The sequence below is a fragment of the Streptomyces sp. NPDC056144 genome, assembly GCF_042264145.1.
Classification (GTDB): Bacteria; Actinomycetota; Actinomycetes; order Streptomycetales; family Streptomycetaceae; genus Streptomyces.
The window spans coordinates 334,810-512,063 of record NZ_JBHJVF010000006.1 but is presented as its reverse complement, the minus strand read 5'-3'; the positions used below and the strand labels follow the sequence as shown (position 1 = coordinate 512,063).

The 177,254-nt window shown below is 72.3% G+C and carries 157 protein-coding genes, 15 tRNA genes, 1 other RNA gene and 1 riboswitch (1 of these 174 running past the window's edge); of the genes, 93 read left to right on the top strand and 80 right to left on the bottom strand.

The features are described 5' to 3' along the window. Positions 1–470: 470 nt before the first annotated feature. Positions 471–1,037, bottom strand: coding sequence for a MarR family winged helix-turn-helix transcriptional regulator (locus ACFC0Z_RS21740; protein WP_376440279.1), 567 nt, complete (start codon positions 1,035–1,037; stop codon positions 471–473). 153 nt (positions 1,038–1,190) lie between these two features. Here ACFC0Z_RS21740 and ACFC0Z_RS21735 point away from each other — a divergent pair, with 153 nt between their 5' ends. Further along, positions 1,191–2,468 (top strand): MFS transporter, encoded by a 1,278-nt coding sequence (locus tag ACFC0Z_RS21735; RefSeq protein ID WP_376440276.1) that lies wholly within the window; start codon positions 1,191–1,193, stop codon positions 2,466–2,468. A 56-nt stretch (positions 2,469–2,524) separates the two neighbouring features. On the opposite strand, the gene ACFC0Z_RS21730 is transcribed toward ACFC0Z_RS21735, so the two are convergent. Beyond that, positions 2,525–4,177: a SpoIIE family protein phosphatase gene (locus ACFC0Z_RS21730; RefSeq protein WP_376440273.1), complete on the bottom strand. Its 1,653-nt coding sequence runs from the start codon at positions 4,175–4,177 to the stop codon at positions 2,525–2,527. Positions 4,178–4,292: 115 nt separating this feature from the next. Beyond that, positions 4,293–5,657, bottom strand: coding sequence for an NAD(P)/FAD-dependent oxidoreductase (locus ACFC0Z_RS21725; protein WP_376440271.1), 1,365 nt, complete (start codon positions 5,655–5,657; stop codon positions 4,293–4,295). A 354-nt stretch (positions 5,658–6,011) separates the two neighbouring features. Here ACFC0Z_RS21725 and ACFC0Z_RS21720 point away from each other — a divergent pair, with 354 nt between their 5' ends. After that, a complete protein-coding gene (locus ACFC0Z_RS21720) occupies positions 6,012–6,860 on the top strand; it encodes a TetR/AcrR family transcriptional regulator (protein ID WP_376440269.1) in 849 nt (282 codons plus the stop codon). A gap of 209 nt (positions 6,861–7,069) precedes the next feature. After that, entirely contained in the window at positions 7,070–9,136 is a 2,067-nt protein-coding gene (locus ACFC0Z_RS21715) for a sigma-70 family RNA polymerase sigma factor (protein WP_376440267.1), read from the top strand. Here ACFC0Z_RS21715 and ACFC0Z_RS21710 read toward each other — a convergent pair. Both ACFC0Z_RS21710 and ACFC0Z_RS21705 read right to left on the bottom strand, forming a co-directional pair. Further along, the gene (locus tag ACFC0Z_RS21710; protein WP_376440264.1) at positions 9,123–12,380 is read right to left on the bottom strand and encodes a BTAD domain-containing putative transcriptional regulator; all 3,258 of its coding nucleotides are present in this window, start codon (positions 12,378–12,380) and stop codon (positions 9,123–9,125) included. The genes ACFC0Z_RS21715 and ACFC0Z_RS21710 overlap by 14 nt on opposite strands. Positions 12,381–12,548: 168 nt before the next feature. Next, positions 12,549–14,729, bottom strand: coding sequence for an asparagine synthase-related protein (locus ACFC0Z_RS21705; RefSeq protein ID WP_376440337.1), 2,181 nt, complete (start codon positions 14,727–14,729; stop codon positions 12,549–12,551). Between the two features lie 586 nt (positions 14,730–15,315). On the opposite strand from ACFC0Z_RS21705, the gene ACFC0Z_RS21700 reads away from it, so the two are divergent. From ACFC0Z_RS21700 to ACFC0Z_RS21685, 4 genes are all read left to right on the top strand, one after another. Then, positions 15,316–16,782: an MFS transporter gene (locus ACFC0Z_RS21700; RefSeq protein ID WP_376440262.1), complete on the top strand. Its 1,467-nt coding sequence runs from the start codon at positions 15,316–15,318 to the stop codon at positions 16,780–16,782. Positions 16,783–16,935: 153 nt separating this feature from the next. Next, entirely contained in the window at positions 16,936–18,135 is a 1,200-nt protein-coding gene (lhgO, locus tag ACFC0Z_RS21695) for an L-2-hydroxyglutarate oxidase (protein WP_376440259.1), read from the top strand. Positions 18,136–18,250: 115 nt separating this feature from the next. Beyond that, a complete protein-coding gene (gene trmB, locus ACFC0Z_RS21690) occupies positions 18,251–18,979 on the top strand; it encodes a tRNA (guanosine(46)-N7)-methyltransferase TrmB (protein ID WP_376440334.1) in 729 nt (242 codons plus the stop codon). Positions 18,980–19,034: 55 nt separating this feature from the next. Further along, the gene (locus ACFC0Z_RS21685) at positions 19,035–20,381 is read left to right on the top strand and encodes a PrsW family intramembrane metalloprotease (RefSeq protein ID WP_376440256.1); all 1,347 of its coding nucleotides are present in this window, start codon (positions 19,035–19,037) and stop codon (positions 20,379–20,381) included. A 13-nt stretch (positions 20,382–20,394) separates the two neighbouring features. On the opposite strand, the gene ACFC0Z_RS21680 is transcribed toward ACFC0Z_RS21685, so the two are convergent. The 9 genes from ACFC0Z_RS21680 to ACFC0Z_RS21640 all read right to left on the bottom strand — a co-directional run bounded on the left by ACFC0Z_RS21680 (position 20,395) and on the right by ACFC0Z_RS21640 (position 28,791). Beyond that, on the bottom strand, positions 20,395–21,339 hold the full coding sequence (locus tag ACFC0Z_RS21680; RefSeq protein WP_376440254.1) for an aldo/keto reductase: 945 nt from the start codon (positions 21,337–21,339) through the stop codon (positions 20,395–20,397). Positions 21,340–21,397: 58 nt separating this feature from the next. Then, positions 21,398–22,636, bottom strand: a complete 1,239-nt coding sequence (locus ACFC0Z_RS21675) for a M23 family metallopeptidase (protein WP_376440251.1) — start codon at positions 22,634–22,636, stop codon at positions 21,398–21,400. Between the two features lie 11 nt (positions 22,637–22,647). Further along, a riboswitch (cyclic di-AMP (ydaO/yuaA leader) is annotated at positions 22,648–22,812 on the bottom strand. A 212-nt stretch (positions 22,813–23,024) separates the two neighbouring features. Beyond that, the gene (locus ACFC0Z_RS21670) at positions 23,025–24,236 is read right to left on the bottom strand and encodes a PP2C family protein-serine/threonine phosphatase (RefSeq protein ID WP_376440249.1); all 1,212 of its coding nucleotides are present in this window, start codon (positions 24,234–24,236) and stop codon (positions 23,025–23,027) included. A gap of 90 nt (positions 24,237–24,326) precedes the next feature. Next, positions 24,327–25,592: an MDR family MFS transporter gene (locus ACFC0Z_RS21665; RefSeq protein WP_376440246.1), complete on the bottom strand. Its 1,266-nt coding sequence runs from the start codon at positions 25,590–25,592 to the stop codon at positions 24,327–24,329. Continuing rightward, positions 25,589–26,650, bottom strand: coding sequence for a PLP-dependent cysteine synthase family protein (locus ACFC0Z_RS21660; RefSeq protein ID WP_376440244.1), 1,062 nt, complete (start codon positions 26,648–26,650; stop codon positions 25,589–25,591). The genes ACFC0Z_RS21665 and ACFC0Z_RS21660 overlap by 4 nt, the downstream gene beginning before the upstream one ends. A 74-nt stretch (positions 26,651–26,724) precedes the next feature. Further along, a complete protein-coding gene (locus ACFC0Z_RS21655) occupies positions 26,725–27,174 on the bottom strand; it encodes a hypothetical protein (protein WP_376440242.1) in 450 nt (149 codons plus the stop codon). Positions 27,175–27,295: 121 nt separating this feature from the next. After that, positions 27,296–28,036, bottom strand: coding sequence for a MerR family transcriptional regulator (locus ACFC0Z_RS21650; protein WP_376440240.1), 741 nt, complete (start codon positions 28,034–28,036; stop codon positions 27,296–27,298). Between the two features lie 112 nt (positions 28,037–28,148). Continuing rightward, positions 28,149–28,222, bottom strand: a tRNA-Met gene (locus tag ACFC0Z_RS21645). Positions 28,223–28,296: 74 nt separating this feature from the next. Next, positions 28,297–28,791 carry a rhodanese-like domain-containing protein gene (locus tag ACFC0Z_RS21640; RefSeq protein WP_376440237.1) on the bottom strand — a complete coding sequence of 165 codons (495 nt, stop codon included), beginning with the start codon at positions 28,789–28,791 and terminating at the stop codon, positions 28,297–28,299. A gap of 235 nt (positions 28,792–29,026) precedes the next feature. On the opposite strand from ACFC0Z_RS21640, the gene ACFC0Z_RS21635 reads away from it, so the two are divergent. From ACFC0Z_RS21635 to ACFC0Z_RS21625, 3 genes are all read left to right on the top strand, one after another. After that, positions 29,027–29,950, top strand: coding sequence for a sigma-70 family RNA polymerase sigma factor (locus tag ACFC0Z_RS21635; protein WP_376440235.1), 924 nt, complete (start codon positions 29,027–29,029; stop codon positions 29,948–29,950). A gap of 103 nt (positions 29,951–30,053) precedes the next feature. Further along, positions 30,054–31,358, top strand: coding sequence for a DUF1254 domain-containing protein (locus ACFC0Z_RS21630; protein ID WP_376440232.1), 1,305 nt, complete (start codon positions 30,054–30,056; stop codon positions 31,356–31,358). 23 nt (positions 31,359–31,381) lie between these two features. After that, positions 31,382–31,933, top strand: coding sequence for a DinB family protein (locus ACFC0Z_RS21625; protein WP_376440229.1), 552 nt, complete (start codon positions 31,382–31,384; stop codon positions 31,931–31,933). A 52-nt stretch (positions 31,934–31,985) separates the two neighbouring features. On the opposite strand, the gene ACFC0Z_RS21620 is transcribed toward ACFC0Z_RS21625, so the two are convergent. The 3 genes from ACFC0Z_RS21620 to ACFC0Z_RS21610 form a co-directional block, all read right to left on the bottom strand. Next, the gene (locus ACFC0Z_RS21620; protein WP_376440227.1) at positions 31,986–32,582 is read right to left on the bottom strand and encodes a phosphatase PAP2 family protein; all 597 of its coding nucleotides are present in this window, start codon (positions 32,580–32,582) and stop codon (positions 31,986–31,988) included. A gap of 27 nt (positions 32,583–32,609) precedes the next feature. Next, positions 32,610–33,956 (bottom strand): diacylglycerol/lipid kinase family protein, encoded by a 1,347-nt coding sequence (locus ACFC0Z_RS21615; RefSeq protein ID WP_376440331.1) that lies wholly within the window; start codon positions 33,954–33,956, stop codon positions 32,610–32,612. Between the two features lie 138 nt (positions 33,957–34,094). Then, the gene (locus ACFC0Z_RS21610) at positions 34,095–36,983 is read right to left on the bottom strand and encodes a LuxR C-terminal-related transcriptional regulator (RefSeq protein WP_376440225.1); all 2,889 of its coding nucleotides are present in this window, start codon (positions 36,981–36,983) and stop codon (positions 34,095–34,097) included. Positions 36,984–37,179: 196 nt separating this feature from the next. Between ACFC0Z_RS21610 and ACFC0Z_RS21605 the strand changes: the two genes are divergently transcribed. The 3 genes from ACFC0Z_RS21605 to ACFC0Z_RS21595 all read left to right on the top strand — a co-directional run bounded on the left by ACFC0Z_RS21605 (position 37,180) and on the right by ACFC0Z_RS21595 (position 39,828). Next, positions 37,180–37,539 (top strand): VOC family protein, encoded by a 360-nt coding sequence (locus ACFC0Z_RS21605; protein WP_376440223.1) that lies wholly within the window; start codon positions 37,180–37,182, stop codon positions 37,537–37,539. A gap of 14 nt (positions 37,540–37,553) precedes the next feature. Beyond that, entirely contained in the window at positions 37,554–38,006 is a 453-nt protein-coding gene (locus tag ACFC0Z_RS21600) for a pyridoxamine 5'-phosphate oxidase family protein (protein ID WP_376440220.1), read from the top strand. A 121-nt stretch (positions 38,007–38,127) separates the two neighbouring features. After that, positions 38,128–39,828, top strand: coding sequence for a SulP family inorganic anion transporter (locus ACFC0Z_RS21595; protein ID WP_376440217.1), 1,701 nt, complete (start codon positions 38,128–38,130; stop codon positions 39,826–39,828). 77 nt (positions 39,829–39,905) lie between these two features. Here ACFC0Z_RS21595 and ACFC0Z_RS21590 read toward each other — a convergent pair whose 3' ends face one another. Then, a complete protein-coding gene (locus tag ACFC0Z_RS21590) occupies positions 39,906–40,139 on the bottom strand; it encodes a hypothetical protein (protein WP_376440215.1) in 234 nt (77 codons plus the stop codon). Continuing rightward, positions 40,139–40,771, bottom strand: coding sequence for a hypothetical protein (locus ACFC0Z_RS21585; protein ID WP_376440212.1), 633 nt, complete (start codon positions 40,769–40,771; stop codon positions 40,139–40,141). Before ACFC0Z_RS21585 ends, ACFC0Z_RS21590 begins: the two co-directional genes overlap by 1 nt. A 123-nt stretch (positions 40,772–40,894) precedes the next feature. On the opposite strand from ACFC0Z_RS21585, the gene ACFC0Z_RS21580 reads away from it, so the two are divergent. After that, the gene (locus ACFC0Z_RS21580; protein ID WP_376440210.1) at positions 40,895–41,443 is read left to right on the top strand and encodes an SMI1/KNR4 family protein; all 549 of its coding nucleotides are present in this window, start codon (positions 40,895–40,897) and stop codon (positions 41,441–41,443) included. 148 nt (positions 41,444–41,591) lie between these two features. Here the strand turns inward: ACFC0Z_RS21580 and ACFC0Z_RS21575 are convergent. The 5 genes from ACFC0Z_RS21575 to ACFC0Z_RS21555 all read right to left on the bottom strand — a co-directional run bounded on the left by ACFC0Z_RS21575 (position 41,592) and on the right by ACFC0Z_RS21555 (position 48,927). Further along, a tRNA-Lys gene (locus tag ACFC0Z_RS21575) sits at positions 41,592–41,664 on the bottom strand. 121 nt (positions 41,665–41,785) lie between these two features. Further along, the gene (locus ACFC0Z_RS21570; RefSeq protein ID WP_376440207.1) at positions 41,786–44,938 is read right to left on the bottom strand and encodes an FG-GAP-like repeat-containing protein; all 3,153 of its coding nucleotides are present in this window, start codon (positions 44,936–44,938) and stop codon (positions 41,786–41,788) included. Between the two features lie 200 nt (positions 44,939–45,138). Then, positions 45,139–47,511, bottom strand: coding sequence for a DEAD/DEAH box helicase (locus ACFC0Z_RS21565; RefSeq protein WP_376440204.1), 2,373 nt, complete (start codon positions 47,509–47,511; stop codon positions 45,139–45,141). A 198-nt stretch (positions 47,512–47,709) separates the two neighbouring features. Then, positions 47,710–48,456 (bottom strand): hypothetical protein, encoded by a 747-nt coding sequence (locus ACFC0Z_RS21560; RefSeq protein ID WP_376440201.1) that lies wholly within the window; start codon positions 48,454–48,456, stop codon positions 47,710–47,712. 120 nt (positions 48,457–48,576) lie between these two features. Next, on the bottom strand, positions 48,577–48,927 hold the full coding sequence (locus ACFC0Z_RS21555) for a metallopeptidase family protein (protein WP_376440198.1): 351 nt from the start codon (positions 48,925–48,927) through the stop codon (positions 48,577–48,579). Positions 48,928–49,055: 128 nt separating this feature from the next. Between ACFC0Z_RS21555 and ACFC0Z_RS21550 the strand changes: the two genes are divergently transcribed. The 3 genes from ACFC0Z_RS21550 to ACFC0Z_RS21540 all read left to right on the top strand — a co-directional run bounded on the left by ACFC0Z_RS21550 (position 49,056) and on the right by ACFC0Z_RS21540 (position 49,338). Next, positions 49,056–49,128 (top strand) — tRNA-Glu (locus ACFC0Z_RS21550). A gap of 40 nt (positions 49,129–49,168) precedes the next feature. After that, positions 49,169–49,242 (top strand) — tRNA-Asp (locus ACFC0Z_RS21545). A 22-nt stretch (positions 49,243–49,264) separates the two neighbouring features. Then, a tRNA-Phe gene (locus ACFC0Z_RS21540) sits at positions 49,265–49,338 on the top strand. Positions 49,339–49,456: 118 nt separating this feature from the next. Here ACFC0Z_RS21540 and ACFC0Z_RS21535 read toward each other — a convergent pair. The 3 genes from ACFC0Z_RS21535 to ACFC0Z_RS21525 all read right to left on the bottom strand — a co-directional run bounded on the left by ACFC0Z_RS21535 (position 49,457) and on the right by ACFC0Z_RS21525 (position 51,484). Further along, positions 49,457–50,281: a cytochrome c biogenesis CcdA family protein gene (locus ACFC0Z_RS21535; RefSeq protein ID WP_376440196.1), complete on the bottom strand. Its 825-nt coding sequence runs from the start codon at positions 50,279–50,281 to the stop codon at positions 49,457–49,459. Continuing rightward, the gene (locus tag ACFC0Z_RS21530) at positions 50,278–51,030 is read right to left on the bottom strand and encodes a DsbA family protein (protein ID WP_376440193.1); all 753 of its coding nucleotides are present in this window, start codon (positions 51,028–51,030) and stop codon (positions 50,278–50,280) included. The genes ACFC0Z_RS21535 and ACFC0Z_RS21530 overlap by 4 nt, the downstream gene beginning before the upstream one ends. A gap of 61 nt (positions 51,031–51,091) precedes the next feature. After that, the gene (locus tag ACFC0Z_RS21525; RefSeq protein ID WP_376440191.1) at positions 51,092–51,484 is read right to left on the bottom strand and encodes a hypothetical protein; all 393 of its coding nucleotides are present in this window, start codon (positions 51,482–51,484) and stop codon (positions 51,092–51,094) included. Positions 51,485–51,587: 103 nt separating this feature from the next. On the opposite strand from ACFC0Z_RS21525, the gene hrpA reads away from it, so the two are divergent. Both hrpA and ACFC0Z_RS21515 read left to right on the top strand, forming a co-directional pair. Continuing rightward, complete coding sequence (gene hrpA / locus ACFC0Z_RS21520; RefSeq protein WP_376440189.1) at positions 51,588–55,562, top strand: ATP-dependent RNA helicase HrpA; 3,975 nt, start codon at positions 51,588–51,590, stop codon at positions 55,560–55,562. Positions 55,563–55,636: 74 nt separating this feature from the next. Beyond that, positions 55,637–55,710 (top strand) — tRNA-Asp (locus ACFC0Z_RS21515). Positions 55,711–56,136: 426 nt separating this feature from the next. Here the strand turns inward: ACFC0Z_RS21515 and bldC are convergent. Continuing rightward, positions 56,137–56,343 carry a developmental transcriptional regulator BldC gene (gene bldC, locus ACFC0Z_RS21510; protein WP_003949541.1) on the bottom strand — a complete coding sequence of 69 codons (207 nt, stop codon included), beginning with the start codon at positions 56,341–56,343 and terminating at the stop codon, positions 56,137–56,139. 549 nt (positions 56,344–56,892) lie between these two features. Next, positions 56,893–57,777, bottom strand: a complete 885-nt coding sequence (locus ACFC0Z_RS21505; RefSeq protein ID WP_376440187.1) for a hypothetical protein — start codon at positions 57,775–57,777, stop codon at positions 56,893–56,895. A gap of 176 nt (positions 57,778–57,953) precedes the next feature. Between ACFC0Z_RS21505 and ACFC0Z_RS21500 the strand changes: the two genes are divergently transcribed. Together ACFC0Z_RS21500 and ACFC0Z_RS21495 are read left to right on the top strand one after the other, a co-directional pair. Next, the gene (locus tag ACFC0Z_RS21500) at positions 57,954–59,048 is read left to right on the top strand and encodes a Leu/Phe/Val dehydrogenase (RefSeq protein WP_376440184.1); all 1,095 of its coding nucleotides are present in this window, start codon (positions 57,954–57,956) and stop codon (positions 59,046–59,048) included. Between the two features lie 299 nt (positions 59,049–59,347). Beyond that, complete coding sequence (locus ACFC0Z_RS21495) at positions 59,348–59,599, top strand: DUF3073 domain-containing protein (RefSeq protein ID WP_024756846.1); 252 nt, start codon at positions 59,348–59,350, stop codon at positions 59,597–59,599. 174 nt (positions 59,600–59,773) lie between these two features. On the opposite strand, the gene purM is transcribed toward ACFC0Z_RS21495, so the two are convergent. From purM to ACFC0Z_RS21475, 4 genes are all read right to left on the bottom strand, one after another. Continuing rightward, the gene (gene purM / locus ACFC0Z_RS21490) at positions 59,774–60,841 is read right to left on the bottom strand and encodes a phosphoribosylformylglycinamidine cyclo-ligase (RefSeq protein WP_376440181.1); all 1,068 of its coding nucleotides are present in this window, start codon (positions 60,839–60,841) and stop codon (positions 59,774–59,776) included. Between the two features lie 40 nt (positions 60,842–60,881). Beyond that, complete coding sequence (purF, locus tag ACFC0Z_RS21485) at positions 60,882–62,408, bottom strand: amidophosphoribosyltransferase (RefSeq protein ID WP_360797875.1); 1,527 nt, start codon at positions 62,406–62,408, stop codon at positions 60,882–60,884. Positions 62,409–62,627: 219 nt separating this feature from the next. After that, on the bottom strand, positions 62,628–63,437 hold the full coding sequence (locus tag ACFC0Z_RS21480; protein ID WP_376440178.1) for an META domain-containing protein: 810 nt from the start codon (positions 63,435–63,437) through the stop codon (positions 62,628–62,630). Between the two features lie 39 nt (positions 63,438–63,476). Beyond that, positions 63,477–64,265 (bottom strand): sterol carrier family protein, encoded by a 789-nt coding sequence (locus ACFC0Z_RS21475; protein ID WP_376440175.1) that lies wholly within the window; start codon positions 64,263–64,265, stop codon positions 63,477–63,479. A gap of 67 nt (positions 64,266–64,332) precedes the next feature. Here ACFC0Z_RS21475 and ACFC0Z_RS21470 point away from each other — a divergent pair, with 67 nt between their 5' ends. Beyond that, positions 64,333–64,743: a nuclear transport factor 2 family protein gene (locus ACFC0Z_RS21470; RefSeq protein WP_376440172.1), complete on the top strand. Its 411-nt coding sequence runs from the start codon at positions 64,333–64,335 to the stop codon at positions 64,741–64,743. Between the two features lie 60 nt (positions 64,744–64,803). Here ACFC0Z_RS21470 and purL read toward each other — a convergent pair whose 3' ends face one another. The 3 genes from purL to purS are packed head-to-tail and all read right to left on the bottom strand — an operon-like array spanning position 64,804 to position 67,975. Beyond that, positions 64,804–67,053, bottom strand: coding sequence for a phosphoribosylformylglycinamidine synthase subunit PurL (gene purL, locus ACFC0Z_RS21465; RefSeq protein ID WP_376440170.1), 2,250 nt, complete (start codon positions 67,051–67,053; stop codon positions 64,804–64,806). Next, positions 67,053–67,733: a phosphoribosylformylglycinamidine synthase subunit PurQ gene (gene purQ / locus ACFC0Z_RS21460; protein ID WP_376440168.1), complete on the bottom strand. Its 681-nt coding sequence runs from the start codon at positions 67,731–67,733 to the stop codon at positions 67,053–67,055. Before purQ ends, purL begins: the two co-directional genes overlap by 1 nt. Beyond that, positions 67,730–67,975: a phosphoribosylformylglycinamidine synthase subunit PurS gene (purS, locus tag ACFC0Z_RS21455; protein ID WP_376440165.1), complete on the bottom strand. Its 246-nt coding sequence runs from the start codon at positions 67,973–67,975 to the stop codon at positions 67,730–67,732. Before purS ends, purQ begins: the two co-directional genes overlap by 4 nt. A 377-nt stretch (positions 67,976–68,352) precedes the next feature. Between purS and ACFC0Z_RS21450 the strand changes: the two genes are divergently transcribed. The 8 genes from ACFC0Z_RS21450 (at position 68,353) to ACFC0Z_RS21415 (ending at position 73,018) form a co-directional block, all read left to right on the top strand. After that, on the top strand, positions 68,353–68,706 hold the full coding sequence (locus tag ACFC0Z_RS21450) for an Lsr2 family protein (RefSeq protein ID WP_376440163.1): 354 nt from the start codon (positions 68,353–68,355) through the stop codon (positions 68,704–68,706). 133 nt (positions 68,707–68,839) lie between these two features. Continuing rightward, positions 68,840–68,911 (top strand) — tRNA-Gly (locus ACFC0Z_RS21445). Positions 68,912–68,990: 79 nt separating this feature from the next. Beyond that, positions 68,991–69,063, top strand: a tRNA-Gly gene (locus tag ACFC0Z_RS21440). A 138-nt stretch (positions 69,064–69,201) separates the two neighbouring features. Continuing rightward, the gene (locus tag ACFC0Z_RS21435; protein ID WP_376440160.1) at positions 69,202–70,176 is read left to right on the top strand and encodes an ABC transporter ATP-binding protein; all 975 of its coding nucleotides are present in this window, start codon (positions 69,202–69,204) and stop codon (positions 70,174–70,176) included. Further along, positions 70,173–70,946 carry an ABC transporter permease gene (locus ACFC0Z_RS21430; RefSeq protein ID WP_376440158.1) on the top strand — a complete coding sequence of 258 codons (774 nt, stop codon included), beginning with the start codon at positions 70,173–70,175 and terminating at the stop codon, positions 70,944–70,946. The genes ACFC0Z_RS21435 and ACFC0Z_RS21430 overlap by 4 nt, the downstream gene beginning before the upstream one ends. A 28-nt stretch (positions 70,947–70,974) precedes the next feature. Beyond that, complete coding sequence (locus ACFC0Z_RS21425; protein ID WP_376440155.1) at positions 70,975–72,306, top strand: sensor histidine kinase; 1,332 nt, start codon at positions 70,975–70,977, stop codon at positions 72,304–72,306. Further along, on the top strand, positions 72,303–72,923 hold the full coding sequence (locus ACFC0Z_RS21420) for a response regulator (RefSeq protein WP_376440152.1): 621 nt from the start codon (positions 72,303–72,305) through the stop codon (positions 72,921–72,923). Before ACFC0Z_RS21425 ends, ACFC0Z_RS21420 begins: the two co-directional genes overlap by 4 nt. A 22-nt stretch (positions 72,924–72,945) precedes the next feature. Beyond that, positions 72,946–73,018 (top strand) — tRNA-Gly (locus ACFC0Z_RS21415). A 93-nt stretch (positions 73,019–73,111) separates the two neighbouring features. On the opposite strand, the gene ACFC0Z_RS21410 is transcribed toward ACFC0Z_RS21415, so the two are convergent. From ACFC0Z_RS21410 to ffs, 6 genes are all read right to left on the bottom strand, one after another. After that, positions 73,112–74,020: a phosphoribosylaminoimidazolesuccinocarboxamide synthase gene (locus ACFC0Z_RS21410; protein WP_376440150.1), complete on the bottom strand. Its 909-nt coding sequence runs from the start codon at positions 74,018–74,020 to the stop codon at positions 73,112–73,114. 97 nt (positions 74,021–74,117) lie between these two features. After that, complete coding sequence (locus tag ACFC0Z_RS21405; protein WP_376440147.1) at positions 74,118–75,578, bottom strand: N,N-dimethylformamidase beta subunit family domain-containing protein; 1,461 nt, start codon at positions 75,576–75,578, stop codon at positions 74,118–74,120. 185 nt (positions 75,579–75,763) lie between these two features. Continuing rightward, positions 75,764–77,773 carry a hypothetical protein gene (locus tag ACFC0Z_RS21400; protein WP_376440144.1) on the bottom strand — a complete coding sequence of 670 codons (2,010 nt, stop codon included), beginning with the start codon at positions 77,771–77,773 and terminating at the stop codon, positions 75,764–75,766. A gap of 304 nt (positions 77,774–78,077) precedes the next feature. Further along, positions 78,078–79,328, bottom strand: a complete 1,251-nt coding sequence (gene purD / locus ACFC0Z_RS21395) for a phosphoribosylamine--glycine ligase (RefSeq protein WP_376440141.1) — start codon at positions 79,326–79,328, stop codon at positions 78,078–78,080. A gap of 61 nt (positions 79,329–79,389) precedes the next feature. Then, a complete protein-coding gene (locus ACFC0Z_RS21390) occupies positions 79,390–81,582 on the bottom strand; it encodes a DNA polymerase III subunit gamma and tau (protein ID WP_376440139.1) in 2,193 nt (730 codons plus the stop codon). 91 nt (positions 81,583–81,673) lie between these two features. Continuing rightward, positions 81,674–81,772: signal recognition particle sRNA small type (ffs, locus tag ACFC0Z_RS21385), an RNA gene on the bottom strand. A gap of 220 nt (positions 81,773–81,992) precedes the next feature. Between ffs and ACFC0Z_RS21380 the strand changes: the two genes are divergently transcribed. The 6 genes from ACFC0Z_RS21380 to ACFC0Z_RS21355 all read left to right on the top strand — a co-directional run bounded on the left by ACFC0Z_RS21380 (position 81,993) and on the right by ACFC0Z_RS21355 (position 86,896). Further along, positions 81,993–82,080: transfer RNA gene (locus ACFC0Z_RS21380), tRNA-Ser, on the top strand. A gap of 277 nt (positions 82,081–82,357) precedes the next feature. Next, entirely contained in the window at positions 82,358–82,750 is a 393-nt protein-coding gene (locus ACFC0Z_RS21375; protein ID WP_376440136.1) for a hypothetical protein, read from the top strand. A gap of 96 nt (positions 82,751–82,846) precedes the next feature. After that, positions 82,847–83,332 carry a DUF1269 domain-containing protein gene (locus ACFC0Z_RS21370; RefSeq protein ID WP_376440133.1) on the top strand — a complete coding sequence of 162 codons (486 nt, stop codon included), beginning with the start codon at positions 82,847–82,849 and terminating at the stop codon, positions 83,330–83,332. A gap of 207 nt (positions 83,333–83,539) precedes the next feature. Continuing rightward, the gene (locus ACFC0Z_RS21365) at positions 83,540–83,947 is read left to right on the top strand and encodes a hypothetical protein (protein ID WP_376440130.1); all 408 of its coding nucleotides are present in this window, start codon (positions 83,540–83,542) and stop codon (positions 83,945–83,947) included. 25 nt (positions 83,948–83,972) lie between these two features. Continuing rightward, on the top strand, positions 83,973–84,647 hold the full coding sequence (locus tag ACFC0Z_RS21360; RefSeq protein ID WP_376440128.1) for an ABC transporter ATP-binding protein: 675 nt from the start codon (positions 83,973–83,975) through the stop codon (positions 84,645–84,647). Further along, positions 84,644–86,896: an FtsX-like permease family protein gene (locus tag ACFC0Z_RS21355; protein WP_376440125.1), complete on the top strand. Its 2,253-nt coding sequence runs from the start codon at positions 84,644–84,646 to the stop codon at positions 86,894–86,896. The genes ACFC0Z_RS21360 and ACFC0Z_RS21355 overlap by 4 nt, the downstream gene beginning before the upstream one ends. Here ACFC0Z_RS21355 and ACFC0Z_RS21350 read toward each other — a convergent pair. Continuing rightward, positions 86,893–88,122 carry an MFS transporter gene (locus tag ACFC0Z_RS21350; RefSeq protein ID WP_376440123.1) on the bottom strand — a complete coding sequence of 410 codons (1,230 nt, stop codon included), beginning with the start codon at positions 88,120–88,122 and terminating at the stop codon, positions 86,893–86,895. The genes ACFC0Z_RS21355 and ACFC0Z_RS21350 overlap by 4 nt on opposite strands. An 80-nt stretch (positions 88,123–88,202) precedes the next feature. Here ACFC0Z_RS21350 and ACFC0Z_RS21345 point away from each other — a divergent pair, with 80 nt between their 5' ends. Next, positions 88,203–89,189: a DUF5937 family protein gene (locus tag ACFC0Z_RS21345; protein ID WP_376440120.1), complete on the top strand. Its 987-nt coding sequence runs from the start codon at positions 88,203–88,205 to the stop codon at positions 89,187–89,189. A 76-nt stretch (positions 89,190–89,265) separates the two neighbouring features. On the opposite strand, the gene ACFC0Z_RS21340 is transcribed toward ACFC0Z_RS21345, so the two are convergent. Further along, complete coding sequence (locus ACFC0Z_RS21340) at positions 89,266–90,117, bottom strand: helix-turn-helix transcriptional regulator (RefSeq protein ID WP_376440118.1); 852 nt, start codon at positions 90,115–90,117, stop codon at positions 89,266–89,268. A gap of 170 nt (positions 90,118–90,287) precedes the next feature. On the opposite strand from ACFC0Z_RS21340, the gene ACFC0Z_RS21335 reads away from it, so the two are divergent. Then, positions 90,288–91,130 carry an alpha/beta fold hydrolase gene (locus ACFC0Z_RS21335; protein ID WP_376440115.1) on the top strand — a complete coding sequence of 281 codons (843 nt, stop codon included), beginning with the start codon at positions 90,288–90,290 and terminating at the stop codon, positions 91,128–91,130. Positions 91,131–91,136: 6 nt separating this feature from the next. Here the strand turns inward: ACFC0Z_RS21335 and ACFC0Z_RS21330 are convergent, their stop codons facing one another. Then, the gene (locus ACFC0Z_RS21330; protein ID WP_376440112.1) at positions 91,137–91,766 is read right to left on the bottom strand and encodes a MarC family protein; all 630 of its coding nucleotides are present in this window, start codon (positions 91,764–91,766) and stop codon (positions 91,137–91,139) included. Between the two features lie 129 nt (positions 91,767–91,895). On the opposite strand from ACFC0Z_RS21330, the gene ACFC0Z_RS21325 reads away from it, so the two are divergent. The 7 genes from ACFC0Z_RS21325 (at position 91,896) to ACFC0Z_RS21295 (ending at position 97,438) form a co-directional block, all read left to right on the top strand. Further along, on the top strand, positions 91,896–92,315 hold the full coding sequence (locus ACFC0Z_RS21325; RefSeq protein ID WP_376440109.1) for a YciI family protein: 420 nt from the start codon (positions 91,896–91,898) through the stop codon (positions 92,313–92,315). A 94-nt stretch (positions 92,316–92,409) separates the two neighbouring features. Continuing rightward, positions 92,410–92,697 carry a metal-sensitive transcriptional regulator gene (locus ACFC0Z_RS21320; protein WP_376440107.1) on the top strand — a complete coding sequence of 96 codons (288 nt, stop codon included), beginning with the start codon at positions 92,410–92,412 and terminating at the stop codon, positions 92,695–92,697. A gap of 88 nt (positions 92,698–92,785) precedes the next feature. After that, positions 92,786–93,406 carry a TetR/AcrR family transcriptional regulator gene (locus tag ACFC0Z_RS21315; RefSeq protein ID WP_376440104.1) on the top strand — a complete coding sequence of 207 codons (621 nt, stop codon included), beginning with the start codon at positions 92,786–92,788 and terminating at the stop codon, positions 93,404–93,406. Positions 93,407–93,449: 43 nt separating this feature from the next. Then, positions 93,450–94,052, top strand: coding sequence for an RBBP9/YdeN family alpha/beta hydrolase (locus ACFC0Z_RS21310; RefSeq protein WP_376440101.1), 603 nt, complete (start codon positions 93,450–93,452; stop codon positions 94,050–94,052). Between the two features lie 22 nt (positions 94,053–94,074). Beyond that, positions 94,075–95,052 carry a prolyl aminopeptidase gene (gene pip, locus ACFC0Z_RS21305; RefSeq protein WP_376440099.1) on the top strand — a complete coding sequence of 326 codons (978 nt, stop codon included), beginning with the start codon at positions 94,075–94,077 and terminating at the stop codon, positions 95,050–95,052. A 42-nt stretch (positions 95,053–95,094) separates the two neighbouring features. Further along, entirely contained in the window at positions 95,095–95,769 is a 675-nt protein-coding gene (locus ACFC0Z_RS21300) for an HhH-GPD-type base excision DNA repair protein (protein WP_376440096.1), read from the top strand. Positions 95,770–95,884: 115 nt separating this feature from the next. Then, the gene (locus ACFC0Z_RS21295) at positions 95,885–97,438 is read left to right on the top strand and encodes a M28 family metallopeptidase (RefSeq protein WP_376440094.1); all 1,554 of its coding nucleotides are present in this window, start codon (positions 95,885–95,887) and stop codon (positions 97,436–97,438) included. 6 nt (positions 97,439–97,444) lie between these two features. Here ACFC0Z_RS21295 and ACFC0Z_RS21290 read toward each other — a convergent pair whose 3' ends face one another. Next, entirely contained in the window at positions 97,445–98,998 is a 1,554-nt protein-coding gene (locus tag ACFC0Z_RS21290) for a helicase HerA-like domain-containing protein (RefSeq protein WP_376440091.1), read from the bottom strand. 97 nt (positions 98,999–99,095) lie between these two features. Between ACFC0Z_RS21290 and ACFC0Z_RS21285 the strand changes: the two genes are divergently transcribed. Further along, positions 99,096–99,392 carry a type II toxin-antitoxin system VapB family antitoxin gene (locus ACFC0Z_RS21285; protein ID WP_360797979.1) on the top strand — a complete coding sequence of 99 codons (297 nt, stop codon included), beginning with the start codon at positions 99,096–99,098 and terminating at the stop codon, positions 99,390–99,392. Between the two features lie 124 nt (positions 99,393–99,516). Next, positions 99,517–100,146, top strand: a complete 630-nt coding sequence (locus ACFC0Z_RS21280) for a LytR C-terminal domain-containing protein (protein ID WP_376440087.1) — start codon at positions 99,517–99,519, stop codon at positions 100,144–100,146. Positions 100,147–100,200: 54 nt separating this feature from the next. Here the strand turns inward: ACFC0Z_RS21280 and upp are convergent, their stop codons facing one another. Next, positions 100,201–100,836, bottom strand: coding sequence for a uracil phosphoribosyltransferase (gene upp, locus ACFC0Z_RS21275; protein ID WP_015034991.1), 636 nt, complete (start codon positions 100,834–100,836; stop codon positions 100,201–100,203). 92 nt (positions 100,837–100,928) lie between these two features. Here upp and ACFC0Z_RS21270 point away from each other — a divergent pair, with 92 nt between their 5' ends. The 5 genes from ACFC0Z_RS21270 to serS all read left to right on the top strand — a co-directional run bounded on the left by ACFC0Z_RS21270 (position 100,929) and on the right by serS (position 103,988). Next, positions 100,929–101,138 (top strand): hypothetical protein, encoded by a 210-nt coding sequence (locus tag ACFC0Z_RS21270; protein ID WP_376440084.1) that lies wholly within the window; start codon positions 100,929–100,931, stop codon positions 101,136–101,138. Positions 101,139–101,397: 259 nt separating this feature from the next. Continuing rightward, on the top strand, positions 101,398–101,934 hold the full coding sequence (locus ACFC0Z_RS21265) for a hypothetical protein (RefSeq protein ID WP_376440081.1): 537 nt from the start codon (positions 101,398–101,400) through the stop codon (positions 101,932–101,934). A gap of 115 nt (positions 101,935–102,049) precedes the next feature. After that, positions 102,050–102,478 carry a tRNA adenosine(34) deaminase TadA gene (gene tadA, locus ACFC0Z_RS21260; protein WP_376440328.1) on the top strand — a complete coding sequence of 143 codons (429 nt, stop codon included), beginning with the start codon at positions 102,050–102,052 and terminating at the stop codon, positions 102,476–102,478. A 44-nt stretch (positions 102,479–102,522) separates the two neighbouring features. Further along, positions 102,523–102,610, top strand: a tRNA-Ser gene (locus ACFC0Z_RS21255). An 85-nt stretch (positions 102,611–102,695) separates the two neighbouring features. Continuing rightward, complete coding sequence (serS, locus tag ACFC0Z_RS21250; protein WP_376440078.1) at positions 102,696–103,988, top strand: serine--tRNA ligase; 1,293 nt, start codon at positions 102,696–102,698, stop codon at positions 103,986–103,988. Between the two features lie 62 nt (positions 103,989–104,050). Here serS and ACFC0Z_RS21245 read toward each other — a convergent pair whose 3' ends face one another. Further along, positions 104,051–106,483 (bottom strand): proprotein convertase P-domain-containing protein, encoded by a 2,433-nt coding sequence (locus tag ACFC0Z_RS21245; RefSeq protein ID WP_376440075.1) that lies wholly within the window; start codon positions 106,481–106,483, stop codon positions 104,051–104,053. A 550-nt stretch (positions 106,484–107,033) separates the two neighbouring features. Here ACFC0Z_RS21245 and ACFC0Z_RS21240 point away from each other — a divergent pair. From ACFC0Z_RS21240 to ACFC0Z_RS21220, 5 genes are all read left to right on the top strand, one after another. Beyond that, a complete protein-coding gene (locus tag ACFC0Z_RS21240) occupies positions 107,034–107,198 on the top strand; it encodes a hypothetical protein (RefSeq protein ID WP_376440073.1) in 165 nt (54 codons plus the stop codon). Positions 107,199–107,207: 9 nt separating this feature from the next. Continuing rightward, positions 107,208–107,501 carry a Dabb family protein gene (locus ACFC0Z_RS21235; protein ID WP_376440070.1) on the top strand — a complete coding sequence of 98 codons (294 nt, stop codon included), beginning with the start codon at positions 107,208–107,210 and terminating at the stop codon, positions 107,499–107,501. 213 nt (positions 107,502–107,714) lie between these two features. Then, positions 107,715–108,560 (top strand): RNA polymerase sigma factor SigF, encoded by an 846-nt coding sequence (locus ACFC0Z_RS21230; protein WP_376440067.1) that lies wholly within the window; start codon positions 107,715–107,717, stop codon positions 108,558–108,560. 235 nt (positions 108,561–108,795) lie between these two features. After that, positions 108,796–109,707, top strand: coding sequence for an RNA polymerase sigma factor SigF (locus tag ACFC0Z_RS21225; protein WP_376440065.1), 912 nt, complete (start codon positions 108,796–108,798; stop codon positions 109,705–109,707). Positions 109,708–109,769: 62 nt separating this feature from the next. Beyond that, positions 109,770–110,669, top strand: a complete 900-nt coding sequence (locus ACFC0Z_RS21220; protein ID WP_376440062.1) for a hypothetical protein — start codon at positions 109,770–109,772, stop codon at positions 110,667–110,669. Here ACFC0Z_RS21220 and ACFC0Z_RS21215 read toward each other — a convergent pair. Then, a complete protein-coding gene (locus ACFC0Z_RS21215; protein WP_376440060.1) occupies positions 110,656–111,594 on the bottom strand; it encodes an oxidoreductase in 939 nt (312 codons plus the stop codon). The genes ACFC0Z_RS21220 and ACFC0Z_RS21215 overlap by 14 nt on opposite strands. Positions 111,595–111,706: 112 nt before the next feature. On the opposite strand from ACFC0Z_RS21215, the gene ACFC0Z_RS21210 reads away from it, so the two are divergent. Beyond that, positions 111,707–112,336: a TetR family transcriptional regulator gene (locus ACFC0Z_RS21210; RefSeq protein WP_376440325.1), complete on the top strand. Its 630-nt coding sequence runs from the start codon at positions 111,707–111,709 to the stop codon at positions 112,334–112,336. A 111-nt stretch (positions 112,337–112,447) separates the two neighbouring features. Here the strand turns inward: ACFC0Z_RS21210 and ACFC0Z_RS21205 are convergent, their stop codons facing one another. After that, positions 112,448–112,900: a hypothetical protein gene (locus ACFC0Z_RS21205; RefSeq protein WP_376440342.1), complete on the bottom strand. Its 453-nt coding sequence runs from the start codon at positions 112,898–112,900 to the stop codon at positions 112,448–112,450. A gap of 149 nt (positions 112,901–113,049) precedes the next feature. Here ACFC0Z_RS21205 and ACFC0Z_RS21200 point away from each other — a divergent pair, with 149 nt between their 5' ends. Then, positions 113,050–113,493, top strand: coding sequence for a MarR family winged helix-turn-helix transcriptional regulator (locus ACFC0Z_RS21200; RefSeq protein WP_376440057.1), 444 nt, complete (start codon positions 113,050–113,052; stop codon positions 113,491–113,493). Positions 113,494–113,508: 15 nt separating this feature from the next. Then, positions 113,509–115,104, top strand: a complete 1,596-nt coding sequence (locus ACFC0Z_RS21195; protein WP_376440054.1) for an MDR family MFS transporter — start codon at positions 113,509–113,511, stop codon at positions 115,102–115,104. Positions 115,105–115,210: 106 nt separating this feature from the next. Here ACFC0Z_RS21195 and ACFC0Z_RS21190 read toward each other — a convergent pair whose 3' ends face one another. The 10 genes from ACFC0Z_RS21190 to ACFC0Z_RS21145 all read right to left on the bottom strand — a co-directional run bounded on the left by ACFC0Z_RS21190 (position 115,211) and on the right by ACFC0Z_RS21145 (position 126,621). Then, positions 115,211–115,984, bottom strand: a complete 774-nt coding sequence (locus ACFC0Z_RS21190; protein WP_376440052.1) for a TetR/AcrR family transcriptional regulator — start codon at positions 115,982–115,984, stop codon at positions 115,211–115,213. Between the two features lie 35 nt (positions 115,985–116,019). Next, on the bottom strand, positions 116,020–117,510 hold the full coding sequence (locus ACFC0Z_RS21185; protein WP_376440049.1) for a DHA2 family efflux MFS transporter permease subunit: 1,491 nt from the start codon (positions 117,508–117,510) through the stop codon (positions 116,020–116,022). 87 nt (positions 117,511–117,597) lie between these two features. After that, positions 117,598–119,733: an ArnT family glycosyltransferase gene (locus tag ACFC0Z_RS21180; protein WP_376440046.1), complete on the bottom strand. Its 2,136-nt coding sequence runs from the start codon at positions 119,731–119,733 to the stop codon at positions 117,598–117,600. Next, complete coding sequence (locus ACFC0Z_RS21175; RefSeq protein WP_376440044.1) at positions 119,730–121,016, bottom strand: glycosyltransferase; 1,287 nt, start codon at positions 121,014–121,016, stop codon at positions 119,730–119,732. Before ACFC0Z_RS21175 ends, ACFC0Z_RS21180 begins: the two co-directional genes overlap by 4 nt. 40 nt (positions 121,017–121,056) lie before the next feature. Continuing rightward, a complete protein-coding gene (locus tag ACFC0Z_RS21170) occupies positions 121,057–122,589 on the bottom strand; it encodes a sensor histidine kinase (RefSeq protein WP_376440041.1) in 1,533 nt (510 codons plus the stop codon). Between the two features lie 7 nt (positions 122,590–122,596). Then, positions 122,597–123,340, bottom strand: coding sequence for a response regulator transcription factor (locus tag ACFC0Z_RS21165; RefSeq protein ID WP_376440038.1), 744 nt, complete (start codon positions 123,338–123,340; stop codon positions 122,597–122,599). Between the two features lie 117 nt (positions 123,341–123,457). Beyond that, positions 123,458–124,366, bottom strand: a complete 909-nt coding sequence (locus ACFC0Z_RS21160; RefSeq protein ID WP_376440035.1) for an amidohydrolase family protein — start codon at positions 124,364–124,366, stop codon at positions 123,458–123,460. Further along, positions 124,353–124,688 (bottom strand): antibiotic biosynthesis monooxygenase family protein, encoded by a 336-nt coding sequence (locus ACFC0Z_RS21155; protein WP_376440032.1) that lies wholly within the window; start codon positions 124,686–124,688, stop codon positions 124,353–124,355. Before ACFC0Z_RS21155 ends, ACFC0Z_RS21160 begins: the two co-directional genes overlap by 14 nt. Before the next feature lie 74 nt (positions 124,689–124,762). Next, on the bottom strand, positions 124,763–125,632 hold the full coding sequence (locus ACFC0Z_RS21150) for a DUF2797 domain-containing protein (RefSeq protein WP_376440029.1): 870 nt from the start codon (positions 125,630–125,632) through the stop codon (positions 124,763–124,765). A 143-nt stretch (positions 125,633–125,775) separates the two neighbouring features. Next, on the bottom strand, positions 125,776–126,621 hold the full coding sequence (locus ACFC0Z_RS21145; protein WP_376440026.1) for a BRO family protein: 846 nt from the start codon (positions 126,619–126,621) through the stop codon (positions 125,776–125,778). A gap of 147 nt (positions 126,622–126,768) precedes the next feature. Between ACFC0Z_RS21145 and sigJ the strand changes: the two genes are divergently transcribed. Further along, positions 126,769–127,713 carry an RNA polymerase sigma factor SigJ gene (gene sigJ, locus ACFC0Z_RS21140; protein WP_376440023.1) on the top strand — a complete coding sequence of 315 codons (945 nt, stop codon included), beginning with the start codon at positions 126,769–126,771 and terminating at the stop codon, positions 127,711–127,713. A 115-nt stretch (positions 127,714–127,828) separates the two neighbouring features. Then, the gene (locus ACFC0Z_RS21135; protein WP_376440021.1) at positions 127,829–129,028 is read left to right on the top strand and encodes an NAD(P)/FAD-dependent oxidoreductase; all 1,200 of its coding nucleotides are present in this window, start codon (positions 127,829–127,831) and stop codon (positions 129,026–129,028) included. Between the two features lie 130 nt (positions 129,029–129,158). On the opposite strand, the gene ACFC0Z_RS21130 is transcribed toward ACFC0Z_RS21135, so the two are convergent. Continuing rightward, positions 129,159–129,231: transfer RNA gene (locus ACFC0Z_RS21130), tRNA-Arg, on the bottom strand. A 310-nt stretch (positions 129,232–129,541) separates the two neighbouring features. Next, positions 129,542–129,632: transfer RNA gene (locus ACFC0Z_RS21125), tRNA-Ser, on the bottom strand. Positions 129,633–129,860: 228 nt separating this feature from the next. Here ACFC0Z_RS21125 and ACFC0Z_RS21120 point away from each other — a divergent pair. Beyond that, complete coding sequence (locus ACFC0Z_RS21120) at positions 129,861–130,289, top strand: SSI family serine proteinase inhibitor (protein ID WP_376440019.1); 429 nt, start codon at positions 129,861–129,863, stop codon at positions 130,287–130,289. A 128-nt stretch (positions 130,290–130,417) separates the two neighbouring features. Further along, entirely contained in the window at positions 130,418–134,089 is a 3,672-nt protein-coding gene (locus ACFC0Z_RS21115; RefSeq protein ID WP_376440017.1) for a PAS domain-containing protein, read from the top strand. Positions 134,090–134,172: 83 nt separating this feature from the next. Here the strand turns inward: ACFC0Z_RS21115 and ACFC0Z_RS21110 are convergent, their stop codons facing one another. From ACFC0Z_RS21110 to ACFC0Z_RS21050, 13 genes are all read right to left on the bottom strand, one after another. Further along, positions 134,173–135,825: a long-chain fatty acid--CoA ligase gene (locus tag ACFC0Z_RS21110; protein ID WP_376440014.1), complete on the bottom strand. Its 1,653-nt coding sequence runs from the start codon at positions 135,823–135,825 to the stop codon at positions 134,173–134,175. Positions 135,826–135,977: 152 nt separating this feature from the next. Beyond that, the gene (locus ACFC0Z_RS21105) at positions 135,978–136,547 is read right to left on the bottom strand and encodes a SigE family RNA polymerase sigma factor (RefSeq protein WP_376440011.1); all 570 of its coding nucleotides are present in this window, start codon (positions 136,545–136,547) and stop codon (positions 135,978–135,980) included. A gap of 166 nt (positions 136,548–136,713) precedes the next feature. Further along, positions 136,714–137,622, bottom strand: a complete 909-nt coding sequence (locus ACFC0Z_RS21100; RefSeq protein ID WP_376440009.1) for a DUF1906 domain-containing protein — start codon at positions 137,620–137,622, stop codon at positions 136,714–136,716. A 52-nt stretch (positions 137,623–137,674) separates the two neighbouring features. Then, positions 137,675–138,841, bottom strand: a complete 1,167-nt coding sequence (locus ACFC0Z_RS21095; protein WP_376440006.1) for a lipid-transfer protein — start codon at positions 138,839–138,841, stop codon at positions 137,675–137,677. Then, positions 138,838–139,227 (bottom strand): MaoC family dehydratase, encoded by a 390-nt coding sequence (locus ACFC0Z_RS21090; protein ID WP_376440004.1) that lies wholly within the window; start codon positions 139,225–139,227, stop codon positions 138,838–138,840. The genes ACFC0Z_RS21095 and ACFC0Z_RS21090 overlap by 4 nt, the downstream gene beginning before the upstream one ends. Beyond that, positions 139,224–140,276, bottom strand: a complete 1,053-nt coding sequence (locus ACFC0Z_RS21085; protein ID WP_376440001.1) for an acyl-CoA dehydrogenase family protein — start codon at positions 140,274–140,276, stop codon at positions 139,224–139,226. Before ACFC0Z_RS21085 ends, ACFC0Z_RS21090 begins: the two co-directional genes overlap by 4 nt. Before the next feature lie 8 nt (positions 140,277–140,284). Then, entirely contained in the window at positions 140,285–141,202 is a 918-nt protein-coding gene (locus tag ACFC0Z_RS21080) for a bifunctional MaoC family dehydratase N-terminal/OB-fold nucleic acid binding domain-containing protein (protein WP_376439998.1), read from the bottom strand. Further along, positions 141,199–142,383, bottom strand: a complete 1,185-nt coding sequence (locus ACFC0Z_RS21075; RefSeq protein ID WP_376439995.1) for an acyl-CoA dehydrogenase family protein — start codon at positions 142,381–142,383, stop codon at positions 141,199–141,201. Before ACFC0Z_RS21075 ends, ACFC0Z_RS21080 begins: the two co-directional genes overlap by 4 nt. 215 nt (positions 142,384–142,598) lie before the next feature. Next, positions 142,599–142,910, bottom strand: coding sequence for a hypothetical protein (locus tag ACFC0Z_RS21070; protein ID WP_360798086.1), 312 nt, complete (start codon positions 142,908–142,910; stop codon positions 142,599–142,601). A 411-nt stretch (positions 142,911–143,321) separates the two neighbouring features. Beyond that, positions 143,322–143,867: an O-acetyl-ADP-ribose deacetylase gene (locus ACFC0Z_RS21065; RefSeq protein ID WP_376439992.1), complete on the bottom strand. Its 546-nt coding sequence runs from the start codon at positions 143,865–143,867 to the stop codon at positions 143,322–143,324. A 106-nt stretch (positions 143,868–143,973) separates the two neighbouring features. After that, positions 143,974–144,061: transfer RNA gene (locus tag ACFC0Z_RS21060), tRNA-Ser, on the bottom strand. A gap of 84 nt (positions 144,062–144,145) precedes the next feature. Beyond that, the gene (locus tag ACFC0Z_RS21055) at positions 144,146–144,718 is read right to left on the bottom strand and encodes a GNAT family N-acetyltransferase (RefSeq protein WP_376439988.1); all 573 of its coding nucleotides are present in this window, start codon (positions 144,716–144,718) and stop codon (positions 144,146–144,148) included. Beyond that, positions 144,699–145,457, bottom strand: coding sequence for a GntR family transcriptional regulator (locus tag ACFC0Z_RS21050; protein WP_376439985.1), 759 nt, complete (start codon positions 145,455–145,457; stop codon positions 144,699–144,701). Before ACFC0Z_RS21050 ends, ACFC0Z_RS21055 begins: the two co-directional genes overlap by 20 nt. Before the next feature lie 675 nt (positions 145,458–146,132). Here ACFC0Z_RS21050 and ACFC0Z_RS21045 point away from each other — a divergent pair. The 16 genes from ACFC0Z_RS21045 to ACFC0Z_RS20970 all read left to right on the top strand — a co-directional run bounded on the left by ACFC0Z_RS21045 (position 146,133) and on the right by ACFC0Z_RS20970 (position 158,536). Then, positions 146,133–146,402, top strand: a complete 270-nt coding sequence (locus ACFC0Z_RS21045; RefSeq protein WP_376439982.1) for a hypothetical protein — start codon at positions 146,133–146,135, stop codon at positions 146,400–146,402. Beyond that, the gene (locus ACFC0Z_RS21040) at positions 146,399–146,587 is read left to right on the top strand and encodes a hypothetical protein (protein ID WP_376439980.1); all 189 of its coding nucleotides are present in this window, start codon (positions 146,399–146,401) and stop codon (positions 146,585–146,587) included. Before ACFC0Z_RS21045 ends, ACFC0Z_RS21040 begins: the two co-directional genes overlap by 4 nt. Next, on the top strand, positions 146,584–146,826 hold the full coding sequence (locus tag ACFC0Z_RS21035) for a hypothetical protein (protein WP_376439978.1): 243 nt from the start codon (positions 146,584–146,586) through the stop codon (positions 146,824–146,826). The genes ACFC0Z_RS21040 and ACFC0Z_RS21035 overlap by 4 nt, the downstream gene beginning before the upstream one ends. After that, a complete protein-coding gene (locus tag ACFC0Z_RS21030) occupies positions 146,823–148,019 on the top strand; it encodes a hypothetical protein (protein WP_376439975.1) in 1,197 nt (398 codons plus the stop codon). The genes ACFC0Z_RS21035 and ACFC0Z_RS21030 overlap by 4 nt, the downstream gene beginning before the upstream one ends. Before the next feature lie 82 nt (positions 148,020–148,101). Then, positions 148,102–150,414, top strand: a complete 2,313-nt coding sequence (locus ACFC0Z_RS21025; RefSeq protein ID WP_376439973.1) for an FtsK/SpoIIIE domain-containing protein — start codon at positions 148,102–148,104, stop codon at positions 150,412–150,414. A gap of 227 nt (positions 150,415–150,641) precedes the next feature. Further along, on the top strand, positions 150,642–151,232 hold the full coding sequence (locus tag ACFC0Z_RS21020; RefSeq protein ID WP_376439971.1) for a hypothetical protein: 591 nt from the start codon (positions 150,642–150,644) through the stop codon (positions 151,230–151,232). A 3-nt stretch (positions 151,233–151,235) separates the two neighbouring features. Then, the gene (locus ACFC0Z_RS21015; RefSeq protein ID WP_376439968.1) at positions 151,236–151,775 is read left to right on the top strand and encodes a DUF6919 domain-containing protein; all 540 of its coding nucleotides are present in this window, start codon (positions 151,236–151,238) and stop codon (positions 151,773–151,775) included. A 52-nt stretch (positions 151,776–151,827) separates the two neighbouring features. After that, positions 151,828–152,130 carry an RRQRL motif-containing zinc-binding protein gene (locus ACFC0Z_RS21010; protein WP_376439966.1) on the top strand — a complete coding sequence of 101 codons (303 nt, stop codon included), beginning with the start codon at positions 151,828–151,830 and terminating at the stop codon, positions 152,128–152,130. A gap of 36 nt (positions 152,131–152,166) precedes the next feature. Next, positions 152,167–152,355 carry a hypothetical protein gene (locus ACFC0Z_RS21005; RefSeq protein ID WP_376439963.1) on the top strand — a complete coding sequence of 63 codons (189 nt, stop codon included), beginning with the start codon at positions 152,167–152,169 and terminating at the stop codon, positions 152,353–152,355. 10 nt (positions 152,356–152,365) lie between these two features. Beyond that, positions 152,366–153,001, top strand: coding sequence for a hypothetical protein (locus ACFC0Z_RS21000; protein WP_376439962.1), 636 nt, complete (start codon positions 152,366–152,368; stop codon positions 152,999–153,001). Between the two features lie 35 nt (positions 153,002–153,036). Continuing rightward, a complete protein-coding gene (locus tag ACFC0Z_RS20995; RefSeq protein WP_376439959.1) occupies positions 153,037–153,702 on the top strand; it encodes a hypothetical protein in 666 nt (221 codons plus the stop codon). 85 nt (positions 153,703–153,787) lie between these two features. Continuing rightward, a complete protein-coding gene (locus ACFC0Z_RS20990; RefSeq protein WP_376439957.1) occupies positions 153,788–154,714 on the top strand; it encodes a bifunctional DNA primase/polymerase in 927 nt (308 codons plus the stop codon). Next, positions 154,711–155,049 carry a hypothetical protein gene (locus tag ACFC0Z_RS20985; RefSeq protein ID WP_376439954.1) on the top strand — a complete coding sequence of 113 codons (339 nt, stop codon included), beginning with the start codon at positions 154,711–154,713 and terminating at the stop codon, positions 155,047–155,049. The genes ACFC0Z_RS20990 and ACFC0Z_RS20985 overlap by 4 nt, the downstream gene beginning before the upstream one ends. Next, positions 155,046–156,587, top strand: coding sequence for a YfjI family protein (locus ACFC0Z_RS20980; protein WP_376439951.1), 1,542 nt, complete (start codon positions 155,046–155,048; stop codon positions 156,585–156,587). The genes ACFC0Z_RS20985 and ACFC0Z_RS20980 overlap by 4 nt, the downstream gene beginning before the upstream one ends. A 301-nt stretch (positions 156,588–156,888) precedes the next feature. Continuing rightward, the gene (locus ACFC0Z_RS20975; protein ID WP_376439948.1) at positions 156,889–157,077 is read left to right on the top strand and encodes a helix-turn-helix transcriptional regulator; all 189 of its coding nucleotides are present in this window, start codon (positions 156,889–156,891) and stop codon (positions 157,075–157,077) included. Between the two features lie 55 nt (positions 157,078–157,132). Next, the gene (locus tag ACFC0Z_RS20970) at positions 157,133–158,536 is read left to right on the top strand and encodes a tyrosine-type recombinase/integrase (protein ID WP_376439945.1); all 1,404 of its coding nucleotides are present in this window, start codon (positions 157,133–157,135) and stop codon (positions 158,534–158,536) included. Positions 158,537–158,679: 143 nt separating this feature from the next. Here ACFC0Z_RS20970 and ACFC0Z_RS20965 read toward each other — a convergent pair. Next, positions 158,680–158,766: transfer RNA gene (locus ACFC0Z_RS20965), tRNA-Ser, on the bottom strand. Positions 158,767–158,925: 159 nt separating this feature from the next. On the opposite strand from ACFC0Z_RS20965, the gene ACFC0Z_RS20960 reads away from it, so the two are divergent. Continuing rightward, complete coding sequence (locus tag ACFC0Z_RS20960; RefSeq protein ID WP_376439942.1) at positions 158,926–159,804, top strand: MHYT domain-containing protein; 879 nt, start codon at positions 158,926–158,928, stop codon at positions 159,802–159,804. 22 nt (positions 159,805–159,826) lie between these two features. Here the strand turns inward: ACFC0Z_RS20960 and ACFC0Z_RS20955 are convergent, their stop codons facing one another. After that, on the bottom strand, positions 159,827–161,314 hold the full coding sequence (locus tag ACFC0Z_RS20955) for a S1C family serine protease (protein WP_376439940.1): 1,488 nt from the start codon (positions 161,312–161,314) through the stop codon (positions 159,827–159,829). A 197-nt stretch (positions 161,315–161,511) separates the two neighbouring features. On the opposite strand from ACFC0Z_RS20955, the gene ACFC0Z_RS20950 reads away from it, so the two are divergent. The 3 genes from ACFC0Z_RS20950 (at position 161,512) to ACFC0Z_RS20940 (ending at position 164,214) form a co-directional block, all read left to right on the top strand. Continuing rightward, positions 161,512–162,348 (top strand): glycerophosphodiester phosphodiesterase, encoded by an 837-nt coding sequence (locus ACFC0Z_RS20950; protein WP_376439937.1) that lies wholly within the window; start codon positions 161,512–161,514, stop codon positions 162,346–162,348. A 274-nt stretch (positions 162,349–162,622) separates the two neighbouring features. Beyond that, the gene (locus tag ACFC0Z_RS20945; protein WP_376439934.1) at positions 162,623–163,057 is read left to right on the top strand and encodes an ATP-binding protein; all 435 of its coding nucleotides are present in this window, start codon (positions 162,623–162,625) and stop codon (positions 163,055–163,057) included. A gap of 176 nt (positions 163,058–163,233) precedes the next feature. After that, positions 163,234–164,214 carry a DUF5926 family protein gene (locus ACFC0Z_RS20940; protein WP_376439932.1) on the top strand — a complete coding sequence of 327 codons (981 nt, stop codon included), beginning with the start codon at positions 163,234–163,236 and terminating at the stop codon, positions 164,212–164,214. A gap of 235 nt (positions 164,215–164,449) precedes the next feature. Here ACFC0Z_RS20940 and ACFC0Z_RS20935 read toward each other — a convergent pair whose 3' ends face one another. Together ACFC0Z_RS20935 and ACFC0Z_RS20930 are read right to left on the bottom strand one after the other, a co-directional pair. Beyond that, positions 164,450–165,160 carry a hypothetical protein gene (locus ACFC0Z_RS20935; protein WP_376440322.1) on the bottom strand — a complete coding sequence of 237 codons (711 nt, stop codon included), beginning with the start codon at positions 165,158–165,160 and terminating at the stop codon, positions 164,450–164,452. A 148-nt stretch (positions 165,161–165,308) separates the two neighbouring features. Beyond that, positions 165,309–165,989, bottom strand: coding sequence for a bifunctional DNA primase/polymerase (locus ACFC0Z_RS20930; protein ID WP_376439930.1), 681 nt, complete (start codon positions 165,987–165,989; stop codon positions 165,309–165,311). Between the two features lie 530 nt (positions 165,990–166,519). On the opposite strand from ACFC0Z_RS20930, the gene ACFC0Z_RS20925 reads away from it, so the two are divergent. Continuing rightward, entirely contained in the window at positions 166,520–168,013 is a 1,494-nt protein-coding gene (locus ACFC0Z_RS20925; RefSeq protein WP_376439927.1) for a PP2C family protein-serine/threonine phosphatase, read from the top strand. A gap of 158 nt (positions 168,014–168,171) precedes the next feature. Continuing rightward, complete coding sequence (locus tag ACFC0Z_RS20920; RefSeq protein ID WP_376439924.1) at positions 168,172–169,644, top strand: aminopeptidase P family protein; 1,473 nt, start codon at positions 168,172–168,174, stop codon at positions 169,642–169,644. 112 nt (positions 169,645–169,756) lie between these two features. On the opposite strand, the gene ACFC0Z_RS20915 is transcribed toward ACFC0Z_RS20920, so the two are convergent. Then, on the bottom strand, positions 169,757–170,233 hold the full coding sequence (locus tag ACFC0Z_RS20915; RefSeq protein ID WP_376439922.1) for an ATP-binding protein: 477 nt from the start codon (positions 170,231–170,233) through the stop codon (positions 169,757–169,759). Positions 170,234–170,460: 227 nt separating this feature from the next. Between ACFC0Z_RS20915 and ACFC0Z_RS20910 the strand changes: the two genes are divergently transcribed. The 7 genes from ACFC0Z_RS20910 to pheA form a co-directional block, all read left to right on the top strand. Beyond that, a complete protein-coding gene (locus ACFC0Z_RS20910; RefSeq protein ID WP_376439919.1) occupies positions 170,461–171,303 on the top strand; it encodes a hypothetical protein in 843 nt (280 codons plus the stop codon). A 124-nt stretch (positions 171,304–171,427) separates the two neighbouring features. Beyond that, the gene (locus tag ACFC0Z_RS20905) at positions 171,428–172,183 is read left to right on the top strand and encodes a YcnI family protein (RefSeq protein WP_376439917.1); all 756 of its coding nucleotides are present in this window, start codon (positions 171,428–171,430) and stop codon (positions 172,181–172,183) included. A gap of 53 nt (positions 172,184–172,236) precedes the next feature. Continuing rightward, on the top strand, positions 172,237–172,950 hold the full coding sequence (locus ACFC0Z_RS20900) for an SCO family protein (RefSeq protein WP_376439915.1): 714 nt from the start codon (positions 172,237–172,239) through the stop codon (positions 172,948–172,950). Further along, entirely contained in the window at positions 172,947–173,402 is a 456-nt protein-coding gene (locus ACFC0Z_RS20895) for a copper chaperone PCu(A)C (protein WP_376439912.1), read from the top strand. Before ACFC0Z_RS20900 ends, ACFC0Z_RS20895 begins: the two co-directional genes overlap by 4 nt. 63 nt (positions 173,403–173,465) lie before the next feature. Beyond that, positions 173,466–175,397: a copper resistance CopC/CopD family protein gene (locus ACFC0Z_RS20890; protein ID WP_376439910.1), complete on the top strand. Its 1,932-nt coding sequence runs from the start codon at positions 173,466–173,468 to the stop codon at positions 175,395–175,397. After that, positions 175,322–176,716 carry an iron uptake transporter deferrochelatase/peroxidase subunit gene (gene efeB, locus ACFC0Z_RS20885; RefSeq protein ID WP_376439907.1) on the top strand — a complete coding sequence of 465 codons (1,395 nt, stop codon included), beginning with the start codon at positions 175,322–175,324 and terminating at the stop codon, positions 176,714–176,716. The genes ACFC0Z_RS20890 and efeB overlap by 76 nt, the downstream gene beginning before the upstream one ends. A gap of 51 nt (positions 176,717–176,767) precedes the next feature. Continuing rightward, positions 176,768–177,254: the 5' portion of a prephenate dehydratase gene (gene pheA / locus ACFC0Z_RS20880; protein WP_376439904.1), read on the top strand. It continues 449 nt past the right edge of the window; the window shows 487 of its 936 coding nt (coding positions 1–487); the start codon lies at positions 176,768–176,770; the stop codon falls past the right edge of the window.

Here is a 177,254-nt window from a genome sequence, read left to right as displayed (position 1 = left end):
TGGCGTTGATTTTTGGCACGCTGTTGAGTTCTCAAGGTGCGGACGCTTCCTTTGTTCCTGTTTCCAGGCCCTCCGGGCGCTTCCTTCGTTTCCGACTCTATCAGATCTTTCCGATCCGATTTCCTCGGTGCTTTCCGGTCCTTCGCTTTCGCTCCGGGCCTTTCAGCGGTTCCGACTCTATCAGACCTTTTCAGTGCCTGACCCCCAGTCAGCGGGGCTTGTCTTTCCGGCTGTTGGGCCGTTCCGACGTCTCAAACTCTAGCGGATTCCCCGGGCGACTCATAATCGAGTCTTTCGAATTGAATTTCGGCATGCCGAAATTCTTTCCCGTTGGGGAGTTCGTACGAGTTGAGGTGCCGCATCTGCGGCGGGATGGTCGTCGAAGAACCGTTCCGGCTCCGTGACAACTCGGAGAACATTACGCATCCGAGAGGGGCGTGTCAACCCCTGTCAGTCGGCGTCAGCCGGCGTCAGTCGAGGTCCTTCAGGCGGCCGCCGGCGTCGGGCTGGGTGAGCTCCACGCGGCGGAGGAGACGGATGAGCGCGTCGCCGAGGACTCCCCTCTCCTCTGTACTGAGGTCCTGGAGGAGCTCCTCCTCGAAGTCCGTGGCCATGCGCATGGCCTCCAGCCACTTCGAGCGGCCCTCGTCCGTCAGCTCGACGATCACGCGGACGCGGTTGTTCTCGTCGCGGTCGCGGGTGACCAGGCCCTCGCCCGCCATGCGGTCGATGCGGTGGGTCATCGCGGCCGGCGTGAGGCCGAGGCGCTTCGCGAGCTCGCCGGGGCCGAGGCGGTAGGGGGCGCCGGAGAGCACGAGGGTCTTGAGGACCTCCCACTCCGCGTTGCTGATCCCGAGGTCGGCGAGCTGGCGACCGTACGCCACGTTCATGCGGCGGTTCAGGCGGCCGAGGGCGGAGACGACCTTCTCGACCTGGGGGTCGAGGTCGCGGTACTCGCGCTGGTAGGCGGCGATCTGCTCGTCGAGGGTCGGCTCCTGGGGAGCCTGCGGGCCGGACCGCTCGGGGGTGTCGGACATGCGGGGAGTATCCCACGCGCCCCGTTGGCATTGAAGTCCTTCGGTGTGTATTGTTAAGGAGTTAATTTTAGGTTCTAAGTCTTCAAGGTTCACGGGTACACCTCTGAACCTCTACTGAAGTGGGTGAGTGTGACCAAGGCGAGGGGCGCAGCGATGCGCAGGATTCAGGCAGGCAGTGCGCTGAGCTCGTTCGGGCTCGGTTTCACCGTTCCCTATCTCTATGTGTACGTGGCTCAGGTGCGGGACCTCGGCGCTGCCACCGCGGGCATCGTCCTCGCCGTCTTCGCCATGGCCGCGCTCGTGGTTCTCCCCTTCAGCGGGCGGGCCATCGACCGTCGTGGGCCTGTGCCTGTTCTGCTGCTCGCCTCCGCTGTGGCGGCTGTGGGAGCCGTGGCCATGGGGTTCGCGTCGAGCGTGCCGGCGGCCGTGGGGGCCGCGGCGCTGCTCGGTGCCGGTACGGCCGTGCTCCAGCCGGCGCTCGCGACGATGATCGTGTGGTGCTCGACGCCCGCCGGTCGTACGCGCGCCTTCGCCATGCAGTTCTTCCTGCAGAACCTCGGCCTCGGTGTCGGTGGTCTGATCGGCGGTCTGCTCGTCGACACGAGCCGGCCCAGCAGCTTCACCGTGCTGTTCTCGATCGAGGCCGTGATGTTCCTGGTGCTCGCCGCGGTCGTCGGGACCGTGCGGATGCCGGGCTCCCCCGCGCTGCGGGACAGCCGTCCTTCCGAGGGCGCCAAGGGCGGCGGTGTGCGGGCGCTGCTCGGGCACAAGGCGATGGTCCAGCTCTGCGTGCTCGGCTTCGTGCTGTTCTTCGCCTGCTACGGGCAGTTCGAGTCGGGTCTCGCCGCGTACGGCACGGAGGCGGCCGGGATCCAGCCGTCGGCCCTGGGCATGGCGCTGGCCGCCAACACCGCGGTCATCGTGATCGCGCAGTTCCTGGTGCTGAAGTTCGTCGAGCGCCGCAAGCGCTCCCGGGTGATCGCCGCCGTGGGCCTCATCTGGACCGTTGCCTGGCTGATCGCCGGGTACGCCGGTCTCGGGCACGGCAGCCAGGCGATGGCGACGGCCGCGTTCATCTCGACGTACGCCCTCTTCGGACTCGGCGAGGCGATGCTGTCGCCGACCGTGGCTCCGCTGGTGGCGGACCTGGCGCCGGAGTCGATGGTCGGGCAGTACAACTCGGCCTTCGCCCTGGTGAAGCAGCTGGCCCTGGCGGTCGGTCCGGCCGTGGGCGGGCCCATGGGTGCCGCGCTGCACGGTCCGTACATCGTGACGTTCGTGCTGTTCTCGCTCGGCATCACGTTCCTGGCCGTGCGGCTCGGGCGGCAGCTCACTCCCGAGCAGAACCAGCCGTCCCTGGCCTCGGCCAAGCCGTCGAAGGTCGTCGCTCGGCACGAGCCCTCGCGGGAGAGCGAGAGCGCCAGCGCGTAAGGCGGTGCGCTTCGGGCGCGGACTGATCGTTGTCGATCAGTCCGCGCCTTTTCGTTTCAGTTCGGCAGGGCGAATTCGCACCAGACCGCTTTTCCGCCTCCCGGCGTGCGGCGGCTGCCCCAGGACGAGGCGATCGTCGCGATGATCGAGATGCCCCGGCCCGCCTCGTCCTCCGTCTCCGCCTTGCGGCGGCGCGGGAGGTGGTCGTCCCCGTCCGTCACCTCGATGATCAGGCGGCGGTCCGTGCGGCGCAGTCGCAGGCGCATGGGCGGGGTGCCGTGCTGGAGGGAGTTCGCGACCAGCTCGCTGGTGGCGAGGACGCCGAGGTCGCAGAGCTCGACCGGGAAGCGCCAGCTGGCCAGGACCCCCGAGGCGAAGGCACGCGCGCGCGGGGCCGCCTCCACGCCGCCGAGGAGCTCCAGGGCCGCGTTGTGGAAGAGCTCGGCGTCGGTGCCCTCGCGGGAGGGGTGCTGGACGACGAGGACGGCCACGTCGTCGTCGTGCTCGGCGGTGACGCCCAGGGCGCGGAGCAGACGGTCGCACATGACCTGCGGAGTGCCGCTCGCGCCGGAGAGGGCGCGGGCGAGGGCTTCGACGCCCTCGTCGATGTCCTCGCGGCGGCGCTCGACCAGGCCGTCCGTATAGAGGACGGCGGTGGAGCCGGGCGGCAGCGCGATGGAGCCCGAGGCATGGAGCCAGCCGCCGGTGCCGAGCGGCGGGCCCGTCGGGTCCTCGGCGCGGCGGACGGTGCCGTCCTCGTCCCGTACGAGGATCGGGAGGTGGCCCGCGGAGGCGTAGACGAGCTTGCCCTCGCTGGGGTCGTGGATCGCGTAGACGCAGGTGGCGATCTGGCTGGCGTCGATCTCGGCGGCGAGGCCGTCGAGGAGCTGCAGGACCTCGTGGGGCGGGAGGTCGAGACGGGCGTACGCGCGGACGGCCGTGCGGAGCTGGCCCATGACGGCGGCGGCGCGGACGCCCCGGCCCATCACGTCGCCGATGACGAGGGCGGTGCGGCCGGCGCCGAGGGTGATCACGTCGTACCAGTCGCCGCCGACCGCCGCGTCCGTGCCGCCGGGCTGGTAGGTGGCGGCGATGCGGAGGTCGTCGGGCTGCTCCAGCTCCTGCGGGAGCAGGGAGCACTGGAGGGTGACGGCGGTCTCGCGGTGGCGGCGCTCGCTGGCGCGGAGCCGCTCGGCGGCCTCGGCGTGGTCGGTGACGTCCGTGGCGTGGACGAGGACGCCGCCCTCGATGTGGGGGCTGTCGACGGGGAGGCACGTGACCGTGTACGAGCCGCCGTCCTGGGTGCGACGGGATTTCACCGTGCGGGGCTTGCCGCTGCGGATGACCTGGTCGAGGAGGGGCAGCAGACCGAGGTCCTCGGCCTCCGGGCAGGTGTCGGCGACGGTGGCGCCCGCGGGGCGGGGGCCGAACGCCGCCGCGTACGCCTCGTTGACGTACGCGATGCGGTGCTCCTGGCCGTAGACCAGCGCGACCAGGCCGGGAAGGCGGCCGAGCAGTTCCCGTACGGAGAAGTCCTCCAGGGCGGGTACGTCGCTGTCGCCGGCGGTGCCGGCGTCGGCCGTGCCGTCGCCGGGCTGCTCCAGCTGCTGCCCGTACTCACCGCGGGCGGCGGGCACGGAGCCTTCGGTCCCCCGCGCCGCGCGGCGCTGCGTGCCGGGGAGCCGGGCGCTCCAACGGGTGAAGTTCACGGATCTGTATGCCTCGTGGTGTCGGTGCCGTGCAGAGTCACGCTGTGCAGGTGTGAGCCCACCTATGGTCACACGTCCAGTGTGGACGAGTGCACTGACAGTGACGTCTGGGATGTCAGGGCGACGGCTTGTCGCGGTGATCCGGTGGCGGTGCGGCGGCTAGTTCGAATTCGGCGCGCGGATGTTCGAGCGAGCCGAGGGAGACGATCTCCCGCTTGAACAGACCGGAGAGGGTCCATTCGGCGAGGACGCGGGCCTTGCGGTTGAAGGTGGGCACCCGGCTCAGGTGATAGGCGCGGTGCATGAACCAGGCCGGGTACCCCTTGAGTTTCCGTCCGTAGACGTGGGCGACTCCCTTGTGGAGGCCGAGGGAGGCCACGGAACCGACGTACGCGTGCGCGTACTCCGTGAGCGGGCGGCCGGCCAGGGACGCGGCGATGTTCTCCGCGAGGACCTTGGCCTGGCGGACGGCGTGCTGGGCGTTGGGCGCGCACTCCCTGCCGGGTTCCTTCGCGCTGACGTCGGGGACGGCGGCGGCGTCGCCGGCCGCCCAGGCGTGGTCGACGCCCTCGACGGCGAGGTGCGCGGTGCAGCGGAGCCGGCCGCGCTCGTTCCGGGGCAGATCGGTGGCGGCGAGGACGGGCGCGGGCTTGACGCCCGCGGTCCACACGACGGTACGGGTGGGGAGGCGGGTGCCGTCGCTGAGGACGGCGACGCGGTCCTCGCAGGATTCGAGGCGGGTCTCCAGGCGGACGTCGATGTTGCGGCCGCGGAGCTCGCGGACGGCGTACCGGCCCATCTCCTCGCCGACCTCGGGGAGGATCCGGTCGGAGGCCTCGACGAGGACCCATTTCAGGTCCTCCGCCTTGACGTTGTGGTAGTACCGCGCCGTGTAGCGGGCCATGTCCTCCAGCTCGGCGAGGGCCTCCACGCCCGCGTACCCGCCGCCGACGAAGACGAAGGTGAGGGCGGCGTCGCGGAGCGCGGGGTCGCGGGTGGAGGAGGCGATGTCCATCTGCTCGATGACGTGGTTGCGCAGGCCGATGGCCTCCTCGACGGTCTTGAAGCCGATGCCGTGGTCGGCGAGGCCGGGGACCGGGAGGGTGCGGGAGACGGAGCCGGGGGCGAGGACGAGCTCGGTGTAGGTCAGCTCGGTGTCGCCGCCGCCCTCCTCCTCGGTGGCGAGGGTGGAGAGCGTCGCGGTCCGCTGGGCGTGGTCGATCGAGCGGACCTCCCCGATGACCACGCGGCAGCGGTCGAGGACCCTGCGGAGGGGGACGACGACATGGCGCGGGGAGATGGAGCCGGCGGCGGCCTCGGGCAGGAACGGCTGGTACGTCATGTACGGCTCGGGGGTGACCACCACGATCTCGACGGCGCCGGATCTGAGCTCCGTGCTGAGCCGCCGCTGGAGGCGCAGCGCGGTGTACATGCCGACGTAGCCACCGCCGACCACGAGAATGCGCGCAGGTTCGGTCACTGTCCCATGACGCAACGCCGTCCGGTGTTTGTCCACAGGCTCGGCAAATTGTGTGACCGGAGGGGTACGGAGGCGCGGGGTGGCGCGTGAGGGGCGTGCGAGGAGAAAGGCGCAGGTCACAGCGGGCGGGGTGGGTGTGCCGCGGTGTCGTAATCGGGAGTGTTCCGGGCCTTGCTCCGATCGGGGGGCGGACCGTACGGAACTCCCCCTTCTGAATTGACCCGGACTCAACTATGTTCGTACCTCGTCGAGGTGTCGGATCGGGGTGCGTGGACCGCACAGCCCATCGGCCGGGAGCCTCGTATCAGGGCGGGGACGTCTCCGGGGGGAGACATCATGAGCGGGGGAACGCTTATGCAGATTCAGGATTCACGCTGGCAGCAGGCGGGCGTCGCGACGGCGACCGCGGAGGACGGCCAGGGTGTCGGTGCCGCCGGCGGCGTCAGCGGTGTCGGCGGTGTCAGTGGTGTGAGCGGTGCCGGGACGGTGTCCGCGTCGCTGGGCGGCAGATCCGCGCCGCTGCGCGTCGACGCCCAGCGCAACCTCGAGCACGTGCTGCGCGCCGCGCGCGAGGTCTTCGGCGAGCTCGGCTACGGGGCTCCGATGGAGGACGTGGCGCGCCGTGCCCGCGTCGGGGTCGGCACGGTCTACCGGCGCTTCCCCAGCAAGGACGTGCTGGTGCGGCGGATAGCCGAGGAGGAGACCTCCCGGCTGACCGAGCAGGCGCGGGCCGCGCTGGGCCAGGAGGAGGAGCCGTGGTCGGCGCTCTCCCGGTTCCTGCGGACCTCGGTGGCCTCGGGCGCGGGACGGCTGCTGCCGCCGCAGGTGCTCCGGGTGGGCGTCGACGAGCCGGTCGCCGGTGAGGGCGTGGACCTCGTCGGCGGTGCCGGGTTCCCGGGCGGCGAAGACGCCGCCCGCGTCCCGTCCCAGCGGGGTGTGGGCGAGCCCGACGCCCGGATCGTCGCGCCGCGCGCGGTGCCGGCCGAGGAGCGGGACGACGCCGGAGCGGCCGAGCTGCTCGACGTCGTCGGCCGGCTCGTCGAGCGGGCGCGTGAGGCGGGTGAGCTGCGGACCGACGTGACCGTGGCCGACGTCCTGCTCGTCATCGCCACGGCCGCCCCGGCTCTGCCGGACGCCGCGCAGCAGGCCGCCGCCTCCTCGCGGCTCCTCGACATCCTGCTCGAGGGGCTCCGGTCCCGGTAGCGCCCTGGACCCGTAGGCCTGACAGGCCGACGCCGTCCTCCTGCTCCAGGCGGACCACCACGCGTCACACGAACGTGTGAGCGGTTACGCCTGGACGCGGGAAGTCGCCCCGGACGAGTGGTAAGTGGACGCCTCGCTTCGGCGTGCCCACCCTCTGTGGGAGGCTGACCCGGTGTTCGGGTCTGAGCGTGCGTACGGGGGCTTCCGCGATGAGCGGTGACAGTCGGGACGATCAGCAGAGCGGCGGCGGGACCGAGACCGGGGAAGCGACTCCCCGTCAGGTGCCGAGCCAGGGCGGCCCGGGAGGGGCTTCCGGCGCGCCCGCCGGTCCGAGCGTTCCGCACCAGCGCGAGGCGAAGGCCGAGGAGCCGGAGGGCGTTCTGCCGCCTCCGCGCGATCTGCCGTCCTCCGACGCCGAGCTCGTCCAGCTCATGCGGGACGGCGACGACTCCGCGTACGAGGAGCTGTTCCGGCGCCACTCCGACGCCGTCCGGCGGTACGCCAAGACCTGCTGCCGGGACGCGCACACCGCCGACGACCTCACCGCCGAGGTGTTCGCCCGCACACTCCAGGCCGTACGGGGCGGGGCCGGGCCCGAACAGGCCGTGCGCGCCTACCTCATGACCACCGTCCGGCGGGTCGCCGCGAACTGGGCCAGGACCCAGAAGCGGGAACACCTCGTCGAGGACTTCGCCGTCTTCGCGGCCGAGGCCGCCCGCTCCTCCGAGGTGTCCGACCAGGACACGATGGACCTCGGCGCGGACGTCCGGGCCATGCACGAGGCCGAGCAGTCGCTCGCCATGCAGGCCTTCCGGTCGCTGCCCGAGCGCTGGCAGGCCGTGCTGTGGCACACGACCGTCGAGGAGGAGTCGCCCAGCGACGTCGCCCCGCTCTTCGGGCTGACCGCCAACGCCACGGCCGTGCTCGCCAGCCGGGCCCGTGAGGGCCTCAAGCAGGCCTACCTCCAGGCGCACGTCAGCCAGGCCCTCACCGCGGGCGGCGACTGTGCCCGGTACGCGGACCGGCTCGGCGCCTATGCGCGCGGCGGGCTGCGGATGCGCGCGGAACGCGGGCTGCGCAAGCACCTGGACGAGTGCGCCAAGTGCCGGCTCGCCGCCGGTGAACTGGCCCATGTCAACGCCGGGATCCCCGCGCTGCTGCCGGTCGCCGTCATCGGCTGGTTCGCCGCCGGGTACGCGCTCAAGGCCGCCGGAGTCGTCGCGGGCGGTGCCGTCGGCGCCGCCGGGGCGGGGGCCGCGGCCGCCGCTTCCGGGGCGTCCGGGGGGACGACCGGGGCGACCGGAGGTGCCGCCGGTGGGGCGGCCTCGGGGGGAGCGTCCTCCGGGGGGTCCGCCGCCGGGGGCGCCGTTTCCGAGGGGCTCGGGATGCCCGCGAAGGCGGGGATCGCGGCGGCCGTCGCCGTCGCGGCCGCCGCCGGACTCGTCTGGGCCATGGCCGGGGACCCGCAGCCCGTGGCCGCGCCCCAGCCGTCACCGTCGGCCGTCACCCCCGTCGTACCGTCCCCGGCCGCTCCCCCGCCGAAGCCCACGCCGAAGCCCGTACCGCCGCCCGCGGTCGTACCGGAGGAACCGGTCGAGACGGCCGAGCCGGTGAAGACCGCCAAGCCGGTGCAGACCGTCAAGCCGAAGCCCAAGCCCACGCCGACGCCGACGCCCAGTCCCGCCACGCCTTCGCCGAAGCCGAAGCCGACGCCCACCCCGGCGCCCAAGCCCAAGCCGACGCCGCCCCCCACGCCCGCTCCGAAGCCGACGCCGACGCCCACCCCCACGCCGAGCCCCGAGCCGTCCTCGTCCCGGCCGGCCCCGCCCGCGCCGCCCGCCGTCTACCAGCTCAACGAGCTGGACTACGGGATCAACGGCGACGGGACCAAACCCGAGGTCTCGCTCTCCGAGAGCAGCCCGATGTGGCAGCGCGACGGACTGGACATCGCCGGCACGTCGTACGCCCACGGGGTGAGCGTGCGCGCGCCCTCCTCGCTGCTCATCAACCTCAACCGGCAGTGCACGAGCTACCGGGCCGTCGTCGGCATCGACGACATGAGCGTGCTGCGCCACCAGGCCGGAGTCCGCTTCTCCGTGTACGGGGACGGGGTCCAGCTCTGGCGGTCCCAGGTGCTGCGGGCGGGCGATCCGGCGGTGCCGGTGTACGTCGACCTCACGGGCGTCTCCACGATCCGGCTCGTCGTGGAGCAGCACACGCCCTTCGGCCGGCTGGCCACGGCCGACTGGGCGCAGTCGGCGATCAGCTGCTCATAACCGGCTCCGCCAGGGCCAGGATCTCCTCGACGCCGAGGCCCTCGCCGGTGGCGCGGGCGGCCGCGACGGCCGGGGCACCGAGGGCGGCGACCGCCTTCGCCGTCACCGCTGCCGCCTCGCGCCGTTCGGGCACCGAGCGGGGCAGCTCGTGCCGCCAGGTGTCGACGGCGGCGAGGACGGTCACGGCGAGGGCGGGTTCGTCCGCCTCGGCCAGGGCGACCGCGACGCCTTCGGCGAGCACCGCGCGGACGAGGTCCGCGCTCTGGGCCTCCCAGGCGGCGCGGAGCGCGCCGGTCGCGGTGGCGACGGCGGCGGCTCCCGCGCCCTCGTACGCCTCCACGCGTGCGGCGAGTCCGGCGATCGCCGCCTCGAAGTGCGGCGGCGGCGTGCCCATCGCGATCGTCTGCCCCGCCCCCTCCAGCTGGACGCGGGCCTCGGGGATGTCGCCCGCGTCGAGGGCTATGGCGGCGCGCATGAAGCAGACGAACGTGCGGGTGTCCTGCACGTGGTACCGGTCGGCCTCGCGCTCGGCCGCGGCGAGGCCGCGTTCGGCGGCGGCCATGTCGCCTTCGCGGTAGGAGAGTTCGGCGAGGCGGGCCAGGAGGAAGGGGGTCTCGGCGTGGGCGCCGACCTCGCGGGCGAGACGGAGGGCCTCCTCGTACGCCGTCCCCGCCTCCTCGTGACGGCCCCGCATCACGGCGGCCTCAGCGGCGGCGCTCTCGATCTGCGCGCTCATCCAGCGGTCGCCGACGCGGCGGGAGAGGGCGCGGAGCTCGGCCAGGTCCTCGTCGATCCCGGCCAGCGCGTCGGAGCCGTCGGGCGCCAGGCCGGGGGTGTCGACCGCCATGTGCGTACGGAACATGAGGCTGATGCCGACCTCCCAGTCCCCTCCGTGGCGGCGGCAGTTGGCGATGGCGGTGTCCAGGAGGGCGCGCATCGCGCGCGGCTCCTCGGTGAAGTAGGCGGTGAACGGCCAGAGCAGGCCCGGGAAACGCGCGGCCTCCGGCCCCGGGTCCGTACCGAACGCGGCACGGACGCGGGCGACCAGGGCGGCGGTCTCGGGGTCCTCGCGGTAGTGGGCGGCGGTCAGGATGTCGACGGCGAGGAAGAAGTGCAGCATGCGCAGGTGCATGCGCGGCCAGAAGCGGGGGTCCGCGGGGTCCTCCGGGTCCTCGCCGATGGCGAGCACGCGGTCGGTCCAGGCCAGGCCCTCGGGGCGGTAGTTGCGCAGCCACCAGAACCAGCCCATGGCGAAGACGAGACGGTGGGCGGCGGCCTCGTCGGGCGCGGTGACGAGGACGCGGTGGAGGGCGGCGCGGATGTTGTCGAGGTCCCGCTCGATCCGGGCGATCCAGGGGAGCTGCTCGGTGCGGCGGAGCCGGGGCTCGGCCTCCTCGACCAGGGCCGTGAAGTGGGCGGTGTGGGCGGCGCCGGCGGCGGCGAGGAGCTCGGGGGTCTCGGCCGCGCGCTCCGACGCGTACTCGTGGATGGTTTCGAGGAGGCGGTAGCGCATGCCGCCCGGGCCGCCCTGTCCTGTGGACTCGTCGATGGGCGTGGCCACGACCAGGGACTTGTCCACCAGGGCGCCCAGGGTGTCGGCCGCGCCCGGGGCGAGGGCCTCGGCGGCGGCCAGGTCCCAGCCGCCGGCGAAGACGGAGACCTGGCGGAGCATCGTGCGCTCGGCCGGTTCGAGCAGGTCCCAGGACCAGTCGACGACCGCGCGGAGCGTCTGCTGGCGGGGCAGGACCGTGCGGGAGCCGGAGGTGAGGAGACGGAAGCGGTCGTCGAGACGGTCCGCGATCTGGCGCGGGGTGAGCAGCCGGAGACGGGCCGCGGCCAGCTCGATGGCGAGCGGGAGGCCGTCGAGGCGGCGGCAGATCTCGTCGATCGTCCCGACGGTGGCGGGGTCGGCGGCGGGGTCGAAGGAGGGGCGTACGGCGCGGGCGCGCTCGGCGAAGAGGCGGTGGGCCGGGTCCGGCGGGAGCGGCTCGACGGGGCGGACCGACTCGCCGGGGACGCCGAGGGGTTCGCGGCTGGTGGCGAGGATGCGGAGCGCCGGGCAGTGGGTGAGGAGCGTCTCGGCGAGGGCGGCCGCCGCGTCGATCACGTGCTCGCAGTTGTCGAGGACGAGGAGGAGGGGGCGGCGGGCGAGGTGCTCGACCAGGTGGGCGGTGGGGTCGTCCTTGAGGGGCAGGCCGTCGCGGCCCATCAGGTGGGTCTCGCGGAGCCGGAGCGCGGAGAGGACGGCGCCGGGGAGCGCTTCGGGGTCGTCGAGCGGGGCGAGTTCGGCGATCCAGGCGGCGGGGCCGACGGCGCGGAGCGCGGCGGCCTCGGCGAGGCGGGTCTTTCCGGAGCCGCCGGGGCCGGTGAGGGTGACGAGGCGGGAGCGGGCCAGGTCGTCCTGGAGGGCGGCGAGCTCGGGTTCCCTGCCGACGAAGGAGGTGAGGCGGGGGCGGATGTTGCCGAGCGGCGGGTCGGAGGATTCGGAGATGCCCAGGGCGGGGGGTTCGGTGGGGGTGGGTGCCGGTGTGGCTGCCAGGAGGTCGTGGTGGAGCGCCGTGAGTTCCGGGCCCGGGTCGGTGCCGAGGGCGTCCGCGAGGGTGCGGCGGGCCGACTCGTACGCGGCGAGGGCGTCGGCGGGACGGCCCTCGGCCCGCAGGGCGCGGATGAGGTGGGCGTGGAAGGTCTCGTCGTACGGGTACGTCGTCGTGAGCTCGGTCAGTTCCGGTACGAGTCCGTCGGTCGCGCCCCTGCGGAGGTCGGCCTCGACGCGGCGGCGGAGGGCGGCGAGGCGCTGGGCCTCGGGGCGGACGCCCGCCGGGTCGGGGAGGTCGGCGAGGGCGGGGCCCCGGAAGAGGGCGAGGGCCTCGCGGAGGAGGCGGGCGGCGGTGTCGGGGTCGTCGGTGTCGAGGCGGGCGCCCGCGTCCTGGGCGAGGCGCCGGAACGCGTACAGGTCGATGTCCTCGGGGGCGGCGACGAGCCGGTAGCCGGGGCCGGGGGTGGAGGCGACGGTCTCGGGGCCGAGGGTGCGGCGGAGGCGGCCGACGAGGGCCTGGAGGGCGGCGGGGGCGTCCTGCGGCGGGGCGTCCCCGTACACGTCGTCGGCGAGCTCGCTGACGGAGGCGGGCCGTCCGCCGCGCAGCGCGAGCGCGGCGAGGAGAGCGCGCAGGCGGGCGCCGCCGAGGGGGAGGGGGGTGCCGTCGGGACGAAGGGCCTCGGTGGTGCCGAGGATGAGATACCGCACCGGTTCATTGTGGACGGTGGGTGGGGCGGGCGCCTCGGGGTTTACCCGGGTCGGCCCCTGAGCCGTCGGCGTGCCGTCGTCGGGGCCACGTGTGTCCCCAGCCTGTGGACGGAGGCGCGTCCATGGCCGCGTCTGGCGCAGGGCTGAGCGCTGGCGCAGGGCTGAGCGCTATGCCGGCAGCGACCTCGACGGGGGGATCAGTGGGCCCTGGACCGCGCGGTGGGACCGGGGGTGGGCGGTGCTCGTCCAGCAGGAGCCTCGGCGGGCGATCAGGCGGCGGAGCCAGAGTTCGGTGGAGACGAGGTCGGCGAGGCCGTCCAGGGGGACCGGGGCGCCGTCGGCGGCCGCGCTGAGGGCTTCTCGGACGACGCGGGCCTCGATCAGGCCCGCGTCGGCGAGGAGGGGGGCCTCGAAGAGGGCGAGGAGGTGCGGGAGGGCGGCGCGCAGGCCCGCGCGGGCGGCCGTGGCCGAGAGGCTGTGGTGGGGGGCGCCCCAGCCGGGCGGGAGGTCGTGGACGCCCGCGCCGGACAGGACCGTGCGCAGGACGCCGGCACGGGCGTCCGGCTGGACCCGGAGCGATTCGGGGAGCTCGCGGCAGGCCCGTACCACCTGGTTGTCGAGGAAGGGGGCGTGCAGCCGCTGGCCGCGGATCTCCGCCGCCTGTTCCAGGACCCGGTGGTCGGCCGCCGCGCGCGCGAGGGCGGCACGCGCGCGTGCCTCGCCGGGGCGTTGCACGGAGGCCGGCAGGGTCGCCGCGCGGTTCAGGCGAACCGATACTTCGGCCAGCGCCTCGCCCGTCATCCAGCGCGCCGCCGGGCCCGGCCGCGACCAGGCGAGGGCGGACAGGGAGGCCTCCAGGGGGCCGAAGCCCTCCGGGGCCGCGCGGTTCGCCTCCAGGACCCGGCGCGCCGCCGCTTCGAGGCCGGTGCGGTACGAGGTACGGGCCAGCTTCCGCGCCGCCCGGTAGACGGTCAGCGGCACCAGGAGCGAACCCGCCGACGGGCCCGAGGCCTTGGCCAGCGCCGTGACCGGGCGGAGGAGCGAGCGGCGCCTGCGGTCCATCAACAGGTCGGCCAGGCGGGCCGGGTGGGCGTCCAGGACCTGCTTGGCGCCCATGCCCGTGAAGTGGTCGGCGCTGCCGCCCGCGAGACGCCTGCGGTGGCGTTCCGCCGTGACCAGCGCGGGGCCCGGCTCGTCGGTGAGCGGGCCGTCGAGCGCGGCGTACGGCAGGGCCTCCTCGCCCGCCGCCACGACCACGTGGTGCAGGCGGGGGTCGGCCGCGAGCTCCCTGGCCCGCTCCAGTTCCTTCTCGCGCTCCGCGCCCGACGGGGTCGCCAGGTCGTTGAAGGTGACGGCGAGCAGCCGCTCCCCCGCGCCCGTGCCGTGGCCGTGGAGCGTGCCCGGCACCCCGGGGAGGCCGGCCGCGAGGAGCGCGAGCGTGCCGGAGGCGCTGCCGCCCGAGAGGTCGGCGCCGATGCCGGGCGCGGGGCCGCCGCCGCGGGCCGCCCGCCGGTCCGCCGGGCCCATGCCGGGGACCGGGCCCGGGTCCGGCAGCGGGACCTCGGGCGCGTGCCGGGGGGCGGTGAGCCTGGCCCGTACCGCCTCGACCAGCGCGTCCCGTACGCCCTCGACGGCCTGCCGGGCGTCCGCCTCGGGCGCCGCCACCGCGAGCGAGGCGACCGTCTCGTACCCGGCGATCTCCCTCGACCCCTCCCGGAGGATCAGCGCGTGGCCGGGCGGGACCCGCCGCACGCCCTCGTACGGGGTGGAGTCGCGGAGCGCCTCCGGGGTCTCCGGGCAGGCGAGCAGGGCGCCCAGGTGGCCGATGTCGAGCTGGGCCTCGACGAGGTCGGCGAGCGGCAGGGCGGCGGTCGCGAAGGCGGTGCCGCCCGCCCACGGGGTGTGGAACACCGGGCGGGCGCCCGCGAGATCACCCGTGACGGTGATGCGGCGGCCGGACTTGACGACGACGGTGTAGCTGCCGGGCCACGCCGTCAGATGCCGCAGTGCGCCCCCGCGCGCGGTGAGCAGGCCGACGCGCAGTTCCTCGTCGCCCGCGGCGCAGCAGCCGAGGACCGCGAGACGGGTCTGGTCGTCGACGGACACGACGCGGATCTCGTCGGGGCGCCAGTCGCCGACCGCCCAGAGGGGGTCGGGGTCGCCCCAGAGGAGGTGGGCGCCCACGGGTTGGATCGTGCGGGCCTCGGCGGTGGGGGGGTGGGTGCGGGTGGCGGTCCGCTCGTAGGCCGTGTCGTGGGCCGTGTCGTAGACCGTTCCCGCGTGGGTGCCGAACGCCGGTGCCGTCGCGGAGTTCGGCGTCGCACTGCTCCAGCCCACCAGCCATCGCATCGGCGCCTCCACGTCCGTTTCGGTGGGAGACATGCTGCCACGACAACGGCGCACGGGGCGGGGTCCGGGTGCACGTGGGCGAAACCGAATGCGCCCCTGGCATGGGCCAGTTGGCGATCACCCGACGCGGGGAGACATTCGGCCGAAACTCGCCCCCCGGTCGAGGTTTCGACGGGCGCGCGAACAGAAGGGGAGGCGCCGGCCGCTCGCACGCGGCACGGCAGCCCGGGAGGCACTCCCGCCTCCCGGCGCCGTCCACCGCCCGCGGGGAATGGGGCGGCGGTTGCCCTCCGGCCCACTGGTCCGGGACACCACTCCCGGTCGAACGGGCCGACCCACGCACCACCCATGGAACCGCCGCGCCGCCCTCCCGGACGAGAGCGCACGGCCGGGCGCACGGCCACATGGGCGGAGCACGGGCCGGGCGCGCGGCCGCGCCCCGCGACTGTTCAGACAACAATCTCGCCATACGGAACACCGCCCCTTAACGGTGGGGATGCGGCGAACTACGCTGTGTTTACGAATGCCGCACGCCTATGCCCGGCGTCGTGGCAGCCGTCTGGGTGTCGTGTCGAGGGGTGGCGTCATGTCCAGGGAGCAACGCGGGCCGAACGAAAAGCTCGGCACGGTTCTCGCCCTCGCGGGAATCAGCAACGCCGGGCTCGCCCGGCGCGTCAACGACCTCGGTGCGCAACGGGGACTGACACTTCGTTACGACAAGACGTCGGTGGCCCGGTGGGTGGCGAAGGGCATGGTGCCGCAGGGCGCCGCCCCGCACCTGATCGCCGCCGCGATCGGGCAGAAGCTCGGCCGGCCCGTACCGCTGCACGAGATAGGCCTCGCGGACGCCGACCCGGCGCCCGAGGTGGGGCTCGCGTTCCCGCGCGACGTGGGCGAGGCGGTGCGGTCGGCGACCGACCTGTACCGGCTGGACCTCGCCGGGCGGCGGGCCGGGGGCGGCGGGATCTGGCAGTCGCTTGCCGGGTCGTTCGCGGTCAGCGCGTACGCGACGCCGACCTCCCGGTGGCTGATCACGCCGGCCGACCCCTCGGTGGAGCGGGACGTGTCCCGCGACGCGCCCCGGGGCGGGGGCCGGGCGGGCGCGGCCTCCGGCGGCGAGCTCGGGACGGAGCACGCGCGCGTGGGGCACAGCGACGTCGCCAAGCTCCGCGAGGCCGCCGAGGACGCGCGGCGCTGGGACTCCAAGTACGGCGGCGGCGACTGGCGTTCTTCGATGGTCCCCGAGTGCTTACGCGTGGACGCCGCGCCGCTGCTGCTCGGCTCGTACTCCGACGAGGTCGGCCGCGCGCTCTTCGGCGCGACCGCCGAGCTCACCCGCCTCGCCGGGTGGATGGCCTTCGACACCGGCCAGCAGGAAGCCGCCCAGCGCTACTACATCCAGGCCCTGCGGCTCGCCCGCGCCGCCGCGGACGTGCCCCTCGGCGGGTACGTCCTCGCGTCGATGTCGCTCCAGGCCACCTACCGCGGCTTCGCCGACGAGGGCGTCGACCTCGCGCAGGCCGCCCTCGAACGGAACCGGGGGCTCGCCACCGCGCGCACCATGTCCTTCTTCCGGCTCGTCGAGGCCCGCGCGCACGCCAAGGCGGGCGACGGGCCGGCCGCCGCGGGGGCGCTCAAGGCCGCCGAGGGGTGGCTGGAGCGGTCCCGGGAGGGCGACGCCGATCCGACGTGGCTGGGCTTCTACTCGTACGACCGGTTCTGCGCCGACGCCGCCGAGTGCTACCGGGACCTGAGGATGCCGGGCGAGGTGCGGCGCTTCACCGAGCAGGCGCTGTCGCGGCCGACGGAGGAGTTCGTCCGCTCGCACGGGCTGCGGCTGGTCGTCTCGGCCGTCGCCGAGCTGGAGTCGGGGAACCTGGACGCGGCCTGCGCGGCGGGGACGCTCGCGGTGGAGGTGGCGGGGCGGATCTCGTCGGCGCGGACGACCGAGTACGTACGGGACCTGCTGCACCGCCTGGAGCCGTACGGGCACGAGCCCCGGGTGGTGGAGCTGCGGGAGCTGGCCCGGCCGTTGCTCGTCGCGCCGGCGTGACGGGGGTCCGCGGGGCGTGGTCGGGTGGGGCCGCGCTCAAGGGTCGGGGGGCCGCGTGACCGGTGTGACCGGCGTGACACGCATCCCACGCTGTGGGCGTTTAGGGGCGTTGTCAGTGGGCCAGTGCACTATCAGGGGTGGGAGGTGGCGCTGGTGTTTGACTGTGACGTGCTGGTGATCGGCGGCGGGATCGTCGGTCTGTCGACGGCGTACGCCCTGACGCGCGCCCGTCCCGGCATCCGGGTCACGGTCCTGGAGAAGGAGCACGCGCTCGCGCGGCACCAGACCGGGCGCAACAGCGGGGTGATCCACAGCGGGATCTACTACCGGCCCGGCTCCCTCAAGGCGCGGTTCGCCACCGAGGGCGCGGCGGAGATGGTGAAGTTCTGCGCGGAGTGGGGCATCCCGCACGAGGTGACCGGGAAGCTCATCGTCGCCACCGGGCGGGACGAGCTGCCCCGCCTGCACGCGCTCGTCCAGCGCGGCAGGGAGAACGGGATCCCGGTGCGCGAGCTCGGGCCGGCGCAGATCAGCGAGTACGAGCCGCGGGTGCGCGGCCTCGCCGCGATCCACGTGGGCACGACCGGCATCTGCGACTACGGGGCCGTGTCCCGGCAGCTCGCCTCCTCGGCGGAGGAGGCCGGGGCGCGGATCATGTACGGGGCCGAGGTCGCCGCCGTCGACCGGAGACCCTTCGGGGTGGCGGTACGGACGGGCGACGGGCGGATCGTGCGGGGGAAGGTCCTCGTGAACTGCGCCGGCCTGTACTGCGACGAGGTCGCGCGGCTCGCCGGCGACGACCCCGGCATGCGGATCGTGCCCTTCCGCGGGGAGTACTACGAGCTGGCCGACCCCTCGCTCGTGCGGGGGCTGGTCTATCCCGTGCCGGATCCGGCGTTCCCGTTCCTCGGCGTGCACCTGACGCGGGGCATCGACGGCGGCGTCCACATCGGACCGAACGCGGTGCCGGCGCTCGCGCGGGAGGGGTACGGGTGGTCCGTCGTCCGGCCGCGTGAGCTGGGCGGCACACTGGCGTGGCCCGGTTCCTGGGCGATCGGGCGGGCGCACTGGCGGTACGGGGCCGGGGAGCTGCGGCGGTCGCTGTCGAAGCGGGCCTTCACGGACGCGGTGCGGCGGCTGCTGCCGGTGGTGGAGGAGTCGGATCTGGTGCGGGCCGCGGCGGGGGTGCGGGCGCAGGCGGTCCTGCGGGACGGCACGCTGGTGGACGACTTCCTGATCCGGGAGGCGGTCCGGACGGTGCACGTGCTGAACGCGCCGTCGCCCGCGGCGACGGCTTCCCTGCCGATCGGACGGGAGGTCGCGGGGAGGGCGCTCCGCATGCTGGACAAATAGGGCTTTTCTTCTGCCGGTAGAATCGACCGTTGTGTCTGAGCAGAGCGAGAACGCCTCCCCGCAGCCCCCCGCGGCCCCGCCCGCAGCGCCGCCCGCCGCCCGCCGCGGCAGCCGGATGTTCGCGCCCGGGGAGGGGCCCATGCCCGACCCCGCGGGGGCGCACCACGAGCGGCGGATCCGGAGCTTCCAGCCGCGCCGCAGCCGTGTCACGTACGGGCAGGCCGAGGCCATGCTCAAGCGGTGGCCCGACTGGGGGCTCGACATCGACGGGAAGAGCGTCCTCGACCTCGGCGAGATGTTCGACGGGCTCCCGGTCGTCCTGGAGATCGGCTTCGGCATGGGCGAGGCGACCGCGCAGATGGCCGCCGCCGACCCCGGCACCGGCATCCTCGCCGTCGACGTCCACACCCCCGGCCAGGGCAACCTGCTCGGTCTCGCCGACCGCAACGGCCTGACCAACGTCCGGGTCGCCAACGGCGACGCGATCATCCTGCTCCGCGAGATGCTCAGCACCGACTCCCTCGACGGGTGCCGGGTCTACTTCCCTGACCCGTGGCCCAAGGCCCGCCACCACAAGCGCCGGCTGATCCAGCCCGAGTTCCTCAGCCTGCTCGCCACCCGCCTCAAGCCCGGCGGCGTCCTGCACTGCGCCACCGACTGGGAGTCGTACGCCGAGCAGATGCTGGAGGTCCTCAGCGCGCACCCGGACTTCGAGAACACCCGCGCCGACGGCGGCTTCGCGCCCCGCCCCGACTTCCGGCCCGTCACCCGCTTCGAGGGCCAGGGGATCGACAAGGGGCACGTCGTGCACGACCTGCTCTTCCGGCGCGTCCCGCGCGACTGACAGAGATTCCGAACTCGCTCGTACGGTGTCGGTGGGGGTCGTTAGGGTCGGGAAGGTGTCGAACTCCGTCTCCACCCCTGCCATAGCCGTACCCGTGCCGCGGCGGGGCAGCGACGAGCACGAGCCCCCCTTCGTCGCGGCCGTCGCCGCCGACCGGTCCCAGTGGCGCTACCGGCCCCGCCGCGCCTTCTGGCGCAGCCGGGTCCTCCGGGCCGTCGCCGTGATCACGCTGCTCGCGCTCTGCGCCCTCGTGATCCTGGCGATGGTCCGCGAGCAGACCGGCACCGAGGGCTTCCTCGTCGGCCTGGGCCTCGCGGTGCTTCCCGTACCGCTGCTCACGGCCGCGTTCCGCTGGCTCGACCGGGTCGATCCGGGCCCCTGGAAGAACCTGCTCTTCGCCTTCGCGTGGGGTGCCTTCGCCGCCGCGCTCGTCGCGATCCTCGCGAACTCCTTCGCCGTCCGCTGGATCGCCACCGCCACCGCCGACCCCGACTCCGCCGACACCCTCGGCGCCACGGTCGTCGCGCCCGTCGTCGAGGAGACCGCGAAGGCCGCCGCGCTCCTGCTGCTCTTCCTGCTGCGCCGCCGGCACTTCGGCGGGCTCGTCGACGGGGTCGTCTTCGCCGGGTTCACCGCGACCGGCTTCGCCTTCACCGAGAACATCCTCTATCTCGGCAACGCCTTCGGCGAGGACCAGCTGGACGGGACGACCGGTCTCGGGGCCGTCACCGCCGCCACCTTCTTCGGGCGGATCGTGATGGCGCCGTTCGCCCACCCGCTCTTCACCGTGCTCACCGGCATCGGCTTCGGCCTCGCCGCGCTCGCCCCGCGCGGCAAGCGGCTCCGCCAGGTGCTGCTGCCGCTGGCCGGCCTTCTGCTCGCCATGGGCATGCACGCCGCCTGGAACGGCTCGGCCACCATCGGCGGCCCCTGGTTCTTCGTCGTCTACGTGGGCTTCATGGTGCCCGCCTTCGGGCTGCTGACCTGGCTCGCGGTGTGGAGCCGCCAGCGCGAGCTGCGCACCGTCGCCGGTGAGCTCCCGGCGTACGCGGCGGCCGGCTGGCTCTCCCCCGCCGAACCGCTCGCGCTCTCCTCGATGAACGCCCGCCAGATGGCCCGCGCCTTCGCCGCCCGGACGTACGGCCCTCCGGCGGCGCAGGCGGTCGGCGAGTACGAGTCCTTCGCGACGACCCTCGCGTTCCTCCGGAACCGGGCCCGGCGGGGCACGGCCGGGCTCTCCGACGCGGAGTTCACCGCCCGCGAGCAGGAGCTGCTCCACCACCTGTGGCAGCGCCGGGAGGTCGCCTCGCCCTCGCTCACGTACGCGGCACGGGCCACCGGGAAGGTGTGGGCGCCGCCGCAGTATCTCGACTACGGCGGCTACAACCCGTACAGGAGTTAGCCCCGGGTCCCGGTCAGGCGGAGGCCTTCGTCAGGAGGGCGAGCTCCGCTTCGGTGAGCGTCAGGTCCGCCGACGCCACCAGTGCCGGCAGCTGCTCGACCGTGCGCGCCGAGGCGATCGGGGCCGCGACCGTCGGCTGGGCCGCGAGCCAGGCCAGGGCGACCGTGGCGACCTCGGCCTCGTGCGCCGCCGCGACCTCGTCGAGCGCGGACAGCACGGCCTGGCCGCGGTCCGTGGCGAGGTGCTGGGCGGCGCCGTCGGCGCGGACGCTGTCGACCGTGGCGCCCGGGCGGTACTTGCCGGTGAGGAAGCCGGAGGCGAGACCGAAGTACGGCACGGAGGACAGTCCGGCCTCCGCGACGGTGTCGAGCAGCGGGCCCTCGTACGTCTCGCGCGACACGAGGTTGTAGTGCGGCTGGAGCGCCACGTACCGGGCGAGGCCCTCGGCCTCCGCGAAGTCGAGGGAGGCGCGCAGCCGCTCCGGGGAGATGTTGGAGGCGGCGACGGCCCGCACCTTGCCGTCCTTCACGAGCTGGTCGAGCGCGGTGACGATCTCCTCGACCGGGACCGTCTCGTCGTCGAAGTGCGTGTAGTAGAGGTCGATGTGGTCGGTGCCGAGGCGGCGGAGCGACTCCTCGACGGCGCCCTTGATCGTGGTGGCGGCGAGGCCCTTGTAGCGGGGGTGGGCGCCGACCTTGGTCGCGATGACGAGGTCGTCGCGGTTGCCGCGGGAGGCCAGCCAGCGGCCGATGACCGCCTCGGACTCGCCGCCCTCGTGGCCCTCGGCCCAGGAGGAGTACATGTCGGCGGTGTCGACGAAGTTGCCGCCGGCGGCGACGTACGCGTCGAGGACGGCGAAGGACTCGGCCTCGTCTGAGGTCCAGCCGAAGACGTTGCCGCCGAGGGCGAGCGGGAAGACGTGGAGGTCGGAAGCGCCCAGCGGGCGGAGAGTCGTCATGGTGTGATCAACTGCCCGCGCCGCCGGGGCTATTCCGTACGGGGAGAGGAGCCTCGGCTCAGATCGTCAGGCCCTTGGAGCGGAGCCAGGCCGCCGGGTCGATGCCGTCGCCGCCCGCCGTGTGGACCTCCATGTGGAGGTGGGCGCCGGTGACGTTGCCGGTGGCGCCGACGCGGCCGATCGTCTCGCCGGTGCCCACCGTCTGCCCCGCGCTGACCAGCATCGACGAGAGGTGGCAGTACCAGACCTCGGTGCCGTCCTCCAGCTCCAGGACGATCCGGTAGCCGTACGAGCCGGACCACGCGGCCGACTTCACGGTGGCCCCGTGGACCGCCTTCAGCGGCGTGCCCGTGGGCGCGGCGAAGTCGAGGCCGGTGTGGTAGCCGGAGGACCACATGGAGCCGGACTGCATGTAGGTGGCGGTGAGGCTGTACGAGGAGAGGGGCAGCGAGTAGCTGGCGGCGAGCTGCGCCAGGCGGGCGGCCTCCGCCTTCTCCGCCGCGATCCGCTCGGCCTCGGCCTTCTCGGCGGCGATCCGCTCGGCCTCCGCCTTGGCCTCCGCTTCGGCCTTGGCCTTGGCCTTGGCTTCCGCCTCCGCCTCGGCCGCCGCGGCTTCCGTCGCCGCCTTCTCGGCCGCGAGGCGCTCGGCCTCGGCCTTCTCGGCCGCGTCGGCCTCGGCCTGCTGCTGCTCGGCCTGCTGGAGGATGCGGGTGCGCAGGATCTCGCCCGCGTCGACGGTGCCGGCCGTGGGCTGCGCGGGCGGGGTGAAGGTGGCGGCGGTGGCGACGTTCGCGGTGGCCGCGCCGGCCCGGGCGGCCGTGTCGGCGTCCGAGGCGGGGCCGGCGGCGGTGCGCTCGGCGGCCGGGGTGACGTAGGTGGCGGCGGTGAGCGGGTTCGCGTTGCCGGTCGCGCCGGTGGAGTTCCCGGAGCCGTTCGAGCCGTTCGAGCCGCTCTTGCCCTGCTCGTCGTCGGCGAAGAACTCTCCGACGCCGGGGAGGTCCTCGGCTTCCGGGAGGTGCAGGTCCGGCAGGTCGGGGAGGGCTATCGAGACCGGGGGCTTGTCCTGCGCGGTGGCGAGGCCGCCCGCGCCGACGGCGGCGATCACGCCGACGCCGAGGACGGTGGAGGAGCGGGCGAAGTTGGAGCGCTGCTTGACGACGCGGTGCCGGCCGCCGGAGCGGCTCTCGGCGCGGAGGGATCCCTCGGTGGGGTTCCACTCGGTGTCCGGGGCGGCGGGACCCGCACCACCACCGAAGGCGTCGAAGGGGACTTCGGGTGCGGGAGTGTTGGACGCCACGGGGGCGCGCTCCTTTCCTTCCTTCTCGCCTACCGGGTTAGCTGACGGGTTCGGAGCAGGAAGGTCTCCTACGGGCCCGGTCGCACGGGTGCGTGTTCCGCACGGGTGCGAATGGGCTCGATTCACCCCAAGTGGTGGTTCCCCGGTTCCCTTTCGGGATTCGGCGCGTGCGCACGGTGCCGTCTCTTGCGACGGCTGGGACGACCGCGCTGCGTTATCGAACGTTAATAGACACGGGGTCCCGATTCCAAGCCGTTCCGGGTGATCGTTCATTGAATTAGTGGGGTATCGCCCGAGTTGACCCCCCTTCAGAAAGGGGATCCCCGCCCGGCTCCACACCTCCGCGATCTGACGGTATGTCAATTGTTATCGCAGTGACACCCTTCGACTACCCATGGTCACCGGGCGGGACCACCGGCATCGTCCGCCGCCGCTCCGGCTGCCCCGTCGCCGGGCGGCTCAGCGCGAGCAGCGCCATGTCGTCCGTCGACTCGCCGCCCGTGTGGAGCCGTACGTCGTCCACGAGCGCGTCGAGCAGCTCCTCCGGCCCCGGGAAGATCCGCCCCGCGAGCCGCCGCGCCGGGTCGTAGAAGACGCCCTCCGCGTTCCGCGCCTCCGAGAGCCCGTCCGTGTAGAAGAGGAGCGTCGCGCCCCGGGGGTACGGGTGCTCCTCGGACCGGTCCGGCCAGGCCGCCAGTTCGCCCATGCCGAGCGGCAGCGCCGGCTCCGCCGGATCCAGGACGTCCAGGCTCCCGTCCACGTACAGGAGCAGCGGCGGCGGATGGCCACGGTTGACGATGCGTACGGTCGCACCCTCTCCCGACGGGCCCTCCGTCTTCGGGATCTCGGCGAGGACCGCCGTCGTGAACCCCTCGAAGGCGTCGAGCCCGTCCCTCCGGGTGCCCTCGCGGGTCAGCGCCCGCTCCAGCCGGAGCGCGACGCCCTCCAGGCTCCGTTCCTGCTCGGCCGCCTCGCGGAACGCGCCGATGACGACGGCCACGGCCTCGACCGCGTCCATGCCCTTGCCCCGGACGTCACCGACGACGAGCCGCACCCCGTGCGGGGTGTCCTGGACGGCGAACAGGTCGCCGCCGATGAACGCGTCCGCCTGCGCCGCCTCGTACCGGGCCGCGCACTGGAGCCCGCCGATCCGCTCGGCGGGCGCGGGGAGCACCGCCTTCTGCGCGGTCTCCGCGATGACCCGCGCGGACGCGAGCCGTTCGCCGCTGAGGCGCACGACCCGGTTGATGAGCATCGCGAGCGCCGAGACGGTGAGGACCGTCAGGGTCTCGGTCAGCGAGGGGATCTCGTCGGCGGTGCCGTTGTAGAGGTGCAGGCCGACGGAGGCGAGGACGGCGGCGATGCCGGTGAGCAGGGTCGTGAGCGTCGAGAAGAAGGGCGCGGCGATCAGCGGGGCGGCGGAGAAGAGCGGGGCGGCGGTGTACGTGGGCGGGGTCATCACGTCGAAGACGACCCCGCCCACGATGATCAGCGGGGGCAGCGCGCGGAGGAAGCGCCGGGCGCCGCCGTACGGGCGGCCGTCCTTGCCGCCGTCCGTACGGAGCCAACCGCCGCCCGCCGGTCCTTGGGGGTGCCCCACCTGTGCTCTCCTGCCCGGTGTCGTACCGCGTCCTCCCAGGGTGGCCGCCGCCGCACCCGGCGGCGACCTCCGCGCGGCCGACTGGGCGTACTACCCGGCGAGCCGCGCGTCCCGGGGGCGTCCGTCCCCGAGGCGCCCGCCCCGGGCGAGGAGCGCCAGCGCCCCCGCGCACCCCAGGCCGACCGCGCACAGCGCGAGCCACGGCGCCGCGGACCAGCCGGTGACGTCGAGCAGCGCGCCCGTCCCCAGGTTCCCGAGGGTGATGCCGATCCCGCAGACCGTGTTGTAGAGCCCGTAATGGGTGGCCACCCAGCGGCCCCGGGCGAGGGCGACGACCGTGTCCATCTCGTACGGGTAGAGCACCGCGTTCGCCACGGCCAGGACCGCCGCGCACAGCAGCAGCCCCACCGCGCCCCGCCCCAGCGCCGCCGGGACGAGGAACGCCCCGCCCATCAGGGCGAGCCCGAGGACGAGACACCGCTCGCGGCTCAGCCGGCGGCGGCACCAGGCCGTGATCCGCAGCTGGCCGGCGAGCGCGACCAGCGCGGAGACGACGAAGAGGGCGGTGGTGAGCCAGACGCCACCGCCGGCCGTGTCCCCGGCGGCGAGCGGCAGCGCCAGGTAGACCTGGAAGGACAGGACGTACGAGCCGGTCATCGCGAGCGAGAACAGCCAGAAGGTGCGGTGGGAGAGGACCGTACGGAACTGCCCCCGCCCGTCCGGCGCCGACCGCGGCTCAGGGGCGCTCCGCACGGGCATGAACCGCAGCTGTACGAGGGTGAGCCCGGCGAACAGCACCGCCGCGACCAGACACGTCAGCCGGAACGACACCCCTGTCAGGGCGACCCCGACGAGCGGCCCGAGCAGAATGCCCGCCTGGTAGTAGGCGTTGAAGAGGGCGAAGGCCTCCACCCGGCGCTCCTCCCCCGCCTCCGCCGCGAGGCAGGCCCGTACCGCCGGGTTGAAGAGCGCCCCCGCGAGCCCGGTCGCGAGGGAGGCGGCGATCAGCGTCGGCAGCGACTGCGCGAAGGCGAGGGCCCCGAAGCCGACGGTCCGCAGGGCGCAGCCCGCGACGATGAGCGGCTTGAAGCCGAAGCGGTCGGCGAGCGCGCCGCCCACCAGGAACATGCCCTGCTGGGAGAGGTTGCGGGCGCCGAGGACGAGCCCGACCGCCCAGGCCGCCATGCCGAGCCCGTCCGCGAGGTGCGCGGCCAGGTAGGGCATGAGCATGTAGAAGCCGAGGTTGATGGTCAGCTGGTTGAGGAAGAGCAGCCGCACGGCGGGGTCGAAGGAGCGGGTCTGCTTCCAGATGCCGCCCTTGGGCGGAGTACGCCCCTGAGTGGTCGTCGTGGTCACGTGGTCCGCTCCGAGACCGCGCGCTCCGACGGCTTGCGCTCCAGGACCTTCCGCGTCCACGCCTCGACCGGCGCCCCCGGCTCGTACGCCTCCGGGTCCTCCCGTACGGGACCGTCGAGGAGCCCGTGCGCCGCGCAGTACTCGTCGTTGAAGACGGTGTCGAAGTACCGCTGCGGCCCGTCGGGGAAGACGGCCGCGATCCGCGTCCCGCGCGGCCGGGTCCTGGCCAGCCACCCGGCGACCAGCGCGACCGCGCCCACGCTCCAGCCGCCGGTCGCGAACTGCCGCGAGGCCAGGCGGCGGGCCGCCCGTACCGCCTCCGCCGGGGCCACCCAGTGGACCTCGTCGAAAGCGCCGTGGTCCACGTTGGCCGGGTGGATCGAGGAGCCGAGACCGCGCATCAGCCGCTCCCCCGCCGGCAGGCCGAAGACCGTGGAGCGTACGGAGTCCACGCCGACGAGCTCCAGGGCGGGGCTGCCGCCGGCGCGCAGCGCGCGGGAGATCCCGGCGGAGTGGCCGCCGGTGCCGACGGCGCAGACGAGGACGTCGATCCGGCCGAGCTGGTCGGAGAGTTCGGCGGCGAGCCCGGCGTAGGCGTCGCAGTTGTCGGGGTTCCCGTACTGGTTGGGCCACCAGGACCCGTCGAGGCTCAGGAGCAGTTCGGTGACGCGGTCCATCCGGGCCTGCTGCCAGCCCCCCTGGGGGTGGGGGTCGGCGACGACGTGGACCCGGGCGCCGTGGGCGACGAGCATCCGCTCGACGATCGGTTCGAGGCCCGGGTCGGTGACGACGTGCACGGGGTGGCCGTGGAGGACGCCCGCGAGGGCGAGGCCGAGACCGAGGGTCCCGGAGGTCGACTCGACGATCGGCGCGCCGGGCCGCAGCTCCCCGCGCCGACGGGCCTGTTCGACCATGTGGAGGGCGGCGCGGTCCTTGATGCCGCCGAAGTTGAAGCCTTCGAGCTTGGCCCAGTAGCCGTCGTCCGTCCACAGGACGGGGGTGTTGCCGACGGTCTGCACGGCGATGGGCAGGGTGTTGCCGAGGAGCAGCTTGCTCATGGTGATACGTCCTTGGGAGGGCGCCGGAGGAACAGGTCGCGCGCGGCGGGAGAACGTCCCGCCCGGGACCCGGCTCAGTTCCGGTCCACCCCGAGGGCGATGAGCAGTCGGCCCGGCTCGGGGCCGGGGCCCGCCCGTCCCCGGACGCAGCGCGCGCGGGGGTCGGTACGGAGGTCCGCCGCGTACGACGGGGGTACGGCTCCGCCGGCGTCGGGCGCGGCGCCCTGCGGGGAGGCGGTCTGCGCGGTCAGCGCGGGGAGGTGCGCGTCGTAGGACCCGGTGTCCTCGGGGCTGCCGCAGCCGTGCGGGAACGCGGGAGCCGGGGCGACGGCGACGGCGACAGTCGTGATGGTGGTCGCGGTGGGCACGGTGGGTGCGGTGGGTGCGGTGGCCGCGGTCGTAGTGGTGCCCGTGACGGGCAGCGTGTGCCCGTGCGAGCCGTGGCAGACGCTCACGACGAGGGCGAGGAGCGCGAGCAGGACGAGCACGGCGGGCGCCCGCCGGCTCATTCTCATGTCACTCACGCGTCGGTCACTCACAGTGCGGGCGACGCTACGGTGGGGCGGGAGGCGCCCGCAAAGAGGCGGCCCCGGTTTCGGCCACCGTTTACTTCGGGCAGCGGAGCCCGACAGGGGCGGACAAGCCCTAGAGGTTCCGCTCCGCGTAGACCGCCATGGCGTCCCTGACCAGGAGCGCGGTGCCCTCGCCGTGCTTGTCGTAGTTCGCGGTGAAGCGCGGGTCGTCGACGTACATCTGGCCGAGCCCGATCACGTACTCCTTCGTCGGCGTCACCGTCGTCGACAGCCAGGCGATCTGGCGGCGCGCGATCGCCTGCACCTCGTCGCTGCCGGCCGCGAGGCCGTCCCGCGCGGCCTGCCCGAAGTCGCGGGCGATCCCGGCCTGCTCGTCCATGAACGCCTTCTTCCCCGAGGCGTCGAGCGAGCGCCACCAGCGGTCGCCCTTCTCGTACGCCTCGCGGCCCCAGCGCTCGGTGACCTCACCCTCGTACCGCGTGTGGTCGAAACCGTCGAACACGTCCTCGGCCATGAGCTCTTCTCCGTTCTCGGTCTTGTGGAGAGTGGTCCGCACGGACGCGATCTGGCGTCCGATGCGTTCGCGTTCCTGTTCCAGGAGGGCGAGGTGGGTCCGCAGGGCGGCGGACGTGTCGCGCTGCCCCGCGAGGACCTCGGCGATGGCGGGCAGCGAGAGCCCCAGCTCCCGCAGCAGCAGGATGCGCTGGAGGCGTACGAGCCCCGCCTCGTCGTAGTACCGGTAACCGTTCGCGCCGATCCGGCTCGGTTCCAGCAGTCCGCGCTCGCCGTAGTGGCGGAGGGTGCGGCTGGTGGTGCCGGCCTTCTTGGCGATCTCCTGGATCGACCACTCCATGACGAAAACGGTAGATCTTGACGTCGCGTCAAGGTCAAGCGCCGCGCGAGTGCCTCGGGGAACGACGAAGGCCCGGATCGTTTTCACGATCCGGGCCTTCGTTGCTACTGAGTAGCGGGGACAGGATTTGAACCTGCGACCTCTGGGTTATGAGCCCAGCGAGCTACCGAGCTGCTCCACCCCGCGTCGGTAAACACGACTCTACGCCATGGGTGGGGCGATCACGAAATCCATTCCTGTCCGGCCCTCGCCGGGCGCGTTCAGCAGCCGCAGTCGTCCGAGTCGACCGGCGCCGTCAGCGGGTCCGCCGCCTTCTCCGCCGGGCCCTCCCAGGTCTCGTACGCGAAGCCCTCGCGGACCCAGTACTCGAAGCCGCCGAGCATCTCCTTCACCTGGAAGCCCAGCTCGGCGAGGGCCAGCGCGGAGCGCGTGGCGCCGTTGCAGCCGGGGCCCCAGCAGTAGGTGACGACGGGGACGGACCGGTCGAGGAGCTGCTCGGCCTGCTCGGCGATCAGCGCGGTCGGCAGGTGGATCGCGCCGGGGATGTGGCCCTGGTCCCAGGAGGCGGTGGAGCGGGAGTCGATGACGACGAAGCCGGGGTCCGTGCCCTCGGCGGTCGCGGTGGCGAGCGCGGAGGCCACGTCGGAGACGTCGGCGTGGAAGGCGAGGCTGGCGGAGAAGTACGCGACGGCGGCGGCGGGCGAGGCCGGCGCGGTGCGGAGTACGGGGTTGACCTGCGGCGTTGTCGTCGTCATGGCCATAAATCTACGGACGACGATCATCGGGACGAAGTGAGGAACCACGGCAGACGAGGGCGTCGGCCGGGGAATCCCGGGCGTTCCCGCCGCGCGAGCGGGGATCTCACGTATCGGGACCGTCGCCACCCCTTTCCTCCCCGCACAGGCCCCGTGCAGGCCCCGCGCAGGCCCCGCGCAGGCGATGATCACAACTGATCATTTCGGACACGAAGAAGAACGGGGACGCGTGGAGATGGACAGCGACAGCGACGACAAAGAACAGCTCGCCCGGCGGTTCGAGGCCGACCGGGGGCACCTGAGGGCCGTGGCCTACCGGATGCTGGGCTCCGTGAGCGAGGCCGAGGACGCCGTCCAGGAGACCTGGTTCAAGCTGAGCCGCGCCGACGTCTCCGCCGTCGGGAACCTGAGCGGCTGGCTGACCACGGTCGTCGGCCGCGTCTGCCTCGACATGCTGCGCTCCCGGGGCTCGCGGCGCGAGGACCCGCTGGAGTACTACGTCCCGGACCCGGTCGTCCGCGCCGCGGAGGGCACCGACCCGGAGCACGCCGCCGAGCTCACCGAGTCCGTCGGGCTCGCGCTCCTCGTCGTCCTGGAGACCCTCTCGCCGGCCGAGCGGCTCGCGTTCGTGCTCCACGACATGTTCGCCGTCTCCTTCGACGAGATCGCGCGGATCGTGGACCGCACCCCGGCCGCCACCCGCCAGCTCGCCAGCCGGGCCCGGCGGCGGGTGCAGGACGCGTCCCCCGCCGCCGGTCCCGACGCGCGGCGGCAGCGCGAGATCGCGGACGCCTTCCTCGCCGCCGCGAACGGCGGGGACTTCGGGGGGCTGCTCGCCGTCCTCGACCCCGACGTCGTCCTCCGGGCGGACGGCGGCACGCTCCTCGCCGCCGCGTCCAAGCTGGTCAGGGGCGCCGAGGCGGTCGTCGCGCAGGCGCTCACGTACGCGCGGTTCAAGCAGGCGTCGCTGCCGGTCGTGGCCAACGGCGCGCCCGCGTTCGTGGCGGTCGTCGACGGCCGCGCGGCCGTCCTCATGTCGTTCACGATCGCCGCCGATCCCGTCGCAGGGGACCGGATCGTCGAGCTCCAGATCCTGGCGGACCCGGAGCGGCTCGCCGCGCTCGGCCTGACGGAGGAGGAGCTGGCGCGGGCGGTGTGACGGGAGGGCGCCGCAGCGCGTGCGAGAGGGGGTCATTCGTGCGAATTTGTACGAGTTGGCATCAATTGATCCCCTCTCGCTCCGTACCGCAAAGGTGGCCGCCGTGACGCAGCTGACCCCCGAGGAGGCCCGCCGGACGGCGGCCGAGGCCTGGATCTGGGGATTCCCGGTCCTCGACAACTACCGCACGATGTACCCGCAGGCGATCGACGCCGACGACCCCCGGTACGTGGGCGGGTTCGGCCGCTTCCGGCACTACTCGGAGCCGTTCACCCCGGACAACACCGACGTCGTGACGCCGAACAACGACACCCCGTACTCCGTCGGCTGGCTCGACCTGCGCGCCGAGCCGTACGTGATCTCCGTACCGGCCGTCGACCGCTACTACGTCATCCCGCTGCACGACCTCGACACCACGTACGTCGGCTTCGTCGGCTCCCGGACGACCGGCCAGGCCGCGGGTGACTACCTCGTCGCCGGCCCCGGCTGGCGCGGCGAGGTCCCCGAGGGCATCGCGGGCGTCCTGCGTCCCGACACCTTCCTCGTCGGCATCATCGGCCGCACCTACCTGGCGGGCCCCGAGGACGTGCCCGCGCTCCGGGCGATCCAGGAGCGGTACGTGCTCCGCCCCCTCTCCACCTACACCGACACGGCCGCCCCGCACCCCGTCGACGAACCGGTCTGGCCCGTCTGGCGCGAAGAGGACCTCGACAGCGTCGAGTTCTTCACGCTCCTCGACTTCCTGCTCCAGTTCTTCCCCGTCCTGGAACGGGAGCGCGGACTGCGCGACCGCCTCGCGGCGCTCGGGGTGTCGGGGACGGGCGAGTTCGAACCGGCCGCGCTCGCCCCGGAGATCAGGACGGCGGTCGAGCAGGGCATCGCCGACGCCCGCGCCCGCCTGGCGGAGGCCGAGACGGACGTCTCGTACCATCTCTTCGGCACCCGCGAGGAGCTCGGCGACGACTACCTGGTCCGCGCGACCTCGGCCGACAAGGGCCTGTACGGGCTCCCCGCCGCCGAAGCCTGGTACAGCGGCTGGATGACGGACGACCGGGGCAACACGCCGCCCACCGGCGCCCACGACCACGTCGTCCACTTCCCCGCCGGACAGCTGCCCCCGGCCCGCTTCTTCTGGTCGCTCACCCTCTACCGGCTGCCCGAACGGCTGCTCTCCGCCAACGAGATCGACCGCTACTCGATCGGCGACCGGACGCCGGGGCTCGTGTACGACGACGACGGCGGCCTCACCCTGTACGTACGGAAGGACCGCCCGTCCGACCCCAAGCAGGCCGCGAACTGGCTGCCCGCCCCGGACGGCCCGTTCAGCCTCGTCGTCAGGGCGTACGGCCCCGATCCCTCGGTCCTCGACGGCTCCTGGAAGCTCCCGCCGCTCACCGTCACGGACTGAAGCGCTCGCTATCGTCTCCGGCCATGAGCACCTTCACCGCAGACGCATGGCCGGAACCTCCCCTCGCCGGCACCGAGGCCGAAGCGATACTCGGCGCCCTCGAACGCCAGCGGGCCACGCTGGCGTGGAAGTGCTCCGGCCTCGACGCCGCGGGCCTCCGCGCAACGGTGGGGGCCTCCGCCGTCACCCTGGGCGGCCTGCTCAAGCACCTGGCACACGTGGAGGACAGCCACTTCGCCCGGCTGTGGCTCGCCGCCCCCGTCGGCCCGCCCTGGGACACCGTCGACTGGGACGCCACGCCCGACTGGGCCTACCGCTCCGCCGCCGACGACACCCCCGAGCAACTGCGCGCGCTCTGGCAGGAGTCGGCCGACCGCTCCCGCACCGTCGTCGCCGCGGCGCTCGCCGAGGGCGGCCTCGACCAGCTCGGCGCCTACGTCACGCGGAGCGGGGAGCGCCCCAACCTCCGCCGGATCCTCCTGGATCTCGTCGAGGAGTACGCCCGCCACGCCGGTCACGCCGACATCATCCGCGAATCGGTGGACGGCCTGACGGGCGAGGACCCCGGGCAGTAGGCAGAGAGGTACCGGGTCACTTCCTCCTGCGGGGTCACGTCCTCCTGCGGGGTCACGCCCTCCTGCGGGCCGCCCAGGCCACCGCGCCCAGGGAGGCGGCGCCGCTCGCGATGCCGAGGACGGCGCCGGCGAGGACGTCGCCGGGGTAGTGGACGCCGGTGTGCACCCGCGAGTAGCCCACGGCCCCCGCGAGGACGCCGAGCGGCACGGCGGCGGGCGGGAGGACCACACCCACGGCGGTCGCGAAGGCGACCGCCGACGCGGTGTGCCCGGACGGGAACGAGGCCGAGTCGGGCATGGGGACGTGCCGGCTCACCACGACACGGGCCGCCTCCCGGTCCGGCCGCGGCCTGCGGACCAGCCGCTTGCCGAGGAGGTTGGCCGAGGCCGAGGCCACGGTGATGGCCCCGACGCCCGCGAGGGCGGCGACGCGGGGCCGGCCCGGGAGGAGCGCGAGCCCCGCGGCGACGGCGAACGAGATCTTCGAGTTGTCGGCCGCCGAGGACAGGCGGCGCAGCGCCGTGTCGAGGGTGGGGGTCGGTGTGGCGGCCACGGCCGCGTAGACGGCGCCGTCGACGGCGCGGAGGTCGTGCAGGACGGCCCGGAGAGTGGTCCTGGGCTCGGCCGTCTCCGCTGTCATGTCCGTCATGCGCGGCTCCTTGCTTCGTTCTCTTTGTCAGCTCTGGTGGGGCGTGTGGGGCGTGTGGAAGGCGAGGGCCGTGATCCGGCGCCAGTCGAGGGGCGGCGGGGGCACCACCGTCCCGGGCCGGTCCCGGGGCACGCGGACGCGCAGCGCGCCGGGACGCAGGGTGCAGACGACGGGGGTGGGGAGGGTGAGGGCCTCGCCGTCGACGGCGACGGAGATCGTGGCGACCTCCTCGGCGCTCTTGGGGGTTCTCGGATCGGCCACGACCTCGACCCTACGGGCCGTCAGGACGTTCAGGCCGGTCGCCTGGGTCCCCCGTACCGCCAGCTCGGCGGCCTGCGCCGCGCCGTCCACGCGGATGCCGATGACCCCGAGCTCGCCCAGGTCGAGACGCGGGCGGTGGGCCTCGGTGGTGTCGATGAGGTCGGGAGCGGCGTACGGGTTGTTGCTGACGAGGAGCGCCTGCTGCCCGGGGAGCCGGGTGGTGTCGGCGGTCGCGTCGAGACGGTCCCCCTCACCGCCCTGGAGCAGGTCGGGGAGGGTGGACAGGGCGGTGCCCGCCTTCGCGTCGCGGTACTCGGGACGCTGCACGACCTCCGCGTACACCCCGAAGGAGACCGTGTTCACGAACGGCCGCCCGGCGACGGACCCGAGGTCGACCCGGAGCTCCTCGCCGTCCGTCAGGGCGTCGAGGCAGGTCGACGGGTCGTTGCGGTCGAGGCCGAGGTCCATGGCGAAGTGGTTGCGGGTGCCGGCCGAGATGACGAGGAACGGCAGGTCGTGCTCGGCGGCGACCTCGGCGACCAGCGCCTGCGTGCCGTCGCCGCCGGCCACGCCGAGCAGGTCGGCGCCGTCGGCGACGGCCTCGCGGGCGAGCGCGGTGACGTCGGTGTGCGCGCTCGGGTCGAGCAGCACCACCCGCGCGCCGAGCGCCTCGGCCCGGGCGACCAGGTGGAAGCGCTCTACCTTCCCGCCGCCGGACTTCGGGTTCATGATCAGGACGGGGTTACGGGGCGGGGGCGCCGGTTCGCCGCGCATCACGAGCGTCCGCTCGACGTCCGGGCGGCGCAGGGCGACGCGGGCGGAGAACAGGGCGACGGACCACAGGCCGAGCGCCACGAGCGCGTTGAGCCAGACGCCGCCGACGACGTACAGCACGAAGACCGCGGCCGGTGCGCCGAGCGCCAGCACCGCGCCGAGGAAGCGCATCGGGCCCCGGTGCGCGAGGAACCACCAGATGCCGACGGCGGAGACGGCGAGGCCGACGAGACCGCTCAGGAGGATCAGCAGACCCCCGCCCAGGGCGGTCAGGAGCGCTGCGACGGCCATGACGGCCGCCGCGAGCGCGCACCGCGCCATCCTCCGGGCCGCCCGCATCGGATCACCGGCTTGGTTCGTCGCCACCGACTCCAGCACCTCCACGCCCCCCCACCTCCGCACTCCGGAACCACACTCCTCCACGGTCCCTCAGGTCGCGCGCCGGAGGGACCCATTCGGCGTAAAAAGATCAAGGTTTCACGGGGTGGTGTGCGGCGTGGTGTGCGCGGCGTGGTGTGCGGCCAGCCCCAGGCGCGCGAGGGCCTCCTCGCCCCTGGCGGCGTGCTCGCCCCCGGCGAGGAGCAGGGAACGGGCCGCCTGATAGCGCGAACCGGCCGCCTCGAAGGCCGTCGCCGTGGCGAGCAGGCGCGGCAAGTCGCCGTCGAGGAGGGCCTCGGCGCGGTCCAGGTGGGCGGTGGCGACCGGATTGCCGGTGACGACGGACCGGGCGGCGGCGATACGGGCCCTGGCCTCGGCCTCGGGGTGCCCGGCGAGGACCGAGGCCTCGGCCCTGACGGAGACGTACCAGTGGAGCCAGATCCAGGTGACCCACTTCCACACGTCCTCCGGCTCCGGCGCGAGCCGGTCGAACGCGGCGGGCGCGTCGCCCTCGTGGAGCAGGACCACGGCGTCGAGAAGGGCGCCATAGCCGTGGCGGTACTCCTCCGCCGTCCCCGCGCGGCCGACGATCCCGAGCCACTCGGCGCGGGCGGCCCGGTCGCCGCGCAGCCCGTGGACCATGGCGACGGAGGCGGCAGCCGGGCCGAGCGAGAAGGACTGCTGGCGACCGGTCCGCTCCCAGGCGTCGAGGAACCGGGCGCTCCCGGTGAGCACGTCCTCGACGCGGCCGGCGAAGGCGTCCGCGACGAGGAGCCAGGAGGTGGCGTGATGCCCCACCTCGGCGAGGAGCGGATGCCCGGCGAGCTCCCGCCCGTACCGGCGCGCCTCGGCAAGTTCCCCGACGCCGAGGGCGGTGCCGGAGGCCATCGCGAGCGCGTCGAGCAGCTCGTGCGTACGGGCCGGGGCCGGGGCGAGCGGCGCGAGGAGCGCCACCCGCCGCCGCGCGGCCCCGGCGGCACCGAACGCCTCCCCCGCCCAGCTCCGCGCCCCCGACAACGCGTCGAGCGCGGCGGACTCGGCGACGGGGTCCCCGGCCTCCCGGGCCAGCAGGACGGCCCGCTCGGCCGAGGCGACGGTCTCGTCGACGGTGTTCTCGGTACCGCCCTGAACGGCCCCGAAGGCGTCGAAGTCGACGGCGGCGCGGGCGAGCGCGAGGGCGGCGGGGGTAGCGGCGGAGGTGGCGAGGCCCCGGGCCTTCGTCAGCAGCGCGCGTATCTCCTCCAGGGGCGGGAGACGGGTGAACTCGCTCGAAAACCGGTAGGCGGTCGTCGCCGCCGTCGCCAGGTCGCGGGCCGCGGCGGCGAGGTCGCCCGCCGCTTCGCCCGCTTCGGCCGCCGCGCGGTGCAGGCGGTACATGTCGTCGCCCAGGCGGCGGCAGCCGGCCACCGCGGCGGCCTGCCGGAGAGGGGCGGCCGGATCGGTGTCGGCGAGCGCGGCGGCCTGCTCGTACCGGGCCTGGGACTCGCCGAGGAGGTTGCGGGTGAACGAGGCCTCCGCCAGGGCGAGGGCCAGGCGGTGGGCGTCCGTACGGTGCTCGGGGCGGGACGCCGCCCAGGTCAGGGCCGCCCTGAGGTCCTCCGCCACGGCGTCGAAACGCGGCCGCCAGTCCGCTTCGGGCGCTGATGCCGATGCCTGTGCCTGTGCCTGTGCCTGTGCCTCTGCTGATCCCGCAGCGAGCAGGAGCAGCTCCGACGCGGTGGACAACGACCACGTCAGGTGGCGTGACCGAACCGTCGCCGACTCCGTCGTCGGCTCCGTCCCGCCCTCCTCCGCCAGGCGCTCGGCGCCGTACTGACGGATCGTCTCCAGGGCCCGGTAGCGCGTGCCCCCGGCCGACGGCACCACCGTGAGCAGGCTCTGTTCCGCCAGCCGCCCCAGTCCGTCCGCGACGTCGTCCGCCGCCAGTGGCGCGAACCCCGCCACCTCGGCCGCCGCCCCCGCCGTGAACGGCAGCACGAACACCGACACCCGCCGCAGCAGCGCCCGGTCGCCCGGCGCGAGCAGGTCGTGGCTCCAGTCCAGGACCGCGCGCACCGACCGGTGCCGGTCGGCGGCCCTCGGACCCCCCGCCAGCACCCTCAGCTGGTCGGACAGCCCCGCCACGAGCCCGTCCAGACCGAGCGTCGGCCACCGCGCCGCCGCCAGTTCGATCGCCAGCGCCATCCCGTCGAGCCGCTCGCACAGGGCGACGACCGTGTCCCGTACCCCCGGATCCAACGGTACGAGCCCGACCGCCGACGCCCGTTCGAGGAACAGCTCGACCGCGTCCGACTCCCCTCCCCCGTCCTGCGACAGCGGCGGCACCGCGAAGACCCGTTCGAACGGCACCATCAGCCGTGCCCGGCTCGTCACCAGGACCCGGACGCCCGGGCAGGCGGCGAGCAGCCGTTCCAGGAACGGCGCCACCCCGTCCCGTACCTGCTCGCAGTTGTCCCAGACGAGCAGCGCCCGCCGGTCCGCGAGCGCGGCCACCACCGTGTCGTCGACGCCGCGCCCCGGCTGCTCGCCGACGCCCACCGCCGCAGCGACCGCCGCGCCCACCCGGCCGGGGTCGGTGACCGGCGCGAGGTCGACGAACCACACCCCGTCGGCGAACTCAGCCGCGAGCTCCGCCGCCACCGCGAGCGCCAGCCGGGTCTTGCCCACGCCGCCCGGCCCGACCGCCGTGACCTGGCGGTACGCCTTCACCGCCGCCGTCAGCTCGCCCCGTTCCCGTATCCGCCCGACGAACGACGTCAGCGGCGCGGGGAGGGGGGAGGGCGCGAGCGCGGCCGGGGTCTGTTCCGCCGCGCGGCGCGAGAGTGCCCGCCGGTCCGGGAGTTCCAGCTTCCGCAGCAGAGCGGAGACGTGCGACTCCACCGTGCGTACGGAGATGAACAACCGCGCGGAGATCTCCGCGTTGCTGAGGTGCTCCCCGAGGAGCGCGAGCACCTCGGCTTCCCGGGAGGAGATCGCTGGGGTGGTCACGTGATCAGTATCGACCGAGGCGCCAGGACTCCGTGGTGCTTTCCGTGGTGCTTTCCGTGGTCACCACGGAGGCGGGATCCGTCGCCGTGGCCGAAGGTGGAACCACGCCAAACGGCCGAAGGCGAAAGCCGGAAGCCGAAGGCCAAGAGCCGAACGACGAACGACGAACGACGAACGATCCCCAGGAGCGCTCACCATGACCGGTACGTCCCCCACCCAGGGCATCAAGACCGTCCTCCACCCCGTCTCCGACCTCGACAAGGCCAAGGCCGTCTACTCCGCCCTCCTCGGCGTCGAACCGCAGGTCGACGGCCCGTACTACGTCGGTTTCGAGGCCGCGGGCCAGCACATCGGCCTGCTCCCGGGCGGCGGCCCGCAGGGTCTGACCTCCCCGGTCGCCTACTGGCACGTGGACGACATCGAGGCGAAGATCGGCGAGCTGACCGCCGCGGGCGCCACCGTGAAGGACCCGGCGAACGACGTCGGCGGCGGCCGGCTCGTCGCCACCGTCCTCGACGCGGACGGCAACCTCCTCGGCCTCGTCCAGGACAGCTGAGCGAGCGCCGACCGATGACGACCGCACCCCGCTCCCGCGCCCAGCGCCGCCACGACACCGAGCACCGGCTCGCCCACGACGTCGACGTCTGGGTGGCCAGCGCCTCGGCGGACGGCCTGCCCTACCTCGTACCGCTCTCCTTCGACTGGGACGGCGAGGCCCTGCTCGTCTCGACCCCGGCGAACAGCCCGACCGGACGGAACATGGCCGCGACCCGGCGCGTCCGGGTCGGCCTCGGGCACACCCGCGACGTGTCGATGATCGACGGCACGGTGGAGGTCCTGGAGATGGACGCGCTGCCGCGGGACCGGGGTGACCGGTTCGCCGCCCGCACGGGCTTCGACCCGCGCACGCTCACGACCCCGTACCGCTGGTTCCGCATCACCCCGCACCGCGTCCAGGCGTGGCGCGAGGTGGACGAGCTCCCGGAGCGCGAACTGATGCGCGCGGGGCTCCCGGTGACGTAACCCGTCCCCGGTGACGTAACCCGTCCCCTCCGGCCGTCACCCGGACGGCCGAACCCGGCTCGTGCCCCACCCCCCGCCCCGTCAGGCTCCAGAGGAAGCGGCGCGGCGGAAGGGGCACGGGGTGAGGGTGCGGTTGCGGAAGCGCGGACGACTACGGAAGCTCGGCCGCCCCACCGCGTCGGACGTCACCTCGGGTGCCGTGACCGGCCTGTTCTCGATCCCCGAGGGCATGGCGTACGCGGCCATCGCCGGCTTCAACCCGGTCGCCGGCCTGTACGCGGGCGTGGTCCCGGCCGTCGTCGGCTCCCTCACCTCCCGCACCGTCCTCATGGTCACCACCCTGACCAGCGCCATCGCGCTCACCTCGCAGAGCGTCCTGTCGGACGCGGGCCTCGACCCGAAGGACGCGGGGAACATCGCGCTCCTGACGGTGATGGTCGGCGCGGTGATGCTGCTGATGGGGGCGCTGAAGCTCGGCGCGGTGATGAGCTTCGTCTCGAACGCCGTGATGACCGGCTTCTCGACCGGCATCGCGCTCCAGATCATCACCGGCGTCCTGAAGGACGCGACCGGCTACAAACCGCAAGGCCACAACAAGCTGTACCAACTGGGGAACTGGCTCTGGCACCTCCCCGACTGGAAACTCGCCGCCACGCTCACCGCCGTCGCCACGATCGCGGTGTGGGCGCTGTCGCGCACGGTCAAACGCCTCGAACCGGTGGCGCTCCTGATCGCGATGGTGACGGTGAGCGTGGCGGTCGCGCTCCTGTCCACACCCGTGGAACTGGTGAAGGACATCGCCTCGATCCCCGCCTCACTCCCCTCCTTCACCGCCCCCGACCTCTCCGCCGCGCCCGCCCTCCTCGGGGGCGCGGTGTCCGTGGCCCTCGTCGCCCTGGCCCAGTCCGCCGGCATCGCCCCCTCGATGCCGAACCCGGACGGCTCGCGCTCCGACATCAACGGCGACTTCCGCTCACAGGGGTACGCGAACCTCGCCGGCGGCCTGTTCCAGGCGCTGCCCTCGGGCGGCTCCATGTCCCGTACGGGCGTCGCCGTCTCCGCCGGGGCCCGCACCCGCTGGGCAGGCGTGGTCTCCGGAGTCTTCCTGGCCCTGGTCGTCCTTCTCTGCGGCTCCCTCGCCGAACGCATCCCGATGCCGGTGATCGGCGGCCTGATCCTCGTCGTCGGCGGCGAACTGATCTGGGGAAAGCGCCACGACATAGCCCTGGTCCTGCGCACGTCCCGGATGTCGGCGGCGGCGATGATCCTCACCTTCCTCGCCACCACCCAGCTCCCGCTCCAGCAGGCGATCATCCTCGGCGCGGTCCTCTCCCTCCTCCTGTACTGCGCCCAGGCCGCCCGCCAGGCCCGCCTGGTCGCCCTGGTCCGCCGCCCCGACGGCCACTGGGAGACAGCCGACCCGCCGCGCGCCCTCACCCCCGGCGAGGTCACGGTCCTCGACTACGCGGGCTCGTCCTTCTTCGCCGAGCTCCCCCGCATCGAGGCCCAACTCCCGGAGCCCGCCGAGGGAGCGACCCTGATCCTCGCCGTACGCGCCCTCCCCGACGTCCCGTCCTCGGCGATGCTCAAACTCCTCGACCGCTACGCGAAGACCCTCGCCGACGCGAACGCCCGCCTGATCCTCTGCGGCGCCCACCCCGCCCTCGTACGCCTCCTGCAACGCTCCGGCACAGCCACCCACCTGGCCCCCGAAGACATCGTCCCGGCAACCCCGGAACTCCTCGGCCCCCTGAACACGGCCCTGGACAGGGCCTTGTCCAGGCCCCGCCCCCCGGCCCCGCCGCACACCAAGGGCCCCTGAGGAAGCCCTCGGACGACGAAGCGCCCCACCCGGTCACCACCAGGTGGGGCGCTCCGCAGCAGGTCAGAGCAGAACGGTCAACTCACGCTCATGCCTCGGTCCGGCCACTGGCCGCGCTCCTCGCGCATGGCGTTGATCTTCCGGGACGCCTTGAGAAACGCATAGTCCGTCAGACCGTCGTCGGCCGAGGACGTGCGAGATTCCTTCCCCATGGTCAGCTGCCGCGTGAACTTGTCCGGATCGCCCCCGAACTCGTAGCGGACCAGCTCCCCGTCCTCGGAGATCTTCCGGAAGTAGACGAGCGCGGCCACTAGTCCGACCGCTCACGCCTCGACCGGCTGAGCTGGTCATCACAGGCCTGCGGGCGCCGTCGCAGCCCTTCCGGTGTGAAGGTGAACGCCTCCGCCAGAGGGGCGTCGCCGAGCCGTGCGGCAAGCAGAGCGGGCTCCGTCCGCTCTGGAGGCCATGGTGCGTCAGACCCGTCCGTGCCATTCCAGAGGTGAAAGAAGAGCATCGGCTGCCGCACGTCCTCGGTGAAGTAGCCGAGAACCTTGCCGTAGTGCGGATTGGTTCCGCCGATCAGTACCGAAGGCTGCCCGTAGCGGCTGGTCACGTCCGACCAGCTCCGGTCTGAGACCACCCAGTCGCCGACGGTCGCGCGAAGGCGGGCGTACTCCTCGCCGGTCAGCAGCCGGTCGGCCGTCAACCAGCCCTGCCGCCGCGCAAACTCCGTGTAGAGAGATGCCATGCCGCACTCCTGGTCATCAGGAAGGAACTCGGCGAAAGCACGGCTCAGCCCCGTGGAGCTCCAAGCTCCCCGAGCCTCCAGGGCGGTCCGTTCCTCGATCCACGCCTCCGGCCGCCGCTCCACGAAGAGCAAGTGGTCCAGCAGAACTCTGATGGTCGCCTCCCCGCCCATCATGCCGATGCGGCGCAGCCCCATGTCGACTTTCCCGACGAGGTACGCGTGTATGTCGTCCGACGAAGCGAGGTCACTGGTTGGGGGCACAAAGGGAGTCTGCCGTACCAACACTGGCTGTCAGAGGCGTCGGGCAGGATGCCCGGCATGAACGAGCACGACGAGTTGATCGAGCGCGTCTCGACCAGGGTTACCACAAGCGCAGGGCGTCGACCGCCGGTCACCGCCGACGCCCTCGCCAGGGCCGAGGAACGGCTTGGCTTCCCCCTGCACCCCCTCCTGGCCGCGCTCTACCGGCGGGTGGGGGACGGGGGCTTCGGCCCCGACTACACGCTCTTCCCTCTCGCTCGAACAACAGCGACCGAGGAAGACACCGTGGTCGACGGCTACCTCGACCGCATACCGCCTGCCGACGCGGACACCTGGTGGTCCTGGCCCAAGGGAGTCGTGCCGATTCTCGACTGGGGCTGCGCCATGATCGCCGCTGTCGACTGCCTGAGCGAGGACGGAACGGTCCTGCTCTTCGAGCCGAACGCGATCACCGGTCAGGACCCCGCCGGCGCCTGGTTCGTCGATGCGGGAAGCCTGGCCACATGGCTGGAGACGTGGCTGGCCGGCACCGGCTGGTACGAGGAGGACCTGATCGACCAGGAGTTCGACATGCCACCGTGGGCGGATGCCGCCTCCCGCTTGTAGCCGGAGCGGCCGGTCCCTGTCCCCTCAGACGTCTTCGGCTGTCCCGTCCGCTCACGCACGGGTCCCGGGACGACGGAGCGCCCCGACCGGTCGTAACCGGTCGGGGCGCTCCGTAGCAGGTCAGAGGGTTTCCCTCGCCTGCCGTAGGTAGGCCGTGTGGGACTCGAACCCACAACCAATGGATTAAAAGTCCACTGCTCTGCCAATTGAGCTAACGGCCCTCGCTCAAGCACACCTGAGCAGCATAGCCGGAGAGGCCCCCGGAACCGATCGGGTATCCGACACGAGGCGTGGTGCGTGCACGCCGGTTCCGGGGGACGGGGGGAAGGGGTGGACGGTGGGTCAGTACAGGCCCTTGTAGACGTTCCAGCCGCCGCCGAGCCGGTAGCGGCTGCCGTAGCCGCTGCCGCAGGTGCCCTGGTGGACGTAGAGGGAGCCTGTCGTGTCGCGGCCGACGAGGTCGGGGCAGGCGTCGCCCGAGATGTCGCCGACGCCGGTCAGGGCGGAGTACATGTTCCAGCCGGAGCCGATCCGTTCGCGCGGGAGCATCCCGCCGGTCGCCGTGCCGCGGTAGCGCCACAGGGCGCCCGTGCCGTCGACGGCGACCAGGTCGGCGCGGCCGTCGCGGTTCATGTCGCCGGCGCCGACGATCTTCTTGTAGACCTTCCAGTTCGTGCCGATCCGGATCCGGGGCTTCAGGCGGTGGTCCGCCGTCCCGCCGAACACGTACATGTCGCCGGTCGTCGTCTGACGCGCGACCAGGTCCGCGAACCCGTCGCCGTCGATGTCGCCCGGGGACGTCAGGACGTCGTACTGTCCCCAGCCCGTGCCGACCAGCGTGTACGGCGACGCGCCCGAGAGGACCTTGTCGCAGCCCGGCCGGTACGACCGCAGCTGGTCGCCGACGCGGACCAGGACGTCCGCGCAGCCGTCGGCGTTCACGTCGCCGGACGGGACGAACAGCGAGGCGGTCGGGAACTTCACGCCCGTACCCGCGATCCGCCCGGAGAGCGAACCGAACTGGTTGCCCCGGTACATCGAGACGACCCCGGTCGTGTCCATCACGAGCAGGTCGCCCGCGCCGTCCTTGCCCGCCATGTCACGCCAGGCCGGCTGGCCGCCGGAGACCTTGACCGTCCCGGTGAGCGTCAGGTCCTGGCCCTTGCCGTCGGCCGTACGGGCCGTCAGCTCCCAGGCGTACGAGCCGTTCGGCACCGGCGACCCGCTCGCCGTCCGGCCGTCCCAGACCGGCGGCACGACACGGCCCCGGGTCTCGTTGGCCCGGTACGTGCGGATCACGGTCCAGCTGACGGGGTAGCGAAGGGTCAGCTCCCAGTTCGACGCGGGCTTCGACAGCGCCCAGGAGGCCTTCCAGCCGTCCTTCGACCGCGCGGTGGCCGGCGCGCCCGACGAGGGGACGGTGAGGTCGGAGGTCGGCACGTTCGTCCACACCGCGTGGACGAGGTTCCTGGCGTCCTTGTACGCGACGGCGCCGCCGAAGCGGTCCACCGTCCACGCCTCCCGCCGCGCCGCGGCCACCTGCGTGGCGACGACGAAGCGGCGGACCGACGTGACCTTGTCCGTGTGGAAGTCGGTGAGCCGCAGGTACCCGTCGGTGCCCCGCTCCACGAGGTATCCGTCGCCGAGCAGCCCGCCCGTGGCGACACCGGCCGCCAGGGGGACGGCCTTGCTCGTGGCGAGGTCGTACACGCCCTGCTTGGCGAAGCCCGCGCACGCCCAGTACAGCCAGCGGCCGGCGGTCTGGAGCTCCGTCAACGGGCATCCGGAGTTCGTGGCGATCCTGCCGAGGGCCTTGCCGGTGACCAGGTCGACGCCGCCGATCTCGCCCGTCACTGCCGTCGACGTGTAGAGCCGGTCGCCCCACAGCGCCGCGGCCGTCTGCTGCGCCCGCGTCTGGACGGTCCTCGCCGTGTCCAGGTCGACGACGAGCATGTCCTGCCCGGTGAGGACCTGGCCCTGCGCGGTCGCCCGGCCCGTCTGGAAGACGGCCCACCGGCCGAAGACGTCGGCGATCCGGCCTTCGCTCCGCCCGGTCGTGACACGGGTCGTCGTGCCGTTCGCGCGGCGCGCGACGACGTCGAGCGGCCCGGTCGCGGTCGCCCGCGCCAGGTGGACCGTCCGCCCGTCACCGCTGTCGAACAGCGGGGTCGCGGCCTCCAGGCGGCCCGTCTCCGCCCCGGCCCACGCGGGCCCGGACTGGCCGGTGTGCACGGGGCCGACCGGGAGCGTCCGGGAGTGGAAACCGGCCTTGCCGGTGTCGGGCTCCAGGGTGGACAGCCGGCCCGAGCCGAGCGCGAGCGCGTCGACCCGCGCCTCCAGGGGCTCCACCCGGCGCAGCTTCTCGACGGCGGGGGCGCCGCCGCCCTTGCCCGGGACGGCCTTGAGCAGGGACCAGTCCGCGGCGGACGTGCCGCCGACGAAGGCCGCTCCCCCGCCGGGTATCTGCGTCAGCTCCGCCTCGGCCTTGTCCACGATCGGCTGCGTCCGCCCGTCCGGGTGGAGCGCGACGAGCCGCCGCTTGAGGGAGGCGTCGGCGCCGGTGGCCTCGCCGAGCGCCAGGACCCACTCGCCGACCAGGGCGATACGGGTGGCACTCAGGCCCTCGGAGAGGGCGACGGTCTGCTCGGCGCCGTCCGGCGCGGCGAGCTCCCGCACGTGCACCGTGCGGGAGCCGTCGACCCAGGCGATCCGGTCGGGGCTGACGGCGACGCCGTTGCCGTCCGGGGCGGGAGCGGGGATCACGGTCATCCGCCCGGTGCGCAGGTCCACCACGCCGAGGTCGCTCGGGGCGTACGGCTCCGGGGTCCCGTCCGGGCTCGGCGCGGCCACCCGGCCGAAGCGGAGGACGGCCACGGACGCGTCGCCCGCGACGAGCCGCGCCCGGTCCAGGTCGGCCCCGGCGGGCCAGCCGGTCACGGCGACCGGGGCGGCCGCCTGGTCGGCGGCGCTCCGCAGGACGAACCCGGTCGTCGTGGTGGCGTCGGCGGCGGAGGCGTACGTCTGGAAGAGCAGCGTCTCGCCGAGCAGCGCCCGGTAGCGGGCGTCCGACGGCACGGAGAGCGCCTGCTCGGTGCCGGTCGTCAGGTCGCGCACGGAGGTGGCCGAGTTGCGGCGCACGGCGAGGTAGCGCCCGCCGGTGCCGGCCTCGGCGAAGGTGCCGTGCCCGGCCTCGTACGCCCCGTACCCCAGGGGGACGCTCGCGCCGCTCGCGAAGTCGGTCCACACGAGGGGCCCGCCGGGCGCGGCCCCGGCGGCCTCCGTGGCGTGCGCGTAGCCCGCCGGGCCGAGGGCGGTGACGATCTCGTGGCGGGGAACGGCCCGCCAGTTGGGCGTGATGTCGAGCTGGTCGATGCCGACGATCGGCGCGGCCTGCGCGGTCACGGCGGTCGGGAGACCGACGGCCGAGGCGAGGAGCGCTGCGGCGAGGACGGCGGTACGCGCGCGCGGGCGCCGCGCGCGGGTGAGACGAGACAAGGAGGCCCCTCCCCGGGGGAAACCTGGAGTGCGGAAAGGGCGGAGGAGACTCCACCGGCCCCCCGGCCCGCGCCCCCGCCCACGTCAACCGGGCGAGCGTAACCCGTCGGGCGCCGGTATAGACGGCGGAAACGGGGCAGGGCCCGTACCAGCACCGAAGTGCTCGTACGGGCCCTGCCTCTGTGTCAGGTCACACGGACTCAGCCGTTGCGCTTCCAGCGCGGCTTGTCGTCGCGGCGGCCGAAGCCACCGGTCGAACCGGCCGGGCCGGAGCCGCGGTGGTCGTCACGACGGCCGTAGGGGCGGTCGCCGCCACCGGAGCGGAAGCCACCGGACGGGCGGTCGTCACGACGGTCGCGGTTGAACGGACGGTCGCCGCCACCGGAGCGGAAGCCACCGGAGGGACGGTCGTCGCGGCGGAAGCCACCACGGTCACCGCCGCGGTCGCCACCACGGTCGCCACCGCGGTCGTCGCGGTTGAAGCCGCCGGAGGGGCGGTCGTCACGACGGAAGCCGCCGGAGGGACGGTCGTCGCGGCGGAAGCCGCCACGGTCGCCACCGCGGTCGCCACCGCGGTCGTCACGGTTGAAGCCACCGGACGGACGGTCGTCACGACGGAAACCACCGGAGGGGCGGTCGTCACGACGGAAACCACCGGACGGGCGGTCGTCGCGGCGGAAGCCACCACGGTCACCGCCGCGGTCGCCACCACGGTCGTCACGGTTGAAGCCACCCGAGGGACGGTCATCGCGACGGAAGCCGCCGGAGGGACGGTCGTCACGACGGAAACCACCGGACGGACGGTCGTCGCGGCGGAAGCCGCCACGGTCACCACCGCGGTCGTCACGGCGGAAGCCACCACGGTCGCCACCGCGGTCGCCGCCACGGTCACGGCGCTCGTAGTTGCCACGCTCGTCGCGGAACGCCGGGCGCTCCTCGCGACGCTGCTCCTCGGCGCGAGCGGCACGCTCGGCCTCGACGGCGGCGGCCGCGACCTCGGCCTCGGCGGCCTCGGTCACCTCGGCGACAGCGGCCTCGGGGTCCTCGCCGCGCTCACGGGCGGCGCGGGCCACCAGGCGGTCGGCCTCCTCGCGGAGCTCGACGGCACGGCGCTGGAGACGCTCGAGCTGCTTGGTCAGGTCGACGACCTCGCGCTCGGCCTGCTTGGCCGAGTTGTTCGCGGAGTCGGCCTGGACCTCGGTCAGCGAACGGGCGCCGGTGATCTCGGCGACCTCCGGGTCGAAGGCGCCGGCACCGCCGACGATGTGGCGCGTGGCGTCGACGCCCGCGTCCTCCATCAGACGGAAGATCTGACGGCGCTGGTGCGGCAGGGCCAGGGAGACCACGACACCGGAGCGGCCGGCACGGGCGGTACGGCCCGAGCGGTGCAGGTAGTCCTTGTGGTCGCCGGCCGGGTCCACGTTGAGGACCAGGTCGATGCCGTCGACGTGGATGCCGCGGGCGGCGACGTCGGTCGCGACGAGCGCGTTGACGTAGCCGTCCTTGAAGTCGGCCAGGGTGCGCGTACGGGCGCCCTGGGTCATGCCGCCGTGCAGCGCGTCGGCCTTCACTCCGGACTCGCGGAGCTGCTCGGCGATGCGGTCGGCGCCCAGCTGGGTGCGGACGAAGATGATCGTGCGGCCCTTGCGGGCGGCGATCGCGGCGGTGACCGGGGCCTTGTCCTTCGGCTTCACGACGAGGACGTGGTGGGTCATGGTCGTGACGGCACCGGCGGACGGGTCGACCTCGTGCGTGATCGGGTCCACCAGGTAGCGCTTCACGAGGGTGTCGATCTCGTTCTCCAGCGTCGCGGAGAAGAGGAGGCGCTGACCGCCGGCCGGAACCTGGTCGAGCAGCTCGGTGACCTCGGGCAGGAAGCCCAGGTCGGCCATCTGGTCGGCCTCGTCGAGGACGGCGACCTGGACGTTCTCGAGGGAGCAGGCGCCGCGGTTGATGATGTCGCGCAGACGGCCCGGGGTGGCGACGAGGACGTCGACGCCGCGCTCCAGCGCGTAGATCTGGTTGCCCATGGACGTACCGCCGCAGACGACCTTCATCTTGAGGCCGAGCACGTCACCGTACGGCTGGAGGGCGTCCGCGACCTGCATCGCGAGCTCACGGGTCGGGGTGAGGATGACGCCGCGGGGCTTCTTCTTGTCGGTGTGACCGCCGGCCAGGGTGGCGAGCAGCGGGAGACCGAAGGAGAGGGTCTTGCCGGAGCCGGTACGGCCACGGCCGAGGATGTCCTTGCCGGCCAGGGCGTCCGGGATGGTCGCCGCCTGGATCGGGAAGGGGGTGGTGACGCCGTTCTGGGCGAGCTTGCGCACGACGCCCTCGGGCAGACCGAGGTCGCCGAAGGTGATGGTGGGCTCGTCGGACTCCTCGGAGTCCTCGTCGGTGTCGACGTCGTCCGCGTCGATGTCGTCGGTGTCGTCGATGTCGTCGGCCTCGAAGTCGAGGGCCTCGACGACGTCGGCGGTGTCCGCGATCTCGGCGGTCTCGGAGGCGGCTACGGCCTCGACGATCTCGTCGTTCTCGGGCATGACGGCGTGGTCAGAACTGAAAATGGACATGCGAAATGCGAAACCTTCCGGAGTCTCGGCACGCGCCCGTCAACTCCGTGAATTCGCAAATCGACCGCCTCAATGCGGTCAGCCACGGCTAGGGAGAGTACGCGCCACACGGCGCTCTTCTGTGTCGGCGCCGGGCAATGGGATCAAACGATCTACCACCATACGCACCCTCCCCCACCCGTGGCAAATCGGACTACGTCACACCGGTCCGGCCTGGGGCGAAGCAGCCGGTTCCGAAGGGGCTCCCGGCCCGTCCGCCGCCCGCATCCCGCCCAGCTGCGCCTCGGGACCCGGGGCCGGCGGATCGGTCGGGTTCGAGGTCGGCTCGGGCGTCGGCTCCGGGGGCGCCGTCGTCGGCTCGGGCGTCGGCTCCGGGTCGGGCGTCGTCGGCTCCGGTTCCGGCTCCGTCCCGCCACCGCCCGACGTACCGGGCTCGCCGCCGCCGTCGCCGCCGCTCCCCGCGTCGCCCCCACCGCTGCCGCCGCCGGAGCCGTCGCTCCCGCCGCCTCCGGCACCCCCGCCGTCGGCGGATCCCCCGCCCGGGCCCGTCGAGCCGCCGGAGGCCGATCCGCTGCCGCTCGCCGTGGGGAGCTTCGTCACACCGTCGATGCCGGTCGGGCCCTCCACCGGGACCTTCACGCCCGCCGAGGGGGACGTGGAGGCCGAGGGCGATCCGCTCGGCCCGGGAGACGTCGAGGTGCCGCCCTTCGCGTCGGGCTCGCCGCCCTTGTGCGGCCGGCCTCCCCAGGAGCCGTCACCCTCCTCGCCGGGGATGCCTCCGCCCCCGCCGTCGGACTCCGCCGTCGCGCCCTGCTTCCCCCCGGACGCGGCGGGCACCGGCTTCGCCCCTTCGTCGCTCACACTCATACAGCCGCTCAGACCGGCACAGGCCGCGACGGCCAGCGCGGCGGCGACCCATCTCACCGGGGTGGGCAAATGGCGCACGGGGGCACCTCCAGGACACAACAGGCAGGGAACAACGCGTCGCCCTGCCCAACTCCCCGCGCGTCACAAGAGACACGGTGCGCGCACGGCCCGGCCGCGGCGCGACCCGGCGCACCGGGCTCAGCCGTAGCCCAGCGCGTGCAGCCTGTCGTCGTCGATGCCGAAGTGGTGGGCGATCTCGTGGACCACGGTGATCTCGGTCTCCGCGACCACGTCCTCGCGCGACTCGCACATCCGCAGCGTCGGCCCCCGGTAGATCGTGATCCGGTCGGGCAGCACCCCGGCGTACCACTCACCGCGCTCGGTCAGCGGGGTCCCCTCGTAGAGCCCGAGCAGCTCGGGGTCGTCCGGGGCGGGCTCGTCCTCCACGAACACCGCGACGTTGTCCATCAGCCGGGCGAGTTCCGGGGGGATCCGGTCCAGGGCCTCGGCGACAAGTTCCTCGAACTCCTCGCGCGTCATCTCCAGCACGGGCCCATTCTCCCCCGGAAGGAGGCCCCCGCCGAGGGCGCGCCAGAACCGTTTTGGCGATACCGCCCGGCATCCCATATGCTTCTCACGTCCCCGACGCACTGAGAAGTGCGCAGGTGGGTCCGTTAGCCCTCATCGTCTAGTGGCCCAGGACGCCGCCCTTTCAAGGCGGTAGCACGGGTTCGAATCCCGTTGGGGGTACGCAGTAAACGTGTGCGAGACTAGTGCTCGCACAACGCAAGGCTCTGTGGAGCAGTTGGTTAGCTCGCCACCCTGTCAAGGTGGAGGTCGCGGGTTCAAGTCCCGTCAGAGTCGCTGAAGCTGGAAACAGCTTCGTGGCTGGGTAGCTCAGTTGGTACGAGCGATCGCCTGAAAAGCGATAGGTCGCCGGTTCGACCCCGGCCCCAGCCACAGAGAGAAGGCCCCGTTCGCAAGAACGGGGCCTTCTTCGTGTGCGCGCGGAGGGATGTGTGCCCCTGTTTCACGTGAAACAGAAGGTTTCACGTGAAACAGGGACAGGCGGCAGGCCTCAGCCTCGCCGGGTCTTACGGCTCCGCAGCGCGAAGGCGCCCGCCACCACGGCCACCACCGCGATCAGCAGCGCCCAGTCCGGCACCGCGCGGCCCAGCTCGGCGACCCGCTCCTCCACGGCGAAGGAGGTGTCCACCGACAGCAGGCCCGGCAGGGCGGTCGTCCCGTCGAAGACGAGGAAGAGCGTGCCGAGGCCGATGAAGAACAGGCCCGAGACCAGTGAGGTCGAGTGGACCTCGAAGCGCCCGACACGGATCGGGCGGCCCCGCAGCCAGCGCCTGCCGCCCAGGTCATACCGCTCCCAGAGCAGCGCGAGGACGAAGAGCGGGACCGCCATGCCCAGGGCGTACACCGCGAGGAGCAGGCCCCCGTAGGCCGGGCTCCCGCTCAGCGCCGCCACGGTGAGGACGCTGCCGAGGATCGGGCCCGCGCAGAAGCCGGCGAGGCCGTAGACGAGCCCCAGGGCGTAGACGGAGATCGCCGAGGTGGGCCGAATGCGTCCGCTGGCCTCCGCGAGCCGGCGGGAGGCGAAGCCGAGGCCGAGGATCTGGAGGACGCCGAGCCCGATGATCAGCCAGCCGCCGACGGTCACCAGGAGGTCCCGGTGGCCGTAGAAGAACCGTCCGGCGAAGGAGCCGGCCGCGCCGAGCGGGACGAGGGTGGTCGCCAGCCCCGCGTAGAGGATCCCGGTCCTGGCCACGAGCTTCGCGCGGGTGTCGATCGAGTACGCGAAGAAGGCCGGCAGGAGCAGGGCGCTGCACGGGCTGAGGAGGGCGAGCAGGCCGCCGAGGAAGGCGGCGAAGTAGCCGATTCCCGAGGTCACCGCTTCGCCTCGGTCCTGTCCTTCGCCGCCGCCGTCTTCGCCGCCGCCTCGATGGCGTCCGTGAAGGTCTCCAGGGGCTGCGCTCCGGCGATCGGCCGGCCGTTGACCAGGAAGGACGGGGTGGAGGTGGCGCCGAGGGAGTACCCCTGCTCCTGGTCCTTCTTCACGGCCGCGCGGGCCGCCGTGCCCTCGCTGTCCCGGGTGAACCGGGCGAGGTCGGCGACCCCGGCCTCCTTCGCGAGGGCGGTCAGGCGCTCCTTGCCGAAGCCCTTCTCCTTGGCCCCCTCGGCGTACGCGGCCTTGTGGAACTCCCAGAACCGGCCCTGCTGTCCGGCCGCCCAGGAGGCGCGGGCGACGGCCTCGGACTCCTCGCCGAAGATCGGGAAGTTCCGCCACTCGATGCGCAGGGTGCCCTCGTCCACGTACTTCTTCACGAGGAGGGGCTCGGTGTCGCGGGCGAACTTCCCGCAGTAGCCGCACTTGAAGTCGGCGTATTCGATCAGGACGACGGGGGCGTCGGCGCGGCCCAGGGCGAGTTTGTCGGAGGCGTCGCGGCGGGCGTACGCCTCCAGCTCGGGGTAGACGCCGGCGGACGGGTCGGCGGAGACCTCGGCGACGGACGAGGAACCGGAGGAGCCGGAGGGGTCGGGCTTGGTCGCGGTGTACGAGACGAGGCCGAGCAGCACGGCGGCGGCCACGACACCGGAGACGATCGCGACGGGCTTGGACTTGCTCTTGGTGCTGGACATGCGGAAACGCTCCTGAGGGAGGGCGGGGAAGGAGGACGGACGACCGGCGGGGGCCGTCCGTCTAGACCCTCAGGACCGACAGCTCCAGGGGGGTGGGCGCGGCGCGCCCGGGCGGCTCGCGGCCCGGCGCCGCTTCCCGGCCCGGCTCCCGCGCGGGTCCGGCCGCGCAGGTCGCCCGGTCGGCGGCGAGGGCCGGGAGGACCTCGGCGAACCCGTGCGCGCGCGGCGGTACGGCGGGGGCTGAGGCGCCCGCGCCGACGGCGTGCCCGGGGTCGCAGGAGGGGGACAGGGCCTGGGCGACGGCGTGCGGGACGGCGGCGGTCGCCACCACCGGGACGGCCGTACGCGTCGGGACGGCCGTACGGGTCGGGGCCGCCGTCCCGGAGAGGAGCAGCCCCAGCACCAGGCCCGCGAGCGCGGCGACGGCCGCCAGGGCGCGGGTGGTGCGGAACATGCGAAACCCCTCGGATCCGGTCAGTGCGGGCTCCACAGTACGCACCCGGCGCTCGTAAATCGGTTCGCCGCTTCTCGGCCGCAGGTGCGATCCTGGGTGCCGTATGTCTACTTCCTTCGCCGCCCTCCAGTCGGTCCTGGCCGAGGTCTCGCTGCGGGACTCCCACCGGCTCGGCCGCCGTCTCGAAGGCGCCCGCCGCATCCGCAAGCCCGAGGCCCGTGAGGCCGTCCTGGACGAGATCGCCGCCGAGGCGGCCAAGGCCAAGGAGCGCGTCGACGGGCGCGCCTCCCGCGTGCCCGCGGTCACCTATCCCGAGCAGCTCCCGGTCTCGCAGAAGAAGGACGAGATCCTGGAGGCGATACGCGACCACCAGGTCGTGATCGTCGCCGGTGAGACGGGCTCCGGAAAGACCACCCAGATCCCGAAGATCTGCCTGGAGCTCGGCCGGGGCGTCCGGGGCATGATCGGGCACACCCAGCCCCGCCGGATCGCGGCCCGCACGGTCGCGGAGCGCGTGGCCGAGGAGCTGAGGACCCCGCTCGGCGAGGCCGTCGGCTGGAAGGTCCGCTTCACCGACCAGGTGAACCCGGACGCGACCTTCGTGAAGCTGATGACGGACGGCATCCTGCTCGCCGAGATCCAGACGGACCGCGAGCTGCGCGCGTACGACACGATCATCATCGACGAGGCCCACGAGCGGTCCCTCAACATCGACTTCCTGCTCGGCTACCTGGCCCAGCTGCTGCCGAAGCGCCCCGACCTCAAGGTCGTCATCACCTCCGCGACGATCGACCCGGAGCGCTTCTCCCGCCACTTCGGGGACGCCCCGATCGTCGAGGTCAGCGGCCGTACGTACCCGGTCGAGGTCCGCTACCGCCCGCTCCTCGAAGAGGACAGCGAGGAGTCGGACCGGGACCAGATCACCGCGATCTGCGACGCCGTCGACGAGCTCCAGAAGGAGGGTCCGGGCGACGTCCTGGTCTTCCTCTCCGGAGAGCGCGAGATCCGCGACACGGCGGACGCGCTCACGAAGAAGAACCTCTTCAACACGGAGATCCTCCCGCTCTACGCGCGCCTGTCCCACGCCGAGCAGCACCGGGTCTTCCAGGCCCATTCCGGCCGCAGGGTCGTCCTCGCGACGAACGTCGCCGAGACCTCGCTGACCGTCCCCGGCATCAAGTACGTGATCGACCCGGGCACTGCCCGCATCTCGCGCTACTCGCACCGCACGAAGGTCCAGCGTCTGCCGATCGAGCCGGTCAGCCAGGCCAGCGCCAACCAGCGCAAGGGCCGCTGCGGCCGTACGAGCGACGGCATCTGCATCCGTCTCTACTCCGAGGACGACTTCCTCACCCGTCCGGAGTTCACGGACGCGGAGATCCTCCGGACGAACCTGGCCTCCGTCATCCTCCAGATGACCGCCGCCGGCCTCGGCGACATCGAGAAGTTCCCCTTCATCGACCCGCCGGACCACCGCAACATCCGGGACGGCGTCCAGCTCCTCCAGGAGCTCGGGGCGATCGACCCGAACGAGAAGGACCCGAAGAAGCGGCTGACCCAGCAGGGCCGGAAGCTCTCGCAGCTGCCCGTGGACCCCCGGCTCGCCCGGATGGTCCTGGAGGCCGACAAGAACGGCTGTGTCCGCGAGGTCATGGTCATCGCGGCGGCGCTCTCCATCCAGGACCCGCGCGAGCGGCCCTCGGAGAAGCAGGCGCAGGCCGACCAGCAGCACGCCCGCTTCAAGGACGAGACGAGCGACTTCCTCGCCTTCCTGAACCTGTGGCGGTACGTCCGCGAGCAGCAGAAGGAGCGGGGCTCCAGCTCCTTCCGCCGGATGTGCAAGCAGGAGTACCTGAACTTCCTGCGCATCCGCGAGTGGCAGGACATCTACAGCCAGCTCCGCACGGTCGCGAAGCAGATGGGCATCCACCTCAACGAGGAGGACGCTCCGGAGCAGTCCGTGCACGTCTCCCTCCTCTCCGGCCTGCTCTCCCACATCGGGCTCAAGGACGTGAAGGAGTCCAAGGAGAGCCAGGCCCGGGACCAGAAGCGCGAGAGCGGCCGGGGCGAGTACATCGGCGCCCGGAACGCCAAGTTCGCGATCTTCCCCGGCTCGGCGCTCTTCAAGAAGCCCCCGCGCTTCGTCATGTCCGCCGAGCTGGTCGAGACCTCGCGGCTCTGGGCCCGGGTCAACGCCCGGATCGAGCCCGAGTGGATCGAGCCGCTCGCCGAGCACCTGGTGAAGAAGACCTACAGCGAGCCGCACTGGGAGAAGGACCAGGCGGCCGTGATGGCCTTCGAGAAGGTGACGCTGTACGGCGTCCCGATCGTCGCCGACCGCAAGGTGAACTACGGCCGGATCGACCCGGAGGTCTCCCGCGACCTGTTCATCCGGAACGCGCTGGTCGAGGGCGACTGGCGGACGCACCACAAGTTCTTCTCGGACAACCGCAGACTTCTCACCGAGGTCGAGGAGTTGGAGCACCGCGCCCGGCGCCGGGACATCCTCGTCGACGACGAGACGCTCTTCGACTTCTACGACAAGCGCGTCCCCGAACACGTCGTGTCCGGAGCCCACTTCGATTCCTGGTGGAAGCACAAGCGCCACGAGGCACCGGAGTTCCTCGACTTCGAGCGCGAGATGCTCATCAACGAGAAGGCCGGCGCGGTCACCAAGGACGACTATCCGGACTCCTGGCGGCAGGGCCCGCTGAAGTTCCGGGTGACGTACCAGTTCGAGCCGGGAGCCGACGCGGACGGCGTGACCGTCCACGTCCCGCTCCAGGTCCTGAACCAGGTGACCGACGAGGGCTTCGAGTGGCAGATCCCGGGTCTGCGCGGCGAGGTCGTCACGGAGCTGATCCGCTCCCTGCCGAAGCCGATCCGCCGCCACTACGTGCCGGCGCCGAACTTCGCGACCCGCTTCCTCGACTCCGTGGTGCCCGTCCAGGAACCGCTGACGGGCGCGCTCGCCCGCGAGCTCCAGCGCATGGTCGGCGTCCCGGTCACGCCCGAGGACTTCGACTGGGCGAAGGTCCCCGAGCACCTCAAGGTGACCTTCCGGATCGTCGACGAGCGGCGCCGCAAGCTCGCCGAGGACAAGGACCTGGAGACCCTGCGGCTGAAACTGCGCCCCAAGGCCCGCCAGGCGCTCTCCAAGGCCGCCGCGGCGGCGACGGGGGGTCCTGACGGCTCCGGGCCCTCCCTGGAGCGCACGGGCCTCACGGAGTGGACGATCGGGACCCTGACGAAGGTCTTCGAGACCAAGCGCGGCGGCCAGCCGGTCAAGGCGTACCCGGCGCTCGTGGACGAGGGCGCGACCGTCGCCGTCCGGCTCTTCGACTCGGAGGCCGAGCAGGCTCAGGCGATGTGGCGGGGCACCCGGAAGCTGATCATGCTGAACATTCCGGTGAACCCGGCGAAGTTCGCCTCGGAGAAGCTGACCAACCAGCAGAAGCTGGCCCTGTCGTCGAACCCGCACGGCTCGATCCAGGCCCTCTTCGACGACTGCGCGACCGCGGCGGCGGACAAGCTGATCGCGGACCACGGCGGCCCCGCCTGGGACGAGGCCTCCTTCCGGAAGCTGTACGACAAGGTCCGCGCGGACCTGGTGGACACGACCGTGCGGACGGTGGGCCAGGTGCAGCAGATCCTGGCGGCCTGGCAGGCGTGCGAGCGGCGGCTCAAGTCGACGAACAGCCTGGCGCTGATCACCAACCTGACCGACGTGCGCGAGCAGCTGGCCTGGCTGGTCCCGGCCGGCTTCGTCACCCGTACGGGCCTCAAGCGGCTGCCCGACCTCATGCGGTACCTGGTGGCGGTGGACCGGCGGCTCCAGCAGATGGCCACGGGCGTCCAGCGGGACACCACCCGGATGGAGAAGGTCCACGAGATGCTCGACGAGTACGCGTGGCTGCTCGAACAGCTCCCGAAGGGCCGTCCGGTGCCGACGGAGGTCACCGACATCCGCTGGATGATCGAGGAGCTGCGGGTCAGCTACTTCGCGCACGCGCTGGGCACGGCGTACCCGATCTCGGACAAGCGGATCGTGAAGGCGATCGACGCCGCGGCCCCGTAGCGGGCGGGTTCGACCGCACCCCCTGACCTGCTGTACAGTCTGTCTCGCAGCCGCTTACGAGGGGCTGCGAGCAAGGCTCTGTGGAGCAGTTGGTTAGCTCGCCACCCTGTCAAGGTGGAGGTCGCGGGTTCAAGTCCCGTCAGAGTCGCCCGAAACGAAGGCCCGCATCGAAAGATGCGGGCCTTCGTCGTGTTGGCCCGGCGAGGGACGAAAGTCCCGCCGACGAGTGACCAACGCCGGGTCCCGGGGAGCCCTCCCGGTGGGACGCTGGGAGACGGAAGAGGCTCACGGCGGAGCCTGACGGGTGTGACGCGAGTCACTGAAAGTGTTTCAGAAACCGCTGCACTTACGCCTCTCCTACACCAGCCAGATTTAATATGTGCAATTGCACCACCCGCCGGCCGTCGGACGCGGGGACAAAAAAACGATCGCACCGGACCCGGCGGAGTCCAGTGCGATCGACGACGGAGGCCTGTTGGGGCAGGAAACCGTCAGCAGTGCTTGGGGTGGGCGACCGGATTGGGGGATCCGGACAGGCCCGGTGTTACGGGTGCTGCGGGGTGTTGAGCGAGCCTCAGGCCTCGCTGCGCTGCTGCGGAATACCCGCAAGCAGGGCACGAACCTCGGCCTCGCGGTAGCGGCGGTGCCCACCCAGGGTGCGGATGGACGTGAGCTTGCCCGCCTTCGCCCAACGGGTCACCGTCTTCGGGTCGACACGGAACATCGTGGCGACCTCGGCAGGGGTCAGCAGCGGCTCGGCATCAGGGGTGCGAGCGGTCATGAGCGGCCTCCTCGGGAGAACCGAACCAATCTCGGTTCTTTCCTCTAAATTCTGCACCTTGACCCGCCTTGCCCGAAATGGCAGAAGCGGGCCGAGTCGGTTATAGGACGAACGGCTTGTCCTCGGCACTACAACTACACCATCCGTCCAGCCACGTCGGCCAAACCGATGGAATTGCCCTCGCAGGTGTTCATCAGCGGCGGAAGTCGATGGACCATGCCATAACGGACAGTCACGCGTCTGTGACGATCAGTCACAGAGCGATCAGGAGTCCTCAGACCCCCCATAGAGTGCAATGTCGAGCGTTCCGCCCATAGTTGGACGGAAGGAACCCTCCCCGGACTCCTTGTCCTATTTTGGCACGAGGGTGGGTGATCGACGCAAGGGTGCGTTAAGTGCCGTCCGTCACGCTTGGGCCAAAGGCCCGGATCGGGACCAACGTCCCCGCCCGAAGGCGCGAAGGACCCGAGCACCAAAACCTTTGAAGATCATCTACACCGGCCGGACATGTCTTGTCGATGGCGACCTGACGAAGTTGCCCGGCATATGTCAGTTCGCGCCCCTGAGGTCCCTGACGGCCCGCCAGCGCTCCGCGAGCCGTCCGTAGACCTCGTCGGCCCGCTCGCCGTCCCCGGCCCGCAGCGCGGCGATCCCCTCGGCCATCCCGGCCGCCGACCGCTCCCCCGCCAGCCACGCCTCCGGGACCGCGTGCACGAGGCCCCCGAAGTCCAGCTCCACCATCGCCCGCGGATGGAACTCCTCCAGCCAGCGCCCCACGTCCACCAGGCTCTCCGTCATCGGCCCCTCGGCGGCCGCCTGCCGCAGCGCCCGCAGCGCCCGCGCGAGCCGTCGCCGCGCCTGCGCCATCGTCGTCCGGTAGACGAGCACCGGCGCCCGGCCCCGGCCGCCGCCCTCACCGGCCGGCTCCCCCGGCTCGTACACCCGCTCCTCGTCCCCGAAAAGCGTGAACCAGCGCAGCGGCACCTGCCAGAGCGCCGTACGGATCCACGGCCGCGCGTCCGGGTTCCGCTCCGCCCACCGCTCGTGGTCCGCCGTCACCTGCGCCCTGACCACCGGCGGCAGCATCGCGTCCAGCACCGACGCCGGATACGGGGACGGGCCGGACAGCAGCTCCTCCAGGGCCAGCCAGCCCCGCAGCCGCGTCCGCCACGGACAGATCACCACCACCCCGTCCAGGTGTGCGACGAAGGCGTCCCCGCTCTCGTGGACCGGCACCGGCACCGCGGGCGTCGGCAGCAGGTCCGCGAGGGAGCGCCGCAGCTCCTCCTGCGCCCCCGGCGCGCGCGTCCCCCCGGCGTGCCCCTCGGCGTACCGCGCCCAGTGGCTCCGTTCCGGCTCGGGGAACGCGGCCAGCGGCTCGTACACCCGCAGATAGGAGGCGTAGGGGACGGGGACCGAGGAGGCGACCGACATGGCGTGATCCTCCCAGAGAGGTACTCCCGGAGGGGGTGATCCCGCACGAGAGAGGGTGATCCTCGGCACTGCGGCCGTTCTACGCACAGGTAGGACTTACTCTCTTGCCGAACTGGTCCCTCCCCCACCCTTAGGGAGGGGCCGCAACCGCCGCTTCGTACTTGGGAGTCACCACCGTGACCGATGTGACCGGCGTTCCTGCTGCTGACGTACTGCACACCCTTTTCCACTCGGAACAGGGTGGCCACGAGCAAGTCGTGCTCTGCCAGGACCGCGCCTCCGGCCTCAAGGCCGTCATCGCCATCCACTCCACCGCCCTGGGCCCGGCCCTCGGCGGCACCCGCTTCTACCCGTACGCGAGCGAGGCCGCGGCGATCGCCGACGCGCTCAACCTCTCGCGCGGGATGTCGTACAAGAACGCCATGGCCGGCCTCGACCTGGGCGGCGGCAAGGCCGTCATCATCGGCGACCCGGAGACGATCAAGACGGAGGAGCTCCTCCTCGCCTACGGGCGCATGGTGGCCTCCCTCGGCGGGCGCTACGTGACGGCCTGCGACGTCGGCACCTACGTCGCCGACATGGACGTCGTCGCCCGTGAGTGCCAGTGGACGACCGGCCGCTCCCCCGAGAACGGCGGCGCCGGCGACTCCTCCGTCCTCACCGCCTTCGGCGTCTTCCAGGGCATGCGCGCCGCCGCGCAGACCGTCTGGGGCGACCCGACCCTCCGCGGCCGCAAGGTCGGCGTCGCGGGCGTCGGCAAGGTCGGCCACTACCTCGTCGAGCACCTCCTGGAGGACGGCGCCGAGGTCGTCATCACGGACGTGCGCGAGGAGTCGGTCCGCCGGATCACCGACAAGCACCCGCAGGTCACCGTCGTCGCCGACACGGCCGCCCTGGTCCGCGTCGAGGGCCTGGACGTGTACGCGCCCTGTGCCCTCGGCGGTGCCCTCGACGACGAGACCGTCTCCGTCCTCACCGCGAGGATCGTCTGCGGCGCGGCCAACAACCAGCTCGCGCACCCCGGTGTCGAGAAGGACCTGGAGGAGCGCGGCATCCTCTACGCGCCCGACTACGTGGTCAACGCCGGTGGCGTGATCCAGGTCGCCGACGAGCTGCACGGCTTCGACTTCGACCGGTGCAAGGCGAAGGCCACGCTGATCTTCGACACCACGCTGGCCATATTCGCTCGTGCGAAGGCGGACGGCATCCCGCCGGCCGCCGCCGCCGACCGGATCGCCGAGCAGCGGATGGCGGACGCCCGACGGGCCTGATCCGGCCGCGCGCGACCCGCCGGAGGGACGGAGAACGAGCGAAGTCGGCGAGACTTCACTCACGCCCTTCGGCGGGTCGTCGCGCGAGAAGAGGTTAAAATCGCGACTGACCAGCGAGGAAAGGGCGCCTCGAAGGTTCTGTACCGAGGTATGTGATGCGCACGGCGTACCGTAGACCGACGGAAACAGGTACCGTTGAAGCCCTACGGACCGGTCTCTCTGTCGAGAGCCCGTTCCGAATCATGAACGCGTGTCAAGACTCTGGGGTCATCGAGCCCCGTCACCGAGGGGGTCGAGCCATGGGGCGCGGCCGGGCAAAGGCCAAGCAGACCAAGGTCGCCCGCCAGCTGAAGTACAGCAGCGGCGGGACTGACCTGTCGCGTCTGGCCAATGAGCTGGGCGCTTCGACTTCGAACCAGCCGCCGAATGGCGAGCCGTTCGAGGACGACGACGAGGAAGACGACCCGTACGCGCAGTACGCGTCTCTCTACGACGACGAGGACGAGGACGAGGACGACGAGTCCGGTCCGTCGTCCCCACGTCGCGCTTGACCTTCTGAATCACCGAAACCCGGTCCGGTACACCTGGCCGGGTTTCTGTGCTGTCCCGACCCGGGCGCAGTGCCCCTGGAGCCTCCGGAGTCCCCTGGAGCCCCTGAGGCCTCTGTACGTACGCGAACGGCCCCGCACGCCCCCTGGAGGGGTGCGGGGCCGTTCCCGTACCGCTTACTTCGCGTAGTCGCCGACCAGCTCGGCGCCGGTGGCGTGGTCGCCGCGCTCGGTGATCTCGCCCGCGACCCAGGCCTCGACCCCGCGGTCCGCGAGGGTCGTGAGGGCCGCGTCCACCGAGTCGGCCGGGACGACGGCCATCATGCCGACGCCCATGTTCAGCGTCTTCTCCAGCTCCAGGCGCTCCACCTGACCGGCCTTGCCGACCAGGTCGAAGATCGCGCCCGGGGTCCAGGTGGAGCGGTCCACGGTGGCGTGCAGGCCGTCCGGGATCACCCGGGCCAGGTTGGCCGCGAGGCCGCCGCCCGTGATGTGGCTGTACGCGTGGACGTCCGTGGTCCGGGTGAGGGCCAGGCAGTCCAGCGAGTAGATCTTCGTGGGCTCCAGGAGCTCCTCGCCGAGCGTCCGGCCGAGCTCCTCGACCTGCTGGTCGAGGGTCATGCCGGCGCGGTCGAAGACCACGTGCCGGACGAGCGAGTACCCGTTGGAGTGAAGACCCGAGGACGCCATGGCGATGACCGCGTCCCCCGTACGGATGCGATCGGCGCCGAGCAGCCGGTCGTACTCCACGACACCCGTGCCGGCACCGGCGACGTCGAAGTCGTCCGGGCCGAGGAGGCCCGGGTGCTCCGCCGTCTCGCCGCCGACGAGGGCGCAGCCGGCGAGGACGCAGCCCTCGGCGATGCCCTTGACGATGGCGGCCACCCGCTCGGGGTGGACCTTGCCGACACAGATGTAGTCGGTCATGAAGAGCGGCTCGGCACCGCAGACGACGATGTCGTCCATGACCATCGCGACCAGGTCGTGGCCGATCGTGTCGTACACGCCCATCTGGCGGGCGATGTCGACCTTCGTGCCGACGCCGTCGGTCGCGGAGGCGAGCAGCGGACGCTCGTAGCGCTTGAGGGCGGAGGCGTCGAAGAGGCCGGCGAAACCGCCGAGGCCGCCGAGGACCTCGGGACGCTGCGTCTTCTTCACCCACTCCTTCATGAGCTCGACGGCGCGGTCGCCCGCTTCGATGTCGACGCCCGCGGACGCGTAGGAGGCACCGGTGGTCTCGGTCATGGTGATGAGAGCTTTCGTGTCGTACTACGGAACTACGGGCTTACGGGCGACGGAGCGCGTCGGCGGCCGCGGTGGCGGCGGGGCCGGCCGCGAGCTCGGTCTCCAGGAGCTGCTTGCCGAGGAGCTCGGGGTCCGGAAGCTCCATCGGGTACTCGCCGTCGAAGCAGGCACGGCAGAGGTTCGGCTTCTGGATGGTGGTCGCCTCGATCATCCCCTCCAGGGAGATGTACGAGAGCGAGTCCGCCCCGAGCGACGTGCCGATCTCCTCGATCGACATGCCGTTGGCGATCAGCTCCGCGCGGGTCGCGAAGTCGATGCCGAAGAAGCAGGGCCACTTGACCGGCGGCGAGGAGATCCGGATGTGGATCTCGGCCGCGCCGGCCTCGCGGAGCATCCGGACCAGCGCGCGCTGGGTGTTGCCGCGGACGATCGAGTCGTCGACGACCACCAGGCGCTTGCCCTTGATGACTTCCTTGAGGGGGTTCAGCTTCAGCCGGATGCCCAGCTGGCGAATGGTCTGGGAGGGCTGGATGAAGGTGCGCCCGACGTAGGCGTTCTTCACCAGGCCCGCGCCGAAGGGGATGCCCGAGGCCTCGGCGTAGCCGATGGCGGCCGGCGTGCCGGACTCCGGCGTCGCTATCACCAGGTCGGCCTCGACGGGCGCCTCCTTGGCCAGGCGTCGGCCCATCTCCACGCGGGAGAGGTAGACGTTCCGGCCGGCGATGTCCGTGTCGGGACGCGCCAGGTAGACGTACTCGAAGACACAGCCCTTGGGCTTCGCTTCCGCGAATCGCGAGGTGCGGATGCCGTTCTCGTCGATCGCGATCATCTCGCCCGGCTCGACCTCGCGGACGTAGCTGGCGCCGCAGATGTCGAGGGCGGCGGACTCGGAGGCGACGACCCAGCCGCGCTCGAGACGGCCGAGGACCAGCGGGCGGATGCCCTGCGGGTCACGGGCCGCGTAGAGCGTGTGCTCGTCCATGAAGACGAGGGAGAAGGCGCCCCGGACGTCGGGGAGGACCTTCGCGGCGGCCTGCTCGATGGTGAGCGGCTCGCCGTCCTCGTCGACCTGGGCCGCGAGGAGCGCGGTGAGCAGGTCGGTGTCGTTGGTCGCGGCCACCCGGGTGGAGCGGCCTTCCTTCTTGGGAAGGTCGGCGACCATCTCGGCGAGCTGGGCCGTGTTCACCAGGTTGCCGTTGTGGCCGAGCGCGATCGAGCCGTGGGCGGTCGCCCTGAACGTCGGCTGCGCGTTCTCCCACACGGAAGCCCCGGTGGTCGAGTAGCGGGCGTGACCGACCGCGATATGACCCTGGAGGGAACCGAGAGAAGTCTCGTCGAAGACCTGGGAGACAAGTCCCATGTCCTTGAAGACGAGGATCTGGGAGCCGTTGCTAACCGCGATTCCCGCGGATTCCTGACCCCGATGCTGGAGGGCGTAGAGCCCGAAGTACGTGAGCTTTGCGACCTCTTCACCCGGAGCCCAGACACCGAAGACGCCACAAGCGTCCTGGGGGCCTTTCTCACCGGGGAGCAAGTCGTGATTGAGTCGACCGTCTCCGCGTGGCACGTTTCCGAGTGTAGACGGGCTCGACCACTGGTCCGAATTGAGGAAAAGCGGAGGTGGCCGGGCTCGTGGGATCACACGAAATGATCAACTCGGCCTTGGAGGGGCCCACGAGGCAGGCGCCGGAAGGGTTCCCGGCCCCCGCAGCCCCGTGAGCGGACGCTCGTACCAGCTCCCGGCGCCCCCGGCGATGTGACGGAGTGCACCTTCTTTCGACTCCCGCTACCCCTCCGCCCTGGCCCCGAGGCCCTCGCCGGAAGCGTCGGTGAGGGTCAGCGTTCGGTGGTTCAGCCGATAGGTCAGCGGTCCGTCGAGGAGCTCGTACAGCTTCGTCTCCAGACGCATCTGCGGCGGCGTGCAGATCATGCGGGTGGTCGCCGCAGGGCCCTCGACCGTCAGGGTGGTGCCGTCGACGCGGGCGGCGGCGGAGAAGTTGTTGCAGCCGAGGTTGCCGGAGACCCGGCCGTCCTCGCCGATCGTGAACTTCGCCTTCGCACCGCTGCCCTCCGGCAGCGAGGAGGCCGAATCCCCCGAGACGAGGGAGTCGATCTTCCACGTGGTGCCCCGCAGCGGCGCGTCCGGCTCCGAGGTCAGGGCGAGGCTCCTGGCGCCGTCGGCCGAGGCCAGGGTGAGCCGCTCGCCCTTGACCGTGGCCTTCAGCGGACCCGAGAAGGCCGCGATCAGGTCCCTCTCGAAGCGCCCCCGGTCGCCGGTGCAGGCCATCATGCTGATCTCCTGCTGCGTCACGGTGACGGTCGAGCCGTCGACGGCGGCCGAGACCCCGAAGGCGTTGCAGCCGGTGCTGCCCTTGGCGCTGCCGTCCTCCGCGAACTCGACATGCGCGCCGGGCGGAGCGACGGCCTTGCGGCCGTCGATCGTGACGGCGTCGATCGTCCAGTACGTCCCCGCGAGGGGGATCCCGGGATCGAGCGTCCCCGCCGGGGTCGCGCCGCGACCTCCCGCGGTCCCGCAGGCGGCGAGGAGGAGGGCGAGGGGGACCAGGGCGGCGAGTGCGGCGCGGGGCTTCGGCATGGAGGTGGGACGGAGCCGGCCCCCGTACGGTTCCGCGGGCTACCCCATGACGGGCAGGAAGTCCGTCAGATCGGCCCGCTCGCCGCTCGCGCTCACGCGGGCCGCCTCGCGCTCCGCCGCCCACTCCGTCCGGCCCGTCGCCAGCCTGATCCAGGTCAGCGGGTCCGTCTCGACGACGTTGGGCGGGGTGCCCCGGGTGTGCCGGGGACCCTCCACGCACTGCACGACCGCGTACGGCGGGATCCGCACCTCCACCGCGCCGCCGGGGGCCTTCGTCGCGAGGGCGTCCGCGAGGAGCCGGGCGCAGGCCGCGAGCGCCTGCCGGTCGTACGGGACGTCCGCGCCGGTCGCCGCGTTCAGGTCGTCGGTGTGGACGACCAGCTCCACGGTCCGGGTCACGAGGAAGTCGCCCAGGGACATCGCCCCGAAGCGGGTCGTCACGAGCCGCTCGTCGGAGGCCGCCGCGAGCCGCTCCTCGAAGACCGCGAGCGTCCGGTCGAACAGCGCCGGCAGGTCGTCCGTGGCGATCGCCCGGGTGTCCTCGTCGATGCCGGCCGCACCCTTCGCGGTCGCGAGCGGCCAGTCGGCGAGAGCGAGTTCACGCCGTACGGGCTCCGCCTCCGCGAGGCGCTGCGAGAGCGAGCCGAGCACCATCGTCAGATGCGCGAGCAGCTCCCGTACGGTCCAGTCGCCGAGCCGCGTCGGCCCGTCGAGCGCCTCGGACGGCAGCGCGGCGGCCGCGTCCCGTACATGCCCGAACTGGGCGAGCACGGCGGCCCTGGTCTTGGCGGAGTCGTACCGGCGGGGGCGCTTCTTGGCGGGTGGCATGGCCCGAGGCTAGCGCCGAGACTGGAGAAGGAAGGTCCCCTTTTCCGCGAGAGGCTGTGACGGGACCATGACCCACCACGAGCACCCCGACGCCGCCCTCGTGCGGCGGGGCTACGAAGCCTTCAAGACCGGTGACATGGAGACGCTGGGCTCCATGATGACCAGCGACTGCACGCACCACTCCCCGGGCACCACCCGCTTCGGCGGCCACTTCAAGGGCCGGGACAACATCCTCGCCATGTACCGGGACCTGGGCGCGTACACCGGCGGCACCATGCGCGTCGAGCTGGGCACGATCAGCGTCGACGGACGCGGCCACGCCATCGCGAGCCACACGTGGTTCGCCGAACACGGCGACCGGGGCATCGAGATGCCCGGCGCCCTGTTCTTCACCCTCATCGGCGACAAGGTCTCCGACATCGACGAATGCGTGGAGGACATCGACGAGCTCGACGCCTTCTACTCCCTGGACGGCTGAGGACGCGGAAGAGCCCCCACCCGGAAGGGGCGGGGGCTCACACCGTACGCGTACCGACGATCAGGCCAGCAGGGCCGGGATCGTGGCCTCGTGGGCCTCGCGGAGCTCCGTGAGGGAGAGCGCGAACTCGCCCTGCACGTCCACCGCGTCGCCGTCGACGACACCGATGCGGGTCGCCGGCAGGCCCCGCGCACCGCACATGTCGGTGAAGCGGAGCTCCTCGCTGCGCGGGACGGCGACGACCGCACGGCCCGCCGACTCGCTGAAGAGGAAGGTGAAGGCGTCCAGGCCCTCGGGGACGACCAGGCGCGCGCCGTTCCCGCCGCGCAGGCAGGACTCGACGACCGCCTGCACGAGACCGCCGTCGGACAGGTCGTGCGCCGCGTCGATCATGCCGTCGCGGGAGGCCGAGATGAGGATCTCGCCGAGCAGCTTCTCGCGGTCGAGGTCCACGGCCGGCGGCATGCCGCCGAGGTGCTGGTGGATGACCTCGGACCACGCCGAGCCGCCGAACTCCTCGCGCGTGTCGCCGAGCAGGTAGAGGAGCTGGCCCTCTTCCGCGAAGGCGATCGGCGTACGGCGGTTCACGTCGTCGATCACACCGAGCACGGCCACGACCGGCGTCGGGTGGATCGCGGTCTCGCCCGTCTGGTTGTAGAGCGAGACGTTGCCGCCGGTGACCGGGGTGCCGAGCTGGAGGCAGCCGTCCGCGAGACCACGGGTGGCCTCGGCGAACTGCCACATCACGGCCGGGTCCTCGGGCGAACCGAAGTTCAGGCAGTCCGAGATGGCGAGCGGCTTGGCACCGGAGGCGGCGACGTTGCGGTACGCCTCCGCCAGCGCGAGCTGCGCACCCGTGTACGGGTCGAGCTTCGCGTACCGGCCGTTGCCGTCGGTCGCCATGGCCACGCCGAGGTTGGTCTCCTCGTCGATGCGGACCATGCCGGCGTCCTCGGGCTGCGCCAGGACCGTGTTGCCCTGCACGAACCGGTCGTACTGGTCCGTGATCCAGGACTTCGAGGCCTGGTTCGGCGAGGAGACGAGCTTGAGGACCTGGTCCTTGAGCTCGGCGCCGTCCTGCGGACGGGGCAGCTTGCCCGCGTCGTCCGCCTGGAGGGCGTCCTGCCAGTCCGGGCGCGCGTACGGCCGGTGGTAGGTCGGGCCCTCGTGGGCGACGGAGCGCGGCGGCACGTCGACGATCTGCTCGCCGTGCCAGAAGATCTCCAGGCGCTCGCCCTCGGTGACCTCACCGATGACGACCGCGATGACGTCCCACTTCTCGCAGATCTCCAGGAAGCGGTCGACGTGCTGCGGCTCGACGATCGCGCACATGCGCTCCTGCGACTCGCTCATGAGGATTTCCTCGGGCGAGAGCGTGGCGTCGCGCAGGTGGACCTTCTCCAGGTCGACCCGCATGCCGCCGGAGCCCGCGGAGGCCAGCTCGGACGTGGCGCAGGAGAGCCCGGCGCCGCCGAGGTCCTGGATGCCCGCGACGAGCTTCTCCTGGAAGATCTCCAGGGTGCACTCGATGAGGAGCTTCTCCTGGAAGGGGTCGCCGACCTGGACGGCGGGGCGCTTGGCCGGCTTGGTGTCGTCGAAGGTCTCGGACGCGAGGACCGAGACGCCGCCGATGCCGTCGCCGCCCGTGCGGGCGCCGTACAGGATGACCTTGTTGCCGGGGCCGGAGGCCTTGGCGAGGTGGATGTCCTCGTGCTTCATCACGCCGATGCAGCCGGCGTTGACGAGGGGGTTGCCCTGGTAGCAGGAGTCGAAGACGACCTCGCCGCCGATGTTGGGCAGGCCGAGGCAGTTGCCGTAGCCGCCGATGCCGGCGACGACACCGGGCAGCACGCGCTTGGTGTCGGGGTGGTCGGCCGCGCCGAAACGCAGCGGGTCGACGACCGCGACCGGGCGGGCACCCATGGCGAGGATGTCGCGGACGATGCCGCCGACGCCGGTGGCCGCGCCCTGGTAGGGCTCGATGTACGAGGGGTGGTTGTGCGACTCGACCTTGAAGGTGACCGCGTACCCCTGGCCGACGTCGACGACGCCGGCGTTCTCGCCGATGCCGACGAGCATGGCGTCGTTGACGGGGGTCTTCTCGCCGAACTGCTTCAGGTGGACCTTGCTGCTCTTGTAGGAGCAGTGCTCGGACCACATGACGGAGTACATGGCGAGCTCGGCGCCGGTGGGACGGCGGCCGAGGATCTCGCGGATGCGCGCGTACTCGTCCTCCTTGAGGCCGAGCTCCTTCCAGGGCTGCTCGCTGTCCGGCGTCTCGCTCGCGTGCTTGACGGTGTCGAGGCTCATCAGGCGTTGACCAGCTTCTTGAGGATCGAGGTGAAGAAACCGAGGCCGTCCGTCTTGCCGGTGCCGATCAGCGGCTCGACGGCGTGCTCCGGGTGCGGCATGAGGCCGACCACGTTGCCCGCGGCGTTGGTGATGCCGGCGATGTCGCGGAGCGAGCCGTTGGGGTTCACGTCCAGGTAGCGGAAGGCCACCCGCCCCTCGGCCTCCAGCTCGTCGAGCGTGCGCTCGTCGGCGACGTACCGGCCGTCCATGTTCTTGAGCGGGACCTCGATCTCCTGGCCCTTGACGTAGTCAGAGGTCCAGGCGGTCTCCGCGTTCTCCACCCGCAGCTTCTGGTCGCGGCAGATGAAGTGGAGGTGGTTGTTGCGCAGCATCGCGCCCGGCAGCAGGTGGGCCTCGGTGAGGATCTGGAAGCCGTTGCAGATGCCGAGGACGGGCATGCCCGCCTTCGCCTGCTCGATGATCGTCTCCATCACCGGCGAGAAGCGGGAGATGGCTCCGGCCCGCAGGTAGTCGCCGTAGGAGAAGCCGCCGGCCAGGACCACGGCGTCGACCTGCTTGAGGTCCTTGTCGCGGTGCCAGAGCGAGACGGGCTCGGCGCCCGCCAGGCGGGCGGCACGCAGCGCGTCCTGATCGTCGAGCGTTCCGGGGAAGGTGACGACGCCGATGCGTGCGGTCACGACTCGACCCTCACGACGAAGTCTTCGATCACGGTGTTGGCAAGGAAGGTTTCGGCCATCTCATGGATGCGGGCGAGGGCGGCGTCGTCGACCGGTCCCTCCACCTCCAGCTCGAAGCGCTTCCCCTGACGGACGTCGGTGACTCCGGCGAATCCCAGGCGAGGCAGTGCACGCTGCACCGCCTGCCCCTGAGGGTCCAGAATCTCCGGCTTGAGCATGACGTCGACTACGACGCGTGCCACTGGCACTCCCGGTGGTGTGTTGCGTGGGCGGTCCGCTCAGCGTACCTGCCTCCAAATTCTACGCGGGTAGAGATCTGAAGGATCCTCCAAAGAGATCACCAAAGCTCCATGAACCATCCGCGAACGGACCACGAACCCGTCCCGCATCGCGCGTGCACATCCGCGCACAAAATTCCAGCGAAATATTGCGGGCCCCAATCCGGCGGGACACGCTGAAACAATTGCCGGGGCTTCACAATGCGATGCCCGCCGCTGTACAAAGGAATCCAGAGCAGAACAGCATTGCTTCGGCACAGCCGACCGTCCGGCATCGCCGCACGTCAGAGGTGCCACAAGCACCTCGCGACCCCGGCGGCCGCAGGAAAGGACCGATATCCGTGGCTCAGCGAGTGGTAGTCACTCTCTCCGACGACATCGACGGTGGAGAAGCAGCTGAAACGGTCGCGTTCGGCCTCGACGGCAGGACATACGAGATCGACCTGAATGCTGCCAATGCCGAGAAACTCCGCAAGACCCTCGCGCCCTACCTCGCCGCCGGCCGCAAGCAGTCGTCCGGGTCCGGAAACGTGACAGGCGCCACCAGGCGCCCCTCCGCCGCGACCTTCACGCACACCTCGCTCGCCCCCGACCCGGCGGCGGTCCGCGCCTGGGCCCAGTCCAACAAGATGGACGTGCCGGCCCGCGGCCGCATCCCGAAGAGGGTGTACGAGGCCTTCCGCGCGGCGAGCTGAGCGGAGCCCAGGTGCGGGGCCCGGGAGCCGCGCGGCGGGGCCCGGGAGCGGATTTGCGTTCCACCCCCCATGATCCGCTAGAGTCTGGAACACGCCGAGGGGCAAGGCCGCAAAGCCGAACCTCACGCAGCGTGCGGGTGTAGTTCAGTAGCAGAACATCCCCCTTCCAGGGGGAAGGCGCAGTGTGCAATTCCTGTCACCCGCTCTGCATCGCATTACCAAGCACTCCGGTGCATCAGGTAGAGTGGTGCTCGCACCGCCCGATGAAAGTCGGTCGGAGGCATGCGGACGTGGCTCAGCTGGTAGAGCATCACCTTGCCAAGGTGAGGGTCGCGAGTTCGAATCTCGTCGTCCGCTCAGGAAAGTCGAAGGCCCCGGTTCTCTGAACCGGGGCCTTCGACGTGTGCACCCTGCACCTCCCCGCATGACATTTGTCAGTCAGGGCGGTGACAGCGCGCACTGCCGAACGCCCCGCGCCGCCCCGAGTCTGGGTACATGACCAACGCGATCGAAGCGGAAGGCCTGCGCCGCAGCTACTCCGGCGGCTTCGAGGCCGTGCGCGGCCTCTCCTTCACCGTCCCCCGCGGGGAGATCTTCGCCCTCCTCGGCACCAACGGCGCCGGCAAGACCTCCACCGTCGAGCTCCTCGAGGGCCTCGCCGCCCCGAGCGCCGGAACCGCCCGGGTCCTCGGCCACGACCCGTACCGCGAGCGGGCCGCCGTCCGCCCCCGCATCGGCGTGATGCTCCAGGAAGGCGGCTTCCCCAGCGATCTCACGGTGGCCGAAACCGTACGGATGTGGGCCGGCTGCACCAGCAACGCCAGGCCCGCCGCCGAAGCCCTCGCCGAGACCGGGCTCACCGGGCGGGAGCGCGTACGGATCAAGCAGCTCTCCGGCGGCGAGCGGCGCCGCCTCGACCTCGCCCTCGCGCTCCTCGGCCGCCCCGAGGTCCTCTTCCTCGACGAGCCGACCACCGGCCTCGACGCGGAGGGCCGCCGCGACACCTGGGAGCTCGTCCGGCGGCTGCGCGACGGCGGCACCACCGTCCTCCTCACCACGCACTACCTGGAGGAGGCCGAGTCCCTCGCCGACCGGCTCGCGATCATGCACGCCGGGCAGATCGTCCTCTCCGGGACGCCCGCCGAGGTCACCGCCGCCCGGCCCGCCCGGATCCGCTTCGCCCTCCCCGCCGACGTCCCCGCCGCGCGCCTCCCGCTGGGCCTGCGGGCCGCCGCGGACGGCCGACGCGTCGAGATCCGTACGTACGAGCTCCAGGACGCGCTCGGCGAACTCCTCGGCTGGGCCCGGGAACACGGCGTACGGCTCGAAGGGCTCGACGCCCGCTCGGCCACCCTCGAAGAGGCGTTCCTGGAGATCGCGTCCGACACCGGGATCGCGTCCAGCACCGGAATCGCGTCCGGCACCGGAATCGCGTCCGACACCGACCGGCAGGAGGCCGACGTCCGATGAGCTCGACCACCGTGGCACGCACCCGGATCCTCGCCCTCGGGCGGGCCGAACTCACCCTCCTCGGCCGGAACAAGAACAACCTCTTCATCGCCCTGCTCATGCCGCTGCTCATGATCTTCCTGCTGCGGTCCTCGCTCGGGCAGATGGGCCCGGAGGAGCTCCCCGGCGGCATGGCGGCGGCCACCCTCGTCGGCGGGACCGGACTCGTCCTCGTCCTCGTCGTCTACATGGGCCTCACCTCCGCCCTCGTGGCCCGCCGCGAGGAACTCGTCCTCAAGCGGCTGCGCACCGGCGAGGCCACCGACCCGGAGATCCTCGGCGGCGCCGCGCTCCCGTCCGCCGCCATCGCCCTCGTCCAGTGCGCCGTCCTGTCCGTCGGCGGCGCCCTCGTCCTCGACGTCCCCGCACCGCACCGTCCCGACCTGCTGGTCCTCGGCCTGCTCGCCGCCATCCCGCTGCTCGTGGGGCTGGCCGCCGCGACCACCGCCATCACGCGGAACGTCGAGAGCGCGGGCCTCACCACCATGCCGTTCTTCCTGGTCTCCGCGATGGGCTCCGGGCTCATGGTCCCCCGCGACCTCCTCCCCGACGTCGTCGCGAGCCTCGCCCAACTGCTGCCGCTCAGCGGGGTCATGGAGCTCGTCCGGGCCGGCTGGCTCGGCGTCGGCGACACCAAGGACCTCGTGACCGCCGTGCTCAACACGCTGGCCTGGGGTGTCCTCACCGTGTTTGCTGTCCGGAAGTGGTTCCGCTGGGAACCCCGCAGGTAGACGGGGTAGGGGAAGGGAGGCCGGGCACGTGTCCAGGCTGACGGGGTGGTGGAGCCGGCGCGGGAACGCGGCCAAGGTGGAGCTGTACACGCGGTGGAGCTTCCACTTCTTCGCGGTCGTCGAGATCGCCTCGATCGGCCTGGTGCCGGTCGCGGAAGCCGGTGACGACCCGGCGGCCACCCCCCTCGGCCTCGCGCTCGCGCTGACGCTGCTCGTCTGCGCGCACGCCGTGCTGAACGCCGTGCTCTCCTCGCGCGCCCTGGACTGGGTCCTGGACCGGCGCGACCGGCCGGTCCGGCTGGCCGCCGCGCAGATCGCCCTCACGGCGGCGGGAGCCCTGGCCGTCATCGTGCTGCGGGCCACGGGAGCGCTCGAAGCCGCCGAATCCGCGGTCTCCGTCGTCGTCGGCATGGTCTCCTTCACCCTCAGCGGCCTCGTGCTCTGCGTGCGCCGGACCCGGCGCATGCTGTACGTCGTCCCCGGCACGGCCCTCGTCACCGGCGCCGCGACAGCGCTCGCGGGCCTCCACCCGGCCGAGGGCCTCGGCTCCGCCGTCGCCATCACCGTGGGCGGCTACTTCCTCGTCGCCGCCTGCGGCTTCTCCGCCTGGCTGATGAAGATCGTCTGGGAGCTGGAACGTTCCCGCGACCTCAAGGCCCGCCTCGCCGTCGCCGAGGAGCGGCTGCGGTTCGGCCGGGACCTCCACGACATCCTCGGCCGGAACCTGTCCGTGATCGCCCTCAAGAGCGAGCTCGCCGTCCAGCTCGCCCGGCGCGAACGCCCCGAGGCCGTCGACCAGATGACCGAGGTCCAGCGGATCGCCCGCGAGTCCCAGCGAGAGCTGCGGGACGTCGTACGCGGCTACCGCGAGGCCGATCTACGGGTGGAACTGGAGGGCGCCAGGGGCGTGCTCGACGCCGCCGGGATCGCCTGCGAGGTCACGTCCGACGTGCCCGCCCTCCCCGACGAGGTGCAGGCCGCGCTCGGCTGGGTCGTCCGGGAGACGACGACGAACGTGCTGCGGCACGGGGACGCGCGGCGGTGCGCCATCGCCGTACGGGAGGAGGGCGGCGCCGTGGTGCTGACCGTGGAGAACGACGGGGTGGAACGGGCAGGCGGCGGGGGCGCCGCCACACGGACCGGTTCCGGGCTCGCCGGACTGCGCGAGCGGATCGCTGCCGTCGGCGGAAGCCTGGACGCGGGCCCCGGCGGCGACGGTACGTTCCGGGTGGCCGCCCGCATTCCGCTGCCGCCCCCGACCCGCCCGGGAGGCCACCGCGTCCCGGAGGCCCGGGCGGAGACCCGGGCGGAGACCTGGGCCGGAGCCCGTACCGAGACCCGTACCGAGGGGGAGCGATGACCGAGTCCGTACGCGTGCGCGTGCTGCTCGCCGATGACGAGCATCTGATCCGGGGTGCCCTCGCCGCGCTGCTCGGGCTCGAGGACGACCTCGTCGTCGTCGCCGAGGCCGCGACCGGGCCCGAGGCGCTCGCCATGGCGCTCGCCCACCGGCCCGACGTCGCCGTGCTCGATCTCCAGATGCCGGGCGCCGACGGTGTGACGGTCGCCACATCCCTCCGCGAGGAACTGCCCTCCTGCCGGACCATGATCGTGACCGGTCACGGCCGCCCCGGGCACCTCAAGCGGGCCCTCTCCGCCGGCGTCCGCGGCTTCGTTCCGAAGACCGTCAGTGCCCAGCGGCTCGCCGAGATCATCCGTACCGTCCACGCCGGAAACCGTTACGTGGACCCGGAGTTGGCCTCCGACGCCATCGCCGCCGGGGACTCCCCGCTGACCGCCCGCGAGGCCGAGGTCCTGGAGTTCTCGGCCGACGGAGCGCCCGTCACGGAGATCGCCAGGCGCGCCTCGCTCTCCCCCGGAACCGTCCGGAACTACCTCTCCTCGGCCGCCGCGAAGCTCGGTGCCGAGAACCGTCACACGGCCGTGCGTCTCGCACAGGCGAAAGGATGGGTATAGTTAGCCCCGCGCTACGGCGCATGCGGACGTGGCTCAGCTGGTAGAGCATCACCTTGCCAAGGTGAGGGTCGCGAGTTCGAATCTCGTCGTCCGCTCAGTGAAGAAGCCCCCGGTCGATCCGACCGGGGGCTTCTTCGTGTGTCCCGTGCGCCTTAGGGCCTGTCCGGCCGTGATCCGCCGGACAGGCCCTAGAAGGCGTCCGACCAGGCCTTGCCGGTCAGGAGCTCGTACGCCTCCAGGTACTTCGCGCGGGTCGCGTCGACGACCTCCTGCGGGAGCGGCGGCGGCGGGGTCTCGCTCTTGCGGTCCCAGCCGGAGGCCGGGGAGGTCAGCCAGTCCCGGACGAACTGCTTGTCGTACGAGGGCTGGGCGTGACCCGGCTCCCACAGGTCGGCCGGCCAGAAGCGCGAGGAGTCCGGGGTGAGGACCTCGTCGGCGAGGACGAGGGTCTCCCCGTCGAAACCGAACTCGAACTTCGTGTCCGCCAGGATGATCCCGCGCTCGCGGGCGATGTCCCGGGCCCGGCCGTAGACGGCGAGGGTCGTCTGGCGCAGCTGCGCGGCGGTCTCGGCGCCGACCTGGCGGGCGACCTCCTCGTACGACACGTTCTCGTCGTGGTCGCCGACGGCGGCCTTCGTCGCCGGGGTGAAGATCGGCGCGGGCAGCTCGGAGCCGTCGGTGAGGCCCTCGGGCAGCGCGACGCCGCAGACCGTGCGGGACGCGTTGTACTCCAGGAGCCCGGAGCCGGCGAGGTAGCCGCGGGCGACGCACTCGACCTGCACCATGTCGAGCGACTTGCAGATCGTGGTGCGGCCTGCCCAGTCGGCGGGGGCGCCCGCGGGGAGCTCGGTGGAGATCACGTGGTGCGGGACCAGGTCGGAGAGCTGGTCGAACCACCACAGCGAGAGCTGGGTGAGGACCCGGCCCTTGTCGGGGATCTCGGTGGGCAGGACCCAGTCGTACGCGGAGATGCGGTCGCTGGCGACCATGACGAGGTCCCCGGCCTCGTTCCGGTACAGGTCGCGGACCTTGCCCGTGTGGAGATGGGTAAGGCCCGGGACCTGGACGGGCTCGGGCTTTTCTACGAATCCGGACACGGTTCCTCCGCGTAGGTTGATCCAGGAGCGAGTCCGATTCTCTCGCATGCGGGGAGGGGCGTGACGGCCGGGCCCGTCCGGTCCCGGCGCTCCCCGGTCACTCCCTCTTGCAGATGCGGTCGAGGAGGTTCGCCGTGGCGCGCTGGATCCGGGAATCGACATGGCCCGGGCGGTCGAGCGCCGGGGACCAGGCGAAGGTGCCGGAGGCGAAGACCCAGGCGCCCGAGGGCGCCTTGTAGAGCGAGGTCTCCTGGTGGCGGACGGCGCCGTCGCCGTCCCGGTAGGGCGAGTGGGCGAGCAGGATGCGGCCCTCGTGCTCGGGGAGCGCCGTGCGCGGGAAGTAGCGGTCGGCCTCGCCCGCGACCAGGCCGGGGAGCTCGTCGCCCTCGCCGGCGCCGGTGGCCTCCCAGAGCCAGTGCTCCGCGTTCCGTACGACCAGCGGGTGCGGTTCGGGCACCCGCCCCGCGTACTGGATGCCGAGCAGGCGCTGCTCGGGGCGGTCGACCTCGCGCCAGAGCGCGGAACGGCCGGGGCCGCGGCGCTTGCGGCAGGTGAGCAGGCGGTCGGGGACCCCGGACGGGGAGGGGCCGAGCTCCACCTGCCAGTACATGGTGTTGGCGGAGAGGAAGACGAGCGACGTGCCCTGCTCGCGGGCGAGCTCGGCGGTACGGCGCATGGGTGCCGACCAGTACTCGTCGTGGCCCGGGAAGACCAGGCCCCGGTAGCGGGTCGGGTCGACGCGGCCCGCGTGCAGGTCGCGGGTCTCGGCGTACGCCAGGTCGTACCCGTACCGCTCGGCCCAGCGGATGAAGTCGTAGGCGTGGCCGACGTGGAGCGGGAGGCCCGCGCCCGCGTACGGCCGGTCGAAGGAGACGGTGACGGCCGCGTCCTCCTCGCCGAGCAGCCGGCCCTCCTCGTCCCAGGCGTGGTAGAGGCTGGCGCCCGTCCGCCCGTCCTCCGGGTACAGGTTGTACGCCTGCCAGGTCACGTCCGGGAGGACGAGGAGGAGGTCCGCCGGGTGGCCGTCGCGGACCGTGAAGGGGATGTGGGAGCGGTAGCCGTCGGCGGTGGTGAGGACCGCGACGTACGCCCCGAGCGTCCAGTACGAGGGGACCTGGAGCCGCCAGGACTGCCACCAGTGGTGGCAGGAGACCGTGCGGTCGGCGGTGAGGGGCGCGGGCTGGACGATCCCGGAGAGGCGCGGGCTCGTGGTGATCTTCGCGGCGCCGTCGCCGCCGTAATGACCGATCCGGTACACGTCGACGAGGAACTCCTGCGGCGGGTCGACGGTGACGTGGAAGTCGATCGACTCGCCGGGCGCCACCGCGCTGGTCGACGCGAAGCCCTTGATCTGACGCTTCACGTCGTCGGCCGTGCGCGGGCCGCCGCTGCGGCCCCGGGCGAGGGTCTCGTCCGCGTACCAGGGGACCAGATGGCCCGTGTCGTCGAAGTAGTTCTCCGAGCCGCGCAGCCAGGGCAGGGGGCCCTGGCCGAAGGGATCGCTCACGGCGTGCGCGAGCGCGCCGGACTCCCAGCGCCTGATCTGGTCCGCCCCCATGCTGCGCCCCTCCCTCGACTCCCCCGGTCGGCTGGTTGGTCAGTGCCTGTGGTTCTTGCCTTTGTCAGTGCCTGTCTCCAGCACATCACATAACGCACGCACTCCGTCACCCTTCGTCGTGAATTGACGAGAGTGGAAGACAGTCCTCCGGAGAACGGGGCCCCGAGCCGGGGTGCGACCGCGTCTCAGACGAGGCGGACGGGCTTCTCCGGGCGCACACCGGTGCTCGCGAGCCAGGCTCGCAGGGGCTCGGGGTCGCCCTCCTCGACGAGCGCGAGGACCCGCGGGCCGAGGTCGGCCGCGCGCTCGCCGCCGACGAGCAGGGCCGGGCCGTCGAGCCAGTCGAGGCCGGGGACGGCCTCGGCGGTGTCCACGGCGGCGCAGCAGACCATCGCCGTCACGTGGTCGGCGAGCAGGTCCCGTCCGGTGCGGGGCGGCTGGAGCGGGAAGAGCGGCAGCGGACCGTCCGGGCCGCTGACGGGGAGCGGCGACGTGGCCTGGGCGGGGCCCGGTGCCGGGGCGGTGCGGCCGGAGCCGTTCGCGCCGTCCGTGGCCCTGGCTGCGGCCTCGGCCTCCGTCGCGGCCACCCGGGCCTCGCGGGCCGCCTCCTCGCGCGCGAGGAGCGCGCTCAGCGCCCCGGCGAGCGCCTCGGCGGCGGGGTTCACCGGCTCCGACTCGTCCTCGTCCTCGTCCGGGCCGGTGTACGGGTCCGGGGCGGTGTACGCGTCGGGGGCGGCGGCCCGGTCCTCTTCCGGGCCCGGTTCGGGTTCCGTGAGGCGCCCCGGCCCCCGGTTACCCGGGGACGACGGAGGCGTCGCGGACAGGTGGTCGATCACGCGGGTCAGCGTCGGCCCCTCGCAGGGTGCGTCCCCGGCACCGCCGAAGCCGCCGGCACCGCCGACGCCGACGCTCTGGGCGCGAGGGGAGGCGGTCGTGCCGGAAGCCTGCGCGTCACCCGTGTCCGGGTCGGTCGTGGCCGGGCCTGCCGTCGACGGGTCGGTCGCCCCGAGGCGGTCGAGGACCTCGTGGAGCCGCGCCGCGTCCGTACGCCACTTCCGGTCGACGACCTCCTCCGGGTACTGGCTCCACTCCACCGGCGACCAGTCGGGGCCGGGCGCGGCCGGGCCGCCGTGGAAGAGGCGGGCGGCGAGCAGCGAGGCCGCCTCGTCGACCGCGCCCGGCTCCTCCAGGAGGTCGCAGGCGGGCCGGTCGCCGAGCCGGGAGGAGAAGCCCTCCGCGAGCCGGTCGCGGCGGGAGAGCTCGGTCAGGGCGGACACCACCCCGGCGTCGAGCCGGGCCGGCCAGCGGCCCATGCGCCAGGCGGGGAGCGCGACCCGGGTCAGGAGCCGGTCCCATCCCGCGTACGCCAGGCCGACCTGCTCCTGGGCGACGATCCGCACGCCGTAGTCCACGGCCTGGGCGCGCTCGGAGCCGGCCGCGGCGACGCCGCGCTCCATCTCGGCGGCGTGCCCGCGGCAGGCGCGGAGCAGGACGCGGGCGACCTGCCCGACACCCCGGGCGCCGAGCCTGCGGAAGGGGTCGAGCCCGGGGGTCTCCGGGACGGCGACGGCCGCGTCGAGCCCGCGGACGAAGCGGCGGGCGGCGGCTATGTCGGGGTGCGCCGCCGGGCCCGTACCCGCGACGACGGGCGCGAGGACGGCGCGGAGCTCGGCGACGCGCATCCACCAGAGGAACGGGGAGCCTATGACGAGGACGGGGGCCGCGCCGTCCTCCCGCCCGTCGCCCGGGCGGTGCTTGCGGTGGGCGCGGTGGCTGCGGTCCTCCAGCCAGCTGTCGCAGTCCGGCGTCAGGGCTATCGCGGAGGGCGCGGGGACGTCGAGCCGGTCGGCCAGGTCCCGCACGAGCCGGTACAGGTCGGGGGCCGCGCTCTCGGCCAGCTCCACCGTCGGGGTGGCGGCCGGGCGGGCGCGGGCGACGACGAGGGCGACGGCCGTGGCGGCGAGGAGGACGAGGACCGCGAGGACGGTCACGATCCACCGGGCGGTCGTCCAGCCGGAGCCGGTGAAGTGGCCGGTGACCCCGCCCGCGTACAGCACGACGGCCACGGCGGCGGGAAGCACCGCGAGGCCGAGCGCCCTGCCGCGGACGCGGAGGACGGCGAGGGCCCGGGAGCGCGCGGCGCGCGCACCCCACTCGTCGCCGACAACGGAACCGGTACCGGACACGCCGTTCACCACCCCCTCCTGCGCACGTCGGGACTGCCCATGTCGGACTGCCTGTGGCGGTTGCTCACTCCCCCACTGTGGCACCCGCCACTGACATCGCAATGCCGGTGGGCCAAGTGCCGGAATGCCTTCGCTGCACCCTAGTTGGGGCTTGGGCGACCGTCATCCGTATGGCCCATTCGTCACTCGATGGAATGGCTTTGGGTAAAGGTGATGGCGCACTTGTGGCCGTGCTGTTCGCGGGTTCTCCACAGCACGGCCACAAGAGGAATCAAGCGATCCCCGGTGTTGTCTCAGGTGTTACCGGGTGCCGTCAGGCCTCGGCGGCCTTCCGCGCGATGTCCGTGCGGTGCTGCGAGCCGTCAAGACGGATACGGCCGACCGCCGCGTACGCGCGCTCGCGCGCCTCGGCCAGGTCCGTTCCGGTGGCGGTGACCGACAGGACACGGCCGCCCGCGCTGACGATCGCGTCGCCGTCCCGCTTCGTCCCCGCGTGGAGCACGTACGCGTGCGGGGCGTCCAGCTCCGCGATCTCGTCCAGGCCCTCGATCGGGTCGCCCGTGCGCGGGTCGGCCGGGTAGTTGTGCGAGGCGACGACCACGGTCACGGCGGCCTCGTCGCTCCAGCTCAGCGGCGCCTGGTCGTCCAGGGTGCCGTTGGCGGAGTTCAGCAGGATGCCCGCGAGCGGGGTCTTGAGGCGGGCCAGGACGACCTGCGTCTCGGGGTCGCCGAAGCGCGCGTTGAACTCGATGACCCGGACACCGCGGCTGGTGATCGCCAGACCCGCGTACAGCAGACCGGAGAACGGGGTGCCGCGGCGGCGCAGCTCGTCCACGGTCGGCTGGAGGACGGTCTCCATGACCTCGTCGACCAGCTTGGGGTCCGCCCACGGCAGCGGCGAGTAGGCGCCCATGCCGCCGGTGTTCGGGCCCGCGTCGCCGTCGAGCGCGCGCTTGAAGTCCTGCGCGGGCCGGAGCGGGAGGACGGTGACGCCGTCGGTGATGGCGAAGAGGGAGACCTCGGGACCGTCGAGGTACTCCTCGATGACGACCCGGTCGCAGGCGAGCGCGTGCGCCCGGGCCTCCTCGACGTCCTCCGTGACGACGACGCCCTTGCCGGCGGCGAGGCCGTCGTCCTTCACGACGTACGGAGCGCCGAAGGCGTCGAGGGCCTCGTCGATCTCCTCGGGAGTCGTGCAGACGTAGCTGCGGGCGGTGGGCACACCGGCGCCGGCCATGACGTCCTTGGCGAACGCCTTGGAGCCCTCCAGCTGCGCGGCCTCCTTGGACGGGCCGAAGACGGGGATCCCTGCCGCGCGGACGGCGTCGGCGACACCCGCGACGAGCGGGGCCTCCGGGCCGACGACGACCAGCTCGGCACCGAGCTCGGTGGCGAGGCGCGCGACGGCTTCGCCGTCCAGCTGGTCGACGGGACGCAGCTCGGCGACCTCCGCGATTCCGGCGTTGCCGGGCGCGCAGTACAGAGCGGTGACGTCGGGATCGAGGGAGAGAGAGCGGCACAGGGCATGTTCGCGGGCGCCGCCGCCGATGACGAGGACCTTCACGCCAGCCAGGGTAGCCCGCGCCGCCCGGCGACCCTTGTGCGGGCCACCGAGCGAGACGCCGCTACTCGTTCGTGTATTCCTCCACAACCGTGGCGCCGAGCTCGCGCACGATCAGGTCGTGGCCGGAGAGGGCGGAGTCGACGAGGTCCGGATCGTCCTCCTCCGGTACGTCGTCCTCCGGGGCCACGGTCTGCGGCGGAGGCGCGTACGCCGGAGCGGACGCGGACGCCTGCGGCGGTGCGGAGGCGGACTGCGCCTGTACGGGGGCGGACGGCGGGGCCTGCTGGAAGGCGGGCGCCGCCGGGGCCTGCGCCGAGGGCGCCGGGGCCTGGGGGGCGGGCGCGGCCGGGGCGGGCGCGGCGGCCGGACGACCACCGCCGAAGCCGCCGGCGCCGCCGAATCCACCGGTCCCGCCACCGCCACCGAATCCTCCGGTACCGCCGAAGCCGGTCGCGGCGGGCGGCGGGTTGGCGCCGCCCGAGGGGTCGATGATCGCCTCGATCTTCCACTGCACCTGGAACTGCTCGGCGAGGGCCTGCTTCAGGACGTCCTCGCTGCCGCTGCTCGCGAAGTTGTCGCGGGCGCCCGCGTTGAGGAAGCCGAGCTGGAGGGTGGTGCCGTCGAAGCCGGCCACCTGCGCGTTCTGGCTGAGCAGGATCCAGGTGAAGCGGCGCCGGTTCTTCACGGCGTCGAGGATCTGCGGCCAGAGGTTCCGCACCTGGGCCGTGTCGCCGCCGGAGGCGGCGGGCTGCTGCGGCGCGGGAGCGGCGGCCTGCGGCGCGGGAGCGGCCGGGGCGGCGGGCGCGTGCGGGGCGGCCGGGGCCGGGGCCGCCGGGGCTGCCGCACCGGGCCAGGCGCCGGGCGCGCCGCTGCCGGGAGCGGCGGCGCCGGGCCAGGCACCGGGCCGGGCGGCGGCGGGCTGCTCCTGCACGGGAGCGGCGGCCTGCGGCGCGGGAGCGGGCGGGGGCGGCGGGGCCATCGGCGTGTGGGCCTCGGGCCCGGGCACGTACGCCATGGCGGGGGCGGCGGGCGCGGCGGGCGGAGGCGTGTACACGGCGGCGGCAGCGGGCGGCGCTCCCCCGGCCATCGAAGCCCCCACCCCCCTCTCCAGCCGGTCGAGACGCGCCTGGAGGGACCGCTCGTCGTCGAAGGCGGCGGGCAGCAGCACGCGCGCGCAGATCAGCTCCAGCTGGAGACGGGGCGAGGTGGCGCCGCGCATCTCCGTCAGACCGGCGTTGACGAGGTCGGCGGCGCGGCTGAGCTCGGCGGCACCGAAGACGGAGGCCTGGGCCTGCATGCGCTCGATCACGTCGACAGGGGCGTCGATGAGCCCCTTCTCGGCCGCGTCGGGCACGGCGGCGAGGATCACGAGATCCCGCAGCCGCTCCAGGAGGTCGGCGACGAACCGCCGGGGATCGTTCCCCCCTTCGACGACCCGGTCGACGACCTCGAAGGCGGCGGCGCCGTCACCGGCGGCGAAGGAGTCGACGACGGAGTCGAGCAGCGACCCGTCCGTGTAGCCGAGGAGCGAGGTCGCCATGGCGTAGGTCACGCCGACCTCGGTGGCACCCGCGAGGAGCTGGTCCATGACGGACATCGAGTCACGGACGGAGCCGGCACCGGCCCGGACGACGAGCGGCAGGACACCGTCCTCGACGGGGATGCCCTCGCGCCCGCAGACCTCGCCGAGGTAGTCCCGGAGCGTGCCGGGGGGCACGAGCCGGAAGGGATAGTGGTGCGTACGCGACCGGATCGTCCCGATGACCTTCTCGGGCTCGGTGGTGGCGAAGATGAACTTGAGGTGCTCCGGCGGCTCCTCGACCACCTTCAGGAGGGCGTTGAAGCCCGCCGAGGTGACCATGTGGGCCTCGTCGATGATGTAGATCTTGTACCGGCTGGAGGCGGGCCCGAAGAAGGCCTTCTCCCGCAGGTCACGAGCGTCGTCGACACCACCGTGGGAGGCGGCGTCGATCTCGATCACGTCGATCGACCCCGGCCCGTTCCGCGCGAGGTCGCGGCAGGACTGGCACTCGCCGCACGGCGTCGGCGTCGGCCCCTGCTCGCAGTTCAGACACCGGGCGAGGATGCGCGCACTGGTCGTCTTTCCGCACCCACGCGGCCCGCTGAACAGGTACGCGTGATTGACCCGGTTGTTCCGCAGGGCCTGCTGCAACGGGTCGGTGACATGCTCCTGCCCGATGACCTCGGCGAAGGACTCGGGACGGTAGCGGCGGTACAGCGCGAGAGACGACACGTATACGAGGTTATAGGCGCCCACCGACAACCCGGGAAAAACCACCGGCCGAGGTCTGTCGCGAACGGACACCCCCGACGCCCCGCCCGGAAACGCAAGCGCCCCCCACGCACCCGCCAGAGCCAACCTACCCTTGCTGCCTTCCGGCCCTGGGGGAGTTCAGTCAGATAGCGCCGCGTGAGGGGCTCCGCCCAGCGTACCCGATCCCCGCACCACTCCAACCCCCACCTCCCACCCACCCCCGCACACCGCCCCCTCACCCCCCGCCACCACCCACCCACCACCTCTGACCTCGCCCCCACCTCGCCCTGACCTCCCCCGACCCCGATCCACCCCTCCCCCACCCCCACGGGAGGCACCGATCGGATCGAGTTCGCGAGCACCCTCCTCGGTCATGTAATGTTCCGACCGGAGGATTCGCCTAGAGGCCTAGGGCGCACGCTTGGAAAGCGTGTTGGGGGCAACCCCTCACGAGTTCGAATCTCGTATCCTCCGCCAGCCCGAAGGGCCGGACCGCGAAAGCGGTCCGGCCCTTCGGCATTGGGGGCGCGTGTTTGCTCCTTCCGTCATGCAGCCCCGGGATGGGCGGCGCACTCTGAGGGCATGAGCGGAAGTGGAAACGGGGGCGGAGGCGAGGGCGGGAGTGGGAACAGGCCCACGGGGCCGCCGCCGGGGCCGCAGCGGGGGGGCGTCATTCCCCGTGGCCGCGGCCGCTTCTACGCCTCCCCCTCGCCGGAGGGGATTCCTCAGCCACGGGGCGGCGGCGTTCGGCGGGATGGTGATCGGCGTGCTCGTCGGCGTTCTCATCGGCGTGTTGGTGTCGAAGGACGACACGAAGGAATCCCCGTCCGCCTACAGCGCCGCGACCGGTACGCCGACGACAGCGCCTGCGACGAAGAAGAGTGCGGCGTCATCCGCCGGCGCCGACACCGGCGACATTCCCGGGGACGGGGTCTTCCTCGTCGGCAAGGACATCCAGCCCGGCACGTATCGCAGCGACGGCAAGGACACCGCCCTCTGTTACTGGGCACGACTGAGCGACACCACCGGCGAGTTGGCGGACGTCATCGCCAACGGCAACGCCGAAGGCCAGGCCATCGTCAAAGTCGACCCCGCTGACAAGGCGTTCCAGACCTCCGACTGCAAGCCCTGGCAGAAGATCGGCTAGTGCGGTGAACTGCCCGAGATGCGGGTTTTGTGATCAAGGTTTTTACTGGGCCTACCTGTTGTCCAACGCCGCGAGGCGAGCACCTGGAGGCTGAACGTGGCCACGTTGACCGTGTGGAAGTTCGACGCGCCGGACGGCGCGGCGGCCGTCGAAGACGTCCTGCTCCAGCTGCAGAAGCAGGAACTGATCAAGGTCATCGACGCGGCGACGGTCAGCTGGCCCGAGGAAGCGAGCAAGCCGAAGACGAAGCAGCTCAACAACCTCACCGGCGCCGGCGCGCTCTCCGGCACCTTCTGGGGCATGCTGTTCGGCCTCCTGTTCTTCATGCCGCTCTTCGGCGCGGCGGTCGGTGCGGCGGCGGGTGCGCTCGGCGGGAAGATGGCGGACGTCGGCATCGACGACGACTTCATCGACTCGGTGAAGTCGAAGGTCACGCCGGGTACTTCGGCGCTGTTCCTGCTCTCCTCCGACGCGGTGATCGACCGCGTGCGACAGGCGTTCCCTGGGGGGCATGCGGAGCTTGTGCAGTCCAACCTGGACGGCGAGAAGGAGGCGAAGCTCCGCGAGGTCTTCGCGGGCTGAGCCCTTCAGTTCGCCCCTGCGGGGCGCGCCCCACCCCACCCGACCGCGGTCGTCCGGCTTGAGCCGGTACGACTGCGGTCGCCTTTTTGGGGGCGTTCACCGATTAGAAGGAGTTCTGGAGGAGGCACGTTCCTGCCCCTGCGCGGTCTGTAGTGATGCCGATACTTTCTGTGATGACCGATCGGTACGACTGAGCAAGGGTCATACATGAAGAAGTTGGCGACGGCGTTGGTGACTGCGGGGCTGTTCTTTGGGGGGATGGGGGTGGCGGTTGCGGATTCTTGGCACTCCCTGTCACTGACGACGCCAGGTGCTGCGTTTTCAGGCAAGTACATGTGGGAGGAGCCCCTGAAGAAGCACGGCGGGCTGCGGCTGCAGGGGTTCCTGCAGGACAAGGATCCCGACGACGGCCACAACGTCTTCCTGCGAGTGAAGATCGAAGGACATGGGTGGGGCCGCCACGACGGCGTCCAGCGCAAGGACGTCAAGGTCGATATGACCTACTACGACGGCGCCGTTCTGAAAACGAAGGATGTGCGGCTCCAGGTTTGCCGCGACCGTGGCGTCTTTCGACCGGACAACTGCTCAACGCAGCGAATCCTTAGGCGCCGATAGTCGCAATCGGCAAGGAGATCGCACAGTGAACGTCATCCTCCGCGCCGAGGGCGTGGATCTCTTCTACGGCAGCTACCAGGCTGTCACCGGTGCTGACTTCACGCTCAAGCGCGGCGAAGTCGCCGCCATCATGGGAAGCAGCGGCTCGGGAAAGTCATCTCTGCTGTACTGCCTTGCCGGAGTTCTACCTCCGACCAGTGGCACGGTGACCTTCGACGGGATGCAACTCGCGACTCTCCCCGACAGCGAGCTGAGCGCATTACGGCGGAGCCGTCTGGGCTTCGTCTTCCAGTACGGGGAGTTGCTGCCAGAACTCACCGTCGAGGAGAACACCGCCCTTCCGCTCCGGCTCGCCGGAATCAGCAAGGACCACGCGCATGTCATGGCCGCCCACATCCTGAAGCGGCTGGGCATGGGTGAGCTGCTGCGGCGCAGGACCTCGAAACTGTCTGGTGGACAGAGCCAGCGCGTGGCGGTTGCTCGAGCGCTCGTCCACCGGCCGGACGTGGTGTTCGCCGACGAGCCGACCGGCGCTCTCGACAGCGCCAATGCGGATGCGGTGCTGAAGGAATTCCTTCGCTTGGCGCGTTTCCAGAAGACTGCCGTCGTCATGGTCACTCATGATGCCGAGGTCGCTTCCAAGGCCGACACGCAGTACGTGATGTCGGATGGCGTCCTGGCGCAACGGGTGACGGTGTGAACGCCTTCGCCCTGGGCATCCGCCTGTTGTGGGGAAGCGGGCGCCAGGGACGCGTCCGCTTTCTCCTGATGGTGTTCGGCTCCGCGCTTGGCGTGGCCTGCCTCGCGGCAGTGCTTTCCATTCCGTCGCTCCTTGCCGCACACGATGCCCGCACCGCCGCTCGCGAACCAGGACTAGGCGATAGCAACGTCGTGTTTCGCGAGTTCCGAGATCCGTATGGGTCTCAGCCCATCCATCGGGTCTTTGTCGCCCGTACAAGCCCCGGGCCGTCGCCAGTTCCGCCCGGGGTCAGGCGACTGCCTGAAGCAGGTGAAGCGGTTGTATCGCCGAAGCTGCAGGAACTTCTGGCAACCAATTCTGGTATGGCTGGCCTAGTTCCTGGACGGGTGATTGCAACCATCACGTCTGAGGGTCTGGGTGATGCCGAGGACTTGTATGCCTACGTGGGGACGACGCCAGGGCAGCTGATCGGCGCCGATCGCCTTGGCGCTTTCGGCGCTGGACGGTCGTGGCGAGAGATTGTCGACCCGTCAGCCCTCAGGGTCCTTCGCTACACCCTCGCCTGCATCGTCCTCCTCCCCCTCGTCATCTACCTCTCCGTCTGCGCCCGTCTCTCCGGAGAGTCGCGCGCCCGTCGCCTCGCCGCGCTTCGGTTGGTGGGGCTGAGTGTGAAGGACACTCTGCGGGTCAACGCTGCCGAGAGTGTGGTCGCCGCGTTTGTCGGGGCCCTGGTGGGGCTTGTGGGGTATCTCGGGGTCAATGAGGTTGTGGCTCGGGTGGGGTTGCCGGGGTTGCGGTGGTATCCCGCTGACGGGCGGCCTGAGGTGGGGACCGTTCTTGTGTGTCTGGTCGGGTGTCCTGCGCTCGCTTGGGTGGTGGGGCAGTTCAGCGCGCGGCGGGCCGCCCTGTCGCCGATCAGTGTGCGGCGGGTTGGGGAGCGGCGGGCGCCTCGGAAGGTGGGGGCGTTGTTGTTGGTGCCGGGGCTGGGGGTTATCGGGGGGTATTGCGTGCTCAGTGTGATGGGGCGCGATCCGTCCGGGGGGTCTGCCAGTTCTCTGCTCGTGCCTGGTGCCGTGGTGTTGACCGGTGCCGGGCTCGTTTTCGGTCTGGCGCCGATCACCGCCTGGCTTGCCCGGCGGCTGGCGGGGGTGGCGAGGTCGTTGCCCGTGGCGTTGGCCATGCGGCGTACGGAGGTCGATCCCGGGTCTTCGCTGCGGGTGGTGACCGGGCTCGTGCTGCTGGTCTTCGGGGCCTCGCTCACTCAGGGTGTGCTGGTCGAGTTGGACCAGGTCAGCCGGCGGACGGCGCCTGTTCAGGAGTACAAGATCGCGCTCGGTGAGCTCGACAAGGGGCAGCGGGAGCGGCTCACGCACGTGGCCGGTGTGCGGACGCACATGACCTCGTACACCTCGTGGAATCCGCCGGACGGGACCCTGCCGCCGAGTATCGATCTTGTCGTCGCCAGCTGTGCCGACGTCCTCGCCGCTGCGCAGTGGGCCAAGGGGTGTGTGGACGGCCGTGTCATGCAGCTGCACGACACCAGCTCGGCCCATCCCGGGGATCCCCAGGCCGGTGACCGGTTCCCCTTCGAGGTGAGGGGTGGGGGGCGGGTCAGTGTCGTCGTGCCGTCCGAGCGGATCGCGTTCCGGGCCTACCAGCCGTCCGTCCTCCACTCCGGTGCTCTCGTCGTACCGCCGTCTCTCCTTCCCTCCGGGATCGTCGATTCGGCCGGGAGTCTCACCCTCGTCAGTTCCGCGGAGCCCGAGGTCGTCCGGGCCGTGCTCGATGGGGTGGGAGGTATCGCGCCTACCGCGGCCGTGGAGCCTGTGGGGATCGTCATCGACTCGCTCGCGCAGCTTGCCGTCATTCGGAGTCTGCTGGGGGTGGGGATGGTGCTCGGGCTGGTCATCGGGGTCGCCGCGTTTGTCGTGTCCGTGGCCGATCGGGCCCTTGAGCGGCGGGGGCAGGTGGCCGCGCTCGCGTTGTTGGGGGCTCGGGCCGGGACCCTGCGGGTTGTGCAGGTCGTGCAGGTCGTGGTGCCGTTGGTGGTGGGGCTGGGCGCTGCTGTCGGCGCGGGGTGGCTTGCCGAGTCCAGTTATCTGATCACCGGGGGTGGGTCCGTGCACTGGGACTGGGATGGGCTTCCGATCGTTGTCGCTTGTGCCGTGGGTGTCGTGGGCGTCGCCGGCCTCGCTTCTCTGCCCATGGTTCCCCGGTACGTCGATCCTGAGCTCATCCGCCGGGATTAGGCCGCGAGGGTGTGGGCCGTGCGGGTGTCGATCCTGGTCCTCAGGGCCAGGGTCGCCGCCGATGTCGCCAGCCCCGCCGCCAACGCCGTCCACCAGACCGTCGCCGGGCCCAGCGTCGTGTACGCCGCCACGCCCACCGTCAGCGCGGCGAACCGCGCCAGGCCCCAGGTCCAGCTGAACGCTCCCTGGTAGCGGCCCCGGGCGTGGGCCGGGGCCAGGTTGGCCACCACCGTCGCGGCGATGCCCGCGACCGTCACCTCGCCCAGCGACCAGACCACCACCGACACCGTGTAGCCCGCGACGCCGTCCGCCAGGCCCGTCAGGGCCACGCCCGCCGCGATCAGGGCGCTGCCCACGGCCTGGACGCGCAGCTGCGAGAACCTCGCCAGCCTCGCCGTCGCGAACGGCTGGAGCGCCACGACCAGCACCGCGTTCACCGCCGCCATCGAGCCGAACACCGCCGGCGACAGGCCGCTGTCGTGGATCGCCATCGGCAGGGCCACCTCCGTCAGGGAGTACACGAACAGCTGGATTCCGAAGAGGGGGAGGAGGAGAAGCATCAGGCGGTCGCCGACAACTACTCGGTAGCCGTTGCTGCCGTTGCCGTTGTTTCCTTCGCTCTCGTTCTTTTTCGGCGTCGGCTTTGCGGGCCTCACGCCCGTCGCCACCACCGTCGCGAACGCCAGCATCGTCCCCGCGTCCACCGCGAACAGCAGCCAGTAGCCGTGCGCCGCCAGGTAGCCGCCGAGCACTCCGCCGACCGCCCCGCCGATGTTCACTCCCCAGCCGAGCAGGGCGTACGCGCGCTGCCTGCGTTCGCCGTCCACCGCGTCCGCCAGGAGCGCGTACGAGGCCGGGGGCACCGCGCTGCCCGCCGTGCTGATCAGCAGCGAGGCCGCCGCCATCGTCCACACCCCCGGCGCCAGGAACAGCGCGCCCTGTGCCGCCGACGCTCCGACCAGGCCGATCACCATCGTCGGGCGGCGGCCGATGCGGTCCGCGAGGATGCCGCCCACCGCCGGGCCGATCAGGTTGCCCGCGCCGAGCGCGCCGAGCACGTACGAGGTGTCCGTGCCCGTCACCCCTCGCGAGGCCAGGAAGAAGACCAGGAACGGGGTCACCAGGTAGCCGAGGCGGTTCACGATCGTGCCCGCGAAGATCGTCCATACGAGGGGAGGGAGGTGGGAGAAAGGGGTGTTTCTGGTTGTGGAGGGAGTCGTCGTCATGGGGGGAGCTTGGCCGGGGGGGCTTTCGGGCCTCCAATGATTAAGCTCAGACCGAATCCACACAGGGGGTACGTCTGCTCATGGACTCCGGTCTCAGCTTCTCCGCCGCCGATCTCGCCCAGACCCGCTTCGCCGTCTCCCCCATGTGGGAGGCCGTCACCAGTTTCCGGCTCCTGCGTCAGTCCTTCGAAGGCTCCCCCCACCGGCGTTGGGCCGCCCAGGTCCATCCGCGGATCGTCCGCGCCGGGCTCGACCGCGGGTGGCTCGCCGCCCTCGTGCCCGCGCACGGGTTCCTCGCCGACTTCCTCACGCCCACCCCCACCGGGCCGTTCCCCACCGTCGAGGCCGAGCTCGACGCCATCCGCCGCACCCCCGCCGAGCAGGTGCGCGAGGACCTGCGGAAGCTCGCCGTCGAAGGGGTCGACGGGCCCCGGCACCGGCTTCTGGGCGCCGCCCCCGAAGCCGTGCTCCCCAAGGTCGTCGAGGAGATCGAGACCTACTGGGAGCTCGCTCTCGGTCCCTACTGGGCCCGCATGCAGAAGCTGCTCGAAGCCGACGTCTTCCACCGGGCCCGGCAGGTCGCCGAGCACGGTTCCGCGCGGGTCCTGAGCGAACTCCACGAGACCGTACGGTGGGACGACGGCACCCTCCTGCTCGTACGGCGGCACTGCTCCCTCACCCGTGACCAGGCCGGGTCGGGGCTCCTGCTCATCCCGTCCGTCTTCGCCTGGCCCAAGGTGCTCACCCGGACCGTGCATCCCGATCCGCCGCAACTCGCCTATCCGGCCAGGGGGTTGGGCACCCTGTGGGAGCCCCGTGCGACGGGTGCCTCCGAGGCCGTCTCCGCCGTGCTCGGGCGGTCGCGCACCCTGCTGCTCTCCGAGCTCGACATCCCCGCCTCCACCACCCAGCTCGCCGCCCACTGCGGCCTCTCGGCCGCCGGCGTCTCGCAGCACCTCATCGCCCTCCGCAACGCCGGGCTCGTCACCGCCCACCGCAGCGGGCGGTCCGTGCTCTACGCCCGTACCGCCGTCGCCGACCAGCTGCTCTGCCCGGACCGGGTCTAGCCCGGACCGGATCGAGGCAGGACCGGGCCTAGGCGGGACCGGGCCTAGGCGGGACCGGGTCTAGGCGGGACCGGGTCTAGGCGGGGCTGAACTGGTCCGTGCCCACCACCCTCAGGAGCGCCAGGCGGTCGCCCGCGTCCGTTCCCGGCGGCGGCGTGTGCAGGACCAGGCGCTGGTCCCCCTCCGGCGCGAGCAGCACCTGGCAGTCCAGGTCCACCGGGCCGATCACCGGGTGGACCACCCGCATCCGGCTGTGCCGGCGTACCGCCACCTCGTGGCGGGCCCACAGCTCCGCGAACTCCTCGCTCGCCCCGCGCAGCCGCTCCACCAGGCGCGTCGAGGCCACGTCGCCCGACCTGCGGCCCACCGCCGCCCGCAGGTCCGCCACGTGTACGCGGCTGTAGTGGGCGTGCTCGTCGGGCGGGTACGCCGCACGGGAACGGTCGTCGGCGAACCAGCGCCAGACCACGTTCCTGCCGTGCTCCGACACCGTGCACACCCCGCCGAGCAGCGCCCGCGCCATGGCGTTCTGCGCCAGGACGTCCCCGAGGTCGTTCAGGACCTGCGCGGGCGTCGTGTCCAGCTGGTCGAGGAGGTGCAGCAGGCCCGGCGAGACGTGGTCGCCGGCCGCGGGGCCCGCCGGCGGGCGGTGGCCCGCCAGGAGGTGGAGGTGGTCCCGGCCGTCCGTGTCCAGGCGCAGCGCCCGCGCGAGAGCCGCCAGCATCTGCGGCGAGGGCTGCGGGCCCCTCGCCTGCTCCAGGCGTATGTAGTAGTCGGCGGACATGCCCGCCAGTTGGGCGACCTCCTCGCGGCGCAGGCCCGGCGTCCGGCGGCGGGGGCCGGTCGGCAGGCCCGCGTCCTGCGGGCGCACGCGCTCGCGTGATCGGCGGAGGAAGTCGGCCAGCTCGCGGCGGTCGATCGTCGTCATGGCTCCGCATCCTGCCGGAGTCCGACGTCCGGCTCCAGGGTCCGTCCAGGGAGGGACTGGCGATCCCAGGGTACGGAGGGCTCTCCCGGCCGTCTCCGCCCGGCGGCAGAGTCGTCCTCGTCAGGCCGCCTCAGCACTCAGCGCAGTGCCTTCGCCCCGGGAGTTCTCTCATGGCCATCGTCACCGTCGGTTCCGCCCGCGTCGCCTACGACATCCAGGGATCCGAGGCCGCGTCCGGGTCCGCGTCCGGGTCCGCGTCCGGGTCCGCGTCCGGGCCCGCCCTCCTTCTCGTCCACGGCACCGGCTCCAGCGGTTCCGCCCTCACCTGGGGGCAGACCGCTCCCCGGTTCGCCACCGACCGGACCGTCATCACCCTCGACCTCTCCGGCTCCGACGCCACCGAGGACGACGGCGGCGAGCTCACCGTCGAGGGCCTCGCCGCGCAGGTCGTCGCCGTCATCGAAGCCGCCGGCACCGGGCCCGTCGACCTGCTCGGCTTCTCGATGGGCTCCCCGGTCGCGGCCGCCGTCGCCGCCCTCCGGCCCGAACTCGTCGCCCGCCTGATCCTCGTCGCCGGCTGGGCCCACACCGACGGCGACGAGTACCTGCGGAACCTGTTCACGCTGTGGCAGCGGCTCGGCGCGTACGACCCCGCCGGCTTCGGGCGGAGCGTGACCATGACCGGGTTCAGCCGGGGCTTCCTCAACGGCATCGGCCGCGAGGCCGTCGAGGCCCTCATCCCGAACATGCCGCCCACCCCCGGCACCCTGCGGCACGTGGCCTTCGACCTCGCCGTCGACATCCGGGAGCTGCTGCCCCGCGTCACCGCCGAGACCCTCGTCGTCGGCTGCTCCCAGGACGCGACCGTTCCCGTGGAGAACAGCCGGGCCCTGCACGCGGCGATCGGCGGCAGCTCGTACACCGAGATCGAGGCCGGGCACGTCGTCTTCTTCGAGAAGCAGGACGAGTTCGTGAAGGTCGTCTCGGAGTTCCTCACCCACGGCCGGGGGTGAGTGCACTCACTCGCGGGTGTCCAGGCCCGGTACGCCCAGGTCCGCCAGGCCGTCGAGGACCAGGTCGATGCCCACCGCCGCGAGCAGCAGGCCGAGCAGGCGGCCCAGGAGCTCGATGGTCGTGTGGTGCGTCCGGCGCAGGACGCGGGTGAGCAGCAGGACGCAGATCAGGTCGAGGGCGATGACCGCCACGTACGCCCCCACCACCGTCGAACGCCAGCTGAACGAGGAGCGGGCCGCCGCCTCGATGAGCACCGCCGTCATCGCCAGGGGGCTGACGACGTACGGCATGAGCAGCTCGCGCACGCCGCTGACCAGGTCCGGGGCGTCCTGGTGAGGGCCGTCGGAGCCGAGGTGCATGCCGAGGACGAGCCCGACCGCGTACAGGAAGAAGATCATGCCGCCGGCCAGCTGGAGCGCGGGCGTGCTGATGTGGAAGAGGTCGAGCAGCCACGGGGCCGTGATGCCGGTGACCAGGCCGACGGCGACGGCCGCGCCCGAGGAGACCAGCGCGATGGTACGGAGCTGGCGGGGCGGGTGAACCTGGGCGAGGCCGGCGAAGGCGAGGAGGACCTTCGGCGGGCCGACGACCGAGAAGAACGTGATGAAGGCGGCGGAGAAGCTGAGTGAGTGCACCCTGGAATCATGGGACGGTCGGGTGATTTCTCCGGGTTTTCCGGTCTTCGTCCGCGCGGTGTCGAGATCCCGTCCTCCGCTCCGACTCTTCTGCGAGAGACACCGACACAGGAGCAGGAGGAGGACGTCATGGCCAAGTACCTCGTGATGGTGCGCGGCTCCCAGGCCGACTACGAAGCGATGGCCGGGCACGGTTCCGCCGGCAGCCCCGTCTGGGACAAGACGCAGCTCACAGCGATGTTCGCGCACATGAACGCGGTCACCGAGGACGTCTCCGCGCGGGGCGAGCTGGTGGACGCGCAGGGGCTCGCGGCCCCGTCCACCACCCGTTTCGTGACGGTGGACGGTGACGGACAGCCCGTGATCACCGACGGTCCGTACGCGGAGACCAAGGAGGTGCTCGCCGGGTACTGGCTCCTCGACTGCGCCTCTCTCGACCGTGTGACGGAAATCGCCGCAGAGGTCGCCCGCTGCCCCGTTCCGGCCGGGTCGCCGGAATATCCCGTGGTCATCAGGCCTGTGGACGAGGTGGGACCCACGCAGGACTGAGGGGAGACGACGGCGGGAGTGAGAGGCTGGTCTTCGACGTTGCCCCGTCCGGGGGAGTAAATTTACCCCCAGGGGTATCCATGGAGGAGTGGTAGTGGAACTGGATCTCGCGGGCGCCGAACTGAAGGCCGTGCTGAACCGGCTGCGCCGTGCCCAGGGCCAGATCGCCGGTGTGATCCGGATGATCGAGGAGGGACGCGACTGCGAAGAGGTCGTGACCCAGCTCGCCGCCGCCTCCCGGGCCCTCGACCGGGCCGGGTTCGCGATCATCGCGACCGGGCTCCAGCAGTGCCTGACCGACATCGAGGACGGGCGCAAGCGCGACGAGGACCCGAACGTCATGCGGGCGCGGCTGGAGAAGCTGTTCCTGTCGCTGGCCTAGCCGGCCCCCGGCTCCCCCACGGACGGACTAACCGGATCTCCATCCGGTTAGTCCGTCCGTGGGCCCCGTCTGTGGGTATGCTCGACGAATGAGCGTCCGCAAACCGCTCCCCACCATCGGTGGCGGGCCCGCCCCCGAGCGTGCCGACGCCGCCCGCAACCGGCGCAAGATCCTCGACGCCGCCGCCAAGGTCGTCGCCGAGGACGGTCCCGACGCCGTCACCATGAACCAGATCGCCCACGCCAGCGGCATCGGCGTCGGCACGGTCTACCGCCGCTTCGGCGACGTCTCCCAGCTCCTCTGGGCCCTGCTCGACGACCGCGAGCGCCGCTTCCAGGAGGCGTACATCAGCGGCCCGCCGCCGCTCGGCCCCGGCGCCCCGGCCGCCGAACGGCTCGACGCCTTCCTCGACGCGCTCGTCGACCGGACCCGCGAGCAGCGCGAGATCCTCCTCGCCGCGCACTCGGCCGCGCCCCGCGGCCGCTACCACACCGGCGCCTACCAGGTCATGCACACCCATGTCGCCCTGCTCATCGGGCAGATGAAGCCCGGCTCCGACGCGACCCTCCTGGCCCACCTGCTGCTCGCGCCCTTCTCCCCCGACCTCACGCACCACCTCACGGTCGAACAGGAGCTGTCCAGCGAGCGGTTGAAGGCCGGGATGCGGGAACTGCTCGCTCTTCGGGACTCCTCCGCGTCCAGTCCGTGAAACCCGGTCGCCCCGGCGTCCGTTCCCCGCGCACCATCGCGCCATGACCGAGACCAAGGCCGAAACCAAGGCCGAAACCAAGGCCACCAAGACCTTCCTCATCCTGCACGGGTACGAACACCACCGTCCGCCCGGCCACTGGCAGCACTGGCTCGCCCGTGAGCTGCGGGCGCGCGGGCACGAGGTGCGGTATCCGCAGCTCCCCGAGCCCGACGCCCCCGTGCTCGCCGACTGGCTCGACGCCCTGGAGGAGCACGGGCGGCGGCCGGAGAGCGGGGAGTTCGTGGTCGTCGCCCACAGCCTGGGCGTCCTCCTGTGGCTGCGCGCCGGGGAGCGCAGGCCCGACGCCGACCGGGTGCTCCTCGTCGCCCCGCCCTCCCCGCCCGTCACCGCCTCCGTGCCGCCCATCGCCGCCTTCGCCGACGGGCTCGACCTGAGCGAGAAGGGGCTCGCCGCCCGCCTCGTGTACGGGGACGGGGACGCGTACTGCCCCGAGGGCGCCGACCTGCACTTCGGGCTCCCGCTGGGCCTCGACACCGACCACGTACCGGGCGGCGGGCACCTCAACCCCGACTACGGGTACGACGAGTGGCCCTCTGTCCTGGAGTGGTGCGAGGACCCCGCGGTGCGCATACAGGGGCGGTAGCCCCAGCGGTAGCCTCGGCCGGATGTACTCCGCCACCACACCCCCGTACGACCAGGGCCTCCTCGACGTGGGCGACGGCAACCGCGTCCACTGGGAGGTCTCCGGCAACCCGGGCGGCAAGCCCGCGCTCGTCGTCCACGGCGGGCCCGGCTCCGGCTCCTCGCCGGGCAGCCGTCGCTTCTTCGACCCGGAGGCGTACCGGCTCGTCCTCTTCGACCAGCGCGGCTGCGGGCGCTCCACCCCGCACGCGGGCGACCCGGCCGCCGACATGTCGGTGAACACCACCGCGCACCTCGTCGCCGACATGGAGCGGCTGCGCGAGCACCTCGGGATCGAGCAGTGGCTGCTGTACGGCGGCTCCTGGGGGTCCACGCTGATCCTCGCGTACGCGGAGGCGTACCCCGAGCGCGTCACGGAGATCGTGATCGCCGCCGTCACCAGCACCCGCCGCTCCGAGACCGCCTGGCTGTACGAGGGGGTCGGGCGGATCTTCCCCGAGGCGCACGAGCGGTTCCGGGAGGGGGCGGGCGAGGGCTTCCGGGAGGGGCCGGGCGGTGCCGCGGAGCTCGTCGGGGCGTACGCCGCCCTCATGAACCACCCCGACCGGTCCGTACGGGCCAGGGCCGCCGCCGACTGGTGCGCCTGGGAGGACGCCGTGCTCTCCCCGGAGGGCATGGGGACCCCGTACACCGACCGCGTCGACGACGCCCGGCTCGGCTTCGTCCGGATCTGCTCGCACTACTTCGCGCACGGCGCCTTCCTGGAGGAGGGCGCCCTGATCCGGGACGCCCACCGGCTGGCCGGCATCCCCGGCGTCCTCGTCCACGGGCGGGTCGACATGGGCGGGCCGCTCGTCACCGCCTGGGAGCTGGCCCGCGCCTGGCCGGACGCCGAGCTGCACGTCGTGGAGCGGGCCGGGCACCTCGGCGGCGAGGAGACCGGGCGGCTGATCCTCGCCGCCATGGACCGGTTCAGGGAGGGGCGCCCCGCGAAGGGGTGAACCCGCCGCGCGGGGTCCCGGGGCGCGCGTGATGATCGGCTCATGAGCCCCGCGACCCCCCAGGTCCCCGACATCCACCTCGCCCAGCAGCCCGAGGCCGACGCGCTGCTGGCCCGCTCGCCGCTCGCCGCGCTCGTCGGCATGCTGCTCGACCAGCAGGTGCCGATGGAGTGGGCGTTCTCCGGGCCGTACACCATCGCCTCGCGGCTCGGCGCGGACGATCTCGACGCGCACGAGATCGCCGCCCGCGACCCGGAGGCGTTCGCGGCGCTGCTCTCCGAGAAGCCCGCCGTGCACCGCTACCCGGGCTCGATGGCCCAGCGCGTGCAGCAGCTCTGTCAGTTCCTCGTCGAGGAGTACGGGGGTGACGCGGCGGCCGTGTGGGAGGGCGCCGCGACCGGGAAGGAGCTGCTCGCGCGGCTCCAGGCGCTGCCGGGCTTCGGGAAGCAGAAGGCGCAGATCTTCCTCGCCCTGCTCGGCAAGCAGTACGGCGTACGGCCCACGGGCTGGCGCGAGGCGGCCGGGCCGTACGGCGAGCAGGGCGCGTACCGCTCGGCCGCCGACATCACCGGGCCGGAGTCGCTCGCGAAGGTGCGCGCCCACAAGCAGGAGATGAAGGCGGCGGCGAAGGCGGCGGGGAAGCCGGCGGGGAAGCCGGCGGGTAGGGCGAGCAAAGCCGCCAAAGAGACCAACGCTCCCAAATCGGCAGGGAATTGATAATTCCAGATGTCAATCCTCCTCAAGGAGACAGGAATTACGCGAAACCTGTTCACAGAACCCTCCCGAAATCGCTAACTTCCCCTCAACCTCGTCCGCCTCGGGAAGGACTTCTGTGAACTCGACCCAGCGCCGTGCCGCGGCCATCCTCGCCGCCGCCGCCCTGGCCACCCCGCTGGTCCTCGCTTCCCCCGCCACCGCGGGGCAGGACCCGACAGCCGCCCCCGCCCGAGACGCCGCCAAGCTGGCGAAGAAGCTGGTCCGCGAGACCACGGGCCAGGACGCCTTCAAGCACCTGCAGAAGTTCCAGGCGATAGCCGACTCGGCCGGCGGCAACCGCGCGGCCGGCAGCCTCGGCCACGACGCCTCGGCCGCGTACGTCTACACGCAGCTCAAGAAGGCCGGATACGACGTCCGGTACCAGAAGTTCGACTTCCTCTACACGGAGACGCTCGCCGAGAAGGCCTCCGTCCTCGGCGCCACCCCCCGCCCCTTCGACATCAAGGCGATGTCCTACACGAAGTCCACCCCGGTCGGCGGCATCACCGCCGCCCTCGCCGCCGCGCCCGTCGACGCCGACGGCAGCCACGGCTGCGAGCCCACCGACTTCGCCACGGGCACCTTCACCGGCAAGATCGCGCTGATCAAGCGCGGTTTCTGCTCCTTCGCCGTGAAGCAGCAGAACGCCGCCGCGGCCGGTGCCGTCGCCGCCGTGATCTACAACCACAGCCCCGGCGCCCTCTCCGGCACCCTCGGCGACGCGGCCTCCGCCAAGCTCCCGACCGGTGGCATCACCCAGGAGGAGGGCGAGAAGCTCGTCGCCGGGCTCGCTGCCGGGCCGGTGAACCTCTCCCTGGAGATCCGCCAGCTCCAGGAGACCCGGACCACCAACAACGTCATCGCGGAGACCCGCGGCGGCAACGCCGCCAACACCGTGATGCTCGGCTCGCACCTCGACTCCGTCACCGCGGGCCCCGGCATCAACGACAACGGCTCCGGCTCGGCCGGTCTCCTCCAGACCGCCCTCGAACTCGCCAAGTCGAAGGACAAGGTCCGCAACAAGGTCCGCTTCGCCTGGTGGTCCGCCGAGGAGCTCGGCCTCCTCGGCTCCGAGCACTACGTCAGCACCCTCACCCCGCTCGACAAGGGCGAGATCAAGCTCTACCTCAACTTCGACATGATCGCCTCGCCGAACTACGGCCTGTTCGTGTACGACGGCGACGACTCCGACGGCGTGGGCGCGGGCGCCGGACCCGAGGGCTCCGCCCAGCTGGAGCGGAACATCACCGACTTCATGGACTCCCGCGGACTCCCGCACGAGGGCACCGACTTCAGCGGCCGCTCCGACTACGGCCCGTTCATCGAGGTCGGCATCCCGTCCGGCGGCACCTTCACCGGCGCCGAGGGCATCAAGACCGCCGCCCAGGCCGCCAAGTTCGGCGGCGAGGCCGGTGTCGCGTACGACGTGAACTACCACGCCAAGGGCGACGACCTCAGCAACATCAACCGGACGGCCTTCGACGCCAACATCAAGGTCATCGCCAACGCCGTGGGCACCTACGCCCACGACATCTCCTCCCTGAGCAAGCCGGTCGACTCCGCGCCGACCACCGGCGGCACGGGCAGCGGCGGCGGTCTGCACGACGACCACGACGAGGTCACCCAGTAACCACCACTACCGCCTTCGGCGGGCCGTTCCGAAGATCGAGCGGCTGATCTCCCGGCCCAGCTGCGTCCCGATCGACCGGGCCAGGGACTTGAAGATCCCGCTGTTCACGACCTGTTCGGCGAGTGAGGGCTCCTCTTCCTCCGACTTCTTCTGTCGGGGTTGAGGGGCCTTCGCCGCTTCCGGGGCCGGTACCTGCGCCTGCGCCTGTGCCTCGCTCAGTCGCTCGTACGCCGACTCGCGGTCCACCGCCTCCGCGTAGCGGCCGTACAGCGGCGAGGCCTTCACCGCCGCGTCCAGCGCGGCCGCGTCGACCGGGGCCATCAGCGACTCCGGCGCCCGCAGCCGGGTCGCCGCCACCGGCGTCGGGGCGCCCTTCTCGCTCAGTACGGTGATCACCGCCTCGCCCGTACCGAGGCCGGTGAGCACCTCCTCCAGGTCGTACGCCGAGTTCGGGAAGGTCCTGGCGGTCGCCTTGAGGGCCTTCTCGTCGTCCGGGGTGAACGCGCGCAGCGCGTGCTGGACCCGGTTGCCGAGCTGGGCCAGGACATCGGCCGGTACGTCCTTCGGGGTCTGCGTCACGAAGAAGACGCCGACGCCCTTCGAGCGGATCAGCCGGACCGTCTGCGTGATCGACTCCAGGAACGCCTTCGACGCCCCCTTGAAGAGCAGGTGCGCCTCGTCGAAGAAGAAGACCAGCTTCGGTTGGTCCAGGTCACCGGCCTCGGGCAGGTCCGTGAAGAGGTCCGCCAGCATCCACATGAGGAAGGTCGAGAAGAGCTGCGGCTTGTCCTGCACCGCCGGCAGCTCCAGGACCGAGACGATCCCGCGCCCGTCCGGCGCCGTCCGCAGGAACTCCGCCGTGTCGAACTCCGGCTCCCCGAAGAAGCCGCCCGCGCCCTGCTGTTCGAAGGCCGTGATCGACCGCAGGATCACCCCGGCCGTCGCCGTCGAGAGCCCGCCGATCCCCTTGAGCTCCGGCTTCCCCGTGTCGGAGACGAGGAAGGCGACCACCGCCCGCAGGTCCTTGAGGTCGACGAGTTCCAGACCCTTGGAGTCGGCGTAGTGGAAGATCAGGCCGAGCGACTGCTCCTGCGTCTGGTTGAGCTGGAGCACCTTCGAGAGCAGCACGGGCCCGAAGGAGGTGACCGTCGCACGGACCGGGACGCCCGGGCCGATGCCGCCGAGCCCGTAGAACTCGCTCGGGAAGCCCGTCGCCCGCCACTCCTGGCCGACCTCGGCTGCCCGTTCCCGTACCTTCTCGCCGTCCGCGCCGGGGGCCGAGATGCCGGAGACGTCGCCCTTGATGTCGGCGAGGAAGACCGGCACGCCCTGCGCCGAGAGCTGCTCGGCGATCAGCTGGAGCGTCTTCGTCTTGCCCGTGCCGGTGGCTCCGGCGACCAGGCCGTGGCGGTTGAGCATCGCCAGGGGGACACGGATCGGCGCGTCCGGGTGACACACGCCGTCCCAGAGCAGGGCCCCCAGATCGAGTGCCGCTCCGTCGAAGGCGTATCCGGCGGCGATGTCGGCGTACGGAAGCCCGGCGCCTTCGCTTGTACCCATGAGGACACCCCATTTTCCGGTTTGTCACAGTTCCCGTCAGCATCCCATCGGGCGTACGTGGCTGCGCCGGGAGCCGCTTGCCCGGTAGGCTTTCCGTGTGATCTTCAAGCGCATCGGAAGTGGAAAGCCGTATCCCGACCACGGCCGGGAAAGCACCCGGCAGTGGGCGGACGTCGCGCCGCGCCCGGTCCGCCTCGACCAGCTGGTCACCACCAAGGGCCAGCTGGACCTGGAGACCCTGCTCGCGGAGGACTCCACCTTCTACGGCGACCTGTTCGCGCACGTCGTGAAGTGGCAGGGCGACCTCTACCTGGAGGACGGGCTGCACCGCGCCGTCCGCGCCGCGCTCCAGCAGCGCCAGGTGCTGCACGCGCGCGTCCTGGAACTCGACTGAGCCTCCCCGGCACGGGCGGGGACCGGACGGGGACTGATCCTTTCGGGGGCAGTTCCACCCCATCCGGACGCGATCACATGATCATCCAGTAGGCATCCCTCACGGGCGGCATTACGCTGCGTTCATGAGCATGCTCACTCCCCCCGGAATGGGCGGAAAATACCGCATCACGGGCGATGTCTACCCGCGCATGCGCCGCCCCCACCGCCGACGCAGGATCGTCCTCGGGGCCGCGGCCGCCGTGGTGGTGCTCGGTGCGGCCGGCTGGGGCACGCTCCAGCTCGTCGACGTCTTCTCCGGCGACGAGGGCAAGAAGACCACCGCGGGGAAGCAGGCCGACTGCAAGCCGGTCGCCAAGGCCACCGCCCCGCCCGCCGCCGCCCTCCCGAAGCCCGGCCAGATCACGGTCAACGTCTACAACGCGACCCCGCGCAGCGGACTCGCGAAGACGACCGCCGACGAGCTCAAGAAGCGCGGCTTCAAGATCGGCAAGGTGGGGAACGCCCCCGCCGCCCTCGACAAGAAGGTCCCCGGCGCGGGGCTGCTGCTCGGCGCGACCACGGCCGTCAAGGGCGCCTTCCCGGTCCTCGGCACCCAGCTGAAGGGCGCCACGACCAAGACCGACACCCGGGCCACGGCGGACGTGGACCTGGTCATCGGTACCGCCTTCAAGACGCTGTCGCCGAAGGCGGCGGCGGACGCGGCGCTCGTCGCGCTGAACAAGCCCGCGCCCGTACCGACCGGGAAGTGCTGAGACCCCCGGGTCTTGCCTCCGCCGGGTCTTACTCAGCGGAGCCGGCTGTGCTTCTTACTCGGCAGAGCCGTACATGCGGTCGCCCGCGTCGCCCAGGCCCGGGACGATGTAGCCGTTCTCGTTGAGCCGCTCGTCGACCGAGGCCGTCACGACGGTCACCGGCGTGCCCGCGAGCTCGCGCTCCATGACCTCGACGCCCTCCGGGGCGGCGAGGAGCACGACCGCGGTCACGTCGTCGGCGCCGCGCTTGATGAGCTCCTGGATCGCCGCGACGAGCGTGCCGCCCGTGGCGAGCATCGGGTCGAGCACGTACACCTGGCGGCCCGAGAGGTCCTCCGGCATCCGCGTGGCGTAGGTCGACGCCTCGAGCGTCTCCTCGTTGCGGATCATGCCCAGGAAGCCGACCTCGGCCGTCGGGAGCAGCCGGACCATGCCGTCGAGCATGCCGAGACCGGCGCGCAGGATCGGGACGACCAGCGGACGCGGGTACGACAGCTTCACGCCGGTCGTCGGCGTGACCGGGGTCTCGATGTCGACCTGCTCGGTCCGCACGTCCCTCGTGGCCTCGTAGGCGAGGAGCGTGACCAGCTCGTCGGCCAGACGGCGGAAGGTCGCGGAATCCGTGCGCTTGTCGCGGAGAGTGGTGAGCTTGTGGGCGACCAGGGGGTGGTCGACGACGTGGAGACGCATGACTCAACAGTAGCCCGCCGCGCACTGGCGTCGACCCATGCCGCTGAGGGAAGGTGGGGGCACAGGGACCCAGCGATGGGGTGGTGTGGCCTATGCCCGACCTGGAAGAACCGGCCGACGAAGCCGCCGAGGGGGCGGCCGGCGAGCCGGCACCGGAGACCGACGCGGAGCGCCGAAGGCGCCGCGCCCAGTTCCTCCGCGACCTGAACGAGGCCAAGGCGCTGCGCGAGCGCGTGCAGCCGCGACGCGCCCGGGCCGCGCGGATGCGACAGGCGATGCGCATGAGGACGTTCCGCTGGTGAGGCGACGAAGAGACGCCGGGGAGACGCGGGAACGACGCCGGCGAGGCGACGAAGAGGCGCTGGGGGGACGCGCCCTGTGCGCCCCCCGAGTGCGCCGGGGTCGCACGCCCACCCGATGGTGGTGTCGTTCAGACTGATGCACGACGCAAGAGCCGAAGACCTCTCCTGAGCGCCCTGTTTCTGTCACGATGCCGATTGGGCGGGGCACCAGGAGCGCGCCGCCGGAACGTCACACCTCTGATCAGTGGGAGAGAGTCAGGTGTACATCGCCGCACTGCTCGCGCGCACCGAAGACGGGTGGGAAGCGAGCGACACGGAGCTCGACGACGTGGAGACCCTGTCGGATCTGGCCGATCTGGCCCGCGAGGCCTCGGACGACGACACGGTGATCGTCTACATCGAGCAGGAAGACGCGTGGTTCGGGATCGTCCGGATCGACGGCGAGGAAGACCCCCGGATCTACGTCTCGGACGCCGCTGCCGCCGCCCGTTCCTCGTACGGGGAGATCCTCACGCGGGAGATCCTCGGTGACGACCTCGACGCCGAGCTCGACGAGCTCGACGCCCTCGACCTGGACGGTACGGAGGACGGGGAGCCGCTCCACGACGACACCGACGAGGACGACGAGCCCGCGGGCACGGCCGCCGGAGCCGTACCGGCCGCCCCGGCGGGCGACGGGCAGGTCCTCGCCGACCTCGGCCTCTCGGAGCGCGAGCTCCGGGCGCTCGACAGCGACGCGCTCTCCGTGATCGCGGACGCGGTGGGCGCAGCGGACGTCCTGGAGGCCGTCCGCTAGTGGCACCCTGAACCACGTGAAGCCCGTGACAGCCGTGACAGCCGTGACACCCAAGGCACCTGTCCCCGACTCCGGATCCGACTCCGATCCCGTACGCGACCCCTGGCGGGACGCCATGCGGCTCGCGCTCGCCGAGGCCGATGCCGCCGCGCCCGCCGGGGACGTACCCGTCGGCGCGGTCGTGCTCGGCCCGGACGGGCGGGTCCTCGCCCGCGCGCACAACGAGCGCGAGGCGGCCGGCGACCCGACCGCGCACGCCGAGGTCCTCGCCCTGCGGCGGGCGGCCGAGGCGACCGGCGAGTGGCGCCTGACGGGGTGCACGCTCGTCGTGACCCTGGAGCCCTGCGTGATGTGCGCCGGCGCCCTCGTCCAGTCGCGGGTCGAACGGGTGGTGTTCGGCGCGCTCGACGAGAAGGCGGGCGCGGCGGGCTCGCTCTGGGACCTCGTACGGGACCGGCGGCTCAACCACCGGCCCGAGGTGATCCACGGCGTGCTCGGCGAGGAGTGCGCCGCCCAGCTCAGGGCCTTCTTCAAGGGCCTCTGAGTACGGATTTCATGCCTGCGCGACTTTGGGCTAAGCTCTCTCTCGGTAGCGTGTCCGAGCGGCCGAAGGAGCTCGCCTCGAAAGCGAGTGTGGCGCAAGTCACCGAGGGTTCAAATCCCTCCGCTACCGCCAGCAACACCCCTCTGATCAGGGAAACCACGGTCAGAGGGGTGTTTTGCATATCCGTCCCTCTCGCAGGATCAGAAGGATCTTCGCCATGCATGATGCCCGTGCCCTGATCGACATGGGTGCCGAGGCGGTTCGCCGGCTCGCCCGTCGCGGTTACACCCTGGACCTGGCCGAGCTGGAGTCCCTCCACTCCCGGCGCAACCAGAACATCCGCTCGGCCGACGAACTGCGGGCGGAGTCCAAGCGCGTGGCGAGCGAGGTCCAGCAGACCGCCCGTCAGGGCGGCGACATCGGCGAACTCAAGGAGCGCGCCCGCGAACTGAAGGACCGGATCCGCGAGATCGAGGCCGGGCAGGAGGAGATCGAGACCCAGCTGCGGGACCTGCTCCTCAGCATCCCGAACCTGCCGGACGACTCCGCCCCCGACGGCGACTCCGAGAAGGACGCGATCGAGATCCGGCGTGTCGGCACCCCGGCCGCCTTCCCGTTCGAGCCGAAGGACCACGTCGACCTCGGCGAGGCCACCGGCATCCTCGACTTCGGCCGCGCCACCAAGCTGTCCGGGCCGCGCTTCGCGGTCTCCCGCGGTGCGGGCGCCGCCCTGGAGCGGGCCCTCGCCACGCTCTTCCTCGACCTGCACACCCGCCGTCACGGGTACACCGAGTACGCGGTCCCCTACCTGGTCACGCGCAAGACCATGACCGGCACCGGGCAGCTCCCGAAGTTCGAGGAGGACCTGTTCAAGACCGGCGTCGCCGACCGCGAGCTCTTCCTCATCCCGACGGCCGAGGTCCCGCTGACCAACCTCTACGCCGACGAGATCATCCCGCCGGCCGAGCTGCCGGTCGCCATGACCGCCCACACCCCGTGCTTCCGCTCGGAGGCCGGCTCGTACGGCCGTGACACCCGCGGGCTGATCCGCCAGCACCAGTTCGCCAAGGTCGAGATGGTCCGGATCGTCGACCCGGAGACGGCGGACGCCGAGCTGGAGGCGATGGTCGGCCACGCCGAGGCCTGCCTCCAGGAGCTCGGCCTCGCCTACCGGGTCATCAAGCTGCCCGCCGGCGACACGGGCTTCTCCGCCCGGCTCACGTACGACATCGAGGTCTGGATCCCGAGCCAGGACACGTACCGCGAGATCTCCTCGGTCTCGGACTTCGGCACCTTCCAGGCCCGCCGGGCCAACATCCGCACCCGCGGCGAGGACGGCAAGCCGAAGCTCGCCGCCACGCTCAACGGCTCCGGGCTGCCCGTCGGCCGCACCCTGGCCGCGCTGCTCGAACAGGGCCAGCAGGAGGACGGCTCCATCGTCCTGCCCGAGGCGCTCTTCCCGTACCTCGGCTTCCGCCGCATCACCGCGGACGGGAAGCCGGAGGCGTAACGGACTCCGCGGCGCCGCGGGGTCTCACGGACCCCGCGTCGCCGCGTCGCCGCGTCGCCGCGTCAGAACCGCAGGACGAAGTTCTGGATGGTGCCCGTGTTGCCGGGCATCACGTCGTCCACGCGGAGCTTCCACTGACCGCTCGCCGCGTAGGCGCTCGTGTCGACGGTGTACGTCTTCTTGATCACGCCGGGGCCCTCGGGCGAACCGGAACCCTTGAGCGGCAGCAGCACGCCGGTCGGGGTGACCAGGTCGATCTTGAGGTTGGCCAGGTTGGCGTGCGTGATGTCGACGTACACCTGCGTACGGGACGAGCCGTTGCCGACCAGACCCGTGGGACGGGTCCAGATCTCCTCGAAGTCGAGGTCCGGGATCTGCTTCACCGTCTGGTTCTCGTACGAGGGGAACGTGATCGACCAGCCGTTGAGCTGCCCGGTCGAGCCGCCGGCCGCGTCGCGGACGTCGAGCAGCCAGATGCCCGAGGCGAGCGCGGCCGAGGCGTCGACCCCGTACGTGGTCTTCAGGGTGCCGCCGGGCTCGGAGCCGTACGGCTTGAGGACGTAGCGCCGGCCGTCGGCGCTGGTCAGGGACAGCTCCAGGTCGCCGATCTTGGTGTGGGTGAGGTCGACGGCCACCTGGAGGGGGCCCGAGGCGGTGCCGGTGATGCCCGAGACGGTGATGGTGGAGCCGACTCCGCCCGTGTCCGGGATCGTCTTCACGGCGGTGCTCTTGTACGGGGTCGGGAAGGCGATGTACCAGGTGTTGAGGCTGCCGACGGAGCCGTCGTCGATGTCCGTGGCGCGCATCCGCCACACGCCGTCCGAGGGCTGCCCGGTCGCGTCGACGGTGAACACGTTGACGTAGGCGGTGCCGCTGGTGTTCAGGTTCGCTTCCTTGAGCAGGAACACCTTGCCGGTCGGCGAGACCAGTTCGAGGCGGACGTCGCCGATCCAGGCGTGGGTGAAGGCGACCCGGACGCTGAGGTCCTTCGGCGCGCCCTCGGGGTGGCCGGTCACCGTGATCGGGGAGTCGACCGGCGTACCGGGGACGCTCTTGCCCGTACTGTCCGGGATGGCGAACGGCGTGTCGCTGTCGAAGCGGAAGGCCAGGGGCCTGCCGGTGGGATCGGCCGGCGGGGGCGTGCCGCCACCGCCGCCGCCCACGGCCGCGTTGAGGTCGATCCGCGGGGTGGTGGCGCCGGTGTACGAGACCGGGGTGCCGGTGCTCTTGAGGAGGGCCTCCAGCTCGGCGACCGTCTTCGCCGGGAAGGCCTGGCGGAGGACCGCGAAGGCGCCCGCGACGTGCGGGGCCGCCATCGAGGTGCCGTTCTTCGAGCCGTACGTCCCGCCGGGGACGGAGGAGACGATGCTCGTGCCGGGCGCGAAGAGGTCGAGGAGCGGGCCCCGGTTCGAGAAGGAGGAGACCTGGTCGTCGTCGGTGGTGGAACCGACGGTGATCGCGGAGGCCACACAGCCCGGGGAGGCGACCGCGGCGCTGAACCCGCTGTTCCCGGCCGCGACGACGGTGGCGACGCCCTCGGCGAGGAGGGTGTCGATGATCGGCTTGCGGGGGTCGTTGGCGCAGGCGGTGCTGTTGGAGCCGCCGCCGAGGCTCATGTTGGCGGCGACGATGTTCGTCCCCGCCTGCTTGAGGGCGCGGACCTTCTCCAGGGCCTTGATCTGGGAGCTCGTGAAGCTCAGGACGCAGGGGCTGGCGCCGGCGCCGCAGTAGTCGTCGCTGTCGATCCGCGAGAAGACCTGGAGGGCGACGAGGCTCGCACCTGGGGCGACGCCGCGGGCGGGCGCTCCGCTGATCCCCGTACCGTTTCCGGCGGCGATGCCGGCGACGTGCGTGCCGTGCGAGCAGGCGGTCCCCAGGGTCGCGCAGGGGCCCGCCTCGGCGTCGGCGCTTCCGGTGCCCTCCTGGGAGGCGGCGCCGTTCGGGCAGAGGCTCGTGGCGCCGTACCGGTCGTCGGTGACCGAGAAGCACGCCTCGGCCGTCACCCGGCCGGAGAGGAACGGGTGGTGGGTCGCGACCCCGGTGTCGAGGATCGCGATGGCCGTCCCCGCCCCGGTCTTCCCGGCGGCGGCGGTCTTGTCGCTGCCGATCCTGACCGTGGACTCGTTGAGCGTGGGCGGCGCGGGCACGTCCTCGGAGACCCGGACGACCCCCGGCTTCGCGTCGAGCTCCTGGAGCCCCGCCGTGTCGACCCTGAGCGTGACCAGCGGGAGCGTGTCGTACGCGACCACGGTCGTCCCGGCGTCGTCGGCGGAGGCCACGTCGGCGCGCGCCTGCGTCACCACGTTCACGCGGACCGTTCCGTCGGCCGCGGCCCGGTCGAAGAGGGCGGCGGGGACGGGACCGTCGGCGGTCGGGGACAGGCCGTCGTCCGGGAGGCCGGTGCCGTAGGCGGGTGCCGCGGGGAGCGCGGGTATCGCGCCGAACAGCAGAGCCGCGGACACCGCCGCGGCCAGAGCCCATGCGGGGCGTCTCATCACTGGTGCTCCATCGAGTCGGTGGCCCTTGCCGTGCACGGCGACGTTCACGGGGACGTTCACGGGGACGTTCACGGGGCCGGGATGCGGACTTCCGCAGCGTAGGAGCGGGCAATCCTCCGACGGGCCTTGCTCGTTCGGAGTCAGGGGACGGTGAGGGGCACCACAAGGGGAGGCCATGAGGGGGCGGCGCGTACGCGAAAGCCCCGGGTCGCGCATGTGACTCGCGACCCGGGGCTGTTCCGTACTCCGTGTGACTAGGACGGGGGGAGCGGCATCGGGGGGACAAGCCGCTCCCCCCGATGAGAACCGGTCCAGCAAGTCCTGCGCCGCAGTCAGGGGGGAAGCGCGCGGCGCGGACCCCGCAGTGCGGGCCGGTTCCAGGAGCCCTTCGGATTCCTGCCAGATCCTCTGGGCTCTGACATCAATACTGCGCGCCCGTCACCCTTCCGGGGGGCGGCGAAAGGCCCCGATCGACGGGTCCTTGGTCCATAAAGCCTCGGTTAGAGTGGCGCGGTCGTACGGGCGGGGGACAGGGGAGGCTGGGCAGATGGTGCAAGCGAAGAAGGTCGCGCTCTACGCGGTCGGGTGCTTCGTGCTCTACACGATCATCACCTCCCCGGCGCGGGCCGCGGACCTGGTCCAGGTAGGTTTCGAGGGCATCGCCAGCGCCGCCCAGGGCGTCGGTCAGTTCATGACCGAACTCATCAACTAGGAGCCTTCCGTGATCCGCCATCTGGTCCTCTTCAAGCTCAACGACGGCGTCTCCCGTGACGAGCCGCGGGTCGTCGCCGGTGTCGAGGCGTTCCGGGCGCTCGGGGAGCAGATTCCGGAGCTGCGGTTCTGGGAGTGCGACTGGAACATCACGGACCGGCCGATCGCGTACGACTTCGCGATCAACTCGGCCGTCGAGGACAAGGACGCGCTCCAGCGCTACCTCGACCACCCGGCGCACCAGGCGGGTGTCGCGCAGTGGCGCGAGTTCGCTACCTGGGTGATCGCGGACTACGCGTTCTAGGAGTCGTCCGGCAAGATCCGTCTCGCTCCGCTGCCCTCCACCGAAGCGGTGGGGGGCTTCGCCGGTTTCTGGGCTTCCGTTTTGGTGCCTCACGCCCTCAACACGTAGTTATACGGTGCTTGCACACAGTGGACATGTCTTGTGATGCTATGACCGCTTTTGACGGATGAGTTGACCGTTGTTGACCTGTTGACCAAAAGGGGTGGCGTGAACGTGCCGGCCAGTACAGCGCCTCAAGTCCCGCCCCAGCACGAGGCAGGCGGCGCGGAGACCCCGCGCGCCCGGCCCCAGAGCACGCGCGGCGCCGACACCCGTGCCCTCACGCAGGTGCTCTTCGGGCAGCTCAAGCACCTCACGCCGGGCACCGCCGAGCACGACCGCGTGCGCGGTGCCCTCATCGAGGCCAACCTCCCCCTCGTGCGGTACGCGGCGGCCCGCTTCCGCTCCCGCAACGAGCCCATGGAGGACGTCGTCCAGGTCGGCACCATCGGCCTGATCAACGCCATCGACCGCTTCGACCCCGACCGGGGCGTGCAGTTCCCCACCTTCGCCATGCCCACCGTCGTCGGCGAGATCAAGCGGTACTTCCGCGACAACGTCCGGACCGTGCACGTCCCGCGCCGGCTGCACGAGCTCTGGGTGCAGGTGAACGGCGCCACCGAGGACCTCACCACCGCCCACGGCCGCTCCCCCACGACCGCCGAGATCGCCGAGCGGCTGCGGATCGGCGAGGACGAGGTGCTCGCCTGCATCGAGGCCGGCCGCTCGTACCACGCCACCTCCCTGGAGGCGGCGCAGGAGGGCGACGGGCTGCCCGGTCTGCTCGACCGGCTCGGCTACGAGGACCCGGCGCTCGCCGGCGTCGAACACCGCGACCTCGTACGGCATCTGCTCGTCCAGCTGCCCGAGCGCGAGCAGCGGATCCTGATGCTCCGTTACTACAGCAACCTGACCCAGTCTCAGATCAGCCAGGAACTCGGCGTCTCCCAGATGCATGTGTCAAGGCTCCTCGCCCGGAGCTTCGCCCGTCTGAGATCCGCAAACAGGATCGAGGTGTAGCTGGAACGGGTAGACCGGTTCGGAGCAGTTCTGCGGCACCCCAAATGCCGCACACCCCTTGTTTCCTGCGGATATGCGTCTTCTTCTTGTCGACAAGTCACTACAGCGTGTTGCCGACATGTGACATTCTGCTCGAACCGAGTTTGCCGCAGCCTCGCCGCCGGTATTCAGGTGGAAGCTGCGTTCCTCAGATGGTCGCGGCCACCGCGACCGTCCGCGACCTCAAGGGGGTGGCATGTCCACAGAACTGGGCAGCTCGAAGGTGCTCACGCTCACGCCCGTTCCCGTGCCCACGCAGACGACGGCTCCGACCGCGGCCGACAGCGGCGCGGAGGCCCCGGCCCCGCAGCCCGTCGCCGTCCCGTCCGGCGCCCTCGACACCCGCACCCTCTCGCGCTCCCTGTTCCTGCGCCTGCGCGCCCTCGACGACGAAGGCGCGGCCGCGGACAGCCCCGAGCGGACGTACGTCCGCGACACCCTCATCGAGCTCAACCTCCCCCTCGTGCGGTACGCGGCGGCCCGCTTCCGCTCCCGCAACGAGCCGATGGAGGACATCGTCCAGGTCGGCACCATCGGCCTCATCAAGGCCATCGACCGCTTCGACTGCGAACGCGGCGTGGAGTTCCCGACGTTCGCGATGCCCACCGTCGTCGGCGAGATCAAGCGCTTCTTCCGCGACACCTCGTGGTCCGTGCGCGTCCCGCGCCGCCTCCAGGAGCTGCGGCTCGCCCTCACCAAGGCCAGCGACGAGCTCGCGCAGCGGCTCGACCGCTCCCCCACCGTCCCCGAACTCGCCGCCGTCCTCGGGGTGTCAGAGGAGGACGTCGTCGACGGCCTCGCCGTCGGCAACGCGTACACCGCGTCCTCGCTCGACTCCCCCTCGCCCGAGGACGACGGCGGCGAGGGTTCGCTCGCCGACCGGCTCGGCTACGAGGACACCGCCCTCGAAGGCGTCGAGTACCGCGAGTCGCTGAAGCCACTGCTCGCCAAACTCCCGCCCCGGGAGCGGCAGATCATCATGCTGCGCTTCTTCGCCAACATGACCCAGTCGCAGATCGGCGAGGAGGTCGGCATCTCCCAGATGCACGTCTCGCGCCTCCTCACCCGCACGCTCGCACAGCTGCGCGAGGGACTCACTTCCGACTGAACCGCACATCAACTTCCGTGAAGCATGGCCTTATTGACTGACTGTCAGTCAGACTGGGGGCCATGAGGCGACGGAAGCCCGGAATCGTGGCGGCGGTGGCGCTCTGCCTCGGCGGGGCGCTCACCGCTTGCGGGAGCGGCGGCGGCGAGGGGTACGCGGCGGTGGGCGCCGGGACCCTGCCCAAGGGTGCGGTCGCCCCGTCGGGGGCCATCCAGCTGGTGCCGCTGGACGGGCCGACGGCGGGCGGGACGGCTTCACCGGAGGCGGCAGCAGCGACGACACCAGGGGTAGGGGCTGGGGCAGGAGCTGGGGCTGAGGCTGGGACGGCGCCCGGGGAGGGCACCACATCGCCTGCCACCGGGACGGCTTCGGGGCCGGTGACGCCTTCGGGGTCGGGATCGCCGTCGCTCCCTGGGGGCGGCTCGGGGCCCTCCCGTACGGGATCAGGTTCCGGTACGGGCTCGGGTTCGGGTTCCGCTCCCGCTGCGTCCGGCTCCCCCAGCGCGGCTCCGGCCACCGGTGGCGCCACCCCGCCCCGTACCCCCGCGCCGGCGACCGGCACGCCCGGGACGACGACCTCACCGCCACCCGCCACGAGCGGCCCCACGGCTTCCCCGGCCCCGCCGCGCGATCCCGAGCCGGAGCCCGAGCCGGAGCCCGCTCTGCTCAGCGTCTCCGGGACCTCGCTCGCCGACGCCGACGTGCGCTGGTGCGAGAAGGTGACCGTCACCGTGACCAACAACGGCGGCACGACGGCCCATCCGGGTTCCCTCTCCTTCGCGACCCACATCATCGGTTCGCTGGGCGTCGACTGGAAAACGATCACCAGCAGTCAGCCCCTGCCCGCGCCCCTCGCCGCCGGGGCGGCGCGGACGGAGACGTACCGCGTGTGCGTGGAGTCCTGGCGGGTGCCGCTCGGCATGCGGATCGACACCCAGCGGGTCACCGTCAGCTGGCGGTGACCGGGAAGCGCACCCCGGTCAGCTCCTCCGAGACGTCCCACAGGCGCCGCCCGGTGCCCGCGTCGGCGGCCGCCGCGGAGAGGCGTACGCGGGTCGGCGCGCCCCGCAGCTCGGCCGGTCCGTCGGGTCCGATGAACTCGCCGCCCGCCACGGTCGCGTCCGTGGCCGCGTACAGCTGGGGCAGCGCGCCCCGCTCCGGGGCCTGGGCGAGCAGCGGGTTCCCGATGCGGCCGAAGAACAGCCTGGTCAGACCGCGTGCGTCGCGGGTCTGGAGGCTCGTCGCGGTGTAGCCGGGGTGGGCGAGGACGCTGCGGACGGGGCTGCCGCTCGCGGTCAGGCGCAGGTGCAGCTCCCGGCCGAAGACGGCGTTGGCGAACTTGGACTGGTTGTAGAAGGCCATGGGCGCGTAGCCGTGCTCGCCGCCGAGGTCGTCGAAGCGGAGGCGGCCCTGCCGGTGGTTGATCGAGCTGACGGTGACCACCCGGGGGTCCCGGCCGGCGGCGAGCCGGTCGAGGAGCAGCCCGGTGAGCGCGAAGTGACCGAGGTGGTTGGTGGCGAACTGCAGCTCGTGGCCCTGTGGGCTCAGGGTGCGGGGCGGCGCCATCACGCCCGCGTTGTTGACGAGCACGTCGATACGGGGATGGTCCTCGCGCAGCCGGGCGGCGAAGGCCCGTACCGAGTCGAGGTCGGCGAGATCGAGCCGCCGTACGTCGAGGAGGCCGGGCGCCACCCCGTCCGCCGCGAGCCCCTCGGCGGTCGAGCGGCCCTTCTCCTCGTCCCGTAGGGCGAGGATCACGCGGCCCCCGCGGCGCGCGAGCGCGCGGGTGGTCGCGAGGCCGAGGCCGCTGGTGGCCCCGGTGACGACGAAGACCCGTCCGGTCTGGTCCGGGATCTGGTCGGCGGTCCAGCTCTGCTTCTTGGTCATGCGACACACGCTGCCCCTCGTGTCACCGAGTGTCAAGTGTGCGACTTGGTGCCAGACAGGGCACCCGGTTGCGCCGGAGGGGTACGCTGGAGCCGTGACGAACCGCCCCGGAATGACCCTCGCCCAGCGCAAACGACAGCTCGTCGCCACCGAGTTGAGCGAGGCGGCGCTCCAGCTGCTCGCCCTCAGGGGTTTCGACGCGGTCACCGTCGACGAGATCGCGACCACCGCCGGCGTCTCCAAGCGGACGTTCTTCCGGTACTTCGCCTCCAAGGAGGACGTGGTGGTCCAGTTCCTGGCCGACATGGGTACCGGCATGCGGGCCGAACTCGCCGCCCGGCCGCCCGGGGAACGCCCCTCCGAGGCCCTGCTGCACGCCGTCTCCGTGCCGCTGTCGGTCTGCGGCGACCACACCGAACGCGCACTGCCGGTGGTCCGGCTCATCCTCCGGACGCCCGCGCTGCTCGGGCGCTTCCTGGAGCACGAGGCACGGTGGCGGGAGGAGCTGACGGAGGAGCTGGCCGGGCGCCTCGGGCTCGACGCCGAAGCCGATCTCGCTCCGCGGCTCGCGGCGGGCATGGCCGTGGCGGCGTTCGACGCCGTGCTCCACCTGTGGAGCGCCGGGGAGAACGGGGCGGGTGGCGCGGACGGCGCGGACGGCGCGGACAGGGATCCCGTGGCCCTCATCGGGCAGGCCTTCGCGCTGCTCGCGCCCTCCCTGGACGGGGAAGCGGGCCGGTAGGCCGCACAAGCAGAGGTGGGCCGGTCCGCGGAAGCGGAACCGGCCCACCGGAGTGTGCGAGGGGGGTACGAGCAGCGGGCGGCAGCGGCGAGCCGCGTGACGCGCGAGCGGTCAGCCCAGCGCCAGCCAGGCGACGGCCGCCAGGACGACGATCACCGCGACGACGCCGGCGATCAGGCCGACGCGCGGGCCCGCCGACGCCGGGGCGGCGGTCTGCGGCTGGTGCTGCTGCGGGGACTCGTCCACGAAGGCGCGGAACATCTGCGTGCTGCCGGCCGGGTCGTAGCCGCCCTGCGGCGCCTGACCCTGGGGGGCCGGGGCCTGGGGGGCCTGCTGCCCGTAACCCTGGGGGGCCTGCGGGGCCTGCTGTCCGTAACCCTGCGGGGCCTGCTGCCCGTACCCCTGGGGGGCCTGCCCCTGGGAGCCGTAACCCTGCGGGGCCTGCTGGCCGTAGCCCTGGGGAGCCTGGCCCTGGTAGCCGTAACCCTGCTGGGGCTGGCCCTGGGAGCCGTAACCCTGCGGGCCCTGGCCCTGGCCGTACGGTGCTTGGGGGTTGTGTGCCATGGGCCGGACCCTAGCGAAGGACGGGCAACGGGCCCAACCCCGATCGCGCTTTGCCGATTCTTTAGCGCTGTTTGACCGATTTAGTTTGCCTGAAGCAACCATCCATCTCTATCGTTGCCCTAAGCAACAAGATGGACAGGGGTGCCCCCATGGCGACACGGAACCGGTACGAGGAGCTCGCCCGCGCGGTGAGCGCGTTCGGTGCCGTGAAGCGCGGGCTCGCCCGTTCCCTCCCCGTCGACTGCCAGGGCGGCCCGGCGGCCGTACTCGCCCTGGTCAACCACCACGGATCGATGCGGATGAGCCGGCTCGCCGAAGTCATGGCAGTCGACATGTCCGTGTGCAGCCGCCATGTGGCGCACACCGTGGAACACGGCTGGATCGAGCGACTGCCCGACCCTGACGACCGGCGTTCCCGCATCCTGCGCCTCACGGAGGAGGGCCACGCGATGCTCGGCGAGCTCGACCGCCGGGTGACCGAGTCCTTCTCCCGCCACCTCGCCGAGTGGTCCGACGACGACGTCGCGCTGCTCACCGACCTGCTCGCCCGCCTCCGCGACTCCTTCGGGGACTGCCGGGCCCACCACGCTTGAGAACGAAGGAAGTTGATGGCCACCACCGCACCTGCCACCGGTGTGAGCGCCCACCAGGGGGGCGTTTCCGGAACCGGTACCGGCGCTCCCATGACGCACCGGCAGATCATGGAAGCGCTGTCCGGGCTGCTGCTCGGCATGTTCGTCGCCATCCTGTCCTCGACGATCGTCTCCACCGCCCTCCCCCAGATCATCACCGACCTGGGCGGCGGCCAGTCCGCGTACACCTGGGTCGTCACGGCCACGCTCCTGTCGATGACCGCGACCACCCCCCTCTGGGGCAAGCTGGCCGACCTCTTCTCCAAGAAGCTGCTCGTCCAGATAGCCCTGATCGTCTACGTCACGGGCTCGATCGTCGCCGGTCTCTCGCAGAGCACCGGCATGCTCATCGCCTGCCGTGTCGTCCAGGGCATCGGCGTCGGCGGTCTCACCGCCCTCTCGCAGATCATCCTGGCCGCGATGATCTCCCCGCGTGAGCGCGGCCGGTACAGCGGTTACCTCGGCGCGACCTTCGCCGTCGCCACCGTCGGCGGCCCGCTGCTCGGCGGCGTCATCACCGACACCGACTGGCTCGGCTGGCGCTGGTGCTTCTACGTCGGCGTGCCCTTCGCGCTCATCGCGCTCGTCGTCCTCCAGAAGACCCTGAACCTTCCCGTCGTGAGGCGTCAGGTCAAGGTCGACTGGGCCGGCGCCTTCTTCATCAGCGCCGCCGTCTCCCTGCTCCTCATCTGGGTCACCTTCGCGGGTGACAAGTACGACTGGATGTCCTGGCAGACCGCCGCCATGCTGCTCGGCGCGGTCGCGCTCGGCGGGATCTTCGTGCTCGTCGAGTCGAAGGCGAGCGAGCCGATCATCCCGCTCCGCCTCTTCCGCAACCGCACGATCACCCTGGCCTCGCTCGCCTCGCTCTTCGTGGGCGTCGCGATGTTCTCCGGCACGGTCTTCTTCAGCCAGTACTTCCAGCTGGCGCGGAACGAGTCGCCGACGATGTCCGGCGTCCTCACCATCCCGATGATCGCGGGCCTGTTCGTCTCCTCCACCGTCTCCGGCCTGATCATCACCAAGACCGGCAAGTGGAAGGCGTGGCTGGTCAGCGGCGGCGCGCTCGCCGCCGGCGGCCTCGGCCTGCTCGGCACGCTGCGGTACGACACCGAGTACTGGCACATCGCCCTGTTCATGGCCGTCCTCGGCCTGGGCCTCGGCATGATGATGCAGAACCTCGTGCTCTGCACCCAGAACCAGGTGGCCCCCGCCGACCTCGGCGCCGCCTCCTCCGTCGTCACCTTCTTCCGGTCCCTCGGCGGCGCGATCGGCGTCTCGGCGCTCGGCGCGGTCATGGCCCACCGGGTCACCGACTACGTCAAGGAGGGCCTGGCCGAGCTCGGTCCCAAGGCCGCGGCGGCCATGGGCCAGGGCGGCTCGGGCGGCGGCATCCCGGACATGGACGCGCTTCCCGCCCCGATCCGTACGGTCATGGAGAGCGCGTACGGACACGGCGTCGGCGACGTCTTCCTCTACGCGGCGCCGTTCGCGCTGCTCGCCTTCGTGATCACCCTGTTCATCAAGGAGGTCGCTCTGAAGAGCAGCACGGTGAGCGCCGAGGAGAAGTAGGCCGAGGAGAAGCAAAGAGCTCCCGGACGCGCTTCGAGCGGAGGCGCGACCGGGTCGAGTACGGAGCGGCGGGCAGGGGACGGCCCGCCGCTCCGTCATTTCCGCTTCAGATCTCGTTCCGTTCCCTGGCCACCATGACCTCGATGCCGGCGACCAGGACGTCCAGGGCGTAGTCGAAGTCGCGGTCCCAGACGACGCTGAGGTTGTCGTGCGAGGTCCGCTCGTCGAGGAGCCCCTGGAGGCCCTCGATCTTCTCCCTCAGCGCCGGGTCGTCCCGGAAGGCCGCCACCGCGTCCACGTAGTACTCGTCCTGCGACATGCCGGACGCCGCCGCGCGCCTGCTGAACTGCGCCTCGAGCGTCCCGTACCCGTACACGAACTGGAAGACCGCCGACATCGCCCCGGGCCGCCGGTCGGCGTGGAGGCCGGTCTCCGCGACCGCGTCGTGGATCTTCTGGACGACGGCGATCGAGTGCGGTCCGATGTTGAGGTACTGGCCGGCGCTCGGCGACATCCACGCGTGGCGGACCAGCATCCGCCGGTAGTCCAGCGCGAGCAGACGGACTCGGTCCCGCCAGTTCCCCGCCGCCTCGACCGCCGCGAGGTCGATCTCGCCGTAGACGCTGTCCATGGCGTACTCGAGGATGTCGTCCTTGGTGTCGACGTACCAGTACAGGGACATCGCCGTGACGCCGAGCTCCGTCGCCAGCTTCCGCATGGAGAACTTGGCCAGGCCCTCCTCGTCGAGCATCCGGATCGCCGTCGCGACGATCCGGTCCCGGTCGAGCCCGGCGGGGCCGCCGCCGGTGCGGGCGGCCTTCTCCTCCAGCCAGACGCTGGAACGCGCCGGGTTCCTGGCCCGATCTGCTGCCTTGACCATCGCGTTCCTCCGTCTGTCAGCGGTCCGCCCCCATGCTAGGCAGCGACGGGCTGCTCGGCGGCCTCGGCGTTCCCCGCGCGCTCCGCCCTCCTGAGGAGGGCGGCGGCGACGAGGCCGCCGGCGAAGACGGCGATCGCGCCGACCAGCTGGCTGGTCTGGAGACCGGAGGCGAAGGCGTCGGAGATCTCCTGCCGCTCGGCGTCGCTGCCCGCCGCCGCCAGGGCCGCCGGGAGCGAGGTCGCGGTGACGGCGACGAGCGCGGCGAACCGGGCGTTGAGTACGGCTCCGAGGACGGCGACGCCCAGGCCGTTGCCGAACTCGGCGAGGGTGCCGTTGATCCCGGCGCCGATGCCCGCCTTCTCCGGCGGGATCGAGCTCATGATGGCGTTGGCCATGGCCGGGGAGGAGACGGCGATGCCGCAGCCCATCAGGACCAGGCCGAGCAGCATGCCGCCGTAGCCGCCGTCCGTGCCGCCGCCGAGCAGCGCGATCGAGGTGAGACCGGCGGCGACCAGCGTCATGCCGAGCAGGACGGAGGTCGGGGTGCCGATCTTCATGACGAGGCGCGGGCCGACGCCGGTGAGGTTGAGGACCACGATCGTCAGGGCGAGCGGCGCCATCCGCAGGCCCGCCTCCAGGGGCTCGTACCCGAGGACGAACTGGAGGTGCTGGGTGAGGAGGAAGAGCGAGCCGCCCATGCCGAAGACGACCAGGATCGAGCCGCCGACGGCGCCGACGAACGTCCGGTTGCGGAAGAAGTGCATGTCGAGCATCGGGTACGGGGTGCGGAGCTCCCACAGCGCGAAGGCACCGAGCCCGAGGACGCCGACGGCGGCCGGGATCAGGACCTCGGCGGAGGCCCAGCCGTGCTCCGGGCCGGTGATGATCGCGTAGACGACGGCGGTCATGCCGATGGTGGAGAGCAGCGCGCCGAGGAGGTCGGGACGGTCGCCCTGCGGGTTCTTGGACTCGGGGACCAGCTTGAGGACGGCGACGAGGGCGATCACCGCGACCGGGATGTTGATCAGGAAGATCATTCCCCACCAGAAGTGGTTCAGGATCACGCCGCCGATCAGCGGGCCGCCGGCAAAGCCGAGCATCGCGACCGTGGACCAGATCGCGATGGCCTTGACGCGCTCGTCGTCGCCGAAGATCTGCATGACGACGGCGAGGGTCGTGGTCATCAGGAGCGCGCCGCCGACGCCCATGCCCGCGCGGGCGGCGATGAGCTGCGCCGTCGAGCCGGCGAGGCCGGCGGCGAGGGAGCCGAGGCCGAAGAACACGAGCCCAGCGGCGAGGAGCTTCTTGCGGCCGTAGCGGTCGGCGGCGTTGCCGGCGCTGAGCAGCAGGCCGGACTGGACGAGCGAGTACGCGTTGATCATCCACTGGATGTCGGTGGTGGACGCGTGGAGTTCCGAGGTCAGCGAGGGGATGGCGACGCTGAGGACGGTGTTGTCGAGGAGGACGGTGAGCTGGGCGAGACAGATGACGCCGAGGATGAGCCAGCGTTGGGGGTGGGGCGTCACGAGGGACTCCTTGTACGGTGTACGAGAGCAGGGCTCGTACACCGTACAAGGAGTCTTGTACGGCGTATAGGGATTACTTCCGCAGCGCTACTTCTGCTGGGTCAGGTCGTAGAAGGTGGCGGTGCCGACGGTGACCTCCCCGAAGTTCTCCGACACCCAGGTGGAGATCTCGGAGTTGCCGCCCCTGCCGCCACCCATCCCGCCGCCGCTCCCGCCGCCGATGAAGTAGTGGATCTTTCCTTCGGCGACGTACTGCTTGAACTGCGCGAGGGTCGGGGACGGGTCGCTGCCGTTGAAGCCGCCGATCGCCATGACCGGCTTCTCCGTGGCGAGCTGGTAGCTGGCCGCGTTCTGGGCGCCGATGGTGGCGGCGACCCAGGTGTAGGAGTCGGCGTCCTTGAGGAGAGCCGCCTTGGCCTCCGTACCGACGCTGGCGCCGTTGAGGAGACCGCCCATGCCGCCGCCCATGCCGCCGCGCTCTCCGGTGGAGCCGTTGCCCGGGAACCGGCCCTGGCCAGGGGGCTGCATCTGGCCGCCGCCGGGCAGCTGACCACCGCCGGGCAGCTGGCCACCGCCGGGCAGCTGACCGCCCTGGCCGCCCGTCGGGGGCTGCATCCGGGCCTGGCCCTGCCCCTGCCCCTGGCCCGGGCCGCCCGCCGGCAGGCCGCCCTGGGGCATCCCGCCCATCTCGAACATCCGGCCTCCGCCGGGACCGCCGCCCCGGCCGCCCATCGCGCCGCCCGGCGGGCCCGCCGTCACGATGGAGCCCTGGTGCCCGGAGTTCAGCGTCGCCCAGGTGTACGCGAACGGGCCCGCGAGGCTCGCCGCCAGGCCGAGGCCCGCGACCGCGAGGCCGAGGCGCCGGTCGGTCCGGCCCGCGAAGAGCAGGCCGAGCGCGGCGACCGCGCCCGTCACGAGAACGGCCCAGCGCAGCCACGGCTGCCAGTCCGGCGTACGGCCCAGGAGGGTCCAGGACCACCAGGCCGTCACCGCGACCGTGCCGGCGAGCGTCGCCGAGGCGAGCAGGCGGGTGCGCTCCTCCCAGAGCACGGCCGCGCCCATGCCGACGAGCGCCGCGAGGTACGGGGCCAGGGCCACCGTGTAGTACTCGTGGAAGATGCCGGCCATGAAGCTGAAGACGACGAGCGTGACGAGGAGCGAACCGCCCCACGCGAGGAACGCGGAGCGCGCGGTGTCCGTGCGGGGCGCGCGCCAGGTGACGACGAGGCCCGCGACGAGCAGGATCAGCGCGGCCGGGAGCAGCCAGGAGACCTGACCGCCGATCGCGTCGTTGAACATCCGGCCGATCCCGGTCTCGCCCCAGCCGCCGCCCTGACCGCCGCCGCGACCACCACCACCACCGCCTCCGCCGACGCTGCCGACCTCGTTGCCGTTGATCCGGCCGAGGCCGTTGTAGCCGAAGGTCAGCTCCAGGAAGCTGTTGCGCTGCGAGCCGCCGACGTACGGACGGGAGGACGCCGGCCACAGCTCGACCAGGGCCACCCACCAGCCCGCCGAGACGAGCATCGCGAGCCCGCCGAGGGCGAGCCGGCCGAGGCGGCCGCCGATGCCGCCGGGGGCGCAGACGACGTACACGAGCGCGAGCGCCGGAAGGATCAGGAAGGCCTGGAGGGTCTTCGCGAGGAACGCGAAGCCGAGGGCGACGCCCGCCCACACCATCCACTTCGCCGCGCCCTTGTCGAGTTCCAGGGCGCGCAGCACGCAGTAGACGGCGACCGTCATGAGGAGTGCGAGGAGCGCGTCCGGGTTGTTGAAGCGGAACATGAGGGCGGCGACCGGGGTCAGCGCGAGGGCCGCGCCCGCGATCAGGCCGGCGCCCGCGCTGAACCGGCGCCGTACGGCCGCGTAGAGCACGGCGACCGTGCCGACGCCCATGAGGACCTCGGGCACGAGGATCTGCCAGGAACCGAGGCCGAAGAGGCGGACGGAGAGCGCCATCGGCCAGAGGGCGGCCGGGGGCTTGTCGACGGTGATCGCGTTGGACGCGTCGAGGGAGCCGAAGAAGAAGGCCTTCCAGCTCTCGCCGCCCGCCTGAACGGCGGCGGAGTAGAAGGAGTTCGCGTAGCCGGAGGCGCTCAGGTTCCAGAGGTAGAGCGCGGTGGTCACGGCGAGCAGGCCGAGGAAGGCGGGCCGGACCCAGGGGGCGTCCTCGGCCCGCCCGCGCCGGAGCCGGGTGGACAGGGTGGACAGGGCGGTGGTCATCGTTCGTTCCTTGCAGAGGCTCGTTCCCGCTCCGGGAAGACCCAGAGGCGGAAGAGGAGGAAGCGCAGGACGGTCGCGGCGAGGTTGGCGACGATCAGGACGGCGAGCTCGGTGGAGTGCGCGGGATCGCCGGTCGCCGCGCCGAGGGCGGCGAGCGAGCCGCTCGTCAGGGCGAGGCCGATGGCGAAGACCACGAGCCCCTGCGCCTGGTGGCGGACAGCCCGGTCCCTGCCCCGTACGCCGAAGGTGAGGCGCCGGTTCGCCGCCGTGTTGGCGACGGCCGAGACGAGGAGGGCGCCCGCGTTGGCGAGCTGCGGGCCGACGCCGAGCCGGAAGGCCGAGTACAGCGCGAGGTAGAAGAGCGTGGACAGCGCGCCGACCACGCAGAAGCCGACGAGCTGGCGCGCGAGCCCGCCGGGCACACCGTTGAGGTCGCGGTCGCGGGGGTCGTCGCCGAAGGGCCTGGCCAGCCGGTCGAGGGGCAGCGAACCGGTCGCGAGGGCCCGCCCGACCCGCCAGACGCCCTTGAGGTCGTCGGTGGCGGTCCGCACGATGTGGACGGTCGAGTCGGGGTCGTCGACCCAGTCGACCGGCACCTCGTGGATACGCAGTCCGGCCCGCTCGGCGAGGACCAGCATCTCCGTGTCGAAGAACCATCCGGTGTCCTCGACCATCGGGAGCAGCAGTTCGGCGACGTCACGGCGTATCGCCTTGAAGCCGCACTGCGCGTCCGAGAACCGGGCGGCGAGCGAGCCGCGCAGGATCAGGTTGTACGCCCGCGAGATGAACTCCCGCTTCGGCCCGCGGACCACCCGCGAGGAGCGGGCGAGCCGGGAGCCGATCGCCAGGTCCGAGTGGCCGGAGATGAGCGGCGCGACCAGCGGGAGCAGCGCGTTCAGGTCGGTGGAGAGGTCGACGTCCATGTACGCGAGGACGGGGGCGTCCGAGCCGGACCAGACCGTCCGCAGCGCCCGGCCGCGGCCCTTCTGTTCGAGCCGTACGGAGCGGACCTCGGGGACCTCGGCGGCGAGGGCCGCGGCGACGGCGGGGGTCGTGTCGGTGGAGGCGTTGTCGGCGACCGTGATCCGGAAGCCGTACGGGAAGGTCCGGGCGAGGTGGTCGTGGAGCCGGCGGACGCACGGCTCCAGGTCCTTCTCCTCGTTGTAGACGGGGATGACCACGTCCAGGACGGGGGTTCCGGCGACGCTCACCGGCAGGTGCTCCCTGGCGGGAAGGGCGCCGGGAGCCCTGGACGCGGGGCCCGTGACCGTGGGGGTTCGCATCGTTGGGGTTCGCATGCCCCGACACTCGCGAGCCCCGCTGTCACGGCTGTGTGGTGAGCCTGTGCCCTGCCTGTGAGACCGGCCCGCTTCCGGTGGAGAGCGGCAGCCGCACCGTGAACACGGTGCGCCCCGGGGCGCTTTCGACATCGACGTCGCCGCCGTGGGCGAGGACGACGGCCCGCACGATGGCGAGGCCGAGCCCGGTCGAACCGGCGTTCCGGGAGCGGGAGGCGTCCCCGCGCGCGAACCGTTCGAAGACGGAGGGCAGAAGCCCGGAGGGGATGCCGGGCCCGTCGTCCTCGATCTCGACGAGCGCCTCGGCGCCCTCCGTACGGACCCGGGCCGTGATCCTCGTACCGGGCGGTGTGTGCGTACGGGCGTTGGCGAGGAGGTTGACGAGCACCTGCTGGAGCCGGGCGGCGTCGACCCGCACCACGGCAGGTTCCTCGGGCAGTTCGAGGCTCCACCGGTGGTCCGTCCCGGCGACGCGGGCGTCGCTCACCGCGTCCACTACGAGCGGGACGAGATCGGTCTCCGTCTCGTCGAGCGGGCGCCCGGCATCGAGCCGGGCGAGCAGCAGGAGGTCCTCGACCAGGCCCGTCATCCGGGTGGCCTCGGACTCGATCCGGCCGAGGGCGTGCCGGGTGTCGGGCCCGCATTCCTCACGGCCGCGCCGGGTCAGCTCCGCGTACCCCCGGATCGAGGCGAGCGGGGTGCGGAGCTCGTGGCTGGCGTCCGCGACGAACTGCCGGACGCGGGTCTCGCTCTGCTGACGGGCGTCGAGCGCCGAGTGGACGTGGTCGAGCATCCGGTTGAGGGCCGCGCCGACCTGTCCGACCTCGGTGCGCGGGTCGGCCTCCGCCTCCGGGACCCGCTGACGGAGCGCCACCTCGCCGCTGTGCAGCGGGAGACGGGCGACCTGACGGGCGGTGACGGCGACCCGCTGGAGCGGGCGCAGCGCGACCCGGACGAGCACGGTCCCGGCGAGCGAGGCCGCGACGAGACCGGCGGCGGTGACGCTCAGCTCGACGACGACGAGGGTGGAGAGGGCGTCCTCGACCTCGGTGAGCGGGATGCCGACGAGATAGGCGCCCTCGCTGCCGTGGGCGTACTCGACCCGGTAGGAGCCGAGGCCGGGGAGCTCGACCGTGTGCGGCTCGCCGTCCAGGGGGACCGTCTCCAGCGCTGCCCGCTGGGCCGCGGTGAGCTCCTCCGTCGTGTAGGGCCGCGCGCTCTCGCTGCTCGCGTCCGTCTCCGTCGAGTACCCGGCCGTGGTGACGCCCTCGTCGGTGACGACGGCTCCCAGGGCCCCGATCGGGGCGCCGGGGCCGACGAGGAAGGCGAGCGGCGGCCGCTCATGGATCACGTCGGGCTTGCCCATGGCGACCGGAGGCCCGGCGGCCCGGTTCGCGAGCCCCTGGACCTGCTCGTCGGCCTGGTCGTAGAGGTACGAGCGGAACGCGATCGTCGTGACCGTGCCGATGACGGCCGCAACGACCGCGATCAGCGCGACGGCGGAGACGACGAGCCGGGTCCGCAGCGTCCACGGGCGGCGGAAACGTGCGGGCAGCACCAGCGCGTCACTCCCCGGGCTTGATGAGGTACCCGGCCCCGCGACGGGTGTGGATCATGGGCGTCCGTCCCGCGTCGATCTTCCGGCGCAGGTACGAGATGTACAGCTCGACGACGTTGGCCTGGCCCCCGAAGTCGTACGACCAGACGCGGTCGAGGATCTGCGCCTTGCTCAGCACCCGGCGCGGATTGCGCATGAGGTAGCGGAGCAGTTCGAACTCGGTCGCGGTGAGGTGGATCGACTGACCGCCCCGGGTGACCTCGTGACTGTCCTCGTCGAGGGTCAGGTCACCCACCACGAGCATCGACTCGCTGCGCGCCTGCGCCGCCCCGGACCGGCGGATGAGACCGCGCAGCCGGGCCACGACCTCCTCCAGGCTGAACGGCTTGGTCACGTAGTCGTCGCCACCCGCCGTGAGCCCCGCGATCCGGTCCTCGACGGCGTCCTTCGCCGTCAGGAAGAGCACGGGCACGTCGGGCAGCTCGCGCCGGATCCGGCCGAGCAGGCTGAGCCCGTCGACGTCCGGAAGCATGATGTCCAGGAGCACGGCATCGGGCCGGAACTCGCGGACCGCTCTCAGGGCGGCGGCGCCGTCACCGGCGCTCTTCACCTGCCAGCCTTCGTAGCGGAGGGCCATGGAGAGCAGCTCGGCGAGCGAGTCCTCGTCGTCGACGACGAGGACTCGGACGGCGGTCCCGTCGGCACGGAGCATGTCGGCGCGGGTGCCGGGGCGGTGTGTGGTGACGGTCATGGAACCCACGCTGGCCGCCGCCGCTGAGATCCCTCTTTCCCTTTCCTGTGAATTTCCTGAGAAACGGCTGGGAGCGCACCTCGGGCACGGGCGGGATGTTTCACGTGAAACGGCTCGTCAGACGGCATGTTTCACGTGAAACAGCGCGGCCCCGTTCTCGTACAGGACCCGGCGGAGCCAGTCGTCGCCGAGCCCGAGACGTTCGAGGGCGTCGAGCTGATGGACGTACGGGTACGGGATGTTCGGGAAGTCGGAGCCGAGGAGGATCCGGTCGCCGAGCTCCACGAGCCGCCGGCGCTCCCCCACCGGGAAGGGCGCGAGCCGTTCGCTGAAGTCCGTGAAGGACATGGTGGTGTCGAGGCGGACCTCGTCGTACCGCTCGGCGAGGTCGAGGAAGTCGCCGTACTCCGGCATGCCCATGTGGGCGACGATCACCCGCAGCCGGGGGTGCCGGGCGAGCAGCCGGCCCATGGGCTCGGGGCCGGTGTACTTCCCCGGGGCGGGTCCGGAGCCGCAGTGGACGACGACGGGGGTGCCCGTGTCGGCGAGCGTGCCCCAGGCGGTGTCGAGCAGCGGGTCCGTCGGGTCGAAGCCGCCGACCTGGAGGTGCACCTTGAAGACGCGGGCCCCGGCATCGAGCGCCTGCCGGACGTACGCGTCGACGCCCGGCTCGGGGAAGAGGGTCGCGGTGTGCAGACAGTCGGGGGTGCGGGCGGCGAAGTCGGCGGCCCAGGCGTTCAGCCAGGCGGCCATGCCGGGCTTGTGCGGGTAGAGCATCGCGGTGAAGGCGACGGCCCCGAAACCGCGCAGGATCTGGAGCCGGCGGTCCTCCTCCTCGCGGTAGGTGATGGGCCACTCCAGGCCGGTCAGCGGCCCGGCGGAGTCGAAGTAGGCCCACACCTTGTCGAGGACGTTCTGCGGCATGAAGTGGGTGTGGACGTCGACGAGGCCGGGGAGGCGGAGCCGGTCGAGGAGCGCGCGGATCTCCGCCGCCTCCGTGCCCCTCCCGGTGTCAGGGCCGCTCAAAGCCGTAGCTCCGTTCGACCTTGCCGATGTGGACGCTGTAGCTCTCGTACCAGTGCTCCCGGCCGTGGGCCTTGGCGGCGAGGTGCTCGGTGTCGAGCCGCCAGGCGTCGAGGGCGTCGAGGTCACGGAAGTAGGCGACGGTGATGGAGATGCCGCCGGGCGTGCGGGCGGCCTCGTAGCCGAGGAAGCCGGGGATCTCCTTGACGCGCTCCTGCATGCGGGCGGAGGTCTCGGCGTAGCCCTCGGGCGCGTCGGGGCGGAGGGAGGTGAAGACAGCGGTGTAGTAGGGCGGTTCCAGGCCCGCCACCAGCTTCTGGGTCATGTGATCACCCTCGCCGGGCCGGGCGGGGACTGTCCACGGCGCCGGGGCAAAGGGATCCAAGACTTTACGAACGGTCAGAACAGCTCGCCCTGAGCGCTGTCGGCGTCCTCGGCGACCGCGACGGGCGTCACCGGCACGGAGACCTCCGTCCCGTCGCCCTTTTCGAGCGCCCATCCGCCCATGAGCCGGGTGTCGAGGGCGAGACAGCGGCCGTCCGGCGCGAGCAGGTGCAGGTCAGGACCGGCGGCGGCGAGCAGCCGGCCGGTGACGACCCCGCCGTCGACGAGCTCGGCAACCGTCCCGGCGAGCGGCGGAAGGCCGTCGAGGTGGAAGGCCGCCGCATGGTCCCTGGGGGCGAACTCCAGCGGCTCCAGCGTCTCCGTCCACCCGCCGACGGCCCGGGCCTTCCGGTACAGCTCCTCGACCTCGCGGACGCGGTCCCCGGCGGGCGGCAGGGCGTGCCGCACGGCGCGCTTCCGCTCGTACGCGATCCGGTCGGGCACGCCGAGCGCCTGCCGCAGAACCTCCTCGGTCCGGCGCGCGGCCATGAGCGGCCCGCGCCCGAGCCAGCTGAACGCGACGGCCCCCTGCTCCAGGAGCCGGGCCTCGCCCCGGGCCTCGCCGGTGATCCCGACCTTGGTCATCCCGGGCCCGAACCAGGCCAGGTAGACGCGGTACGGCCGGGGGTCGTCGAGGAGGGTGTCGGCGGCGACGGAGTGCGCCCGGTCGAGCCGCGCGCACTCGGCACACCGCCCGCCGGTGGCCCGCCCGGACACGACGGCCGCCAGGGGGCAGGGGTTGCCCCGCGCCCCGGGGCACCGCCGCTCGCCGACGGCACGGAAGGCGAGCTCCTGCCCGTACACGAGCGGGCTGACCCGCCCGCCCCGCCACCGCAGCCCGGGCACGCCCCCGTCCCACCCGAGCCCCCGACTCGACCACTCCACGCGCTGCTCTCCCCGTGCCCGACCGTGTGACCACCATGCCCGACCGCTCCCGACGCGGCCGCGCCGCGGTGGTCTCCAGTCTGCCCCGGACGGGAGCCCCGTACGGGAGCCCCGGACGGCGGCGCGGAAGGTTCGGGGCAGACTCACGGCAGGACGTAGATCCGGGCTCCGTCCGGGTCCGGTTCGCCCACCTCCCGCATGCAGCCGCGCTCCAGGAGGATCCGTACGCAGTCCCGCACCCGCTCCCCCGACAGGCCCGTGCGGCGGGTGACGTCCTGGGCCCGGTAACGGACCCCGCCGCGGACGAGCGCGGGCGCGAGGCAGGAGGCGACGGTGCGGGTGTCGCCGGTGATGGCCCAGGACTCGACGAGCTCCTGCGGGCTCGGCATGACGACGGCGGCCCCGGCGCCGGAGCGCTGGCGCGGCACCGCGAGGCGCGCAAGGGAGTCGGCGGCCCTTGCGAGGCTCTCGCGGGTCTCGCGGAGCAGCTCCGCGCGGTCGGCGTACTCCTCGCACGCGGCGGCGTACACCGCGGCATGCTCGTCGAACTCCCCCTCCAGCCGTACGAGCACGTCGACGAGCTCCGGCGGCAGGAGGTAGCCGGAGCGGACCGGCGAGACGTCGAGGTCGTACCCGCCCTCGCGCTGGACGGCCGTCACGACCTGGGCGACCCAGGCCTTGAAGGGCCCGGCCTCCGGCCTGCGGCAGGCTCCCACGAGCTGGACGAGCCCGGGGAGGTCCACCATCCGCACCGAGGCGCGGACACCGGCGCGGGCGAGTATCGCCGCGCTCCCGGCGAGCTCCCCCGCCGTGACGAGGCCGCCGGCGGGCAGGTCCACGGTCCGCAGCGCCTCGCGCGTCCCCGCGTACCCCAGCCGCTTCGCCACGTCCACGACGGGGAACCAGTGGGTCCCGTCCGGCGCGGTGAGCCGCCGCAGGCGGGCCCCCGTGGCCGCGTACACCATGTCATCGATGTCGATCGCGTCCATCGATCATCACCTCCACCCCGCAAGCTAGGCCGAGGGCATATTCAACTGACATGCAAATCAGACAGGTTCACCCAAAAGAGGTCGAGGCACCGGAGACCGGGAGCCGCGGCCATCGCCGTCACCCGGCCCCGAGACTAGGATCCGGTCATGGCCCTGACCATGTTCGACGTGGACCGCTTCGAAGCCGCCCGGCCCCGCCTGGAGGCCATCGCCTACCGCATGCTCGGCTCCGCGAGCGAGGCCGAGGACGCCGTGCAGGAGACCTTCCTGCGCTGGCAGGCGGCGGACGTGGAACGCGTCGAGGTCCCCGAGGCCTGGCTGACGAAGGTCCTCACCAACCTCTGCCTCAACCTGCTCACCTCCGCGCGCGCCCGGCGCGAGACGTACGTGGGCCAGTGGCTGCCGGAACCGCTGCTCGCCGGCGACCCGATGCTGGGTCCCGCCGACACCGCCGAGCAGCGCGAATCGGTGTCGTACGCCGTCCTGACGCTCCTGGAGCGGCTCTCGCCGAACGAGCGCGCGGTGTACGTGCTGCGCGAGGCGTTCGCGTACACGCACCGGGAGATCGCGGAGATCCTCGACATCACCGAGACGTCGAGCCAGCAGATCTTCCACCGCGCGAAGAAGCACGTCACGGACGGCAAGGCCCGCACGGAGATCGACGGGGCCACGGCCCGGCGGATCGTCGAGGAGTTCCTCGCGGCGGGGACCAGCGGGCAGACGGACCTGCTCGTGCGGATGCTGACCGAGGACGCGATCTCGGTCGGCGACGGCGGCGGGAAGGTCCCGGCCCGCGCGAAGGCGTTCGAGGGCGCGAAGGCGGTCGCGACGTTCATGCGCGGCCTGTTCAAGCCGAGCACGGCGAAGCGGGCCATCACCGGCGGCACGGCGGAGATCCACACCACGGACGTCAACGGCGCCCCCGGCGTCGTGGCGGTCGTCGACGGACGGGTCATCGGCGTCATCGCCCTGGAGATCGGAGCGGACGGGATCGTCGCGTTCCGCAACCAGGTGAACCCCGACAAGCTGGAGCGCGCGACGCGCCGGTGGGCGGCGGCGGACCACGGAAAGCCCCTCTTCGAGGCCTTCTGACACCCCGGCCTGTCATGTGACGCAGGTCACACTCCACTCCTGTCAGGAACGGCTGGGCTGCCCGGTTCAAGGGGCGAGCCAAGAGGCGAACCCGCCGCACGACAGGAGTACGGACATGCAGCACCGCATCGTTGTCCTCGGAGCCGGCTACACCGGAGCCATCGCCGCCGGGCGCCTCGCCAAGCGGCTGCACCGCGAGGACGCCGCCATCACCCTCGTCAACGCCGAATCCGACTTCGTCGAGCGCGTGCGGCTGCACCAGCTGGCGGCGGGTCAGGACCTCACGCCCCGGCCGCTCGCGGACATGCTCGCCGGAACGGGCGTGGCCCTGAAGCAGGCGAAGGTCACCGCGGTGGACGTCGACGTCAGGACGGTCACCGTCACGGCGCCGGGAACCGGCACCGAGGAACTCGCCTACGACAGCCTCGTCTACGCCCTCGGCAGCGGCTGGAACACCCAGGGCGTCCCCGGCACCGCCGAACACGCCCACGAGATCGCGAGCCGCCCCGGCGCGCTCCGGCTCCGCGAGCGGCTCGCGGGCATGACCGCGGGCGACTCCGTCGTCGTGGTCGGCGGCGGCCTGACGGGCCTGGAGGCGGCGACCGAGATCGCGGAGGCGCGTCCGGAGCTGTCCGTCGCCCTCGCGGTACGGGGCGAGCTGGGCGACTGGCTGTCGCCGAAGGGCCGGGCTCACCTGCGGAAGGCGGTGGACCGCCTGGGCATCGCGGTGCACGAGAACGCGTCCGTCGCCACGGTGGAGGCCGACCGCGTCACCACGGCCGCCGGCCACTCCCTCCCCGCCGCGGCCACGGTGTGGACGACCGGCTTCGCGGTCCACCCGATCGCGCGGGCGACGGCCCTGGAGGTCACGGAGACCGGCCAGATCGTGGTGGACGAGACGATGCGCTCGGTCTCGCACCCGGACGTGTACGCGATCGGCGACGCGGCGACGGCGATGGGCCCGGGCGACAAGCCGCTCCGGATGTCCTGCGCCTCGGGCACCCCGATGGCCTGGCTGGCCGCCGACTCGCTGGCGGCCCGCCTGACGGGCGGCAAGCTGCCGAAGAACACGATCCGCTACCTGAACCAGTGCATCTCGCTGGGCCGCAAGGACGGCCTGATCCAGTTCGTGACGGCCGACGACCGCGCGAAGGACAGCGCCCTGACGGGCCGCCTCGCCGCCCGCTACAAGGAACTGATCTGCAAGGGCGCGGCCTGGGGCGTCGCCAACCCGACCCTCGGCATCCCGACCCGCCGCCACCGCACCCTCACCCAGCCCCACCAGCCCCTCGCCGAGGCCCGTGCGACGGCCTGAACCACGACCGGCACAAGCGCCTGGGAGAACCCCCTCCCTCTTCCAGGCGCCTCCGCCTCGCCGTCACGCCCGCCTTCTCGAACAACGCAACGCAAGAGGCCCGGACTTTCGTCCGGGCCTCTTGTCTGTGTGCACTCGGCAGGATTCGAACCTGCAACCTTCTGATCCGTAGTCAGATGCTCTATCCGTTAAGCTACGAGTGCTTGTTTTTTTGTTTTTCTGTCTTCGCTCCCCGGCCTTTCGGCCCGCTCGCGGCGACAGGAAGAACATTACATGACTGCCGCCGTCATGTGAAATCCATTGGCCGCACCCCTTCTGACCTGCGAAAACGCCGGATGGGCGGCGCGTCGGGAAGTGAGGGCGGGGAGGGGGCGAGGGGGGTTCTCGGCGGGAAAACGAGGAGAAAGAGACCGGGGTCACACATCGGGACCAAGGGGGCGGGTGTGAGGTGTGGTCGCCCGGGGGGAAAACGGCCGAAGCCCCGGCCTGTGGGGCCGGGGCTTCGGTGTGGGGCGGAGGCGGAGGGATTTGAACCCTCGATGGGCTTTAAGACCCAAACCGCATTAGCAGTGCGGCGCCATAGACCGGACTAGGCGACGCCTCCATGCACCTCACGCATGCGCGAGTGGTGCGTGCAGATGATGACACAGGCGAACCTGGTGTCACCAATCGATTCTCACCGTACTAGTCCCACGGGGTCCAGGGCAAAGGCCCACGGCGCGCGGCCGCGCCGCCCGCCCGGCGCACCCCGGTTGCGCAACGCCCCGGCGCCCGGAGCGTTAGAGGGGCATACGTGCCGTGCACGAGCCCCTCGCGCCCCATGGAGAGTCGGATGTTCCTGCGTCTTGCCGCCGCCAGTCTCGTCACCGCCGCGGCCGCCGGGGCCGCCGGCCTCGGGCCGCTTCCCCCGCTGCCGCTGCTCTCCGGGCCCGACACGCTGACCGTCAAGGTCGCCGACAGCGGCAACCCCGACGCCGACGGCACCTTCGAGCTCACCTGCGACGACCAGGCCGGCGGGACCCACCCCGCCCGCGACGACGCCTGCGCCCGGCTCGCGCAGCTCGCGAAGGAGGGCGTGAATCCGTTCAAGGCCGTCCCGGAGGGCGCCTCCTGCACCCAGGTCTACGGCGGCCCGGCCGTCGCCGACGTCACCGGCACCTGGCAGGGGCGGAAGATCGACGCCCACTTCTCGCGGGCGAACGGCTGCGAGATCGACCGGTGGCAGAACCTGGAGCCCCTGCTTCCCATGGTCCGCGGTTAGGAGCCGCCCCCGGGCCGCTCGGCGGCTCCCTTAGACTCCCTCAGTGACAGGCCGCGGCCCGAGGGGCAAGATGGGGCCCGCCTGCCGACAGGCATGCACGTGCAGTGGGTCAGGGAGGAACCGTCGTCGTGAGCAGCAGGCCATCCCGAGGCGCTGCTCGCCTCGCAGCCATACTCGACGCCCTCCCCGACGGCCTCGTGCTCGTCAATTGCAACGGCACGGTCGTCAACGCGAACACCATCGCCCTCGGCATGTTCGAGACCCCCGGCACCGCGCTCGTCGGGCGCGGGCTGCTCGACCTGCTGCCCACCTTCGACTCACGCCTCATCCCGGGCTCCATGCGCCTCCCCGAGGACGCCGACGAGCGGGGCCGTACCAAGCCCGCCCGCATGATCGCCCGGCGCACCGACGGCAGTGAGTTCCCGGTCGAGGTCACCAGCGCCAGCCTGGAGGACGGCCGCGAGGCGTACGACTCCGCCACCAGCGGCTACACCGGCGACGAGCTCCTCATGCTCGTCGTCCGCGACCTCACCGGCACCCTCGACACCGAGGCCGAGCTCGCCCGCTCGCAGCGCCAGACCGAGATGATCCTGCGCGCCGCCGCCGAGGGCGTCGTCGGCACGGACACGGACGGCCGGGTCGTCCTCGTGAACCCCGCCGCCGCGCAGATCCTCGGCTACCGCGCCGGCGAGCTCGGCGGCCAGGAGCTCCACCCCCTCGTCCTCGCCACCCGCGCCGACGGCGAGCCCTTCCCGTACGAGGAGTCCCCCCTCGCCGACACCCTCAAGTCCGGGCGCAAGCACCGGGTACGGGGGCAGGTGCTCTGGTCGAAGAGGGGCGAGCGGGTTCCTGTCGACCTCACGACCGCTCCCGTACGTGACGGGGACCAGCTCGTCGGCGCCGTGATGACCTTCACCGACCGCAGGCCGTACGAGGAGCTCGTCGACAAGCACGCGGCCGAGCTCGCCGATCTGGCCGAGCGGCATGCCGCCGAGCGCGAGGCGCGCGCCGAGGAGTTCGCCTCGCTGGCCGGCCGGCACGAGCAGTTGACCGCCGTGCTCGCCGAGTCGCTGCGCGGGCCCCTCGAAGAGCTCCGCTCGCAGCTCGGCGCGCTCGCCGCCGACGACGCCGGCCAGCTCTGGCCCGAGGCCAACCAGGTCCTCCACCACCTCACCGCCGGCTACGCCCGGATGACCGCCCTCGTCGACAACGTCCTCGGGTATCAGCGGCTCGACGCGGGAACCGAGCTGCTCGACCGGCAGGTCGCGCTTCTCGACGGCGTCGTGACCGCCGGGATCGACGGGGCCGTCGAGCTCATCGGGCCCGGGCGCGCCCAGTTCGCCGTCCACGCCCCGCCCATCGAGGCCGAGGTCGACCCCGCCCGCCTGGCCACCGCCCTCGCCCACCTCGTCGCGGACGTCGCCGGCGTCGACGCCACCGGCCGCAACCGGGCCGCCGCCCCGGGCGCCGGACCCGTCGACTCCACCATCGTCGTCGCCGCCGCCCAGCGCGGTGACGTCGTCCGCATCGAGGTCCGCGGCCCGTACGCGGGCGGCGACCCCGTCCACGGGCCCGTCGTCCGCGGCATCGTGGCCGCGCACGGCGGTGTCGTGCAGACCCACGAGGTGCCCGGGACGACCGGTGGCGCGTACGTCCTCGAAGTCCCGCTCGGCGCCGGTCGCGGGACCGTGCCCGCCACCGCCCCGGCCGTCGCCGCCGCCGCTCCCGCACGGGAGATGCCCGCGCTGCCCGCGCAGGCCACCGGCACCGAGGGCGAGACCTCCGGCGGCGGGCGCCGCCGCGCCCGACGGGCCTCCACCGACGCCTTCCTGGACCCCTCCGGGAGCGCCGAGCGCTCCGAGGGCTCCCCGGCCGTGGCGGTCGAGCCCGCGGGGCGGCGTCGGGCCGTTCGCGCCGGGGAGACCTCCTCCGGGGTCGGCGAGCTCATTCCCGCTCAGCAGAGTGGTGACGGCGGCGGAGACGCGGCCGCCGGTGTCGTCGAGCCCACCGGGCGGCGCCGTGGGCGGCCCGCCGAAGGGTCCGTCGTGACCGCCGCCGAGAGTGCGCAGGGCCGGGCCGCCCTGGGGGCCGCCGTGCCTCCGCAGGGGGTCGTCGCCGCCACCGCCGTCGAGCCCGTGGCACAGGTGGCCGCCGTGGCTCCCGCGCCCGTGGCCGTACCCGCCGCGCTTCCCGAGGCCCAGCCCAGTGGGCGGCGCCGCCGGGCGCTCGCCGCCGCGCAGGAGCGCGCCGCGGCCGCCGAGGCCGGGCCCCGGACGCCGTTCGCGCTGCCGCCCGCCGAGGCCGACCGGCCGGAGACCGAGCCCGCGGCCGCGGCCGCGCCGATCGCCGTGCCTGCGGCCGCAGCCGCGCCCATCGCCGTACCCGCACCCATCGCCGTGCCCGCGGCCGTACCCGTGCCAGCGGCCGTACCCGTACCGTCCGACGAAGGACAGCACGAGGCCGTACGGGGCGTTCCCGGCGGCGGTCACACGCCTCCGCTGCCCCACCCGCAGCCCATGCCTCCCGCGATGCCCATGCCGTCGCCGCAGCCTGCGCCCGCGCCGCAGCCCGCGCCCGCGCCGACGCCCGCACCCGCACCCGCACCCGTGACGGCCACCCCCGCCGCCGGTACGAGCACCGGCGGCACCGGGTCCGTACCGCTGCCGCCCGAGCTGCCCATGCCGAAGGACGCCTCGCAGGGGCGGGCGTTCAGCGTGCGGACCCTCGGGCAGGGCGTGCCCTTCGTGCCGCCGTCCGCCGTGGCCTCCGCACCTGCACCCGCACCCGGCCCTGCCCCCGCCGTCGCGTCGGCCCCCGTCCCGGCACCCTCCAACGGCTCCGGGCGGCGGCGGAAGCTCGCCACCCCGCCCGCGGCCGATCCGGTGGCTCCCGCCGCCGTCGAGACCGAGGCCAGGCCGCACCCGCAGGCCGCCTCCGAGGCCATCCCCGTCGGTCGCGCGTACGCCATAGGGGCGCCCGCCGAGGGCTCCGCCGAAGGGCCCGAGCCGCTCGACGGTCCCGGCGGCGCCGTCGAGGTCGCCAACCGGCCCGCGCCCCTGCCCGTCGACGACGAGCTGCCCCCCGAGCCGCTCGACAACCCGCGCCGACTGCTCGTCTGGCCCGCCCCCGACGTCTCCACGCAGCAGGCGCTGAGCGACCGCGGCTACCGGCCGGTGATCGTCCACTCCCGCGAGGAGGTCGACGCGCAGATCGCCGCCTTCCCGGCCGCGCTCTTCGTCGACCCGCTGACCGGGCCCATCACCCGTACCGCGCTCCAGTCCCTCCGTCAGGCCGCCGTCGCCGCCGAGGTGCCGGTGCTCCTCGCGGCCGGGCTCGGGCAGGCGACCCGCGAGGCCGCGTACGGTGCCGACCCCGCCGTCCTCCTCAAGGCGCTCGCGCCCCGCGACAGCGAGCAGCACCCCTCCCGCGTCCTGCTCATCGAGGAGCACGAGGCCATCGCGGGTGCGCTCGCCGCCACCCTGGAGCGGCGCGGGATGCAGGTCGTGCGGGCCGCCACGGACACCGAGGCGGTCGCCCTGGCCACCGAGATCCGGCCGAACCTCGTGGTGATGGACCTGATGCAGGTGCGCCGCCGCCGGGCCGGGATCATCGACTGGCTGCGCGCGAACGGGCAGTTGAACCGGACCCCGCTCGTCGTCTACACCTCGGCCGACATCCCCGAGGAGGAGCTGCCGAAGCTGTCGGCCGGCGAGACCGTCCTCTTCCTCGCCGAGCGGTCGAACAGCTCCGAGGTCCAGGCACGGATCGTGGACCTGCTCGCGAAGATCGGCACCAACTAGCGGTACGGGGAGGGCCGTTGCGGCCCTCCCCGTATCCGTACCGGCCGTACCGGCCGTACCGGCTGTACCGGCCGTACCGGTCCTTACAGCTCCGTCACGTCCAGCTCGCCCTCCGCGTACTGCCTGCGGATGACCTTCTTGTCGAACTTGCCGACGCTCGTCTTCGGCACCGCCGGCACGATCGCCCAGCGCTCCGGCAGCTGCCACTTCGCGATGCCGCCCTCGCCGCCGAGGAACGCCCGCAGGTCCTCGTAACCGGCCGTCGCGCCCTCCTTGAGGACGACGGTCGCGAGCGGCCGCTCGCCCCACTTCTCGTCCGGTACGGCGACGACGGCGGCCTCCGCGACCTCCGGGTGGCCCATGAGCGCGTTCTCCAGGTCGACGCTGGAGATCCACTCGCCGCCGGACTTGATGACGTCCTTCGCGCGGTCGGTGAGGGTGAGGAAGCCGTCGGGGCTGATCACGCCGACGTCGCCGGTCTTGAGCCAGCCGTCCTCGCTGAACTTGTCGTCCGGGCGGATCGCCTCGGCGTCGACGCCGCCGAAGTACGAGCCCGCGATCCAGGTGCCGCGCACCTCCAGCTCGCCGGCCGACTCGCCGTCCCAGGGCAGGTGGTCGCCGTTCGGCCCGACGAGCCGCGCCTCGACACCGGCGGGGAACCGTCCCTGCGTGACGCGGTACGGCCACTCCTCCTCGGCGCTCAGGCCGGCCGGCGGGTGCGCCATCGTGCCCAGCGGGGAGGTCTCGGTCATGCCCCAGGCGTGGCAGAGGCGGACGCCGAGCCGGTCGTACGCCTCCATCAGCGAGGGCGGACAGGCCGCGCCGCCGATGGTGACCTTGGCCATCGAGGAGAGGTCGCGGGGGTTCGCGGTGACCTCGGCGAGGAGGCCCTGCCAGATGGTGGGGACGGCGGCGGCGTGCGTGGGGCGCTCGCGCTCGATCATCTCGGCGAGCGGGGCCGGCTGGAGGAAGCGGTCCGGCATCAGCATGTTGATGCCGGTCATGAAGGTGGCGTGCGGGAGCCCCCACGCGTTGACGTGGAACTGGGGGACCACGACCAGGGTCGTGTCCTTGTCCGTCAGGGCCATCGACTCGGCCATGTTCACCTGCATCGAGTGCAGGTAGATCGAACGGTGGGAGTAGACGACGCCCTTCGGGTCGCCCGTGGTGCCGGAGGTGTAGCACATGGCGGCGGCCGAACGCTCGTCCAGCTCCGGCCAGTCGTACGTGGTCGGGCGGCCGGCGATCAGCTCCTCGTACTCGTGGACGCGCGGCGCCGCGCCGTCGAGGAGGGAGCGGTCGCCCGGGCCCGCGACCACGATGTGCTCGACCGTCGGAAGGTGCGGGAGCAGCGGCGCGAGGAGCGGGAGCAGGGAGCCGTTGACGAGGACGACCCGGTCGGCGGCGTGGTTGACGATCCACACCAGCTGCTCGGGGGGAAGGCGGAGGTTGAGGGTGTGGAGGACCGCGCCCATGGAGGGGATCGCGAAGTACGCCTCGACGTGTTCGGCGTTGTTCCACATCAGGGTGGCCACCCGCTGGTCGCCGACGACGCCGAGTTCGTCGCGCAGGGCGTTGGCCAGCTGGTGCGCGCGGGCTCCGGCCTCCGCGAAGCTGCGGCGGTGCGGCTCGGGCTCGCCCGTCCAGGTGGTGATGGTGGACTTTCCGTGGATGGTCATCCCGTGCTTGAGGATGCGGCTCACGGTCAGCTGTACGTCCTGCATGGTGCTGTACACGGGGCGTCCTCCCGGTGGGCGCTACGTGGCAGTAGGGGTAGGGAGATTCTGCGCACGTACCGTGCGGTATGTCACTACCCGGGAGTACGGAAATTGCCAGTGATCACTGGCAGACACCTGAGAGCTCGGCGTACGGGGGCCGGCGCGGGGGCTCACCTGACGGGGGTCAGCTCGGGGTCCTCCCTGAGTTTGCCGAGCGCCCGGGACACCGCGCTCTTCACCGTGCCGACCGAGACCCCGAGGACCTCCGCCGTCTGGACCTCGCTGAGATCCTCGTAGTACCGCAGCACCACCATCTGCCGCTGGCGCTCGGGCAGCTTGAGGATCGCCCGCCACATCGCGTCGTGGAGCACCTGGCGGTCGGCCGGGTCGGGCTCCGGGAGACCCGCCGGCTCCGGCAGTTCGTCGCACGAGAACTCGTCGACCTTGCGCTTGCGCCACTGGGACGTCCGCGTGTTCAGGAGCGCGCGGCGGACGTAGCCGTCCAGGGCGCGGTGGTCCTCGATGCGCTCCCAGGCCATGTAGGTCTTGGTCAGCGCCGTCTGGAGGAGGTCCTCGGCGTCGCAGTGGTTGGAGGTCAGGGAGCGGGCCGTGCGGAGCAGCACGGGGCCGCGGGCCCGTACGTACGAGGAGAACGACGGGTACGAGGCGTACGGCGCGGGGCCGTGGACGGCGGCCGTCGAGGCGCGGACGCAGACGGGGCCAGAGGGTGGCGGAGTCATGACTCCACGCTAGGAGCGGTCCCGGCCCCGGGGATCGGCCCCAGGTCCCGAACCGGGGTCCCCCTCAGGTCGGACCCGGGGGCGTGGGGGCACCTCCTTGGGGTGGAGTCGGCCCGTGGGCATCTCAGGGTCGGCTCCGCCCTCAGGGGCGGCGCTCGGGGCGCTCTCAGGGGGCGGTGACACGGGCGACCGGGGCGTCCACCGCGCTGCGGTCGACCGCCAACCGCTGGCCGCCGTACGACTCGGAGACGTTGCCCGCGTACTGGTGGATCCGGGCGTGCGGCATCCAGGCGTCCGGGTGCAGCACCGTCTCCGTGTACAGCGCGGGCCTGCCGCGCCAGCGCGCGAACCACAGCACCGACGGCAGGTCCTTCGTGCCCGCCTTCCGCGCCGCCTCGATGTGCCGGATGCCGGTCTCGGCGCTGCTGTAGTAGCCGGGTACGTAGCCGAGGCGGCGGACCTCGCGGTTCCAGGCGCGGACGAAGGAGAGCGTGGTCGCCGCGCAGCCGGTGTCCTCCAGGGTGAACGCCTCGATGTCGAGGTAGAGCGGGCTGGCCGCCCCGATCCGCAGCGCCCGCGCCGCCCGGACCGCGTCGCCGGCCTCCCGGGTGCCCTGGGTCCAGGGCCTGGCCCCGATCGCGTACCGCCGCTTCGCGGCCGCGTGGACGCACGGCGCCTGCGAGCCGACGAAGAGCGGGAGCAGCCGCCAGCCGAGGGCGTCGACGGAGGAGACCCAGGCGGGGGTGAGCTCCTTCTGCTCGGGGCAGCCGCGGCCCCGGCCGCCGAAGTAGACGCCGACGGCCCGGTACGGGGACGAGGTCCGCCACGCCTTCATGACGGCGAGGGAGGGGGCTTCGCAGGTGTCGAAGGCCGTGCCGGAGAAACGGGGGGCTGTGGGGGCGGCGGGAACTGCGGCGGGGGCGGCAGCGGGAACGGCGGGTGCGGCAGCGGGTGCGGCAGCGGGAACGGCGGGGGCCTCGGTGGCGACGGCCGGCCCCTGGAGCAGGGAGGCCGCCGCGAGGGCCGCCGCGGCGGCCGCGACCGCCGACCGCGCGAGGGTGTGATGAGTGCTCATGGCGCGAGTGAAGAGCCGCCCGCCCCGCCCGGCCACCCGTGGGGCCGCCGGGTCAGCCGTCCGCGCCCAGGATCAACCCGGACGTGGGAACCCCCGTCCCCGCCGTGACCAACGTGCGGGCCGCGCCGGGTATCTGATTCACCGAGGTCCCGCGCAGCTGCCGGACCGCCTCCGCGATGCCGTTCATGCCGTGCAGGTACGCCTCCCCGAGCTGCCCGCCGTGCGTGTTCAGCGGAAGGACCTCCTCCGCGACGAAGTCCGCCCCCTCCCCCGGCCCGCAGAAGCCGAACTCCTCCAGCTGCATGAGCACGAACGGGGTGAAGTGGTCGTAGACGATGCCGACGTCGATGTCGTCCGGCGCGAGCCCGGAGGTCCGCCAGAGCTGCCGGGCGACCACCCCCATCTCCGGAAGGCCCGTCAGATCGTCCCGGTAGAAGCTCGTCATCGCCTCCTGCTTCCGGCCCGCGCCCTGCGCCGCCGCGAGGATCACGGCCGGCGGGTTCGGCAGGTCGCGGGCGCGCTCGACGGAGGTGACGACGATCGCCTGCCCGCCGTCGGTCTCCTGGCAGCAGTCGAGGAGCCGGAGCGGTTCGACGATCCAGCGCGAGGCCGCGTGGTCGGCGAGGGTGATCGGTTTCCCGTGAAACCATGCGGCCGGGTTGGTGGCCGCGTACTTCCGGTCGGTCACGGCGACGTGCCCGAAGGCGTCGGGGGTGAGCCCGTACGCGTGCAGGTACCGCTGGGCGGCCATCGCGACCCAGGAGGCCGGGGTCAGGAGGCCGAAGGGCAGCTGCCAGCCGAGCGCGGTGCCCTCGGCGGAGGGTTCGCGCTGCTGGACGCCGGAGCCGAAGCGGCGGCCCGAGCGCTCGTTGAACGCCCGGTAGCAGACGACGACTTCGGCGACCCCGCTCGCGACGGCGAGCGCGGCCTGCTGGACGGTGGCGCAGGCGGCCCCGCCCCCGTAATGGATCCGCGAGAAGAACGAGAGCTCGCCGATCCCGGCCGCCTGGGCGACGGTGATCTCGGGGTTGGTGTCCATCGTGAAGGTGACCATGCCGTCGACGTCGGCGGGGGTCAGTCCGGCGTCGTCCAGGGCCGCGCGGACCGCCTCGGCCGCGAGCGAGAGCTCGCTGCGGCCCGAGTCCTTGGAGAACTCCGTCGCCCCGATGCCGACGACGGCGGCCCGGCCGCCGAGGCCGTCCCGCGTGCGCACGCTCATCGGGTCACCCCCACGGTGACCGTGACGCTCCCCGTCACGTGGTGCCCGAGGCCGTTGGCGCCGACGATCCGGACGGTCGCCGTGTCCCCCGCCACCTCCGTGACCGTCCCGGTCAGGGTCATCGTGTCCCCGGGGTAGTTGGGCGCGCCGAGCCGGATGGCGACCCGGCGCAGGACGGCCGTGGGGCCGAAGTGGTCGGTGACGTACCGGCCGACGAGCCCGTTCGTGGTCAGGATGTTCATGAAGATGTCCGGTGAGCCCTTCGCGCGGGCGAGTTCGGCGTCGTGGTGCACGTCCTGGTAGTCGCGCGAGGCCACGGCCCCGGCGACGATCAGGGTGCGGGTGATCGGGATCGCGAGCGGCGGCAGCGCCTCTCCGGCCTTCATGACAGGTCTCCTTCGCCCTTGGCCAGCAGGTCGCCGAGCTCGGCGAGGAGTTCCGTCCCCGCGCCCAGATACGCGTCGAGCTGCCGTCCCCACAGGAAGTGCCGGTGGACGGGATGGTCGAGGTCGGCGCCCATGCCGCCGTGCAGGTGCTGCCCGGCGTGCACGACCCGCTTGCCCGCCTCGGACGCCCACCAGGCGGCCGTCAGCGCCGCCTCCGTGGCGTCCAGGCCCTCGTCGTGCCGCCAGGCCGCCTCGTACGCCGTGACCCGGATGGCCTCCGTGTCCATGTACGCGTCGGCCGCCCGCAGCTGGACCGCCTGGTGGGTCGAGAGCGGGCGCCCGAACTGCTCGCGTACGGAGGTGTACTCGACGGCCCTCGCGAGCGAACCGGTGCAGACGCCCGCCTGGAGCCCGGCGAAGGCCGTACGGGCGGCGGCGAGGACCTCCTCGTACGCCCCAGGCCCCCCGAGCCGCTCCCCCGGCGCCCCGTCGAGCACGAGCCGCCCGGCCGACCAGGGCGCGGTGAGCTCGACCGGCTCGACCGGCGCCGCGTCCTCGACGCGGACCAGCCACAGGCCGCGCCCCGACTCCGACTCCGACTCCGCGGCCGGTACGAGGACGTGGGTGGCGTCCCGCAGCCACGGCACCCAGGGGACGGACCCGGTGAGCCGGCCGCCGGCCTGCGCGACCTCCCCCGTGGAGGGGAACGCCCCCGTCACCACCGTCGTCCCGTCGCGCAGGCCGGGCAGCAGCCGGGCCCGCTGTTCGTCCGTACCGTGCCGGGCGACGGCGAGGATCCCGTACACGCAGCTCGCCGCGAGCGGGACCTGCGCGGTCACCCGCCCCTGCTCCTCCAGGAGCAGGACGAGCCCGAGCAGGCCGGTGTCCTCGACGGCGCCGGGCAGCCCGGCCGCGCAGAGCGCCTTCCACAGCTCGGCGTCGCCGCCGGTGCCGGCCGCCGCGAGCCGCTCGTGGGTCGCGAGGTCGCCGAGGATCCGCGCGGCGAGCTCCCGGACGGCCTCCTGCTCCTCCGTGGGCGTGAAGTCCATGTGCTGGCTCAACCCTCCTCTTGGGCGCGGAAGACGGGGAGCTCCAGCTCGTCGTCGACCCGCAGGAACTCAAGGCGTACCGGCATCCCGATCCGGACCTTGTCGTACGGAACTCCCACCACGTTGCTGACGACCCGCACGCCCTCGGCGAGTTCGACCAGCCCGACCGCGTACGGGGGGTCGAATGCCGGGAAGTGCGGGTGGTGCATCACGACGTACGAGAAGACGGTCCCCGTCCCGCCCGCCTCGACGGCCTCCCAGTCGGGCGAGCCGCAGTCGGCGCAGCCGGGGAGCCAGGGGAAGCGGGGGGTCGCGCAGGCGCGGCAGCGCTGGAAGAGCAGGCGGTGCTCGGCGACGCCCTCCCAGAATCCGGCGTTGTCGCGGTTGACGACGGGCCGGGGGCGCAGCGCGGGCTTCTTCGCCGGTTTCCTCGCCGCGGGCGCGTACTTGAGGATCCGGAAGCGGTGGGTCCCCGCGAGTTCGCCGTTCGCGTGGACGTCCATCCGGGTCGTGACGAAGTGGCCGGTGCCGAGCTTGGTCGTCTTGCGCGGGGAGACGGACTCGATGACGGCGTCGAAGGTGATCGTGTCGCCGGGCCGGAGCGGACGGAGGTACTCCTGCTCGCAGTCGGTCGCGACGACGGAGGTGTACCCGGCGGCGTCGAGGAGCGCGGAGAGCTCGTCGTACGCCTCCGAGCGTCCGGTGGGGCCCGTGTGGCCGGAGAGTCCGCCCATCGTCCAGGCCTGGAGCATCGTGGGCGGCGCGACGGCGTCCGGGCCCCGGTAGGCGGGGTGGTCGTCGCCCATGGCTTCGCACCAGTGCCGGATCATGGCCAGGTTGACGGGGTCCTTGCCGACGGTGGCGGTGGCGGCGGTACGGCCCTGGTAGGCGGCGAGCCGCTCGTACGGGATGTCCTCGTGGGTCATCGCCGCCCCCTCGCCTTCATGCCGAGCCGCATCCGGGCGACGATCTCGCGCTGGACCTCGCTGACCCCGCCGCCGAAGGTGTTGATCTGGGCGGCCCGGTTCATGCGCTCCAGCTCGCCGTCGCCGAACGCGCCCGGCGAACCGGCCCGTACGGTCCCGGCGTCTCCCGCGATCTCCTGGCAGATCCGGTAGACCTCGACCGCCGACTCCGTCCCCGCGAACTTCACCCCGCTCGCGTCGCCGGGGGCGAGCCGCCCGGCGCCGACGTCGCCGACCAGGCGCCAGTTGAGGAGGCGGGTCGCGGCGAGCCGGGCGTGCGCCTCTGCGGCCCTGATCCGTATCCACGGCTCGTCGACGCGGCGCCGGCCCGTCAGCGGGTCGGGGGTGCGGGCGCCGTCGAGCGCGGCGGCGAAGAAGTCCTCGGCCTGCATGCCGATGGCGGCGAGGGCGACCCGCTCGTGGTTGAGCTGCTCGGTGATGAGGCCCCAGCCGCCGTGCTCGGGGCCGACGAGGTTTCCGGCGGGGACCCGGATGCCGTCGTAGTAGGTGGCGGTGGTGGTCAGGCCGCCGACGGTGGCGATCGGGGTCCAGGAGAAGCCGGGGGCGTCGGTCGGGACGAGGATCATGGAGATCCCCCGGTGGGGGGCGGCCTCGGGGTCGGTACGGCAGGCGAGCCAGATCCAGTCGGCGTTCTGGGCGTTCGAGGTGAAGATCTTCTGCCCGTCGATCAGCCAGTCGCCGCCGTCTCCCGCCCCGGAGTCCTCACGGACGGCACGGGTACGGAGGGAGGCGAGGTCGGTACCGGCCTCGGGCTCGCTGTAGCCGATGGCGAAGACGATGTCGCCGGTCAGGATCCGGGGCAGGAAGTACGCCTTCTGCTCCTCGGTCCCGTACTTCATGAGCGTCGGGCCGACGGTGTTGAGGGTGACCATGGAGACGGGGGCACCGGCCCGGTAGGCCTCGTCGAAGAAGACGAACTGCTCGTCGGAGCCGCGGCCCTGGCCTCCGTACTCCTCCGGCCAGCCGAGCCCGAGCAGGCCGTCCGCGCCGATGCGGCGGAGCAGCGCGCGCTGGGCGGCGGAGTCCTCGGGGGGAGGCGGGCCCTCGGGCATCACCTCGCGGAAGTACGCGCGGAGCTCGGCGCGCAGCCGCAGCTGCCGCTCGGTCGGGGCGAGGTGCACGGCGACGGCCTCCCGGTGGGACGACTGAGATTTCTGACTGTCCGTCAGATTCAGGACCTCTGTCAAGGTCGTCGGCCGACCGGCTTGCCGGGAGCACGGGAACGCGGGACGGCCCGCACGCCGGTACCGAAGTACCGTCGTACGGGCCGTCGTTCACCTCGCGGTCGCGCCCCCCACCGGACCTGCTTCCGCGGGGTGATCCACCACCGGGGGACCTACCACCAGGGGTAGAAGTTCACCACCGCGTTCGTGTTCGACTGGTCGATGTGCGTGAAGGCGGAGCCGTTCACGCTCGCGGTGTTGTTCTGGTTGGAGGCACCGGAACCGGTCGCCACCTGCTGCGTGGTCGTCGAGTTGCCGTGGTTGTCACCACCCACGCCGCTGCCGATGATCGTGGCGACGCTCGTGTTCGATCCGTCGTCCGCGAACCCGCCGTTGTCGGCCTGGGCCACCCCCGTGAAGAGCGCGGCGGCGAGGGGGAGAGCGGCGGCGACGGCGACGATGCGGGCGGTACGGATGCTTGCCATGTCTGTTCCTCCGGGAACTGAAAACGATTGCTGTGACGCGTGACGCTGTGACGCATTACTGCGGTGACTGCTGTGACACTGCGGTGACTGCTGAAACTGCTGTGCACGGAACGCTTGGGGAACTGCTCTCAACTCTGGCCATTGCCCGGGCGGTTGGCCGACCGCCTCGGTCGTTTTCTGCTCGACGTCGCGAATCCAGAGTTGCCCACCGAATCCCCGGCGAACCACCCCGGAGCGGGTTATTCCCTCGCAAGCGTGAGGACAGCGCGATAAACCCCGGCGAAGCGAGAACGGCCCAGCTCAGCCGGTCGGAGACGGCTTAACGGCGTCATTCGGACCGGAGAATTCCGTACGCGCCAAGGGAGGAAGCGTTCCGGCAGATTTTCCGCCAATCTTTTCCTGGGAAAGGCGTCACGGCGTGTCGGAACCGCTCCCGGAGGCTCCGGCCGCGGCCTCGAAGACCGCGTACGCCGCCGCGTCGAAGAGCACGAACCGCACCTCCTCGACGGAAGCGGTACGAGCGGCCCGGACCGTCTCCACGGCGATGCGGGCCCCGTCGTCCATCGGCCAGCCGTAGACGCCGGTCGAGATCGCCGGGAAGGCGACCGTCCGGGCACCCAACTCGTCGGCCACCCGCAGGGATTCTCGGTAGCAGGAGGCGAGCAGCGCGGACCGGGCCGGTACGTCCTCCGGGATCCACACGGGCCCGACGGTGTGGATCACCCACCGCGCCGGAAGCCGCCCGGCCGTGGTCGCGACGGCCTGCCCGGTCGGCAGCCCCTTGCCGTAGTGCGAGGCCCGCAGCTTCCGGCAGGCGGCGAGGATCTCGGGCCCGCCCTTCCGGTGGATGGCCCCGTCGACGCCACCGCCGCCGAGCAGCGAGGAGTTGGCGGCGTTGACCACCGCGTCCGTCGCCTCCTCGGTGATGTCCCCCCGCACGAGCACGATCCGCACCATGTCCCAGCCTCCTCGTCACCGGCGCCACCACCCGCCGGACGCACGGAAGGGGCACCCCGACGACGGGACGCCCCTTCCGTTCGGCGCGGACGCCGATCTGCTGCGGTGGGTGTGGGATTTGAACCCACGGTGACATCGCTGCCACGACGGTTTTCAAGACCGACGGGCCCGCAGTATTCACATCCCTCTGACCTGCCTCTTCGGTGCATTGTGAGCCATGGACGGTCCTTCTGGCCCGCGCATGGCCCACAAGCCCCGAAAAGCACGCCTCACCGGGGTCACTCCGTAGCGGTCTCGTGCACCCGCAGGGGAGCTTCCGGGACGCTCAGAACCGCAGCGGGACGCTGGGCAAGCCACCCCGAGAGTCGGTGAGCGGGCGACTCTGTCCGGAGGTGCCGGAACCCAAGTCGCTCGTAGTACGAGTGGAGCCCCGTGTTCGTGCGCCAGGTGTCGATCCGCACCCAGTCCCTCCCCTCGGCCACCGCCAGCCGGGACGTCCAGTCCACGATGCGCTCGCCGAGGCGGCGGCCGGCCGCCCTACGACCGACGATCAGCTTGTACAGGTACAAGGCAGTCTCGGGATGATCCTCGTCCGTCCAGAAGTCCCGATCCACAGGCCCACGGCTCACAGTCGCCAGGACCGCGCCGCCGTCGCCCTCGACGACCCAAGCGCGCCCCTCGTCGATCGAGGTTCGCCACTTCGTGATCGCCTTGGCTCCGGTTTCGGGGTCGCTCCACTGGTCGGTGCCCTTGGTCCCGAGCCACGACTCGGCCTCGGTTCGGAGCGCCATCAGGGCCGGTACGTCCGCCACCCTCGCGGGGCGGAGGAACTCAGTCGGTGTCGACTTCATAGAGGATCTTGTGCCTATCTCCGGGGAGGATGGTGACCATGCAGCGCAGAGGCTTGCCGTCCGCGTCGTAGCCAGTGCGGGTGTGCTCGGCTACCGGCGTCGCCGCAGGCAGAGCCAGCAGCTCCGCCTCCTGCTTCGTCGGCATCCGGACCGCGATTTCATCTCTGTACTTGGCCTGGATGAGCCCGATGGATACGAGCACGCCACCGGGGGCCGAGACGTCACGCGGCTCCATCAGGAGCGTCCCGGTGACCAGATCCTGAGGGAAGTACGAGTCGGCCAGCGCGTACGGACGGTTGTCGACGTACCGGATGCGCTTACGAGCAACGGCAAGGCCACCGTCGGGCAGCGCGAGTGCGTCACGTACGTGCCTCGGAGGCTCGACGATCGACACCGAGATGTCCTGCCTCGGCGTCTTGCCCTCTTCGGCCACGGCACTGGCCCACTGGTCGCCGGCGGTCTGACCTTCGACCGCGTTCGAGTGTCGACTCCGGCTCTCCAGTGTCGTCCAGTTCCACACGACGGGCGGGTAGTCCTCCCGGACGTACTTGCCCTGCCCCTGACCCGTGACGACTAGGCCCTCGTCGACGAGCAGCCGCACCCCGGCCCGGATCGTCTCGCGGCTGTAGCCGTACTCCGACATCATTTTCGATTCGCTCGGCAAAGGGTCGCCGGGGGTGAGTTCGCCCCTCACGATCTGATCCCGCAGGTCAGCGGCGATCCCCTGAGCCTTCGTCATTCCTCGTCGCACGGTGCCCTTCCCACGCCTCCGACAACTCCTCCGTACAAGTTAGACCAGTGGGCTTGACTCGCCAACCGCGGATCCGCAAACTGATGGCACGTCACTCCTCCAGACAAGTCAGACGGGGTGTCAGGTACGTAGTTATGCATGGAAGTTCGGGATCGCTCACGTGTCTGGAGTGAGCCCCGGGCGCTCGTCGGTTGAGAACTGAACAGAGGACGCACCGCAGCCTTCGCTAGGGAAGAGCGGCCGTCAGCAAGTCACCAGGCATCTGCGACAAGCCGTAGGCCCTGCCACACGAGCGGAGTCACCTTGCTCCGGGTCGCCCTCCGGGTCGGCCGAGGAGTCCTCCACGTGCGGTGAGACAGGGGCAAAGATCGCGACCTACGCCACGCACCATGTCCGCCCTGGAGGCCGACGTGAAGCGACGAGAACCATGGGCGCCACCCCGCTGGACCGGCGGGAGTGGCCGCGCCCACCGCGTCACCTGAATTCCGCAGCCGCCCCGCTGCGGCCGGTTGCCTCCTCCGTCCGTCCGGGCCCCTCGCGGGGTCGCGTACGGGCGGGGCGGCAGGGAGCCGGAAGTGCTCACGACTCCAACGGCGAGAGGCCCCGGTGCTGGAACACCGGGGCCTCGGTTCGGGCCGTCCAACGAGAGAGGAAGTACGACCCATGAACGTGATCGTTGCTGGTCAGAGGATCGTTACGCAGGCCGAGCTGATCGAGGCCGCGCTCGGCTTCGACGCCGACCCGGTCGAGGCGCTGGAGTTCGACTCGGCGGCCGGCCAGGACGCGCTGCGCGACATCCTCGGCGTCCTGGAGGCGGAGGCCGCGACCGACGTCGACGCCGAGGACATCGCCCACTACCGGAGCCTGCTCGGCGCCCGTGTGCTCGCCTTCCCCCGCCGCTCCGCCCTCGGCTACGAGCGGGGGGCCGCATGAACCTCATCGCCTACTGGGCCCTGATGGCCCTGTGCGTCGGTGTCGAAATCTGGGGCCAGGTCATCGGCATCCAGGACCTCACCCTCACCGGTTTCTTCGGCGGGCTCGGCGTGGTCGCTGTCCACCGGCTGCTGCTCCGCGCCGACCGCTACGAGGAGTTCGCCGAGGCGGGTGAGGAGCGGTGAAGACGCTCGCCCAGGTGCTGCTGTTCGTGCTCACGGTCCTGGAGCTCTCCCTCGGCCTGCTCGCCGGGGTGGTGGCTCTGGCCAGCCTGATCACGGAGACGATCGCCCGCGCGGTCGCCGGACTCGACGAGGCGTTCGCCCGCCGGTTCCGGCTCGCCCGGCTCTCCCCGAAGCTCCGCAAGGAGCTCGCCGACGTCCTGTACGGGATCACGACGACGCCCGCCGGAGGTACCCGATGAGCACCTACCGCGAAGACCGCCGGGCCGACCGGGCCGCCGAGCGGGCCCAGGACCGCGAGGACCGCCGCCTGGAGCTCGAAGCCGCCGCCCAGCGGGAGGTCACTCAGGCCGAGGAGCGGCGCAAGGACGCCGACGCCAAGCGCCGCCAGGAGCAGGCCGACAAGAAGGCCAAGCAGGCCGAGAAGGCGGCGCGCAAGGCGTCCTCGGCCGCCAAGCGCGCCAAGGCGGTCCGCTGGTTGAAGGCGAACCCGGCCACGCTGTTCGTGGCGTTCGTCATGGTCGCCTCGATCGTGCCCGCGATCCTCTCCCAGATCGGCGCCCTGACCGGCGCGAGCGTCGCGGCCCCGATGGCGGGTCTGCTCGCGGCGATGCTGGAGGGCGGCGCTTGGGCGATCACGTTCATGGGCAAGCAGGCCGAGGATGCCGGCCGCGAGCCGAGGAAGTACCGGATCGGGACCTGGGCCGTCGCCACGGTCGCGGCGGCGGTGAACTTCTGGCACGGCCTGGAGGCCTACGCCGCCCATCCGTGGGTCGCGTTCGTCCTCGGCGCGTCCTCGCTCTTCGCCATCTACATCTGGGACCTGAAGACCCACGGCTCCCACGGCAAGACCAAAGCGCAGAAGCAGGCCGAGAAGGACCGCCGCGCCCACGTCGCCGCCCGCCGCAAGCACCACCCGCAGATCGTCGAGCAGGCCGTGAAGCTCCAGGCAGCCCTGCCATTCGGAGCGCTCGACGACGAGGCCGCGTTCGCCGCCGCGTGGCGGATCCACACCGGCGCCGAGCCCGGCCTGTCCGCTCAGCTCTACGCCACCGCGACCGAGGCCGTCCTCCAACTCGGGGCCGCGTTCGAGCTCGGCGACAACGTCCGCGAGGAGCTGTTGGAGACCGGCTTCAAGGCCGCCCGGCTCAATCCGTTCGCGGAGCTGACCCAGACCCCTACACCCCAAGCGGGAATTGGGCCGAACCAGGATGAACCACCCGCCGAGAAGCCGCGCGAGAGCGCCCCTCGGGGGCGGTCCGAGGCGGAGCTGAAGGAGCTCCTGCCGGACGCCCTGAGCGCCGCCGCGGACCTCGTCGCGGAGGGCAAGCAGATCTCCGCGACCGGCCTCGCGAAGAAGCTCCAGATCCGCCGCGAGGACGCCCTCAAGCTCCGCGACCGCGTCATCGAAGAGCGCCGCCTGCACGTCGCCTGAACCACCCCACGTACGCGGGGCCCGGCCTCCGCCTGGCAGCACCGGCCGGGCCCCGCTACCTCACCAGGGAGGCACAGCAAGCATGACCGAGCACCTCACCGAACACACCCCCACCCCCGCCGGGCCGACGACGATCGCGACCGTCACCGTCCTGCGCCCCGCGCCGTTCGTCGTCCCGCCGATGCCGGCCGAGCCGCCGACCGTCGGAGCGGACGACCGCACGGTGGTCCTGGAGACCGCCCGCGCCGTCCTGGAAGAGACCACCCCCGCAGCCGTCCCGGTCGCGGTCGGGAAGGTGGAGAAGGTCGACCTCGACGACTTCGACTCCGACGCCCCGCTCATCCCGGCGTGGATGTACTCAGCCGAGGGCTGGGCCGCGTGGGCTGGAGTCTTCTACCGCGCCCGGCGCCGGGACTTCCGCCGCTGGGTCCGCCGCCAGCCCACCCAGCGCGGTCACGTCCACCAGTTCGGCCGGGGTGTGCGGCGCTCGCACGAGTGGGTCGTCGGCTTCGAGGGCGTCCGCGTCCAGGGCGCCGCCCACACCGCCCACGTCCTGACCCGCGAGGCCCGGATCGCCGCCCGCCGCGCCCGGTTCACCCCCCGCATCCGGGGAGTGGACAAGGCGCTGGCGATGAAGGCGGCCGAGCGCGCGACCGCCGCCGCCGAGGAAGCCGTCGCGCTGCACAAGAAGGCGAAGAAGGACCGCAACCGCGCCCGGAACCTGCGCGCCGGGGTCGTCTACGGCCCGCCGCTCGCCGCGATCAGCACCGGGTTCGTCATGGCCGGCGGCCTCGGCCTGACCGCCGGGCTCATCTCCACGTTCGCCGGGGGCGCGTTCATCGGCCGTACCCCGTACAACGAGGAGGCCGACTGGACGAGCGACTGGCGTTCGCTCGGCGACGGCGACCGCATGACCGCCCCCATGCTCGACGCCTCCTTCCGGGCCGCGAAGGTCATCGGGTCGGAGGAGTCCCTCGGCGTCGTGCAGATGCCGATGCTCGACACCCGCGGCGCCTGGACCGCCGTCCTCGACCTGCCCCCGGGTGTCCCGGCGAAGAAGGCGATCCGCGCGACCGAGGAGCTCGCCGCCGCGTTCGGCGTCGAGGAAGCCCAGGTCTCCGTCATGAAGAAGGGCCGCTCCGGCCGCATCGAGCTCTACGTCTCCCGCGAGCTGCCGTTCACGCAGGACCCCGTCCCCGGCCCGCTCCTCGCCCTGGAGTCGCCCACGAACTTCTGGGGCCGGATCAGCATCGGCCCCGACGTCCGGGGCATCCACCAGTCCATCTCCGTCGTCGAGCGCTCCGGCCTCATCGGCGGCGAGCCCGGCGCCGGCAAGTCGGGGTCGGGCAACACGATCCTGCTCGCCGCCGCGCTCGACCCGCGCGTCATCCTGCACCTCGCCGACGGCAAGGGCGGCGGCGACCTGGAGCCCTTTGAGCCGCTGTGCGAGGCATACGAGGGCGACGCCGACCCCGAAGCCTTCGACAAGATGCTCGACGACGAACTCCGGGACATGAAGGACCGGTACACGCTGCTGAAGAAGCTCGGGAAGCGGAAGGTCACCGAGGACCTCGCGGCCAAGCACCCCGAGCTGCGGCAGAAGCTCCTGTGGGTCGACGAGCTCATGCTCTACACCACCGACGACGAGTACGGGAAGAAGATCACCCGCAAGCTCCGCAACCTCGTCTCCCGTGGCCGGGCGGCCGGGATCATCACCTTCTGCGCCACCCAGAAGCCCGGCTCCGACGTCGTCGACACCAGCCTCCGCGACCTGCTCTCCATCCGATGGGCGCTGCGCTGCACCACCCCCGAGGCGTCCGACACGATCCTCGGCAAAGGCGCCGCCGCCTCCGGCTACTCCGCCCGCACGATCCAGTCCGAGATGCGCGGCGCCGGGCTGCTGTGGGCCGAGGGCACCAACCCGCAGATGGTCCGAGCCGACTACTACACCGACGACCAGGTCAACGACCTGATCGACCGCGCCACCGAGTGGCGGCGCCGGGCCGGAACCCTGCCCAAGGCCCCGCTCCGGCTCATCGACCAGCTCACCACGCTCGCCGACGAGGGCGACGAGGACGCGACGGTCTTCGCGAAGGTCCTCTCCTGCTTCTTCGTCGAGGACATCGCCGCCCGGCAGCGAGCCGTCAACGGCGGCATGAGCCGGGCGAAGGCCGAGGAGGAGATCACCGTGGACTGGCTCCCCGGCCAAGTGATCCTCGACTACCTCAAGTCGCAGAACGCGCCGGTCACGGCCGAGAAGCTCGCCGCCCTGATCGTCCGCACGGACGAGGAAAAGGCCAAGCGTCCCTGGGGCGAGAAGGGCTCCCGCCTCGCGGGCTACCCGCTCGCCCGCGTCGAGGACGCCGCCACCACCCGATTCGGACTTACCGCCTGAATCGACCCGGACGCAACCCGGACTAGTGCCCGACTTGACCCGGATTACCCCCGGGCGAGACGGGCTCCGACCTGGACGCGGGACCCGAGTCCCGGACACCCCGCGTCCAGGTCGCCCCCAGATCCGTCCAGGATGCCCAACCCCCTGACCTGCGACAACGCGGAGCCGTCCGGGCTCAGTCCAGGTCTCCGCCCTACCTCAAACCGGCACATAAGGAGTCAGGCATCATGACCGCCCAGACCCTCGCCGCCCCCACCGCCCCGGCCCCGGAGCTCGCCGACGAGGCGGCCCTCCTGGTCCGTGAGATCGAGCAGTACCTCACCGCCCGCGTCCGCACGACCGCCCACCCGCTCGTCACCAAAACCACCGCCGAACTCATCGCCGAAGCCCTCGGCGCCAGACCGGAGGCCCCGGCCGCTCCGGTCCTCACCGGCCCGGCTCGCGCGCTGCGGGTCCTGCCCGACTGGATCCTCGACTTCCCGCTCCTGCGCCAACTCCACGGCGGCGGACGGCAGATCGGCGTCGCCGAGCACCTGGAACTCACCGCGCTCGTCATCGAGCGCTACGGCTGGCACCGCGGCGCCCTCCGCTCCACCTCCGGGCGGCGGTGCATCCTCGGCGCCCAGGCCGTCCTGTTCCGCCTCGGCTACGGCGACGAGACGACCGCCCTCGCCGCCGGCCACCACCTCCAGGCCGTCCTTGCCGCACGCGGCATCACCGAGCCCTACCACCGCTGGAACGACGCCACTGGCCGCACCCGGGCCGAGGTCCTCGCCCTCGTCCGCACCGCCGCCCACAACGCCCGCCAGGAGGGCTGAGCAATGACGATCCGCTGGCGTGACACCCGCACCATCGCCGACCTCGGCCAGACCATGGCCCTGTGGCTGGAGGGCCGGATCGACTCCTGGCCCGGCTACGACGGGCCCTTCGGCCGGGAGGAGGAGAACGGCGCCCGCCACCTCATCCCGCCCCTGGCCGAGCTGAACCGGTCCGGGTTCGTGACCACCAACTCCCAGCCCGGCACGGTCGACCAGTACGGCAGGCAGCGCGCGTGGGTCGAGGGAGTCGTCCACGACCACAGCCCGCTTCTCGACCGGCTCCTCGGCCTCCGGCGGCAGGGCTTCACCGTGCTCCGAGGCTGGCCGAAGCAGACCACCGTCATCACCGAGGACGACGGCCGCCCCTTCACCACGGTCGGCGGCTTCCACCTCCGCCGCGACGACACCACCCGCACGTGGTGCGGCATCGGCCGGCGCGCGCTGCGCGAGGTGAAGCGGCACGGAGCCCAGCTCCACATCATCGACATGCAGTGGGGCCGCGACGACCGCCTGTGGACCGCGCTCACGGCAGCGGCCCGGTGACCGGCCCCGGTCGCGCTGCCTCTGCCCGCGCTCGCCGCGAGGGCGGAAGCGCGTGAACACCTACCGCAAGAACCTCGCCCCCGACGGCCTCAAGACCCGCCGTCAGCTCCGCGCCTGCGGCCTGCGGCCCGGCGGCCATGACCCCGTCGCCCAGATCCGCTACTGGCGCCACGGCTGGCGCTACGCCTACCTCTACGACACCCAACTCGCCCTGCCCGTGAGGCCGATGACCCCGGGGCGATGGCGGTCCCACGAGGCGATGATGCGCGCCCGCCGCACCTGCCCGCAGTGCCGCCTCGACCGCGGCTACTGCATCCCCACCTCGCTCGGCACCTGCCCCGACTGCGCCACCTGACCCACCCCTCAACCGCCCACCTCCAGGGAGTCCCGCATGGCCATAACCGTCTCGCTCGTCGTCCTCTTCGGGCTCGTCCTGTACTTCCTCCTCCGCGCCGGAAACCTCGGCCCCGGCTCCGCGTTCATCGCCGCCGGATTCGGCTTCTTCCTCGCCTCCACGGGCGCCGCCACCCCCATCAACCAGCTCGCCGACAGCGTCATCGACGCCCTCTCCAGCCTCTGAGGAGACCCTCGTGTCCAAGCTCGCCCAGCGCCGCATCACCGCCGCCACCGACATCACCCGCACCGGCCTCGAAGACCTCCTGCGCGAGGTCCGCACCGGACTCGACGCCGCCGACCGACGCCACGTCCTGGACCTGCTGTACACCGCCGAGGGCGGCGGCACGGGCCTGCTCCCGCTCCTCAGCGACATCGTCACCACCGTCAGCCTCTACGTGGGCGAGGGCCACCCGAACCATGAGGCCGCGACCGAGGCCCTGGACGAGGCCGCCGCCTACATCGCCGACTCCGCCGGCCACCGCGTCACCACCGCCCGCAACCTGCTGACCCGGCCCGCCAAGCGGGACTGGCCCACCCCCGAGCAGGCCTACGCCAAGGCCCCGTCCACGATCAGCGAGATCGGCTGGACCGCCCGCACCGCCGCCGAGCGCCCCTTCGGCACCGAGGCGAGCCGCGAGTTCTGGCTCCGCAAGGCCGCCCTCCTCGACCGCATCGCCCTCGACGACGAGACCGCCCACGTCACCACCGACGCCGCCAAGCTCGCCGACCAGGCCGCCCGACGCCTCATGAACGTCGACGAGGCGCCCGTCATCTGCGACCCCCGCGCGTACGTCCGCCAGCAGTACGCCGCCTGGACCACCAACCGCTAACCGCCCTGACAGTCCAGCTCATCCAAGGAGATCCCTTGTCCCGCAAGACCCTGCCCTGGTTCGAGACCCTCACCGACAGCGTGTTCGCGCTCGGCGCCGCCGCCCGCGAGACCCGCACCGCCCACCAGGCCGCCCAAGCCGCCGCCGCGCAGTACGACCTCGACCGCGTCCGCCTCCTCGACGGCGAGATCACCGTCCCCGGCCTGTTCACCCCGGCCCGGCCCCACGACCGCGCCGTGATGGGCATCGGCAAGGCGTTCCAGGAGTGCCGGGACCGGATGGGGCGCCTCTCCACCATCGCCGTTCTCAGCTACGCCTACGGCACAGCCTGGGCCGTCCTGCGCGTCCTCGACGGTCAGGAACCGCCTCGCGTCGAGCTCGGCCTCACGTCCGAGGGGCAGCTGACCATCCCGGGAGAGGTCGCCCCTGTCCCGCCCGAGGTCGAGGGCCTGGACCGCTGGTGCGACAACGCCAAGCTCGAGCAGGCCCGCCAGCGGTGGTGGGCCTGCGACTCCGCCGGCGAGTACGCCGACGCCCTCGCCGACCGGGGGGACCTCACCGACCACGAGATGTACGAGATGCACCAGGCGTACGACGAGGCGAACGGCGTGGTGGAGGCGGCCTACGCCTACGGCGTCCTTGCCGAGTCCGCCCTGCGCTTCACCCTGCTCGGCGCCCGCGCCCGCAACGCCAGCCAGTAGCTACGCCGAGGGCGGCCCCCGTCTCGCCAAAGTCCGGGGCCGCCCTCGCTCACCAGCACCTTCGACAGAACTGGAGACATCCAGCATGAACCATCCGTCCCTGATCCGGCGAGCAGGCGGGGCTCCGCCCGTGCTCGCCGCTGCCCTGGAGGCCGCCGAGCGTGGCTGGCGGGTCTTTCCGCTCCGTCCGGGTACGAAGCGGCCCGCCCTGCACGGAGAGAGTCGCTGCCCGCGTACCGGTCCGTGCGTGGGCGGGCACGTGAAGTGGGAGAGCCGGGCCACTACCGACCGCGAGCGGATCGTCCGTGCGTGGGAGCAGGGCCCGTTCAACATCGGTCTGGCGACGGGTCCGTCGGGGCTCGTCGTCGTCGACCTCGACGTGCCCAAGGAGGGCGCCGACGGCGTCAGCGGTGTGGAGGTGTTCGTGGCCCTCTGCGAGCGCGCCGGCCAGCCGCTCCCGGTGACGTTCAGGGTGGGAACCGCGTCCGGTGGCGAGCACCTCTACTTCGCCGCCCCGAGCGGAGCTCGGCTCGGCAACTCGGCTGGCCTGCTTGGGCAGTTGGTGGACACGCGCGCGTGGGGCGGGTACGTCGTCGCGCCCGGAAGTGCGACTCCTGGCGGGTCGTACACGGTCCTGGAGGACGCCCCCGTCCTTCCGCTGCCCTCTTGGCTCCTGGAGGCGCTCACGGCCCGCCAGGAGCCCCGGCGGCCCCGTGGAGGCGCCTTGGTCGCTCTGGTGGCCAGTGGCGGCCGTGCTGCCCGTGCGGCGCTGGAGCGCGAGTGCCACAACGTCCAGGCCGCCCCGGCGAAACAGGCCAACAACACGCTCAACCGGTCCGTGTTCCTCGTGGGGCGCTTCGTCGCCTGGGGCGACATCGACCGGCAGGTGGTGGAGGACGCATTCCAAGGGGCGGGGGAGGCGAGGGGACTCACCGCGGCCGAGTGCCGCGCCACGATCCGCAGCGCCCTGGACAGCTCCATCCGCAAAGCCCGGCCCCGGGAGGCGGCATGAGGCCCCAGAACCCCTCCCCCTTGGAATGCAGTCCCACCACCGAGCCTGCCGTCGCCGAGCAGCCGGTAGCACTGCGGGCCGTGGGCGCTGAGAAGGCCGTCGGCGAAGCCGTCCCCGTTGGTCCTGACCCGCGCCCGGCCGCCGGGCCCCGGATTCTCGCCCTGCTCCGCATCGGTGCGGCCGACCGTCGGGCGATGCCCACCGCGCGCTCGTGGTGCTCCTGCGGCCGGGACCTCCAGGCGTTCGGACACCGGCAGATCGCCCAGCTCGTGGCCGACCACACCGCGCACCGCAGCACGTGCCCGCTCCTGACCGCAGGAAAGGAAGCCGCATGAGTCCGCACGACCCCGAGCTGTGGGCCGGGTTCGACGAGATGACCGCCGAGGACGTCGCCGGGCCCGTCTGGGACGAGCCCGTCCCGCTCAACCCGCGCGGACAGCTCCCCGTCTTCCCCGTCGACGCCCTGCCCGACTGGCTCGGCCAGATGGCCGCCGAGGTCGCCGAGGAGACCCAGACGCCCGTCGACCTCGCCGGGTGCCTCGCGCTCGCCGTCCTCGGCGCCGCCGCCGGCGGACGCGTCATCGTCCACGTACGCGGCCAGTGGCGCGAGCCGGTCAACGTCTACGCCGCCGTCGCGCTGCCGCCCGGCAACCGCAAGAGTGCCGTGTTCTCCCTCATGACACAGCCGCTCCTCGCCGCCGAGAAGGCGCTCGTCGAGCTGACCGCCCCGCAGCGGGCCGAGGCAGCCGCTGCCGCGCGGATGTCGAAGGCCGCCGCCGAGAAAGCCGCGGCGAAGGCCGCGAACGCGGAGGCCGACAAGCGGGCCGAGCTGACAGCCGAGGCCGTCTCCCTCTCCCAGGCAGCAGACCGGGCCACCGTGCCCGCCGAGCCGCAGCTCGTCGCCGACGACATCACCGCCGAAAGCCTGACCACCACCCTCGCCCAACAGGACGGCCGCATCGGGATCCTCTCGCCCGAGGGGGAGATCTTCGAGATCATCGCCGGTCGCTACTCCGGCGCCCCGAACATGGGGATCTTCCTCAAGGGCCACGCCGGGGACATGGTCCGGGTCAACCGCATGGGCCGCGACGCCCAGCACATCGAGCGCCCCGCCATCACCATGGGCCTGGCTGTGCAGCCGGAGGTCCTCGACTCCATCGGGCAGATCAAGGGCGCCGATGGACGCGGGCTGCTCGCTCGGTTCCTCTACTCCAAGCCCGAGTCCCTCGTCGGCCGCCGCAACCTCACCCCCGCCCTCCTCTCCGCCGACACGGCCGCCGCCTACGCCCAGAAGCTCGGACACCTCGCCCTGACCCTCGCGGCCTGGACCGAGCCCGCCGAGCTCACCCTCACCCCGGAGGCCGACGCCGTCCTCCTCGCCTACCAGCGCGTCACCGAGTCCCGCCAGGACAAGGGCGGATCGCTGCGGCCCATCATCAAGTGGTCCAGCAAGCGCGACGGAGCCGTCGCCCGCATCGCCGGACTCCTCCACCTCGCCACCCACCCCACCGACGCGTGGACGCGGCCGATCGCCGCCGAGACGATGGCCGCCGCCACCCGCCTCGGGGACTACTTCACCGCCCACGCCCTCGACGTGTTCGACGCCATGGGCGCCGACCCCGCCCAGGACGCCGCCCACACCCTCCTGACCCACCTGCGCGAGACCCGCACCGCCACCTTCACCAAGCGCGAGCTGTTCCGGGGCCTCGCCCGCGGCGACTTCCCCGCCATGAGCGACCTCGACCCCGCGCTCGCCCTCCTGGAGGAACACGGCTGGGTCCGACAGCAGCCCCCGCCGCCCCGCTCCGGACGCGGCGGCCGACCGCCCTCCCCCCGCTACGAGACCCACCCCCGCACCACCCCCGGCACCTGAAACCCCCCAACCCGCTGACAGAACTGACAGAACCCCCCGACCAGGCACCTGACCTGCTAAAACAGCCACTTTCGGAGCTCTGACAAAACCTCCGGAAACTCTGACAGAACCTCGACCTCTCCCACGGGCCCGCGCTGACAGAACCTTCGCCCGGAGGTTCTGTCAGAGTTTTTTGAGGTTTTGTCACGACGCTGGAAACGACCAAACTTGCAGGTCAACGGCCACATGGCGAGGTTCTGTCAGTTCTGTCAGCACTTCCCGGGGTTTTCGCACCTCGGACCGAGCTGAAGGAGCCCAATCCATGGCACGCCCGCAGATGCTCAAGCTCACCGAAGTCCTGACCGAGCTCGGTATGAGCCGAGCAGCCTTCTACCGGATGCGAGCCCGCTCCCAGGGGCCGCGTCTCATCAAGCTCCCCAACGGCCAGCTTCGCGTGCGCCGTTCGGATCTGGACGCGTGGTTGTCCACGTGCGAGGAATCCGCCGCCTGACCGTTCGACACCGAGGGGCCCGCATGTCAGCGGGCCCCTTTCCCACTGGAGAGACATGCTCACCTTTGACGTCGTCATCTGGTCCATCCGGCAGCGCAAGGGCCGCCCGAGGCCCTGGGAGCTTCGCTGGCGCGTGGGCTCCGAGCCCCACTCGAAGAGCTTCACCACCAAGACGCAGGCGGATGGACGCCGTTCCCAACTCATGAACGCGCTGCAGAAGGGGCAGCAATTCGATGAGGAGACGGGACTGCCCGAGAAGGAGATTATTGCCCTCGCGATGCCGACGTGGTTCGAGCATGCCAAGGCGTACGTGCTGATGAAGTGGCCGGGGGCGGCCGCAAAACACCGCGCAAGTATCGCTGAATCATTGGCGGTTGTGACACCAGTTTTCGTGTCCACGATGAAGGGGCGTCCCGAAAACTCCGTCCTCCGGGCGGCCCTGTACCAATGGGCGTTTCGAGCTGTTCCGGGTCCTGATGGGGAGCACGTTCTGCGCATCGACGCGGAAGAGCCGCCGGCCCCCATCCGGGAAGCTCTGACGTGGCTCGCTCGACATTCGATGAAGGTGAGCGAAGCAGCGAAGCCGGAGCATGTGCGCGCTGCGCTCGCGGCCCTCTCCAAGCTCCTGAACGGCAAGCCTGCGGCCGAAAACACCGTCAGCCGGAAGCGCATGGTGCTAAGCAACGCCTTCCGGTACGCCGTGGAGGAACGAGCTCTCCTCGACCGTCACCCGTTCATTGCAGTCGACTGGGCCGCTCCCGAGACTTCCGACGAGGTGGACTTCCGCTTCGTCCCAGGCCCCCGTCTCGCTCGCGACCTGCTCGGTGCTGTTGCAGCCCAGGGGGCGCGAGGAGAGCACTTGGAGGCGTTCTTCGGAGCCATCTACTACGCAGCCACCCGCCCCGGGGAAGCCGTGTCTCTGCGCGACACAGACTTCGTCCTGCCGCCAGAGAGCGAGCCTGACGCATGGGGCGAGGTGCTCGTCTCGGCGAGCCATCCTGAGGTCGGAAGCGGCTGGACCGACAGCGGAAAGTCTCACGACGAGCGAGGACTGAAACACCGGGCCCGCAGGGCGGTACGTTCCGTTCCGATCCCCCCTGAATACGTCCGCATGGTCCGCTCTCACATCTCGCGGTTCGGTGTCGCACCCGATGGTCGACTGTTCCGTGCCGTACGCGGCGGACGCCTCACCTCGAACGAATACACCGAGGCGTGGGAGTCAGCTCGGAAGGCCGTCCTCAGCAAGGAGGAGGTTGAGACCGCGCTCGCGGAGGTCCCGTACTCGCTCCGCCACGCCGCCATTTCATTGTGGATCAAGTCAGGCATGGATCCCGTAGAGGCCGCCTACAGGGCGGGACACAGCCTCGCGGTGCTCTACCGCTTCTACGCGAAGATCCTGAAGGGCGGTTCTGCCGCCGCCAACCGGCTCGTCGAGCAAGGGCTTCGGGCAGAGGAGTAAGTGGCCATCCCGGCCCGCACGTGGCCCATACGCACTGGTCAGAGGCGAGATCCGGGCGATCCGAGGTGAGACAGACTGAGCACAGAGGGCGGGTCCCGGATTCCGGGACCCGCCCTCTGACCAGTCAGTTCCCTGACCTGCTGCGGTGGGTGTGGGATTTGAACCCACGGTGACATCGCTGCCACGACGGTTTTCAAGACCGTTCCCTTAGGCCGCTCGGGCAACCCACCTCTGTCGCCCCGGTCCACCTGGGACGGAGCGGCTACAGCGTACCGGCTGGGGGCGCCGGCCGGGGATGGGCCGCGGCGGGCCGTGGGGGGCGGGGGCCTCAGGTGACTGAGTTAGCATCCCTCTTCACACGATCTTCACATCTCCCGAGGGGTTGCACGGTGCACGGCACGATCGACGGCTTCAGCTACGGCATGGTCACGCCCCTCGTGGGCTACGTGATGGCCTGTCTGGGAAGCGCCCTGGGCCTGCGCTGCACGGTCCGGTCGCTCCGTACCGAACGTGTGCGGAAGTCCGGGTGGCTGGCCCTCGGGGCCGCGTCCATCGGGTGCGGGATCTGGACGATGCACTTCATCGCCATGCTCGGCTTCCGGGTGCGCGAGACGACGATCTCGTACAACTTCCCGCTGACCTTTCTCAGCCTGCTCGTCGCCGTCGTCGTCGTGGGTGTCGGCGTCTTCATCGTGGGCCACCTCGGCGCCCGGCCCGTCCCGCTGCTCCTCGCCGGGCTGCTCACCGGCCTCGGCGTCGCCGGCATGCACTACATGGGCATGGCGGCGATGCGGATGAACGGTCAGCTCGGTTACGACACCACGGTCGTCGTCCTGTCCGTCGTCATCGCCGTCGTCGCCGCGACCGCCGCGCTCTGGGCCGCCGTCTCCATCCGCGGCTTCCTCGCCAGCCTCGGCGCCAGCATCGTCATGGGCGTCGCCGTGACCGGCATGCACTACACCGGCATGGCCGCGGTCAGCGTTCACGTCAACGACGCCACCACGCACACCGCCGACGGCGGCTCCTCGTTCCTCAACGTCCTGCCGATGCTCGTCGGGCCGCTGATCTTCCTCGTCCTCGCCACGGCCGTCGTCATGTTCGACCCGATGCTGATCATGGGCGACGACGAACCGCGCCGCCCCGCGCACCGGGAGGGCGGTGCGGGGAGCGGCGCGGAGGTCGGTGCCGGTGTGGGCACCGGTGCCGGTGTGGGCACCGGTGCCGGTGTCGGGGGCGGTACCGGGGGCGGGGACCCGTACGCGTACTAGACCCCGGTGAGGCGTGCGGGCGTCAGCTGTCGCCCGTGCGCTCGCCCAGGACGACCGTGGCCGTCCGCGTCTTGCCGTCGCGCTCGTAGGTGATCTTCACCGAGTCGCCCGGCTCGTGCGTCCAGATCTCGCTGATCAGCGTCGGACCGCTGTCGACCGCCTGGCCGTCGAAGCCGGTGATCACGTCGCCGGCCTTGAGGCCCGCCTTCGCCGCCGGGCCGTTCGGGGTGACCGGGGCCGTACCGCCCGAGCCCTGGGACGCGATCTTCGCTCCCGAGCCGCCCTCCGCCATCGTCACCGTCGCGCCGATGACCGGGTAGACCGGCTCGCCCGTCTTGATCAGCTGCTCGGCCACGTTCTTCGCCTGGTTCACCGGGATCGCGAAGCCCAGGCCGATCGAGCCCGCCTGGCTCTGGCCGAAGTCGCTCCCCGTCGACCGGATCGCCGAGTTGATGCCGATCACCGCGCCGCTCGCGTCGAGCAGCGGACCGCCCGAGTTGCCCGGGTTGATCGAGGCGTCCGTCTGGAGCGCGCTCATGTACGAGTTGCTGCCGCCTGAGCCGTCGCCCGAGGCCACCGGGCGGTTCTTGGCGCTGATGATGCCCGTCGTCACCGTGTTCGACAGGCCGAAGGGCGCGCCGATCGCGATCGTCGAGTCGCCGACCGCCACCTTGTCGGAGTCCCCCAGCGGCAGCGGCGTCAGGCCCTTGGGCGCGCTCTTCAGCTTCAGCACGGCCACGTCGTAGCCCTGGGCGCGGCCGACGACCTCCGCGTCGTACGTCTTGCCGTCCGAGAACGTCACCGACAGCGTGCCGCCGTCGGCCGCCGACGCCACCACGTGGTTGTTGGTGACGATGTGGCCTTCCTTGTCGTACACGAAGCCCGTGCCCGTGCCGCCCTCGCCGCTCTCGCCGGGGGAGCCGCCGGACTTCGCCTGGATCGTGACGACGCTCGGGAGCGCCTTCGCCGCGACGGCGGCGACCGTGCCCGGGTCCCGCTTGAAGGAGGCCGGGGCCTCGCCCGAGGAGACCGTCGTCGAGCCGGTGCCGTTCGCCTCGTCGCCGCGCTGGGCCGCCCAGTAGCCGACGCCGCCGCCGATACCGCCCGCGACGAGCGCCGCGACGAGGACGGCCGCCACGAGACCGCCGGAGCGCTTGCGGGGCGCCTGGGGGGCGGCCGCCGGGTAGGGCTCGCCCCAGGCGGGGGTGGACGGCGGGGGCGGGGGCCAGCCGCCGGCCGACGCGGGGGCCGGAACCGGTGCCGGGGCCTGGGCGGGGGCCGGGGCCGGGGCCGGGGCGGGGGTGCTCGCGGGAGCGGGCACCGGGGCCATCGGCGCCGTCTCCGTCACGGGCGGCAGCGGAGCCGTCTCGGCCGCCGCCGGGGCCGCCGGGGCCTCCTGCGGGACGGCCTGCGGCACGGCCGGCGGGGTCGCGGGGACGGGAGGCGTCGGCGGGGCGGACGGGGCAGTCGGGTCCGCCGGAACCGCCGTGCCCTCGTTCTCGGTGCTCACAGCTCGCTCTCCTCGTTCACTGCGGGGGGCATTCCTGGGGGGCAATCCTGGGTCAAGAGTGCTGCCAACAGCTTTTCCCACAGGGCGTCAGGCCGCTGTAAGGCGGAGCTGTGCATTCGCACGTCACTCTTTATATACGGATGGAACGGACAGGTTCCGGTGTGCCCTCCGCGCCCCGCCAATGGCACGATGACGCCGTGACCCACGCACGGCAGCACCCGACCAGCACGACCGTCCAGGTCGTCGCCCACCGCGGAGCCTCCGAGGACGCCCCGGAGCACACCCTGGCCGCCTATGTGAAGGCCATCGAGGACGGCGCCGACGCCCTGGAGTGCGACGTCCGCCTCACCGCCGACGGCCATCTCGTCTGCGTCCACGACCGGCGCGTCAACCGCACGTCGAACGGCCGCGGAGCCGTCTCCGCCCTCGAACTCGCCGACCTCGCCGCGCTCGACTTCGGCGCCTGGAAGGAGCGCGAGGAACGGGACGACGCGGCCGAGAGCCCGGACTGGGGCGACCCCGAGTACACCTCCGTCCTCACCCTGGAACGGCTCCTGGAGCTCGTCTCCGACGCCGGCCGCCGGGTCGAGCTGGCCATCGAGACCAAGCACCCCACCCGCTGGGCCGGGCAGGTCGAGGAGCGGCTCCTCCATCTCCTCAAGCGGTTCGGACTCGACGTGCCCGCCGCGCCCGAGGACTCCCCCGTACGGATCATGAGCTTCTCGCCCCGCTCCCTCGCCCGGGTCGCCGCCGCCTCGCCGACCATGCCGACCGTCTCGCTCTCGCAGTTCGTCAGCCCGCGACTGCGCGACGGGCGGCTGCCCGCGGGCGCGCGCGTGGCGGGGCCGTCGATCCGGATCGTCCGCCACCATCCGGCCGTGATCCTGCGGCTCCAGAAGGCCGGTCACCAGGTCCACGTCTGGACCGTGGACGAGCCGGAGGACGTCGAGCTCTGCGTACGGCTCGGGGTGGACGCGATCATCACGAACCGGCCCAAGCAGGTCCTCGCGCAGCTGGGCCGCGCCACCGACTGACCCTCCTTCCCTCCCCTTCCCCCTCTCCTTTCCCAACTGCCCCAGGGGTTACGGGGAGTGCTCCGGCGCGTTCGGCGCGTACGCGATCGTCACGAGTGCGACACCCCACGTGCCTCCGGCGGTTTCCGGCCCAGGCCATCGGGGCATCCACACGGTGGCGTGGGGGCAGAAGGAGGTCTCGGGGGTGGCGGTAGTGGTGGCACAGGAGGTGCCCACGTCGTCGAGCATGGCCGTACCTCATGGCCCTGCGGGCGTGGGGGAAGCGCGGCACCGCATGCGGGGCGAGCTGTACCGCAGCGGGGTGGCCGAATCGGTCGTCGACGACGCGGTACTGATCCTTTCCGAGTTGCTGAGCAACGCCTGGCGCTACGCCCAGCCCTTGGGGCGGCCGGAGCACGGCGAGGGCGACGTCCGGGCGGCCTGGCGGGTCGACCCGTCGGGCGGGCTGCGCGTCGAGGTCACGGACGGGGGCGGTCCGACGCGACCCGTGCCGTCCACGCCCTCGGTCACGGCGCACGGCGGCCGCGGGCTGAACATCATCGGCGCGCTGGCCCAGGACTGGGGCGTACGGGACAGCGCGACCGGCGAGGTGACGGTCTGGGTGGTGGTCACCGAGGGCCACCGCAACGAGGACTTCGCGACACGCGTCGGCGGCGGGGGCGGAGCCACGGGCTTCGACTTCCTCTGCGCGTACGACGATCTCGACTGACACGGCTGTCGACTGACACGGCTCTCGGCTGACACGGCTGTCGGCTGACACGGCTGTCGATGGACACGGCTCCAGGCTGACGCTGGGATGCGGCGGTGCCGGGGGCGGCTAGGCTCGCGCCCGGTACAGCACGTACGACCACGTACAACCACGTACAGCCGGGAGAGAGCCACACCATGGCCAAGAAGCGCCCCCAGACGAAGGCCGGCAAGGCCGGCCAGGCACAGGTCACGAGCGGGGAGATCCCGGTCGTCGGCGCCCGCGAGCCCTGCCCCTGCGGCTCGGGCCGCCGCTACAAGGCCTGTCACGGCCGCGAAGCCGCGCACGCCGTCACCGAGGTCGTCCAGCGCCCCTTCGAGGGCCTGCCCGGCGAGTGCGACTGGGTCGCGCTCCGCGAGCTGGTGCCCGCCGCCACCGTGCCGCTCACCCTCAAGGGCGGTCTGCCCGAGGGCGTGCCGTCGGTGACGCTCGCGACCGTGCTGCCCATGGCGTGGCCCGCGCTCCGCCGCGACGACGGCTCCGTCCTCCTCGCCCTGCAGAACGACTCCTCCTCCGGCGACCTCGCCCGCGACCTCGCCGACACCCTCCAGCGCGCCCTGGAGACCGAGCCGGGCAACCCCGTTCCCCCGCGCCGTGTCCCGGCCGAGGGCCCGCGCCTCCAGGAGCTGCTCGACGCGGACGCCCCGTTCGCCCCCGAGGTCCACACGGGCTTCGAGTTCTGGATCCCGCAGTCCTCCGAGGGTGCCGCCGAGCCCGAGGTCGCCGCCTCCCTGGAGCGCGCCAACGCCGCCGCGATCCCGACGGTCAAGCTGACCGGCGTCGACGCCGCCTACTGGTGCGAGGTCCCCGACAAGAACCACCTGCGCTGGGTCATGCCGCACCCCGAGGAGAAGCTCCTCGACGCGCTCGCCCGCCTCCAGGCCGGCGAGGGCACCTCGCTCGGCGAGGGCACCCGCCTCGTCGGCTCGTTCCGCGCGCACGGCCTGATGGTTCCGGTGTGGGACCTGCCGTCGTCGATGACGGCCGAGGAGTGCGAGAAGCCGGCCGCCGCGTTCGCCGAGCGGCTCGCCGCGGCGCTCGCCTCGGACGCCCCGCTGACCGCCGACGAGCGTCGCGCGCGCGGCGGCCTCACGAACCGTCAGGTGACTCTCAGCTGATACCCCAGGCGGTATCGGTGACAGACAGACCGACCGGTCGGTGACTTCCGCCACAACCCGGTCGGTGAAGGGGTAATTCCCTGTCCGAATAACCGAGATCGAATTTGCGAACAGCAGATCTCTTGTTACCGTTCTGGAAGCCCGGTCGCTGGTGCATCCCCCGTCGCCAGCGACCGGGCCTTTCCATGCCCGCCCCCGCGGGAGGCCCCTCGGGCCCCGCCGGGGAGCCCGGCTCTCAACTTCCCTCGATCTCCGCCGCATTACTGCCGGAACGCAGCAGCAGAGGCGTGTTGTCCCCCTCGCCGGTACCCGCGAATTCCGCGACCGCCGTATACGAAGCGGAATCCCCAGCCCCGCCCCGGCGCCGCTCCCGGGGCGTCTCGCAGGTCCCCGGCTCGTCCTGCGCGGCGACCGCGCAGCGCACCTGTACGGTCCGGCCGCCGGGCGCCATCAGGGTAAGAAACGAGTCGAGTTCCTGTCCGGTCGCGTTGCGGTAGTACGTACGCGCCCACACCTCCGGACCCTCGGAGAGGACGCAGGTCTGCGCCTCGACACCTTCGGGGGAGGCGAGTTCCGGTCCGCAGCGGGTGATCCGGTCCGGCGCGGGGTCGGTCGCGGCCGGTGCCCGTACCGCCGTGGGCGTGGGCGTCGACGTGGGCGCCGCCTCCGGGGCCCCCGTCGGCGTACGGAGTCCGAGGTCGCCGCCCAGGCCGGAGAGCAGGTCCCGCGACTTCCCGTCCTCGGTCTTCCCGTTCCCGGACTTCCCGTCCTCGGTCTTCCCGTTCCCGGACTTCCCGTCCTCGGTCTTCCCGTTCCCGGTCTTCCCGGCGGGCTCGCCCGTGGGCCCCGGGCCCGCCACCGCGACGATCGGCAGCAGGACGGCGACCGCGACGGCGGTCCCGAGCCCGGCCATGCGGAGTTTCGCCGGGCTCATCACCGGACTCATGCGACCCACGACCCACCTGCTCCTTCGCCCGTGATCATCGCCGGGTGGGGCGAACATATCGGCGGCCGGTGGGGGGTCGGTCGGCCGCGCGCCCGTTTGCCCGGGAAGTCGGGCCAGGACACACCCGTTCGGGTGAACGGGTGGGCCCTCAGTACGTCAGCCTGCTGCCGCCGCCCGGGGCGCTGGTGCTCGCCTCGACGAGCGCGTCCACCACGGCCTCCACGTCCGGCAGCCAGGGCCGGGCCGAGCCCGCGAGCGGTGCCCGCTCCCACCGGACCTGCCCGGTGCCCGTGACCGAGGGCGGCAGGAGCAGATAGCCGCCCTCGCCGTGGAACCGGAGCGAGCTGGGGACGTCGTCCTTCGCGTACAGCAGGTCACCGAGCCGTTCGAGGCCGTACGGGGCGACGAGGATCGCCCACCGCGTCGGCGTCGCCACCACGGGTCCGAGCCGCATGCCCGTCGCGTCGAGCGCGGCGAGCGCGCGGGCCCCCGCCACCGCCGGCAGGCTCACCGCGCAGGGCGCGGAACCGCCCGTCGCGAGCACCACCGGGGCGTCCGGGCGGGTCGTCCACCACCAGCGGACCATCCGCTCGTCGGTCGTCGCCGCGAGGAGGCCGGGGTCGTACGGGTGCGCGCCGGGCACCGCGCAGTCGGGGTCGGGGCAGGCGCACACCGCCCCCTGGGCCGTACGGGTCGTCTCCTTCGGTTCCACACCCGGCAGGACCGGCCAGTCCCACTCGACCGCGAAGGTCACCGCCGCTTCGAGCCGGGCGGTCCTCGCCTTGCGCCGGAACCGGAGCCTGCGTCGCCTTCCGAGGATCTCGCGCATGAGCGCTCGTTCCTTTCCGTTGAACGCCGAATCCACATCAACACATCACGCGTCACACATCACACCATGTGCAGATCACTTCACCGTGCGTATCAGCGCGTAGCCGGGTCGGCGGCGCGCCGCCCCGTCACCGATGCGGGGTCGAGCGAGCCGGATGGGGCCTGACGGTCAGAACACGTTCCCCGCCACCGGGGGACGGGCTGCGGCCTGCGGTACGAAGGACGCCGTGGTCCCGCCGCACGTTCCGGGACAGCTCCAACTGCCCCTGCCTGTCACCGATTACGTACCCCGCACACCCGGAATGACGCGCTTTCAAACGACGCCAGTCGACCGCAAAAGGTGCACCGAGAGGGCAATTTTCGGCCAACTTCCCGCGTACATCAACCCTCGCGCACGTCCTCGCGCGCGCCCCACGGACACCACAAGTCCCACGGGGACAATGCTGGACATCCCTCCACCCCTGCGTGTACATGTGGAGACATCGAGCGGCGCAGAATGACATGGGGGTTTGCGATGCGATTTGCGATGCTATGGCCTCAAACGCACCGGTTGGAAAGCCGACTGAGATGAGCGCCCCACACCTGCCGAAAGTGGCCGGAATCGACTCCACGGTTCCCTCTCCCCCGCACACTGCGGCCCCACTCCCCGGAGCCCCGTCGGCTCCCCCCGGGGTCCCGTCGGCCGCGGCACCCGCCGACGCGCCCCTCCCGCCCGGCGCCCTGATCCAGGACCGCCTGGCCGGCTGGGTCTCCGACCTCACCACCCTCCACGAGCTCACCGAGCGCCTCATCAGGACCTCCTCCCTCGACGCGGCCCTCCCCGAGGTCCTCCGCGCCGGAGCCGCCCTCGTCGGCGCCCGCCGCGGCATGGTCGTCCTCGAACCCGCCGACGGCCTCGGCCCCGCCACCACCATCGGCCTCGGCCTCGCCCGCGCCGACCTCGGCAGCATCGAGACCGTCCCCCGCAGCGCCACCAGCTACGGCCGCCTGCTCGACGGCCTCCCCGATCCCGCCGACCCGGCCCGCGTCCCCGACCCGATCGCCATCCCCGACGTCCGTACGGAGGAGGGCCTCGACCCGCGCCACCGCGAGGTCGCCGCCCGCCTGGGCTACGCCGCCAGCTACGCCCTCCCCCTCGCCACCGAGGACGCCGGCCGCCTCGGCGCCGCCGTCTGGCTCTACGACGAGCCCGCCGAGCCCGGCGACCGCCAGCGGCACCTCATCGGCCTCTACGGCCGCTTCGCCACCGAGCACCTCGCCCGCCTCCTCCAGGTCGAGCGCGCCCGCACGCAGGTCTCCACCGTCGCCGAGGAGCTGCTCCCCAGCCGCCTCCCCCGCGTCCCCGGCGTCCAGCTCGCCGCCCGCCACCGCACCGGCCCCCAGGGCGGCGGCGACTGGTACGACGCGCTGCCGCTCCCCGAGGGCGCCCTCGGCCTCGCCGTCGGCTCCGTCTCCGGGAGCGGGCCCAGCGCCCTGGCCGCCATGGGACGGCTGCGCGCCTCCCTGCGCGCGTACGCGGTCATGGAGGGCGAGGACCCCGTCGCCGTCCTCTCCGACCTCGAACTGCTGCTCCGGCTCACCGAGCCCGCCCGCTCCGCGACCGCCCTCTTCGCGTACGCCGAGCCCGCGCGGCGCCGCATCGTCCTCGCCGGGGCCGGACACGCCCCGCCGCTCGTCATCGGCGAGCAGCGCACCGAGTTCGTCGAGACCTCGCTCTCGGCCCCGCTCGGCATGCTCGCCTGCTGGGAGGCGCCCAGCGTCGAGCTCTCCCCCGCGCCCGGAGAAACGGTGCTTCTCTACACGGACGGGCTGCTGCGCCGTACCGGCGACCCCATGGACCGGGCCTTCGCGCGGCTCCACGCCGCCGCCGCGAGCGTGCCGAAGGCCGACCGGGGCGACCCGGGCGCCATCGCCGACCACGTCCTGCGGACGCTGCTCCCCGAGGGGCTCGACAGCCGCACCGGCGGCCGCCCCGACAGCCACGCCGAGGAGGACGTCGTCGTCCTCGCGGCCCGGTTCGAGTGAGCGACCCGGAACAGGCCGAGTGAGCGGCCCGGGCCGGGCCGAGTGAGCGGAAGCTAACACTCCGGATTGTCGCGGAATGAGGCCCTCCGACCCTGGATCCCCACGTCACGAACGTACGATGGTGGGGGTTCAGTGTCGTACCAAGAGGAGGCAGACCCGTGGCCGAGCTCACGCCGGAGACCCCGGAAGAGGCGACCGAGGAGCAGGAGCAGCAGGCGATCGCGCAGCGGAAGAACGGCCTGTACCCGGGCGTCTCCGACGAACTCGCCGAGAACATGAAGTCCGGCTGGGCCGACACCGAGCTGCACGACCTCACCCCCATCGCGCAGGCCGACAAGACCGCCGCCCGCCGCGCCGCGCTCTCCGCCCGCTTCCCGGGCGAGCGCCTCGTCGTCCCCGCCGGAAACCTGAAGACCCGGTCGAACGACACCGAGTACGCCTTCCGCGCCTCCACCGAGTACGCGTACCTCACCGGCGACCAGACGCAGGACGGCGTCCTCGTCCTGGAGCCGCTCGCCAAGGGCGGCCACGAGGCCACGCTCTACCTCCTCCCCCGCTCCAACCGCGAGAACGGCGAGTTCTGGCTCGACGGCCAGGGCGAGCTGTGGGTCGGCCGCCGCCACTCCCTCACCGAGGCCGAGCAGCTCCTCGGGCTCCCCGCCAAGGACGTCCGCGAGCTCGCCGCGCAGCTGAAGGAGGCCACCGGCCCCGTCCGCGCCGTCCGCGGCCACGACGCCGGCATCGAGACCGCCCTCGCCGACAAGGTCACCGCCGAGCGCGACGAGGAACTCCGCGTCTTCCTCTCCGAGGCCCGCCTCGTCAAGGACGACTTCGAGATCGCCGAGCTCCGCAAGGCCTGCGAGGCCACCGCCCGCGGCTTCGAGGACGTCGTCAAGGTCCTCGACAAGGCCGAGGCCACCAGCGAGCGCTACATCGAGGGCACGTTCTTCCTGCGCGCCCGCGTCGAGGGCAACGACATCGGCTACGGCTCCATCTGCGCCGCCGGCCCGCACGCCACCACCCTCCACTGGGTCCGCAACGACGGCGACGTCCGCTCCGGCGAGCTCCTCCTCCTCGACGCCGGCGTCGAGACCAACGAGCTCTACACCGCCGACATCACCCGCACCCTGCCGATCAACGGCCGGTACACCGACCTCCAGCGCAAGATCTACGACGCCGTGTACGAGGCGCAGGAGGCCGGCATCGCCGCGGTGAAGCCCGGCGCCGCCTACCGCGACTTCCACGACGCCGCCCAGCGCGTCCTCGCCGAGAAGCTCGTCGAGTGGGGCCTCGTCGAGGGCCCGGTCGAGCGCGTCCTGGAGCTCGGCCTCCAGCGCCGCTGGACCCTCCACGGCACCGGCCACATGCTCGGCATGGACGTCCACGACTGCGCCGCCGCGCGCACCGAGACGTACGTCGACACCACCCTCGAGCCGGGCATGTGCCTGACCGTCGAGCCCGGCCTCTACTTCCAGGCCGACGACCTGACCGTGCCCGAGGAGTACCGCGGCATCGGCGTCCGGATCGAGGACGACATCCTCGTCACCGCCGACGGCAACGTGAACCTCTCGGACGCGCTGCCGCGCCGCTCCGACGAGGTCGAGGCGTGGATGGCCGGCCTGAAGGGCTGACCCGTCCCCGCACGACGTACGACGTGAAGGGCCCCCGCCGACCGACCGGCGGGGGCCCTTCGCTCTGCGCGTTTTCTCTGTGCGTTTTCTCTGGCCCTTTTCTCTGGGCGTTTCAGGCCATGAGGAGCGACGGGCCGTCCTTCCACTTCAGGATCTTGTCGAAGCTGACCACCGCGCCGCCGCCCCGGCCCGTACGGTTCCCGAACTGGACGTGGTCGGCGAGCTCCTCGATCAGCCGCAGACCCCGCCCGTGCTCGCAGTCGTCGGACGGAGCGGCCGGCGGCACGGAGACCGGTTCGGCGCTCGCCCTGTCCTCCGCGGGAAACCCCGGACCCGAGTCCGCCACCTCGATACGGCACGTCTCGCCGTCCAGGTAGGCCGTCACGCGATACGCCCGGCCCGTCCCGTCCGCAGCACCGTCACCGCCGTGCTCCACCGCGTTCGCGCACGCCTCCGTCAGGGCCACCGACAGCTCGTAGGACACGTCGGGATCGACCCCCGCCGTCTCCATCGTGCCCAGCAGGAGCCGACGCGCGAGCGGCACGCTCGCGGCCTCACGCCGCAGATGGAGTGACCACCAGATGCTCATGCTCCAGCCTCCCGGCCGCGGCTCGACATACCGTTACCTATTGCCGGAAGGAAGCCTCCGTAAGCCCCCGAAAACGTGAAGAGCGCTCATTCGGCGGATGCAGCGGACGGGGGCCCGGGTGTATGCCACCCCCCGAGCCGGGCATATGCCGCCCCCAAGGTGCGCAAGAACGACCTTCCGGACCTGCCGCATGGCGGGGGCACCCCTGGTGCGATGATGGGCCCGCCATGTCTGCCCCCGCGCTCGCTCCACGGCTGCTGAGGGCCGCGGTGTTCACCGCGGTCTGCGTCGTGCTGTCCGCGACCGGACACGCCCTCGCCGCCTGCGCGGGCATCGCCCTGTGGTCCCTCGTCGCCGGCTTCCTCGGCGTCTTCGGGTTCACCGTCCTCCTCACCGGACGCGAACGCTCCCTCGGCTTCGTCGTCGGCGCCCTCACGGCCGGGCAGCTCGGCCTCCACGCCCTCTTCGGCCTCGGCCAGCGCCACCTCGCGCAGGCCGGTGCCCTCGGCCGGACCGACCAGACCGACGACGCCCTCGTCCGGCTCGCCGCCCGACTCGTCTGCGGCAAGAACGCGGCCGCCATCGGCCCCGCCGAAGCCGGCCGGATCGTCGGCGACGCGGGCCTCGGAACCGGCGGCGGCACAGGACTCGGCGGCACGGGACTCGGCCACGGGGCCCACGCCACGGGCGCCGCCCTTCCCGCAGCTCTTCCCCTGGACGGGGCGGTCGCCGGGCTCCTGCCCAGCCTCCCCATGCTCCTCGGCCACCTGCTCGCCGCCCTCGCGGCCGGCTGGCTGCTCCGCCGGGGCGACCGGGCGATCGTCACCCTCGTCCGGCTCTCCGAGCAGGGCGCGACCGAGCTCGCCGAATGCGCCCTCGTCCGCGCCCTGCGCACCTCGCTCCGCCTCGTACGGAGCCTGCTCGCCGGCCTCCCGGCCGCGCCGCACGCCGGGCCGCGCAGGCCTGCCCGTACGGCCTTCGACTCCTCGCCCCCGCCGGTGGCCGAGGCACTCAGAGACACCGTGATCAGGCGCGGCCCGCCCGCCGCCGCGTACGCCCTCGCAGCCTGACGCGGACCCGCCCACCACTCCTCCTCGGAGGGGCGGCGCCGCGAACGCCCGCGCACCCTTCGATCCTCGTCGGTGTGCCGGTTACCGCCGTCATCCCCTTCTCCGAGCTGGAGTGTCTTCTGCCATGACCGTTTCCCGTATCGCCCTCGCCGGCGGCATCGCCCTCTCCTCCGTCGTCCTGCTGTCCGGCACGGCCTTCGCGCACGTCAGCGTGCAGCCGCAGGGCGAGGCCGCCAAGGGCGGGTACGCGACCGTCAACATCAAGGTCCCGAACGAGCGCGACAACGCCTCCACCGTGAAGCTCGAGGTCAACTTCCCGCTCGACCACCCGCTGGCCTCCGTCATGCCGCAGCCGGTCCCCGGCTGGAAGGCCGAGGTCACCAAGAGCAAGCTCACGAAGCCGCTGGAGCTGCACGGCAAGAAGATCAACGAGGCCGTCTCCAAGGTCACCTGGACCGCCGACGGCTCGAAGATCGGCCCCGGCCAGTTCCAGCAGTTCCCGCTCTCGCTCGGCCAGCTGCCCGAGGACACCGACGAGCTCGTCCTCAAGGCGATCCAGACCTACGACAACAAGGAAGTCGTGCGCTGGATCGAGGAGGCCAAGGAGGGCGCGGACGAGCCGCAGAACCCGGCCCCCGTGCTCAAGCTCTCCGCCGCGAGCGCCGATCACCACGGCGGCGGTGCCACCGCCCCGACGGCCTCCGCCACGACCGACGCGAAGGCCGGCCACGACGACAAGGCGGCCGACCACGAGGAGACCGCCGCCTCCACCGCCGGCGGCACGGACACCACGGCCCGCGTCCTCGGCGTCATCGGCATCCTCGTCGGCATCGCCGGCGTCGCCTTCGGCATCCTCGCCGGCCGCCGCCGCTCGGCCTGACGGCCCCGCCCCCACACGCACCCCCTCTCACTCGTACGACCGGAAGAACCACCATGTCCGAAGAGAAGACGCCCGGGGCGGCCACCGCCCGCCCCGGGCGGCGCACGCCGCTGATCATCGCGGCCGTCGCGATCGTCGCCGCCCTCGGCATCACCGCCGCCGTCGGCCTCGGCGACGACTCCAAGCCCGACAACGGCTCCAGCGCCGTCGCCGAGGTCTCCGGCGGCAGCGACCCCGAGAAGGCCGCCACCGTCCTCGACCGGCCCTTCACCAAGCCCGACCTCGTCCTCACCGACACCAAGGGCCAGAAGTACGACCTGCGGGAACGCACCAAGGGCAAGCCGACCCTCATCTACTTCGGCTACACCCACTGCCCCGACGTCTGCCCCCTGACGATGAGCAACATCGCCATCGCCAAGAAGCAGCTCCCCAAGGCCGACCAGGACAAGCTCCAGGTCGTCTTCGTCACCACCGACCCGGAGCGGGACACCGCCGCCGAGCTCGGCAAGTGGCTGCCCGCCGCGGGCGACCCCTCCTTCACCGGTCTGACCGGCGACTTCTCCGCCATCCAGGCGGGCGCCCGCTCGATGGGCATCGGCATCGACCCGCCCAAGGTCGAAAACGGCAACGTCGTCTCCATGCACGGCGCCCAGGTGATCGCCTTCTCGCCCACCACCGACCAGGGCTACGTCCTGTACGGCGAGGACACCACCGTCGACCAGTACGCGCAGGACCTGCCGAAGCTCATCAAGGGGGAGAACCCGTGACCCGCCGCACCACCACCCTGGCCGCCGTCTCCGCCCTGGCGCTCGCCTCCTCGCTCGCGCTGACCGGCTGCTCGTCCTCGGACGACAAGCCCAAGCTGGAAGTCAGCGGCGCGTTCATGCCGCAGCCCGTGATGGACATGGCCGGCGGCTTCCTCACCATCAAGAACGACAGCGGCACCGCCGACAAGCTCACCTCCGTCACCAGCCCCCTCTCGGACGACGTCACGATCCACGAGACGAAGAACCAGAAGATGCAGCAGGTGACCTCGTTCGACATCCCCGCGAACGGCGAGCTCAAGCTCGAACGCGGCGGCAACCACATCATGTTCATGGAACTGAAGTCGAAGCCGAAGCAGGGCGACAAGGTCAGCATCGAGCTCCACTTCGAGAAGGCCGACCCCATCAAGGTCGACGTTCCCGTCGAAGCCGCCAACCACAACCCGCAGCACTGAGTCGTCGACGTACTGACGGAATGACGGACTGACGGAACGACGGACTGACGGAGTGACGCAGAGATGACAACGACCACCGCCCCGCGCCTCGGTGCCACCTGGGCCCGGCTGCTCGTCCTCGCGGCCGCGCTGCTCGGCACGCTGCTCGCGGGCGCCGCACCCGCCTCCGCGCACGCGGCGCTCACCGGCAGCGACCCGAAGGACGGGGCGGTGGTCGCCACCGCTCCCAAGGAGGTCAACCTGACCTTCAGCGAGCAGGTCGCCATGAGCGCCGACTCGATCCGGGTCCTCGACCCCTCGGGCCGGCGCGCCGACACCGGCGAGATCCGCGACCTGTGCAGCGGTTCCGTCGTCCGGTACGGAGTCGGGCTCCGCGCCGGACTTCCCGACGGTACGTACACGGTGGCCTGGCAGACCGTCTCCGCCGACAGCCACCCCATCGCGGGCGCCTTCACCTTCTCCATCGGCGCCCCTTCCGCGACCTCCGTCGCCCTCCCCGAACAGAACGTCGGCGGCGGCCCCGTCGGCGCCCTCTACGGAATCGCCCGCTACCTCTCGTACGCCTCCTTCGCCGTCCTCGTCGGCGGCGGCGCCTTCGTCCTGATCTGCTGGCCGCGCGGGGCGGGCTCCCGCCCGGTCCAGCGGACCGTCGTCCGGGCCTGGCTGACCCTGACCGTCGCCACCCTCGTCATGCTGCTGCTCCGCAGCCCGTACACCGGCTCCGGCGAGCTCTCCGACGCCTTCGACCTGGCCGGCCTGAAGGCCGTCCTGGAGACGAAGACGGGCGCCGCGCTCACCTCCCGGCTGCTGCTCCTCGGCGCCGCCGCGCTCTTCGTGGCCGTCCTCTTCGGCTCCTACGCCCGGCGCACCGACCCGAAGGAGAAGAAGGACCTCGCCTTCGGCCTGGGCCTCGGCGGCACGGTCGTCGCCGCCGGGATCGCCGGCACATGGGCGCTCGCGGAGCACGCCTCCACCGGTATCCAGCCCGGTATCGCCATGCCGGTCGACATCCTGCACCTCCTCGCCGTCGCCGCCTGGCTCGGCGGACTCACCGTGCTGCTCGTCGCGCTCTACCGGACCACCGCCGTCGACCGCTCGGCCGTCGAGGGCTTCTCGAAGGTGGCCTTCGCCTCCGTCCTCGTCCTCGTGGCCACCGGCGTCTACCAGTCCTGGCGCCAGGTCGGCTCCTGGTCCGCCCTGACCGACACCCGCTACGGCCAGCTGCTCCTGGTCAAGATCGGCCTGATGGCCGTCCTCCTCGGCATCGCCTGGACCTCCCGCCGCTGGACCCAACGCCTGTCGGACCCGACGCGAGCCGAGGACCCGGCCGAGGACCCGGCCGAAGACGCGGCCGAAGACGCGGCCGAAGACGCGGCCGAGGAGCCTGCCCAGGACGCCTCGGCCGAGGGCCCGGCCGACCCCGAGCGGGCCGCTCAGCTCGCTCGGCAGCGGGCTGCCGTCGCCACCGCTCGGCGCAAGCGGGAGCGGGACAGCGATCCCGAGCGGACGGGTCTGCGCCGCTCGGTGCTGACGGAGGCCGCCGTCGCCGTCGTTCTCCTGGCCGTCACCACCGTCCTCACCTCGACCGAACCCGGTCGTACGGAGGAGGAGGCCGGCCGGACCGGCGTCGCGGGATCGGCCGCCGTCCCCGATCGTCCCGTGGACATCCGGCTGCCCTTCGACACCGGAGGCGTCGACGGCAAGGGCGTCGTGCGTCTCAGCCTCGACCCGGGCCGCACCGGTGCCAACGCGCTCCATCTCTTCGTCGAGCGTCCCAACGGCAAGCCGCTGGACGTTCCCGAGATCAAGGTCGCCTTCACTCTGGAGGCCAAGGCCGTCGGCCCGCTGCCCGTCGTGCCCGACCGGATCCAGACCGGACACTGGACCGCGAGCGGCGTCCAGATCCCGATGCCCGGGGAATGGAAGATCCAGGTGACCGTCCGTACCTCCGACATCGACCAGACCACCATCGCCAAGAACGTGAAGATCGGCTGAACCAGGTGACCGAGAGCGACAACAACACGAGTGAGAACAGCGGCGACACCGTCGACATCTCGCGGCGGCGCCTGCTCGGCACCGTCGGCGCGGCGGGCGCGGCCGGACTCGTCATCGGCGCGGCCGGCGGTGTCGGGATCGCCGGGGCGGTCTCCGGCGACGAGGCCTCCGCGGCCGGCGCCGGCGGCCCTGGTGCCCTCACCTCCGTCGGCACGACCGAGGTGATGTTTCACGGGAAACATCAGGCCGGCATCACCACTCCGCTCCAGTCCCGTGGTCATCTGATCGCCTTCGACCTCGCGCCCGGCGCGGGGCGCAAGGAGGCCGCTGCCCTGCTGCGCCGCTGGTCGGCCACGGCGAAGACGCTCATGGCGGGCAAGGCCCCCGCCGAGGACACCGGCATCGCACTGGACGCGGGACCCTCCTCTCTCACGCTCACGTTCGGCTTCGGCAGGACGTTCTTCGACCGCACCGGGCTCGCCTCGCGCCGCCCCGCCGCGCTCGACCCGCTGCCCGCGTTCTCCTCCGACGCGCTCGACCCCCGGCGCTCCGAGGGCGATCTGTGGGTGCAAATCGGTGCGGACGACGCCCTCGTCGCCTTCCACGCCCTGCGGGCCGTGCAGAAGGACGCGGGTGACGCGGCCCGGGTGCGCTGGCAGATGAACGGCTTCAACCGCTCGGCCGGTGCCACCGCGAAGCCGATGACCGCGCGGAACCTCATGGGCCAGGTCGACGGCACGGGCAACCCCAAGCCTTCGGACCCGGACTTCGACAAGCGGATCTTCGTCCCCGCCGGGGCGGCGGGCGGCGGGACAGGAACCGGCGCCGATGCCTGGATGGCCGGGGGTTCGTACGCGGTGGTGCGGCGGATCCGGATGCTGCTCGACGACTGGGAGAAGCTCCCGCTGGACGGGCAGGAGAAGGTGATCGGCCGCCGGAAGTCCGACGGCGCCCCGCTCACCGGAGGCAGCGAGACCACCGAGCTCGACCTGAACAAGTTCGGGCCTGACGGGAAGCTGGTGATCCCGGACAACGCCCATGCCCGGATCTCCGCCCCCGAGCAGAACGGTGGCGCGGCGATGCTGCGCCGGCCTTTCTCCTTCCATGACGGGATCGGTACCGACGGGACGCCGGACGCCGGTCTCCTCTTCGTCTGCTGGCAGGCCGATCCGCTCCGGGGCTTCGTCCCGGTGCAGCGGAAGCTCGACCGGGGCGACGCGCTGTCGGCCTTCATCCGGCACGAGGCGAGCGGTCTCTTCGCGGTGCCGGGTGGCCCCGCGGAGGGCGAGTACGTGGGTCAGCGGCTTCTGGAGTCGTAGCGGTCCTCGGGACGGGCGTCCGGCGGGACCGGGGAGCATTAGGGTGACGGTATGTCCGCCACCCGGTTCACGTATCTCGGCCCCGAAGGCACTTTCACCGAGGCCGCGCTCCGTACGCTGCCCGAGGCCGCGACGCGGGAGCTGGTCCCGATGGTCTCGGTCCCGGCCGCGCTCGACGCCGTACGGAACGGGGAGGCCGCCGCCGCGCTCGTACCGATCGAGAACTCGGTCGAGGGCGGGGTGACCGCGACCCTGGACGAGCTGGCCTCCGGCGAGCCGCTGGTGATCTACCGCGAGGTGCTGCTGCCGATCGCCTTCGCCCTGCTCGTACGCCCCGGGACCAAGCTGTCGGACGTCAAGACGGTCACGGGCCACCCGGTGGCCCAGCCGCAGGTCAGGAACTGGCTGCGCAAGCACCTGCCCGAGGCCGTGTGGGAGTCGGCCGCGTCGAACGCGGACGGGGCCCGGCTGGTCCAGGAGGGCCGGTTCGACGCCGCCTTCGCGGGTGAGTTCGCGGCGGCGACGTACGGTCTCGAAG

What these genes read in the sequence shown, in the direction of transcription:
- ACFC0Z_RS21740 (WP_376440279.1), bottom strand. Translation starts at nt 1,037, where the DNA reads ATGTCCGACACCCCCGAGCGGTCCGGCCCGCAGGCTCCCCAGGAGCCG.
- ACFC0Z_RS21735 (WP_376440276.1), top strand. Translation starts at nt 1,191, where the DNA reads ATGCGCAGGATTCAGGCAGGCAGTGCGCTGAGCTCGTTCGGGCTCGGT.
- ACFC0Z_RS21720 (WP_376440269.1), top strand. Translation starts at nt 6,012, where the DNA reads ATGCAGATTCAGGATTCACGCTGGCAGCAGGCGGGCGTCGCGACGGCG.
- ACFC0Z_RS21715 (WP_376440267.1), top strand. Translation starts at nt 7,070, where the DNA reads ATGAGCGGTGACAGTCGGGACGATCAGCAGAGCGGCGGCGGGACCGAG.
- ACFC0Z_RS21705 (WP_376440337.1), bottom strand. Translation starts at nt 14,729, where the DNA reads ATGCGATGGCTGGTGGGCTGGAGCAGTGCGACGCCGAACTCCGCGACG.
- ACFC0Z_RS21700 (WP_376440262.1), top strand. Translation starts at nt 15,316, where the DNA reads ATGTCCAGGGAGCAACGCGGGCCGAACGAAAAGCTCGGCACGGTTCTC.
- trmB (WP_376440334.1), top strand. Translation starts at nt 18,251, where the DNA reads ATGTTCGCGCCCGGGGAGGGGCCCATGCCCGACCCCGCGGGGGCGCAC.
- ACFC0Z_RS21680 (WP_376440254.1), bottom strand. Translation starts at nt 21,339, where the DNA reads ATGACGACTCTCCGCCCGCTGGGCGCTTCCGACCTCCACGTCTTCCCG.
- ACFC0Z_RS21660 (WP_376440244.1), bottom strand. Translation starts at nt 26,650, where the DNA reads ATGAGCAAGCTGCTCCTCGGCAACACCCTGCCCATCGCCGTGCAGACC.
- ACFC0Z_RS21650 (WP_376440240.1), bottom strand. Translation starts at nt 28,036, where the DNA reads ATGGAGTGGTCGATCCAGGAGATCGCCAAGAAGGCCGGCACCACCAGC.
- ACFC0Z_RS21640 (WP_376440237.1), bottom strand. Translation starts at nt 28,791, where the DNA reads ATGACGACGACAACGCCGCAGGTCAACCCCGTACTCCGCACCGCGCCG.
- ACFC0Z_RS21635 (WP_376440235.1), top strand. Translation starts at nt 29,027, where the DNA reads ATGGACAGCGACAGCGACGACAAAGAACAGCTCGCCCGGCGGTTCGAG.
- ACFC0Z_RS21625 (WP_376440229.1), top strand. Translation starts at nt 31,382, where the DNA reads ATGAGCACCTTCACCGCAGACGCATGGCCGGAACCTCCCCTCGCCGGC.
- ACFC0Z_RS21620 (WP_376440227.1), bottom strand. Translation starts at nt 32,582, where the DNA reads ATGACGGACATGACAGCGGAGACGGCCGAGCCCAGGACCACTCTCCGG.
- ACFC0Z_RS21615 (WP_376440331.1), bottom strand. Translation starts at nt 33,956, where the DNA reads ATGCGGGCGGCCCGGAGGATGGCGCGGTGCGCGCTCGCGGCGGCCGTC.
- ACFC0Z_RS21605 (WP_376440223.1), top strand. Translation starts at nt 37,180, where the DNA reads ATGACCGGTACGTCCCCCACCCAGGGCATCAAGACCGTCCTCCACCCC.
- ACFC0Z_RS21600 (WP_376440220.1), top strand. Translation starts at nt 37,554, where the DNA reads ATGACGACCGCACCCCGCTCCCGCGCCCAGCGCCGCCACGACACCGAG.
- ACFC0Z_RS21585 (WP_376440212.1), bottom strand. Translation starts at nt 40,771, where the DNA reads ATGGGGCTGCGCCGCATCGGCATGATGGGCGGGGAGGCGACCATCAGA.
- ACFC0Z_RS21580 (WP_376440210.1), top strand. Translation starts at nt 40,895, where the DNA reads ATGAACGAGCACGACGAGTTGATCGAGCGCGTCTCGACCAGGGTTACC.
- ACFC0Z_RS21565 (WP_376440204.1), bottom strand. Translation starts at nt 47,511, where the DNA reads ATGTCCATTTTCAGTTCTGACCACGCCGTCATGCCCGAGAACGACGAG.
- ACFC0Z_RS21530 (WP_376440193.1), bottom strand. Translation starts at nt 51,030, where the DNA reads ATGTCCAGCACCAAGAGCAAGTCCAAGCCCGTCGCGATCGTCTCCGGT.
- ACFC0Z_RS21525 (WP_376440191.1), bottom strand. Translation starts at nt 51,484, where the DNA reads ATGTTCCGCACCACCCGCGCCCTGGCGGCCGTCGCCGCGCTCGCGGGC.
- hrpA (WP_376440189.1), top strand. Translation starts at nt 51,588, where the DNA reads ATGTCTACTTCCTTCGCCGCCCTCCAGTCGGTCCTGGCCGAGGTCTCG.
- bldC (WP_003949541.1), bottom strand. Translation starts at nt 56,343, where the DNA reads ATGACCGCTCGCACCCCTGATGCCGAGCCGCTGCTGACCCCTGCCGAG.
- ACFC0Z_RS21505 (WP_376440187.1), bottom strand. Translation starts at nt 57,777, where the DNA reads ATGTCGGTCGCCTCCTCGGTCCCCGTCCCCTACGCCTCCTATCTGCGG.
- ACFC0Z_RS21495 (WP_024756846.1), top strand. Translation starts at nt 59,348, where the DNA reads ATGGGGCGCGGCCGGGCAAAGGCCAAGCAGACCAAGGTCGCCCGCCAG.
- purM (WP_376440181.1), bottom strand. Translation starts at nt 60,841, where the DNA reads ATGACCGAGACCACCGGTGCCTCCTACGCGTCCGCGGGCGTCGACATC.
- ACFC0Z_RS21480 (WP_376440178.1), bottom strand. Translation starts at nt 63,437, where the DNA reads ATGCCGAAGCCCCGCGCCGCACTCGCCGCCCTGGTCCCCCTCGCCCTC.
- ACFC0Z_RS21475 (WP_376440175.1), bottom strand. Translation starts at nt 64,265, where the DNA reads ATGCCACCCGCCAAGAAGCGCCCCCGCCGGTACGACTCCGCCAAGACC.
- ACFC0Z_RS21470 (WP_376440172.1), top strand. Translation starts at nt 64,333, where the DNA reads ATGACCCACCACGAGCACCCCGACGCCGCCCTCGTGCGGCGGGGCTAC.
- purL (WP_376440170.1), bottom strand. Translation starts at nt 67,053, where the DNA reads ATGAGCCTCGACACCGTCAAGCACGCGAGCGAGACGCCGGACAGCGAG.
- ACFC0Z_RS21435 (WP_376440160.1), top strand. Translation starts at nt 69,202, where the DNA reads ATGACCAACGCGATCGAAGCGGAAGGCCTGCGCCGCAGCTACTCCGGC.
- ACFC0Z_RS21430 (WP_376440158.1), top strand. Translation starts at nt 70,173, where the DNA reads ATGAGCTCGACCACCGTGGCACGCACCCGGATCCTCGCCCTCGGGCGG.
- ACFC0Z_RS21420 (WP_376440152.1), top strand. Translation starts at nt 72,303, where the DNA reads ATGACCGAGTCCGTACGCGTGCGCGTGCTGCTCGCCGATGACGAGCAT.
- ACFC0Z_RS21405 (WP_376440147.1), bottom strand. Translation starts at nt 75,578, where the DNA reads ATGGGGGCGGACCAGATCAGGCGCTGGGAGTCCGGCGCGCTCGCGCAC.
- ACFC0Z_RS21375 (WP_376440136.1), top strand. Translation starts at nt 82,358, where the DNA reads ATGGTGATCGGCGTGCTCGTCGGCGTTCTCATCGGCGTGTTGGTGTCG.
- ACFC0Z_RS21365 (WP_376440130.1), top strand. Translation starts at nt 83,540, where the DNA reads ATGAAGAAGTTGGCGACGGCGTTGGTGACTGCGGGGCTGTTCTTTGGG.
- ACFC0Z_RS21350 (WP_376440123.1), bottom strand. Translation starts at nt 88,122, where the DNA reads ATGACGACGACTCCCTCCACAACCAGAAACACCCCTTTCTCCCACCTC.
- ACFC0Z_RS21345 (WP_376440120.1), top strand. Translation starts at nt 88,203, where the DNA reads ATGGACTCCGGTCTCAGCTTCTCCGCCGCCGATCTCGCCCAGACCCGC.
- ACFC0Z_RS21340 (WP_376440118.1), bottom strand. Translation starts at nt 90,117, where the DNA reads ATGACGACGATCGACCGCCGCGAGCTGGCCGACTTCCTCCGCCGATCA.
- ACFC0Z_RS21335 (WP_376440115.1), top strand. Translation starts at nt 90,288, where the DNA reads ATGGCCATCGTCACCGTCGGTTCCGCCCGCGTCGCCTACGACATCCAG.
- ACFC0Z_RS21325 (WP_376440109.1), top strand. Translation starts at nt 91,896, where the DNA reads ATGGCCAAGTACCTCGTGATGGTGCGCGGCTCCCAGGCCGACTACGAA.
- ACFC0Z_RS21315 (WP_376440104.1), top strand. Translation starts at nt 92,786, where the DNA reads ATGAGCGTCCGCAAACCGCTCCCCACCATCGGTGGCGGGCCCGCCCCC.
- ACFC0Z_RS21310 (WP_376440101.1), top strand. Translation starts at nt 93,450, where the DNA reads ATGACCGAGACCAAGGCCGAAACCAAGGCCGAAACCAAGGCCACCAAG.
- pip (WP_376440099.1), top strand. Translation starts at nt 94,075, where the DNA reads ATGTACTCCGCCACCACACCCCCGTACGACCAGGGCCTCCTCGACGTG.
- ACFC0Z_RS21300 (WP_376440096.1), top strand. Translation starts at nt 95,095, where the DNA reads ATGAGCCCCGCGACCCCCCAGGTCCCCGACATCCACCTCGCCCAGCAG.
- ACFC0Z_RS21290 (WP_376440091.1), bottom strand. Translation starts at nt 98,998, where the DNA reads ATGGGTACAAGCGAAGGCGCCGGGCTTCCGTACGCCGACATCGCCGCC.
- ACFC0Z_RS21280 (WP_376440087.1), top strand. Translation starts at nt 99,517, where the DNA reads ATGAGCATGCTCACTCCCCCCGGAATGGGCGGAAAATACCGCATCACG.
- upp (WP_015034991.1), bottom strand. Translation starts at nt 100,836, where the DNA reads ATGCGTCTCCACGTCGTCGACCACCCCCTGGTCGCCCACAAGCTCACC.
- ACFC0Z_RS21270 (WP_376440084.1), top strand. Translation starts at nt 100,929, where the DNA reads ATGCCCGACCTGGAAGAACCGGCCGACGAAGCCGCCGAGGGGGCGGCC.
- tadA (WP_376440328.1), top strand. Translation starts at nt 102,050, where the DNA reads ATGCGGCTCGCGCTCGCCGAGGCCGATGCCGCCGCGCCCGCCGGGGAC.
- serS (WP_376440078.1), top strand. Translation starts at nt 102,696, where the DNA reads ATGCATGATGCCCGTGCCCTGATCGACATGGGTGCCGAGGCGGTTCGC.
- ACFC0Z_RS21245 (WP_376440075.1), bottom strand. Translation starts at nt 106,483, where the DNA reads ATGAGACGCCCCGCATGGGCTCTGGCCGCGGCGGTGTCCGCGGCTCTG.
- ACFC0Z_RS21240 (WP_376440073.1), top strand. Translation starts at nt 107,034, where the DNA reads ATGGTGCAAGCGAAGAAGGTCGCGCTCTACGCGGTCGGGTGCTTCGTG.
- ACFC0Z_RS21225 (WP_376440065.1), top strand. Translation starts at nt 108,796, where the DNA reads ATGTCCACAGAACTGGGCAGCTCGAAGGTGCTCACGCTCACGCCCGTT.
- ACFC0Z_RS21220 (WP_376440062.1), top strand. Translation starts at nt 109,770, where the DNA reads ATGAGGCGACGGAAGCCCGGAATCGTGGCGGCGGTGGCGCTCTGCCTC.
- ACFC0Z_RS21215 (WP_376440060.1), bottom strand. Translation starts at nt 111,594, where the DNA reads ATGACCAAGAAGCAGAGCTGGACCGCCGACCAGATCCCGGACCAGACC.
- ACFC0Z_RS21210 (WP_376440325.1), top strand. Translation starts at nt 111,707, where the DNA reads ATGACCCTCGCCCAGCGCAAACGACAGCTCGTCGCCACCGAGTTGAGC.
- ACFC0Z_RS21205 (WP_376440342.1), bottom strand. Translation starts at nt 112,900, where the DNA reads ATGGCACACAACCCCCAAGCACCGTACGGCCAGGGCCAGGGCCCGCAG.
- ACFC0Z_RS21200 (WP_376440057.1), top strand. Translation starts at nt 113,050, where the DNA reads ATGGCGACACGGAACCGGTACGAGGAGCTCGCCCGCGCGGTGAGCGCG.
- ACFC0Z_RS21195 (WP_376440054.1), top strand. Translation starts at nt 113,509, where the DNA reads ATGGCCACCACCGCACCTGCCACCGGTGTGAGCGCCCACCAGGGGGGC.
- ACFC0Z_RS21190 (WP_376440052.1), bottom strand. Translation starts at nt 115,984, where the DNA reads ATGGTCAAGGCAGCAGATCGGGCCAGGAACCCGGCGCGTTCCAGCGTC.
- ACFC0Z_RS21180 (WP_376440046.1), bottom strand. Translation starts at nt 119,733, where the DNA reads ATGACCACCGCCCTGTCCACCCTGTCCACCCGGCTCCGGCGCGGGCGG.
- ACFC0Z_RS21175 (WP_376440044.1), bottom strand. Translation starts at nt 121,016, where the DNA reads ATGCGAACCCCCACGGTCACGGGCCCCGCGTCCAGGGCTCCCGGCGCC.
- ACFC0Z_RS21165 (WP_376440038.1), bottom strand. Translation starts at nt 123,340, where the DNA reads ATGACCGTCACCACACACCGCCCCGGCACCCGCGCCGACATGCTCCGT.
- ACFC0Z_RS21155 (WP_376440032.1), bottom strand. Translation starts at nt 124,688, where the DNA reads ATGACCCAGAAGCTGGTGGCGGGCCTGGAACCGCCCTACTACACCGCT.
- ACFC0Z_RS21145 (WP_376440026.1), bottom strand. Translation starts at nt 126,621, where the DNA reads ATGGACGCGATCGACATCGATGACATGGTGTACGCGGCCACGGGGGCC.
- sigJ (WP_376440023.1), top strand. Translation starts at nt 126,769, where the DNA reads ATGGCCCTGACCATGTTCGACGTGGACCGCTTCGAAGCCGCCCGGCCC.
- ACFC0Z_RS21135 (WP_376440021.1), top strand. Translation starts at nt 127,829, where the DNA reads ATGCAGCACCGCATCGTTGTCCTCGGAGCCGGCTACACCGGAGCCATC.
- ACFC0Z_RS21120 (WP_376440019.1), top strand. Translation starts at nt 129,861, where the DNA reads ATGTTCCTGCGTCTTGCCGCCGCCAGTCTCGTCACCGCCGCGGCCGCC.
- ACFC0Z_RS21105 (WP_376440011.1), bottom strand. Translation starts at nt 136,547, where the DNA reads ATGACTCCGCCACCCTCTGGCCCCGTCTGCGTCCGCGCCTCGACGGCC.
- ACFC0Z_RS21100 (WP_376440009.1), bottom strand. Translation starts at nt 137,622, where the DNA reads ATGAGCACTCATCACACCCTCGCGCGGTCGGCGGTCGCGGCCGCCGCG.
- ACFC0Z_RS21095 (WP_376440006.1), bottom strand. Translation starts at nt 138,841, where the DNA reads ATGAGCGTGCGCACGCGGGACGGCCTCGGCGGCCGGGCCGCCGTCGTC.
- ACFC0Z_RS21090 (WP_376440004.1), bottom strand. Translation starts at nt 139,227, where the DNA reads ATGAAGGCCGGAGAGGCGCTGCCGCCGCTCGCGATCCCGATCACCCGC.
- ACFC0Z_RS21085 (WP_376440001.1), bottom strand. Translation starts at nt 140,276, where the DNA reads ATGGACTTCACGCCCACGGAGGAGCAGGAGGCCGTCCGGGAGCTCGCC.
- ACFC0Z_RS21080 (WP_376439998.1), bottom strand. Translation starts at nt 141,202, where the DNA reads ATGACCCACGAGGACATCCCGTACGAGCGGCTCGCCGCCTACCAGGGC.
- ACFC0Z_RS21070 (WP_360798086.1), bottom strand. Translation starts at nt 142,910, where the DNA reads ATGGCAAGCATCCGTACCGCCCGCATCGTCGCCGTCGCCGCCGCTCTC.
- ACFC0Z_RS21065 (WP_376439992.1), bottom strand. Translation starts at nt 143,867, where the DNA reads ATGGTGCGGATCGTGCTCGTGCGGGGGGACATCACCGAGGAGGCGACG.
- ACFC0Z_RS21055 (WP_376439988.1), bottom strand. Translation starts at nt 144,718, where the DNA reads ATGAAGTCGACACCGACTGAGTTCCTCCGCCCCGCGAGGGTGGCGGAC.
- ACFC0Z_RS21050 (WP_376439985.1), bottom strand. Translation starts at nt 145,457, where the DNA reads ATGACGAAGGCTCAGGGGATCGCCGCTGACCTGCGGGATCAGATCGTG.
- ACFC0Z_RS21045 (WP_376439982.1), top strand. Translation starts at nt 146,133, where the DNA reads ATGAACGTGATCGTTGCTGGTCAGAGGATCGTTACGCAGGCCGAGCTG.
- ACFC0Z_RS21040 (WP_376439980.1), top strand. Translation starts at nt 146,399, where the DNA reads ATGAACCTCATCGCCTACTGGGCCCTGATGGCCCTGTGCGTCGGTGTC.
- ACFC0Z_RS21030 (WP_376439975.1), top strand. Translation starts at nt 146,823, where the DNA reads ATGAGCACCTACCGCGAAGACCGCCGGGCCGACCGGGCCGCCGAGCGG.
- ACFC0Z_RS21025 (WP_376439973.1), top strand. Translation starts at nt 148,102, where the DNA reads ATGACCGAGCACCTCACCGAACACACCCCCACCCCCGCCGGGCCGACG.
- ACFC0Z_RS21020 (WP_376439971.1), top strand. Translation starts at nt 150,642, where the DNA reads ATGACCGCCCAGACCCTCGCCGCCCCCACCGCCCCGGCCCCGGAGCTC.
- ACFC0Z_RS21015 (WP_376439968.1), top strand. Translation starts at nt 151,236, where the DNA reads ATGACGATCCGCTGGCGTGACACCCGCACCATCGCCGACCTCGGCCAG.
- ACFC0Z_RS21005 (WP_376439963.1), top strand. Translation starts at nt 152,167, where the DNA reads ATGGCCATAACCGTCTCGCTCGTCGTCCTCTTCGGGCTCGTCCTGTAC.
- ACFC0Z_RS20990 (WP_376439957.1), top strand. Translation starts at nt 153,788, where the DNA reads ATGAACCATCCGTCCCTGATCCGGCGAGCAGGCGGGGCTCCGCCCGTG.
- ACFC0Z_RS20985 (WP_376439954.1), top strand. Translation starts at nt 154,711, where the DNA reads ATGAGGCCCCAGAACCCCTCCCCCTTGGAATGCAGTCCCACCACCGAG.
- ACFC0Z_RS20980 (WP_376439951.1), top strand. Translation starts at nt 155,046, where the DNA reads ATGAGTCCGCACGACCCCGAGCTGTGGGCCGGGTTCGACGAGATGACC.
- ACFC0Z_RS20975 (WP_376439948.1), top strand. Translation starts at nt 156,889, where the DNA reads ATGGCACGCCCGCAGATGCTCAAGCTCACCGAAGTCCTGACCGAGCTC.
- ACFC0Z_RS20970 (WP_376439945.1), top strand. Translation starts at nt 157,133, where the DNA reads ATGCTCACCTTTGACGTCGTCATCTGGTCCATCCGGCAGCGCAAGGGC.
- ACFC0Z_RS20945 (WP_376439934.1), top strand. Translation starts at nt 162,623, where the DNA reads ATGCGGGGCGAGCTGTACCGCAGCGGGGTGGCCGAATCGGTCGTCGAC.
- ACFC0Z_RS20940 (WP_376439932.1), top strand. Translation starts at nt 163,234, where the DNA reads ATGGCCAAGAAGCGCCCCCAGACGAAGGCCGGCAAGGCCGGCCAGGCA.
- ACFC0Z_RS20935 (WP_376440322.1), bottom strand. Translation starts at nt 165,160, where the DNA reads ATGAGTCCGGTGATGAGCCCGGCGAAACTCCGCATGGCCGGGCTCGGG.
- ACFC0Z_RS20930 (WP_376439930.1), bottom strand. Translation starts at nt 165,989, where the DNA reads ATGCGCGAGATCCTCGGAAGGCGACGCAGGCTCCGGTTCCGGCGCAAG.
- ACFC0Z_RS20925 (WP_376439927.1), top strand. Translation starts at nt 166,520, where the DNA reads ATGGCCTCAAACGCACCGGTTGGAAAGCCGACTGAGATGAGCGCCCCA.
- ACFC0Z_RS20915 (WP_376439922.1), bottom strand. Translation starts at nt 170,233, where the DNA reads ATGAGCATCTGGTGGTCACTCCATCTGCGGCGTGAGGCCGCGAGCGTG.
- ACFC0Z_RS20910 (WP_376439919.1), top strand. Translation starts at nt 170,461, where the DNA reads ATGTCTGCCCCCGCGCTCGCTCCACGGCTGCTGAGGGCCGCGGTGTTC.
- ACFC0Z_RS20905 (WP_376439917.1), top strand. Translation starts at nt 171,428, where the DNA reads ATGACCGTTTCCCGTATCGCCCTCGCCGGCGGCATCGCCCTCTCCTCC.
- ACFC0Z_RS20900 (WP_376439915.1), top strand. Translation starts at nt 172,237, where the DNA reads ATGTCCGAAGAGAAGACGCCCGGGGCGGCCACCGCCCGCCCCGGGCGG.
- ACFC0Z_RS20890 (WP_376439910.1), top strand. Translation starts at nt 173,466, where the DNA reads ATGACAACGACCACCGCCCCGCGCCTCGGTGCCACCTGGGCCCGGCTG.
- efeB (WP_376439907.1), top strand. Translation starts at nt 175,322, where the DNA reads ATGGAAGATCCAGGTGACCGTCCGTACCTCCGACATCGACCAGACCAC.